Raw genomic sequence first — 229300 nt, forward strand, 5'->3', positions numbered from 1 at the left:
GCAAAGTCTCCTTGACCGCTCAGCGCCTCGCGGAAGCTCTTGCGGGCACGGCGGACCTCGGGAAGGTTCAGATGCTTGAGATACCGCTGACCGAGGAGAAAGCTGCGGTAGGAGTCTCCGTTGCGCTCGTAGGCGTCGCGCGCGGCTTCGTTCCGCTCGACCTGGCTTGCGATGGCCGATGCGATCCGGTGCGCAATGCCGCGGCGCGACTGCATCAGCCCGTCGCCGATGAGATTGAACCGGTCGGCCCAGATGACCTCGTCGCTTGCGAAGAAGATGAGTTGGGCAAACAGGCTCTGGCGGCCACCCTCGTCCGTCAAGCGGGTATCGAGGATATAGCTGATGGTATGCCGTTCGTAGGTGTTCGCCTTGTCGGCCTGCAGACCGATCTGAGCCGCGGTGTAGGGCGCGATTACGCTGACGGATCGAAGGGCGCAAAGGCCAATCGTCACGTCTTCGATGAGGGAGCTCGCAAAGATTGCTGCGGCGTCGTGCATGCGGTCCGCGTTCGGCGGCAGCAGGACGAGCCGCGGCGGCTTTTTCTGGTGCGGGTCGTCCCGGACGAGGACCTCCACCGGCGCCGACGGCTGACGGACGATGGGCACCGATTGGCTGACGCTGTCGAAGATCAACTGCGCATCATGGTGCCGTCCCTCGGACTCCAGCGCACTTTTCAAGACATTGCGGACGTCCTCGTCCGAGGGACTGCGCTCGAGTAATCGCATTGCCGCTGACTTGAGAAGTTCGCGATGTTTGTCCGCCGCAGCGGGTGCTGCGGCAAGCAGGCTCTCCCGCAGCCGCGACATCTGTGTCTCCCGTTGCCGGTTGACCCAGGCGTTGAGTGCCTTGCCGTGCGATCTCACATCCTTCAGGAAATCGTCGCGAAGCGCCATGGCGATACGACAGAAGCAAGCCACGGCATCGCCGCTCTCGTCCGTCACTGCGTCCAGATCGCTCGTCAGCGTTCCCGGGTTGAGCAGGATCGATGATTGCGAAAAGGTCAGGAAGGTTCGCCCGAGTTCCGTCTGTCGCGCGGCGATGCGGGAAATTGTCTTGCGCAGGTTGACATAGGCCTGGCTGGGTTCGACATCGTCCCAGAGCAGCTTCGCCATGTCCGCCCGGGACTGCTCGCGATAGCCGTTGGCAATGGCAAGACACAGGATGAGCAGTCCCTTCTCAGGGAAAGCGACTTCGCGGCCCGCTTCGTTAAGGAGGCGCAATCGTCCCAGAGTCTGCAACCTGTAGGTCATGCGGCCCCCTCGCTGACGCTATTTTAGTGTCTAGCCGTGCAGGGGCTCCGTGCGACGAGCTCCCGAAGCGACACTTGACGACTCCGTATCCGGTGCCTGGGCCATGGCTGCGACGAGCGAGATGATCTTCTTCCGCAACACGGGGTCGGCAATCTTCAGGAAGGCCCTGTTGAGTGCGATACCCTCCTTCGAGGCCACGAAGGAAGAAATCTCGTTCGATTCCTGGACGTCGCTGACGCCGTCTCGTGCCGGCGCCTTGTCATCCTCGCGTTGGAAGAAAAAGCTTGGATGGACTCCCAGGATGTCAGCAATCGCCTGCAACCGGCTGGCGCCGATGCGGTTTGTGCCTTTTTCGTATTTCTGTACCTGCTGGAAGGTGATGCCCAGGCCATCGGCCAGCTTCTCCTGGCTCAGACCGACCATCAATCTGCGCATTCTGACGCGAGAACCGACGAAGGTATCAATCGGGTTTGGATCCTTCTTGTTCATCTCAGTGATTCTCCTCGGAACGGTTCAACCTCATGCGTATAAGTTTGCTTGAATAAATGCTGCCATGCAATCAGTGCGCGCCAGATTCCATCGCCTGAGACACATTTTGTGATTGTGTTGCGCGCCGGCTTCGTTTGCAGCCTGCCCGGCGCCGTGGCCTCACCGGACGACCGGTTCGCCATGAAACCGGCGCCGCGAAGGCTTCGATACGCCGAACCCGACCTCCATCATCAGCCGCGGTGTCTGCTTTGCAACCGTGCCCATATGGAACCCGAATGGATCCTCGACAAAGCCGAGCCCGGCTTGGCCGGTAAGCGTGATCGCGTTCTGCTCACCGTAGAATTCCAGAACTTCGTTTGCCGGATGGCCGACGAGAAGCGTCAGTTGGTGCTTCAGGCGGCGACGGCGATGGCTGCCCAGCACATAGATGTGCGGGCCGGCATTTTCGTCGACATCGGACAAATAGAAGAAGAACTTCAGCATGCGCCAATCGTCGAGATCGAAGTGATACTTGAACGACGCGAGGCTGATGTCGGCATCGGAGGCGGATTTCGTTGGGAAGCTCCACCAGACCCGAGTGGTGATCAATTGCGCTTCACCGCCGAGATAGTGCTTGGCCACGTCGAGAAGAAGCGGGTCGCGTTGCACGGCGACCGCGGCATCGCATTGCAGGACTCGCTCGAAATGGTGACCGCTGAGGATCGCCCGACCGAAGCGTTTTTCCGCCGCGGAATGTTCGCCCGCGAGAAACTCAAGCCGCCGATCGAAATTGCCGAAGCAGGGCGTTTCGTTCGCGAAACGCGCGATCTCGTCGCATACGGCCGGCGGCAGCATCAAGCCAGAGAAAAGTCCTTTCTCGCGCAAGGCGGCCACCACCGCTCCGGTGGCGATGCCGTCGAACATGGAAGGTATCGTACCCACTGTCGAAGGAGCCGGCCTGGCTGTCAGCCAATGAGCGTTGCGCACCGGCATCGTACGGGCGAGAAGAAACATCGGCAGCCAGGCCGGGTTCTCCCGCACGTCCGCCCAATAGGTGGGCACCCGCGCCAGCATGCGACTGAGCCGGCCGCCGCTGCGCGCGATCGTCTCGAGATCCTTTGACCCCGAAGCGCGTGAGTCGAGCATTTCATGTCCCCTCGTACGCGACGACGGCGTTCCCTTGCGGGAAGGCCGTCATGGTCGCCGGAATGCAAGGAAGCTAGCGCGCGTTGAGCATTGCTGCAACGCAGCAATTTTAGGGGTTCTGGGGTTTTCATTGCTGTGCTTGCGAAGCCATCAGACAAGCCCCGTTGCCGTCGAGGCAAGCGCGGCGACCCCAAATCCGATGAGCACAAGCGCGGAAATGCGCGACACCCACGTCGCGAAACCGTCCGGCAGCCGCGTCTTTGCAAGCGCGATGCCGCCGCTCAAGAAGAACCACCAAGCAAGCGAACCGAGAAAGACGCCCGCGACGACAAACGCACCTTTTGTTCCGTCGCCGACAGCCGAAAGCCCTAACCCCGCGAAGATGGCGGCGAAGGACAAGATCGTCGCCGGGTTGGCGATCGTCAGGAAGAAGGTAGCGGTCGTCGTGTGAATGAGATCGCGTGCATTGATTTCAGCGACTGCGGCAAGTGGTTTCGGGGCAAGCCCGCGCCAGCCAAGCCAGATCATGAACAGACCACCCACGAGGCTGAGCGGTGTCGCGATTACGGACAACGCGGCAGCGAATGCCGCGAAACCCACCGCCGCCAGCATCGCGTAGGCCGCATCCGCGAGCGCTGTCCCGAGGCCGCCGGCGACGCCGGCCCAAAAGCCGCGCTGAAGCGTGCGGCTGATGCAAAGCGCGCCGATCGGCCCGAGCGGCGCGGCAATTGCGAGGCCGAGCAGGAGGCCTTTTCCGAAAAGCAGCACGGACATGCTATCGGACCTCCGGTTCTGTGAAGAGGTTATCGGCGACGGTCGAAAGCGCGATGACTGTCTCGCTGCGGGCGAGATATCGCCGTGCCTTAAGTTCAGCGAGAAACGGTTCGATGTCGCCGAGCGTCGGCATGCGGATCTTGACGCAATAGGACCATGAGCCCGTCACGTGATGGCACTCCGCGACAGCCGGGTGCGCCGCCATGAATGCGCGGAATTCGGTTTCATCGGCATCGGCCGAAAGGGCGATCCAGACAAAGGCGAGAACGTCGAGGCCGAGGGCGCGATGATCCACGTCGAGCGTGAAGCGGCGGATCGTGCCACTGGCGACGAGGCGGCGGATGCGCTCGTTGACTGCTGAGGGGGAGAGGTCGATCGTCGCGCCGATGTCGGTCAGCGATGATCGCGCGTCAGAGGCGAGAATTCCAATGATTTTTCTGTCAAGATCGTCCATAAGACAAAAATACACGGAAATTAAGAGAAATTCAAGGGTTCCTGCGGTGTGGCGTCCAGCTGCTGAGATAGGCTGCTGCGGCATGCGTTTGTCGCCGCGCGCTACGCCGCTTGTCCGCAGGGAGGGAGGGAGCTATGACCGGGAGCACAATCTCTCGCCAGCAAACAGGGGCATCAGGTCCATGATGATGATCGAGAACAGGCGCAGACCCAGCAGGCCGGGGCGCCGATTTCCCGGCTCGATCGTCGTCATGGGCGTGTCGGGTAGCGGAAAATCGTCCGTGGGCGAACGCATCGCGGAAGCCTACGACTATCCCTTCATCGAGGGGGACGCCCTGCATCCGCCCGAGAACATCAGGAAGATGTCCGAAGGCATTCCGCTGACGGACCATGACCGCTGGCCATGGCTCGAGGCGATCGGCCGTTTGCTGGCGGAAACCCCCGGCCCGGTCGTCGTTGCCTGCTCAGCGCTAAAACTCAGTTACCGGGAGAAGCTGCGAGAGGGCGCGCCTAAGCGGCTGGCCTTCGTTCATCTTCATGGAGCCGAGGCGGTATTGGCGGAGCGGATGCAGCATCGCACCGGTCATTTCATGCCGACGTCCTTGTTGAAGACCCAGCTTGCGACCCTGGAGGATCCGACGGGAGAGGCGAACACGGTGACGATCGACATCGACCAACCGCTGGATGCGATCGTCGAGGAGGCGTTTGCCGCCCTCGGCAAAATGTAATCGCGCGCGCCGTAGGTTGATGCCTGTTCCACTTCGGTCGATGTCCCTCGAGGCAAAAGAACCCTCGAATCGCGGCCGCCGGATGAGCGAGGCTCGCGCCGACATCGAAGCAGCGATCTGCCGTATGTTACCCTGCTCCTTTTCAAATCGTGCTTGGCTACCCGGCTCTTTGGAAGGAAATTAGCCAAGCGCGATGTTATCGTTCGCGGCAATGGTCTTGCGGCGTTACGATGCACCGATGAGAATTGCACTGTGGCCTTTGCGCGTCTGAAACGACGTGCAGGCGCTGTAGCAGTCGTGCTTCGGGGAGTGCCCGCGAGGTCTGTTTCTGCTGGCGATGAGGAGATCGTAGGCAGGGGCATGCGGAGGAGAGGAAGACATGTATCAAGGTGGACTGAGTTTCGCCCTTGGCGATGATATCGACGCATTGCGCGACAGTGTACGCCGATTTGCGAGCGAGCGGATTGCGCCGCTCGCGGAAGAGACGGACCGGAACAATGCCTTTCCAGCGCAGCTCTGGCGGGAAATGGGAGAACTCGGTGTGCTCGGCATCACCGCCGACGAGGGCTATGGCGGTGCCGGCATGGGCTATCTCGCCCACTGCGTCGCCATGGAGGAAATCAGCCGCGCATCCGCGTCGGTGGGCTTAAGCTACGGCGCTCACTCCAATCTTTGCGTCAACCAGATCAACCGCAACGGCACGTCTGCCCAAAAAGCCAAATATCTGCCGAAGCTGATTTCCGGCGAACATGTCGGCGCGCTCGCCATGTCCGAACCGGGCGCCGGCTCCGACGTGGTCTCGATGGCGCTGAGGGCCGAAAAGCGCGGCGACCGTTATGTGCTGAACGGCAACAAGATGTGGATCACCAATGGCCCGGACGCTGATGTGCTGGTGGTCTATGCCAAGACCGATCCGGCCGCCGGCCCGCGCGGCATCACCGCCTTTCTCGTGGAAGAGGGGTTCGCTGGCTTCTCGACCGGCGAGAAGCTCGACAAGCTCGGCATGCGCGGCTCCAACACCTCAGAGCTCATCTTCAGGGATTGCGAGGTACCGGAAGCAAACGTGCTCGGCGGGGTCGGCAGCGGCGTCAACGTGCTGATGTCCGGCCTTGACTACGAGCGGGTGGTGCTTTCAGCAGGCCCGCTCGGGATCATGGCGGCTTGCCTCGATGTTGTCGTCCCCTATCTCCATGAACGCAAACAGTTCGGCCAGCCGATCGGCGAGTTCCAGTTGATGCAGGGAAAACTTGCCGACATGTATGTGACGATGAACGCGGCGCGCGCTTATGTGTATGCGGTGGCGGCAGCGTGCGATCGGGGCGAAACCGCGCGCAAGGATGCTGCCGGCTGTATCCTCTATGCGGCGGAAAAGGCGACCGCATTGGCGCTTGAGGCGATCCAGGCGCTTGGCGGCAACGGCTACACCAACGACTATCCGGCCGGCCGCCTGTTGCGCGACGCCAAGCTCTACGAGATCGGCGCCGGCACCAGCGAGATCCGCCGCATGCTGATCGGGCGCGAACTCTTTGCGGAAACGAAATAGCCGAACGGCGGCAGCCGTCTTTCGCGTGCAGGTCAAACCCCGTCCTCGAGGGCTTCATGACAATCCTGAGATCGCATATCTCGACATCCTCCGACGTTTATAAGACCAACCGTGCAGCCATGACGGACGCAATCGTGCCGATCGAAGAGGCGGTGCGGCTCGCCGTCAACGGCGGCGGCGAGGCGGCGCGGGAACGGCATGTCGGCCGCGGAAAGCTGCTGCCGCGCGACCGGGTCGCGTCCCTCATCGATCCGGGCACGCCCTTTCTGGAGGTCGGCGCCACCGCTGCGCATGGCATGTACAATGGCGACGCGCCGGGTGCAGGGCTGATCGCCGGCATCGGCCGGGTTGCCGGGCGCGAATGCATGATCGTCTGCAACGACCCGACGGTCAAAGGCGGCACATATTACCCGATTACGGTCAAGAAGCATCTGAGAGCGCAGGAAATTGCCGCCGAAAACCGGCTTCCCTGTGTCTATCTGGTCGATTCCGGCGGCGCCAACCTGCCGAACCAGGACGAGGTTTTTCCCGACCGCGAGCATTTCGGCCGGATCTTCTACAACCAGGCGAACATGTCGGCTGCCGGCATCCCCCAGATCGCGGTGGTGATGGGGTCCTGCACGGCGGGTGGCGCCTACGTGCCGGCGATGTCCGACGAGGCGATCATCGTCGAGGGGCAGGGTACGATCTTTCTGGCCGGTCCTCCGCTCGTGCGCGCGGCGACCGGTGAAGTGGTCTCGGCCGAGGATCTCGGCGGCGCCGACGTGCACACACGGCTGTCGGGCGTCGCCGATCACCTGGCGCGTGACGACGCCCATGCGCTGGCGCTGGCGCGCCGCGCCGTGTCGGCCTTGAATCGCGAAAAACCATCGTCGGTGGAGCTTCGCACGCCGGAGCCACCGCTCTACGATCCGGAGGAAATCGCCGGGATCGTACCGGCCGATCTCAGAACACCCTATGAAATTCGCGAGGTGATCGCTCGGATCGTCGACGGGTCGCGTTTCGACGAATTCAAGGCCCGCTTCGGAACCACGCTCATCTGCGGCTTCGCCCACATTCATGGCATACCGGTCGGCATCGTCGCCAACAACGGGGTGCTGTTTTCGGAGTCGGCGCTGAAAGGGAGCCATTTCGTCGAGCTCTGCGCCCAGCGCAAGATCCCGCTGGTTTTTCTACAGAACATCACCGGCTTCATGGTCGGCCGCAAATATGAAACCGAGGGCATCGCCAAGCACGGCGCCAAGCTCGTGACGGCAGTGGCGACGGTGAAGGTGCCGAAGGTCACTATGTTGGTCGGCGGATCGTTCGGCGCCGGCAACTACGGCATGTGCGGGCGGGCCTTTTCACCGCGCTTCCTCTGGACCTGGCCGAACAGCCGCATATCGGTAATGGGCGGCGAACAGGCGGCCGGCGTGCTCTCGACCGTGCGCGGCGAAGCCTTGCGTCGGGCCGGGACGCCTTGGAGCGAGGAGGAGGAAGCGCGCTTCCGGCAGCCGGTGCTCGATCTTTTCGAGCGGCAAAGCCATCCGCTCTATGCCTCGGCCCGGCTCTGGGACGACGGCGTGGTCGATCCGCGAAAAAGCCGCGACGTGCTCGCGCTGTCGCTGTCGGCCGCGCTCAACGCCCCGATCGAGGACACACGTTTCGGATTGTTCAGGATGTAGGAGGCCCGCCATGAAACGCGACAATATCAACGCGATCAACGCACCGCAGCCGCGTGGCGGCTATTCGCAGGCCGTCAGCCTCGAGAATTTTCAACGGCTGCTCTTCGTCAGCGGCCAGATACCCATGACCTCCGATGACGTGCTGCCGGAAGGCTTCGAGGCGCAGGCACGCCAGGTCTGGCTGAATGTCGATGCCCAGCTCAAGGCAGCCGGCATGACCAAGACCAATATCGTCAAGGTGACGACCTATCTCGTCGACAGAAACCATGTCCTGGCGAACCGTGAGATCCGCAATGACTATCTAGGCTCGCTGGCGCCGGCGATGACGGTCGTGATTGCCGGAATCTTCGATTCCGCCTGGCTCCTGGAAGTCGAAGTGGTGGCGGCACAGTAGAAGCGGAACCGAGGGGCATGTTTTCCAAACTCCTGATTGCCAATCGCGGCGAGATCGCCTGCCGCGTCATTCGCACCGCCCGGCGGCTCGGCATACGCACCGTTGCCGTCTATTCCGATGCGGACGGCGACGCGCTTCATGTGACGCTCGCCGACGAGGCCATACGGATCGGCCCGGCGAACGCCGCCGAAAGCTATCTCGCAATCGACCGCGTCATCGAAGCCGCAAAGGCCGTCGGCGCTGACGCTATCCATCCGGGTTATGGCTTCCTGTCGGAGAATGCCGACTTCGCCGAGGCGGTCGAAGCCGCGGGCATCGTTTTCGTGGGGCCGCCACCGGAGGCGATCCGGGCGATGGGACTGAAAGACGCGGCCAAGGCGCTGATGGAGCAGTCCGGCGTGCCCGTCGTGCCGGGCTATCACGGCGATCAGCAGGACCCTGAGTTCCTCGGTGCCCGGGCCGCTGAAATCGGCTATCCGGTGCTGATCAAGGCGCGCGCCGGCGGCGGCGGAAAGGGCATGCGCCGCGTCGAGCGGCGGGAGGATTTCGCTTCGGCACTGGAATCCGCGCAGCGAGAAGCGCACGCCTCCTTCGGTGACGGCGGGGTCCTGATTGAGAAATATCTGACGAGGCCCCGTCACATCGAGGTCCAGATTTTCGGGGATCGGCACGGCAATGTCGTTCATCTTTTCGAACGCGACTGCTCGCTGCAGCGACGGCACCAGAAGGTAATCGAGGAGGCGCCGGCACCGGGCATGACCGCGGAAGTGCGCCGCGCCATGGGAGACGCCGCCGTCAAGGCTGCGCACGCGATCGGCTATGTGGGTGCCGGAACGGTCGAGTTCATCGCCGACGTGACGAACGGCCTGTGGCCGGACCATTTCTATTTCATGGAAATGAACACGCGGCTGCAGGTCGAGCATCCGGTCACGGAGGCGGTTACGGGGCTCGATCTCGTCGAATGGCAATTGCGTGTCGCGGCCGGCGAGCGACTGCCGAAAAAGCAGGGCGAGATCGGCATAGACGGTTGGTCTTTCGAGGCGCGCATCTATGCCGAGGATCCAGCCCGCGGCTTCCTGCCGGCGACCGGCCGGCTGGCGCAGCTAAGCTTTCCGGACAATGCGCGCATCGACTCCGGCGTCTCGCAGGGGGACGCGATAACGCCCTTCTACGATCCGCTGATCGCCAAGCTGATCGTGCATGGCGGGACACGGTCCGCAGCGCTCGCCCGGCTGCAGGCGGCGCTGAAGGAGGTCCGGATCGGCGGAACGGTTACCAATCTCGATTTTCTGATCAGGCTGACGGACGAACCGGATTTCCGCGCCGGCCGGCCGGACACGGGACTGATCGACCGGGCGGTCGAGCGGCTGGCGGCGCCGAGCGATCCCGACGATGAAGCGCTGGCGCTTGCGGCAATTGTCTCGACCGGCGTGCTCCAGCCAATGACGTCCGATGATCCCTGGACGTCGCTCGGCTATTGGCAGATCTGGGGCGACGCGCACCGGACGGTTTCAATCGACCACGCGAACGGGCGTGCGGCCGTGACGCTCGCATCGCGCGGCCGCGATCAGTTCGCTGTGCGCGCCGGCAAGAGCACCTTGCCGGTGCTTGTCCTCGAGCGCTTCGAAAACGGTGCGCGCCTCGAAGTGGGCGGACAGAGGCAAACGCTTCGTTTCCTGCGGCAGGGCGAGACGCTCACATTGTTTCTCAACGGCCGGAACCAGGTGTTCCATCTGCCCGACGCGTTGTCCGGTGGACACAGCGGGGAAATCGCAGATGACGAACTCGTCGCGCCGATGCCGGGCCTCGTCAAGATGGTTCGTGTCGGCGCCGGCGAGGCGGTCGCCAAGGGCCAGCCGCTGGTGGTGATGGAGGCCATGAAGATGGAACTCACGCTTTCGGCCTCGCGGCAGGGGACGGTCGCGAGCGTGCATGTGGCCGAGGGCACGCAGGTCAGCGAAGGAACTGTCCTTGTGACGCTCAGTGAGGAGGCCGCAGAGTGACAACGTCCGCAAGCGAGCACGTGACGATCGTCGAGATGGCGCCGCGTGACGGCCTCCAGAATGAATCCCGGCTTGTCGACACCGACGACAAGATCCAGCTCGTCGATCTACTCTCGGATTGCGGTTTCGAGCGCATCGAGGTTACGAGCTTCGTCAGCCCGCGATGGGTCCCGCAGATGGCCGATGCTCCCGCGGTCATGGCAGGCATCGCGCGGCGCCCGGGCATTCGCTACGCGGCATTGACGCCGAACATCAGGGGGTTCGAGGCCGCCCGCGCCGCGGGTGTCGATGAAGTGGCGATATTTGCCTCCGCCTCGGAAAGCTTCTCGCAGAAGAATATCAACTGTTCGATCACCGAGAGCATCGAGCGCTTCCGCCCGGTCGCGGAGGCAAGCGTGCACCATGGAATTCCGATGCGCGGCTATGTCAGCTGCGTCGTCGAGTGCCCTTACGAGGGACCGATCGCGCCGGAGGCCACCGCCCGCGTCGCGCGCCTTCTTTTCGAACTCGGCTGCTACGAGATCAGTCTCGGCGACACGATCGGGCGCGGCACGCCGGAAGTCGTTGACACCATGCTGGCGACGGTGCTCAGCGACATCGACGCGGCGAAGCTTGCGGGTCATTTCCACGATACGTCCGGCCGGGCGCTGGAAAACATCGCGGTCGGCCTCGATCGCGGGCTGCGGGTGTTCGACGCTTCGACGGGAGGGCTCGGTGGCTGTCCTTATGCTCCGGGTGCAGCGGGCAACGCCGATACGCTCGCAGTGAATGCCTTCCTGCAGAAGCGGGGATTTTCGACCGGGCTCGACACCTCAAAGCTCGATCGCGCAGCGGCCTTTGCTCGGTCCCTGAGGAGCGCAACATGACTGACCAAACGATCCGGTGCACCGTCGACAAACGAGGCGTCGCCCGCCTGACGCTCGCCCGTCCGGATAAGCACAATGCGCTTTCCGCCACAATGATCGGTGAACTCACGGATGCGGCGGTCCGGCTTGGCGACAACAAGGCGGTCCGCATCGTCATCCTCGACAGCGAGGGGAAGAGTTTCTGTGCCGGCGGCGATCTCGACTGGATGCGCCAGCAGTTTGACGCCGACCGGCAGGCGCGGATCGGTGAGGCGACCCGGCTGGCCATGATGTTCAAGGTGCTGAACGAGATGCCGAAGCCGCTGATCGCACGGGTGCATGGCAATGCCTTCGGCGGCGGTGTCGGGCTGATGAGCGTTTGCGATGCAGTGGTTGCGGCGGCGGGCGCAAGGTTCGGGTTGACGGAGGCGAGGCTCGGGCTGATCCCGGCGACGATCAGTCCCTATGTCGTCGCCAGGATTGGCGAAGGAAGGGCGCGGCCGCTGTTCATGTCGGCACGGCTTTTCGGCGCCGAAGAGGCGCTCGCGGCCGGTCTTGCGACTGTTGTGGTCGAGGATGGCCAATTGGACGCCGCCGTCGATGCGGAAATCGCACCCTATCTTGCCGCCGCTCCCCAAGCCGCCGGAAGAGCCAAACGGCTGGCGCGATCGCTCGGCATGCCGATCACCGATGCGGTTATCGCCGCGACGATCGAGCAACTGGCCGACACGTGGGAGACGCAGGAAGCCCGGGAAGGAGTCTCGGCCTTCTTCGAACGGCGGACGCCCTCCTGGCAGACTTGAGCAGAAGCTGCGCTTGAAATGATCGCGGATTGAACCTATTTTACTGGTGTGTTGATCAAAACAGGATCGAGTTTTGCCATGGGCGCCCTCAACCTGGACATTCCCGCCGCCCGCTTCGGGGAGGATCATTCCCCATTTCTGTCGGCGCGCCTCGTCGCCGACCGTCTTGGCATAACGCTTGCCGAACTCGCCAAGCTGATCGGAGTTGCCCGCAACACGCTGACAGCCAAGACCGGTGCCCGCAAGGTCGACAGCGCACTAAGCAAGGTCGTCCGCATCCTCGCCATGGCGTCCGAAATGGCGGGCGACGAAGCCCGCGCCGTCATCTGGTTCAAACACCAACCAATTCCCGGCTGGGCGGGCAAGACGGCGTTCGACCTCGTCGGAGAAAGCAAGGCTGACAAGGTTCTCGCTTATCTGGAAGCTGTTCGCGCCGGTGTCTACGCGTAGAGCGGGATGAGGAAAAGTGTGAGCGGTTTTCCGTCCGCATCCCGCTCCAACTTAGAGCCGCCGCCTGCCGCGCCGATGCCGCTCTGGCGCGCCTTCGTACCACGCTGGGCTCATCTGCCGCTTTCCGGCGAGGGTGCCGCCCGCTTCGGTGGCCGATGGAATCCAGTGGGCGTGCCGACGATCTATGCCGCGCGCGAGCTTTCGACCGCCTGGGCCGAATACAACCAGGGTTTCGTGCAGCATCCGGCGCTGATCGTAAGGCTCGAACTCTACGATGCACGGCTGGCCGACCTGACGGATGCCAATGTTCTCGCGGCGCTTGGCCTGAGCGACTCCATTCATCGCTGCGAATGGCGAGACGATCTCGACGAGGGCGTGACGCCGCAGACTCATAAGCTACAGGCCGATCTTTCGGCCCGCGAATTCCATGGCGTGATCTACCCATCCTTCATGTCGCCCGGCGGCACCTGCGTCGCGCTCTGGCGCTGGAACGACGCGGGCGCGCCGCGGCTCGAGGTCATCGATCCCGAAGGCAGACTGCCGAAATCGCCCGCCTCCTGGCTTTGAGACGACGCCAGGCGGGTTGCTGGCTCACCATCCAATGGCCTATTCGGAGGACTGATCGGCAGTTTTGTTCAGGCGGTACCGGAAATCGCAATGGGATGCCCCCTGCATCACGGTCTGCGTGCGCTCAAGCGTGATGCGCGGATCGTAGCCGGTGCAGAACACGCCGTCGCGGTTGCAGGACAGGAGATGCCCGATATGCCCCAGACCCATTTCCCGATAGGTCTCGGCATAACGACAGCGCAGCACATTGTAATGGAACTCCTCGTCCGTCGCCTTGACGACTTCGATCGTCAGCGCGTCGTCCTGGGTCCAGAGGTCCTGCAGCTCCTGGAACGTCCGCAGGCTGGTGCCGCCGGGCGTCTTTGCCGCGAAGGCCTTGCCGGCATCGATGGCAGCGCGGGTTATCGCTGTGTCGAGAATGGATTGGGCGAGCTCTTCGCCGATCTTCTCGCGCATGACCTCATAGATCGGCGCGATGATCCCCGCCTCGATCCTGCGCCTGGCAAGAATGCCGAGCTCGCCGTCCATTGCCGATCTGGACTCGCTTTGTTGGTCGGTCATATGCAGGTCCCTTCTGTCATCGATGCAGGAGTAAGGCCAGCGCCTCGCCTACCGGCTGAACGCAAATAAATCCCGGTATCCGCGCCGAGAGGCCCCCCGGAGATTTGGCAAGCTGCCTCTTCGCGTTAGCGCAGCACCTTGCCGGGATTGAGGATGCCGTTTGGGTCAAGGGCATTCTTGATCCGGCGCATAACGTCCAACTCGGCTGCGCTCCGGGAGCGATCGAGAAAGTCACGCTTCAGCGTGCCGATCCCGTGTTCGGCGGAAATCGATCCGCAGTACAAAGCGACTAGCGGGTACACGATCGCATCGACTTGATGCGCAGTTTCCTCATCGGCGTCCGGAACGGAGAAGGCAATATGCAGGTTGCTGTCGCCGACATGGCCGAAAAAGGAGACGTGCGCCGACGGAAACCGTGTGGAAAGCGCCTTGCCGCATTCCTCGGCAAAGCGGCCGATGTCGCCGATCGGGAGGCTGACATCGAGATTGACGAGCGACGGCAACAACCTGTCCATCGCATGACCTTCACGCACGCGCCAGAAGGCTTGGGCCTCCTTCTCCGATTGGGCGAGCAGCGCATCGCCGATCAATCCGTCCTCGAGAGCCTGTCCGAGCAAGGTTTCGAACTGCTCGCGCTCGCCGTCATGTCCGCGGATGTCCTGCTCGATGATCGCGGCGAAGGCTGGAGCGGTTTCGAAGAATTGTCGTCCTTCTGCCTCGCAGTTGAAGTGGAAATAGCTTTCCCACATCGCCTCGAACGCCGAGAGACCGGATAGCTCCCGTTGCGCCCGTTTCAGCAAGGCGACAACGTCCGCATAGCTGTCGAGCGCGCAGAGTGCCGTCAGCCGTCCAGCGGGCAGGGGGCGCAGGCGCAGCACAGCCCGGGTGATGATGCCGAGTGTGCCTTCCGAACCGACGAAGAACTGCCTGAGGTCGTAGCCGGTGTTGTTCTTGATCATCTTGTTAAGCGAGGAGACCACGGTGCCGTCGGCGAGCACGACCTCAAGGCCCAGGACATTGTCGCGCGCAACACCGTTGCGGATGACGCGAATGCCGCCGGCATTGGTGGCGAGATTACCGCCGATCTGGCATGAGCCGCGAGCGCCGAGATCGATCGGCAGCAAGAAGCCCGCGTCCTCGGCCGCGCGTTGCGCGACTTCGAGCGGTGTGCCGGCAAGAACGGTCATGGTCGCGGCCGCCGTGTCGATCTCCTCGATGCCGGAAAGCCGCTCCAATGAAATGACGATGTCGTCCGGGTCGGGATTGGCACCGCCGGCGAGCCCGGTCATGCCGCCCTGCGGCACCACGCTTTGCCGATGGTCGTTGCAAATCTTGAGGGCGGCGGCAACCTCCGCCACGCTCGCGGGGCGAAGCACCGCCTTGGGCAGACTGCGTCCGGTGAGGCTTGCGTCGCTGCGATGGCGTTCCGCGACCCGCTCGCCGGTCAGCACGACCGCCTCGCCAAGCGATCGCGTGAGGTCTTCGATGACGGACATCACGTGCCCGTGCGCGCCAGTTCGCTGGTCTGCGTCGCGACGCTTCTCTGAATTTCAGGCAGCTTCTCCTCCTTGCGGAAGAGTGTCCATTTGGTCGGCCTGAAGGCGATGCGGGCGTGGTCGGCGGCCGCCGCGCGTTCCGGCGGCAGTTCGATCTCAACGGTCGGGTGGGTCCTACCGAGATCGAGCTCGAGATGGCGCGTTCCGGCGACGCGGCGGCTGTTCGTGACAAGACCGGCCAGACAGCCGCCACAGCCGTCGATAAGTTCGATATCGTGCGGCCGGAAGTAAAGGGTTGCCGACCCGTCGGGTTCGCTCGCTGCGCGCAACCCGATCGGCCGGTCCTCGAACCAGATTTCGCCGCTGGAAAGCGAGACTTCGAGGCAGTTGGACTGGCCGATGAAGCCGTAGACGAAAGGCGAGACGGGGTGGTCATAGATGTCGTCGGGCGTGCCGACCTGCTCGATCGCGCCTTTGCTCATCACGACGACGCGGTCGGCAAGCTCCAAAGCTTCCTCCTGGTCGTGGGTGACGAAAATGGTGGTGTGGCCGGTGCGATCGTGGATTTCCCGAAGCCAGCGCCTGAGTTCCTTGCGCACCTGCGCGTCGAGCGCCCCGAAGGGTTCGTCGAGCAGCAGCACATTGGGCTCGACCGCCATGGCGCGCGCCAGCGCCACGCGCTGGCGCTGGCCGCCGGAAAGCTGGGCGGGGTAGCGTTTTTCAAGACCGGAAAGCTGCACCAGATCGAGCAGGTCGAGCGCCCGGCGGCGGATTTCGGCAGCCGGCGGCCTCCTGTTGGTCGGACGCACCTTCAGCCCGAAGGCGACGTTGTCGAGCACTGTCATGTGCCGGAAGAGCGCATAGTGCTGGAAAACGAAACCGATGTTGCGTTCCTGCACGCTCTTCTTTGACGCATCCTCGTCGCCGAAGAAAATCATGCCCCCCGTCGGGCTTTCGAGCCCGGCGACGAGGCGGAGCAGCGTGGTCTTTCCTGAGCCGGAAGGACCGAGGAGCGCGATCAGTTCGCCGGAGCGGATGTCGAGCGAGACATCGTCGAGCGCCGGGAAGCGGCCGAATTCCTTGCGTATGTTCTGGACGCGGACTTCCATGAATGTCTGGACCTTTCAATGCCTGCGGCTCGCAGCGATCTCGTCGCTGTAACGAAGTTCAAGTGCCGTCTTCAGGACGAGCGTCACAAGCGCCAGAAGCGCAAGGAGCGCCGCCACCGCAAAGGCAGCGACGAAATTGTACTCATTATAGAGGATTTCCACCTGCAACGGCATCGTGTTCGTTTGGCCGCGAATGTGGCCGGAGACGACGGAGACCGCACCGAACTCACCCATGGCGCGGGCGTTGCAGAGAAGCACGCCGTAAAGCAGACCCCATTTGATGTTGGGGAGCGTCACATGCCAGAAGGTCTGCCAGCCGGTGGCGCCGAGCGACAGAGCCGCTTCCTCGTCGCTGGTGCCCTGTTCCTGCATGAGCGGGATCAGTTCGCGCGCGACGAAAGGAAAGGTGACGAAGACGGTGGCGAGCACCAACCCCGGCACGGCAAAGAGGATCTGGATACCATAGCTCTGCAGGACAGGGCCGAGCAGGCTGTGTGATCCGAAGAGCAACACAAAGACAAGGCCGGAAATCACAGGCGACACCGAGAAGGGAAGGTCGATCAGGGTCGTCAGGAATGCCTTGCCCTTGAACTCGAATTTCGCGATCGCCCAAGCGGCCGCCACCCCGAAGACGAGGTTGAGCGGCACGGCGATCGCGGCGACCAGCAACGTCAGGCGAATGGCGGAAAACGTCTCCGCATCACGCAGCGCCGAGAAGAACTCTGCCGGTCCCTTGCGGAACGCCTCGATGAACACCGTGGCAAGCGGCAAGAGCAGGAACAGCGCCACGAAAGCGAGGGCAATCACGATCAGGGTCGTGCGTGCGAACCGGGTCTCCGAAGTCGCCGCCGTTACCAGCGTTGATGGCGCCGAAATCGACGCGGAACCGACATCATGCGCCATTGCCATACCTCCGTCGGCTCCAGGACTGGATCATGTTGATGACCAGCAGCATGAGGAAGGACAGGAGCAACATGACCGCGGCGATCGCGGTTGCCGCCGGATAGTTGAACTCCTCGAGGCGAATAATGATCAGGAGCGGTGCGATCTCCGAGACATAAGGCAGGTTGCCGGCGATGAAAATGACCGAGCCATATTCGCCGACGCCGCGTGCAAAGGCGAGCGCGAAGCCCGTTAATCCGGCCGGCAAAAGCCCAGGTAATAGGACTCGGCTGATCGTCTGGTAGCGGTTGGCGCCAAGGGTCGCCGCCGCTTCCTCCACCTCCTTGTCGATTTCCTCCATGATCGGCTGCACTGTTCTGACGACGAAGGGCAGGCCGACGAAGACGAGGGCCACGACGATGCCGGCGGGTGTGAAAGCGATCTTGATGCCGAGCGGTTCGAGAAGCGAACCGATCCAGCCATTCGGAGCGTAAAGCGCGGTCAAGGCGATGCCGGCCACCGCCGTCGGCAGCGCAAACGGCAGGTCGACCATGGCGTCGATGATGCGCTTGCCCGGAAACCGGTAGCGAACGAGCACCCAGGCCAGCACGACACCGAAAATGAGATTGATGACCGCGGCCACGAGGGCCGTACCGAAGCTGATCGTCAAAGCGTTGACGGTCCGCTCGTCAGACGCCAGCGCGAAAAATTTCGACCAGCCGAGACCGCTTGAACGCCAGATGAGGCCGGAAAGCGGAATGAGAACGATGAGGGTAAGCCATGTCAGCGTGACGCCGAGCGCCAATCCGAAACCCGGAATGACGCTCGGTTGCCGAAACTGCCATCGCGTGCTGTTGCGAAAGGCCATGAAATATCATTGTCCCGGCTTGTAAATCTGGTCGAAAATTCCGCCGTCGGCGAAGAACTTCGGCTGAGCTTCCTTCCAACCGCCGAATTCGTCAATAGTGACCAGCTTCACATCGGCAAAGCGCGCCGTGTCCTCGGGGTCCGCAAGCTCCGGCTTGAAGGGCCGGTAATAGTGCTTGGCCGCGATTTTCTGACCGACATCGCTGTAAAGATAGTTCAGGTAGGCCTCGGCCACTTTCCGCGTGCCCTTGCTGTCGACGTTGCCGTCCACAAGGGCGATCGGCGGTTCGGCCTTGATCGAGATCGATGGCGTCACGATCTCGAAATTATCCGGCCCGAGCTCTTCCAGCGAGAGATAGGCTTCGTTTTCCCAGGCGAGCAGCACGTCGCCGAGGCCCCGCTGGACGAAGGTCGTCGTTGCGCCGCGCGCACCGGTGTCGAGAACCGGCACATGTTTGAAGAGCTGCGCCACGTACTCCTGCGCCTTTGCGTCGTCGCCGCCATTGGCGGCCCGTGCCCAGGCCCAGGCTGCAAGGAAGTTCCAGCGCGCACCACCCGAGGTCTTCGGGTTCGGGGTGATCACCTGGATATCCTCCCGCGTAAGATCACCCCAGTCCTTGACGCCTTTCGGGTTGCCCTTGCGGACGAGGAAGACGATCGTCGAGGTGTAGGGGGCGCTGTTGTTCTCGAAGCGAGTTTTCCAATCCGCCGGTATCTTGCCGGTTGCCGCGGCGATCGCATCGATATCGGCCTCGAGCGCGAGCGTCACGACATCCGCCTCGAGGCCGTCGATCACCGACCGAGCCTGCTTGCCAGAGCCGCCGTGAGAGGTCTGGATCGTCACGGTCTCGCCGGTATCGGCCTGCCATTTTTCGGCGAAGGCCGCGTTGAAGTCCTTGTAGAGCTCCCGAGTCGGATCATAGGACACGTTCAGGATCGTTGTGTCTGCCTGAGCAAGGCCAAGAGAGCCCAGCTGCAGGCTGCCGACTACAAGTGCTAGTTTTACTACTCCGGTAAGTCTATTCGAGCCCATATTGCCCTCCATCCTTTTCCAGATAAAACTATCAATTTAATCGACTATCACAACGCAAACTTATGACGCGCCGCGGCGGTTTCGTGAAATGTCCTATCGTTTTCGCGGTTTTTGCGAAAATTCTTTGCTCGCGCGCCCTCTCGTCCATGTGCTGCGGCCAGAAAATAGCACGTTATTTTAGAACGGCGCCATACATCTTGATCCGCCGTATGGGGGCTCTGCTGCCGCCCGGTGCCGTTCAGACGACTTCTGGTTGCGGCAAATGATCGGATCCAATGAGCGCGCCGGGCTGTTCGATGACCCTTGCGGCAACCTTTGCCGCAAACTCCGCTGCGCGCCGCGAGGGCTGACCCCGAAGCTGCATCGCCAGGAAGGCCCCGTTAAAACTGTCACCGGCGCTGGTCGTGTCCCTGACCGGGTTGGCGGGATGGGCACGAACATGCACGAGCGCTTCGGCGTCGCTGATCGTTATGCCGTTCTCGCCGTCCTTGACCACGACAAGCTCCGCTCCGAGATCGCGATAGCGCTTCGCCGTCGCTTCAGGGGTGGTATCTCCGAAATAGCTGCGTTCGTCGTCGAAGCTCGGGAAGATCATCGTCGCCGCACGAGCGCCGTCCGATATGGCCGCGCACATCGAGTCGGTGCTTTCCCACAGCCGCGGCCGCAGGTTCGGATCGAAAGCAACAGTCTTCCCCAACTCGCGTGCCCGGCGGATCTCGTCGATGAGACGGCCGCGATCGTCGGGAGAGAGGATTGCGAGCGTGATGCCGGAGAAATAAACGAGTTCGGCACCATCGATCGCCGCGCGCAGACGCTCCCGGTCTTCGGCAAGCAATCTGGCCGCGGATGTCTCGCGCCAGTATTGGAAGCTGCGCTCGCCGTCCTTCAGGTGGATCATGTACATGCCGGGATTGCGCCCGTCGATGCGGCGCACATGATCGGTAGCGATGCCGGCGCTGCTCATGAAAGCGAGCATCTCGTCGGACAGCCTGTCCGTTCCAAGCGCCGTGAAGTAGCTTACCTGCCAGCCGCCGCCGAGAAAGGCGCGCGCATACCACGCGGTATTGAAGCTATCGCCCGCGAAACCCTTCTTGAGATGGCCGTCGCCGGCCTGTGAAAGTTCGATCATGCATTCGCCGATCGAGAGAAATGTCTTTGGCATCGGTAATCCCACGAGTGGAGAGGAGGGCTGGGTCGAGCAGCAGGCCGAAAGGCGGCCAGCCTTCCGCCCGTGCATCCTAGAAAAGTTCCCGGGTGCAAATCTAGATGTGAAATTGAAGAGATTGATCATTCGTCGCGGTACGCGCGCCCAAGGGGCTTGCCACCCCACTCCGGATTGGGATCGACGCAGGAGGCGGTATTCGCGTGAACCGTCTTCGAGAGGATATCTGCCTCCGGCGGCAAGAGCGTGATACGGTAGTTGCAACGTCAACAGTCAAGGCGCGTCCGTCCGCCCGAAGGGAGATCATGTCCGGTTCCGATGGCAGTATTCTCGACTATATCGGGATACTGGCCGTGTTTCTGCTTGTCGGCGCCAACGGCTTTTTCGTCGCTGCAGAGTTTTCGCTCGTTTCGGTCCGCCGCAGCCGCGTGGCGGAACTGGTCTCGCAAAGGCGCATGAATGCGAGCGCGCTTCAGCATGCCGTCGACAATCTCGACGCCAATCTGGCCGCGACCCAGCTTGGGATCACGATATCGTCCCTGGCGCTCGGGTGGGTCGGCGAGCCGGCGCTCGCCCACCTCATCGAGCCGCTGATGACGGTCCTTCCTGCGACCTGGGCCTCGGTCGGATCGCATGCGATAGCCGTTGCGGTATCGTTTATCATTATTACCGCGTTGCATATCGTGCTCGGCGAACTGGCCCCGAAGAGCCTGGCGTTGCAGCGCAGTGAGGGCACGGCGCTGGCCGTCGTCCGCCCGCTTGCATTGTTCCTTTTTCTGCTGCGTCCCGCGATTCTCGCCCTTAACGGCCTCGGCAATCTCGTGCTTCGACTGATCGGTCTGCGCCCGGGAGCAGGCGAGGCATCGCTGCATTCTCCGACCGAGCTGAAGCTTCTTGTCGCCGAAAGCCAGGAAGCCGGACTTCTCGACGCCGCCCAGCAGGAACTGGTGGAGCGGATATTCAGCATCGGCGACCGGAGAATTTCCGACTTCATGACGCCGCGGATCGAGATCGACTGGATCGACGCGGACGACAGCCAAGCGGAGATCCTCAAGACGATCAGGGAATGTCGTCACGAGCAGCTTCTGATCGGCAGGGGCAACATCGACTATCCGCTCGGGATGGTGCTCAAGAAGGATCTGCTCGACCAGTTGCTCGACCGTCAGTCGCTTGACGTCCTCAGCGTGGTTCGGGAGCCATTGATCCTGCACGAGTCGACGGCCGTCTTCCGGGTGCTGGAAAAGTTCAAGAGCGCCCCCGTACGGCTCGCCGCAATCATCGACGAGTACGGGAGCCTGGAGGGGATTGTCACCCAGACTGACCTGTTGGAGGCGATTGCCGGCGACCTGCCGGATACGGAAACCGTCGAGCCGGATATCGTGGTGCGCGAGGATGGCAGCATGCTGATTGAGGGCATGATGGCCGCGCACGACGCCTTCGAGAGGCTGGGCTTCCACGACCGTCCGGAGGGCGACTTCCACACGATCGCCGGCTTCGCACTGCAGGTGCTCGGCCATCTCCCGCATGTCGGCGAGAGCTTCGACTTCGGAGGCTGGCGTTTCGAAATCGTCGACATGGACGGGATGCGCATCGACAAGCTGCTGGCGTCGAGAACTGACTATAGCTAGAGCAATTCCAGGAAAAGTGTGCAACGGTTTTCCGTCCGGAATTGCGTCATTTCAAAGAGTTAGATCATTTCAGCGTTGAATAAATGAAATGATCTAGAGAACGCGGCCGCGCGCGACGATGGGCCAAATCGCCTTCGCCTCATTGCCTTCGACAATATGAACCGCATCGACCATGTTGGTCACCACGCAGGCGTGGTTCGGGACGATGCGTAGCTGGTCGCCGACCTTCAGACCGATCGGACCGTCCGATACGAGCCTGCCATGCTCTTCGGAAAGCTGGTCGATCCTGATGTCGTCGCGCCCCAGCACATGGCCGTAGCCGGAAAGACCGAGAAGGTCGGAGGTCAGGACCTTGCTGCCGGCATCGATGATCGCCCTGTTTTCGGCCGGAACCGAGACGACCGTCGCAAGCACCGTCAGCGCGCAATCGTCCCACGTCGCCACGCCGCGGGCGACCAGCGAGCGATCATTGTAGATATAGGTCCCCGGGCGGTGTTCGGTCGCGACCGGCGCGCTGGCCGCCTCCATCATGCTCGGGGTGCCGCCGGAGGTGATGGCCGGAACCGCGATGCCATCCGCCTCGATCAGCCGCTTCGCCTCGCTCATGAAGGCTTGGACGCGCTCAGTTCCTCCGACGGGCGGGTAGGTCATCAGTCCGCCGAAGTGCAATCCGGGTGCATCGGCTATGCGCCGAGCGAGGCTCGCAGCCTCGGCCGGCGTTGCCACGCCGCAACGATCGGCGCCCGTGTTGCATTCGACAAGCACGGTTAGCGGTGCGTCTTCGCGGGCAAAGCGGGTCGACAGGCCGTCGATAACGGTCGAGTTGTCGGCGACCACGCTGAGGGTAACGCGTTTGTTGAGCTTGGCGAGGCGCGCGTGCTTCTCCGTTCCGAGGATATTGTAGGTGATCAGCACGTCCTTGATCTCCGCGCTGCCCTCGACCATCGCCTCCGCCTCGGTGACCTTCTGGCAGGTTATGCCGATCGCTCCGGCCTCGAGCTGCAGCTCGGCCATCTGCGGGAGCTTGTGGGTCTTAATATGCGGCCGCACCCGAATGCCGTGGCGATCCGCGTAGTCTTGGAAAGCGTGGATGTTGCGGCGGGCTATCTCGATGTCCACCAGCACCGCGGGCGTTTCGATCTGCAAGGTCATGCGGTTGGCTTCCTCTCTCAGACAACGGGATGTGCGGCGAATTTAGCCGGTCCGACTTGACAAGTTATGACGCAAGGCATTTCATGGATCAATCCAATATTCAGGACGCATGTCCATTATACTGGATACTAGAAAAATCACCGGGAACTGACAAAGGGGAGATCTCCGATGATCAAGACATTTCATGCGACTGCGGGCCTCATAATCGCCACGCTTGCAGCGGCGCCGGCCTCCGCGCAGCAGCCGACAAGCAAACTCGACGAAGTGCTTGCGCGCGGCCATCTGGTGCTCGGCACCGGCAGCACGAATGCGCCCTGGCACTTCAAAAGCGCCGACGACAAGCTGCAGGGCTTCGACGTCGATATGGGCCGCATTATTGCCAAGGCGCTGTTCGGGGATCCGGAAAAGATCGAATTCGTCAATCAGTCGTCGGATGCCCGTATTCCGAATATCACCACCAATAAGGTCGACATCACCTGCCAATTCATGACGGTCACGGGGGAGCGCGCCCAGCAGATCGCCTTCACCATTCCTTACTATCGCGAAGGCGTGGGCCTGATGTTGAAGGCGGACGGCAAGTATGCCGACTACAAGGCGCTCAAGGAAGCTGGTTCCTCGGTCACGATTTCGGTGCTGCAGAACGTCTATGCCGAGGATATGGTCCACGCCGCCCTGCCGGAGGCAACGGTCGATCAGTATGAATCTGTTGACCTGATCTACCAGGCGCTTGAATCGGGACGTTCCGATGCTGCCGCCACCGACCAGTCCTCGCTTGCCTGGTACATGACCCAGAATCCGGATCGCTATAAGGATGCTGGCTATGGCTGGAATCCGCAGACCTACGCCTGTGGCGTCAAGCGCGGCGACCACGACTGGCTGAACTTCGTCAACACGGCACTGCACGAGGCGATGACAGGTGTCGAATTCGACTTCTATGCCAAGTCCTTCAAGACCTGGTTCGGCAAGGATCTGACCGCGCCGCAGATCGGTTTCCCGGTCGAGTACAAATGAACCCTTCGCCGAGGCGGCCCCGCCAGCGGGGCTGCCTCTCGCCCCGCTTTCAATAATGGCTGGCACGCATGACTTACTCGCTGAACTTCGCGGCCGTCTGGCGCTCGTTCGACCTTCTTCTGGAAGGACTTGCGCTCAGTCTCGGCCTCGCCTTCGCGGCAATCCTTGCCGGTTGCGTCATCGGATTGATTACGGCTTTCGGGCTCGTTTCCAGGACTGCCGCGTTGCGCAAACCTGCCGGGCTCTATGTCACGATCATCCGCAACACGCCGATCCTCGTCCTCGTTCTCTTCAGCTATTTCGCTCTTCCGGAACTTGGTGTCCGCCTAGGCAAGATCGAAAGCTTTGTGTTGACCCTGGCGATCTACTCCGGCGCCTATCTTGCCGAGGTGTTCCGTGGCGGCCTCATCGCCGTGCCGCCTGGCCAGCGCGAGGCGGGTCTTGCGATTGGGCTGACGGAGATGCAGATCCGCACCTCGATCATCATCCCCCTGATGCTGCGCAACGTCCTGCCGTCGCTCGGCAGCACCATGATCTCGCTTTTCAAGGATACCTCGCTCGCCGCGGCGATCGCCGTACCGGAACTCACGTTCGAGGCACGCAAGATAAATGTCGAGACCTTTCGGGTCATCGAGACCTGGATCGTGGCGAGCTGCCTCTATGTCGCAACCTGTTCGCTCCTTGCCGCGCTGATGCGTGCCGTCGAGCGGCGTCTGGCCGTTCCGAGGTGACCGTCATGGATCTCGCATTTCTCGATCAGCTCTGGCTTGCCCGCCTGCCGCTCATCAAGGGGCTCGGCGTCTCGATTTCCATATCCTTCCTGTCGATCGCGGTCGGCACTGTGCTCGGCATTTTCGTCGGGCTGGCGCTGACCTATGGCTACAAGCCGGTGCAATGGCTGGTGCGCGGCTATACCGACTTCATCCGCGGCACACCGGTCCTGGTACTGGTGCTGGCGAGCTATTACGTGCTGAGCACTGTCGGCGTCGAACTCGGACCGTTCCAGGCGGGCATCCTTGCGCTCGCCGTCTTTTGCAGTTCGCATGTTGGCGAGCTGGTGCGCGGCGCATTGCAGTCGATTCCCAAGGGACAGACGGAGGCCGCAAAAGCGATCGGGCTTACGTTCTCGCAGACCTTCGCTTATGTGCTTGGGCCCCAGGCATTGCGCCAGGCGCTGCCCGCCTGGGTCAATACGGCAGCCGAGATGGTCAAGGCGTCGACGCTGCTCTCGATCATCGGCGTCGGCGAACTGCTGCTGCGTACGCAGGAGCTGATCTCCCGCACTTTCATGAGCCTCGAATTCTATTTCTTCGCGGGCTTTCTCTATTTCGTCATCAACTACAGCATCGAGCGCTTCGGTCGCTATGTCGAGCGCAAGACCGCTGTACCGTCGTGAGGCTTCGCATCCGATGACCAACAATCTTCTTGAAATCCGCGACCTTCACAAGCGCTACGGCACGGTCGAAGTGTTGAAGGGCGTCGACTGCACCATGCAGCAGGGTGAGGTGATCAGCATCATCGGCTCGAGCGGCTCCGGCAAGACGACAATGCTTCGCTGCATCAACATGCTGGAGGAGTTCCAGGGCGGGACGATCAGCATCGACGGCGAGGAAATCGGCTATGAGATGGTGAACGGCGTCCGCCGCCGCAAGCGGGAGAAGGATATCGCACGCCAACGCGCACTCACCGGCATGGCCTTTCAGCAGTTCAACCTTTTCCCGCATATGACTGCCGCCGGCAACGTCGCGCTCGGCCTCGTCAAGGTCAAGAAGATGAGCCGCGACGAGGCAAAGGCGATCGCGGAAAAGTGGCTTGACCGCGTCGGGCTGCTGTCGCGCAAGGATCATTATCCTGGTCAGCTTTCCGGCGGCCAGCAGCAGCGCGTAGCAATCGCTCGCGCCATCGCGATGAACCCGAAGCTAATGCTCTTCGACGAGGTCACTTCGGCGCTCGACCCGGAGTTGGTGAACGAAGTGCTGCAAGTGATCAAGGGACTCGCCGAGGACGGGATGAGCATGCTGCTCGTCACCCATGAGATGCGCTTCGCCTACGAGGTTTCGTCGCGGGTAATCTTCATGAACCAGGGCCGCATCGGCGAAGAAGGAAATCCGCGCGAGATGTTCCTGAAACCGAAGACCGAGCGCCTGACAGATTTTCTGAAAACTTCATCGTTCAACTGAAGAACCGGTTCAACCGGAGAACCAGTAATCGAAATGCAGAATTGGAGTGAAGTGCTGTGATGATTAAGCGTTATGGAACGGGCGAAACCGGTGCGGGAAAGCAGGCTTTGCCATTTGCGCGCGCCGTCGAGGCAAACGGTTGGCTCTACGTCTCGGGACAGGTCGCGATGGAGGCCGGCGAGATCATCGATGGCGGCATCATTGCCGAAAGCCGCAAGGCGATCGAAAACATGATCGCGATCCTGCAAGAGGCGGGCTACGGCGTTGAAGACGTTGTGCGTGTCGGCGTCTGGCTCGATGACCCGCGCGACTTCTGGAGCTTTAATGGGATCTACGCGCAATACTTCGGTGAGAACCCGCCGGCACGCGCCTGCGTACAGTCACGCATGATGGTCGACTGCAAGGTCGAAGTTGACTGCGTCGCCTACAAGGCTAAATGAGGTGAACTTGGCGTCGGGTTTGCGGAGCGGGTGAAGTGAGTGCGGATTTCTGCCCGCATGCGTTCCACACGTGCTCCGAGACCCGCAGGAGAATGGCTATGACTGATGCAGTAGATACGGTCAACCGGAGGGCGCGGGGTCTCGACCGGGCATTCGAGATCCTCGACTTTTTGCGCCTGCAACGTCAGCCCATGCGCCCGAACGAAATCGCCCAGGGCATCGGCGCTCCGCGCTCTTCCGTTTACGAACTCGTTAACCTGCTGATCCGGCAGGGCGTGATCGAGTATCGGGGCGACGATGGCCGTGTCTTTCTCGGGCGCAAGCTCTATTTTCTCGGTGCGGCCTACGCCGAGCAATTCGATCTTATGCGCGAGTGCGAACATCTGTTGACGAGGATCGCCGAGGAGACGCGGGAGACCGCGCAGATGTGCCAACTGGAAGGCAACAAATATGCAGTTGTTCTGATGAACGAGGGCAGCCGCCCCTTCCGCATCTCCACCAATATCGGCGACCCGGTCGCCATTCCGTGGACAGCGTCTGGTCGTCTGCTGGTCGACCACATGAGCGACGAGCAGATACTGGATTTCATTCCCGCCGAGGATTTCGTGCTGCCGACGGGCAAGCGCCTCGATCCGCCCGATTTTATCCGCCAGGTCCGGGAAGCCAAGAAGGACGGGTATTTCACCTTCAACAGCATCGTCGACAGCTTTACCCATTGTTTTGCCGTGCCGGTGTACGACGCTGAAGGAATTTGCATCGCGACGCTCTGCCTCGTCGCTCCCAAGGAGGACGGTTTGCGCAATCGTGATGCTTATCTTCGCGTACTGATCGATGCGGCAGCCGAACTTTCCGAGAAACTTGGCTATAGGCAGGATGGACCGCCAGTACGGACAGCAGCCCGGGCAGCCACCGGCTATTGAAGCCCAGGTTCGTAGCAGAACCGCTCATTATTGCCGACAGTCTCGGCAGTTCTCACGCCGTAAGCAACGTGCGCCCCGTTTCTGGATCGAACAGATGCAGTGCCGCCTCGTCAAAGGAGAAGGCATGCTCCAATCCGACGACGAGCCGGGTGCGCGGCGGGAGGCAGGCAGTAATGCGCTGCTCGCCGAGCTTCGCTGTGGCGACGAGTTCCGGCCCGGTCAGTTCCACGACTTCGACGCGTGCCGTGACACGCGTGCCTGGCATGCCCGTGTTTGCAAGTCGCAATGCTTCTGGTCGTATTCCGATCTTGACGCGCCGGCCCGCCGTAACGGCATTTCTGAAATCCACTGGCAGCGGTAGCGACTCGCCTGAGCTGGCAAGCCTTAAACCGTCGTCGGCTACGGCGGCGTCGAGAATGTTCATCGGCGGCGAACCGACGAAGCCGGCGACATAAAGCGTTGCCGGCCGGTCGTAGATATCCTCCGGCGTGCCGAGCTGCTCGATGCGTCCGTCGCGCATCACGGCGATGCGCGTCGCAAGCGTCATCGCCTCGATCTGGTCATGGGTCACGTAGACGATGGTCGTCTTCAGCATCTGATGCAGGCGCTTCAGCTCGGTGCGCATCTCCATACGCAGCTTGGCATCGAGGTTCGACAGCGGCTCGTCGAACAGGAAGACCTGCGGATTGCGCACCAGCGCCCGGCCGATTGCAACGCGCTGCCGTTGGCCGCCGGAAAGCTGGCTCGGCTTGCGATCGAGAAGATTTTCGATCTGGAGCAGGCGGGCGGTCTCGCGCACGGCCTTCTCGCGCTCGGGCGCCGGTACCTTGCGCATTTCGAGGCCGAAGCCGATGTTGCGTGCAACGCTCATGTTCGGATAGAGCGCATAGGACTGGAACACCATGGCGATGTCGCGATCCTTGGGGTGCAAGCCCAGGATCGAGCGCTCGCCGATGCGGATGTCGCCGCCGCTCGGCTCGGCAAGCCCGGCGATGATGTTCAGGAGGGTAGACTTGCCGCAGCCGGACGAGCCGAGCAGCACCAGGAACTCGCCGCTTTCAAGCGCAATGTCGATGCCCTTCAGCGTTTCCACCTCACCGTAGCGCTTGTGGATGTTGCGGATCTCGAGTGCGCTCATTTCCTGGTCTCCTGGAGGAAGGCCGAAAGGGGCTTGCCGTAGCTGCGCGGCAGCGTGGATATGGCTTCGGAAGCGATCGCGACGCCAACCCGCAGGCACTTTTCAAGCGGAAAGTCGGCGGCAAGCGCGGCCAGGAAACCTGCGTTGAAGACATCGCCGGCGCCGATGGTGTCGACGACGTCAACGCGCGGAGCGGGAACCGAAAATTGCACGCCGGTCTTGTCGACGGCAAGCGCACCATAAGGCCCGCGCTTGACGACGACGATCGCTTCGGCCGGCATCCTTTCCTTCAGATGTCGCGCGGCTTCGCCGGGGTCCGTCTCTCCGGTTAAGGTCGTCGTCTCGACTTCGTTGAAGAGGGCGCAATGGCAGCGCTTCAGCCAATCGAGAGTCCTGCGTTTGTTCGCCTCGGTCCAACCGTCGAGCGGCCAGCCGGTATCGAGCGCAACAGCGATATCGTGCGCGTCCGCCCAATCGAAAAAATCGTCATAGGCAAGCGTCAGCGCATCGGTCAGGAACGAACCGGCAAGCAGCGCGTAGCCGCCACGGAGACGCTCGCCGTCAAGCATCGCGCGAACCTCATCGAAGCTGAAGAGCGGCAGGTGGCCGCGTGTGGTAAAAAACGTGCGCTCGCCGTCCGGATGGGTGATGCCGACCGAGAGCGTCGTGCCCACGGCCTCCACTGGCCAGCCCTTGGAGCGCGCGCCGAAGGCCTCTCTCAGCCAGATGCCGAACTGGTCGTTGCCGACGTTCGCGGCGATCGCGTAGTCCACACCGAGCGAATCCCAGGCAAGCGCGCTGTTGCCTGCGCAACCGCCGACGCGCAACTCGTCGTGGTCGACGATGATTTCCGTGCCGGCCTTCGGCCAGGGTTCGGCCGGACCGAGGATCAGATCGATGTTGACGTTGCCGATGACTGCAAGCGGGCGCATGTCGTTACTCGCTTCGGGTGATCTTGGTGGAGCGCACCGGTGTGCCGGCATTGTCTACGCGGGCATCGGCAAAGGCGAGCATGAGTGACTGCGCGACCGGCAGCATGGCGAAGATGGCCGCCATACCTGCGGCGCGCCCGAAGCGGATCGTCACGACCCCTTCGACCGGCGGTTCACCGGACGCATCGAAGACGATCACGGGGGAGCCCGCTTCGGCTGCGGAGTTCGCCATGGCGGCGACCAGGTCCGCCGTCGGATCAGCAGCGCGGAAGAGCACGACCCCGACATTCGGCCCCAGCATTTCCATGGGACCGTGGCGGAGTTGTCCGCCTTCGAGCGAGAAGCAGGGCAGGCGTGCCAGTTCGGTGAGCCCAAGCGCGATAGCCTCGGCGAGGCCCTGCAGCCGGCGACCGGAGGTGACCACGGCGCGCACATCGGCGAGCGCAGTCAGCGCATGGTCGATCGCGGGCGCTTCGGGCTCGCGAAGGGCGTGCAGCGCGTCGGCCGGATCTTCACCGAGGGCGGCGAGGACTGCGAGATGCAGCGCGAAACTGATCGTCAGACTGCGGGTTGCGGCGAAGGCCTGCTCGGTGCCGCCAGCGCCGATGAGTGATGGCGTCGAACGCGCCAGGAAGGAATTGCCTTCCAGCGTCAGGCCGAACGCATCCGGCGTGCCGCCGTTGGTCTCTCTGAACCAGCGCAGCACCTCGGCGCTTTCGCCCGACTGGGAGGTGATCAGAATAGTCCTTCCTTCGACCGGCAGCGGCTGGCCGAGCTGTTCGGAAAGCGGGATCGCCATGGCTTCGACGCCGAGTGCCCGATAGAGCGGCTCGACGGCACGGCCGACGGCATGAGAGCCGCCCATGCCAAGCAGGAGGAGGCGGCCTGTCGATTTCAGCGATGCGGCAATTTTTTGCGCAAGGGCAGCCGAACCTTCGTGGGAAGCGATGGCATCGGCGTGCTGACGTTCCATCTCCTTGTCGATCGCTATGAGCCCGGCGGGCCTTTGCTTGGAAGCCTTCATGATCATCCTTTGACGCCGCCGCTTGTGAGCCCGGAAATCAGAGCCCGCTGCATGACGAGACCGATCAGCACCGGGGGCAGGGCGGCAAGCACACCGGCGGTAGCGATCAATCCGTAGTCGGAGACACGGCCGCCGGCGAGATCCGCTATGGCGACAGTGAGGGTCTTGGCGCGCAGGTCGGACGTGAAAAGCAGCGCGTAGAAGAATTCGTCCCAGGCAAGCAGAAAGGCAAAGAGCGCGGAGGTCGCCATGACCGGGGCGGCAAGCGGCAGGGTCAGCAGCCTGAGGATCTGGTCGAGCCGTGCGCCATCGATCATAGCGGCGCTTTCGATCTCCCTCGGTATGGAATCGAAGCCGGATTTCAGCAGCCAGGTGGTGAAGGGTGCGAGGATAGTGAGATAGACGAGAGCCAGCCCGAAGACGGAGTTGAGCAGACCGAGATAGGCAAGCCCCATGTAGAGCGGCACAGCGAGCGCCACGGGCGGCAGCATATAGGTGGCGATCACCGCATAGAGCGACCAGGAGACCGTCGGTGTGCGCGAAACCGCCCAGGCGGAGGGAATGGCGACGGCGATCGCGGCCAGTGTCGCCGTGCCGGCAACCTTCAGGCTGTTGAGCAGAGAGGCGACGAAGGCGGCGCCGGCGGTGTTTTCGATCGTCGACAGCAGGGCGCGGTAGCGCGAAAGATCGATCTCGTCCGGCCACCAGTTGAGGGGCTTGGCGGAAAGGTCGGCGGCCGACGAGATGCTCATGACGAAGAGCCAGGCAAGTGGCGCCAGGATGACGATCGCAAGCAGCAGCGCACTCAAATAGACGAAGGCGGTGAAGAGCGGGTTCCGGCGTTCCATCATGACGCTCCAGCCGCCTTGCGAAGCAGCGCCGCATAGGCAACCGCGAGAATAGTCACGAGCAATGTGACGATAAGGGCGAGCGATGCGCCGGAGCCCGCCCGCTGGAAGGAGAAGGCCTCCTGATAGACGAGGATCGAGAGCGTGCGCGTGCTGTTCGCCGGTCCGCCGCGGGTCATCACCCAGATGATGTCGAAGACCTTGAAGGCCTCGATCGTGCGCAGCACCAGCGCCACCAGTAGCGGGCCGGCGAGATAGGGCATGATCACGTAACGGAAGCGATTGAGCGGTCCCGCGCCGTCGACAAGTGCTGCCGCGGTGATGTCACGGGGGACGGCCTGAAGCGCGGCGAGCGCGATCAGCGCCACCAGCGGGAAATTCTTCCAGCAATCGGCGACGATCAGCGCAATGAGCGCCGAACCCGGCTCACCGAGCCAGGAGCGATAGCTTTCGAGAAGGCCAAGCTGGGTGAGCGCGGCGTTGAGGGCGCCGTATTCCGGATTGTAGATCAGCCGCCAAAGCGTGGCGTTGACAACGGTCGGCAAGGCCCAGGGCAGGATCATCAAAGCCCTAAGCGCCGTACGCCCGCGAAATTGCTGGTTGAGCAGGAGCGCGGCGAGCACGCCCAGCACCATTTCGGCGGCGACGGACACGACCGCAAACCAGGTGGTGGTGATCAGCGCCCGCTGGAAGTTCGATCCGCCGAGCATCTTTGCGTAGTTGTCGAAGCCGACGAAACCGCCTGCGGTGCCGACGAGTTTCGCATCGGTGAAGGAGAGCCGCACCGTATCGACCAATGGCCAGCCGATGACGGCGACCATGATCACGAGCAGCGGCAGCATCAAGAGCCACGCACGCGTTGTTATCCAGGTACCGGGCATGGAATGAAGACCCTTGCGGCCGTCAGGGCCGTATCATGCGATTCGTCGTGTCTCGCCGTTCACATCGGGCGGCCCGGCCGCCCGATGTGAAGTTGGCGTCCTCAAAGACCGCTGTTCTCGGCAGCCGTCTTCAAGGCATCTTCGGCGGAGGTCTGACCGAGCAGCGCCTCCTGGATAGCCTGCTGCAGAGCGGTCGAAAGCTCCTGATATTTCGGCGTCGTCGGACGCGGATACATGGCCGCGAGGCCAGCCTTGGCCGCCGCGATCAACTCTTCCTGGCCTTTCGTCACGCTGGCATCCTCGTAGGACGAGGCCCAGATCGGCAGGCTGAGCTTCGCATAGGCGTTCTGCGTCGGCTGCGAGGTCATGTGGACGATGTATTTCCATGCCTCTTCCGGATGCTGGCTGGTCGAGGTGATGCCAAGGCCCATCGAACCGTTGACCGCCGAAACCTCGCTCTTGCCGGCGACGCCCGGAGCCGGCACGACGCCGACCTTGCCGGCCACCTTGCTCTCCTTGGGGTCGTTGGCAAGGTTGTACATGTAGGTCCAGTTGAGCGCGAAGGCGGCCTCGCCGTTCTGGAACACCTTGCGCACATCCTCCTCCAGGAACTCCTTGGAATTCGGGTTGGTGAGACCGGAGGTGTAGCTCGAAACCATGTAGTTCAGCGCATCAAGTCCGCCGCCGGTGGTAAAGGCCGGCTTGCCGCCTTCGATGAACTTGCCGCCATAGGCGCTCACCAGCGTCGTGTAGTCGCAGATCGCGGCTTCCGCCTGCGACCAGCTCCAGGCGATCGGGTTCTGGAGCAGTCCCTTGTCCTTGATCGTCTTTGCCTGCTCGGCAAGTTCGTCCCAGGTCTTCGGCGGCGCGGTGATACCTGCCTTTTCCAGGATTTCCTTGTTGTAGAAGAGATATTTGGTGTCGAGGATCCACGGCATGCCATAGCGTTTGCCGTCATATTCGACCGTGGTCCACGCGCCCGGCAGGACGCCTTTTTTCATCTCGTCGGTAATGCGGTCGGTGACATCGACGAGAACCTTGTTGGTGGCGTATTCGGCCGGCCAGATGACGTCGAACAGGACGACGTCGTAACCGCCGCCGGAACCCTGCGCCAGCACCGTCTTGTCGTGCAGCCCTTCATAGGGGACGAATTCTAGATTGACCTTCACGTCCGGATTGGCCTTGGTGAAGGCCTCGGTCATGGCGCGAACATCGGCTTCGCTATAGGCGGCCTGAGCCATGAACAACGCGTTCAGCGTCGTTTCCGCGTGAGCCTGGCTGCTGAAGGATATTCCGACAAGAGCGGCGCCGACGAGCGCATTGCGTGTCGATTTCAACATTGTTGCCTCCAATAATCGATCGTTTCAGTTCCCGGCGCTGCTTGCGAGCGCCGGAGCGGGAAATCCGCCGCGACGTGCGGCGACCGTCGACAAATCAATCGGAGCGTTTGCGACAGAATAGCACCGTCGCTTTCGTTCCCCCGAGGTTCTTGCGACCTCTATTAAGTCAATTGTCTTGACTTATTTCTTCGCCAATATTCTAACAGTGTCAAGTGGGATCTGTGGATGAACGAGATGCACCCCATTCGGGCAAAGAGCGGAACCAATCAGGAGGGGACCAGCGCGCACAACCGCCGCGTGATGATCGATGCTCTGCGGCTGAACGGGCAACTGTCGCGCGCCGATCTTGCGAGGGCGACAGCACTCACCAAGCAGACGGTATCCAACATTATCGAGGAACTCGAAAGCGACGGCCTGGTGGCGTCTCTTGCTGCCGTCCGCAAGGGCCGCGGTCAGCCGTCGACCCCCTATCGGCTGGTTCCCGAAGGCGCCTTCGCGATCGGCCTGCAGATCGACCGGCACGTCACGCGCACGATCGCGGTCGATCTGATCGGCGCCGTGCTCGCACGGGGCGAGGCGAACCTGCCTGCGGGCGGTCCGGAAAAAGGCGTCGGCACCATTTTGGATTTGATCGCCAGAACGCGTCACGACCTGGCGGGGATCGCGCCCCAATCCAGGGACCGCTTCGTGGGTCTCGGTATTGCGATGCCCGGCCCGTTTGGCATTGACGCAGACGCCGACGATCCCTGGATGATGGCGGCCTGGCAGAACTTTCCTCTGTTGGAAACACTATCGGCCGGTACGGGTCTCGACGTGCGTTTGCAGAACGATGCGGCGGCCGCAGCGACTGCCGAAAAGATGGTTGGCGCTGCGCACGGGCTCGATCAGGCGATCTGCATCTATCTTGGCTACGGCCTGGGGGCCGGATTGATCCTCAATGGTGAGCTCTATCGCGGCGCCAACGGCAATGCCGGTGAGATCGGCATGATCTTGAGCCAGCCCCGCGCGGCCGGCATGAAGCGTGCCCCGCTCGAGCACCGCGTTTCCATTGCATCGCTCAGCAAGATCCTCGGTCTCGATCCCGCCGATCCGGGTCTCTATCGCCGGATCGACGAGATCGCAGGCGGACCGGACGCACGCGTCACCGCCTGGGTCGAGGATGCGGCATTCGAGCTGCAAGCTGCCATCCAGACGCTGGAGAGCATTTTCGATCCGCAAACCGTCATCCTGTGCGGCGGCATGCCACCGGGTCTCGCCCGGCTGCTGATGGAGGCCATCCATCCGTTGCTCCCTTCGATAGCGGAGCATCGCGCGAGAAGCATGCCGCGCCTGCAGCTCGGCTTTACGGATCCCTGGGCCGTGGCGATCGGTGCGGCCGCAGAGCCGATCAGCCGGACTTTCGATCCTCGCTTTTCCGCGATCCTGAAGACGGGAACGGCGGGCGCGGTCTGACTGCAGCAGGATGGCACCTACGTGTCGCGCCCAACTTGCGAAAGGCAAGGTTGCTATTGTTACTTGAAATATTAGCAATATGGCGCTTAAATGCGGCCAAGTCGGCGGGACAATGTTTAGCTGCTGCACCAGTTATTTGATTGCGCCTGCAAACGTTTGGCGGCGGCAACTTTTTTTATCGCATACAAGAATTTTTATTATTTAAAATCAGAGGGATTGCGACATGTCTCTTCCCCATCTTCGGCGGCTTGAAGCCGAGGCGATTCATGTTATTCGAGAAGTCGTTGCAACGTTTTCCAACCCGGTTGTGCTTTATTCCATTGGCAAGGACTCCTCGGTCTTGCTGCACCTGGCGATGAAGGCGTTCTATCCGGCCAAACCGCCTTTTCCCTTTCTCCATGTGGACACCAGATGGAAGTTCCGTGAGATGATCGAGTTTCGTGATCGGATGGCGCGGCAGCTCGGGTTCAATCTTCTGGTGCACGTCAATCAGGACGGGATCGATCAGGGCATCGGGCCGTTCACGCACGGGTCCAATGTCCATACCCACGTCATGAAGACGATGGCGCTCAGGCAGGCGCTGGAGAAATACGGGTTCGACGCGGCCCTCGCGGGAGCGCGACGCGACGAGGAGAAGTCGCGGGCCAAGGAGCGCGTCTTTTCCATCCGCAGCGCCCAGCACGGCTGGGACCCGAAGCGCCAGCGTCCCGAGATGTGGAAGACCTACAACACACGGGTCGGCCAGGGCGAGACGATGCGGGTCTTCCCGCTTTCGAACTGGACCGAATTCGACATCTGGCAATATATCCTGCGCGAGAACATTCCGATCGTGCCGCTCTATTTTGCGGCCCGGCGGCCGGTCGTGCGGCGTGACGGCATGCTGATCATGGTGGATGATGACCGCATGCCGATCCAGCCTGGCGAGGAGATCGCGGAGCGTCTGGTGCGTTTCCGCACGCTCGGCTGCTATCCGCTGACCGGGGCGGTCGAATCCGAGGCTGCCACGCTTCCGGACATATTGCGGGAAATGCTGACGGTGCGCACGTCCGAACGGCAGAGTCGCCTGATCGACACGGACGAGGTCGGGGCGATGGAGAAAAAGAAGCGGGAGGGGTACTTCTGATGTCGTATCTTCAAACCATGCCGCCGCATGACATCGAGGCGCATTTGGCCGAGCACGACAACAAGTCGATCCTGAGGTTCATCACCTGCGGCTCTGTCGACGACGGCAAGTCGACCCTGATCGGACGCTTGCTTTACGATGCGAAGCTGATCTTCGAGGATCAGTTGGCAAATCTCGGCCGCGTCGGCAGCCCAGGTGCTGCCAACGGGAAGGAGATCGATCTGGCCCTGCTTCTCGATGGGCTCGAGGCAGAACGTGAACAGGGCATCACCATCGACGTCGCCTACCGCTATTTCGCCACGTCGAAGCGCAAGTTCATCGTCGCCGACACGCCCGGCCACGAGGAATATACGCGCAACATGGTGACCGGCGCCTCGACCGCGGATCTGGCCATCATCCTGATCGACAGCCGCCAGGGCATTCTCCAGCAGACACGGCGCCATTCATATATCGCCTCGCTGCTCGGCATCCGGCATGTCGTGCTGGCGGTCAACAAGATCGACCTGGTCGACTTCCGCCAGCAGGGCTTCGACGAGATCGTTGAAGACTACTTGGTCTTTGCCAAGGAACTCGGCTTTGCCAGTATCCGGCCGATCCCGATTTCCGCCCGTTACGGCGACAATGTCATTTCGGCTTCTGCGAACACGCCCTGGTACAAGGGGCCGGCTCTGCTTGAATATCTGGAGACGGTTGAACTCGACCCGACCGATCGGGAGAAGCCGTTCCGTTTCCCGGTCCAGCTGGTCATGCGGCCGAACGCGGATTTCCGCGGCTATGCCGGACAGGTTGCGTCCGGAAGGATCTCGGTCGGCGATCCGGTGGTCGTCGCGAAATCCGGGCAACGCTCGTCGGTCAAGGCGATCGTCACCTATGACGGCAACCTCGAGACGGCGGAGGAGGGCGAGGCTGTAACGCTCATGCTTTCGGATGAGGTCGACGCCTCGCGCGGCAACATGCTCGTCGCCCCCGGCTCGCGGCCCTTCGTGGCGGACCAGTTTCAGGCGCATGTTATCTGGTTCGACGCCAATGCGATGATGCCAGGGCGGAGCTATATCCTCAGGACCGAGACCGACAGCGTCAGCGCGACGGTCACGACGCTCAAGCACCAGGTCAACATCAACAGCTTCATCCGTGAGGCGGCGAAGTCGCTGCAGATGAACGAAGTGGGCGTCTGCAACATCTCGACGCAGACGCCGATTGCCTTCGATGCCTACAAGGACAACCGGGCGACAGGCAATTTCATCTTCGTCGACCGGGTAACGAACGCCACCGTCGGCGCCGGCATGATCGACTTCCCGCTGCGCCGCGCCGACAATGTCCATTGGCATGCGCTCGACGTGAACAAGGGCGCGCGCAGCGCGATGAAGAACCAGCGCCCTGCCGTGCTTTGGTTCACAGGCCTTTCCGGCTCCGGCAAATCGACGATTGCAAACACGCTGGACCGGATCCTGCATGCGCGCGGCAAGCACACCTATCTGCTCGACGGCGACAATGTGCGTCACGGGCTCAATCGGGACCTCGGCTTTACCGAGGAGGATCGCGTCGAGAACATCCGCCGCGTGGCCGAGGTCGCCAAGCTCATGGCCGACGCCGGCCTGATCGTACTCGTGTCCTTCATTTCTCCGTTCCGTGACGAACGGCGCATGGCACGAGAACTGATGGACGAGCGCGAGTTCATCGAGATATTCGTCGACACCCCGCTCGATGAGTGTGCGCGTCGCGATCCGAAAGGGCTCTATGAGAAGGCGCTCGCCGGCAAGATTGCGAACTTCACCGGGGTCTCCTCGCCCTATGAGGCCCCGGAGAACCCGGAATTGCACCTGCGGACGGTCGGCCATGAGCCGATCGATCTGGCGCTTGAGATCGAGGAATTCCTCGACCGGCTGATGGAGGACAAATGACCCCCCTTTGCGAAGTGCTTGAACGCATTGCGCTCGACGCCGGAGCGGCGATTCTCGATGTTTATGACACCGGCCCCAATGTTTCCTACAAGGACGACCAGTCGCCCGTCACCGAGGCGGACGAACGAGCCGAAGCCATCATCCTCGACAGGTTGGCGGTCGCCTTTCCGCGCATCCCCGTCGTCGCCGAAGAGGCGGTCGCGTCGGGCCGCGTTCCCGACATCAGCAGCGGCTGCTTCTTTCTGGTCGATCCGCTGGACGGGACGAAGGAATTCATCAACCGACGCAGCGACTTCACCGTCAATATCGCGCTCATCGAGGGGAATGTGCCGATCGCCGGCATCGTCTATGCGCCCGCGCAACGCTGCGCCTATGTCGCCGATGGTGGCCGGGCGGAAAAGCTTCTCCTCTGCCAAGATTGGAAGGTCGAGCAAAGGCAGGCGATCCGGGTGCGCACGCGCGGCGCCGCGCTGACGGCCGTTGCCAGCCGCTCGCACGGCAGTTTCGAGACCGAGGCGTTCCTAACCGGTTACGGCGTGACCGACTTTGCGTCGGTGGGTTCTTCGCTCAAATTCTGCCTTCTGGCCGAAGGCAAGGCGGATGTTTATCCGCGCTTCGGCCGAACGATGGAGTGGGATACGGCGGCCGGCGACGCGGTGCTGAAGGCCGCCGGCGGATCGGTGGTCCGGTTGGATGGTTCGCGCCTGCTCTATGGCAAGACGAGGCAGGACGGCGACAGCGACTTTGCAAACCCGCATTTCATCGCCTGGGCGGACATGTCTGCGATGGCGCTCGCCCAATGCTGAATGGTGATGGCTGCACACGTCGCCGCAGACGGTCCAGGAAGTCGACCGGGCACTTATCGAGGGCGCAGTGAACATGGACGGGCAACGAAAAACCGGTGCCGGCAAGCCTTTGTTCTCCCGTTTTCGGGATCTGAACCGAGAGCAATTGAACGTGGAACTCCAGGTTCATACCAACTGGACCGATGGGCAGGCGACGGTGCTCGAAGTCCTGCAGGCGGCCGATGAACGCGGTCTCACTGAGCTTGCCTTCACGGAGCATGTCCGAGAAGACACGTCGTGGTTTCCTGACTTCAAGGCTGAGATTCTTTCCGCTGCGCGCGGGTTCGATGGTTTGCGCGTCTATGTCGGCTGCGAGACGAAAGCCATGGATGACAATGGCCGGCTGGATGTGTCGCAGTCTGTGCTCGACGCATGCGACATCGTTCTCGGCGTCGTTCATCGGCTCCCGGACGGCCAGGGCGGCTATCTGGATTTCAAACAACTGTCATTCGACGAGACGTCCGAAATCGAATTCCGACTTTCGATGGGAATGATCGCAAATGCGCCGATCGACGTCCTTGGACATCCGGGTGGAATGAGCCTTAGGCGGCACGGCCAGTTTCCGGAGAGGTATTATCGCGCGTTGATGACGGCGACGCTCGAGCGGCGGATCGCGATCGAGATCAACTCCTCGTACCTGGTCGATATGCCTGCGTTTCTGGCCCTGTGCGAAGAGGTCAACCCGTTTGTTTCGATCGGTTCGGATGCGCATAAGTTGAACGAATTGGGCCGGTGCAGGGATAAGCTGCTTGAACTGGGGGTAGGGCGATCATGAAGGTCTTCATCACGGGTGCCGGCGCCCTCCTCGGGCAGGGCATCATTCGCGCCTTGCGGCGTTCGACCCTGAACGCGACGATCGTCGCGGGCGATCCAAGCCCGCTCTCGGCCGGCCTCTACTGGGGCGATGTCGCCTACCTTGTCCCGATGGCGAAGGACCCTGCCTATCTGGACAGGTTGGGCGACCTGCTGCGGGCCGAGCGGCCCGACATCCTCATTCCCGGAACCGATGTCGAGCTCCCGATTCTCTCGGCCAATCGCGAAGCGATCGAGAGGACCTATGGAACCAAGGTGATCATCAGCTCGCCCCGCGTCGTATCCATAGCGAACGACAAGTGGCTCACCTCCGAGTTCCTCCGGGAGCAGGGATTGGGGTTCGTTCCTTCGTGTTTGCCGGGTGACGAGGAGGCCCTGATCGAACAGTGCGGCTTTCCCCTCGTCGTCAAGCCCCGGGTCGGCGCCAGGTCGATCGGCTTCAGCGTCGTGCGTGACCGGGAGCAATTGAAGCGGGCCATAGCCGAGCAGGCCGGCATCGTCATACAGAAATATGTCGGCTCGGAAGCGACCGAGTACACCGCGGGCACGCTGACTTTCGATGGGAACTGCCGCGCGACAATCGTCATGCGGAGAGACCTTCGTGACGGCAACACTTACAGGGCGTTTGCCGAAGCCTTTCCTGCTCTGAATGACGCGATGGCGCTGGCGGCCGACGCTCTTGGCGCCTATGGCCCGGCGAACTTCCAGTTCCGCTTGGACGAAGGTGTTCCCCGCATTTTCGAGATTAATGCGCGGTTCTCCGGGACGACGGCCGTCAGAATCCATGCAGGGTTCAACGAATTGGAGATGTCGATCCGGCATATCCTCTTCGGCGAGCCAGTCGAGCAGCCGGAAATCATGCCGGTGACGATATTGCGGCACTGGTCGGAGACAGTGGTGAGACCCGGCGATTTGATCACGGCCACCGGGCGGCTGCAGGAAGAAGTCTAGGCGGCCAGTAAGGCGAGGTTCGACGCAGATGCAGCTCGTTGTTACCGGCGCGACAGGGTTTCTCGCTTCGAGACTGATCGGCCAGGCACTTTCAAAAGGTTACCAGGTCATCGCCCTCGCGCGCGACCCGGACCGTGTGGCATCGAAAAGCTCTCGTTTGCAAATCGAAAAATGGTCGATTGGTGACCCATTGCCGGCGGTGATGAAGGCTGACGCCATTCTTCACTTGGCCGCTTACATTCCCGCCGATCTCACCGACGCGCATCAGGCGGCGAAATGTTTCGAGGTCAACACGAATGGTGCCTTGCGGGTCGCGATGGATGCCGCTTCGCAGGGTGTTAAGCGGTTTATCTTCTTCGGATCGGGGCAGGTGTACACGCCCGCGCCCGTACCCGCGTCTGAGACGAGCCCGGCCTTTCCGGTGGATCGCGCCAGCTACTATCTGGCGAGCAAGCTCTCGGCGGAAATTTGCCTGCTGGCTTTCGGAACGGCAAACGCCATGCCGGTGACGGTGCTTCGCCTCGCCTCGGTTTATGGTCCCGGCATGCATGGCTCGGGGATGGTGCCGACGTTCATCCGTGCGCTCGGGAGCGGGCGTTCAGTGGCCATACGAGACGGCGGCCGATATCGCGTCGACCTGGTATTTGTCGATGACGTCGTTTCCCTGGCACTGGAAGCGATCGAGAAAGAAAAGGCGGGAGTGTTCAATGCCGGCAGCGGGTATGGCTGCACGTCGCTGGAAGCGGCTCAAATCGTCGCCGATATCCTTGGAGCGGACCCGAACTTGGTCAACGTCGATGGCGAGCGGGGGAACGGAAGCACGACTGGCTTTGCGACGCTGAACGTCGCCAAGGCGGCCGAGCAGTTAGGTTACAGCCCACGCGCCTTTCGCGAAGGCATCGAAGCATGGAAGGCAGAGACAGGGCTGGCCGACTTCCGAAACGGGAGCGCGCAAGGCTGAGCCCTGACAGCGCCGTGCGCCTTTTGAGACCGCAAAAGTCGCTGTAACGCTTTGAATTGCTGCACGATTTCATCCATAAATCGATTCCGGGGAATCATGCAGCAGTGCCGCCGCAAAGAGGATGCGGGCGGAAGACCGCCCGCACTTTTTTCATTCTGCGCTACAGCGCCGCGGGTCTATCGGACGCGCAAAGGACGCCGTAGCACTTTGAATTGCTGCATGTTTTGTCCTTAACTCGGTTACGATTTAAGGAAACATGCAGTAGGCGGCCCACGTCAGGCGAGGAGAAAATCGCTCCTCGAAAAGTTGGACGCGGAGAAACTGCCGTTCGGGTCATCCAAGAGGATGGAAAACGCATTGCCCACGGAGTCGTAACCCTTTACCAGCACGTCGCCGCCGGCTGCGTCATAAGCGTAGACAGTGCCCTTGGCGCCGGAACTCGAGTATTGGGTGACCCCGAGTTTCTCGATGACAAGGAAATCGACCCCGTCCTGGAAATCCATAACGGTGTCCCGACCGCTGAGCGCCGGGGTCGACTTGAATATGAAGCGATCGGAATCTGCTCCACCCCAAAGGATGTCGCTTCCCGCCTCGCCCATAAGAGTGTCTTTTCCCGAATCGCCGCGCAGCGTGTCGTTACCGTCGCCGGAATACAGGAAGTCGCTGCCGGTGCCGCCGTAAAGGACGTCGTCGCCTCCTTCACCCGACAGCGTATCATTGCCGTCATCGCCGTAGGCCAGATCGTTTCCGGCACCCACCGAAATCCTGTCGTTGCCCAGGCCGCCGTGGGCCTCGTCGATGCCGCTTTCGGAGTCGAGCACGTCATATCCGTCGCCGCCGTCGAGATAGTTGTTGCCGTCGCCGGCATCGACGATGTCGTCGCCGATGCCGCCATAAACGCGGTCGTTGCCAGATTGACCCTTCAGGGCATCGTTGCCCTCTTCGCCGTATATCGTGTCGTTTCCGGCACCGCCTCCTACTGCCTGCTGCGTGAGTTGTCCGGTTGCGGGATTTATTCGATTATTGAATCCATCATTGCCTGAGCCGGCATAGATGATGTCATCGCCATCGCCTGCGTCGATGTACTCTTCGCCCGCTCCACCGTAGATCTTGTCGTTTCCGACACCGCCGAGAAACTTGTCATGGCCATCGCCACCGTTGAGCGTGTCGTTGCCGTCGCCGCCATCAAAGATGTCGTTACCCAGTCCACCGATGAACGTGTCGAAACCGAGGCCGCCATCAAAACGGTCGTTGCCGTCGCCGCCGTCGGCATAGTCGTCGCCCGTGCCAGCCTTGATTAAGTCATTGCCGAGGCCGCCAAAAATTCTGTCGTTCCCATCTCTACCCTCGAGGTAATCGTCTCCGGCATAGCCCCAGATCTCGTCGTTACCCAGGGTGCCGACAATCGAGTTGGTAAGATTGGTTCCCTTTAATAGCATCATAATCTCCTAGCAGTTGCAGGAGGGCGGATAGTTTGCGAATGGGGCGCAAAAGTGATCCCGACGTCAAAGACGCCAATCGACGCAGAAGTTGCAGTATTTTACAGTGGAAAACTAAACTATACTACTTATCGTGGTATGTATTATTGCTCCTCAACTGCGCTTTAGGAGCGAGAAGCGAAGGGTATTTCTTAAGGCGTGGCAATTTTAACGAGAAATGCAATGAGCGATGCACGACAATTGCATTCGTGAGTTCGGTTTAATGCATTAGAAACTCTGCATATTTTTCGGTGATCGCAGTGATTGCGTATTCATTTTCGACGCGCTGCCGTGCGTTGCGCGCGTAGCGCGCATACTCGTCAGCCGGCAGGTCAAGAATTCGGCGGATAGCAATGGCGAGAGCTTCGGGATCTCGGGCGGGCACGGCGATTCCGGCATTTCCCGCCACGGCGGCGGCATCGCCGACGTCGGTCGTCACGATCGGCTTGCCATAGCTCATGGCTTCGGCAATGACATTGGGAAAACCTTCGGTCCTCGACGAAAGAACCAAAAGGTCGATGCCTTGATAGAACTTCGCCATGTCGGTGATTTCCCCGCGGAGGTCGACCGCGTGAACTGGAAGCCCTGCCTGCGCCATGAGGTCGACCACAGCGGGATTGTCGCGCGACAACCCATTTCCGGCCGCGGAAAAGACTGCCTGCGGGTGGGTCTGGATGACTGAAGCCGCAGCCTTGAAGAAGGTCGCGTGATCCTTCTGCGGATGAAAGCGGCCGACAATGCCAATCCGCCTGGCGGCGGCCTTCGACGGGGAAGGGGGGAGGTGGGGAAGTTCGAATCCGTTCGGGATTACGATGGCATTCCGATTTGCGTAGCCATACTTGCGATGCAAGTCGAGGGCGCGGGCGCTGTTGTAGATGATCCCCGATGGCAGCTTCGACAACAATCTCGCCATCGCAATTGCCAGGCGCGAACTGCGCGTGAGGGAGGCAGGGTCATCCAGGGATTGACGAACGTTCCAGAAGACTTGTGCCCCGTGCCGGGCGACGCGCGCAGCGACGGTGCCGGCGATCATCGCGTGGTACATCCAGCACAGGATCACGTCGGGCCGCTCCTTCTTGATCAGCCGGGAGAGGCGTAGAACTGCGCCCGTGAGCGCGGCGAGGGAGGCGGCCTCAAGCGAAACGTAGACGACCCTCGGGTTGTCGGCGAGGCGACGGTTCCGTTCCGATATGCCGATGAGCGACACGACAATGATACGCTCGTCGGTCGAATTGTGTAGCAAACGTGCCAGCATCGTTTCGGCGCCCGCACTGGCTGTAAAGTTGGTAATGACATGCATTATCATTTGAGCGCCCTAGCTCGCCACTGCCGATTCTGCCGCGCCCTGGAAGAACGCCCTCAATCTGCCAAGTTCATGCCGGCGAACAGCATCCGGTTGATCATGTGCACGTCGAACTTGGTCTCTGCCACTTCCCGTGATTGCCTGCCCATCTTTTCCGCCAATTCAGGGCTCCCGGCATAGCAGGCCATTGCGTCTGCGAGAGCGACGATGTCGCGCGCCTTAACGACCATGCCGTTCACTCCCGGCTGTACCGTGTCGCGGCAACCCGGCAGATCCGTCGTAATGACGGCTCGTCCTGTGGCCAAGGCTTCGAGGATGCTTCGCGGAATGCCTTCGCGGTAGTAGGACGGCAGGACGAAAACGTTGCACGCTGTAAGGTAAGGCCGGACGTCCGCGGTCGTGCCGAGATAGTCCAATACCCCCTCGCGCACCCAGCCGTCGATTTCCTCGCGCGAGATGGCCGTCGGATTGCTGTCGAAATGGCCGAGCAGTTGAAACTTGGCATTTGGGAAAGATCGACGCACGATCCGAGCGGCTTCGACATACTCCACAACGCCCTTGTCGCGCAGGAGCCGGGCGATCATCAGGAAAGTCGGCCCGCTCCGAGGCGGTATCGAGAATGTGAAATGGTCCAGATCGACGCCAGATCCGGGAATCTTAGTCGGCGAGAGGTCGTCCCCCAACATTCGGTAGCGGCGAATGTCGTCGGCATCTGCGTCGTTATAGACAAAGACCACTCTGGCGCCCCGCAGCGCCAAACGATACAGCCGGACGCACAAATGGCGAATGGCCCGCGCTTTGAACGAGTGACCGGCCGCGTCCGAGAACACGTGGCCGAGGCCGGTCACGAGGAAGCAGCGCTCCTTTATCCCAAGGGCCCTGGCCGCGATTCCGGCGTAGATGATCGGCTTCATGGTGTAGGGAAGGACTATGTCCGGTTTCAGCCGCCTGAAGTGCTGTCGCAGCGACCAAAAGGTCCGGATGTCGTCCAACGGGTTGAGTCCGGTTCGCGCCATGTGGATGCGAACGAAACGCACGCCGATCCGGGCGAGCTCCTGCTCGACTCGCACATCGTTTTCGGGAGCGAAGGCTATGACGTCGTGTCCGGCGGCGACCAATCGCTTCAGCAATTCGAGCCGAAAGATCACGAGAGATGCCGTCAAGCTGGCGACGACCGCAATCACGCGTTTCTGCCGGGGCGGGTATGCTGCGCCGGCGGGTTTTGCCGACTGGCCCGCAATCTGCTCGGCTGCGGTGCGCGAAACCTGTTCAACAAGCTTCAAGGCTTACCTCCAGATTCGACTCCACCCCGAGAATTGAGACATCCGCGCCCGGCTCTCCTGCTTCGCGGTGTTGTCCGCATTCGCAGGCAGGAGAGTGGTGCGTGTCCCGGCCGCGGAATCCGAGCAGCCACTATCGCCGGCACCCACAGATGCATTGCACGATCCGCCCTTACCAATCGCGCCTGTCTTCCTTTAATTGCCCGGAAAGCGGAGCTCCCCGCGGGTGCCCTTGCGGTAGCCAGCTCGCGATGTGCGTGCCTTGGCCTTGATGTGGTCCTTCGGCCGCCGCGGCATGCGTTTGCTGGCGGCCCTGGGCTTGCGATCAGCCTCGTGCTCATATCGCGGTAGCAACTCGCGCATGACCGCCACGACGTCCGTCTCGTTGCCCCGTTCCGAATGGCGCTGCAGGCGTGCGAAGGCGTCCTTCAGAGTTGGCAAGGGTATGGGCTCCGGCACCGCTCCGAGGACGCCCGGCACCGGCGAGTTGATGCGCTTGTCGGTTTCGTCGAAAAGCTCCTCGAAGAGCTTTTCGCCCGGCCGGCAACCAATGATCTTGATTTCGATGTCCTGATCCGGCGTGAAGCCGGCCAACCGGATCATCCGGCGGGCGATATCGATGATCTTGATCGGCTCGCCCATGTCGAGGACGAAGATCTCGCCCTGTCCGAGCTGCTTTTCGAAGCCATAAGCCGAAGCCTGCAGCGTCAGTTCGACAGCTTCCCGGATCGTCATGAAGAACCGCGTCATGTTTTCATCGGTCACGGTCAGCGGCCCGCCTCTTGCAAGCTGGCGCTTGAAAAGCGGGATCAGCGAACCGCTGGACCCCAGGACATTGCCGAAGCGAACCGTCATGAAGCGTGGCCCCTGACCCGTTTCGAGGCCGTTCAGGTCGAGCGCCTGGCAATAAAGCTCCGCAAGGCGCTTCGTCGCGCCCATGACGCTGGTTGAATTCACGACCTTGTCGGTCGAGATCTGAACCATGGCAAGCGTGCCAAATTTCTTCGCCGCATTAGCGACGTTCATGGTGCCGATGACATTGGTGAGTACGCCCTCGCAGGGGTTCAACTGCACCATCGGCACATGTTTCAGGGCGGCCGCATGAAAGACCAGCTCAGGCCGATGCCGCGCGAATATCTCCTCAACCCGCTGGCTGCGGCGGACACTGCAGAGATAGCTCCACCGCGATACGTCCGGGAAGCTTTCGTTCAGGGCCATGTCGATCGCGTAAAGATTGTATTCCGTGTTGTCGATCAGCACGAGTTCCGCCGGTTCACAGGCGGCGACCTGCGTCGTCAGCTCGCTGCCGATCGAACCGCCCGCTCCGGTGATGAGCACGCGCCGGCCGCGAACGAGGCGACCGATTGCCTCGCGGTCGAGCGCCGCCTGGGGGCGCTCCAGCAGGTCGGTCAGTTCGATAGACCGAAGCTCGTAGGGGTTGTCGCCCTTTGCGCGCTTAAGTTCGGTCATCTGCGACAGGCGCGAGACGGCAATCCCAAGTTTTTCGGCGGAGCGCAGGAGGTTATCTGATGCCTCCTCGCCGAAGGCCGCAGGGGCTTCCGTGAAGACTACGTGACGCGGCTGCCTGTTGAGCTGCTGCAAATCCGTCACCACCTGCTCGAAATCCTCGATGCGTCCGGCAATCGGCACGCCGCGCAGGCTCATGCCGATCTGGTCCTCATTCCTGTCGAGGCAGGCGACCGGAATATAGGTGGCGTTGGGATCGCGTGCGAGCGCCCGCAAATAGAGATCGGCCGCGTCGCCCGCGCCCACGAGCAGCAACGGTATGCGGTGATCGTTCTCTGCCCCTTTGTTGCGTCCGTTCCTGAAAACGGGCCGTGCCAGCGGGATTTCCTCTGCGCGAAAGCTCAGCCGTGCGGCGGCAAGGAATGCGATCAGGAGCAGCGACTGCATCGGCACGACGGTTCGTGGGATATCGGTCAGCCTGGTGGAGAAGAATAGGAGCGAAACAAGCAGCAGGGATGTCAGGAGTACCGCGCGAAGGATGATGAAAAGATCGGAAATGGAACCGTATTTCCAGTTTCGGCTGTAGAGCCCGGACAACGGGAAAACGAGTGCGCAGATGACGAGGTACTGTGCGCCGGACCATAACAGGACGGAGGCTGTTTCCGGTCTCGTCTTGAGCTCGGCGACGCCGTAGCGCAACAACAAGGCCACGGCGAGCGCGATGGCTGCTGATCCGAGATCGGCAAGGTACAGGGCGGAACATTTGTGAACGCTGCGAACAGCGCCGCGGATGCGTCGGCTGCCTATGTCGACCGCCGCTCCCCATACCGCCAACAGCATCTTGGCGGTGCCTTTTCCCGCCTCTTCTCTCCGTAATATCGATGGCAGCATCAAGAAACGATCACGAACTGCCTTAGCGGCTGTGTGTATACGCAGCATGAAGGCCCCTTCCTGAAAAGCTGTAAGCCCCACCGACCTGCTCAACGACGCTGCACCTCTCCCCCACAATGTAAATGGTGGCCCAAGGTTGCTGTCTATTGGTTGTCCCGTTGACTGGCTCGAGAGGCTAGATAAATTAACTTCAACAAAATATAGGCGACCGCGACTGACTAGGTCCCGGCGCAAAATGTCCTTGGCATATTCGAATTCTGTAATAAAAAAGCATGTAATTAACTGGTTGTAAATAGTCTTCGGCGAATCCGCCCAATTATAGTTTTCTGACAAACCGGGCCGCTGAGTGCCTGGTGGTTCCCCTCCAGGCGAGCCGCTCGCAATGAACGGCAAAGTTGAATTCCGCTATGCGCGGCGGAGTCAATCGAATGCATGCGACGCGCTTTATGTCCTTGCTTCGCGCATGTTGTTGGCCAGTTGCTGCCCACTTTGGGCGACATTGGCGGTCAACGGCGAAATGTCACGGTTCGGTTCAAATAATAATTGATGGGGAAGATAGCTCCGAGCGTGACGATCTGGGCCGCGATGTAGGGCAGCACAGCCAAAAGGCCGTTGAAGAGAACGGCATTCGCCGTCAGCGTGCAGAGCGTCAGTACGGCAAAACGTGGAGCCGCAACGGTGTGCTTCGATTTCGACCTGAATGTCACGCGGTGCTGAAGACTATAGTTGACCAGGACCGAGATCGAGAGCGCCAACGTTGACGCCACCACGGCGTTCATGTCGGCCAGTTCTATGAACAAGGTGAGCAAGCACACCTGCAGCAGCGCCGCGCAACCGCCGACAAAAGCGTATCGCAGCACGCGCACCGCAAAAATCGCGCTCAGAACCCCTCCCACAAAAGACAATTGCCGCGTGATGTTGCGCCTGAGGCGAGGTGCTGCGCCGGCATAAGGTTCGCCAGACAGGTGGCCCAGCGGTTGCAGTCGAGAACCCGGCGCTGCCGCCCCGTCGGCCGAGGCACAGTCGCCCAGTTTCGCGACATAAGGGAACCTCCGTCTGCTAAGCATGATGTGCCTCATACAAGGCGCCGAGATCCGTTCGGGAATTGGGGCGCATCAGGAGCTCGTTGAAGTGATTGATCGTTTTCAGCAGGCCCTCCTTCAGGCCGATCCTGGGTGACCATTCGAGCTGTTCTTTTGCTCGCGAGATATCCGGGCGCCGTCTGCAAGGATCGTCCTGGGGCAATGGCCGGTACACGATACGTGACCTGGACCCGGTGAGGTCGATGATCAACTCCGCCAGTTCGCGCATGGAAATTTCGTTGGGGTTGCCGATGTTAATCGGGCCGGTCACATCAAACGGCGAATCCATCAAACGCAGCAAGGCCGCGACGGTGTCGTCGACGTAACAGAAGGATCGCGTCTGCGAGCCGTCCCCGTGCACGGTTATGTCGGCATCGAGCAGTGCCTGGACGATAAAGCTCGAGACAACACGGCCATCGCTCGGATGCGTACGGGGCCCATAGGTATTGAAGATGCGCGCAACTTTGATCGCTGTTTGGTGCTGCCGCCTGTAGTCGAAGAATAGCGCTTCGGCGCAACGTTTGCCTTCATCGTAGCAGGAGCGAGGCCCGATAGGGTTGACGTTGCCCCAGTAGTCCTCGGTCTGCGGGTGAACGGAGGGGTCTCCGTAGACCTCCGACGTGGAGGCCTGAAGAACATTGATCTTCAGCCGCTTGGCAAGACCGAGCATGTTTATCGCGCCTTGCACGCTTGTTCGCGTGGTCTTCACCGGGTCGAACTGGTAGTGCACCGGAGAAGCCGGGCAGGCAAGATTGAAGATCTTATCCACCTCCACGTAGAGGGGCATCGTCACATCGTGCCTCAAAAGCTCGAAACGCGGATGGGAAAGCAGTTCTTCCACATTCGCGCGCGACCCCGTAAAGAAATTATCGACGCACAGGACGTCTGCTCCGCCTTCGATCAACCGCTCGCAAAGGTGCGACCCGATGAAGCCGCACCCTCCAGTCACCAATACGCGATTTGTAAATTGACGCCCCATTACGCTTACCTCATCTGAAGCGGCTGGCAGCGGGATGGCACTCCAGTTTCCGGCCAGCGACCAGATCCTGACGTCCACATCCGCGCCCCAACGCAAACGCGCTCTAAAACTTCATGCAGCCCGTCACCGGGCCAACCCTCTTTTCGCCAGCTCGGCGGCCGCATGCTCGAACCGGTCGTCCGCCTTCTGCTCTTCTGCCCAGGCGATCAGATCCTCGATGCCGGATTCGAGCTCGACGGTAGGCTTGTAGCCGAGGCAGCGCTGGATCTTGCTTATGTCGGCGTAGCAATGCCGCACATCGCCCTCCCTGAACTTGTTCTCTATCTGGGGAGCAATGTCGCGCCGCATTTTCCGGGCGAGGATGATCGCAACGTCTTTGATCGACGTCGGGCGACCGGTGCCCACATTGAAGACATGGCCATTCGCCTCACCTTTCGCGAGAGCAAGCGAAATAGCCTGCACTATGTCTTTTACATGCACAAAATCTCGCGTCTGGTTGCCGTCCTCGAAAACGACCGGACGGTTATTGTTCAGCAGACGGGAAGAGAAGATCGCAGCGACCCCGGTATAGGGATTGCCCAACGACTGTCGAGGACCGTAGATGTTGAAGAAGCGCAGCGCCACTGCGGGAATGTCGTAAGCTCTGCCGACGACCAAGCACATTTCCTCCTGATCCCTCTTGGAAATGGCGTAGATCGACGTCGGCAGGACCGGCTTCGCCTCGTTGGTCGGTATAGGCGCTGCGGTTCGATCACAGATCGGACAGCGCACCTCCCAATCGCCACGCCTCATTTGCTCCGCCTCGCGAAGCGTCGGTGTGACATCGCCGCAATGGCTGCACCGCGCTCCGCCTTCGCCGTAGATCGACATCGACGACGCAACGACCAGCTTCTTTACGCTGTGCTTGCGGGACGCCAGCAGTTCCAGGAGGACTGCGGTTCCAACCGTATTGTGATCGACATAACGATGGATCTCGTACATCGACTGGCCGACCCCCACCTGCGCGGCGAGATGGACAACGGCATCGACGTCCTTCAAGGCAGCGTCGAGTTGGGCAGGGTTGCGAGTGTCACCAAAAATGATCTCGACTCCCTTCATAGGTAATCCGTTGGGCTGCAACAAGGCGCCAAGATTACCCCGGGATCCAGAATGAACTTGGGGTTCGTAATTGTCGAAAATTCGTATGTCGTGTCCGGATTTGTGAAGGTTCTCGCATAAAAATGAGCCTACGAACCCTGCGCCTCCTGTGACGAGTATCTTCATGGCATGGTTCCCTATGTTTAAAAAGAAATGTTATATTTAAAATTCGTATTTACCCCGGTAATTCTGCCACACGATTTTTAGTACATCAAATCCATACTGGACTGGTTTCAGATGCGACTTTTCATCCGCGTAGCGTGTGGGTATCGCAATTTCCTTGATCCGTAACTTACGCTTTCCCGCCATCATGATCATTTCACCATCGAAATGGAATGTATCACTGAGGCGAACGAAGGGAATAGTTTCGAGGCACCGGCGGGAATAAAGCATGTAGCCGCTGTGGTATTCGCTCACGCGAAGGCCGTAAGCGAGGTTCTCTATCGTCGTAAGCGCTTTGTTGGCGATATACTTGTACATCGGCATGCCGCCCTTCAGGGCGCCGCCCTCGAGCATGCGCGACCCGATGACGACATCTGCCTCACCCCTTTCCAGCGGCGCGAGCAAACGGGGCAGCAGCTCCGGCGCGTATTGCCCGTCAGCGTGCAGGAGTGCCACGACGTCGGCGCCTTGAGCCAAGGCATGCAAAAAGCCGGTCTTCTGCGCTTGGGCGTAACCCTTGTTCTGAGGATGGTCGATTACTTCCGCATTCGCCCGTGAACGAGCAATTCTGCGCGCGACGTCGCCCGTTCCGTCGGAACTGCCGTCGTTCACGACGACGATGCGGACGTCTTTTTCGTAAATTTCCCTCGGAATTCTCTCAAACACGCTTTCGAGTGTCAGAGCGGCTTGATAAGCGGGGATAACAATAAAAATCTTCTTCTGAAGCATGACGATCCGTACTCCCGTTACATTCTTCTCGGTGCACCAATCCTGTAAGCCAATGTCCAATTCGGCGATGCTTTGACGGCCCCCTCACGGCAAAACCTGCATCTCGGTTGCGCGGGTTGCTGAGCGATAGATCCGCCCGTCAGCAAGAGTTTCCTGCTCGACGAGCGGAACGGAATTAAGAAGGTCGTTCTCGCTGACCAGGTAGTCTCGCCAGTCCACGCCGTAGATGAAGACGACGTAGGCGTCGCCTTCCGCAAGACGGCGACGCATAGCGTCCATCTGCTGCGCAAAGGGCATGCTTGCCTCATCCCGGCCAGACAGGTGATTGAAGCGGCGCGGTATGTACGCCGCGCTGCGTCTCAGGCGGAATTCAATCACGTCCGGTGCGTTGGAATAGATTACGGCAGACGCCGGCAATTTGCTTGCGGATGCGAGTACGGGCGACGTGGACCAGATTTTGTGAGCGTATCCTTGACCCGATTCATAAGTGGCTACGGTGAACACAGTCGTTCGGACGAGGTTTGACGCTCCGATCACAGCTGCGAGGCCGACCAGGACGATCCCAAGTTTGCGGTGGCGCGCAAGATCAGGTCTGCTCGCTCCGAAGGGAGTCATGACGGCGAGTGCGAGAAAAACATAGAGCGGCAGGAGAAACCGTCCGGTGAGGGTCAGTCGATACTGAATCATGACGGACAGAATCAGGAACAGCAGATACAAGATCGAAAAGAGACTGAATACGATGGGGACAAGCGCATGCGGTCGTGCGCGTTGCGCGGAGGATAGGCGCAGCCAAGCGAACGCGTAGTTTACGGTAATGAAAACGACGACAACGCTGGCGAAGGCAAGAAACAGAAGGCGAATGACCGGCCCGGCCGCGGATGGCAGGAGCATCGTCGACAGGGCGCCTGCCGTCCGGATCCAGTATGCCAGATCAGTGTCGCCCAGAAGTTCAAGCGAACGTCCAGTGGAATCGCCGGATGTCAGCTCACTCGCGATCAGCCATGATCCGAAGACAGCACCGCACGCACCGGTCATCACAGCACAATCGACTAGCCGTCTCGTAAGGCCTCCGCCACCCGCGAGCAGCCTCAAGATTGCAAAAGCCGGAAGAAGCGGAGCAGCAGCAAATCGCGTCAGCATTGCGAGCCCCAAAATCGCCCCCACAAGTGCGACACTTGCGACACGGTTGTCTTGCATCGCCCTGAGAAACACGAGGACGGAGGCGAGCGTCAACGCGATAAACAACGGCTCCGTCATTGCGACCGAGTGAAATTCGACGAAGACCGGATGGCCAACGATCAGGGCCGTGCCCAATGCGGACCAGATCGGGGTCAGCTGCGCAAGAAGCAACAACCGAAGAATCAACACCGTATTGACGACATAAAGAAACCAGTTGAGCCACCAGGCCGCCGCCACGAGCTCGATCTGAGCGAGTGCCGTGAATTGCAGCAACCAGGTATAGAGCGGAGCGAAATGACGGGCGCTTCCTATGCGCATGTACGCGACGGAGTCGGGCAGAATCCCTATTCCGTGTGACGTCGTTGCAAAGAACAGCAGGGAGACTGCCAATGAGAGGACGACAGCCGCGACGAGTTGCGCCCTCGCATGAACAGGAGCCAGTGCATCGTTGGCGGTTACCGCCGAACCTGGTTGCACGCGCAGTTGTTGTTCTCGCTTCATAAAGCCGCCGCTCCCATTTCTGGTGCGTTCGTTTGGCCTAAACGTGCTGACAGAGGTAGAATTCACCCCACAAAGGACTTTGTTCTTTGCCGCAACCGAAAAACCCGGTCAGGCAGAGTAACAGCCGTCGATCGAAATCTTCGCTAAGCCCCCATCATGCGCGTGATATGCCCGCGAACTTAAAAAATACTCGCGCTCCATTGGCCAAGCGCGTAAATCAGTCCTTGAAAGCGATTTTGTACGCAATTACACAGCCGCGGCTATAAAGTGACCGCTCAACAGCTTTGATAATCGCATAGTCGTGCGACAATGTCGACTACCTAATATATCCAATGCTTATCCGACACCGAGCCTGGCTGACCGATCGGTATGTGCTTGCGATGCATGTCTTATTTGCCGCGAGACCTGGCCAAAGGGGTCTGAGAATCTGCTGTTCACAGATCGTCTCGCTCGTTGGAAGTGTCCTTTCTTTCGATCCGGCACCGGTGATCAACCTGCCGTCGCCGCGCGCCTGGAGACGGCGCGGGGGACTGTTCGCCTTCGTCTAGGACGCAACGAGCCTCATATATCCAAAGACATATGGTGTGGCCTGAATGAAGAAGATAGTCTCAGAGCTCTACTTGAAACTTTGACATTCAAACGTTCAACGAATTGCAATTGATCGCGTGCCACCCAGCCGGCCATTGCTATTGTGATCACGGCGCCAGCCCCTCTTTCATCGACGTGGGCACAACATGCAGACGCGAAGCGTTATCGAGATTGTTGAATCTGGGGGGCGATTGCCTACAGAATTGATTGTTGCCGGATATTGGGCAAGCCAAGCCGGTCTCGTGGCCTTTGTTCTCAACGGCGTCACGCCCCAGGCGATCAATTTGGTTCTGGACCCGATCGTGACAACGCTGCCGTTATCAATCCCCGGCGTGCTTTATATTGACATTAGCGACAGGACGCGCGTGCGCGAGGCAGTAATGTGCGCCGAGGAGATTTATGGTGCGTCCAAAATCTTTCGTCATCTGACAGATTGCTATGGCATCGCGCCGAGCCTTGTCCTGTCGGTTGCCGTGGCCATTCCGAAGCTGGAAAGTCGCACTCTTCTGTCCGAGCGGGACTCCCGCGCGCCAAAGATTGCAGAGCCAGAGATTGCCGCCGCCATCCACGCACCGAATCGCCTCGGCTGGCGTGCGACTGACTCGATAAGGCGGTCATGCGAACTGCTGCAGACGTCCGGCAGTACGCTTTAATTCAAACATCATGCGATGTTGACGTTATCGTCTTGCGTTCCATGGCTAGTCGAGTTCAAAGCACTCTTTGTAGTCCTGCCGCAGGGCCGACGGCTGATCCTCTTTCCGTAGAAAGCAGTTGCCGACGACGAGACATTCGATCTCCGTGCCCATGAAGCAGCGGAATGCATCTTCCGGGGTGCACACAATGGGCTCGCCGCGCACGTTGAAGCTGGTATTGACCAGTACGGGACAGCCGGTTCGCTCCTTGAACGCGCTTAGCAATTCCCAGTAGCGTGGGTTCGTGTCGTGATGCACCGTCTGCACCCGGGCAGAATAATCGACATGCGTGACGGCCGGTATCTCGGATCGTGGAACGTTCAGGCGGTCTATGCCGAACAACGCACCCTCGTCAGGACCGAGGGGCAATCTCCGCCGGTCGAGCACATCGCCCACGAGCAGCATATAGGGGCTGTCGGTGTCGATATCGAACCATTCCGCCACGTCCTCGCGCCTCACCGAAGGGGCAAAGGGACGGAAGCTCTCGCGGTATTTGACCTTGAGATTGAGTGTTTTCTGCATTGTCGGCGAGCGCGGATCGCCCAGTATCGACCTTCCGCCTAAGGCCCGAGGGCCGAATTCCATTCGCCCCTGCATCCACCCGACCGCCTTGCCTTGCACCAGGCCTTCGACGGTGTCAGCAATGATCTCACTATCCGACAAGACCTTGTAGACCGCGCCGGCTGCGGCAAGGCGCCGCTCGATCTCGCCCTGGCCGTATGCCGGGCCGAGATAGGCGCCTGCCATACCGTCTCGCCCATTGGCTAGGCGGCCTTTTCCGAGATGTCCATGCCAGGCCGCCAGTGCCGCGCCCACGGCGCCGCCCGCGTCGCCAGCCGCCGGCTGGATCCAGATGTCGTCGAAAATGCGGTTCTTCAGCAACTTGCCATTGGCAACGCAGTTCAAGGCGACGCCGCCAGCCAGGCACAGATGGCGCTCGCCTGTTTCCTGCCGGGCAAAGCGGGCGAGCTTCAGAACAACTTCCTCGGTCACCGCCTGTATAGAGGCCGCCAGATCCATCTCCCGCTGGGTCAAGGGCGTTTCGGGTTTTCGCGGTTCCGCGCCGAAAAGCCGGTGGAAGGCCGGTGAGGTCATGGTGAGACCGGTGCAATAATCGAAATAGCGCTGATCGACCCGGAACGAGCCGTCGTCTTTGAGGTCGATCAGATTGTCCAGGATCGTCTGGGCAAAGCGGGGGCGGCCGTAAGGCGCCAGGCCCATCACCTTGTACTCGCCGGAGTTCACCTTGAAACCGGTATAGTACGTGAACGCGGAGTAAAGCAGACCAAGAGAATGCGGAAAACGGATTTCCTTTATGATCTCGAGGCTGTTTCCGCGACCGAGGCCGAGCGAGGTCGTACACCACTCTCCCACCCCATCCATCGTCAAAACCGCGGCGCTTGCGAACGGCGACGGGAAGAAGGCGCTCGCCGCATGTGCCAGATGATGCTCGCTGAACAGAAGCGATCCGGACCATTCCTTCGATCCAGCGAGCTTGCCCAAGTGCTTGCGCAACAGGTTCTTCTGAAACAGTTTCTCCTTGATCCAGAGCGGCATTGCCATCCTGAAGGAACGAAACCCGCGAGGACTTGTCGCGAGATAAGTTTCCAGCAATCGCTCGAATTTCAGGAACGGCTTGTCATAAAAGACGACATGATCGACGCCCGCCATGCCGCAGCCGGCCTCCGCCAGGCAATAGGCCAGGGCATTGGCCGGAAACCTGGCGTCGTGCTTCTTGCGTGTAAATCGTTCCTCCTGAGCGGCCGCCACGATGTGCCCGTTCTCGATCAGGGCCGCCGCACTGTCGTGATAAAACGCCGAAATACCGAGAATACGCATGGACGGACTCGGATCAGAACAAGGTGTAGATGAACGGTGCCACCGCCGTGCCCTGGGTCAAGACCACCAATGCACCGAAAACGCCGAAGATGATGAATATCGGCAAGAGCCAGAACTTCTTGCGGACACCCATATAAGCCCAGAGTTCACGTATCAGTTCCATGTCGCATTTCCCCCATCATGATCCGACGACGGTCTTGCCGCGCCAGAGCCCCGCCTGCGTTCAGAACTGATTGCGCATCGTCGCCGGATCCGGTTCATGCGGTGAACGTTTAATCCAGTAAGTGTCGACGCCTTTATCAAATGAAGCGGCGAGCGGATCGTAGCCGCGTATCCTCAAGAGAAGCCCGATCGGAACGAAGGCCGCGATATAGATCAGCAGCATCACCGCGGGATTGACGATCTTGAACAGCAACAGACCAAGCTTGGTCCATAGCCGGTTCGGAATGGCGAGCCAGTTGGGTGCGGCGAACGCCAACAGGACGAGGACACCACCAATGACGGCAATCGCTAAGGAGATCGTTGTCAGCCCACCGCTGATAAGCCATCTCACGAGCACGAAAACGAGAAGAATGCCTCCGACCGTATAGCCGAAGCTGCGGTTGGAAGGTCCCTCCGGGATATGCTCGAGGAAAGCTTCGTGAGACTTGTTCATTGGGCACTTCCTAAGCGGTCAGTGCTAATTTCTAAAATACTATACGGCTCATATTGCAGTCGCGCCTTGTTTGAAAGGAATAAAGGAGAATGGTATAGAACAAGCGGGGGTCGAGCCAGTCAATATACCATTGGATATAGACGGCAGCCGACGCGTAGTTCCGGCCGAAACGATGTAGCAGCTTCAAACGGGCCATCGATCAGACTTCGCTCTTCTCCCAATTCGGGGAGACTCGATAGGCAGAAGCAGGTATATTCCGCTTACGCAAAAATGCCCCTGTATTAATTTCTATTCTGAATCCATTTGTGTGAGTTCAAGTGCAAAAGATAATACTCTTATCAGCCAAAACCGTCAGGGCAGACAAGTCGAAATCCGCCGCCTGAATCCGGCGGTGGGCAAGCGTACCTCTTACTGAACGGTTTGCGAGAGGGGACAAGGCGTCATGATCAAGCGGCATCTCGGGCTTGTGGTATGTGCCCTTCCGGGCCTGTACCTGTTGGCAAGCCCCATCTACGCTCTGCTGAATTACCAACTGTTCGCAGCTGAAACTCCGCATTTCGTCCGTTACGTGCTGATCCCGGGCCTGCTGGCGATAACCTTCTTCGCCGTGGGCCTGTTTGCGAAACCGCGCTTTTCCGCACTCGTCGGTATTTGTGGCTCGAGCGTGTTGCTGGCCCTCTTCCTCTTTGAGGCGATGCATACGGTTTCGGTCGTGTCCGTCCGGTTGGGCATGCTCGGCCAACTCAGCGAGGCGCAGGCCGAAACGCTCAAGCGCAACAAGAATGTGGTCCCTGGCTTCACGCTTCGTGGACTGAACCGGCTTTCGGGCACGGACGAACTTTCCGAGGCGCTGCTGTCGGGCTTTCCGTCGACGCAAGTGGTGCTGTGCACGTCCAAAAGCGGCGTCGTCAGCTACACCGCTGATCGGTACGGCTTCAATAATCCCGACGACGTGTATAACCACCGCGTGGACCTGATGCTCCTCGGGGACTCGTTCGTCGAGGGCTTCTGCTTGCCCCCGGGCGAGGACCTTGCGTCGAGGCTGCGGGCGGGGGGCCTCAGCACCGCAAGCATAGGCATCCGAGGAAACGGTCCCCTGATCGAGCTCGCAACACTCGGCCGTTTTGGTGAAATTTTGCGACCCCGTCACGTGATGATGGTCTTCTTCGAAGGCAACGACTGGGAGAATTTGGAGCGCGAACTTGCAGTGCCGTGGCTTCGCACCGCGCTTTCGCCGGATGCGGACTATGGTTTGCAAACGACCGCGCAAGAAACCATGCGTCAGGCTCGAAGCATTTTGGCGGAGCGCCAGAGCGCCGGAGTGACGAGTGTGCAGCTTTTCACGAAAACAGCCTTGTTGCGCAATTTTGTCGCCCTGCAACAAACTCTCACGAGGCTCGGGCTGGTCTATCCCAAGATTACCCCGGACAACCCGGAGTTCAGACGAATATTGCACCGTGCGAAAGCACTTACCGAGAGCTGGGGCGGCTCCTTTACACTGGTCTACGTACCCAGGATCGACCGTTTCATCGGACCTTTTTCATCAGATAGGCCCTTCGACCCACTGAGGCGGAAGGTTCGCGATGCTGCCGCGGCCGAGGGCATCGAGGTAATTGATATTCATGAAGCCATTCGCGCCCAAGCCGAGCCTATTCTCATGTATGCTCCCGATGCCCATTTCAATCCCGCCGGGGCCAAATTTGCCGCGAACGAGATTCTCCGCCGCGTGGAGGCGATGGCGCAAGGCAACCGGGAAACCGTAGAGAAGAAGTGAGCTGAAGATCGCGCGGAGCATTCGAGCGTCAGCTGCTCGCCCGGTGGCGCCGCCGCCACGATGTCAGCTGGAGCCAAGCTGCAGCCGTTGCGAAATATTGGCGAGCTCCACGCGTGTCGTGATGTTGAGCTTGCCGTAGACACTATGAAGGTGGAGCTTGACGGTGCCGGGGGCTATCCCAAGCCGGGCGGCTATTTCGCGGCTGCGCAAACCTGCGGCTGCAAGGCGGGACACCTCGAGTTCGCGGGGTGTCAACTTCTGCATGATCGAGCGACGTTCGGCCTCGCGTTCCCGGATGCGATCAATCGCGGCACCCAAACCTTGATCCGCGACATAGGTGCGGCCCGCGATGACGGCGCGAATGCACTCGACAAGCGCACCCGGCGCCTGCTCCTTGAGAACGATGCCGCTCACACCATTTCGCATCGCTTCGGCAAGTTCTTCATCGCTGATATCAGCGGTAAGAATGACGCAAGCCAGCTCCGGCCGGTCGCGGCGAAGCTGACGGACAAGGTCCAGCCCGTCTATTTCCGGCATGCGCAGATCGATGACGACGAGATCGACTGGCTTGGTCGAGACAGCCTCGATCGCATCTGCGGCAGTTCTGCATGTCGCAACCACCTGCAAACCGGGTTCGGCGTCGATCAATCGGCGCAACCCGTCCAGAACTATCAAGTGATCATCGACGACTACGATGCGCGAACTCATGGATGAGCCGGGATCTTGATGGTTATCCTCGTCCATTGCTCCACCTTGTCGATCGAGAGTTCTCCACCCCATGTCGCCACGCGCTCACGCAGGCTTCGTGGACCGACCTTGCTGCTCTCCAGTTCGGCGTGCTCAAGGCGCCGGTCAAAGCCGAAGCCCGTTCCGTCGTCGTCGACAGTGAGGATCACCGTTCCGGCATCGAGGCAAAGCCGGGCCTTGAGCGTTCGCGCATTCCCGTGACGTGCGGCGTTGGCGCACGCCTCCGCGATCATGCGCGCCAGCTCGTCGATCACTGCTGCCGGCAACCGAAGGTCTTCAGGTGCCAGAGAAAAGCGAAAGTCTATCGACCATTGCTGCCGCAGACGTTCAGCCAGGGCTTCCAATCGAGGCGCGAGCTGGCGGTCCCCGGCGTGGTCATCACGAGATCCCGGTTCGAGCGCGCGAATGAGCGCACGAAGATCTCTCTGTTCTTCGAAAAGCATCGTTTGGATAGCCATCAGTCGCCTGTCGATCTCGTCAATATCGGGCTTTGACGAGCGCAGGGCTTGGAGCTGCAGGGCTGTGCCGGCCAGCGTCTGCAGCACTCCATCGTGAATATCGCGCCCAATTTTTATGCGCTCCTCAAGCGCGGCGGCATCGCTGAGACGGCGCAGCAATATCGCCTGTTCGAAGAGTGTCTTCAACCGATCCGCGACGATTTCGGCCATGGCGACGTCATCGAGTGTCTGGGCCGGCGGATCAAGGAGAAAAAGGCGAGCCTCGACATCGCTCACCTCGAACTGCACCGAGATCGCGGAAACGATCGAGAATTCGGCGACGAGAGCCGGAGAAATTGGCGATCCGCCTCCGCGCCAGCGATCGAAACGTCCCCCGCCGCGATGGATGAGGGCTCGGGAGCGCTTTGCGTCGATGATCAGAAGACTTGCCCCCTGCAGCACCTCGGGCGTCCATGGCAGATAGGCGGATGGCGACAAATGCCTGGCCTCGAATGTGCCATTCTGCCATATCGCGAGGTTGGTCCAGGGTTCGTCACCATCGCTCCAGATCAGCAGCGCGCGTGGCACACGCATCACCTGCGCCGCATAGTCCAATGCCGCCTGGGCCGGCCAATCGCGCCCGTCGGACGCGGAGGGCGTCCGTTCGACCAGTCGCAACAACTCAGAGCGCACCGCCTCCTGATGCGTCCCGAGCCACGTGAGAAGAAGGGTTGCCATCAGCAGGAAGAGAACGAACGACAGCGCGACTGCGGCATCCACGTCCGACCTGAACAACCAGGCGGTATTCGAAAGCGCCAGGTATACCAGGATCGCAACGCCAACGAGACCGGTCCATAGGGCGCCGCGCCAGAGCCAATGTAACGTCGCTGTCAGTTGGACAAAGGGCATGAGCATGAAGACCGGCCCGGACACGCGACCTTCAAGAAACGCCAAGGCAATCAACGTGGCGACATCGATGACATGCCGTATGAGGGTGCCGCGGACCTGATGGACCTGTGCTTTCCAAACGAAATGGGCGGCAACGATGGCGTAGACGAGATAAGCGACCAGCAGCCAGAAGACGAAGTCCGAGCGGACGGGCCGGATCGTGGCATCCAGCCATGTGAGCCAGAGGCTGCCAATCGCCAGGACAATTCGAGCAATGGCGATCACACCGTCCGAGCGGGCCCTGAATGTATTCATCCACGTCTGGCGACCGGTCGCCGTGGCCAGTCCGCCTTGGGACGCTGCTGTAGAAATCGCGGCCGCCCAGCGCTTCACCGCCACCGTCCATTCCTTCAGCGTTACAAACCACTGGCGGGGACTGAACGCCCCCTGCAGGAAGGTACGCGACACTCTCATTTCGGCTCCTGTGCCGATAAAATTGCCACTTTACAGAACTGCGCCGCAGATCTCCTGGACGCTTTGTGCAGTCGCAGGGCAGAACACACGGAATTATGTCGAATTACATCACGAAGAGCTAGGTTCGTTCGAGATTTCTAGTTCCGTGCCGGCCTCGCGGACAAGGCGCAGCCCCTGCAACGCGCGCTCGAAGAAGGTCAGTGTTGGAGAGCCACTCTGATGGGTTTCTTGGGCCAGGTGCGGACGGGCGTCAGGACCCGAGCTCCGGGTCTCACCGGGCCCGTGTTCTCGTCATTCAATGCGCTTATCGATGGAGCTTGCTGTGTACCGGCGGGCGCTTCCCAGTGGGCGAGGCCCAAGCCAGTACATCAATACATTCACCATCGCCGCATAGAACGACGAAGCCGCGTTCCGAATGGCATTGAACCTGGCCCACCAAGCCGATAAACCGACCGGCGTTTTCGATCTGTGCGGCTGCGTCGACACGGATCTTTTCGCCGTTGTAAAGGGAAAATGCGCCGGGGTAGGGGGCGCCGACTGCACGGATAAGGCGGAGCACCGAGGCGGCAGAAGCATTCCAGTCGATCAGGCCGTCCTCAGCCGTGCGTTTGGCACAATAGCTTGCCCTCTCATGATCCTGCGTCATTCGCGGTGCGTTACCTGTCTCTACCAGTGTAACCGCCTCAACCACCATCTCGGAGAGATTTGCTGTATGCTTGGCATAGAGGCTGCGTGCGGTTTCGTCGGCCGCGACCGCGAACAGCCTCTGAAGCAAAATGGGACCTGAGTCGATCCCTTCATCCAACCAGAACAGCGTCGAGCCCGTCACATCTTCAGCCCTTATTATCGTCCAGGGAATGACTGCACGACCACGCAGAAGTGGCAACGCTGCCGGATGGAACCCGATGGTGCCTTCACGCGCAACATCTCGAAACGGCTGTCGGCAGACCTGCGACCAGCCGATGACAAGCGTGAGATCGGGCTCGACCGATGCCATTGCCCCCAGGACGGCAGGACTGTTGATGTCCGTCGTGTAGCAAACCGCGCTCCCGGCCGTCCGCGCCAGATTTCCTATATCGGCAAAATCAGAATGGCGTCCCGCCACCTCGGAGGGGAGAGTAATCACCAGCGCAGGAACTCGCCCAGCATTTATGAGCGCTTCTAAAGCTATTCTGGAGCTTTCGACGGAACCAACGAAAACGATACGCATGATCCAGCAATGGCCAAAATAATGAACAAGCGCGAGACGTCCTAACCGGACGGGCAATATGCAACGTTATGTACAATTGGGTTCATTGAACACAATAAGGACTGCGGTGTCCAGCGCGGAAGCGCTCAGTTCTTCACGATCGGAGCTCCTCAATGCTCATTCCCTGTCGTCTGGCTTCGTGGGGCCGACGCGGCCGGTTGCTTGACCGACGTCCACTGTGCGACGAGCGTCGGCTTAACAGGGGCCAGTGGACCAACAGCGCGCATAAAATGTACGCGGTGACGCTCGACTTCGTTAGCAACGAGAGACAGGCAAAAGATTGCCCCTCCACGTGCTATGCCCTTTGTTTGCGCGGGCATTTCATCGCTCCTGCTTAGCTGTTGCTTGCCGCAGCCGGCATTTGTCGGAGGGGTGCTGCTTGAGTGCAGCATTGCCGTTTTCTACGCTTGCTGAGAGGTTAGTGGCAGGGCGCTGCCGCCCTGTTCAACCGATCCAAGACCTCGAAGCTGAAGTCATTCCTTGCGAATAATGCGCGGCGCGCTATTCTGGATACCGTCGCGGGACATGTTTTAAGTCTTCCGCGTCACAGGACATCGGACGTGAAGCCGATCAGGCGTGACACTGACGCCGTAAAATGCGATGCTAGCAAGTTCAAACTGAGTTATTGCGCCGTATTGAATATTTTACTAAGCTAACTGAATAGAGAAAATTTTTATTTTTGAAGGTTTCCATGACGACATTCGTTCCGGATGGCAGCCTATCTGCTCGCGCTCATTATCGAGAAAGTGTTGAATTCGCCGCTCAGCGGAGTGGGCATACGATAGGCCTTTCAGATGTTTGGGCCCTGATCAAGCGGCGTATGTGGCTTATCGCTTCAGTGGTCATCCTGTGCACTTTGCTGGCTACTGTTGCATCGTATACGCTTCCTAAAACCTATACCGCCAGCTCGGAAGTGGTGTTGGAGCGGAAAGACGTTCGGCCGTTTGCGACTGACGCGTCCTTGACGTCGCTTGAACGCGACCGCTCGGCGGCAGAAACCGAGATGGACGTCCTGCAATCGCGGGAGTTTGCCGGCCGTATCGTCGATCGATTGAATCTCATCGATGATCCGAACTTCAACCCGCATGCCCGGGGCGGCAATAAATCGGAAGACTTCGGCGATCGGCTTCTTAGATATCTCGCAGGAAGTATCGGAATCCAGAGGCCGCGTGATCCCGTTAGAGTTCCGGACACGAGAACTCAACGAGACCGCGCGATTTCCGCGGTCCTATCCCAATTTACCGTGAGCAGGACTGGCGAGAGTCTCGCGGTAAGAATCACTGTAACGAATAGCAATCCTAAACTCGCTCAAGAAATCGCAAATACGATTGCCAGCCTATACGTTGAAGCTTCGCTCGAGTTCAAGCAGTACGAACGGATCGCAGATAAGGAACGCGCGCTTAATACAGGTGGCGCCGTAGCTTTTCTTCGGCAGAGCATGACGCAACCGCTCTTGATAACATTGCGGAACGAAGAGGCCCGTTTGCAGCAGAATAGAGCGGAACTCGCTGCAAAGTTTGGCAAGAATCATCCTGAGATGATTGATGCAGATTCGCAGATCGCGGGTGTTCGCAACATGATCGAGGATGAGGTTCAGCGTATCTTGTCGGATCTTGAAGCCGAATCTTTAAAGCCAAGTGCACGTATTGTGTCGGCCGCGGAAGTTCCGAGTTCGCCATCATTTCCTAAGCCCAATATTATTATCCCGGCGGCATTTACAGGGTCCACTATGCTGGCCTTTTTGCTCGCGCTCATGCTGGAGACAGCCGACACGCGAATCCGAAGCGGGCAGCGTATCTCGCAACTTCTGCGGCTGCCGAACCTCGGCTACGTACCAAGGGTGCCGAAGCACCTGCTGTCGCCCGACACCAAGCGGTCGTGGTGTATTCCAGACTGGAGCAATTTTACGTCAGCAGAAGCAGAGCGGTCAGTCTATATGGCCTGTCGCTACTCTGAAGCGAAACAACCGCATCGCGTTGTCATGGTGACCTCCTGCCTTCAGGACGTCGCGAACGCCTCCACGGCATGGGGTATTGCAACTGCTGCGGCAGCAGACGGACGCTCTACCGTGTTCGTGAATCTCGATTTTCATCAACACAACGTCCCGTATCTGAAAAGCGCGGAACGTTCGCCGGAATCGATTGAACGCTATCTTAGAAATGAAGCTTCCCTGGCGGATGTGGTACAGACGATTCCGACTTTACCTGCTTTTGGTTTCATTGACGCGACGCCCGTAATGATGGAGCCATTCAGATCCTTGGACTCAGACAAACTCTGTGAGTTGATTTTGGCGCTCAGACAGAACGGGTATGATTTCATTGTGCTTCACGCTCCGCCGGTCCTCACCTCTGGGGATGCAAACTGGCTTTCGCCCTTTGTTGATGGGGTGATTTTGTTGGTGTCTTGGGGCAAAACTACCGAAGAGCAGTTGCTGGACAGTGTGTCTCAGCTTCGGATGAACCATGCGCCGTTGATCGGCACCGTAATTAACCAAGTTAATCCGGAAGTTCATGAAAGCCATCGCTACGGAGGCTTTGTCATAACTTCCAAACGCATTCCGGCTATCGGTTGGACTCAGGGCCGATTCCGCCGCAATGGCGAGACTTTCAGTCACGCGGATACAGAAGTAGAGGTGAACACCTTTTCCACGTCTTCGGCGAGGGCCCCGCTCAATTCTTCCTCGCACGTCCGTTAGAATTCGTGCTCGCGAGAATTGGGCCTCGCCCATTGAATTGCAACCACCGCTAGTAATCCGCACGGCATGAGCGACGATGGCTGCTGGAAGATAATGGTGTTTCAGATATGCATTGAGTAGCGTGCGGCGCGCTGTGATGTTTGCAAAAGTATAAAGGCCCTTGGGCAGAAGGCCAAATCATATAGCTGCGGCAATCGCTTTGCGCTTTCGAAGGTTCTGGTGGAGACGTTCAACATGAGGGAATGCGGCAAGCAGGTTGTTGTATGTTTTCCTTTTATCGGAGATTTTGTTGGCGGAAGCCACATGTCTGCACTTGGGTTAATCCGGAACCTCCCCAGGTCGCGTTTTGTACCATTGGTTGTCCTTCATGATACCGACGGTCCAGTTGCTGATCTGTTTCGTCGAGAGGAAATCGACTTTGAAGCCGCTCCCGTTGTGAACCGTTTGGAGCGGGCGGGCGCGCGCAATGGTGCGGCAGCCGTCAACGTCGCGCGAAGCCTTCCTGCGCTTGTGAGTTTTCTGAGAGCAAAAAATACCGCGATAGTGCACACAAATGACGGTCGCGCACATCTCGTTTGGGGACTTGCAGCACGACTCGCGGGATCGAAGCATCTCTGGCACCACCGCGGGGACGCAAGTTCATTTGGACTGCGACATGTCGCTCCCTGGCTCCCCAGCCGCGTCGTAGCCGTTTCGAAATTTGCGTCGCCGCGCCCGGGCCTTTTCTCGGCTGCGGGCAAGTGCAGCGTCGTTCACAGCCCATTCGACGTGATGAAAACGATCGGCGTCGAACGCGAAGACGCTCGGAAGAAAGTGATAGCGGCGATTGGATGCTCGGCCGAGACGAAGCTCCTTGGATATGTAGGAACTTTGGTGGACCGCAAGCGGCCAATCCTGTTTGTTGAAGCCTTGGCGGCGCTGAAGCGGTTAGCGCCCCAGGTCAAGTTTGCGGGACTGTTTTTCGGGAACGCGCTCAACGGGCTCGACGACGCTGCAAGGTCGCGCGCCGAAGCACTGGGACTTGCCGATTGCATTCACTTTATGGGCTTTCGTTATCCGAGCGAACCTTGGATCGCAGGGCTCGATGCTCTTCTGGTAACGGCCGTGAATGAACCTCTGGGAAGAACGCTTGTCGAAGCTATGCTGCTAGGCACACCAGTCATTGCGGCCGACTCAGGTGGAAATCCGGAAGTCGTGGAAGATGGCGAGACCGGCATGCTCGTTCGCGCGGATGATCCGGATGAATTCGCCAAGGCATGTTTGACGCTGTTCAATAATTCTGCCTGTCACGATCACATCGTGGAAACAGCGCGCATCGCAGCGCGCGCGCGCTTCAGTGTCGAACGCCACGTGCATGCAATTACATCGGTTTACGAAGAGCTCATGGGTATCGATGGGATTCAGCGCTCCACGAGCGCATCGATAAGCTGTGATCACGCGAGTATTTAGTGTGAGGCGATAGTAGTGTCAGAGGCAGGCATGACAACGGCTGCTCAGGTACACGTCGGGGGTCATTCTCGCAGATTGCACATTCACCTGGCGGTGATTGAGCGTGTGGTCGTCTACGTGGCAGTTTTTCTAGCGCCTTACGCCACTTTGCGGTTTTCTGCTCTTTTCTTTACCTTTAGCGATTTCTTTTTTTGCTTGAGCCTTTTCCTTCTTCTGATCAGCGGGCGGGTTTGGAACAAACCGCTCGAGCAAGCAACAACACTTTGGCTTTTCGCGTTCACGCTCTTGTTCATCGGGATGATGATCGGAAGCCTTTTTCACAACAGTCCCGATCGCGGGCTGATTGTGACAGCGCAGTATCTCTTCGCGTATCTGATTTTGATGATCATCCTGATCCGTAACGACCCCAGGGAAGCGTACCGACTGGCAGCGATTTTCCTGGCAAGCATAATTCTCATCGATATCCACGGCATCATTACGTTCTACACGGTCGGCTATGTGCCTGGAGAAGGACGGGGCGTAGTGACGGGGGGAAAGCGCTTGGCCACCGTGCTGCGAAATCCGAATCTGGCAGCGGCGATGAACGGTCTGACAATGCCCATTCTTCTCTTTTTCTGGTCTTCAGGCCGGATCAAGTCTTACGTGGCTTTGCCGATAATTGCACTTTTCATCGTTACGGTTGTCCTCACAAGTTCCAACAGCGGACTGTTTGTGACGGTGATTTGCTTGACCGTCTTCGTTGCGTTCATTTCGACCCCGCGGTTGCTGTTACGCCTGACACTTGGAGCCGCTATTCTTGTTGGAGCCTTGGCGCTATTCGGCAGCAAAGACATGTTGCCCAAAACGTTCCAAACGCGCGTTCTGGGCGCTATTTCCTCGGGTGATATCTCAGAAGCGGGGACTTTCGTCTCAAGAGCAGCACTTATGGAGGAAGCTCTTCAGATGATTTCTGATGAGCGGATTTGGTTCGTGGGAATTGGCGCCGATCAATTCCGAGAGAGAAGCGTACAAACTGCTCCCGTTCACAATCTTTATCTTCTTCTCTGGGTTGAAGGCGGGTTGCTCGCGCTAGTCGGCTGGATGATGTTTTCGGGTGTGAGCGTGCTGCTTGCGGTGGGGATCAGAAGGGCTGGTGGCGATAAACATGCACTAGCGGCGATGGTTACGACTGTCGTGGTCTTTCTCACGATCGCTTTATTCAATCCGCACATGTATGCGAGATACTGGACAATACCAGTTCTTTTATGTCTCGGGCTCGGCCTTGCACAACTGCGGCGGACCACACGCCATGGCTACGTGCCCCGGTGAATCGCGGAATATCTAAGGTTGGCGAAGAGATGAGAATGAAGTAACGTCACGCATAGTCGGCAGTAACTCGGACGATTGCCGGCAAACGAGCACTCATTATTGATATATTTTGTCTTTTTATTTTATCGGGGGGTACATGGCCGTCGGTCGTCGCGCTGGTCAGATTGTCATGGGGTTGTGATCACTTCATTTCTGCCTGCATAACGGGACCGCACCGGGTGGTGCTGTAGCGATCGGAGGGACAGTGGATGTGCCCGGATCGTGGCGACTACGGTAGTGATCGTACCTCGAGGCCGGAGGTCGCCAGACATGTTGCGTCGGTGACCAGTTCACGAGAGCAGTGATCAGTTGTCGAGAGAGTGAGTGTTATTCCGGTGCGCATGCAGACGCACAAGATGCAAATGCCAGACTCAACATCAGGGTAAAGCACTAGCAAATGGAAGGCTTATAGGATGCCCTCGCAATCAACTCGCATTGTTTATATCGCAGGCTACGGGCGCAGCGGGTCAACCCTTCTCGACATTGCATTGGGGCAACATCCCGCGGTGGTGGGAGCGGGGGAGATAACGTCTCTCACACGGCACGTATGGAGCCACAATGAATATTGTGCATGCAGTCATCCAATTCGTGACTGTGCCGTCTGGAGTACAGTTTTACAAGAGTGGTCGAAGGGTTGGGATTCGACACTCATGTCGGAATATTGCGCACTTCAACAAAAATTTGAAGGATTGCCGATGTTCATGAAAGTATTTTGCGGCGTTGGTCTCGGAAAGCAATTTGCGCCATATGCACTTCATACAAAACGTCTATTCGACGCGATGCTGTCGTGCTCCGGCAGGCAAATGATTGTCGATTCTTCGAAGTTGCCGGGCAGAGCGATGGCGCTTGCCCAGATCCCGGGAATCGACATGCGCGTCATCCATCTGGTGCGCGATGGGCGTGGAGTGGCATGGTCGCTGCTCAAAGGTTATGAGCGCGATGAAAAATCAGGTTTACAGAAGGAAATCAGGCCAAAGTCCGTATTCAGGACAGCGTTGCGTTGGAGTATCGTCAATCTTGCAGTCGAATATCTCTTGCGAAAACTAGGCCCGCAAAAGGTCATGCGAGTAAGATATGAGGATTTTGCATCTAATCCTGTCGAGATTATGCGGGAAATCGGAACATTTCTTGAGCTTGACCTGAGTGAAATCGGTTCGACGCTTCAAAACGGCCGCCCCATCGGACCAGGGCACCAGGTCGCAGGGAATCGATTGCGTATGAATGCATCAATCGCACTCAATAAGGATGAGGCGTGGCGAACACGGATGCCGGCCGGTCAGCAAGTTTCCTTTCAGCGATTGGGCGGTTGGATGCTCAGACGCTACGGCTATCTTTGAGAAGTCCGCATTATCTCATCGGCAGAGATCATGTGCCTCTGCGAACTATAAAACGCATTCGAGAACCTGCACTGGCGATTACACTCGGGAAAGAACGATTTCAGCTTCGATCTGGTGGCATAAGAGCATGACGGCAATTACTCAGTCGCGTGGTGCAAGCGTATTTCATTTCACGGCCGCTCGCTGCTTGATGTTGGCGGGGCTGCTCTGCGTGTCGTGTATCGGGAACCCGCAGGAGGCTATTGCCCAGGTCGCAACGGCACTCGAGCAGCCTCTTTCACCCAAGCTTCCGGACGGTAGGCAACGGGCCTTTCCCACGGCCGAAGGCTTCGGTGCCGGCTCTATCGGGGGCCGCGGGGGAAAGGTGATCTATGTCGTTAACACGAACGAGTCGGGTCCAGGTTCCTTGCGGGACTGCGTCGAAGCGTCCGGGCCGCGCATTTGCATCTTCCGCACAGGCGGTACCATTGTCCTCGGCGAGCGATCGTTGGTTGTACGACATCCGTTCTTGACGATTGCCGGAGAGACGGCGCCGGGCGGAGGCATTGCCATCCGGAACAGCGAAACACAAATACGTCCTTCAATCGAAATTGTGACCAACGACGTGATCATAAGGCACATTCGTCTTCGCGCTGGTCCGCATACGCGCAAAGCATGTTGTTCCGGGGGCCTCGGCCTGTACTCCGAGGCGGCGAAAAACATCATGCTTGATCACATCTCTGCCAGCTGGGGATCGGACGAGACGATCGATTCAGAAGAGGCCAGCAATTTCACATGGCAGTGGGGAATTACCAGCGAGCCGCTCCTGCAAGGCGGGCCGGGGAAAGAGAATCGTGCACGCAATATGTTGTTCACCAAAGGCGGCAACCTCTCTGTGCATCATTCCCTTTTTGCGTTCGGCAAATTCAGAAATCCGCAGATAAAAATGAAAATTCCCGGCGCAGTCGCGGATGTCGTGAACAACGTTTTCTTCTCGCCTCAGTGGCAGTACGTCCTGAGCTTTGGCGATGAATGGGCGCATAACCAGGCCAATGTCGTCGGCAATTACAAGATTGCAGGAGAGAAGTTGCGAAACGATCACATGGTGCATCTTTTCGATGAAAGCGGACTTGGCCACTCGATTTATGTCAAGGACAACTACGACGAACCCTATCGGACTGAATCCGGACAGGATGAGAGCTTGGTTTTGGCTGAGGAACAGAGGCGATTTGTCGTGGCGGCACCATTTGGTGCGCCACAGGTCCGCACCTCCGCGCCTATGAATGCCTACGAAGATGTCCTGGCGAATGCCGGCGCGACAAAACCGCAACGCGATCCGGTCGACAGACGCATAATTGAGGACGTCAAGCATCGTCGCGGACGATTGCTCGAAAGAAATCCGATGGACGTTGGCGGGTGGCCGGAGCTTGCTGCTGGGATGCCGTACCAAGATGCTGATATGGACGGCATTTCGGATGATTGGGAAGTCAAGAACGGCATGGATGCGGCCGATACCAACGACGGCCGGCAAGATGCGGACGACGACGGATGGACAAACCTGGAGGAGTTTCTCCATTTCATGGCCGGAGATACCGGAGGCGGCAACGTCGGGTTACCCTCGGGCCAAGAATGATGTCGTTACGGGTTAAGAAGGCTGTGTATTCCTCCTAAGCTGGACGCAGAGAACCATGGCGTCCGGTGATTGCGAGGGCGGGTGATGATCTCTACTGCATGTTCCAAATCCTAGCCGATCCAGGAAATATGCAGCAATTCAACGTGCTACAGCGTCCTTCGCGAGTCTGATGAGACCCGCGGCGCTGCAGGCGACGCGTGAAGGTGTTCGTTTGGGTTGAATGGAGGCGGGTTGACAGGCCATGACCGTGAGTGCCAGCAAGTTCTATTCATCGAGTGCCGATGCGATCGATGTGGTGTCGGAATCTGCCTTCTTCGCCAAGCTCAAGATGCGAAACGGCACCTTCAAGCTGACCCGGCCTTCGCGTTTTCGAGAGCTGGAGGTCGCGTTTCGACCTTTTATCGAGGAGCGTACGGGCTCGCTCAACGAGGTCCTGGATGTGGGGGTTTCCACCGGGTTGACGACCGTGGAACTCGCCAGCTTCTTGAAGGATTGTGGTGCTGCTGTCCGCATCACGGCAACCGACCTCTTCATCGAGGCACACATCGTGGAACTGGGGCCGAGCTTCAGAGTATTATGCGATCCGGAGGGGTGGCCGCTGCAGTATGACGTCTCGGGGATCACAATTCGTCCGTGGGTCCGAAGGCTGGACTACGTGACGCTGGCTTTTATTCCACTCGTCCTTGGCCGCAGCATGTTGCGCCCGCGCCTGCGCTCGCGGATAAGGGCCGGGATGAGCAGGCCCGTGCAAATGATTACCCGATCATTGCCATCGAAGGGTGAAATAGAATTCGTGGAAAATGATATCATGCGTCGGTCACGGCACTTTATCCGCCGGTTCGATTTGGTGCGTGCCGCCAACATTCTGAATACGAGCTATTTCTCGCCGGACCAGATCCGGACCGCGATTGGGAACATACACTCCTATCTCCGCAGTCCGGGCACCTTGGTCATGATTGCCCGCACGAATCGCGCGCAGGAAAATGCTGGCACCCTGTTTGAGCTCAGGGAGGACGGCTCGTTCGCCGTATTGGAGCGCGTGGGTGGAGGATCAGAGATCGAAAAGCTCGTGCTGGATTTCCGTGCCCCCTGATCTTCGATATGGGGAGACTGAAAGAGGGCATTTCACAGCGCTCACAGCTACTTGCGAGCGCGGCAGCTGCTGTTTGGCCCGTTTCTTTTTGTGAGCCATCATAGATCCAAACCCGCCTCCGCCTTCCGATGACGGCGGCCGCCGCCCCTGACCAGCGGGTTTGAAGCATTGCCGCCATCTCTCGGCACAAGAGCACTACACGATGAGAAAATCTCCCGTTGTCAGACCCGGACGCGTCGTGAGCACGGCGAACTGCACGGCCGTGGCACCGGAAAGGCTGCCGTCGGCATCGTAGTAGAGCGCACCGGTCGCCGTGTCGTAGATGATCCTGTGGTTCGCGTCCTGCGCCTCGGTTGCGCCGGCCGCCGCGTGGAATTGCGCGCTCGAAAGGGAACTGCCGCTCAGCGCGGTGAAAACGCTCCGCGACAGGGCCAGTTTGTCTCCCGTGTCAAAATCCGCGACAGTGTCGATATTCGTCGCGCCGAGGGCGAAATCGAACTGGAACGTATCGGCACCTGCGCCACCGAAGAGCGCGTCGCTTCCGCCGCCTCCCGAAAGCAGATTGGCGTTCGCGTCGCCCCTCAGGTTGTCACCACCGGTCCCGCCCCAGACGTTCTCGATGTTGCGGATCGTATCCTCAGCCACGCCTCCAACTGTGACGGTCGCATAGGTGGCGCCATTGAGGGTGACAGAGACCGATGCGCTCTTGTCGCGATAGCTTGCCGTGTCGGCGCCCGCCCCGCCATCGAGAGTATCCGCGCCGCCGCCGCCCGTAAGCAGGTCCTTCCCGTCATTGCCATCGAGCCTGTTTGCAAGATCGTCGCCCGTGAGCGTATCGTTTCCCTTACCGCCGAACGCATTCTCGATGTTGCGGATGGTGTCTTCCGCCGTGCCTCCGACGAAGACGAAGCTGTCGTTTCCTCCGTCAAGGATTACCCTGACGGAAAGCGTCTTCTCGCGATAATCTGCCGTGTCGACGCCTGCGCCACCGTCGATGAAATCAGATCCGAGCGCGCCCCGGAACAGATTGTCCGCGCCGTCGCCGACAAGAGTGTCGTTGCCGGATCCCGATAGAAAATTCTCGATGGCGCGGATGGTGTCCTCGGCTGCGCCGCCGACGAAGACGCTTGCATTCGCCGCGCCATTGAGAGTGACGCTGATTGCATCGGTCTTCTCGAGGTAATCGGCGGCATCGATGCCGTCGCCGCCGTCCAGCACGTCCTTGCCCAGCCCGCCCTTCAGCGTGTCGCCGCCGTCATTGCCGCGCAGTACATTGGCCAGGCTGTCGCCGGTGAGTGTATCGCCGGCGGCGCCGCCCGAGATGTTCTCGAAGTTCCTGATCGTGTCCTCATTCACACCGTTGACCCTAACGGTCGTGGCATTCGCCCCGTCGAGCGTGGCGACGACGGACCTCGTCTTGTCCCGATAATCGGCCGTATCCACACCCGCGCCGCCGTCGAGACTATCGGTGCCGCCGCCACCGCGCAGCGTATTGATACCGCCGTCGCCGGTCAGTTCGTCGGCGCCAGCGCCTCCGAAGATGTTCTCTATGTTGCGAACCGTGTCCTCGGCCACCCCGCCGACTGTCGCGATCGCATTGGCAGCCCCCGCCAGCGTCAGGACGATCGCAGCGGTCTTGTCGCCGAAGTCAATCGTGTCGGAGCCAATGCCGCCGTCGATGACGTCGAGTCCGCCTCCGCCCTTCAGCAAGTCGTCACCCGCACCGCCGACCAGAACATTCGCCTGTGCGTCGCCGGTGATAACGTCCGAAACGGCGCCACCGGTTACATTCTCGATATTGCGGACGGTATCTTCGGCAACCCCGCCGACGAAGACTGTTGAGCTGTTGGCGCCGTTGAGCGTGACCGCGATTTGCTTGGTTGATGCCGAATAATCGACCGTGTCGCTACCACCCGACCCGTCGAGCACATTCGCAAGACTGTCGCCGCCCAGGACATCATCGCCCGAGCCGCCGATGATGTTCTCTATGTTGCGAAGCGTATCCTCAACAACCCCGCCGACGGACACCGTAGCGGCGCTCGCGCCGGCCAGCCGGACGACCAAGGACGCCGTCTTGTCGCTATAGTCGGCCGTATCGACGCCACCGCCACCGTCCAACACGTCGGCACCGAGGCCGCCGCGGAACGTGTTGGCGGCCGCATCGCCCGTGAGCTGGTCGTTGCCAGATCCGCTGATGATGTTCTCGATGTTGCGGACCGTGTCCTCTGCTGCTCCGCCAATGGTCGCGACGGCGTTGGTAGCACCGTTGAGTGCGATGACAACTGATTGAGTCTTGTCGCTGAAATCGGCGGTGTCGCTGCCGCCACCGCCATCCAATGTGTCGGCACCGGAGCCGCCGCGGAACGTGTTCGCGGCGGCATCCCCCGTGAGCGTATCGGCCGCCGACCCGCCGACGATATTCTCGATTTTCGCAATCGTGTCCTCGGCAATGCCGCCTACGGTTACCGTGGCCAGGCCGCTGCCGTTCAGCGTCACGGCGATGGCGGCTGTCTTGTCGCTGTAATCGGCGGTGTCGCTGTCCTCGCCGCCGTCCAGGACGTCGGTCCCGCCGCCGCCCTTCAGCCAATCATCGCCGCGCGCGCCTGAAAGCTTGTTGGCGGCGGCATCGCCCGTGAGCGTGTCGCCCGCCGATCCGCCGACGATGTTCTCGACATTGCGGATCGTATCCTCCGCAACACCGTCGACAAAGACAGTGGAGTCATTGGCGCCGTTGAGCGTTACGACAACCGCATCCGTCTTCTCCCTGAGGTCAAAAGTGTCGACCCCGGCGCCGCCATCGGCAGTGTCGTTGCCGGCGCCACCGAAGAGTGAATCGTCGCCACCGCCGCCGTTGAGGGTGTCGTTGCCGGCCTCGCCGCGCAGGACGTTGTTCTGACCACTGCCGGTCAGGGTGTCATCGCCCGAGCCGCCATAAGCGTTCTCGAAGTTGCTGATTGTATCCTCGGCAAGACCGTTGACGAAGACCGTGGTCGGCGTCGCTCCACCCAGGGTGATCACGACCGACGTGGTCTTGTCGGTGTAGTCGGCCGTGTCGTTGCCGGCGCCGCCGTCGAGCACGTCGCTTCCGCCCCCGCCTCTGATAAGATTGTTTTGCGCGTCGCCGGTGATGGTGTCGGCACCCGAGCCGCCATAGACGTTTTCGATCTTGCGGAGAATGTCTTCGGCAACACCGCCGACCGTCACCACCGCATCATTGATCTCGTTGAGCGTGACGGTGATCCCTGCCGTCTTCTCCCGATAGTCGGCCGTGTCCACGCCTGAGCCGCCGTCGATGACGTCAGCCCCTCCCAGTCCCTGAATGAGATCGTCACCGGCCGCGCCGAGGATCGTGTCGTCCTGATCCGTGCCGATGAGGGTATTGTTTCCAGATGTGCCGGTGATGACTGCCATGGCTAATCCTCCCGTTCCGAATCCCTAAAGCCGCAAAGCGCGGGCAGTGGGTTCGTTTCAATGCTTCAGTGCGGTGCGCTCGCGCACTTTTCATTCGTTGCGGTGCATGTCGTTAACGCAAAACCGTTGCGCATTTCGGCGTCGTCCACTAGGTCCGAAAGACCCATAGGAGTGCGACGAGATAGTTCCAGGCGAAGACCACAGGAACGCTCAGAATTTTTGCAAGAGGCGGCGGAACCAACCTCGCCAGCAGCGCGACCAGACAGGTCGAGATCACGAGGCCGGTGAGAGTGCCGAGGACGAACTTCAGCGCCTGAACCTGACTATGCCGCGCGCGGAAGGTCCACGAACGGTTGAGAATATAGCTCACAAGAATGCCGCAGGAATAGGATAGGATATTGGCTTGGCCCGGTGCGGCGCCGACGGCAAATAGACCGGTGAAGAGAACGAAATCCAAGGTCGTCGTGACCGCACCAACAGTGGCAAAGCGCAGCAACCTGTCGGCGCCTTCTTGCCGGCCGAAGGTGTAGCGGGCGAGAAGATTGCGCATCAGGCTGACCCCACTCTCGACGGCGCATGCTCAGGCTGGCTGTGGAACTCGTCGTTCAGGCTCGCCTCGATGATCGGTGTCGGACGTCGCTTGGATTGCATGAATATCCGGCCGATATATTCGCCAATGATCCCAAGGAAGATCGCGTTCAGCGTGATGGAGAGCAGGATCAGGATCGTTGTCGTGGCAAAACCGGCAGGCCATTCCTGACCGAAAACCAGCTTGCCGATGACATAGCCAATGAGCAGCAGAAAGGTCGCTGTCCCCATGATCAGGCTGGTCATCGAGGCAATCCGCAACGGCGTCAGCGAGTGATTGAGAATGCCGTCCACAGCCAGCGAGAACATGGCTCTGAACGGAAATTTGCTTTCGCCCGCCACCCGCGCCTCTCGGTCATACTCGAAACCGATTTGAGAGAAGCCCATCGCGCTGATCAGCCCGCGCAGATAGGGTGACGTGTCGTCGACCCGGCGCAACTCATCCAGGATGCGTCTGTCGACCAGGCGGAATTCACCGACGTTCAGGGGGAGGTCGTCTTCGCTCAGGGCATTGATGCAGCGGTAGAAGGTGCGCCTCATGAAGGCCGTGAACCAATCATCCGTGAGCGAGCGGCGAATTCCGTAGACGACCTGATGACCCTGCCGCCAGAGGGCCACCATCTGAGGAATGCGGTGCGGCGGGTCCTGAAGATCGCAATCGATCTGAACGGAGCAATCGCCAGTGGCCGCCTTGTACGCCACAAGGAGCGAGCGCTGATATCCGACATTGCGGCTGAAACGGATGACGCGAACGCAGCGATCCTCGCGCGCAATCTCCTGGAGGATCTGGAAGGTACGGTCCGATGAATGATTGTCAGTGAAGATAATCTCATAGCTGTAGCCGGGCATTTCGCCGAACGTATCCACGATGGCGGCATAGGCGCGCCGGACGTTCGCCTCTTCGTTGAACGCTGGTACAAGGACAGAAATCAACGGCTTCATGTCAGCCACTATGGCGCTCCTGTTCTTTCCCGGCGTGACGTTGTCAGCAGCTGGTTATGCGGCTCCTGCAAGCGCAGGTGCTCGCGATACCATGCGACGGTCTGCACGAGCCCCTCCGCGAGCGGAGTGGATGCGCTCCATCCGAGCAGGTTTCGCGCCAGGGCGGTGACGGCGCGGAAATCCGGAATGCCGGACGAACCGTCTGCCGGGCCGTATTGAACGAGTGTTGGATCGGCGCCCGTTTCGGCGATGATCAGTCGGGCCACGTCGCGCATCGTCGGGGCAAAACCGGTGCCGATATTGATGATCGTGCCGCCAGGCAGCTGCGCTGCTGCCAAGCGGAGAAGCCCGCCGACGGCGTCGTCGATATAAATCAGATCACGCCGATCCTCCGGATGTCGCACGATCGAAGGCTCTCCGGCCAGGCATTGGGTAACCAGCCATGGCAGGAGATAGGCGGTGGACTGCCAGGCGCCGTAGACCAAGGCGAGGCGAGCGGTGATGACCGGGAACGGAAGCCGACGCTGAAGGGCGCCGACCAGGTGCGTGGCAGCCACGAGTTCGGCCCCGTAGGAGTTGACCGGCATTTCGCGTGTCTCCTCCGGAAAGGGCGCCTGTGCGGAGCCATATTCGGCGAGCGAGCCGGTCCGGATCATGGTTTTTGGAGGACGAGGCGCGGTCGCGGCTGCGCTCAGCAAGCCGATCAACACTTGCACCTGCTCGCGCATTCCATCCCTGGCGTCGGAGAAGTCCGGATTTTCCGGCCGGCGCGGACGGGCCGCGAGGTGAAAGATGCACTCGGGCTCGGCGTCGGAAAGACAATGCTTGAGCGCTGTCTCTGATTGCAGGTCAAAATTGTGTCGAATGACGTGCCCGCGCAGATCCCGGATCCGCGTATCGTCGGAGCCGGGTCGGATGATGAGGTGAACCTGGTGGCCGGCCGCAAGGCAAGCCCTCGCGAGATGCGAGCCGACGAAGCCTGCGCCACCGGTAATGAGAATACGCTCCATCGACTTGGACCCAGCCTGCCTTGTTGCACCTTGATCATGCGACCGAAGCCTGCATGCCGCTCAGGAATTGCGAAGCATTACCGCCCACCTTGAGCGGCTCACCCATGTTCCGCCGCCGCCGTGTCACCTCGCGGAGTCGGCCCGAGGTAATGAACGGGATCGTCTCCGATCGTTGAGAGGCTGGCGGAAAACCGCGTACATTACTTCCGCACCTCAATCCGTTAGATTCCAGTCGCACTTGCCTGCAGCGGTACTCGCACCTTCGATCTCGCCGAGAAACTGTCGACGAATTCGCGGAAAGACGAATGGATATGGTCGAGTTGCTCCGGAGTGAGGCCGTGATGACAGGCGAGCAATATCCCGCCGCGCATCACCTCGTCCGCGACAGGATAGCCCTCGTGCGAGACCCGGCTGTTGACGCCTTCCATTGCCGGTTGGCGCAGGATGTTGCCGGTGAACACGGGGCGTGTCTGAATATCCCTGCGTTCGAGGAAGATCTGCATATCGCGCCTGGTGAACGGCGCATCCGGCCGTATCGTCAGCGGGAAGGCAAGCCAGCCGGTGCGGGATTCGGGCAATTGCCGCGGCAGGATGAACCAATCCTCGTATTGTTTGAAGAAGGCCAATTGGGCGGCAAAGTTGCGCTCCCGGGCGGCAATGTTCTCTTCGAGCCTATCGAGCTGAACAAGCCCGAAGGCGGCGCCTATCTCGGAGGGCTCCAAATTGAAGCCGAGCGCCTCGAACACGAACTTCGCGTCATAGGAGAAGCCGTCGACCTCGACATTGAAACGGTTTTCGACCGACTCGGAATCGACGAACAGTGAGGAGGTGCGGCCCCAGGAGCGCATCAGCCTCGCGCGGCGCGCCAGCTCATCGTCATTGACGCAGAGCATGCCGCCGTTTCCGGCCGCAGTAATCACATGCGAGCCATAGAAGCTGGTCGTGCTGATATCAGAGCGCTTGCCGGTGCTGGCGCCTTTGATGGTGGCGCCGAGCGTATCGCAACTGTCTTCGACGACGAATAGACCATGCGCATCGGCAATCGCACGAATGCGTTCCCAATCCGGAAGATTGCCGATCAGTGACGGGATCATCAAGGCTCGGGTTTTTGGCGAGATCATCCGTTCGATCGCGTCAACATCGATGTTGTAGGTCGCCTCCGCCGCATCGACAAATGCCGGTACGAGACCCGCCCTGACGATGGGCGCGACGGTTGTCGCAAAGGTCAGGGCCGGAGTGATGACTTCCGCACCTCGCGGCAACTGCAACATCTCCACGGCGAGGTAATTGGCCGAGGATCCGGAATTGACCATGATGCCGTGCCGCTTGGCGAAGAGCGCCGCGACGCGCTCCTCCATGTTTCTCACCGCGCGACCCATTTGGGTCGACGTCCGCATGGCATCCACAACGGCTGCGATTTCCTTTTCTCCGTAAACGGCCTGCCCATAATTGACACGCATGTGATGCTCCCCATCTGCGGTTCAGGCCGCTCGGCCCCAGTCTGCTGCGTATCCGTCAAGTTGCTGCTGTGAGAACCGGCGCATGTCTGTCGGATCTTCCATGTATCTGCAGTACCAGGCGACAGTCATTGCCACGGCCTCGTCCAGCCGGAGCAAGGGCTTCCAGCCGAGTTCGACATGCGACTTCGTACTGTCGAGGCGCAGAACGACCGACTCGGCCGGTTCGTCGGCCCGGCGTTCGACGACGTATTCGGGTGGTCGGCCGCCCCATTGAGAAACGACCAATTCCGCGATCGCACCGACATTCACCGTTGCGTCCTTTTCGGGACCGAAATTCCAGCCACCCGCAAAGCGCGCGCCGGTTTCGACGAGGCCGGCCGCCAGCATGAGATAGCCGCGAAGCGGCTCAAGAACATGCTGCCAAGGTCTCACGTTCTTCGGGTTGCGCAGGCGCGCCGGTATGCCGGTTTCGGCAGCACGCACCAGGTCCGGAATCAGTCGGTCGGCGCCCCAGTCTCCGCCTCCGATCACGTTGCCTGCCCGCACCGTGGCAAGTTGCGGACCCCCGGGATCGCTGAAGAAGGAGGAGCGGTAGGCGGCGGCAACCAGTTCGGCGCATCCCTTCGACGAACTGTAAGGGTCGCGGCCGCCCATGGGATCGCTCTCTCGGTACCCCCACACCCATTCCCGGTTCTCGTAACATTTGTCGCTCGTGACAATGACGATGCCGCGCAACGACGGCATGCGTCGTGCCGCCTCGAGCACCACGGCGGTTCCGATGACGTTGGTCATATAGGTGTCGACCGGCGTCTCGTAGGAGGTTCGCACCACGGCCTGCGCCGCCATGTGAATGACGAGGTCGAAGTCCTGCCCGCCTATGCCCTCCATGAAACCTGCCTCGGTGCGAATGTCGCCAACGCGCCCCTCGACGAGGCCCTCGAGGTCAACGGCGGAGCAGAACGAAGGGGCGGGCGCCGGCAGTGCGACGCCAACCACATGCGCGCCGAGACGGCGAAGCCAAAGCGACAGCCATCCGCCCTTGAAACCGGTGTGCCCGGTAACGAGGACCCGGCGGCCGCGTAGAACCCGTGAGAGATCCGACTCGTTCACGTTTCCCGCTCCGCCTAGAGCCTTGCCAGCGGCAACTCAACCGCGGCAGGTTGAGGTGTCGGGCTTCGGTCGAATTGCATCCACGGCGGATCGTCGGTTTCTGCAAGGCCGTTCAGATAATCGCGGTCGCGGATCGTATCCATCGGATGCCAAAAGCCCTTGTGCTTGTAGGCAAAGAGCTCACCATCCCGGGCGAGATTCGTAAGCGGCGCCATCTCCAACGGATCCGACGGGCCAGAAATGTAATCCAGAACGCCTGGTTCAAATACGAAGAAGCCGCCATTGATCCAGGTCTCATGCCTGCGCACCTTTTCCGTGAACTCGACGACCTTGTCGCCCTCGATCTCCAGGTTGCCAAATCTCGCCGGCGGCTGCACGGCGGTGACAGTGGCCAGACGACCGTGCGAGCGGTGGAAGTCGAGCAGCGCTTCGATATCGATATTGCCGACGCCATCCGAATAGGTGGCCATGAAGGTCTCGCCGTCGAGCCAGTCGCGCAGCCGAAGCAATCGGCCGCCGGTCATCGTCGAAAGGCCGGTGTCGACCACCGACACGTTCCAGTCGAGGGGATGAACCGGGCGCAGCACCATGGAACCGTTTCCAAGCGCGACAGTGAAATCCGCGGTCGACAAGTGGAAATTGTGGAAGAAGTTCTTGATGAACATGCATTTGTAGCCGCCGGCGACGACGAAGTTGTTAAAGCCCCAGCGGCTGTATATGTCCATCACGTGGAGAATGATGGGCTTGCCGCCGACCTCCACCATGGGCTTTGGAATGCGTGTGGTCTCCTCGGCGAGGCGGGATCCCATACCTCCTGCGAAAAGAACGACCTTCATGACGGCCTCCAACAACTTTAGCGACGGAAATCCGATTGGATCATCCAATCGGTGTCGTGCACGCGTCTACCGCGTCGCCCTGCATCCTCTCGGACGCACAAGGTTCGCAAAACTATATTTGCTGCGTCGCTTCGCCTTAAATCAAAGCCGGCCTAAGGAACCATAGAAGTAAACGGGTGCGCACAGCGAACCGATAAAAACGCATCCGCGAGGGGCGTGAATGAAAAAAGCGAACAAGCCGAGCGGGCGCGAAGATTTCAGTACTAAAACGACTGTAACTAAGCTATATTTCTCCGAAATTATTCCAGAAATATCTTATTTAAGCTCATGCTATCCATCCTTCCGTGAATCCGCAAGCTGCGCGGTGTCAGGATAATCCCTATGGCGTTGTCGGGAATAACCCGGGATGGTGCCGAGGAATCGCTTTCGATACAGAGAAGGATGTCATGAGGCCCCGAGACTTTGGACCGTGCTTCCCTAAGGCGAGCAGCGGCTGCGGGCCGGCGGCAACGTGATCGATGTCCCAACTACTGGAATGTCTTTGCGGTCGGGGGAATCTGAATGACGGATGTTAAAGAGGCCACTCCATCACAGGTCGCAATGCCGTCGGCAGACCTGAGGGCGCTGCTCTATCGCGTTGCGATCGTCATTCTCTCGGCGCTGCTTCTTTTTGCCCTGCTGCTGAGGGTGATGAACTACGAGATGCGCAAGGACGAGCAGCTATACGTGCCGCCAATCGCGCTCCTCGATCACCATCGCCTCTATGAGGATTTCTTCTACAATCATCCGCCGGGTTCGGCCTGGTTGTTCCATTGGGTCGGCGCGATCGTCGGGTCGGACCATCTGTTGTTCAGCGGCCGGCTGTCGGTCTTTCTTGCCTGGATGTTGTTGCTGGCGGCGATCGGAGGCATCACCTACTCGCTGACGCGATCCGGCCTGATCAGCTGGTGCGTCGCCGCTGTCACCGTTGCGAACGATCTCTTCCTGACGCAGACGGGCATGGCGGCGACGAATAACTTTCTACCGCTGCCCTTCGCGTTCATCGGTCTCGGGCTGTTTGTGCTCGCTGTCAAAGAGAGGCATCCCAGGCCCCTTCTGCTTGCGATTGCAGGCTTCTGCCTGTCACTTGCCGCTGCCTTCAAGATCAGTGCCGTGGCCTTTATCCCGCCGGTGGCGATCGCAGCCTTTCTGCTGCCGCGCGCTTGCGGTTTCAAGGACCGCCTTCTGCGTGTCGTTGCGCCGCTTGCTGTGGGAGGTCTGGTGGGAGGGATGCCGGTTCTCATACCCTTGCTCTCGGCGCCGCAGAGGTTCCTTGCCCATGTTGCGCAGTATCACACCGGCCCGCATCTGCAGTATTGGCGAATAGCAGATGCACCCGGGGAAGAGCAGGCTTTATCGCTGATGGCGAAGCTGTTGCTCGCACAGAGTATATGGTTCTCCGCGACCTGCGCCGTGGTGATTTCCGTTCTCGTCGCACTTCTTCTAACGGCGCTCCAGGCGCCGGACGACGGTGGGCGGGCCCGGCTTTCTCGTATCGTAAACGGGCCGCTTCTCGTTGTCGCCGGCGCGTTCGTTTGCAGCGCCGCCATGAGCCTCTTGCCCACGCCCAGCTTCCCCCAATATTTCGCGCCGCCGCTGATCTGTCTCCCCTTGGGGCTCGCTCTGCTTTTCGGCAGTCTTGCGCCCGAGACGCGAACACGCTTCCAGCCGGTGTTTGTTGCCGCGACGATGGTGGTTCTGGCGATCGAGGCGCCGCGCCTTGCCCAGTATATCGGGACGGCTGTCCGGCCGGACCGGTGGACGGTAACGCGGGTTCACGAGGCAGGTGTTGCGATCTCGCAGCGGATTGCGGTTGCGCGGGCGCAGGGAAAGGTGGCCACGCTGTCGCCGATCTATCCGCTTGAGGGTCATCTGGAGGTCTATCCGGAACTGGCGACAGGGCCCTTCGCCTATCGAACCGCAGATTTCACCGAACCGGCTCTTGCAGCCTGGTACAGGATGACGTCGCCGGGTCGAATTACGGCCATGTTCGAGGCTGACCCGCCGGCGGCGCTGCTGCTGGGCTTCGACGAGGTGCTTGAGCGGCCGATGCTCGATTATGCGCGGCGAAATGGCTATCTGCCTTCAACCGACCTTGGGTTCAAGGACCGATATGGCAGCCCGGTGCTGTATATAAAGCCTTCGCCGCAATGATCTGCTGCATGTTTCCTTAGTTAGGAACCGATTTAAGGACAAAAACATGCAGCAATTCAAAGTGCGACGGCATCGTGACGCGCTTTGCGTCTCCGTTTGTGTATGTCGTCATCGCAAACGGCTGTGCCCGGTTAAGCTCAGGCATGGCGTTGCGCACGAGGGGGAGCAGCGCTTTCGCTATAGCTCGACTTAAGCGACGGCGGCTTAACAGATCTCGCGATCACGTTGTCCCATTGCTGCAAAACAGATGAGGTCGCATATCGCGCCGAGGCGGCGGCCGAGCCACAGGTAGAGAGCTTATTCCTTAAGGCCGGGTCGGCCATCAGCGAGAGAATGGCTTCACTCAATTGCTGGACATCGCCAGGGGGAACAAGCAAACCGGCATCTGGACTGCTGAGAATTTCAGATGGCCCCCACGAACAATCGAATGCGATCGACGGTAGCCCTGCGGTCATCGCCTCCAGAAGCACGTTTGGAAAGCCTTCGAAACGCGAGCTGAGCACGAAGATGTCGCCCGCTCCAACCCATTCGAGCGGAAACCTGGTAACACCAGGCATTTTGACGTTATCGCCAATGCCGAGATCTCGGGCGAGGTGCTCGAGGGCGCCGCGCTGAGAGCCGTCGCCAAATATGGTCAACTCGGCCGTTGGAACGGATCGTGCCACGTAGCTGAACGCTTGGAGAAGCAAATCGAAACCTTTCTGCTTTTCCAGGCGCCCGACGGCGACGACGCGAGTGCCTTGGCTCGGAATGCGTGCCACATCGGGCGGGAGCGTCACCGGGTTGGGTATGATCTCCGCCTTCCCGCGCAAGTTCGGCGGCAGCGATTGAAAGGCATCCTGAGTTTGCATGACCAAGCTCGCTGCACCTCTGACAGCAATCGGCTGAATGAGCCGCCAGAAGAGATGCGTCTCCTGGGACGTGAAGTTGTTCCGCTCGGACATGATGATCGGCGTGTTGAGCCCACGGGTGGCCAAGCCGACCAGTACGTTGACCTTGGTCAGGAAGGAAACGACAAGATCCGGTTTGAGCGCCACCAGCCGACGGCGAAGTCTCGACAGCCGTTGTGCGGCTTGCGCGATGCGTGGCATGGCGCGAGCCGAACCTCCAAGCGCCTCGATCGCTATGGCACTGCTGTAGGGGAAATAGGATTTCGGGCCATCGGCATTGACTGCAAGAACGTGAACAATATCGCCTTGTGCATTGCGATGGTGCGCAAGGAGATTGACGACTTTTTCCGCGCCGCCCGCGCCGAGCCCCGAGAGGACGAATGCTATCCGCAAGGTAACCTCCAACGCTTTGCCCCAGGGCCCTCTCGCAAATGTCTTTTTGTCGGCGGGGCAGTTCCGGTCGGATCGCTTAGCCGGGTGAGCAATGTGGGTTCGCTGTAGAATGGTGGCCAACCGCATTGCGGCCACTTCAGGTTTCCATCTGGCACGTTGCCCCCTTGATCCTACGGGAAACGTCCGAGAATAACGAACTCGGTCGGTGAACGGTTTACTGGCATCAATTGACGCTCATCCAGCCGTGGGTCAAAGCGAAATGCACGATTTGCGCCCGCGAACGCAGGTTGAGCTTTTCAGTGGCCCGAGCCTTGTAGGTCTCGATCGACTTGACGCTGATGTTCGCGTGGGCGCCGATCTCCTTGTTCGAATATCCGAGCGCGACCAGTCGAAGGACGGCCTGTTCGCGTGCGGTTAACCCCAGTGCACCGATCGAAGCCGAGCGTGCAGCGCTCCGGTCGGCGACGGGCGTCGCCATATCGCGCGCCGTCAGGGAGTCGAAGAAGAGCCCGCCGAGCATCACCGAACGTATCGCCAGCAACAGGTTCTCCGCGGCCGAACATTTCTGCACAAATCCTTTCACGCCAACCTGCAGCGCTTGCTGAACGTAAGAACGGTCATGATAATGGGTCATTATCACCACGTGAGCGGCGTGACCGTTGGCTATGACCTTCGCGGCAAGTTCGAGGCCGCTCATGTCCGGAAGTGACACGTCGAGTATGGCGACATCCGGTGTGGTCTGGCTGATCTGCGTCATGGCCTCCGCGCCGGTTTTGGCTTCGCCGACGCAGAGAATATCCCCGGATGTCTCGATGAGCGTTCGTGCGCCGGCAATCACCAGCGGATGATCATCGACGATGACGGTGCGGATGGGCGGCTTCATGCTGGCGCTCCTTCCTGGTGTACAGCCCGGGAGAATTGCATGGGAACTGTCGCTTCAAGCCGCGTGCGGCGCCGGGCTCGATCTTCGACGCTCAGGGTGACGCCGAATTTCACCACGCGATCCTGCACGCCGGCAATGCCGACAGGACAAAGCTGCATTTGTTTCAATCGCACGGTCACCAGCGGAGCCGTAACCGGATGTTTTACCAAGGGGAAATTGCTTTGTGAGTTCGTCATGACAAAAGTTACTCGCCAAGACATATAATAAGTTCGTTCGTCAACCAATCCATTGATTAATAGTCATTGGTCCTGGTGACCGGGAAAAACAATAAAAGAAAGTCATGCATTGCGCTTTAGGTTTGAGCATAACAGATAGTTCCGGTGCGTCAACTTTGCGAGGCGCCGGCAATAGTCGTCATGCCAGAGGCGACGGGCTGCCTAGGGCGTGATCACGCGAAACCGGATCTCGCCAGTATCGCCCGTGCCAGCATCTGATCACGGCTGCATACACGCCCGGCAACATTGACCACCCGTCATTGCTGAACGCTTCCATTTCTCAGCCACCCATCAAGATCCCTGCCGACGATGGTACCGAGCTTCTCTATCTCCGCCGCGTAGAAGTCGCTCATGCGCGCGCGCAACTCACCGCTCAACGGTGCGTACTGCACTTCGGCGGCGGCGATCGACCGTAGCTTTTTGAAGCTCGCGCTTTTCCTGAAAGGCGCGACCACAGGCTTCAACGGGCGCAGCAGACGGCGCAACGTCGGGTTGATCACCGGCTCGGCCTTGTCCTTGACTTTCTTTTCCAGAGGCCGCAGCGGCTGGTCGTTGGTCATCTTCATGAATTTTCGGACGCGATCGAGCTGTGCACTCGCATCGATTTTCATGTCCTCGTAAAGAACGACGAGAATCTGCTCGGCTGGAAAGCGGTCGAGATAGGCTTGCAATTGCTGAAAATACAGCCCGCCGTTCAGGAAGCGTCCGCCGGCACCGCTGCGGGGATCAAGATATCTTGCGATATCGCGATCCACCTCGCCCCTGCGATAGAGCATGCAGTAGTCCGAGTAGGCGCGCTCGATTGGGTTGCGTAGCTGGGCGATCAGCAGTGCCTTCGGCAGCTTCTGGCCTATCCGTTCCGCCGCGCCCTCGGTGTCCATATAGGAATTGGACTTTTCGCCGACGAGACGTTGATCCTTCTGTCCTTCGAAGTTTGAAAGGTACCACTCGTCTCCACGATCATAGTAACGACTGAAATAATGCAATTCTGGAGCCGGCATGTATATGTTCGGGTCTTGCTGCAGTGATTGCTGGAGCCACGTCGTGGCGCTTTTGGTCGCGCCAATGATCAGGAAATCGATGTCCTGCAACTTCATGTTATTCCCCCTCACAGAGCTCGCGCGGAGCTGAAGATAACGCATCCACAGATCACGCGCAGCGAACGCTCATCATTTGGATCGGCCTGAAATTCGCAATTCTCCTGCGCGCACCTGGCGACACGCTCGGTCGGGACCATTAGCCGAGGCGAGCATCAGGCCCGCCGCAAACACACGGCGGCCGCGTAGTTCATCGCTCGCAAAGGGAAAGGCTATGACATTGTTTCCGGAACTGGGAGGAAGGCGTTCTTCCTCAGCGCCAATGACGTAAGCCACGTAAGTAGGTCCTTCTATTCAAAAGCCGGTGCAGGAAAAGCATTCGTGCTCGAAATCGACAAAGTGCATCAAGGAACTACAGGCAATGTGAGCATCATGATAATAAACGTGTGCAAGTTGGGCAAGCAGTGACCACGAGTGTCGAGCAATTGCGTGATAACGGGCGTCGAGAGAGCCCTACCGTACCGCCAAGGCCTGGCGATACGCGACCGCCATCATCGAGAGCCAGATCAACGCCATCGCGATATGAGCCATGTTGGCCCCCATCGGGCCGACCCGTGGGATCAGGATCAGCGCGGTGGCATGAAACGCAACTGTCGCAACGAGCACGCCCTTCAAGACTCGATCTTCCCGCCCCATGGCCAGAAGCGCAGAGCGGGTGACTGTCCCATACAACGTCATCGTCACGGCAATGGATTGAACGACGACCAACGGGGCCGCCGCCTCGAATTCCGGACCGACAGCCAGCCTTAGCACCGGATCGATCGTCAAATAGACCCCGCCAACCAGCAATAATCCGAAGCCGAGGAGGAGCGTCCGCATTTGTACGACAGCCCGATGAAACTCCTTGATTGCGCTTGCGGCCCAGGCCCGGGCCAAATCCGGGTAGAGCACGGCCTGGACGTGGTCACCGATTTGCAGTGCCATGCGGCCGATGCGCTTGGCGATGTGATAAAGACCCGCGGCGGCCGGGTTGGCCAGGTAGCCGACGAGAAGCGTGTCGAGCTGGTTGGCACTCGAACGCAGCGTCAATGACAGGTTCGTCGAAATCGCGAATTTCCAAAGCCCTGGAAAGTGGGAGGTAATACCGCGGACAGACGCAGTGAGCATGCTAGCCAACATTCCCCGTTTTCGCAGCTCCGCAAGCGCAAGGACGACGAGGGTCAGCGAGCCGACGATCTGGGCTGCCATCCATATCAGGACGAATTCACGCAAGGTGCCGCCGGTGAAAAAGCCGATCGCGCACAATACAATGCGGAAAACGCTTGAAGCGACCTGACCATAGGCGATTGATCGAAACTTGCCGAACAGGCGCAGCACGGCCATCGGCATGCCGGAGATCTGAAACGGCAGAATGGCGCAATAGAGGGTGACGAGCCCCAACATCTCTGACGAGATCCCGAGCCACGGACCGAAGGCCCACGCGAGCGCCACGGCGATCACGCACCCGGTCGCGGCGGCGGAAACGTCAAGCAGGAGGCCGAATTTGAACAACGAATTGAGCTTTTCGGTGCTCTCCGATTGCGCACCGAACTTGATCAGCGGCTGCCAGGACTGGAAGTTTACGAGCCGTTCCACCGCGCTCGTGTATGTGAAGCAAAGTGCCAAAATGCCATATTCGGACGGACCGAGTGCCCTTGCAGTCAAGGCGAATCCAACGAGGCCTAACAGCGAGGTGAGCGCATTTCCGGTAAGTAGATGTGCTATATTTCCAAGGCGACCCTTGAGGCTTTTTTCCCGAGCGAATATCTTGCTGAGGCCGTTGAAGTTTTTGGCAAGTTTTTTCCGGATCGCCAAACGATACCTCCTGCCTCCAACGAGGCCAGCTGATAAAAGAGGCGCCGCCCTACGGCCGAGGCACGGGGTTGATGCCCTTGTTAAATCTTCTGTTGGGGTGGCCTGACATCGGGGGCAAGAACACCCGCCGCCACTCGTACATATAGTTGGCGCATGAACCCTCGTGGAAAGCCGCCTTGTCGATCACAGCCCCGGCGCAAAAAAAATAGCTAAAATCCTTTGACGTGACAGTGCGAGGGAGAATATAGTCGCTCAATATATTTTGACAGCCTTTTCTTTAATGCTTTTTGGGGTGCGGTTGCGATGGGGATATTACCTGCGCTAACGGCCGTGAGCTTGCCTTTGCGGGCTTGGGGCGCATATATGTTTGCGGTCCTGCTGCTGGCAGTTGTATTTTCAATGGGCCCCGCGTCGCGCGGCTACGCCAGTGAATACCGGCTCAACACGGGCGATATTCTGACCTTTGACTTCCTCGACGATGCCGAATTGCCTGTCACCGCGACTATTTCCGGCAACGGCGAAGCACAGTTCCCCCTCATCGGTGGGGTTAACGTCGTGGGTCTGACGATAACGGAGGCCTTGGACAAGCTTCGCAACGAATTCCGGACTCGCGAGATCCTTGTCGATCCAAAGCTGTCCCTTAACGTTTCGACCTTCCGGCCAATTTTCGTTCTCGGCGAGGTCAGGAGCCCGGGGTCGTTCCCCTTCTACAGCGGCCTGACGGTCGAGCAGGGCATCGGCCTCGCAGGTGGTATGCAGGTCATCGCGGCGAACGCATCCGACCGGCTGATCGCACGCGCCCGTCTGCGCGCGGAAGTAGAGGCCGCAAGAGCCGAAATCGTTCATGAAGCCGTCTATGCGGCAAGACTTGCGGCGCAGTTGAAATCCAGTGAGAAGATCGACCTGAACGACGTCCCGGAGTTCGCGCGCGCATATGTCGATGGCGTGCCGCTTGATGGCGTCATTGAGCTTGAGGCGAAAATCCTGAAGGAGGATCTCGCCGCCCACAAATCGCAGACGCAAATTCTCACGGAAGGAATCGCCCAGGCCGAGGGTGGGATCGAGATCCTGAACGAGCTCGTGCAGCAGCAAAAGGATGTCGTTAAGAACAGCGTTGAAGATCTGGCGCGTGTCGGCGCGCTTCGTAAGCGCGGGCTGAACACCGAAAGCGAGCTTTCTCGTGCCGAGAACAGCGCGTCTGCCGAGAAGGCCCAGCTCCTGCAAACCTTCGCGACCCTTGCGCGGACACGCCAGGAATTGAGCGAGCTGAAGCTAGAACTTGCAAAGCTTGCAGCTGACAGGAAGAAGGACATTCTGACCCAGCTCCAGCAGCGTGAAATTGCCATCAAGAAGCTGATTTCGAACCAGCACTCCGCGGAAGAGCAAATTCTGCTCATGGCCGCGGTGGCCGAAGATGAAACCAAAAAAAATCAGATTTCATATACCTATGAGATCCGTCGAAACCCGGTCGGCGGAAAGCCGACCAGCCTACAGGCGTCCCTCGTGACAGAATTGCTGCCGGGCGATGTCGTCGTCGTGGGTATCGCGGGCATGTAAGGATCGTCGGCAAGTAATAAGTCCGCCGCGCGCCAAAGGGACATTAACTTGAAGCCCAATCGAGAGCATGCAGTCTCCGCTTTCAGTTTGCCTGCTTCCTCGGGATCATACCATCTCAAGCGTATTCTTGAGTGCGCGCTTGGCGGAACGCTTTTCGTCCTCTGCCTACCGCTGATGGTGATAACGGCGGTGGTCGTTTGGGTGAGCCTTGGCTTGCCGCTGTTCTTCACCCAGGCGCGCGCAGGCGCGGGCATGCGTGTCATCACGGTCGCCAAGTTTCGCACGATGACGAACGCGCGCGGACCGGACGGCGTCCTGTTGCCGGACCAGATGCGGCAGACCGCCGCGAGCGCGCTGTTACGCAGGCTCCGCTTCGACGAGTTGCCGCAGCTGCTTGCCGTGCTCTCAGGCGATATGTCAATGGTGGGGCCGCGCCCGCTGCCGTTGGCGACGGTTGCAAGCTTCGGTGAACTTGGCCGCATTCGCTCGATGGTTGCCCCGGGCATGACGGGCTGGGCCCAGGTAAATGGCAACACGCTGCTCTCGGATGACGAGAAGATCGCGCTCGATCTCTGGTATGTCGCGCACGCTAGTCTGTGGCTCGATGTGCGAATTCTCCTGTTGACGCTGAAGACGCTCGTAACGGGAGAACATATCGACGAGCGGCATCTAAAGGTTGCTAAGGATTTTCTTTTGCATCACCCTTGCGGTCAGCAGCCGCGAATGATGATGCGATAGCATGCATGTCGGCTGGCCCGATTGGATGGCCGAGGGTTAAGCGCGTGCATGGCGGCAAGGTCTTTTGGGGGTCCCATGGATGGTTCGCATTTCTCTTTTGGACGCACTTTGGTCGTCGCTCCGCATCCTGATGACGAGGTGCTCGGCGCCGGCGGGACGATCGCGAAGCTGGCGGCGCAGGGCGAGGAGGTCTTCGTCGCGATCGTAACCGAGGGAAAGCCGCCGGCTTTCGACGCGGCGACCATAGCCAAGACGCAAGCCGAGGCGAGGGAGGCGCACCAGGCCCTGGGAGTGCGAGAAACCTTGTGGCTGCGTCTGCCTGCGGCCCAGCTTGCGGAGACGGCGCATGCCACCGTCAACAGCGCGCTGCTCGACGTGGTTCGCCGCCTGTCGCCGCGAACCGTGCTCGTGCCGTTTGCAGGCGATATGCATATGGATCATCAGCTGACCTTCACCTCGGCGCTGGTCGCCTGCCGACCACATCAGACCGATTATCCGAAGCTGATCCTCGCCTACGAGACGCTCTCGGAAACGAACTGGAATGCTCCGTATCTATCGCCAGGATTTCTTCCAAATGTATTTGTCGACATTAGCGAGCAGCTCGAAGTGAAGGTGAAGGCAATGCAGCTGTTCGCATCGCAGCTGCGCGAGGCACCGCACGAGCGTTCCATAGCGACACTGCGCGCGCTCGCCACCCTGCGCGGTGCGACTGTGATGCGCCAGGCGGCCGAAGCGTTCGTCCTGGTTAGGCAGGTTATTTGAGCTTTATGGGAACCGGCCGGCGCGGTCGCCGGCCATCCCCGACTGTCCGATGCTCCTTCGGCATGGCCGGAGACCGATCAAATGCAGATCTGGAGGGATAAATGGGACGCTGGCCGGTTTACGACGAGGAGCAAATCGAGGACGTCGTGTCCGTCCTGAGATCGGGCGAGGTAAATGCGTGGACGGGACCGCATGTCCGTGACTTCGAGGCTGCATATGAGCGCTATCTTGGTGTCGAGCATGCGGTGGCTGTGGCGAACGGAACGGTGGCGCTCGACCTCGCGCTCTTTGCGCTTGGACTTCAGCCCGGCGACGAAGTGATCGTTACCCCACGCAGCTTCATCGCTTCGGCATCCACGGTGCCGATGGCAGGCGGGGTTGCGGTCTTCGCTGACGTCGATCGAGATAGCCAGAACATCACCGTCGAAACCATCAGGGCGAAGCTGACGTCGAGGACCAAGGGCATCATCGTCGTGCACCTCGCCGGCTGGCCCTGCGACATGCCGGCGATCATGGCGTTTGCCCGCGAGAGGGGGCTGTGGGTCATCGAGGACTGCGCCCAGGCGCATGGTGCCGAAATCGACGGTCGGCCGGTCGGCAGCTTCGCCGATATCGCGGCCTTCTCCTTCTGTCAGGACAAGATCATCACCACCGGAGGCGAGGGCGGACTGGTGGCCATGAACGATGACGAACTGTGGAAGAAGGCCTGGAGCCGCAAGGACCACGGCAAGTCCTATGATGCCGTTTACAACAGGCATCATCCACCGGGCTTCCGCTGGCTGCACGAGTCCATCGGGACGAACTGGCGCATGATGTCCATCCAGGCGGTATTGGGATCACGGCAACTACAGCGCCTTGAGCAATGGCGCGGCATCAGGGCGCATAATGCAGCCATCCTCGCCAGGGCTGCCGAGGAGATCGATGCTCTGCGTACGCCTCTGCCGCCCCCGGGCATCCGACATGCGTGGTACCGGTTCTACACCTTTCTCAGGCCGGAACTCCTGAAGCCGAACTGGAGCAGGGACCGGATCGTAGCGGAGATCAATGGAGCGGGGGTCGTCTGCTTCAGCGGCAGTTGCTCGGAGATTTATCTGGAGAAGGCATTTGCCGAGATCGGCATGGGCTCGGCCGAGAGACTGCCGAACGCACGGGAACTTGGAGAGACGAGCTTGGCATTTCTCGTCGATCCGGCCCTCGATACGGCCACGATGGAGGAGGCTGCACACGTCCTGCGTGAAGTGTTTGCGAGTGCCAGCCACGCCAAGGAAGCGCGTTACGCCGCACGAACGTCGTAGCTATAGAATCAGGGTGCGGGTGTGGCAATTGCCGCGATCAGACCTGCATTCCGGTGCGGCCGACAAGGTGCTTGGCAGCTGCCGTCAGATCCGCGGCGCACAAGCGCTCGATTTCCGCCACTTGCGCATCGTCCAGATAGTCTCTGAACCCGCCTGCCTTGCCGCGCCGCATGCGCAGGCTTTCGACGTCGTTTCGGTCATAGTCATGGGCCGGAATGCCTTCGGCGCGCTCTCGAGCCTGCATGGCCTCGAAGCGGCCGGCCTCGACCGCTGCCCGGAGAGCCTTTCGATCCATTGGGCAGCCGAGAAATTCAAGAGCCGCTTCCACTTGCCGCTCCGTGTCGGCAGAGAGAGCCTCATAACTCAGAACGAAGTGAGCGCGATTGGATAAGCCGCCGGCCCAACCATTCAGATAATCGATCATTGCGGGCAGCCCCTGGTCGCGGTCCGCTATGAAATCCGAAAGGGTGCCCGCGAAACGGTGCTTGTGGCGGCTCGCGTGGAAGTAGGCCGAGACGATCACGTCGCGCGGGTCCCGGACCATCATTATGACCGGGCGTTTGAGGAAGAGGCTTGCGCTATAGTCGAGGTGGCTGACAAGGACCGTGGGGATCACGCTCTTCTCCCCGCGAAAGCGATAGCCGGGAATTCCGCGCACCGGGTCGAGATCGAAATTTGGCACGATCGAAAACATGTTGTGAAGGTCTACCGGCTCGGAAATCCCGGCGATTGCAGCGAGGTAGTGGGAAAGAATGTAGCGGAACCATGTGCGGCCCGACTTCGGATAGGAGATCAGGAAACTGTCGGCGTGAGCCGCATGTACGGTAAGCCGTACGCGCTTCGCCACCCGACGCCATGCTCGCTTGACAATGCTGGCCATTATAGTCTCCACAATCCGGCGTTCCCGAGAAAGTATAAAACTGCCATGCGTCAAAGAGGGTAATAAATGCTATCTAGCGTAACTCACCTGACTTGCAGCTTTGAACGCTCAGAGCGGGCAGAAGCAATCAATAGGCGGAAAAATATTCGTTCCGCGTTCTCTGGGGGCGATTGGACCTCCTAGGGTATCTATGCCGACGATGCTTTTTATGTCCGGAAGTACCGATAAAATTAATATTGATTCTCCGAATATCGCCAAATACAGTCCGTAAAACAGCTAGAGCTTATTGACACGATTGTTGAAAATCAATTCGGTTAGTTGATTCTGAAATAAAAAACTTGCATCCTGTCAATAGCGCACTCGCCATTGCACCTGGGGGAGCGCCGTGCCGACGCCAGAAATTCTGTTTACCCGTTCGGAGGTCACCAGAGTCTGCACGATGAGACGAGATTCGCCCCGATCCTTGGGCCGTCGGGGGAGGGGCATTTCGATATGAATGAGAGTGCGGATTCCCGGACCTTTGGATTGTCGAAGATCGCTGGCGCGCGAATAACGATCGTCGTTCCAGGCCTTGGAGCGGGCGGCACCGAGCACGTGGTGAACGTCGTCAGCAACCACTGGAATAGGCTCGGCTGCACGGTGACGCTCATCACGCTGGAGCCGCCGGATGCGCAGCCCTATTACGATTTCGATCCCAAGATTGCCGTCGTGCGCCTGGGGGTGCCTCCTCGCAGGGCTTCGAAGATGCGGTCCGGCTCCCTCGTGTTTCGGCGATTTCAACGGCTTCGGACCGCTGTCCGCGATTCGCGGCCGGACCTCGTCCTGAGTTTTCTGACGCGAACGAATGTCCTGACGCTCCTGGCCACAATCGGCCTTGCGGTTCCGGTAATCGTTTCCGAGCGCAACAACCCGTCTCTGCAGCCGCTCGGACCGTTTTGGAGATGGCTCCAGAGGGGCCTGTATCCGCGAGCATTCGGCATGGTCACGATGACCCAGGGGGCCCTCGACCAGTTCCCAGCGAGAATACGCCGCAATGGATGGGTAATCGCCAATCCCGTCGATTTGCCCGACGGCTGGCAGAAAAGGCGTGGAGAGAACATTCTGGCGGCGGTGGGCCGCCTGACCCGCCAAAAAGGATTCGACCTTTTGCTGGAAGCATTCTCGAAGATCGCCGAGATCCATCCCGAATGGAAGTTGGTGATTTGGGGTGAAGGTGATGAAAGGCGCAGCCTGGAGGCTTTGCGAGATGCCCTCGGCCTACAAGAGCGCGTGGAAATGCCGGGGCTGACCCGGCGACCGGGGCTTTGGATTGAGAACGCGGACGTCTTCGTCCTGTCTTCACGTTACGAGGGATGGGGGATTGTCTTGCTGGAAGCCATGGCCGCGGGCCTGCCCGTCGTTTCCTACGAATGCGATTGGGGGCCGCGCGTCATGATAACGCATGATAGCGACGGCATACTGGTGCCGAGGGAGGATGTCGAAGCCCTTGCGAAGGCACTTGCACGGGTGATGGCAGATCGTGATCTTAGGGAACGGCTGGGGACGAGGGCGGAGGCGAGCGCTCAAAGGTACATGCCCGAGCAGATACTTGCCGAGTGGGACCTACTAGCCTCCTGCGCGCTGATGCATGCGTCGAAGATGCACATGCAGATACCTGATAACGCCGTCTAATCTGGCATTCCTTTCGTCGCGATTGCTCGACGTCGTGTTGGCGGAGCGGGTCACGCTTGCCTGCAGCGCGAAGGCGATTTCAATCTCTCCGGTCGCCTTCGGTCGCTGAAGAGCAAGCTGGGTCAGAGAATGGCCCGGCGCGCACGCTTTCGAGGACATTCATCGAGGTCGACGCTGTCCTGCGGCGTTCGCGTTTATCACGCATCGCGCGCCGCTATCTCGAAGTCTCCTGTGAGAAGGCCAGGCCATCGATCTGGCCGCCTTTCTGGCGGTAGACCAGGGATTGCGAGAGGCCGGCGCCCGCATTGCCGCCCGGATTCTCATGAGCATAGCGCACGATGCCCTCGTCCGGAGCGTTGCCGAAACGCTGCCGAAGGGAGTCCGGGTTGCCGCCAAGGGTGGGAACAGGCAGTCTCCAACTCGAAACGTCGAATTGGCCCTTGTCGCAATCGTCACGGCTCTCTGCAGTGTCTTCGACAGAAACCATGGTAAGCGTGGGCTTCGCCCCGGAGGCATCTTCGCCATCGGCAATGAACCACACCCGGCGCTGACGGTCCCTTGCAGGGATCGTGTAGCACAGCCAACCGACCGCAATATTGCCGGCCGAGCGTGTCCGAATTTCACCGCCGAACGCTGCTTTGATGTCTTCGAGCGTGGTTTTGTCGAGAACGATATCGAGCTGCGGCGTCTTGACCCGTTCGACTAGTGGTTGTTCGAAATTGTATGTCGGTGCATCGGCGGTCTGGCCGCCAAGGATCAGCGAGGGCAGGCCCGAGAGCTTGCCGTCGTCAGCCGAGATGCTGCCGGCGAAGAGGAGGAGGGTCATCGCCACGAGGCCTGCCGTCAGCCGTATCGAGGCACCGTGGCACGCATGGACGGCGGCAGCCTTTGCAATCTTCTTTGGCATTGCACTTTCCTCGCCTTGATCGCCAATCTCTCTGCCGGGAAACTATGCGCGCAACGGCCGGTTTCAAGTCCTCAACGGCCACACCAGCCTTGAGCGGAGCGCCAACAAAGCGCTGCGCGCGAATGCGTGCACGTCAAACACGCAACCGCCTTGCACGAGCGTGCTCCGGTCTCCATCAATCATAAAACCAGATCACGCAGGATGGTGTTGCGCTCTGACACCTTTACAAGGCATCTGATATGTAATTTGTCATCGTGGCTGGGAACCTCATGGCGGTCGGCCGCAAACGGGAGGGCGGGGTCCATGAATGTAGCTTCAAGTCATTGCAGGAATGGCGTGTTTCTCGCCTCGTCTGTCCTGTTTCTCCAGCTGGTTTTCGCGCTCATCGGCCCTGTGGCCGCACAGGAATCGGCGGTTACTCCACCGCCGGCCAAGGTGCAGCAATTGATCGGACTGCTTGATGATCCCGAGGTGCGCCAGTGGCTCGCGTCCAAGCAGACCGCCACACCAGAGGCAGAGGCACAAGCACCCTCGACGGTTGCCTCCCGATTGGTCGCCCAAATCAAGAAGCACCTTGTCGGCATGCGTGATGCGGTTCCTCGGATGATGCCCGAATGGCAGGCGGCAAGAGATCGCATCGCGAGCGACATGCAGAACCATGGAGCAATGCCAATCCTCAAGGGATTTGCCTTCATACTTCTCGTCGGTTACGGCGCCGAATTTTTCCTGCGCTATCTCCTCAGGCGCAGTTCGCACCGTAACGCTGCACAATTCACGGCTGGTCTCGCCGCCTTTGCTCGCATCGCCCCGCTTGTGGTTTTCGCGATCGCAGGCATTTCCGCATTCGTGCTCTCCGACTGGCCTCCCCGACTGGAGGCAGCGATCGCACCACTGCTCATAGCCTGGATCGCCGCCCGCCTGCTGATTGCTATCGCATCTGCGGTGCTCAAGCCAGCGGCGGAGGCGGTAGTGACACCGGACGCGGAACAGGAACATGCCGTTCTCGCTCCGGCTGCAGCGCGGTACTGGCTCAATCGATCGGTACTGTTCATCTGCGCATTCGCCGTTGCGTGGGCGGTTGGCGACTTGATGCAGGCGCTGGCGTTTCCGGCTGACGTCCGCGACCTCGCCGCGGCGGTTCTCGGGCTCGTTGTTCTCGGCCTGGCAATCGACACGGCGCTTCGCCGGCCTGTCCAGAACGTGGCGGCTGCGCGTCGGATGCTCCGCAACGCGATGATCGTGGCCTTTCTGGTGCTGCTCTGGCTCCTTTGGGTTGCGGGCATGAAAGTCTTGTTCTGGATTGGCATCTATGTTCTCGGCTTGCCGCCGCTGTTGCGTTTTACCAGCGCGACGACGAGGGCGATACTCGATACTTCGGCAACCGACGGTATGCGCGTGTTGCGCAATGTGTTGATCGAACGGGGTGCCCGGCTGGTGATCATCGCACTGGCGGCGGCCTGGCTCGCCGTCGTCTTCCGCTTCAATGGCAACGCAATGATTCAGGACGATGCCTTCAATCGCATCTTCCGCGGCGTTCTCGCCGGTGTCGTCATCTTGCTCGCGGCAGATCTCATCTGGCAATTGGCGAAGGAGGTCATCAACCTGCGTGTGAACCAGGCCAGTGTCGAGGTCGCGGATCCGGCGCAACTCGCCCGCAATATGCGCATGCGCACGCTACTGCCGATTCTGCGCAACTTCCTGGCCGCCTTTATTGCCGTGGTTGCAGTGCTCATGGTCCTTTCCGGCCTCGGCGTCGCGATTGGTCCGCTGATCGCCGGCGCGGGCGTGTTCGGCGTCGCGATCGGCTTCGGCTCGCAGACCCTGGTCAAGGATATCATCAGCGGCATCTTCTACATGATGGACGATGCCTTCCGGGTCGGCGAATACATCCAGAGCGGCAGCTACAAAGGCACTGTCGAATCCTTCAGCATCCGCTCGGTAAAACTGCGCCACCACCGTGGCCCTATCTTTACCGTGCCGTTCGGGTCACTTGGTGCGGTCCAGAACATGAGCCGTGATTGGGTCATCGACAAGTTCCTGATCAACGTCTCGTACGACTCCGATATTGCGAAGGTCAAAAAGGTCGTGAAGGGAATCGGCGCGACACTTCTGGAGGATCCTGAGTTGGGGCCGCTGATCATCGAGACGGTAAAGATGAAGGGCGTGGAGCAGTTCGGGGACTATGGCATTACCCTCAGCTTCTCCATGACGACAAAGCCGGGCCACCAGACGCAGGTTAGGCGGCGGGCGCAGGCCTTGATCAAGGAAGTGTTCAAAGCGAATGGCATCATGTTCGCCTCGCCGACCGTGCAGGTTGCGGGTGATGATACGCAATCGACAGCGGCGGCTGCGGCTACTCGCGATGCTATCGCCAAGAAAAACGCGGCGATCGCCCGGGCCGAGGGGATGCCGACGGAGTAGTCGTTACAATCCGGAACCAGAGGCGCTGCCAGCATGCGTGAGGGGCGCCGGCATGCCCGCGATACCAGCCGCCGAAGGGGCTTTGTGCGGGCCCATGTTGACATCCGATCGGGAAGGCGGGATAGCTCGCCTCGAATGAAGATCGCTTTTTACGCGCCTTTGAAATCGCCCGATCATGCCGTCCCCTCCGGCGACAGGCAGATGGCGCGCCTGTTGATCGATGGGCTTCGGCTGGGCGGACATGATGTCGGCATTGCGTCGCACTTGCGCAGCTTTTCGCGCGAGGCCTCCGAGGAACAGCTCTCGTCGCTTAGAACGGAGGCCGAGCGAGAGGTTCGCCGTCTCCGGCGCCTTTGGCGCGACGAGGGATCGCCGGACGCTTGGTTCTGCTATCATCCCTATTACAAGGCACCCGACCTGATCGGCCCTCGCATTTCGGGGGAATTCTCCATTCCCTATGTCACCGCCGAAAGCTCTTACTCCTACCGCCGCAATGTGGGTGCCAGGAAGCCAGCTCAGGATGAAGTCGCGGCCGGCGCCAGACAGGCCGCCGTCAACATCTGCTTTACGCAACGCGACCGCGAAGGGTTGGAGGAAGCGATTCCGGGTGTCCGCTATGCCATGCTCGCGCCGTTCATAGACGTGGCGCCGTTCCACGAACCGCGGCAAACCGCGGCCGGCGTTTGCCGGCTCTTGGCGGTGGCGATGATGCGGCCGGGTGACAAGATGGATAGTTATGGGATGCTGGCCAAGGCGCTGATGCTCCTGGTCGATCTGCCCTGGAAAATGTCGATCGTCGGCGACGGCCCCGCTCGGGCAGAAGTGCAGGGGGTGTTTGCCGGGCTGCCGGCCGAGCGGCTGGACTGGCTCGGCGAGAAGGAGCCTGAAGCGATCGCCGGGATTCTCGCACGCGGCGATCTCTATGTCTGGCCGGGCTGCGGCGAGGCCTATGGCCTCTCCTATCTTGAGGCGCAAGCGGCTGGCCTGCCGGTCGTCGCACAGCGAACCGCCGGCGTTCCGGAAGTGGTCAGGGATGAGGAAACAGGCTTGCTGACGAAAGCCGGTGAGATCGACCTGTTCGCCGCAGCGATTCGGCGGCTGATCAGCGACACCGCCCTGCGCGCCGAGTTCGGGGCAAACGCGCGCCGCTTCGTTATCGAACAACGGTCGCTGCAGGCGGCGGCAAGACGCCTCGGCGAGATCTTCAGGGATTTTGTGGAGAAGGCGGCATGACGGAGACGTCGGTTTGGCAACCGGTGATCGACAGGCTGGATCGCTTGCGTGCGGCCGGGCAGCGCGTCGATTTCTGGTTACGCGACGATGACGCGGTCGAGCCGACGCCGGCGCTCGACCGGCTGGTGGAACTGACGGAACGCTTTTCAGTGCCGACGACCTTGGCCGTTATCCCGGCGCATACCAACGGCGAGCTCTCGCGTTATCTCGCCTGCCGTGACGATATCAGCATTGCCGTTCATGGCTGGGAGCACCGAAACCATGCGTCACCGGCGGAAAAGCGGCAGGAACTCGGTGGCCACCGGCCACGGGAGATTGTTCTCGACGAGTTAAGCAAGGGGTGCTCCCGACTGAGAGCGCTCCATCCCTCCTCCTTCGTGCCGCTGCTCGTCCCGCCATGGAACCGGATCAATGCAAACCTGCTTGGCGGATTGCCGGAGATCGGCTTCAGGGCCGTGTCGGTGTTCGGTCCCGAACGGAAGCCCGCGCGCAATGCGGAGGACGCAACAGCGAGTTCGCTATCCGCTTTTCCGCGGCTGAGGCTTATCAACACGCATGTGGATGTAATGGATTGGCGCGGAACGCGCGGCTGTCGGGATCACCGGGAAATCATTCGGGATATCGTACGGCGTCTGGACGAAATGAACCTGGACGAGGAGGCGGTCGGTATTCTCACGCACCATCTGGTCCACGACGAGAGCGTATGGGAATTTCTGTCGCGATTGTTCGATCTCACCGCTGCACACCCCGCCTGCCGCTGGCGCAAGGTCGGTGATTTTATAGCTCGATGATCTGGTGATCGCGGGCCGCGAAGGCTCCCTCGAAAAAGGCCTGTACTTCCTCTTCCATCGCCGCGATCTCGACGTCCGTCCGCGACGGATCATGGTGGAACATTGCCAGGCGCGGTACGCCGGCAGCTTGCGCCAGTTTGGCGCCGTGCATGCCGGTCGAGTGTCCGTAACCTCGATAGGTCGGCATCTCCGATTCGAGATAGGTGCAGTCGTAGACCATGAGGTCGGCACCGGCGATGAACTCGAGGAGTGTAGGGTCGAGAATACCGGCCTCGTGCTCCGTGTCGTAGATTAAGGCGACGGCGCGGCCGCCCCAATCGACCCTATAGCCGACGCAACCGCCTGGATGAACGAGGCTCATCGTGCGGATGGAAACGCCCTTTCGCGGTGAAAGGGTTTCGCCGGGGCGAAAATCGACGCAGTCGAGGCTTGCCTGGCAGATGCCTGGGCCAACCGGAAACCAGGGCGGCCGCATGAAATCGTTGATCATTTCCTGGGTAGACATCGTGCCGTGAAGATGGCCGGACCAGAACCGCACCGCCGAACTGCAGCGATAGATTGGCTTGAAATAGGGAAGCCCGATAATGTGGTCGTAATGGGTGTGGGTGAAGAAGACGTCGTACTCGGCGACGCCCTCGGCCATCAGCGCCAGCCCCGCTTCGCGCAACCCCGAGCCGGCGTCGAAGATCAGGACTTCGCTGCCGCAACGGACTTCAATGCAAGGTGTATTGCCACCATAGCGTAGGAACTGTTCGCCGGATACCGGCAAACTGCCTCTTACTCCCCAGAACCGGACTCGAAAGGTGTTTTCCTGCATTCCTGTTTTGGCTTCGTGCTGTCCGCCTCGGCGCTTTTGCCTGCGTGCATTTTCTCTAGACAAGCACAGATCATAAGGGTCCTGCAACGCCATAAGTTCCAATCAGATTGTAGGGCTTGCTTTATTTCTAAGTTCTGCTCTCCAAAGCCTGTATTGAAACTTTATCTACAGATCTAACGTGATCTGGAGCAAAACGAAGAATTGAGAAGCGATTTTTCAGCCACATTCGGGCTGAAGGCAAAGGTTGGACGCGATCATGGCGCAGGCAGCTGATATGCAGTTTTACGACAGCCTCCCCCTCTTCGAGGCATTCGAAGGGGTTGCCGACGAGGCCAACTACCGGCCCTTGCCGGATGGATGGGTGCTGGCGGTTGCAGACATCGTCGATTCGACCGGCGCCATCGCGGAAGGTCGCTACAAGAGCGTCAACATGGCGGGCGCAAGTGTCATATCGGCGCTGATGAATGCGCTCGATGAACGAAACCTGCCCTTCGTCTTTGGGGGTGACGGGGCGCTCGCGGCAGTACCCGAGGCAATGGCGGCAAAGGCACGAGCGGCGTTGGCGGCCGCGAAGACCTGGGTGGCGGAAGAGCTGAACCTCGATCTGCGCGCCGCACTTGTTCCGGTCAGCGACATACGCACCAGCGGGCTCGACATGCGTGTCGCGCGCTTCAAGGCAAGCGAGGAGGTGTCCTACGCCATGTTTTCTGGTGGCGGCGCCAGTTGGGCAGAGGCGCAAATGAAGGCCGGGCGCTACCAGATCGAGGCCGCGGCGCCAGGAAGCAGGCCGGATTTGACCGGACTGTCCTGCCGCTGGAATCCGATTGTCTCGCGCCATGGGGCGATCGTCTCGATCATTGCTCTTCCTGGCCCGCAAGGCAATGGTCCGGAGTTCCAGGCACTTGTCGGCGACATCGTGGCATTGGCCGAGGGCGAGGAGCGTGGCGGACACCCTGTGCCGGAAAATGGTCCCGAGCCGCGGCTTTCCATGCAAGGGGTCGCGGTCGAATCGCGCGCCGTAGCGCCCAGAGGTCGACGCTTCCTCGCCTGGTCGTGGATAACGCTGCAGAGCCTGGTGCTGTTCTTGTGCTTCAAGCTCGGCTGGAACCTCGGCAAGTTCGATGTCACGCAATACAAGCGTGATCTGGTCCGCAACTCCGACTTTCGCAAGTTCGACGACGGGCTGAAGATGACGATCGATATCGGCGTCGAGCGGCTGCGCCAGATCGAAGAGCGGTTGAAAAGGGCGGCCGATGCCGGCGTGTCCAGCTACGGATTGCATCAGCAGGATTCCGCGCTGATGACCTGCATCGTACCGGCGGCGATGAGCCGCGACCACGTGCACTTCGTCGACGGAGCCGCCGGCGGTTACGCAATGGCGGCGAAGAATCTCAAGACGCTCGCTCCAGCCGGCTAGCAATAATGGCTTTCCGGTCCGGAATTGCGTAGTCTCGAAGGGTAAGTCCAGAGGCGCGCGCGTCCGCTCGCAAACGCGAGGTCGCCTCAGGCCTTGACCACCTGGTCCGCAGCAATGCCGAGGCGGGCGAAAACGTTACGTGTATCGACGATCAGCTTTGCCCAGTCCGCCAGCGCCTGATAGTCGATGCCGTCGTGATCCGTTGCGATGAGCACCGCATCGAACCGGCGCACGCTTTCCTCGTCGAAGGAAATCGATCGACGGCCCTTCAAGGGGAGGTGCTCGCGGGTCGACGGGATTTCTTCGACATGCGGATCGTAGAACGCGGCGCTGCCGCCGCGCTCCTCGATGAGTTCGATCAGCCTGAGAGAGGGACTTTCGCGAATGTCCGGCACGTTCTTCTTATAGGCGAGGCCGATGACGAGGACGTTCGAGCGGCTGAGCGCCTTGCCCTGCCTCCTGTCGAGCGCTTCGGCAAGCCGGCTGACGACATGGCGCGGCATCGCCGAGTTGATTTCGCCGGCAAGTTCGATGAAACGGGTCGGCAGCTCGTATTCGCGTGATTTCCAGGTGAGGTAGAAAGGATCGATCGGGATGCAATGCCCGCCGAGTCCCGGTCCGGGATAGAAGGGCATATAGCCGAACGGCTTCGTCTTGGCCGCTTCGATGACTTCCCAGATGTCGATCCCCATGGCCTCGTAAACGACCTTGAGCTCGTTGACGAGGGCAATGTTGACGGCGCGGAAGATGTTCTCGGTGAGCTTTACGGCTTCGGCCGTGGCGTTCGAGGAGACCGGTACGACGGTCTTGACCACAGCGCCGTAGAAATGCTGCATCAGCATCGCCGCGCGCGGCCCGTCACCGGCCACGATCTTCGGGATGCTCGCAGTCTCAAAAGCGCGGTTGCCCGGGTCTTCGCGCTCCGGCGAGAAGCCGATGAAGAAGTCTTCGCCGGATTTCAGACCCGTTTCTTCCAGGATCGAGCGGACGATACCGTCGGTGGTTCCGGGGTAGGTGGTCGACTCTAGCACGACGAGCTGGCCCGGCCTGAGGGCGGCGGCGATCGAGTGCGCCGTTCCCTCGACGAAGGAGAGGTCGGGATCGCGATGCTTGGTCAGCGGCGTCGGCACGCAGATGACGATCACGTCGCAAAGAGCAAGATCGGCGAAATCGGTCGTCGAACGGAACCGGCCTGCTGCGATCTCGCGGCCAAGCGCATCATCCGTAACCGCCTCGATATAGGAGTGGCCGTCATCGAGGGCGACGATCTTCGAAGGATCGATATCGAAACCGGTCACCGAATAACCGGAGCGTGCCACCGCGACTGCGAGCGGCAGGCCGACATAGCCAAGGCCGATGACACCAACGCGCGCCTGGCGCTGAGAGATCGATTCAAGCAGCCTGTCGTGATGAAGGGAAGTCAAGAGATAGGGTTCCATCTTTGAGGGGCGGCGACGTGCGATCACGGCGATCCCGATTGTCGCCGTTTGTTGGCGAGAAAGCCGTCGCAAGTCAAGCACGGGCCGCATGCCGCAGACCACCCCAACAATTACAGGGTGCAATTGCACGATCAATCCCGTGTACCATCGACGAATGATCAAAAATTGCGAACGTCTCTGGAAATCGCGCTCGGCGGTGAATATCTGCAGGTAAGAAGATGCGGCGATCCGATCGCTGCAATGCCTGCCGCAAAGCGCGGCACACGCCGTTCGTTACAACGGGCATCACACGGCAGACGCGGCCTTGTCGCAAGGTCCGCGCGATAGCTGTCGTTGCTGGCCGTCATGCCGATATGAGGAATGCGATGAGCCCGATCAACAACAGCGTTTCCGAGATTCTTCTGGACAAGGTCGCAGACTGGCTGATGCGAGCATCCCTCAGCGACGAGACGCTCGAAACCCTCGTGCGCGGCTTCTGCGAACGCTTGGCCGCCGCGGGCCTGCCGCTCATGCGCGTCCATCTCTCCTTTTCGATGCTTCATCCGCTCTACGATGCACTCGGTTTCACGTGGTGGCGCGGCAAGGGCGTCGAGGTGAGCGGTTTGCGCCACGAGGAGCTGGCGCTCAATCCCGAGCGCTTTCTGCGCAGCCCCTACTACTATCTGCTCAACAACAACCTCGATCACGTAAGGCGGCGCATCGATCCAGCGGAACCGTCGGAGTTTCCGATTTTCGACGAGCTGAAGGAGCACGGTGCCACCGATTATCTGGCCTTCATGCAGCCGCTTGGAACCGATTCCGACCATGGCATGGTGGGGTCGTGGACGACGGATCGCCATGGCGGCTTCAGCGACGACGTGATCGCGGCGTTGCTCAAGCTTCAGAACCATCTGGCGGTCGCGGCCAAGGTCGCCGTCCTCGGCAAGCTCGCCGACAATATGCTGACGACCTATCTCGGCGCCAATGCCGGACGGCGCGTGATGAGCGGCCAGGTCAGGCGCGGCGATGGCGAGACGGTTCGCGCCGTCCTTGTGATGGCGGACATGCGGGAATCGACCATGCTCGCGGAGAAGGAAGGTCGCCAGGCCTATATCGAGACGCTCAACGGTTTCTTCGATGCGATCGCGACGCCGTTCAATAGAAACGGCGGGCAGATCCTGAGCTTCGTTGGAGACGGGTTCATTGCCGTCTATCCATGCGGCCGCCACAAGGAGCCTTCGGAAATGGCCAGCCGCGAGGCGTTTGCCGCGGTGAGCGCGGCGACGGCGCGTGTGGCGGCGCTGAACGCGGAGAGGAAGCGGCAGGGACGCGATCTGATCGGCTATGGAATTGGCCTCCATGTCGGCAACGTCATGTTCGGAAATGTCGGGCTTCGTGACCGGCTGACCTTTTCCGTCTTCGGCTCGGCGGTGAACGAAGTGCAGCGGCTGCAAAACCTGACGAAAAAATACGCCCACAACGTTGTCGCCAGCGAGGCGTTCGTCAACTATTGCGGCGGCGACTGGGCAACGCTCGGACAGGAGAAATTGCGCGGCGTCCGGCAGAAATTCACCATCCTCTATCCCAAGGACGCAGCGCTTGCGGCAATTGCGGAAGAGCGCCCCGACGATGCAACTCAGGATGGACTTTCGGAGGCGGAGCATGTCATGCTGCTCTACCGCAACACGAAGCAGTCGCCGGGGCCACGCGGCCTCATCGACAAGATGTTGCAGTAGATCGGCAAGACGCTCGCTTTGAGGAGGTTCGATGTTCCGTGTCGTTTTTCTGGCCGCAGCACTCGCTGCAACAAGCGTTGCGTATGCCCAATCGACGGAACGGCAAGCGGCCTTGGAGCAGAAGCTGGTCGACGGGTTCGAGGGCAGGGATTTTGCCCCCGAGGGCGGGCTCTACTATCGCGACAACTTCGAGCAAAGCGCCGGCTCCTATATATTCCAGAGTGAAGTCAAGCGCACCGGAAATGGTGGGTTGAAACTGTCCATCGTGCCGAAATGCCCGCCGTCGGACGACGGGTGCAGCGAGCGGGCGGAAATCTGGGAGAAGACGGCACTGCGCGTGCCTTACGACCAGGGAGTCTGGTACGGCTTTTCGGTCAAGTTCGCCGATCCCGTACCGAGTGGAGACCATCGTTACCTCATCGCGCAATGGAAACGTGAAATCGATCACGGCGCCAACGGAGACTTCAGCCCCTTTCTGGCGTTCCGCATGAGCTTGGGAAAGCTCTTCGTTACCGTCGAGACCAATTATCTGCCGCCAGTGTCCACCGGGCCGGCGAGCACGCCGGCGCGCTGCGCGCCGGGGGAGGTTCCCGTATGGGTTCGCCCCGAACTGAACCAGATGCGCATGCTGGTTGCGTCGGACGCAAACTGGAAGGCGGAAGATGGTCGCCTTTTCAATTCGTGCACGACCGCGGTCACCGTGACCAACCACGGCAATCCGCTGCCGGACCCCAAGTCCGGCTGGATCGACTTTGCCGTCTTCACCAAACCCGGACCTGAGGGGTCCGGACATATAGAGCTGTTCGCCAATGGGCAGCCGGTCATTACCGTGAAGGGGCATATCGGCCACGCGGACAAGGGGCTGGGCGAAAACCAATATTTCAAGTTCGGGCCGTACCGGGCGGCGGATACCACGAACTGGACGCTTTACTATGACGATTTCCGTCGCTCCACGCGTTGTGCCGACGTCCTGCCGAGCGGCATTTGTCCTTTCTCATAGGCTGCGCGGCCCGCGCAAATACAGCACTTCTGGCGCCTCGGGTGGTGTGCTGGACAGCCCGTTGAAGCTAGGCTACTCTTTTTTTGGGGCCGGACGATACGCCATCGCCGGGCGCGGAATCGCGTTCGGGAAATGATGCGTAGAACCAAAGAGGAGAGCGACCATGTGCGTTCCGGGACGACGTACGGCGCTCTGGGGTAGTGAGGGAAGCGTGCTGCAATGACATCAGGAGCGGACCTGCTGCGAGTTGAGGGTCTGCGGATCACATTCTCGGTGCTCGGCGGCGAAGTCGAAGCCGTCAGGGGTGCAAATTTCAGGATTCTGCCAGGCAAGGTAACTGCGCTCGTCGGCGAGTCCGGGTCCGGCAAGTCGGCGATCAGCCAAGCCATCATGGGCATTCTGCCGAGCGTCGCAAGGGTTAGCGGACGCGTCCTGTTCAACGACCCGGCCGTCGCGGGCAAGCCTGTCGACCTGCTTTCGCTCGACCCGGAGGGGGGCGATATCCAGGATATTCGTGGCGCGCGCATCAGCAAGATCTTCCAGGAGCCGATGACCTCGCTGTCGCCGCTCCACACGATCGGAAACCAGATTTCCGAGGTGATGGCGATACACACGGACGCCGAAAAGGCCGAGCGGAGAGCGAGGACCGAGCAGCTGCTGGGCTATGTCGGATTTGCCAACCCGGCGCGCGCTTACGACATGTACCCTTTCGAACTCTCCGGCGGGATGCGCCAGCGTGCGATGATCGCCATGGCGCTTATCTGCCGGCCGGCGCTCCTGATTGCCGACGAGCCGACAACTGCGCTCGACGTGACGGTACAGGCGCAAATTCTGCAACTGTTGCGCGAGCTTCAAGCGAAGCTCGATATGGCCATGCTGTTGATCACGCATGACCTCGGCGTCGTCGCCAACATGGCTGACGAAGTCGTCGTCATCTATCACGGCGAGATCGTCGAGGCGGGACCGGTCGATGCGATCTTCCGAAACCCCCAGCATCCCTATCTGAAGGGGTTGATGGCCGCTGTGCCGCACTTCGACATGAAACCCGGAGAGCGGTTGAAGGCATTGCGCGAAGTGCCGGTCAAGGCCGAAAGCCTTCTTGGAAACAAGCAGTCTCGAAAAACCTCGGGCTCGGATATTCTGATCTCCGTCCGTAACCTGACGAAAACGTTCACCACCCGAAGCTCGGGTTGGTTTGGCAGCAACGGTGGCTCTGAGCACCGCGCCGTCGACAATGTCAGCTTCGACATTCGCCGCGGCGAATGCCTCGGTCTTGTCGGCGAAAGCGGCTGCGGCAAGACGACGGTGAGCAAGATCCTGATGCGTGCGGTGACCCCCGATGCAGGATCGATAACCTACGACGACGGCGAGGGGGCGATCGACCTCCTGAAGCTCGAGGGCGCGGCACTGAAGGAGTTGCGCGCAAAAATCCAGATGGTCTTCCAGGACCCGGTATCGTCGCTTTCACCGCGCATGACGGTCAAGAACATTCTCAGCGAACCGCTCGAGATCCACGGTCGCGGAACGGCAAAGTCCCGGGTGGAAACCGTCCGCTCGCTGCTTCAGGCCGTCGGCCTCGACCAGCGTTTCATCAACCGCTATCCGCACAGTTTCTCCGGCGGTCAGAGGCAGCGTATCGGCATCGCCCGCGCGCTCGCGCTCGTTCCGGAGTTGCTGATTTGCGACGAGCCCGTCTCCGCGCTCGATGTCTCGGTGCAAGCCCAGATCCTCAACCTTCTCAAGGATTTGCAGAAGGAATTGGGCCTGACATCGCTGTTCATCTCGCACAATCTCGCGGTGGTGGACTATATGGCGGATCGGATCGCGGTGATGTGCGCCGGCCGGATTGTCGAGCTTGCGCCGCGCGAAGTGCTGATGCGCAATCCCGTGCACCCCTATACCAAATCCCTGCTCGCAGCCGTGCCCTATCCCGATCTCGATCGGAAGCTCGATTTTGACGCCCTCCAGGCGAGCGGAGGGTCAGACAAGCGGCGGTGGGGAGCACAGTTCTCGGACGATGGTGAGGGCGACGCCCTCTTTCCTGCGAATCTCGGCGGCGATCATTTCGTCCTTGCCAGAAAGTCGGTGGATGCAAGGGAGCTACGCCCATGATCACCCGAAGAACGGCACTTGCCATGCTGGCTTCCACCGTTCTGCCGCCGCGCCTCCTCGCGGCGGGAACGGAGGCAGAGGCGCTTGCGCCGCTGGTTGCGGAAGGCAAGCTTCCTCCGGTCAACGAGCGGCTGCCGAAAACGCCGCGCGTGATCAATGTGGCGGCCATGGGGCGCACGCCAGGCAGGCATGGAGGCGTGATCCGCAGCCTGATCGGCAGCGCCAAGGACATCCGCCTGATGACGGTCTACGGCTACTCCAGGCTTGTCGGCTACGACGAGGCGCTGAACCTCAAGGCAGACGTTCTCGAAAGCTACGAAACGGTCGAGGACCGCATCTTCACGCTGCGTCTGCGCGAAGGCCACAAGTGGTCGGATGGAACGCCGCTTTCGACGGAAGACTTCCGCTACTGCTGGGAGGACGTGCTGCTCAACGAGGATCTCTCCCCGGCGGGTCTCCCGACGGCGCTGGTCATGGATGGCGAGGCGGGCAAATTCGAGATCGTCGACGAGCGGACCGTGCGTTATTCCTGGACGAAGCCCAATCCCGATTTCCTGCAGAAGCTCGCCGCTCCGCAGCCACTGGTCATCGTGATGCCGGCCGCCTACCTCAAACAGTTTCACAAGAAGTATCAGGACGAGGACAAGCTCAAAGCAACGATGAAGGAAGAGCGGGTCAAGAAGTGGAGCCAGTTGCACATGCGCATGGCCCGCTCCTATCGGCCGGAAAATCCTGATCTGCCGACACTCGATCCCTGGCGGAACACCACATCCCTTCCGGCCGAGCAGTTCATCTTCGAGCGCAATCCGTATTTCCACCGGGTCGACGAGAACGGCCTGCAACTGCCCTATATCGACAAGTTCGTTTTGAACGTCAGCTCCTCTTCGCTCATCCCGGCGAAAACCGGTACGGGCGAAAGCGACCTCCAGGCGACGGGCATTGATTTCGTCGACTACACTTATCTGAAGGATGCCGAGAAGCGCTATCCGGTAAAGATCAAGCTGTGGAAGAAGACGCAAGGGTCGCGCCTGGCGCTGCTTCCCAATCTCAACTGCTCCGATCCGATATGGCGCCCGCTTCTGCAGGATGTCCGTGTCAGGCGCGCGCTGTCGCTGGCGATCGACAGGCGCGAGATCAACATGGCGGTGTTCTATGGTCTTACCAAGGAGAGCGCCGATACGGTGCTGCCGGACAGCCCGCTGTTCCGGCCCGAATTCGCCAGCGCCTGGGCGGCCCACGACCCGGATCAGGCCAACAGTTTGCTCGACGCGGCGGGCCTGGCCAAGCGCGGCAGCGACGGAATTCGTATCCTGCCGGACGGAAGGGCGGCGCAGATCGTCGTCGAGACGGCGGGCGAAAGCACGCTTGAGACGGATGTTCTGCAGCTCATAACCGATTATTGGCAGAAGGTCGGCATATCGCTCTTCATCCGGACATCCCAGCGCGACACCTTCCGCAGCCGCGCGGTCGGCGGCGAGATCATCATGTCCATGTGGTTCGGCATCGATAACGGCGTTCCGACCGCGGACATGAATCCGGGGCAGCTTGCGCCCACGGCCGACGACCAGTTGCAATGGCCGGTCTGGGGGCTCAACTATCTCTCGCACGGCGAAATGGGTGAGGCGCCGGAGCTGCCGCCGGTGGTCGAGCTTCTGGACCTGCTGAAACGCTGGCGGCATTCGTCGACCGATGTCGAGCGGGCGGAGATCTGGAAATCGATGCTCTCGATCTATACCGATCAGGTCTTCTCGATCGGCCTCGTCAACGCATCGCTGCAGCCGATCCTCGTCTCCGCGAAGCTCCGGAATGTGCCGGACAAGGCGCTATACGGCTTCGACCCGACGAGCTATTTCGGCGTGTACAATCCCGACACCTTCTGGCTCGAACAGGACGCCTGACATGCTGCGATACATTCTCTGGCGTATCGCCGCGATGGTTCCGACTCTCCTGATTATCTCGGCCTTGGTGTTTGCGATCATCGAACTGCCGCCGGGAGATTATTTCGAGAGCTACATCGCCGAGATCAGGGCGCAGGGCGAAGGCGTCAACATGGAGCAGATCGACGCGCTGCGCAAAGAGTACGGCTTCGATCAACCGCCGGTGCTGCGCTACATCTATTGGGTCGCCGGCATGCTGCAGGGCGACTTCGGCTATTCGTTCGAATACGAACTGCCGGTGAGCGAGGTCGTGGGAGACCGGCTCTGGCTGACGATCCTCGTCTCGTTCTTTACTATCATGCTGACCTGGATCATCGCGTTCCCGATCGGCATCTATGCCGCGACGCATCAGTATAGCTGGGGCGATTATGGACTTTCCCTGATCGGCCTCATCGGGATTGCGGTGCCGAATTTCATGCTGGCGCTCATCCTCATGTATTTCGCGAACATCTGGTTCGGCACCTCGATCGGCCATCTCATGGATCAGAAATACCTTTCCGAGCCGATGAGTTGGGACAAGGCCAAGTCGATGCTCGAGCACATGTGGATACCGGTGATCATCATAGGCGCGGCGGGAACGGCGGGCATGATCCGGCGGCTCAGGGCCAACCTGCTCGACGAGCTTCAAAAGCAATATGTCGTCACCGCGAGGGCGAAGGGGCTCTCACCTACCAAGACCCTCCTCAAGTACCCGTTGCGCATGGCGCTCAACTTCTTCATCTCCGACATCGGCTCGATCCTGCCGGCGATCATCTCCGGCGCCGAGATCACGGCGATCGTCCTTTCGCTTGAAACGACAGGGCCGATGTTGATCAAGGCGCTGCAGAGCCAGGACATGTATCTCGCTGGTTCGTTCCTGATGTTTCTCGCATTTCTTACGGTCATCGGTGTGCTGATTTCCGATCTTGCGCTCGCCGTTCTCGATCCCAGAATCCGTCTGCAAGGCAGGAGTACGAAGTGACGTCACCTATACCGGCGCCCGGCGAACCCCTGCCGCATTACGTATCCACCGCCCCGTTCGATCCCTATTCCGTCGAGGTCATGACGGAGGAGCAGGTGCGCGTGAACCAGGCGTCGCAATTGCGCCTGATGTGGTGGAAGTTCAAGCGGCACAAGCTGGCGCTCGCCTCCGGCGTTTTCCTGGCAATCCTCTACGTCATGATTCTCTTTTGCGAGTTTCTGGCGCCGTACAACCTCCACACGCGCAATGTCGATTTCATCTACACGCCGCCGCAGCCCGTTCACCTTTTCCATGACGGCGCATTTGTCGGCCCCTTCGTTTACGGCCGGACGATGACACTGGACATGGATACGCTGAAGCGGAACTATGCGGACAATCCCGCGGACGTGGAGCCGATCCGCTTCTTCTGCCGCGGCGACAGCTATCGTTTCTGGGGTCTTTTCGAGACCAACCTGCATCTGGCCTGCCCCGCAGAGGGCGGCGAGCTCTTTCTCCTGGGGACCGACCGGCTGGGACGCGACGTGCTGTCGCGCATCATCTACGGCGCGCGGATCTCCCTGACCATCGGCCTTCTCGGCATTACCGTGAGCTTTGTGCTCGGGATCGTCATCGGTGGGCTTGCCGGCTATCATGGCGGCGTTTTCGATCTCATTGTCCAGAGATTGATCGAGGTGCTTCAATCGATTCCGAGCATTCCGCTGTGGCTGTCGCTCGCGGCGATCATGCCCGCAACATGGAGCCCGATCCTCATCTATCTCGGTATCACCGTGATTCTGGGGCTTCTCGATTGGACGGGCCTTGCGCGGGCCGTCCGCTCGAAGCTGCTTGCGCTGCGCGAGGAGGATTATGTCCTTGCGGCACAGCTAATGGGCGCGCGAAGCAGCCGCATCATCGGGCGACATCTTGTGCCGGGGTTCATGTCCCATCTCATTGCCACCGCGACGATCTCCATACCCGGCATGATCCTCGGCGAGACGGCGCTGAGCTTCCTCGGGTTGGGTCTGCGCCCGCCTATAACGAGCTGGGGCATCCTGCTGACGGAGGCAAAGAGCGTCAGCGTCATCGCTTTCTATCCCTGGCTGCTCTTTCCGACTATACCGGTCATTCTTGTGATTTTGGCGTTCAACTTCCTGGGAGACGGCTTGCGCGACGCGGCCGATCCCTACAAATAAGGCCGGCATGCCATTGACTGCCGCGGGCCCTGTATCGTGTTGCAGGCTTTCTAAATAATGAGCGAAAGGTTCTTCGCATGGTACGGCGTTTCGAGGATGCCCGGATCCTCATGTACAGCCACGACACGTTCGGCCTCGGTCACCTGCGGCGCTGTCGGACGATCGCGCATGCGCTCGTGGAAGACTATAGCGGATTGCAGATCCTGATCATCTCCGGTGCAACGATCGCCGGAGCCTTTGATTATCGCGCGCGTGTTGACTTCGTGAAGATTCCGAGCGTCATCAAACTCAGAAACGGTGAATACACATCGCTCGACCGGCACATCGAGTTGCACGAGACGCTGAAGATGCGCCAGTCGATCATTCGCTCCACGGCCGAGACGTTCAAGCCGGACATCTTCATCGTTGACAAAGAGCCGATGGGCCTGCGCGGAGAGGTCGAGGATACACTCACCTATCTCAAGACCCACGGCACGAAGTTGGTTCTTGGGCTTCGGGAGATCATGGACGCGCCGCATCTGCTCGAAGTCGAATGGAAGCGTCGCGACACCATGCGCAAGATCGAGCAGTTCTACGATGCGATCTGGGTTTATGGCCCGCCGGATTTTTACGATCCGCTGGTGGGCCTTGAGGTGCCCGCGGCGGTGCGCGAACGCATGAACTTCGTCGGTTTCCTGCAACGAAGCGTGCCGCATGACGGGCTGCCCGACCACAGGCCGGAAGGGGACTATATCCTGGTCACCACCGGTGGAGGCGGTGACGGCGCCGAACTCATTCATGACGTGATCCACGCCTATCAGCAGGATCCCGAACTGACGTACAACGCTCTCGTGGTGCTCGGGCCTTACATGCCGGCGAAGCAACGCAACAAGCTGATCAAGAAGGGCGGTCGTATCCCTTTCATCAAGATAATCGAGTTCGACAATCGCATGGAGGAACTGATCGCCGGCGCAAGAGGGGTGGTCTCGATGGGCGGCTACAACACCTACTGCGAGATTCTCTCCTTTGACAAACCGGCCTTGATTGTGCCGCGTCTCGAGCCGCGCGAGGAGCAGTTGATCCGCGCTCGACGCGCGTCCGATCTTGGCCTGGTCGAGATGCTGCTTCCCGATGAGGCCGAGGATCCGCTGCGGTTTGCGGCCGCGTTGAAGGCGTTGCCGGGACGCGCGCCCCCGTCGCGCGCCGCCAATGGCCTGAGGCTTGAGGGCCTTGTCCACATCTCCGAGCTTGTCGGCAGCTGGCTCGATCATAGATCGAAAGAGCACCTGAGCATCGTGAAGCAAACGAGCTGAGCCAGTGTCGCCAAATCGTAAGATTGCCGTCGTCCTGAAAGGCTATCCGCGCCTGTCGGAAACCTTTATCGCGCAGGAACTGCTTGGCCTCGAAAAGGCGGGGCACGAACTCGTTCTGGTCGCGCTCCGTCGTCCGACCGATGGCAAGCGACATCCCGTGCACGACGAAATCCGCGCCGACGTCCACTATTTGCCGGAATATTTGCACGAGGAACCGTGGCGCGTGTTTCGCGCGTGGCTCCGGCTGATGCCGAAAGCCGGCTTCTGGCGAGCGCTCGGCCTATTCCTTGCGGACCTCATGCGCGACCCGACGCGCAACCGGTTCCGGCGGTTCGGGCAGGCACTGGTACTGGTCGCCGAATGGCCGGGCGCCGCGACCTGGCTTCACGCACATTTCATCCACACGCCCGCCTCGGTGACCGGTTATGCCAGCATCATCGCAGGCGTCCCCTGGACCTGCTCCGCCCATGCCAAGGATATCTGGACGTCGTCCGATTGGGAGCTTTCCGAAAAGCTCGACCGGGCCCGCTGGACTGTTACCTGCACACGCAGCGGCTTCGAGTACCTGCAAAGCCTGACGGCATCGAAATCAAGGGTGCATTTGAGCTATCATGGCCTCGACCTGGACCGCTTCCCGGCCTTTGGAGGCGACCACTCCGGCCGCGATGGCTCCGATCCTGCCGATCCCGTTCGAATCGTCAGCGTCGGGCGCGCCGTCGCCAAGAAGGGCTATGATATCCTGCTGAAAGCCTTGTCGCTTTTGCCTGGCGATCTCAACTGGCGCTTCGAGCATATCGGCGCGGGCGAACTTGCCGGCGACCTCAAGAAGATCGCCCGCGAACTCGGCCTTGCCGACCGTGTCAGCTGGAAAGGTGCGCTCGACCAGACTGACGTGCTCCAGCATTACCGCGACAGCGACATGTTCGCGTTGGCGTGCCGGGTTGCAGCCGATGGTGACCGCGACGGCTTGCCCAACGTTCTGGTCGAAGCGTCGAGCCAGAGATTGCCTTGCGTCTCGACATCCGTTTCGGGCGTCCCGGAATTGCTGGCGGACAATCAGAACGGCCTTCTCGTGCCCCCCGAAGACCCTCGTGCGCTCGCCGTAGCGATCGAGCGGCTGGCTCGCGACCCGGATCTCAGGCGCCAGCTTGGCGCGGCCGCCGAACGGCGCGTTCGCGCCGAGTTCGACCATCATGCGAGTGTGAGCCAACTGATCGGGCTCTTCGAAAGCGAGTGGAGCAAGGCCTCTTGACCAAGCGCGTCTTCTTTTATGTGCAGCATCTGCTCGGTATCGGGCATCTGGCACGAGCGAGCCGGATCGCGAAAGCGTTGTCCGCCGACGGGTTCGACGTGACGCTGGTCACCGGCGGTGCGCCTGTTCCGGGATTTCCGGCAGATGGCCTGACGACGGTCGCGCTACCGTCGGTAACGGCCGGAGACAAGGGCTTTTCCGGTCTGACCGACGGCGACGGCAATCCGGTGACGGACGCTTTCCAGCAACACCGCAAGAACCTGCTGATCGAGGCACTGCACGCTTCGAAGCCTGATGTCGTCATCATCGAAGCGTTCCCCTTTGGCCGCAGGCAGATGCGTTTCGAACTGCTGCCGCTGCTGGATGCCATTGCGGCGATGGAGCGGCGGCCGCTGGTGGCGACTTCGCTGCGCGACATTCTTCAGGAACGGGTCAAACCCGGCCGTGCAGAGGAGACGGTGGAACTGGTCAAGGCGCATTTCGATCTCGTGCTCGTCCACGGCGATCCAGCGTTTGCTCGGCTTGAGGAAACTTTTCCGCTCGCGGGCGAGATCGCCCAGAAGGTCGCCTACACCGGTCTTGTCGCACCGCCGCCACCTGCCGAACCGAAGGAGAAATTCGATGTCGTGGTTTCGGCGGGTGGTGGCGCCGTCGGCAAGGATCTGATCGGCGCAGCGCTCGGAGCCGCAGCAATCCTGCCGAAGACGCTTCGCTGGTGCCTCGTAACCGGGCCCAACCTGCCGCAGGCTGATTTCGATGCCCTCGCCGCCGTAGCTCCGGCCGGCGTCGGTCTCTTTCGCTTTCGGCAGGATTTTGCGGCCCTGCTCGCCGGGGCCCGGCTCTCGGTCTCTCAAGCCGGATACAACACCGTTTGCGATATTCTTCGCGCCGGCTGCGGCTCGTTGCTCATTCCCTTCACGGCGGGTGGGGAAACCGAGCAGAGTACACGTGCGATACGGCTCGAAAGACTCGGCCTTGCCCGCGTTCTGCCGGAGGAAGACATCACGTCCGATCGGCTCGCACGCGATATCGAGGCGATGCTTGACCGGCCTAAACCGGAGGTCCCGCCGCTTGATCTTGACGGCGCCGCCCGGACGGCAGCGATCCTCCGGGAGCACCTGTAAGCGGGAGGTCAGACCGTCCCGATCAGCATGAAGCGGTTGTATTTTTTCATCGGCAGCGTGCCCGCGAAGTCAAGTTTCGCCAGGCCGGCTCGTGCCTGAAACTCCTCAAGCGACGAGACGCAGCTTATGTGGGTCGGTTCGCTGAAATAGTCGTTTGACTGCAGCAGTACGCGGGTCGCCCGTGGAAGAAGCTCGAGCCAGAGTCCGAGATCGGCAATATGCTCGCAGCTCGTATTGACGATCAAGTCGGCCCCAATGGTCCGGTAGTCGAGAGCATACATGTCCGCCGTTATCGCCCGGAACCGGTCGCCATGCGCTGAATTCAGCGTGCGTGCGACCTCCTCCACCGCAGGATCGATGTCGTAGCTATCGATCGTGCCGATGTCGAAGCGCGCGTCTTCGAAGAGCATTGCCGGCAAAATCCCGTACCAGCCGCCCAGCACGGCGATTCGATCGAAGGCCGGGCCAGAGCTTTCGAGCAGCTTGTCACGCGCCCAGATTTTGCAGCCGACCTGTTTATAGTTGAACGCGTTCGCGATGTCCGCGTCCCGGTGCTTGGCTATCACCTTGCCGATGCCCGCCACGACGGCGCTGCCGGAATAAACGGCGATCCCGCGTACGAGATCATAGGCGTTCTCGTGCCAATCTTCGGGGGGAGAATGGGTGGCATGCATCATGAGGCTGTTGTAAGCTGACGGGTAGGCGAGTGCAAGCCACGCGCGAGGACGCCGCAGGCCGAAGATGCTCGCGACATATGCAAGGGACCGTCAGGCTTTGCTGAAGGGGCGATCTGTTCGACGGATCTTATTAGCGGTTCGTGTCCGCTTGACATGGGGCAGGGCTCTGCTCTCATGCCGGGCAGTCACGATTTCGTGGACGATGCGCGAGTCCATTGACGATCTGGTGGACTGGAACCATCTGCGACAGGAACCCGCCGGCCCAAATCGGTTCGGCGATCCGTATTTAAGTTAGGTCACATTGCCGGCACATGGAAACACGTCTTTCCCGCTACATCTGGACTCACACACGCAAGCAGCAGCTTTGGATACTGCTGGTCGTTGCGCTGTCGATGGTACCCTATTTCCTGTCCTTTGATCTCCCCAAGCAGATCGTCAACGGACCGATTCAGGGCGCGGGTTTCGAAAGCCCCGAGGCAACCCAGGCCTTCCTGCCGATTTCCTTCGATCTGCCCTTTTTTGGCGAGGTCAATCTGTTTTCGGGCTTTCAGCTTGAGCGGGAGGGAATGCTGCTTGCCCTCAGCCTTGTCTTCTTGCTGCTCGTCATCATCAACGGGCTCTTCAAGTTCTACATCAATACCTACAAGGGCCGGCTCGGCGAGCGCCTCCTGCGGCGCATCCGCTTCGAGCTTGTCGACCGCGTGCTTCGCTTCCCGCCGGGTCACTTCAAGCGCGTGAAGCCCGCCGAAATCTCGACCATGATCAAGGATGAGGTCGAGCCCCTTGGCGGGTTCACCGGCGATGCCTTCGTACAGCCGGCGCTGCTTGGCGGCCAGGCCTTGACCGCGCTGATCTTCATCCTGCTCCAGAGCCTGTGGCTCGGTCTCATCGCCGCCTTTATCGTCGCGATACAGGCGGTGATCATCCCACGCATGCGCCGGCGGCTGATCGTCCTGGGGCGCGAACGCCAACTGACGGCGCGCGAATTGTCGGGCCGGGTCAGCGAGATCGTGGACGGCATCGGCACCATTCGCGGGCACGATACGTCCAACTATGAAAGAGCCGACATCGCCGCCCGCCTCGGCCGGATATTCAAGATCCGCTATGATCTCTATCAGTGGAAGTTCCTGGTCAAGTTCCTGAACAACTTCCTGGCTCAGGTCACTCCGTTCCTGTTCTACTCGATCGGCGGCTATTTCGCCCTGCAGGGCCGGCTCGATATCGGCCAGCTCGTTGCGGTGATCGGTGCCTATAAGGACCTGCCCGGTCCCCTGAAAGAACTCATTGACTGGGACCAGGCGCGCCAGGACGTGCAGGTCAAGTACGCCCAGGTCGTCGAGCAGTTCAGTGTCCAGCCGTTGATCGATCCAGGCGTCCAGGCGATCTCAGTCACCGCTGCCGCGCCGATCACGGGAGCGCTTGCAGCCGTCAACCTTTCTGTCGCCGACGACGGCGGTTCGAAGCTCGTGGAACATGTGTCGCTCCAGGTGCGCCCCGGCGAAGCTGTCGCGATCACGGGCGGCTCGACCGGCGGGGGAGAGGCGCTTGCCGAGGCCTTCGGACGCCTGACATGGCCCGAAAGCGGCAGGATCGTCGTCGGCGACGATGATATCCACGACATGCCGGAATCGGTCGTCGGACGGCGAATCTCCTACGCCTCGTCGGAGGTCTACACCTTCCAGGGCAGCCTTGGCGACAATCTGCTTTACGGCCTCAAGCACGCGCCTCTGCAGGAGGTGGCTTACGAGGGCGACAAGGCTGCCCATCGTCGGTGGGAGGTGCTCGAAGCAAAACTTGCCGGCAATCCCTCGCTCGATCTCAACAGCGACTGGATCGATTATGGGGCTGCGGGTGCGACCGGCCCGGACGATCTCTTCGCGAAGGTCAGAGCTGTGCTCGATACCGTGCTTCTCACGAACGACATCATGGCGCTTGCGGGCCGCGCGACCATTAATCCCGAGGAACACGAAGCTTTTGCCGCTGAAATCGTGGAGATGCGTGGAGCCCTTCGCAGGCGCCTCGAAGCCGAGAAGCTCAGCGATCTCGTCGTGTTCTTCGAACCCGGTTCCTACAATATCGAGGCGACGGTCGGCGAAAACCTGCTCTTCGGGACGGTGACCGATCATGCGCGCTGGGAAAAGGCGCTCGAAGATCACCCCTTCTTCAAGACGGTCTTGAGAAGAGCCGGGCTGCACGAGATCTTCTACGAGATGGGCCTGGAAATTGCCGGCAACGTCGTCGAACTGTTCCGCGACCTGCCTCCGGACCACCCGTTCTTCCAGCAACTCACCTTCATGGCGGCAGAAGAGATTCCGGTCTATGAAGCGCTGCTCCAGAAGGTGAGGGGACGAGCGCTCGACGAAGTTTCCGAGGATGATGCCATCAAGATCATCCGTCTGTGCTTCGGCTATATCGAGCCACGCCACCGCTTCGGCCTGTTGTCGGAAGAATTGATGACGAAGATCGTCGAGGCGCGGCGGGAGTTCAGCGAAGGTTTGCCCGAGGATCTCGTCGGCATCATCGAGCACTACCAGCCGAACCGTTACATAGCCTCGGCCAGCATCATCGATAACGTGCTCTTCGGTCGCATCGGCCACAAGCACACCGACGGTTCCGAGAGAATCCGCGCAATCGTGCGCGATCTCTTCGAGTCACTCGGGCTCTACAACGATGTGCTTGCCTTCGGACTGGACTTCAACGTCGGCGCGGGCGGCAAGCGGCTGACCGCGGGCCAGCGGCAGAAACTCAACCTTGCGCGCGCATTGATCCGCGTGTCGGACTTCTACATCTTCAATCAACCGCTGCTCGCGCTCGACCAGCGAGCACAGGAGCAGATCACCCGCAACGTCTTTGCCTTCCTGCGCCAGGACGAACGCAAGCCGGCGATCGTCTGGGTTCTCGCCAATCCGGCTCTTTCCGAATTGTTCGACCGCGAGGCGTACTTCGAAAACGGGCGGCTCGTGAGCGACGAAGCTGTGGAAACACGCGTGAAAGACAGCGACTATAAGGAACTGGCATCTTGATGTAGTATTAGTGTCAAGGCGCAAGCATATTTTCCCGCTCGCCGGGGGGAAAGGGTGCTTATGCCCGCGACACACTCGGAGAAGCGGACTGTTATGCTCCTAAAAGATGAAGTGGAAATGCTGCGCCGGATCACGCTGTTTTCCGGCTTACCACCCGCCAAGCTCAAGCTTCTGGCATTCACCTCCGACAGGGTAATGTACAGCGCGGGAGAAAATCTGTTTCATCAAGGCGATATCGGCGACGCGGCCTATGTGATCCTCTCCGGCAAAGCCGATGTTTTGGTTACGACGCCAAATGGACAATTGAAAGTCGCCGAGGTGGAACAGAATTCGATCGTCGGCGAGATCGCCATCCTCTGCAACACGCCGCGCACAGCTACCGTCAAGACAAGTACGGGGCTCGAAGCGTTGCGCATTCGCAAGGACGATTTCCTGAAATTGCTGGCGGACTTCCCGGAGATGGCGGTGGAAATCATGCGCGTGCTCGCCGACCGCCTCAGCCAGACCACCTCCGAACTCACCGAGGCGCGCAGCCGCGCTCAGAGGGCAGAGGCGTAAGCACCACTCGGCCGCGTTGATGTTTGCAACCGGGCAGCGGCGCAGCATTGCCCTAACTCTTTGTTTCCTCGCATTTCCCTGGGGAACCGCTTCACACGTCGCCCCGAAATGCATTAAAGAGGCGCGATGCGCGCGATAACCTATTTTCAGAAGACCGTCTATTTCCCCGAGAAGCCGGAGAAGGCGCGCTTCTTTGCCCGACTGCAAGGTGGCCAGTGGGAGCCCGGTACGTTCCGCAACATAGAGCGCCTCGTCGACGGGACGACGACGTTCATCGACATCGGCGGCTGGATCGGCGTAACGCCCTACTGGACGGCACAGATCGCGGACAATGTCATCACGGTCGAGCCCGATCCGGTGTGCTTCGACATACTCACGCAGATGCAACGCGAAAATGCGGGCGAGGTGAAGCTCATCAACGCTGCGCTCTCCGAGGACGAATGCCTGGTGTTGCACTCGGTCGGCGGCGGCTTCGGCAGTTCCGAAACCTCGGCGCTGATTGCCGACGACACCGGCATGGCAGTGACGGCGCAAACCGTCACCATTGCCGACCTTCAGAAAATGGCAAGGACGGAACGGCTCTGCTTCAAGATTGACATCGAAGGCTACGAGTACAAGGCGCTCGATCAGTTCCGGGCGATCGACCGCAAGAGAACGGCGGGCGTGCTGATCGCGGTGCATCCGCAGATCCTCGCCGCCTCCCTATCCGGTCCACGGTTCACCCGCGCGCTGCGAACGATCGCGGCCACCGTGCGCCTAATCCGGAGCTTTCGCGGGTTCAGGCTCGAAAACCCGTCCGCCATCTGGGCGGCGATCCGCAAATCGGTGGCGGGGCGCGAATTCAGGGGCTTCGATCTGCTCTTTGTCGCGAAATGACCGCAGGCGCTCCCTGGCACCGTGTACCGCTGGGGCGCGTTCGCAGGACACAGTCGGCCGCGCCGGCCTCCATTTCCGCCGGTACGGCGAAGCGGCTCTTGGCCGCGCCGTCGTTCCCATCGTGACTTGGAGGGCGAACTCTGCAGGCTTCATCGTGCCTTGATCCGCAGCGGATCGATACCGTTGCGGCCGAAACGGGCTGGTTCCTGTGCCTTCCCGGAGTTCGCTTCCGCTTCGGCAAGGTCATCGAGGATCGGGCAATCCGGCCGCTCGTCGCCGTGGCAATGGGCGGCGAGATGCTTGAGCGTCCGGCTCATCGCCTTCAGTTCTTCCGCCTTGCGCTCCAAGATTTCCACTTGATCGAGCGCGATCTTCTTGACCTCGCTGCTTGCGCGGGAGCGGTCGCGCCAGAGTGCAAGCAGATCCGTCATCTGCTCGACCGTGAACCCGAGATCACGCGCGCGGCGGATGAAGCGAAGCGTATGGACGTCGTTGGCGCCATAGTTGCGGTAACCGGCTTCGCTGCGGTGGGCAGGCGGAATGAGGCCGATCGTCTCGTAGTAGCGGATCATTTTCGTCGAGACGCCGGAGGCGCGCGCGACATCGCCGATATTCATGACATCACCTTTCAGGGCAATTCCAGGAAAAGCGTGCAACAGTTTCCCGTCCGGAATTGCGGTAATTCAAAGAGTTGGATCATTCTCTCACTGTTTCAATGAACAATGCAGCATATGCCGCTGATATAGGACTCTCGCTCGCAAGGCGCCAATGGCGCCAGGCGCTATCGAACTGCGGCGCTCTCACGCGAGATGCTCCTGAAGCTCTTCAGACGCAGCGCATTGCCGACCACGAAGACGCTGGAAAGCGCCATGGCCCCGGCCGCGAAGACGGGCGAAAGCAACACGCCGTAGGCCGGGTAGAGCGCACCGGCGGCGACCGGGATCAGCAAGGCATTATAGGCGAAGGCCCAGAACAGATTCTCCTTGATGTTGCGGATCGTGGCCTTCGAAAGCGCGATGGCATTCGGCACGCCGAGGAGGTCGCCGGACATCAGCACGACGTCGGCGCTCTCGATGGCGACATCCGTTCCCGTGCCGATCGCCAGCCCGACATCGGCTGCGGCGAGCGCCGGGGCGTCGTTGACGCCGTCGCCGACGAAGGCCACGTTTTGTCCCGTCGTCTTCAGCTGCTGCAGCGCGGCGACCTTTTCCTCGGGCAGAACCTCGGCGACGACCTGATCGATCCCGAGCTTGCGGGCGATTGCCTCCGCCGTGCGGCGATTGTCGCCGGTGATCATCGCGATCTTGAGGCCGAGCTGATGCAGCATGCGGATCGCCTGCGGCGTCGTCTCCTTGATCGGATCGGCGACGGCGATGATTGCCGCGAGCTTGCCATCGACCGCCGCGTAAAGCGGGCTCTTGCCTTCGTCACCGAGGCGGCGAGCGTGATCGGCGAAGACGGTGACGTCGATACCCTCGCGCGCCATCAGCCTGTCTGCGCCGATATGAACGGTTCGTCCAGCAACATTGGCGCGGGTTCCGAAGCCGGGGATCGCCTCGAATTGCTCCGCTTCGCCGGCCGCGAGACCGGCCTCCTTTGCCGCGGAGACGATGGCTTCCGCGATCGGATGCTCGGAGCGTTTCTCGACCGCGGCGACCAAGGCCAGAACGGCATCGCGCTCAAAGCCCGTTGCGGTCTCGAGATCGGTCAGTTCGGGCCGCCCCCGGGTCAGCGTTCCGGTCTTGTCGATTGCGATGATTTCGGCATCGCGCAGCGTCTGCAGTGCCTCGCCCTTGCGGAAGAGCACGCCCAATTCGGCCGCGCGGCCGGTCCCGACCATGATGGAAGTGGGGGTGGCGAGCCCCATCGCGCAGGGGCAGGCGATGATCAGCACGGCGACGCCGTTGACGAGCGCGAAGGTCAAAGCGGGATCCGGGCCGAAGACGAGCCAGACGAGGAACGTTGCGAAAGCGATTACCATGACGGCGGGTACGAACCAGGCGGTCACGCGGTCGACAAGCGACTGGATAGGCAGCTTCGCGCCCTGGGCCTGCTCGACCATGCGGATGATCTGCGCGAGCACCGTGTCCGTTCCGACCTTGGTGGCACGGAAGCTGAAGGAGCCGGTCTTGTTGATCGTGCCGCCGACGACCTCGGCCCCCTCCGTCTTCTGAACGGGGACCGGCTCGCCGGTGATCATTGATTCGTCGACATAGGAATTGCCCTCGACGACCATGCCGTCGACGGCGACCTTCTCGCCGGGGCGGACGACAAGGATATCACCCGCGTGCACGTCGCCGATCGCAATTTCCACCGTTTCGCCATTGCGGATGACACGGGCGGTCTTGGGCTGGAGGCCCATGAGGTGCTTGATCGCCTCCGATGTGCGGCCCTTGGCGCGCGCTTCGAGAAAGCGGCCGAGCAGGATCAGCGTGACGATCACCGCCGCTGCTTCATAATAGACGTTGGTGGTCTCCGCCGGGAGCAGGCCGGATGCAAAGGTCGCAACGACGGAATAGCCCCAAGCCGCAAGCGTGCCGATCGCGACCAGCGAATTCATGTCCGGTACGGCTCTCAGTAGCGCCGGAATGCCCTTCTCAAAGAAACGAAGGCCGGGGCCGAAAAGGACGAGGGACGCGAGAACGAACTGCAGGTACCAGCTCTCCTGCATGCCGATGCGGGTCATGACGAAATCATGGATCGCCGGAATGAAATGCGCCCCCATTTCGAGGACGAAGACAGGCAGCGTCAGCAGCGCGGCGATTACGAGAGCGAGCCTCAGGCGAAGGCTTTCCTGCTCGCGTTTCTCCGCTTCCTGGTCGACGTCATGCCCGCCTGCTATGCGCCTGGCATCGTAGCCGGCGCCACGCACGGCCTCGATGAGCACGTCAACGGATGCGAGCCCTTTGATCACGCGAACGGTAGCCCGCTCGGTGGCAAGATTGACGCTCGCCTCGACGGTTCCCGGCACAGCCTTCAGCGCTTTTTCGATGCGCGCAACGCAGGATGCGCATGTCATGCCTTCAATGCCGAGTTCGAGGAGTTCTTCGGAGGTGCCATAACCCGAATTCTCGATCGCCTTGACGATTTCGGAGGGTTTCGCCGTTGCATCGAAGCGCACGTCGGCCCGCTCCGTCGCCAGATTGACCGAAGCCGACATGACGCCCGGCACCGCGCGAATGGCCTTTTCCACTCTCGCGACGCAGGAGGCGCAGGTCATGCCTTCCACCGGAATGCTGGCGGTTCTTGCAGACCCGGCAATCGGTTCGGCATTTCTTGTTTGGATCATCGTCACCGATCCCATGTCGTGCTCCTTGCAAATGTGATTGCGAACCAGGATGAGGCTTCTCGCGATGGGAAGGTCAAGCTTGCCTTGCCCGTCCGCTCGCTTTTTCAGCCGTCCGAAAATGCGTCGTAGTTTCAATGCTTGTGGTGGGCGTGGATGACGGCGTGCCCCCTGCCGCGGGCGATCAGCCAGCGGTTGACAGGAAAGGCGGCGGCGCCGGCGATAACGAGCGATACGGCGAGGCTGATCCAGAAGTGTGGCGAAGAGAGACCAGCGTCCATTGCGCCTGGAATCACCAGCATCATTGCGTTGTCGACAAGTTCCATAATTGCGATCGACGCCGTGTCCGAAGCGAGCGCCAGTTTGAGCACGGCGGCGAATGGCATGCCAGCCCGCAGCAGCGGGAACATCGTCAGCCCATAACCGAAGATGAACGCCAGCACGACGGCCAACAGGACGGTTTCCATATTGCCCCATCCAAGCGCCGTGCCGATCACCATGCCCAACGCCTCACCGATGGCACAGCCGGTCAGACAGTGCACGGTGGCGGAAAAAGCCAATCGGTTCAGCGATGTCGCTGCGGCAGACACGGTAGCGGAACCGCCGCCGTGGCTGTGATAATGGGCGTGCCGGTGCTGTTGCATGTTCAAGCTCCGATTCTTCGTCGATGGGATAGAGGGTCAGCGCTCCGGCTGTGGCGGGGCGCCGACCGCATCCAGCTTTACAGCCGCAGGCTGTCGTAACCGGCCGTCTTCAACGCCTGTACGATGGCGCTGCTGTCAGCAGTGGTTTCGACGCTCACCTCCCTCGTGCCGAGATCCGCGTTGACCTTGGCCGCCGGATCGATCCCCCGGATCGCCTTTTCCACCGTGCTGACACAGTGGCCGCAGCTCATGTCGTCGATCTTGTAGCGTTGCATGCTTGTCTCCTTTGTTTCGCTATGGGATGAAGATGGAGCTTCCCATCGTTGGAAGGTCAAGGCCTCGTCGCAAGAAATTTTCGGCGGCTTTTCAGCGGGCCATAATGCCGCTTTTGTGCCGCCCGCCGGGGAGCGATCCGCGCCAACATGAGAAAGCGGCGTGGTCCTCACTGCGCTGAAAAATTTGAAAGTCTTTCGCCCGTGCCGTCGAAATGGGTGGCTAGCGATCCTTCGCGCGACGACGCACAATCATTTCGCTCTGCATGAGGCATTCGCTGCGCTCATCCGGTGCGGGCCGAAGGGCCGAAATGGCCGCCTGACGTTTTGAATTCCGGGTCGGTTAAAAATACAAATGGTCGGGACGTTGGAGGAGCATCTGCCCGGCCGCTGTCGTTCGGCTGCGTCGTGAGGCGTCTGCCAAGGGAGGAAAAATGTTTGAACGACTTTTCAAACTGAAAGAGCATGGGACGACCGCCCGCACCGAGCTGGTTGCCGGCCTCACGACATTCCTGACGATGTCGTACATCATCTTCGTCAACCCCGACATTCTGTCGACGACAGGCATGGATCGCGATGCGATCTTCGTCGCGACCTGTCTTGCCGCCGCGCTCGGCTCGGCAGTCATGGCTCTCGTCGCCAATTGGCCGATCGGCATGGCGCCGGGCATGGGGCTCAACGCCTTCTTTGCCTTCACCGTCGTCGCCGCTCTTGGCTTCACCTGGCAGCAGGCGCTCGGCGCCGTGTTCATCTCCGGTCTCATCTTCCTGCTGCTGACGGTCACGGGCGTGCGAAGCTGGCTGATTGCCGGCATTCCTCATTCGTTGCGCAGCGCCATTGCGACCGGTATCGGTCTGTTCCTCGGCATCATCGCGCTCAAGAACGCCGGTATCGTCGTCGACAACCCGGCGACGCTCGTCGGGCTCGGCGACCTCAAGCAGACCGGGCCCTTGCTCGCGATCCTCGGCTTCTTCGTCATCGCCGTACTGGATTCCCTAAAGATCCGCGGCGCGATCCTGATCGGTATTCTCGTCGTCACGGTCCTGTCGATGCTGCTTGGCGTCAGCGAGTTCAAGGGCATCGTTTCGGCGCCGCCGAGCATCGCCCCCACCTTCATGCAACTCGACATCATGGGTGCGCTGCATGGCGGGCTGGTCCATGTCATTCTCGTCTTCGTGCTCGTCGAAGTGTTCGACGCGACCGGCACGCTGATCGGCGTCGCCAAGCGCGCGAAGCTGGTCGAGGAAGGCAAGCCCAGCCGGCTCGGCCGTGCTCTGCTTGCCGACAGTTCAGCAATCATCGCTGGCTCGCTGATCGGCACGAGCAGCACCACGGCATATGTGGAGAGCGCTTCCGGCGTCCAGGCCGGCGGCCGTACCGGTCTTACGGCGCTGGTCATTTCCGTACTGTTCCTCGCCGCGCTGTTCATCTCGCCGCTCGCCGCGGCGGTTCCGTCTTACGCAACGGCGCCGGCGCTGCTCTATGTCGCTGGCCTGATGATGCGCGAGCTCACCGAAATCGAGTGGGATGATCTGACCGAGGCAGCACCGGCGGCGCTGACCGCGATCGCCATGCCCTTCACCTATTCGATCGCCAACGGCCTTGCCTTCGGCTTCGTAAGCTACGTCGTGCTCAAGGTGTTCACCGGCAAATGGAACGTCATCCACCCGGCAACGCAGATCGTTGCGGCCCTGTTCGTCGTTCGCTTCGCGTTCTTCGGCGGCTGAACGGTTGACGGCGGGGCGGAGGTTTCCGGCCCGCTTTGTTTCCTTGTTCCGACAACGAAGTCGGCCGGATCTGCGTTGAGCAGGTTCGGCCTTTCCTTTTGTTGATTGATCGGTCTGGCCGAGATGGCCTCTACTGATGTTGTCAGGAGCATATCTAGAGTCGACTTCGCCTCTCGTTCCTATCGATACCCGGCGCTCGCGAAGCTCGGAAATTGGAGTTTCAACTTGTCCTATACTTGTAAAAAATATGTTGCCTTCGTCACAGGTTCTGCCATGATTTGAAAGGGAAAAATGAGCGCGATTCTGCATCGTTCGCTTGGGAATTTGTAAAAAATTGGATGCCGCATGGATGCAATGCAGAACAGGCTTTTGATCATTGCCGATGACCTGACCGGCGCGCTGGATACGGCGGCGCCCTTCGCTGTTCATGGCTTCTCGGTCGATGTCGTCGCAGACCAGAGCGCGCTTGGCGAGGCGATCGAGCGCGGCTCCGACGTGATCGCGGTTACGACGCGTAGCCGCGAAATCGACGCGGCAGAGGCCGCGCGACGCGTTCTGCTCGCGCAGCGGGCGATGGCACCGGGCATGCGGATCTTCAAGAAGGTCGATTCGCGCCTGAAGGGCAACGTCGAGGCGGAGCTTTCCGTTCTGGATTTTGCAAGGGCGGTTGTCTTGCCGGCGATCCCGGAATTCGGCCGGGTCGTCAGCGATGGCCAGATCCGCGGTTTCGGGGTCGATCAACCGATTTCCGTTGCCGACCGCCTGGGTGTCGTCGCCGATCGCGCCGTCGTGCCGGACACCGGGACGGTCGAGGAGATGAGCGTTGCAGTCGATGGGATTGGCCCCGGCGATCTTCTCGTCGGCGCGCTTTCGCTCGCCAACGCCTTGGCGAGCAGGACGGGCAGGCCGCGTGCGGAGCCCTTTGCCGCGCGGGAGGGGCAACTGCTTATGGCCATAGGCTCCCGGGATCCGATCACCGTGGCGCAGGTCGAGGAACTGCGGCGTGCCGTACCCGATCTCCTCTATCTGGCGGCGCCTGCGGGACAGGTGGAACAGGTCCGTCGCGGTTCCGAGCACGCAAAGGACGTGACTTTGATACAGGCGGTGGAGGGCATGCCGCCGGCCAGGGCGTCGGATGTGGCTGCAGCGCTCGCGCGATCCGCGGCCGCGTTTGTCGACGGATGCCGGACGATGCTGCTCTGCGGCGGTGCGACGGCGGAAGCCTATTTCGAACGCGAGAACATTCGTGTTCTCCGCCTGGTCGGGGAAGTGCTTCCGGGCCTTCCGGTTGCCGAGCATGACGGCCGATTCTACATTACCAAATCGGGCGGCTTTGGCGATTCCGACACGCTTTCCAAGGTCGTCCGCGCCATGACGAGGAAAGAGGTGTTGGCCTGATGCGCGCCGGAGAGCAGCTTTCGCACCGCAAGAGCCTGAGCGAGGTCGTCTTCGAACGGCTGCAGCACGCGATCAAATCGGGTGCCTATCAGAGCGACGAGCGCCTGCCGACCGAACATGAGCTGGCGGCGGAGTTCCAGGTCTCCCGCCCGGTCGTTCGCGATGCCCTGAAAAGACTTCGCGATCAGGGCCTTGTCTACTCGCGGCAGGGGGCCGGCAGTTTCGTTCGAATTCAGGGTTTGCGGCAGCCGCTTGGCTTCGGACCGCTCGAAAACATCGCCGACCTGCAGAACTGTTACGAGTTCCGCATGACGATGGAACCCGAGGCCGCGGCGCTTGCTGCCGAGCGGCACAGCGAAACGCAGATCCGGGTGATCAGGCTTGCACTCGAGACCTTGCAGGACGCGACCAATCGGCAGCGCCATCGGGAGGACGCCGATTTCATGTTCCATCTGGCAATCGCCCAAGCGTCCGGAAACAGCTACTTCTCGACGGCGATGGAAGCGCTCAAGGATCACATCGCCATCGGCATGCAGTTCCACGGCCTGTCGCTGAAAAACTCTGTGACTGGCTTGCGTCATGTCTACGACGAGCATGCGGCGATCTACGAGGCCATTCGTGACCGAAAACCGAACCAGGCACGCGAGCTCATGCGCCAGCATATCCGCGGTTCTCGCGATCGGCTTTTCGAGGGCCGGCGTCCGGAGTACACGCAGGGCGGCTGACCTTCCATGCCTGTCCGTGACGTGCACTCAACTCGTTTTCACGACCCACTGAGTGTCGATGTCCGGCCCGCGCACGGATACTCGCAGATCGGGTCGGCAAAGCATGGTTTCGGCCGGCGTCTATCGCCGGCAGTCCAGTGCCGACCCGGTGACCCGTCATCACGGATCTCAGGTGAACGTGTGACCCGCGGCTCGTCAGAACGTGGCCCTATAGATGTCCAGCACGTCACGCACAGACATCTCGCGCGGATTGTTGTCCATCAACCGGCGAATGGCGTGAGCCTCGCCTGCCCAAATCTCCAGAGCGTCCGGATCGGCGCCGTGAGCCGACAGACGCATTTCCACGCCGAGCTCCTCGCAAAAGCGGTAGGCAGCCTTGAGGACCTGCGCGTGATCGTCGAGCGCGGGAAGTCCGAGCGCATCGAGGACTTCCGCGGTCTTTTCCTTGCGCACCGGAGCGTTGTAGGCGAGCACATGCGGGAAGATGATGGCGTTTGCCAGTCCGTGCGGCAGTCCAAGCCGCGTGCCGAGCGGGTAGGCGAGGGCGTGGCCGGCAGCCGTATTCACGGGGCCCAAGCAAATGCCGCCGTAGTAGGATGCGAGCATCATGCCGGCGCGCGCTTCCGTGTCGCGTCCGTTCGCCACCGCACGCGCGAGATACTTGCCGACGAGCCGGATCCCCATGCGGGCATAGCCGTCGATGAGATCATGCGCGCGGATATTCGTGAAGGCTTCGACGCAGTGCGCCATGGCGTCGATGCCTGTCGCCGCAGTCACCGCCGGCGGGACGGACCAGGTCAATTCCGGATCGAGGATGGCGATATCCGCGAGCAGGTGCGGGCTTTCGACCGCTTTCTTGGCATGGGTCGCGCTGTCGGTGATCAGCGCCCGGATACCGGCTTCGGATCCCGTGCCGGCCGTGGTCGGCACCTGCGCCAACCGGGTCCGGCGGCCTTCGACCTTGTTCGGTCCGACGACGTCGTCGAGCGATTGTGAGCCGTCCCAGAGGGCCGCGACCAGTTTCGCAACGTCCAGCACCGAGCCGCCGCCGAGACCGACAACGAGGTCCGGCCTGAGCGCGCGAGCAGCCTCCAGGGCGGAGGCGAGCGCCCTGTCGTCCGGTTCGGCCGGAACATCGGAAAAGATCGATGCCTTGTTGCCGAGGCCGAGCCTTTCCGCAAAGCCGATCGTGTGTACCGACGCGACGATCAGGACGCGCTTGGTGCTCTCGGCCAAGGCACCGAGCCTTGCCGAGGCACCGGCGCCGATCTCGAGGCGCTTCGGTTGGTGGAGCGTAATCGGTCTCGCCATTCCGTCCATGATCGGCTCCTCAGGCCTGTTCCAGCTTCGTCATGCGGGCCCAGACCGCGTCGCGTTCGGCGTCCGTCAGCTCCACGAGGGGCGGATTGACGCGCAGCCAGCCATTGTCGCCCCGGCGGCGCGCAACTAGCGCCTTGACGGTCGGGAGCTGGACATAGGCATTGGTCAGTTCGCGCCAGGCGACGATCTTCTCCTGGGCGGCTTTCACCTCCGTCTCCTTGCCGGCGACGTTCCAGTTGTCGAAGACGAGGCGCAGCTCGGCGGCAACGAGGTTCGAGCTTGCGGTGATGCAGCCGGCGCCACCCGCCTCGAGCAACGGCAGCAGCAACGGGTCGGCCCCTGCGAGCACGCCGAAGTCCGGGAAGGTCTTGACAATGGCCTTCATGTTTTCGAGATCGCCCGAACTGTCCTTGATGCCGACGACGATTCCCGGGAAATCTTCGCGAAGACGGCCGATGACCTCATGCGGGATCGCCACGCCGGAAACCTGGGGAATGTGATAGAGCACTATCCTCAGCCGGTCGTCGCCGACGCTTTCGATGATGCGGGCATAGGCGCGATAAATGCCCTCGGCGCTGACGCCCTTGTAGTAGAAGGGCGGCAGCATCACGACGCCGCGCACACCAGCCCGGATGGCGTGGCGGGTGAGTTCGATCGTGTCGGCGACGGCCGATTGGGCCGTTCCCGGCAGGAGCTGTTCCGGACGGATGCCGCCGGCAATGGCCCGGTCGAGAATTTCCATACGGTCCTTCAATCCGAAGGAATTGGCTTCTCCGGTGGTGCCCAAGAGGGCGATGCCGTGGCAGCCTTCGTCCAACAGCTTTCGGCAATGGTCGATGAACAGGCGGAAATCCGGCCTGCCATCGGTCGTTACGGCTGTGGTTGCGGCGCAGAACACGCCGCCAATTTCGAAATCAGACATTTGCGTTCTTCCCAGCGATAAGCTTGCGCGCGTAGGCAATAGCGGCGTTCATGTTGACGTGGTTGGCTTTGCCCGTACCAGCGATGTCGAAGGCCGTCCCGTGATCGACCGAAGTCCGATCGATCGGCAGGCCCACCGACACGTTGACCGCCGTGTCGAAGGCGACCAGCTTGATCGGGATGTGCCCCTGGTCGTGATATTGCGCGATGACGAGATCGAAACCGCCCTGGTAGGCGCGGTGGAAAACCGTGTCCGCCGAAATCGGGCCCTGCACGTCGATGCCTTCCGCGCGCGCTTCGGCCACGGCCGGCGTGATGTGTTCATCGTCCTCCGTTCCGAAGAGGCCGTTTTCTCCGCAATGGGGGTTGATGCCGGCTACGGCGATCCTGGGTTTCTCGTAGCCGATGCGTTTGAGATGCTCGTTCCCCGCCCTGATCGTCGCCAGAATGCGCTCGGGCTTGGCGCGCCCAATCGCGTCCTTCAGCGAAACATGCGTCGAGACGTGGATGACCTTCAGCCGCTCCGACGCCAGCAGCATGAAGGCGGATTTCGCGCCGGTCAGCGCCGTCAGCATGCCGGTATGACCGTCGTAGTGGTGCCCGGCCGAGTTCAGCGCTTCCTTGTTGATCGGCGCCGTGACGATGCAGCCGATCTTCCCGGCCATCGCAGACTTGACGGCAAGGTCGATGAACCGAAAGGACGCGTCGCCGGAGACCGCGCTGAGTCTCCCCCAGGGTAGCGGTGCCCCTTCGACCGGAACGTCCTCGATGATGTCGCGGAGGTCGAGTTCGATGCCGAGAACTGCCTTTGCTGCCTCGAGCTGCGCCAGGTTCCCGAACACCCGTGTTGCGGCCCGATCGGCGGCACTCATCTCGGCAAGAGACTTGACGATGATCTCCGGTCCGACGCCTGCCGGGTCGCCCATGGTTATGCCAACGATATTGCTCATTTCGGGTCTCCGTCGATCCAGCTCCTGGCGAGGCGGACGTATTTGATCGCGCGTCGATGGAAGGTAAACGCGATGTGGAGGTTGCCTTCTCCGTCCTCGAGAAGCGTCGGATAGGAAAGCTCGTGATTCCGCCCGTCGAGCGAATTGTTCGAAAGGCAGGTGCCCGGCCCATCTTCGACCACCCGCCGAAGCGGAAACGTCCTGCCGCCGTCCGTCGAAACGCAAAGCGTCAGCGGCGCCCGGGGGACGCCCCAGATCGGCGTTATTCCGCCCTCGGCGTTCGGGCGATGATCGTCCTCGCCAAGTTCATCATAGAGCGAATCGCGCCGATCGCTCGAGGTTGCTGCTGAGACCGGATTGCACAGCAGCGCCACGCGTCCGTCGGCGAGACGGACAGCGGCGATCGAGGAATTGTTGTTGGGCACGTCCGTCGCTTCCGGCGCCGTCCAGCTCCGCCCGTCGTCAAGGCTCGTCGAACGGTAGACGAAGTCCGCCTGGCGGCGGCGGAAGAACGCGACCATTTCATTGCCGTCGAGCGGCACGATCGTCATGTGGACGCAGCCGTAGGACTGCGGAACTTCTGTCACCGTCCAGCTCGCACCTTCGTCGCTGCTGACCGCCACGGCCGCGGTGTCGTGCGTGCCGGTCCAGCGCGCGCCAGGGCGAGGGTTGCACAAAAATAGAGGCAGCATCCACGCGCCATCGTCACGTCGGACGATTGTCGACCGGATGAACGTCCCGGCTGCGAGCCCAAGGTCTCGGGCCGGCCCGGAAAAGAGCGTTCCGTTCTCAAGGGTCAGGGATCCTTCGCGCACACGGCTTTCGTCCTGGTTTCCCGATGGCTGCGCCGTGTGAAACAGGCTGACGCCCGCGTCGGGGCGAACGAAGATCATCGGATTTTGTTCGGAACGATCCGGATCATCGGTGACCTGGACTGTATCCGACCAGGTGCCACTTCCGGGCGCAAGGACCGAGAGGTGAATGGAGATGTCCGATTTGCCCTCGAGTGTCCCGGCAAACCAGGTGCAGGCAAGCGAGCCATCCGGCAGGAATGCCAGGAACGACGCGTGATTATGAATCTTGGGCGACGGCAGAAAGGCTTCCTGACGGTCCGTGCCTGCGGGGACGAGGTGCCCGTCCATGCGTCTTCCGATCTCTTCGGGCGTCAATTCTCTCCTCCCTTTCCTGTCGATGTGCAAAAAGAATTCAAAAGAATCAGATGTTGTCAAGTTGAATATGGTCAAATCAGAAGTGCTTGTTCACACATAAAAGCAAAAATATCGCGTAATATCAATAATATAAGTCTTGGAAAAAAATGCGGCCGCGGAAATGGCAATGCATGAGTTGACAAATTGGTGGCGTTGATCCAGTCTGGTTTCAAGTGAGCGAGAGGAGCGTCACGGGAGAGCATGGCGGCAATCGTCAATCATCAGAGTGAGCGTTCGACGGCCAAGGCGCTGTGTTGCGTCGCAGTGGCCGCTGCGCTTGCTGCCGCGGATGCGGCGGTTGTCCGTCTGCTTGCGGGTGAGGTGCATGCGTTCGTCATCGGCTTCTTTCGCAGCCTCTTCGGCCTGGCAACAATCGTCCCGTTGATCCTGGCGCGCCCTCGCGTTCTCAAGTCCGGCTATCGGCTTCAGCATGTTACGCGCGCGGCGCTGAAGCTTGCCGCGCTCGTTTGTTTTTTTATGGCCTTCGCCGCCGCTCCACTGGCCGACGCGATGGCGATCATGTTCACGACGCCGATCTTTCTGATGCTTGGCGCTTGGCTTTGGCTCGGCGAAAAGTTGACGCCGGGCCTCGTTTTCGCGCTCGTGGCAGGCTTCGCGGGCGCGTTGATCATCATCGACCCCGCAGGGCAGGGCGGCATGGCCCCGGCCTTGCTTCTGGCGCTCGCCGGCGCCGCGCTGCAGGCGCTCGTACAGCTCATGCTGAAGCGCATGTCGGACCTGGATTCGACCGAAACGCTCGTCGTCTGGAACCTGATCGTAACCGTACCGTTAGCGGCTGTGCCTGCGGCTCTCTACTGGACGACGCCCGACCTTCGCGAGTTTGCCTTGCTCGCACTGCAGGGCGCGATGGGAGCTGCCAACATGGCGCTGATGACCAAGGCGTTCAGCATCGCGGATGCATCGCAGATTGCGCCGATGGATTTTCTGCGGCTGCCGTTTGTTGCGGTCATGGCCTGGATCCTGTTCGGCGAGATCGCTGGGCTGTCCACCTGGTTTGGTGCCGCGATCATTTTCGCTGCGACGATGATCGTCGTGGGAGGAGGGCGTCTGAAGCGACGGTTGGCGGAAGACTGAGACAGCCTGCCGCCGGCGGCGGCAACCGATAGCAACGGCTTCGCAGCGCGGCCGGACACGGAACATTGAAAGCGCTGCCTCACTAGGGAGGACTAGATGAAGGGCAAGAGACTGTTGTTGGGCTTGATGATGACCGCGTCGGCGGTGGCGTCGGCCTGGGCGCAGGAAGCAAAGGACATCACGGTCGTCCTCGACGAAGAGGTCGACCTTGTGGAGCCTTGCATGGCGACGCGCTCGAACATCGGGCGCATCATACTGCAGAATGTCTCCGAGACGCTGACGGAACTCGACGTTCGCAATAAAAAGGGCTTGATGCCGCGCCTGGCCGAGAGCTGGGAGGAGGCAAGTCCTGGCACCTGGCGCTTCCATCTGCGCAAGGGTGCGAAGTTCTCCGACGGTTCCGCCTTTGACGCCGGTGACGTCAAGCACTCGATCGAACGGGCGATGAGCGACAAGATCTCGTGCGAAAGCCCGCGCTACTTCGGCGATACCAAGCTTGAGACCAAGGTCGTCGACGACAACACGGTCGATATCACCGCGACGCCGGCCCAGCCCATCCTGCCGCTCCTGATGACGCTGGTGACGATCGTGCCTGCCGAAACCCCGATCGAATTCACGCGCGAGCCGATCGGCACGGGTCCCTACAAGCTCACGGAATGGAAGGCGGGTCAGAGCATCACGCTTACGCGCCGCGACGACTATTGGGGCAGCGCGCCGGAGGTGACGAAGGCTACCTATGTGTTCCGCGCCGATCCCTCCGTGCGGGCGGCCATGGTCGCTGCCGGCGAGGCCGACATTGCGCCGCTGATCTCCGAACTCGACGCCAATGACGCCGAGCTGGATTTCAGCTATCCCAACTCCGAAACCTTCTATATGCGGCTCGACCACTCGATACCGCCGCTCAACGACAAGCGTGTGCGCCAGGCGCTCAACATGGCGCTCGATCGCGATGCCTTCATCGGCACGCTGCTGCCAAAGGGGGCGATCAAGGCGACGGCAATCGTGCCGCCGACGACACTCGGCTGGAATCCCGACGTGAAGGTCGCGCCCTTTGACCCGGAAGGCGCCAAGAAACTGCTTGCCGAGGCGAAGGCCGATGGCGTTCCTGTCGAAACGCCCATCATCATCGTCGGTCGTACGAACAACTTCCCGAACGTTGTGGAAGTGCTCGAAGCTGCCCAGCAGATGTTTGAAGAGGTCGGCTTCAAGACGAAACTGCAGATGTACGAAGTCGCGGAATTCGAAAAGCAGTATTCGAAGCCCTATCCGGAAAACCGCGGACCGCAGCTTGTCGCCGCACAGCACGACAATGCGCGTGGCGATCCGGTTTTCTCGATGTACTTCAAGTACGACAGCAACGGCCGTCAATCGGGCATCGCGAATCCGGATGTCGACAAGATGATCGCCGAAGCGACCGCGGCGACCGGCGAGGCACGCGCCGCCGGCTGGAAGAAGCTCATCGCCTATCTTCATGACGAGGTGGTTGCCGATGTGCTGCTGTTCCATATGGTGGGCTTTGCACGGGTCAATCCGCGCATCGACTTCACCCCGACGATCGCAACCAATTCTCAGCTGCAACTGTCGGAAATCCGCTTCAAGTAAGCGGATCCTGAAATTGGGAAGGGCGGCGACAACTCCGCCTTTCCTACAGCGCCGTGCGTGTTCAGGCGCATAAAGGGTCGCTGTAGCGCTTTGATTACTGCATGTTCCTCAAATCGGCTCCGATCTGAGGAACATGCAGAGACAATCGGGAGTAGGACCGATGGGAAAAAAGATGATGAGGCGCATCGTTTCGAGTTTCTTCTCGCTCGTCGCGCTCGTGGTGATGGTGTTCTTCCTGTCGCGGTTGACGGGCGATCCGGCAGCCCTGTTCCTGCCGATCGATGCGACCCAGGAAATGCTCGACAAGTTCCGCGAACTGCATGGCTTGAACGATCCGCTCATTCAGCAATTCGGACGTTATGTCTGGGACATCCTGCACCTCGACTTCGGCGACTCGATCCGCAAGGCGCGTCCAGCGATCGACGTGGTTCTGGAGTCCTTCACCTGGACGCTGCAACTGGCGCTGATCACCATCGCGCTGGTGACGGTGCTCGCCATCACCGTCGGCTCGATCGCGGCCTTCCGCCCCGGCGGCCTGTTCGATCGTTTCGTCTCACTGGTCTCGCTGATCGGCGCATCGGCCCCGGATTTCTGGATCGCGATCGTCGGCATCGTCCTCTTCTCCATCACGCTCGGCTGGGTTCCGACGTCGGGCACCGGCACGCTCTGGCACTGGATTTTGCCGGTGGCGGTGCTCTTCATCAGGCCGTTCGGCTTGATCCTTCAGGTGGTGCGCGGCTCGATGCTGACAGCTTTCGGATCCGCCTATGTGAAAACCGCGCGCGCCAAGGGCGTCGGGAACCGTTCGATCATTTTCGTCCATACGCTGCGTAACGCCATGCTGCCGGTAATCACGGTCATCGGCGACCAGGCGGCTGCGATGCTTAACGGCGCCGTCGTTGTCGAGACGATCTTCGGTTTCCCCGGCGTCGGCAAGCTGATGATCGATTCCATCTTGCAACGCGACTTCAACGTGATCCTTGCGGCGATCATGGTCACCGCGCTTGCGATCTTCGTCATGAACATGCTGATCGACATTGCCTACGCATTGCTTGATCCGCGCCTCAGGACCTGAAGGCCATGACCATGTCCAGTATTTTGCCATCCACGCAGATCCCGGCCAAGCAGCGCGGCAAGGCGCATGTACTCATAGGCATGTTGTGGCGCGACAAGTTTGCGTTCTTTGCAACGGTCTTCCTCATCCTTGCGGTTCTGTGCGCCATCTTCGGGCCGATGCTGCTCGGCGAAGCGGCGGTGGCGCAAAACCTGCGCGCCCGCAATCTGGCGCCGTTTTCGCTCGATAGGGGCTGGCTCTTTCTGCTTGGAGCCGACGCACTCGGCCGGCCGTTGCTCGCCCGTATCGTCGTTGCCGCGCAAAACACCTTGATGATCGCCGCTGGCGCTGTCGTCTGCTCCGGCGTCGCCGGTGCATTGCTTGGCCTCGTTGCCGGCTATTCTTCCGACCGGGTGTCGAACGTGATCATGCGGCTTGCCGACGTGATCATGTCCTTCCCATCGCTGCTTCTCGCAGTGATCGTGCTCTACATGCTGGCGCCATCTGTCGGCAACATCGTGATCGTTCTCGCCGTGACGCGCATCCCGGTCTATCTGCGCACGACGCGCGCCGAGGTGCTCGAGATTCGCCAGCGCATGTTCGTACAGGCGGCAAAGGTCATGGGGGCGTCGTCCTTGCGGATCGTCTTCCGCCATATCCTGCCCATGGTCGTCCCGACGCTCGTGACCATTGCGACGCTCGACTTCGCCTTCGTCATGCTGGCCGAGTCCTCGCTTTCCTTCCTCGGCATCGGCATTCAGCCGCCCGAAGTGACCTGGGGCCTGATGGTCGCGCAAGGCAAGCAGTACCTCACTAACGCTTGGTGGTTGGCGTTCTGGCCGGGCCTGGCGATCATTCTGACAACGCTGTCGCTCAATCTGCTGTCGAACTGGACGCGCGTCGCCCTCGATCCGGCGCAGCGCTGGAGACTCGAAATCGGAGGCCGCAAGAATGGCTGAGCATCTGCTTGAAGTTCGAAACCTGTCCGTTCAGTTCCACACGGCTGGCGGCACGGTGCATGCGGTGCGCAACATAAGCTGGCATCTGGACCGCGGCGAAACACTTGCGATTCTCGGTGAAAGCGGCTCGGGCAAGTCCGTCTCCGCCTCCGCGATCATGAACCTGATCGACATGCCGCCTGGCGAGATCACCAGCGGAGAGGTCTTCTTCGCCGGAAAAAACCTGCTCGCCATGTCCGACGATGAGCGCCGCGCGATCAACGGCAAGCGGATCGCAATGGTCTTCCAGGACCCGCTCAGTCATCTGAACCCTGTTTTCACGGTCGGCTGGCAGATCATCGAGGTGATGCGCATTCATGGTGTCACGGCCGAAGCGGCGCGCGCGCGGGCGCTCGATCTTCTGAAGCGCGTCGGCATTCCCGCGCCGGAGGCCGCGATGCGCAAATATCCGCATCAGTTCTCCGGCGGTCAGCGGCAGCGTCTGATGATCGCGATGGCGCTTGCACTCAAACCCGACATCGTGATTGCCGACGAGCCGACGACCGCGCTCGATGTGACGGTGCAGGCCGAAGTGCTTGCCCTCCTCGGCGAACTGCAGAAGGAAACAGGCCTCGGGCTCCTGTTGATCACCCACGACCTCGGTGTCGTGGCCGACATTGCCGACCGAGTGGTCGTTATGAATGCCGGCGAGATCGTGGAGACCGGGACGCCGGACGAGGTCTATCACAATCCCAGGCATCCCTACACGCGCAAGCTGATTTCGGCTGCTCCCGGTCGGGGCGAGATGCATGAACCGAATGCCACCGGTGAGCCGCTTTTGAAGGTCGAAGACCTCTGCAAGTCCTATGGCTCCTTCAAGGCATTGAAGGGCATATCCTTCACCTTGCAGCCGGGAGAGACGATGGCCGTCGTCGGCGAGAGCGGATCGGGAAAGTCGACCCTGGCGCGCACGCTCCTGCGGCTTGACGAGGCGGACTCCGGCCACGCCTATTGGAAGGGTCGGGACCTTCTGAAAATGCCGGCCAAGGAGCTCTACCAGCTCCGGCGCCAGATGCAGATGGTATTTCAGGATCCGACGCAGTCGCTCAATCCGCGCATGACGGTCTATCAGCTGATATCCGAGGCCTGGGTCATCCATCCCGAGATCCTGCCGAAGCCGCAATGGCGTGCACGGGTGGAGGAATTGCTGACGCAGGTCGGCCTTTCGCCCGCCCATGCCGGGCGCTATCCGCACCAGTTCTCCGGCGGCCAGCGCCAGAGGATCGCGATCGCCCGCGCGCTGGCGCTTCGGCCCGAACTCATCGTTTGCGACGAGGCAGTCTCCGCACTTGACGTGTCGATCCAGGCACAAGTGATCGCGCTCCTCGACAAGCTCCGGCGCGAACTGGGCATCGCTTTCATCTTCATCGCCCACGACCTGCCGGTGGTGCGCGATTTCGCTGATCATGTGATGGTGATGCAGTCGGGCGAATGCGTCGAAGTCGGCACGGTCAGGCAGATCTTCGAGAGCCCGCAGCGCGACTATACGCGGCGCCTGCTGGACGCCGGCCTCGATCCGGATCCGCGCGTTCAAGCAGCGCGTCGCATGCCCAAGGTTCGTGCCGGCCTCGAAATGGGTTGAGCGCGGGACGCCCGACGAAGGGGGCAAGGCCGAGATCGGCCCGCGCTCGTCCTCGGCATCGGCGCGGAGCGCTATCGCAGGAGGAACGGTTCCTCGAAAAAATGTTCCTCCAGATTGACGCCTTCTCCGCCGCGATCGATCACCGCGAAATCGGAAACGGCCTCCAGCGGCGTCAGAATGCCGTGCCAGACGTTTCGGGCTATGTTGACCCCCTGGCCCGGTGCCGTCAGGAAGGCGCGCGGCTCGCCGGGACCTTCGGCCGTCTCCTCGGAAACCACGACCAGGAACGGATTGTTTCCGAGCGGGATGAAGGCCTGGCTCCCAAGCGGGTGACGCTCCACCATCGTCAAGGTCAGAGGCAGGGCGTAAGGCTCGCCGCACACGATGCTGATCATCGGGCGTGCTTTTTCGCCCGTGGTTTCGATCCTGGCGAGGTCGTGATAGCGCATGCACTTTCCGCCATTGATCGGAAAGCTATGGGCGTTTTCCTTCTCGATGACCTCTCCGAAAGGCGCAAAGGCCTCGCGGGTCAACGGCTGGATGGCAATTTCCTTCATCTGGCAGGTTCCACGATTCCGTCCAAGATGCGCAAACGGCTGACGCCGCCTTGTCGTCATCGCATTCCTTCAGTTTGGCAGCATGTCCTGGAGGCGGAGCAGTGCAATCCTTTCCACCTGGCGGCACGCCGTGTTGAACTCGGTTTCGCGGCCGTTGCCGAGGCGGCTTTCGAAGGCGGTCAGGATCTCGTCCTTGCGGCGTCCCTTGACCGCCATGATGAATGGAAAGCCGAACTTTTCGACATAGGCGCTGTTGAGCGTCGTGAAGCGCTCGCGCTCGCCGTCCGTCAGCGCATCGAGACCGGCCGAGGCCTGTTCGTTGGTCGAGCTCTCGGTCAGGCGCTTGGCCTCTGCGAGCTTGCCGGCAAGGTCCGGGTGGGCATTGAGAACCGCCAGCCGCTCCTCTTCCGTGGCGCTGCGAAAAACGTGGACGAGAGCCGCGTGGAGACCGATCGCCGTGTCGTTGGCAGGCGAAAGTTCGCCGGCAAAGACACGCTTGGCGATCCACTTCGAATGTTCGAAGACGCCACCGAAGCGAGCAATGAACGCCTCTTCGGAAAGCCGCGAGGGGCGGCTGTTATCGGCCTCAAAGGGGAAGGTCTTCGCCCAGTGGCGGGCAATGTCGATGCGGCGGGCAAGCCAGACCTTCTCATGCCCTTTCACATAGTCGAGGAAACGGGCGAGTGCTGCGATACGCCCTGGCCGGCCCGCGAGGCGGCAGTGGAGGCCGATGCTCATCATTTTCGGCGAGCCGGCAGCACCCTCGGCGTAGAGAACGTCGAAGCTGTCCTTAAGATAGCTGAAGAACTGGTCGCCGCTGTTGAAGCCTTGCGCTGTCGCAAAGCGCATGTCGTTTGCGTCGAGCGTATAGGGAACGACGAGCTGATGTTTGCCGTCGTGCTCATGCCAGTAGGGGAGGTCGTCGGCATAGGAATCGGAGACATAGTCGAAGCCGCCGGCCTCGGTCACCAGATCAAGCGTGTTTTCCGAGCAGCGGCCGGTGTACCAGCCGCGCGGCCGTTCGCCCGTGACGATCGTGTGGAGACGGATCGCCTCGGCGATTTCGGCCCGCTCCTTATCGATGCTGAAATCCTTGTGCTCGATCCATTTCAGGCCGTGCGAGGCAATTTCCCAACCGGCCCCCTGCATCGCCGCGACCTGGGCGGGTGAGCGTTTGAGCGCCGTTGCCACGCCATAGACGGTGGCGGGCACATCGCGATCAGTGAACAGGCGGTGCAGGCGCCAGAAGCCGGCGCGTGCGCCATATTCGTAGATCGACTCCATGTTCCAGTGGCGCTGACCCGGCCAGGCTTGCGCGCCGACGATCTCCGAAAGAAAGGCTTCCGACGCCGCATCGCCATGCAGCACGCAGTTTTCGCCGCCCTCCTCGTAATTGATCACGAACTGGACGGCGATCCGCGCTCCGTCCGGCCAGACCGCGCGGGGATTTGGGCCATGGCCGTGAAGATCGCGGGGGTATCTCATGAAAGCAGCTCCTCCAGACATTGTCTCTCACCACAATTCGTAGCGAGAAAGCCGCGTTCTCATTCCCCCCAAAAAATTTGAAAGTCTCGAAGGCTGAGGCCGCTACACAAGCGCATACCCCCTCCGGATACTGTGCAATGGAAAGCTGACTTCGGGAGGAGCGAACGCATGCAATCTCAAGGTGGAAACGCCGGCCGCCTGACGACCCATGTGCTGGACACGGCAAGCGGCAGGCCGGCCAGCAACCTGCGCATCGAACTCTACCGGTTCGACGGCGAACGGGCGGAGCATCTCGTCTCCACGAGAACCAACGACGACGGCCGCTGTGACCAGCCGCTGCTTGCCGGCGAACGCATGGAAAGCGGGACTTACGAGCTGCGTTTCCACGCCGGCGAATATCTCGGCCCGGCCGCGGAACGCGGCGCCATTCCCTTTCTCGACGTTATACCGATCCGCTTCGGGATCGCCGACCAGGCGGCGCACTATCACGTGCCGCTCCTGCTTTCGCCCTATGGCTACTCGACCTACCGCGGGAGTTGACCGGCCATGACAATTGAAATCCGCAAAACCATCCGTTTCCTGCTCAATGACCGGCTTGTCGAGCTGGCCGATGTTTCACCCGTCCAGACGCTCCTCGATTTCCTGCGCATCGACCGAAACTTGCGCGGAACCAAGGAAGGCTGTGCTGAGGGCGACTGCGGAGCCTGCACCGTGCTCGTCGGCCGGCTTCTTGACGGTCAATTGAAATACGAATCCATCAACGCCTGCATTCGCTTCGTCGGTTCACTCGACGGCTGTCACGTCGTCACCGTCGATGCGCTGGCGCAGCCGAACGGCCCGCTTCACCCGGTACAGCAGGCAATGGTCGACACGCACGCCTCGCAGTGCGGCTTCTGCACCCCGGGCTTCGTCATGTCGCTCTACGGCCTCTGGATGGAAAATCCAAAGCCGAGCGTTCAGGAGATCGAAAAGGCGCTGCAGGGCAATCTCTGTCGCTGCACCGGCTATGCGGCGATCATCCGTGCTGCGGAAGCGATTTCATCGATCGGCGAGGTCGGAAAAGATCCGCTCGTTGTCGAGCGCGAAAATATCGGCAGGCAGCTTGCCGCTCTTCAGGACGGCCGTCGTGTCGTGATCGGCAAGGAGGCCGAGCGTTTCGTGTTGCCCGCTTCGGTGGACGATTTTGCCGCGATATTCGAATCCAATCCGAAGGCAACGATCGTTGCCGGCTCGACCGATGTCGGTCTGTGGGTAACGAAGTTCATGCGCGACATCGCGCCGGTCGTGCACATCTCCCACCTCGATGACCTGCGCCGGATCTCCGTCGACGGCGACGGCATCACGCTCGGGGCCGGTGCCAGCTACACCGAAGCTTATCCGGTGATCGTGGAGCACTTCCCGCAATTGCGGGAGCTATGGGATCGGATCGGCGGCCGACAGGTGCGCAACATGGGCACCGTCGGCGGCAACATAGCCAATGGTTCGCCGATCGGCGACACGCCGCCGGCACTGATCGCGCTCGGCGCATCGGTGACGCTGCGCAAGGGCGCACGGCGTCGGACCCTGCCGCTCGAGGCTTTCTTCATCGAATACGGAAAGCAGGATCGCGAACCCGGCGAGTTTGTAGAGTTGATACGCATCCCGCTCCTCGACGAGGCGGCGCGCTTCGCGGTCTACAAGGTCACCAAGCGGCTCGACGAAGACATTTCCGCCGTCTGCGGTGCCTTTCGCGTGGCGCTCGACGGGCGGGGCAAGGTTGTCGATGTGACGGTCGCCTTCGGGGGCATGGCGGGTACGCCGAAGCGCGCCTTTAACGTGGAGGCGAGATTGAAAGGCGCGGACTGGAACGAAGCGACGATCGAGGCCGCGGTGGCCGCCTTTGTCAAGGACTTCACGCCTCTGACCGATTGGCGCGCCTCTGCGGAATACCGCATGCTTGTGGCGAAGAACCTGCTCCGCCGCTTTTACCTGGAAACGCAGGAAGCCGGACGCGTCCGGCTCGATCGCGCTGTCGCCGTCGCGGTCTAGGGGAGGTTTGAGCCATGAATGTGATGCAGCCCATCGACCGCATCCGCGGAGGCGTTCACGAGAAGGAAAAGCACGAGTCCGGGCACAAGCATGTCTCGGGCACGGCGGAATATATCGACGACATTCCCGAACCCGCCGGGACATTGCACGCCTATCTCGGCCTGTCCGCCCGTGCGCATGCTGAGATCCTGTCGATCGATTTTGCGGAAGTCAGCGCTAGCGCCGGCGTCGTCGGCATTCTGACGGCCGACGACATTCCCGGCGAAAACGATGTCAGCCCCGCGCACAAGCATGACGATCCGGTGTTTGCGACCGGCAAGGTCGAGTTTCATGGGCAGCCGATCTTCGCCGTGATCGCGACGTCACGCGATGCCGCGCGGCGGGCGGCTGCGAAGGTCAAGGTCGACTATCGAGACCTGCCGCATGTCACCGACGTCAAGGAGGCCGCGGCGGCGAACTATCCGCTGGTGATCGATCCGCTCAAGCTTGAACGTGGCGACATCGATGCCGGATTTGCCAAGGCGAAGAACATCGTCCAAGGCGAGATGCGGATCGGTGGCCAGGACCACTTCTACCTGGAGGGCCACATTTCCTTCGCCATCCCCGGCGAAGATGACGAGGTGACCGTCTACGCCTCGACCCAGCATCCGAGCGAGACGCAGCATATGGTCGCCCAGGTATTGGGCGTTCCCTCCAACGCGGTGATCGTCAATGTCCGGCGCATGGGCGGCGGCTTCGGCGGCAAGGAGACGCAGGCAAACCTCTTTGCGGCGGTTGCTGCCATGGCGGCGCGAAAATACCGCCGCGCCGTCAAGATACGCCCCGACCGCGACGACGACATGACGGCGACCGGCAAGCGCCACGATTTCCTTGTCGACTACAGGATCGGCTTCGACGATGACGGCCGGATCGAGGCGGTGGACGCGGTCTTTGCGGCACGCTGCGGCTTTTCGGCCGATCTCTCCGGTCCGGTGACGGACCGCGCGCTTTTCCACGCCGACAACTGCTATTTCTATCCGAACGTTCGGCTGCGTTCGCGGCCGATGAAGACCAATACAGTGTCGAATACCGCCTTTCGCGGTTTCGGCGGACCGCAGGGCATGGTCGGCGGCGAGCGAATGATCGAGGATATCGCCTACACGCTCGGCAAGGATCCGCTCGAGATCCGCAAGCTCAACTTCTACGGTGGCGAGGGGCGCAATCTGACGCCCTATCACCAGACCGTCGAAGACAACATTATCGGGCGGATCATCGAGGAACTCGAAGCCTCGGCGGACTATGCCGCCCGGCGTAAGGCGGTCCTCGCCTTCAACCGCGAGAACCGCGTGATCAAGCGCGGCATCGCGCTGACGCCGGTGAAGTTCGGCATTTCCTTCACCAAGACGGAATACAATCAGGCCGGCGCTCTGGTCCATGTCTACACCGACGGCTCGATCCACCTGAACCATGGCGGAACCGAGATGGGGCAGGGGCTTTACACCAAGGTCGCCCAGGTCGTCGCCGACGAGTTTCAGGTGGATCTCGACCGGATCAAGGTGACCGCGACCTCGACCGGCAAGGTGCCGAACACCTCGGCGACCGCCGCCTCGTCCGGCTCGGACCTGAACGGCATGGCGGCTGCCAATGCGGCCCAGCAGATCAAGGCGAGACTCATCAGCTTTGCGGCGGAACGCTATGGCGTCAGCGAAGCGGATGTCGCCTTCGAGCCGAATGTGGTCAGGATCGGCAACGAACGCATCTCCTTCCCGGAATTCATCAAGACGGCGTACACGGCGCGCGTTCAGCTTTCCGCCGCCGGCTTCTACAAGACCCCGAAGATCCACTGGAACCGCTCCGAAGGCCGCGGCCGTCCGTTCTATTACTACGCCTACGGTGCCTCCTGTTCGGAAGTCAGCGTCGACACGCTGACCGGGGAATACCAGGTCGACCGCACGGACATCATTCACGACGTCGGCAAGTCGCTCAATCCGGCGCTCGATCTCGGTCAGGTCGAAGGCGCTTTCGTGCAGGGCATGGGCTGGCTGACGACGGAAGAACTCTGGTGGGATGCAAAGGGCCGGCTGCGCACCCATGCGCCATCGACCTACAAGATCCCGCTCGCCTCCGACCGGCCGCGTGTCTTCAACGTGCGTCTGGCGGAATGGTCCGTCAACCGGGAGGAGACGATCCGCCGCTCCAAGGCGGTCGGGGAACCGCCCTTCATGTTGGGCATTTCCGTTCTCGAAGCTATATCCATGGCAGCGGCAAGCGTTGCGGGATATCGTATTCCGCCGCGCGTCGACGCTCCGGCGACGCCCGAGCGCGTGCTGATGGCGATTGAGCGGCTGCGCGGGAACGCAGAAACGGAGACCGCGCGGTAGCATTTGATGCGGCGCATGAGTCGGCGCCACGCGTTGTAACGGGATGCACGAGCATGCTTGCGAGCAGAGAGGATATTCGGGATTTTCTGGGTCGTGAGACGGCCTGTGTCCTCGTCGAGGTGGCCGTAGCGGCCGGCTCGACACCGCGCGACACGGATGCCTGGATGCTCGTCTCGAAGGGCCGCACCTTCGCCACGATCGGCGGCGGCCAGCTGGAATATATGGCGATCGATCACGCGCGGAAGCTTCTCCAGGGAGCGAGCGCTGACAACGAACTGACGATCCCGCTCGGCCCCGAGATCGGCCAATGCTGCGGCGGACGCGTAGCGCTTGCCTTCAAACCGGCCGACAAGGAAATCCGTGCAGCCCTTATTGAGCGCAGCGACCGCGAGATCGCCCGCCGGCCGCATGTCTATGTCTTCGGCGCCGGGCACGTCGGCGACGCCCTCGCCATGGCGCTTTCACTGGTGCCTCTGCGAACCATCCTCGTCGATACCCGCGAGCATGAGCTTTCAGCCGTCGATGTTCCCGGCATCGAGACCTGCCTCACGGCGATGCCGGAGGCGGTCGTGCGCGATGCCCCGACGGGAAGCGCCTTCGTCATCCTTACCCATGACCATGCGCTGGATTTCCTGATCGCCGCCGAAGCGCTCGGTCGGAGGGATGCCTGCTACGTCGGCATGATCGGCTCGAAAACCAAGCGTGCCACGTTCAAGAGCTGGCTTTCGCGGGAGATACAGCGTCCCGAGCTCATGGAGAAGCTTGTCTGCCCAATCGGTGGCGCCTCGGTGAAGGACAAACGACCGGCGGTGATTGCAGCGCTCGCGGCCGCCGAAATCATCACTGCGGCGTTGAAGGGCAATCAGAGGCAGGAAGAGATCCCGTCAAGCAGACAGGGAAGACCGATCGGCGCGTGAGGCGCTTCCGTTGGAACCCGCGACCCGTGGCCGTCTGCTCCTACGAATTCCGGGCAAAAAACCGTTACACACTTAACCTTGATTGCTCTCGTCCGCTCCAATCACGCCGGAACGAGGAACGCGACGGCGAAGTCGCGGAGGACGTCTGCGATCGGAACGTGGCGCTGAGGCTCGACGATGTCCCCGGTGAAAAGGTTCCGCAATAGCGTGGGCTCGCGGCCATCGGGCCATGCCAGATAGGTGTCCTGCCATAGGCCGGGAAGGATGGACAGCCTGTGCCCATCGGTATGGCGGAAGACAAGTCGCGGGACCACCGTGATCGCAAAGTCGTTCTCGGTGTGCCGCATGAACGCAGCAGCATGGCGGGAGCCGGGGCCTCGCAGATGCAAGGGCAGATACCCGCCTTTCGTCAACAGGTCCGCGCCTCTGTTTCGGCGATAGTTCAGGCATGTTCCGATCAGCAATTGCTTGCAGTCTTCAAAATCGCTCGTAGTCGGCGTCCGCGGGAGAGTCGAGGGTGAGGGGCGCGGTGAAAATGGCCGGCGATTATCGGGGTCGACGAGGCTGAGGTTGAGACGCTCGCTGCCTTGATAAATATCCGGAATTCCCGGTGCGGTCAGCTTCACCAGGGTTTGCGAGAGGCTGTTTATCAAGCCGGCCCGAATGAAAGGCGTGGCCGTATTCCCGAAGCTCTCGAGAAATGTTCGGGTCCGCAAATCGAGGAGGTCAGAGAGAAACGCCGTCACCGCCCTCTCGTAGTCCTCATCGGGGCACTCCCAGGTCGTCCTCAGTTTTGCTTCCCGGAGCGCCTTTACGGCAAAGCCGCCGATGCGCCCACGCAGAGCCGAAAGTTCCTGTTCGTTGAGAAGAGGCTCGATTGGCCAGATACCAAGCAAGCTCTGGTAGAGGAACTGCTCTACGGAGGTTTCCGGCGCGTCGCCGCTTTGGAGATGGCGGATCCGTTCCGCATTCATATCGTGCCAGTGTGCAACCGAGATGGCCCAGGCATCCGGTGCCTCGCTGATCGTATAGAGACGGGCGCGTGCGTCCTCGCCACGTTTGGTGTCGTGTGTGGACGTTGCCGAGAGGCCGTTCGGCATTTCGCGTGCGCGATCTCGCATCATCTCATGAAAGCGGTCGACGCCGCCCGGCCTCCAAGACGGAGCGGCTCCCACTTCATTCGCAGCGAGATAATCTGTCCTTCTGTAGAAGAAGGTATCCTCGACCGCCTTGGCCATGACGGCGCCACTTAGTTGCTGAAAACGCGTACGAAACTCGGATTGCAGTTCTCGGTTCGCCAGGCCGCCCTTCAGTGCGGCCATGGCAATGGCGATTTCGGTCTCGGCCGTTGGGGCGGCGGCCACCGCTTTCAATTCAATTTCGTCGAGGATTCGATTGTCGCGCTCGGTTGCTCCGCGGTCGCTGACATAGGTCCGGTAGACGTGCAGCGCTGCCATCAACTGGCGAATGGCTTCGGCGCAGCCGTCGGTGTCGTGGGGTGAATCGTCATTGTTCCCGAGGCGGGCGGCAAGTCTCGCGAGCCGCATGACCTCGGCGCTGAAATTATGGCCCAACACTTGCAGCTTGCATTCAAGGACCGCCTTTTTCACCGCCGACCTTCGCGTCCCGCTCAAAAGCCCGGAAGAGGGGTGCTCGTTGGTCAGGAGTTCCGCCAGTCCTGAGATGAACTCGTAGCCCGTGCTCCCCTCAACCGGCCATTCCTGCGGCAGCGTTTCATTCTCCTCCAATATTTTCTCGACGACGAGGTAGGTGCTGTTGCCGACGTGTTGGCGCAAGCGATGAAGGTAGGCTTCGGGATCAGCAAGACCGTCGATGTGATCGACCCGTAATCCGTCAACGAGGCCATGCCTGACCAGATCCAGCGCCAGCCGATGAGTGTCCGCAAAAACCGACGGATGTTCGACTCGCATGCCGATTAGGCCGGCTATCTCAAAGAACCGGCGATAGCTCAGCTGGTGTCGCGCGGATTTCCAGCTTGTGAGCCGCCAGTGCTGTATCTGATGCAGCTGCAGCAAATACGGCTTGTCGGCGGAGAGCCGTTCGAGAAGTTCGTCCAGCTCCGCGGCAACCTGTGGCGTCTCCAACATCGACGAGACTTCGGAATGAAGATCCGCGGTGCCCTTGGGCTCCGCCGCTCCGGCAACTGCGGCAATCCCTTCGAGAGCCGGGTTCGCATCCATGAGAATTAGCGGATAGGTAGCGGGGTTGAGGGGATAGAGCGCATCATAATGTTTCAGCGCCAGACAATTGCGGTTGCGATCGAGTGCGAGCCGGACATTGCCGGCGGCTAGCTCTTCCTCAAAAGACTGTCCCAGGAAAGGCAAGGTGAGAGGCTCCCGCCAGTCGATGTCGAAATAACCGGCATATGCGCTGGAGCGGCCCGATTCGATGACACTGTGCCACCACGTATTCTCGAGACTGGCGGCCATATGGTTCGGAACGATGTCGAGAATGATCCCGAGTCCTTCGGCTCTGAGTTGGCTGACCAGCCGCAAAAATCCCTCTCGACCGCCGAGAGCGGTGTCGATCTCGTTAAAATCGACAACATCGTAGCCATGCGTCGAGCCACGCACCGCCGAAAATATCGGCGAGGCGTAAAGATGGGATATGCCGAGCCGGACGAGATGTGGAACCAGTTCCACGGCCTTCGCGAAATCCATCCCGTTTCGAAATTGCAGGCGATAGGTTGCTTTGAGCGGTTGCATGGCGGGGCTGATTTAATCCTGGAAAGATCCAACACTACTCATCGCCCTTTGTTCCGCGGCCATGCGACAGGAACAGCATTTCCACGACCTGTGACAGCCACCCCCCCGCCCGGATGCGAAGCTTGGTCTGGAAGTCTGCTTTTCTTGGAACTGCTCCGGCGCCGACGATCCGCTGCCGGACTCCCCACGGAGGCGCTTGGCTAAGCCGAAATTGTTAGATTCACGGCGGTTCGCATGAGGATAAACTAGCCCATTCGGGGACGTATTTCTTTGTTTCACTTGGTGTTAAATTGTTCGCTGCGGATTTTTCCATATTGCCGTTTCGTTCAATACTTTGTGATAGCTTTGCCAGTGTGCTTGTATCTAGGGCGAGGCACGTCAAAGACATAACGGAAGCTTTGAGACTAGGTGCAAGTCAAGCTCGATCGGCTCGCAATGCAGGCACTTTCTGGGCAAACGCTTGCTTTTATTCTGTCGCGCCTGCGGTGGATGGGAGCCCGCTAATCTGACGGTTGGAGAAGATCGTGAAAACAAGGAGGGTGCAATGAACAGGCTGAGACGCATTCTTACTCTTTCGACGGCTCTGGCATTGGTGGCAACATTATCGATCCCATTTGCTACGGGAATCGCGATCGCCGATTACGCGGATGACGGTGGTGGCTACGGTGACGGTGACGGCGGCGGCGATGGCGATGGCGATGGCGGCGGCGATGGCGATGGCGATGGCGATGGCGGCGGCGACGGGGATGGTGACGGCGATGGGGACGGCGACGGCGACGGCGATGGGGACGGCGACGGTGATGGTGGCGGCGGCGGCGGCCACGGCCCGCATGGCAACAACGGATACGGTAACGGCGGCGGTGACGGCGTTCCCGGCAATTCCGGCAAGACCGATGCTAATCGTTAACATGTAGAATATGTGAGGGCGGCCGCCTTGCAGGAGAGCCGCCCTCCTTGCGTTTTGGAAGCGAACGGGAAGCGGACGAGTACGAAGCGAATTATACCCGCTCCGGCCTTCCTGACATGCTTTGACCGTGGCTGAAGCGGGCGAGATGCGGTTAGGCACCTCAGGCGAGCATCTTGCCGATCAGTCTCTGACAGCGCTCGGCCATGAAGTCGATCATCAGCCGGACCTTCGGGTCCTGGAAGCGTTTGTGGGGATAGATCGCGGCAAGCTGCGCCCCCAGGGGCGGCGTATCCTGCAGGACGGGGATGAGCGAGCCCTCGTTGATGAACTGCTTCACCTCGAACAGCGGTTTGTTGATGATGCCGTGGCCATCGAGCGCCCATTGGGTCAGCACGTCGCCGTCGTCTGAATCATAGGGGCCGGTTACCTCGAGCTTGCGCACACCGTCGGCCGTCTGCAACGTCCAATAATATTCCTTTGAACCGGGATAGCGTAGCAGCAGACAATCGTGATGCTCGGTGATGAGGTCATCGGGCGTTGCAGGTATGCCGCGCTGCGCAAAATAGGCAGGCGCACCGCAGATCACCCGGTCGCAATTCATGATCCCGCGCATGCGCAGGTTCGAATCCTCGAGGATGCCGAGCTTGAACGCCACGTCCACTCCTTCGCTTAAGATGTCGACGTTGTGGTCCGAGAGGCGAAGGCGCACCTCGATATCCGGGTACTTGTCGTGGAACTCCGGAATGCCGGAGGCAATCAGCCGGCGGCCGATCCCGAGCGGCGCCGTAATCCGAAGCGCACCCTTGGGATTGCGCGAAAGATCGGCGATCGCGCTTTCGGCTTCGTTCACCGCTTCGAGAATTTTGACGGCGCCGTCGTAGAAGACACGGCCGTGCTCGGTGGGTGTCAGCTTGCGGGTCGTGCGGTTGAAAAGGCGAACGCCCATATGCCGCTCCAACTCCTTGATGCGGTTGCTGGCAACCGCAGGCGTCACGCGCTGGTCGCGTCCTGCCGCCGACAGCGTTCCGAGTTCTACGACACGCACGAAAACGCGCACATTATCGAGATAAGACATGCCTCCCGCCTATGCTCCTCCAATGCCGACCGGTGCGTTTCAGCGCACTAAAGGTCGTTTTAACACTTTGAATTTCTGCATAGTTTTATTCCCAAATCGACTCCGAATTGACGAGCCATGCAGTAAAGCATCCGCGCTCCTTCGATTTTATAGTTTTTTTTGAAAGAGTTGGTGGTCGCGCGGCGTTCTCCCCTGCCCAAGCAATGACACATAATGCCGCCCAGAAAAATGGGAGAGCTGCATGTATGAATTTGCCATTGCCTGGGACTGGCTGACATTTGCCGTGAGATGGCTGCATGTCATCACCGGCATCGCCTGGATCGGTTCGTCCTTTTATTTCGTTGCGCTTGATCTGGGCCTGAGGCAGCGGGAGGATCTGCCGGTCGGCGCCTATGGCGAGGAATGGCAGGTTCACGGCGGCGGCTTCTATCACATCCAGAAATACCTGGTTGCGCCGGAAAACATGCCCGAGCATCTGATCTGGTTCAAATGGGAGTCCTACGTCACCTGGCTTTCCGGCTTCGGCATGCTGGCGCTCGTCTATTATGCCGGCGCCGACCTCTACCTGATCGATCCGAACGTGCTCGACGTTTCAAAGCCGGCAGCGATCGCCATTTCGCTCGCCTCGCTTGCCTTCGGCTGGCTCGCCTATGACACGGTCTGCCGCTCGCCGCTCGGCAACGACAACACCCGGCTGATGGTACTGCTCTATTTCGTGCTCGTTGCCGTCGCCTGGGGCTACACCCAGCTCTTCACCGGCCGCGCCGCCTACCTGCATCTCGGCGCCTTCACGGCGACCATCATGTCGGCTAACGTGTTCTTCATCATCATTCCTAACCAGAAGAAGGTCGTTGCCGACCTGATCGCCGGGCGGACGCCTGACCCGAAGCTCGGCAAGCAGGCAAAGCAGCGCTCGACCCACAACAACTATCTAACGCTGCCCGTCCTGTTCCTGATGCTGTCGAACCACTATCCGCTGGCCTTCGGCACTCAGTACAACTGGATCATCGCCTCGCTCGTCTTCCTCATGGGGGTCACGATCCGCCACTGGTTCAACACCCGGCACGCCCGCAAGGGCAGCCCGAGTTGGACATGGCTTGTCACCACGCTGCTCTTTATCGTCATCATGTGGCTTTCAACGGTGCCCAAGGTTCTTTCGGAGGGTGGTGAGGCCAGGGCCTCGACAGCCGAAGAGACCGTGGTCGCGTCGGCTGACTTCGAAAAGGTGCGCGATACCGTGCTCGGCCGCTGTTCAATGTGCCATGCCAAGGAGCCTGGCTGGGAGGGGCTGATCGTGCCGCCGAAGGGCGTCGTCCTCGAGAACGACGGCGACATCGTCGCGCATGCCCGCGAGATCTATCTTCAAGCCGGGCGTTCGCACGCCATGCCGCCTGCCAATGTCACCGGCGTTACCGATGAGGAACGCCGCCTGCTGGTCTCCTGGTACGAGACGGCAGTGGAGGAAGGAAAGATTCAATGAATGAGTTGCTGATCCGCGGCCGGGTGTTGACCTTCGTCAAGGAACCCGAGGGTATCGACGACAACGCCTCCTATCGTTTTTTCGGGGACGGCGCCGTGCTGGTCCGGAACGGCAAGGTAGCAGGTATCGGTGCTCATGCTGATGTCGCGAAGCAGGCCCGCGAGGGGGTGAAGGTCGCCGATCATCGTCCCAATCTCGTGCTGCCCGGTCTCATCGATACGCATCTGCACTTTCCGCAGACGCAGGCGATCGCCTCCTATGGCGCGCAGCTTCTGGAGTGGCTGAACACCTATATCTTCGTCGAAGAGCAGAAGTTCAAAGCGCCTGAGCACGCCGCGTTCGTGGCTGGCCGTTTCATGGACGAATTGCTCGCCAACGGCACCACGACGGCGGTCGCCTATTGCTCCGTGCATCCGGAGAGCGTCGACGCCTTCTTCGCGGCAGCCGAGGCGCGTAACATGCTGATGGTCGGCGGCAAGGTGATGATGGACCGCAACGCACCGGACGCACTGCGCGACACACCGCAAAAGGGCTATGACGAGACGAAGCATCTGATCGGCAAATGGCACCGCCGCGGTCGCGCGCATTACGCGATCAGCCCGCGTTTCGCCATCACCTCGACGCCCGAACAGATGGAAATGAGCCGGGCGCTCGTGGCGGAACATCCAGACTGCTACGTCCAGACCCACCTTTCAGAAAACAAGGACGAGATCGTCTTCGCGACTTCGCTCTATCCGGAGGCGAAGGACTACACGGATATCTATGCGCGCTATGATCTTCTCGGTCGCCGGACGCTGCTCGGTCATTGCATCTATTTGAGCGATCGCGAAATATCGGTGCTGGCAGAGACCGGAGCGGTCGGCGTGTTCTGCCCGACGTCCAATCTCTTCCTCGGCAGCGGACTGTTTGACCGCGATCGCTTCGACCGACTCGGCGCCCGCCATTCGGTCGCGACCGATGTCGGCGCCGGAACGAGCTTCTCGATGCTGGAGACCATGGACGAGGCCTACAAAGTGCTGCACCTCCAGGGCCAGCGGCTTTCGCCGCTCAACTCGTTCTACATGATGACCCTGGGTAACGCCCGCGCGCTCGAACTCGAACATTCGATCGGTTCGCTTCATGTCGGCGCGGACGCCGATATAGTCGTTCTCGACAGCCGCGCGAAGCCGGCGATGGAACTGCGTATGCAGGTGGCATCGTCATTGCTCGAGGAGCTTTTCATCCTGCAGACGATGGGCGACGACCGCTCGGTGGCGGAAGTCTATGTCGCGGGCAGACCGATGAAGCGCACCGCGCGAAGCACGCCCGTGACCGCGCTTTCGGCAAGAACGGTTGAAACGGCCTAATCTCGCATGCTCAAAACGACCGCGCCGGCCGGGACCCCATGTTCCGGCCGGCTACAGTTCTTCCGGCCGCCTACCACCCATCGCACGCGTCAACGCGTCGGCGGTTTCTCTGACCATTGGTCCAAGGGTGGCGAGCTTTTCGTCGGTTACCCGGACCGAGGGGCCGGAGATCGATATGCCGGCGATCGTCTCGCCATATTCGTTGAAGATCGGTGCCGCGACGCAGCGCATGCCAAGCGTATGTTCCTCATCGTCAATCGACCAGCCGCGCAGCCGTATTTCCTGAATGTCCCGCAACAGGCCGGGCAGCGTATCGCGTGTCTTTTCCGTAAAATGCGTGAGCGTTCGGCCTGACATCAACTGGCCGATATCCTTGTCGGACCACGTCGACAGGATTGCCTTGCCGATGCCCGAAGCGTGGACCGGACCACGCCGTCCCGGCCGGAAGAAAGCCCGCATCGGTGCATGGCTTTCGACCTGGGAGATGAAAACGACATCGCCGCCTTCCTCGATACCGATATTGGCTGTCTCGCCGCTGGCCTCCATCAACTGCTTCAGGAACGGGCGGCTGATCGTCCCGAGCTTGCGGAAGCGCAGAAAGGCATTGCCGATTTCGAAGGCCTTGAGGCCGATGGTCCAGACACCCGTATCGCTGTCGCTCATGACCATGCCGTGGGAGGCAAGCGAGGTAAGCAGCCGGTGCACGGTCGAGGGCGCCATGCCGGTGCGCTCCGAAAGCGAGGTCAGCGTCGAGTCGTCGTTTTCGGCAACGATCGCCAGGAGCGCCAGGCTGCGATCCAGCACTTGCACGGAGGAAGGCGCGGCATTCTCTCCGGCCTTGCGACCGCGCTTTCCCTTGCCTGTCGCCTCCATGAACCATTCTCCAAATCAGTTGCTTTCGGTCCATCTTCCTCTACCGCGATTGCTTTCGATTTTCTCCTTTTTGTTGAAAATGTTTATTTCCATATAATGGAAGTCATTTCCATTTTTATGTTGATGAAATCGGCAAATGGATTATCGTCCTATCTCAAACAGGAGGAGTTCCCATGGCCAAGATGCGTGCTGTCGACGCGGCGGTTTATGTTCTGGAGAAAGAAGGGATCGATTGCGCCTTCGGTGTTCCGGGTGCCGCCATCAACCCGTTCTATTCGGCCTTGAAGGCCCGCGGGTCGATCCGTCACATTCTCGCCCGTCACGTGGAAGGCGCCTCGCATATGGCGGAAGGCTATACGCGCGCCAGACACGGCAACATCGGCGTCTGCATCGGAACCTCGGGGCCGGCGGGCACGGACATGATCACCGGCCTCTATTCGGCCTCTGCCGACTCGATCCCGATCCTCTGCATCACCGGTCAGGCGCCGCGCGCCCGCCTCGACAAGGAGGATTTCCAAGCCGTCGACATCGCTTCGATCGCCGGGCCCGTCACGAAATCGGCGGTTACGGTCATGGAACCGGCCCTGGTTCCGTTCGTGTTCCAGAAGGCGTTCCACCTGATGCGCTCCGGCCGACCGGGTCCGGTTCTCATCGACCTGCCGGTCGACGTTCAACTCGCCGAGATCGAGTTCGACCCGGAAACCTATTCGCCACTGGAGCCCTATAAGCCATCGGCCACCCGCGCGCAGGCCGAGAAGGCGATCGCGATGCTGAACGAGGCGGAGCGGCCGCTGATCGTCGCGGGTGGCGGCATCATCAATGCCGACGCCTCGGATCTTCTCGTCGAGTTCGCCGAGATCACCGGCATTCCGGTCATTCCGACATTGATGGGCTGGGGAACCATTCCGGACGACCACCCGCTGATGGCCGGCATGTGCGGACTGCAGACCTCGCACCGCTACGGCAACGCGACGTTGCTCGCCTCCGATTTCGTGCTCGGCGTCGGCAATCGCTGGGCCAACCGCCACACCGGCAACATTCCGACCTATACGGAAGGACGCAAGTTCATCCATGTCGATATCGAACCGACCCAGATCGGCCGCGTCTTTGCCCCGGATTTCGGCATCGTTTCGGATGCGGGTGCCGCGCTCAAGCTTTTCCTCGACGTTGCGACGGAATGGAAGACCGCCGGCAAATTGCGCGATTGGTCGGATTGGGCGGAAGAGTGCCGCGAGCGCAGGCGCACGATGCTGCGAAAGACCCACTTTGACCAGACGCCGCTGAAACCTCAGAGGGTCTACGAGGAAATGAACAGGGCCTTCGGCCGCGACACCTGCTACGTCTCGACGATCGGTTTGAGCCAGATCGCCGGCGCGCAGTTCCTGCATGTCTACAAGCCGCGCAACTGGATCAATTGCGGCCAGGCCGGCCCGCTCGGCTGGACGCTGCCCGCGGCGCTCGGCGTCAGGGCCGCCGATCCCGACCGGCCGATCGTCGCTCTTTCCGGCGACTATGATTTCCAGTTCCTGATCGAGGAGCTGGCCGTCGGGGCGCAACACAAGCTGCCCTATCTTCATGTGGTCGTGAACAATTCCTATCTCGGCCTCATCCGCCAGGCGCAGCGCGGCTTCAACATGGATTTCGAGGTGAGCCTCGCCTTCGACAACATCAATGCCGACGGCGATGCGGAGAAAGGCTACGGCGTCGACCATGTCGCGGTCGCCGAAGGCCTCGGCTGCAAGGCGATCCGGGTCCGCAGCCCCAATGAATTCGCCGAAGCTTTCGATCGGGCGCGCGCGCTGATGGACGAGCACCGGGTCCCTGTTGTCATCGAGTTCATCCTCGAGCGCGTGACGAACATCGCCATGGGCGCCGACATCAACGCTGTCGTCGAGTTCGAGGAACTCGCCGCGCGCGGTGAGGATGTGCCGACGGCGATCGTCGCCCTTCTCGACTGAAAATCATCAGGGCGGGACAAGGAGAAGTGTGTGCGGGTTTTCGCCCGCGTCCCGCTCCAACTTCCAGGAGGAGTAATCGCATGCCGAGATTCGCTGCGAACCTGACCATGCTGTTCAACGAGGCGCCGTTCCTCGACCGCTTTTCGCTTGCCGCCAAGGCGGGCTTCGAAGGGGTTGAATATCTCTTCCCCTATGAATTCGAGAAAATGGCGCTGCGCGCCGCGCTCGACCGCAACGGCCTGACCCAGGTTCTGCACAACCTGCCTGCCGGCGACTGGGCCTGCGGCGAGCGCGGCATCGCTATCCTTCCCGATCGCATCGACGAATTCCGCAAGGGTGTTGCAAGTGCTATCGACTACGCGACCGCGCTCGATTGCAAACAGGTCAATTGCCTCGTGGGGATCGCGCCGGACGGCGTTTCCGATACGATCCTGCGCACGACGCTTGTCGCGAACCTGCGACTGGCGGCAACCGAGCTCGGCAAGCACGGCATCCGCCTCTTGATCGAACCGATCAACCGCTTCGACATTCCGGGCTTCTATCTCAATACGGTCGAGCAGGCGGCCTCGATCATCGACGAGGTCGGCAGCGATAATCTCTTCGTCCAGTACGACCTTTACCACCAGCAGCGCACGCAAGGGGAGCTGATCGGCACCTACAGGCGCTTCGCCGACCGGATCGCTCACGTCCAGCTTGCCGACAATCCAGGCCGCAACGAACCGGGCACGGGCGAGATCAACTACCCCCATGTCTTCGATGCGCTGGAAGCGGCGGGTTACGACGGCTGGATCGGTTGCGAATACAAGCCGTTGACAACGACGGCCGAGGGGCTGGGCTGGCTTGGCGCCGAGCGCAAGCAATCCGCAGACATCATCAAAATCAGGAGCTAAGCACGATGGCATCTATCGGTTTCATTGGACTGGGTATCATGGGCACGCCGATGGCGCGCCACCTGCAGGATGCCGGGTATACGATCGTCACGTCGAAATTCGTCATCCCGCCGCGCAAGGAACTCGTCGACAACGGCCTTGAAATCGTCGAGACGCCGAAGGCGCTCGCAGAGACGGTCGACACGATCATCCTGATGCTGCCGGACACGCCGGAAGTGAAGGATGTTCTCTTCGGTGAGAACGGCGTTTTTTACGGCCTTGGCAAGGGCAAGCTCGTCGTCGACATGAGCTCGATCTCGCCGATCGAAACGAAGGAATTCGCAAGGAAGGTCCGTGAAACAGGCGCCGAATATATCGACGCGCCGGTTTCCGGCGGCGAGGTCGGCGCGAAGAACGCTTCGCTCAGCATCATGGCCGGCGGCACGCAGGAATCCTTCGACCGCGCCCTGCCGCTCTTCAAGCTGATGGGCAAGAACATCACGCTTGTCGGCGATTGCGGCGACGGCCAAGTCACCAAGGTTGCCAACCAGATCATCGTAGCACTGACGATCGAGGCGGTCTCCGAGGCGCTGGTTTTCGCGTCCAAGGCCGGTGCCGATCCGGCGCGGGTGCGTGAGGCGTTGATGGGCGGTTTTGCTTCGTCGCGCATTCTCGAGGTCCATGGCGACCGGATGATCAAGCGCACATTCGATCCGGGCTTCCGCATTTCGCTGCATCAGAAGGATCTGAATCTGGCGCTGCAGGGCGCAAAGAGCCTCGGCATCTCGCTGCCAAACACGGCGGCCACGCAGGAGCTCTTCAACAATTGCGCCGCCAACGGCGACAGCGGGCTCGACCATTCCGGTCTCGTCCGGGCGCTGGAGCGGATGGCCAACCACCAGGTTGCCTAATCCGCAGGGCGGCGGTGAGGAGGCCGCCGCCCTTCACTTTCAGGGAGACACAACGTGGTACCGATCGCCGATCCGCGAACCTTTCTCGAAATGCTGTTCATGTCGGCCGTTACCGCCGCCGATCCCGCTCGCGTCATCGCCTCGAATCTGCCGGAAAAGCCGAAGGGGCGAACCGTTGTCGTCGGGGCAGGGAAGGGTGCGGCGCAAATGGCGCGGGCCTTCGAAAAGCTTTGGGATGGTCCGCTGGGTGGCGCCGTCGTCACCCGTTATGGCTTCGGCGTTCATTGCGAGCGCATCGAGGTGTTGGAGGCTGCTCATCCCGTGCCGGACGAAAGCGGGCTGCACGCCTCGAAACGCCTTCTCGCCGACGTTGAAGGTCTGACGAAGGACGACCTGGTGGTGGCGCTTGTCTGCGGCGGCGGCTCCGCGCTTTTGCCTTCGCCACCGTCCGGCCTCTCGCTGCAGGATGAAATCGCCGTCAACCGCGCCTTGCTTGCGTCCGGCGCGCCGATCAGCGCGATGAACTGCGTGCGCAAGCATGTGTCGACGATCAAGGGTGGCAGGCTCGCGGCGGCAGCCTATCCCGCGAAAGTCGTTTCGCTTGTGGTCTCGGATATTCCGGGCGACGACCCGGCGCTCGTTGCCTCCGGTCCGACGATCGCCGACGAGGGCACGCGCGACGACGCGTTGAACGTCATCGAGCGCTACGGGCTGTCATTGCCGGAGAAGGTCATGCAGTGGCTGGCGACGGATGCCGCGGACGCGCCCAAACCGTCCGATCCGAAGTTTGCCCGAAACGAAGTGCGCCTGATCGCCTCGGCTACAGTCTCGCTCGGAGCCGCCGCCGCCCGCGCCCGCGAAGCCGGGATCGAGGCAATCATTCTGTCCGACGCGATCGAAGGTGAGGCGCGTGAGGTCGGGCGCGTCCATGCGGCGATCGCGCGTGAGGTGGCTCAGCGCGGCCGGCCGTTCTCCAAACCTGTCGTGGTCCTTTCAGGCGGTGAAACGACCGTAACGATCAAGGGGCAAGGAAGGGGCGGCCGCAACAGCGAATTTCTCCTGTCGCTGGCACTCGCCATCGACGGGGTTCAAGGCGTTTCGGCGCTTGCCGCCGATACCGACGGGATCGACGGCTCGGAAGACAATGCCGGTGCCTTTGCCGACAGTACGACGATTGCCCGGCTTCGCGGACAACGGCTGGACCCGGCGGCTCTGCTTCAACGCAACGATAGCTGGACGGCGTTCGATGCGCTCGGCGATATCTTTAAACCGGGACCGACAGGCACCAATGTCAACGACTTTCGGGCTATCCTCGTGCAGTGACTGACGGGGCGAACCCCGCCGGCCTTTGCGCGTCCGATAGGACGCGCAGGCGCCGGCACGTCGTTGCAGGGGTTTATTCGGCGTTGATCGCGATGCGCTTGGACTTGTTCTGGCTCTGCTCCGTTTTCGGAAGCGTGACGCTCAGTACGCCGTTCTTGAAGGTCGCTTTGACCTGGCCCTCGTCGATGTCGTATCCCAGCGGAATGCGCCGTTCAAAGCGGCCGTAGTAGCGCTCGGAGAACTGATTTTCCTTGTCTTCGCTCTCGGCGCGTTTTTCGCCTCGCAGCGTCAGGACGCCCTCGGCGAGGGACAGATCGACATCCTTCTCTTCGAGCCCGGGCAATTCCGCCGTTACCCTGATCTCCTTGTCGCGGTCGGTGACTTCGACATTGGGCCAACCCGCGCCGAAGGCCGGGTGGTTCGAGAACGAAAGCGGCATGCGCTGATCGAAATTGCGGAAGACATCATCGAACAGTCGATTCATTTCCCGGTGAAGCATCAGGAACGGATCGCGGTCGCCATCGCGATAGGACGTCGGGACGCGCTCCTGGGCGCGGCCCCATGGAATGAGATCACGTACGTTCATTTGTCAGCTCCTTTTTCGTTTGTCGCCGTCAGCCGAAACACCGGGGTCGGCCGGCGTTTCGGCGATCTTCCTCATAGGGCGGTCGTTCGGCGCGCTATGCGGCCTGCTTGCCACCTTCGGCCCGCTCGTGGTCCTCGATCGGGGGCAGGGCCTTGGCCTGCTGAATCTCGATCCGGCGCGGCTTCATCTGCTCGGGCAGCTCACGGACGAGATCGATTGCCAACAGGCCGTTGGCGAGATTGGCACCCGTGACCGTCACATAGTCAGCCAATTGGAATCGGCGATCGAAGTTGCGGCCCGCTATGCCGCGATAGAGGTATTCCGCCTTGTCCTCTCCGGCTTTTTCGCCGCGCACGACAAGCAACTGCGGCTCGTGCATGATGGAGATTTCTTCGGGCGTGAAACCGGCGACCGACATCATGACGCGATAGTGGTTATCGCCGACGCGCATGATGTCGTAGGGCGGCCAATTGTCAGCTGGCGCCAATCGACTTGCTGCGTCGAGCAGGTCGAAAACATGGTCAAACCCCACGCTGGACCGGGAGAGGGGAGAAAAGTCGAGTGTTGTTCTCATAGCCATATCCTCCTTGAGCAACATGGACGATGAGGAGCGCCGAAGAGAGCGGTGCTCCTCGACTGCGAGCCCCGGAAAAGGCGGCTCGCACCTCCGATTTAGGTACTTCCGCAGCGGTTTCAAGGGGCTGCGCGAGCTGCAGCCGCGTTATCGACGGCCGAATGGAAAGTTAGAGGCAAGCCATTGTAAAACCTTGTGAAATTTCAATGTCGATTCGACTTGATTTTCTGAAATCGGCGCCAATATCTGTGTGGGATCTTTGTAAGCGATCCATTGGTGGCGTGTGAAAGGAGGAAAAAATGCTTCTCAATGAGATTCCCTGGACAATTCCCCTCACAGTACGTCTTTCAAGTGGCATCACGCATACCTTCAACTCCGTATATGAAGCTCTGGACTTCCTCGAAAACGAGTGGCCGCTACGCAAGGGCCAGCGTTACGAGCGGGCGGTGCGCACCTGCCGCGGCGCGCTTAACCGGATGACGCCTGCCGCGGTTGCCCGAGAGGCCTTCGTGGCTGCCTGCCTTGAAGCGGGAATACCGATTGTGATGACCGGCCATCCAGCGCGTCAGCAAGCGGCTGAACCCAAAACGACCCGGAGTGCATGAGCCTGTGCATGATGAGGGCGGCCTTTGCATGACACCTTTGCATGACAAGGGCCGACGCACCCGTCCACCGATCGGAACGGATGATCGGTGGACGGGTGCAAAGCCTTGCGAAAAGTGCCGCGCTTGATGCCGGTCACTGATCTGGCAGGCATTATTCGACGAAAACACGAACGCTCGCAGCGCGCCCTATCGCATCGATGACCGTCAAGGTGGAATAGCCGCCGCCGTCCGGAAGCCATTGGCTGGTGCGGCGTCGGGTGACATCGGGCAACGGCCGGCCGTTGGCAAGCCAGCGGAAGGGGGCGCGCCCGCCCTGCAGCTTGAGCGTCAATGGCATCATGGCCTCGCCGCTCATCGCGCCAAGTTCCACCCGCGCGCCTTCCGGCGGAAAGACGATCTGCGGCGCCGGCTCGCGTGCCGATGCCGAAAGCAGGCCGCTTGCGGTCATCGAAAAGCGCCTTTGGCTGATCGACAGGTCGGCCTGTGCAAGTCGCACGGCGCCGGCCGGGGCATCCGGCAGCGGCGTGATGGCAATCCCCGATTTGGCGAAGGCTTCGAACAGGATCGGTGCGGCGGCGCCGTAGCCGGTCAATCCCGGCACGGCGCCGTTGTCGGGCCGGCCGACCCAGACGCCAAGCACGTGGCGGCCGTCGAAGCCGACGGACCAGGCATCGCGATAGCCGTAGCTGGTGCCGGTCTTGTAGGCGATGCCGCGCTGACGGCTGCCGGCGGGCGGCAGCACGTCGGAGAGGATATCGGCGACATGCCAGGCGGCAACGGTCGAGAGCAGCGGTTCCCCATCGATCAGGCCGGCCTTCCCCTCGACGCCGTCGCCGAGGCGCACCGGCCAGCCGCGATTTGCCAGTCCCGCATAAAGCTGAACGAGGTCGCGCAAGGTGATGCCGACACCGCCGAGGCCGATCGCAAGCCCTGGCGCCTCGTTCGGCGGCAGCGCAGGCCGCACATCGGCCCGGCGAAAGCGCACCATCAGCCGGGTGGGGCCAACGGCATCAAGCAGACGGATTGCCGGCACGTTGAGCGAGAGTTGCAGCGCTTGCCGAATGCTGACGTCACCCTGGTAGCTCATATCGAAGTTGCGTGGCCGATAGCCGAAGAAATCCGCCGGCCGGTCCTCGATGATCGTCTCCTGGCTGACCAGCCCCTCTTCGAAGGCCAATCCATAGATGAATGGCTTCAGCGTCGAGCCCGGCGATCGCGTGACCCGCGTCATGTCGATCCAGCCGGCGCGGCTCGCATCAAAATAGGCGGCCGAACCGACCTCGCCGACGATCTCTCCGCTGCGGACATCGGCCATCACCATGGCGACGGAGACCTTGGGCCCGAGCTTTGCCGCCCCCTCGCGGGCGACAGCCTCGAGACCGTCCTGAATGTCGCGACGCAGCGTCGTGTGGTGGCGGAGGACCTTCGGCTTCTGACGGAGTGCGGCCTCCGCCAAATGCGCGGCGTGAGCCGGAAGCTGACGGCGTCGGTTCGGCACAGCCGTCATGTCTGCGCGTTCTATCTCACCTTCGCCGATTACCTTGGCAACCGCCATGCGGGTCAGCACCCTTTTACGCGCGGCTTCCGCGGCGGAGAGGTTGCGGTCCGGACGGCGCTTCTCCGGCAGTTGCGGCAGCGCCACGAGCAGAGCGGCCTCGGCAACGGAGAGGCGGCGCGGTTCCTTGCCGAACCAGGCAAGGCTTGCCGCACGCACGCCTTCGAGATTGCCGCCATAGGGCGCGCGCGTCAGATAGACGTCGAGGATCTGATCCTTGTTGAGGCGGCGCTCGATCTGGATGGCGCGAGCGAGCTGCAGGAGTTTCGCCGTCACCGTGCGCTCCCGACGCGGCTCGATCAGCCTTGCAACCTGCATGGAAAGTGTCGACGCGCCGGAAACGATGCGGCCGTTGGTGACGAACTGCAGCGCCGCGCGGCCGAGCGCCAGGGGATCGACGCCGTGATGATCGCGAAAGCGCTGATCCTCATAGGCAATCATCATCTCCAGGAAGCGCGGGTCAACATCTGCCACGGTTGTCTTCAGGCGCCATAAGCCATGCTTCGTGGCGAAGGCGCGCAGCAATTGTCCATCCTTGTCGAGAACCTCGGCCGAGACATCCATCGCTCCTTCGATCGGCGGGGGAAATGCCTTGTCGGCCCACGCGAGTCCCAAGAGTGCTCCCGCGAGCATGAACAGCCCGACTGGCACACCGACGAGACGTTTTCTCCGGATGGACATCGCGCGTCCTACTGTGCTGCCAGCACCTCCATGCGCCCGGTTGCCGTTCGCGCCGAGAATTGCGGCCGGTACATGTCTTCCACGCTTGCTGCCGGATGATCATAGATGCCGGGCGTCACCGCACGCACGACATAGGCGAGCGTGATTTCTCGGTTGTCGCCGGTGGATCGATCGAAGGCCGCAATGAAGCGATCGCTACGGAACTCGGTGTGGGCAGCCTCCACCTCGCCGATCCATTCGAAGTTCGAAAGCTGGGCGCTGTCGACAAGGTTCGGATTGTCGATCCCGAAGCCGGCCGGCAAGAGATCGTTGATCAGGACGCGGGATGGCCAGTCATTGCTTTCGGTGACCTTGAGCACGACGACATAGCGCTCGTTCTGCCGCGCTTCGCTGACATTGGCCTCGGCGCCGTCGAGCGTGTAGTAGGTGCGCTCGATCGTGAAGCCTTCGCCGCCCGCGGACAACGGCTGAGCCGGGGCGGCCACCGTGGTGACCACGGCGGAGACCGCGTCGGTGCCGTTGTTGCGGATCACGACCGGCTGCTGCATGAGGGCGTCACCGCTCATGCGTGCGGCATAGCTGCCGGATCGCTCAGCGCCGTTGACGTCGAGCCTCATGTCCTCGTCGCCGCCCTGGATGGCGCGCGCGGCGAGCAGCATCCAGGTCTGCTCCTGCGTGCTCGTATATTTCGCCTCCTGCCATTCTCTCGCGACAACCTTCGAGAGTTCCGGAATGATCGCGGGCACGGGCCGGCTTTCCGCGGCGAGTGCCAGCACCGCCGCGTCGTCGCGCAGCGACGACCCGTAGTCGGCCCGGGCGAGGCTGACCTTGACCAGGCCGGAGCCCGTCGACATGTTCAGCGACGCCGCGAAGATGTCTTGCGAGCGCGCCGCATCGCCGTAGAGCGCCAGCGCTGCGGCGATATGCGCCTTGGCAAGCGGCGTCGGGAAATCGTCGAGCATCGTGTCGGCGTAATAGCGAAGGTCGCTGATCGCCGCCTTGCGATTGCGGGCGAGCACGTAGAGCGCATAGGCGATCTCGTTGCCGCGGTCCTTGACGTTGGTCTCATAGCTCAGCGCGTTCTGCAGATTTTCGAGTGCCTGCACCATCGCCTGTTCGGGCACGTCATATTTCTGCTCGCGGGCACGTGTCAGGAAATCGCTCACATAGGCATCGAGCCAGAGATCGCCTGAACCGGGGCTCCAGAGGCCGAAGCTGCCGGAGGAAGATTGGTAGGCGAGCACGCTGTAGATCGCATCCTGCACGCGCTTGTTCACCGCTTCGTCGTCGGCAAGGCCGGACTGTTTTGCAAGTTCGCTGAGATAGAGCAGCGGCAGCGCGCGGCTCGTCGTCTGTTCGGCGCAGCCATAGGGATAGCGGTCGAGCGTCATCAGCAGCGCCGGGATGTCGAAGGCGGCCGAGCGTGTGACGTTCAGGCTGACCGAAGCGCCTTGCAATAGGCTGTCGGCGAGCAGCTGGTCGTCCACGGTAAGGCTGCTGCCCGCAGCGATGTTGACGACCTGCCGCTGGGTGACCGGCAACGCGGCCGGACGGATCGGAATGTTCAGCGCCTGCTCGATCGACAGGCCGGAGGCGTTCGAAAGTTCGACAGTGACGACCCCGTTGCCGGGATATTGGCCGCTCAGCGGCAGCGTCACCGCGGACTTGCCGCCGGCATCGAGCCGCACGGTTTCGGCCGCGCCTGTCTGCTCCACGGTCACCGGACCGTTGGTCGTCACCCGCAAGCGATAGTCGCCGGCTGGCGCATCCGTGTTGGCAATGTCGAGCCTCAGTTGCGCCCGATCTCCCGGAGCCAGGAACTTCGGCAGGCTTGCGGTCACCACGACCGGGTCACGGATCACGACGTCCTTGATCGCATGGCCAACACCGGATTTTGTCCACGTGACGGCCATGATACGTGCCGTTCCGTTGAACTGCGGGATATCGAAGCTGACCTTCGCCTCACCGTCCGCATCGAGCTTCACTGGCCCGGAAAAGAAGGCAACCAGCTTTTCCGTCGGCGGGCTGCCCTGCAGCGGCATTTGCCCGCCGTCGCCGCCAGTACGCAACCGACCGGTGGCACCGAGCGAGCCGTCGATCAAGCGTCCGTAGAGGTCGCGGATTTCGACGCCGAGCTGCCTTTGGCCGAAGTACCACCCATCGGGATCGGGTGCCTCGTAGCGCGTGAGGTTCAGAATGCCGACATCGACGGCGGCGATTGTGACGTAAGCGTTCTCGTTCGCGCCTGCCCCTCGCACCTTGAGATTGATATCAAGAGGCCGGCGCGGTTGCGTCGTCTCGGGCGCGTCGAGCGTGACTGCGAGCTTGCGGTCTGCCGGATCGACGGCGAGCCACTTGATGCCGATCGCTCGCATCGGCATGCGGCTCTCCCGGGCATCACCGGGACGAAAAAGCGTCGCAGTGACATAGGCGCCGGCACCCCAGTCGGCGGTGACCGGCAATTCCACCTCGCCACCGGTTTCGGCAATGGTCGCGGTTTTCGTCGCGATCAGATCTTCGGTTCCGACGGTTACCAGAAGCTCACCCGCGAAGCGTGGCGAGACCTTCAGTTTCGCGGTCTCGCCGATCGCGTATTTTTCCTTGTCGAGAGCAATTTCCAGCCCGTCCGGTGTTTCAGTCGAGGTTGCCGCGACATACCAGCCGGCATCGAATTCGACGCTGGAGGCAGGTCCGTCGACCGCAGCCGTCTCGATCTCGAGGCGGTAGCGACCCCAGCCGACCGGCACGGCGATTGCTGCACCGCCTGCGGTCACGTCGACGGTGCCATTCGCCACCTGTTTCGTGGAGATGACCGGCTCGTATTTCCAGGCGCTCCCGTCCCGATACCATTGGTAATTGCGTTCGACGCTGATCAGCTTCCAGAGCAAGCCGGACATCGGTATTTTCGTGCCGTCCTCCCCGACCGCAATCACGTGGAAGCGCCCGACCGAGTTTTCGGCAAGATCTCCGGAAAACTCCGGCTTGATACCGACCATCGGTCCTTCGGGCTTGACCGGCAGCGTCAGCGAGCGCTCCACGGCGCGGCCGCCGGCCTCGCGCATGCGCACCGTGACATTGGCGTTCAGCAACTGCGTCGTCGAGGGAACCTCGGTCAGATCGACGTCGAAAACAGCTTTGCCGTTCTCGTCCAGCGGCTCCAGCGCCTCGAGCGGCATTCGCGTGTCTTCGCTCGTCTCCTCGTCTGCAAGGCCGAAGAGGTAGCCCTTGAAGGCGGCGTTCTCGCGCGTGGGCTTGACCGAGACTTCACCCTCGAGCGTCAGCCCGGCGGCGGGTGCGCCGTAGAGAAAGCGGCCATCGACCGCGACCTGCACAGGCGTGCCGACCGTGATTTCGTTCGCCTCGCTCGTCAGATCGAACTCGGTGCGGTCCGGTACGAAGTCGTCCACGAGGAATTGCTTCTCGCCGATCGCGGACCCTTTCGGATCGGCGAAGATCTGCATCGTCCAGGTGCCGCGCATGGCGTTTTCCGGGATCGGCAGGTCGAGCGTGTGGCCGCCGAGCTTGCCGCCGTTGCTCACCATACGCCGATCCTCGACGCCATCCGGGCGCAGGAAGACGAAGGTGAGCGGCAGGTTCTCGATCGCCGCGCCGTTGACATCGCGGGCAAGGGCTGCCGCATGCACCGTCTCGCCGACGCGGTAGATACCGCGTTCGGTCCAGGCGAAAAGGTCGATCGCGCCGGGCGCGGCGCGGCCTGTGACGCCGCGATCGGAAAGATCGAAGCCAGCGCGCGTCATGTCGAGGAAGACGTAATCCGCATCCGCCTCCTTCGCCGTGATGATGGCGGGTGCCATGCTCGCCGCGCCGCGCATCAGGCCGGCGGCGAAGGTCGCTCTCCCCTCCGCATCACTCGTCGCGGTGCCGAGAACTTCGTTGTTCTTCGCGATCAGTTGCAGTTCGACGCCGTCGAGCGGCTTGGCAGTTGCGAGCGAGCGGGCGAAGACGGTAAGCCCGTCCGTGCCGGCATAGGTCGAAATGCCGATGTCGGAGACCACGAACCATTGCGTGGCGCGCGCGTCCCAATCCTGGCTGAGCCCGGTTCCGGAGACCGCCGTCAGCACGTAGACGCCTGGCTTGCGTTGCGGCAGCGCCTCGTCCACCGGGAAGCTGGTCACCACTTCCTTGTTGAGTTCGGTGTCGATGTCGATGCTGCCTTGCCAGACGAGTTCGCCGCTCTCGTCCTTGATGCGCTCTTCGCTATAGCCGTCGATCTGCGTCAGGAACTGCGAGCTGGTGAGCAGCGAGGAGATGCCGCGATCACCGATGCGATAGAGCTTGAGGTTGGCGCTCTCGGTGTTGACCGAGACGATCGGAATGCCGCGGCGTGCGGTCGACGGCAGCACGAAGCTGTCGCCGGTGAAGCGCACCATCGGCGAACGGTCCTTCACATAGATGTCGAGGCTGACGGGCGTTTCGATGACTTCATCGACGGTGGAGGGCAGGCCCTGCCTCAGCGCCAGCTTATAGCGCTGCCCATGCGATAACCCCTCTACGCAGATCTCGCTTCCCTTGGCCTCGACCGCTTTCGGAGCTGTGCCGTCGAGGGTGACGAAGGAGGCGTAATCCGGTCCGTTCTTGACGAGCTGCTCGGAGAATTGAACGCAGGCGCGCGGGCTTGCGCTGTCGGCATCGATCGTGTGGCCGGTGACGCGGAAGCCCTGCCGCGCCTTGAGGTCGAGATAAGCGGTTTCGACCGTCTTCGCCTCGACAAGTTCGAGGCTCGCCTTATAGGCGTTGAGGGCGGCGCGATAGTTTTCCGTGTTTTCGAGTGCCTTGGCGAGAACGGCAAGCGCGTCTGCCCGGCTCTGGGCATTGCGGGTCAGCTGGTAGCCGTTAAGGGCGGCAAGCGCTGCCTGGCCGGCGATTTCGGTATTGCCCGTGATGCGGTTGGCGGCGCGCGCCGTCTCCAGCCACAATTCGCCGTCATCCGGCGTTATCGCCAGCGCGCCACGAAAGCCCTTCAGCGCGTTCTCTATGTTGCCAGCCGTCAACTCGCTGCGGGCGGCTTCGATCAGGCCGTTGACGCCAAATCCCTGCTGGTCCTCTGTCAGGGCGAGATTCGCTTTCACGTCGCGGGCGTCCTGTATGAGCTGATCCGAGAGGAAGGAGAGACGCGGCGGCGCGCCGATATCGGGCTCGTCGCTGCCCGTCTCAACGACCTTGCCGGCGATAGCTCCCTTGAAGGTGTTCAACGGATTGAAATCGGATTTCAGGAAACACCACTTCACCTTTGGATTGTAGGTGAAGGCGCGGCAGGACTGGTCGGCGATACAGGCGCTCTGGCACTGCTGAAGTGAGACGTTCTGTTCGGTGCGAAGATCAAAGCCGAAATAGTCGCCGTCTTGCGTAATCTCGACTGTGCGGTTCGTTTCAGCTGCCGCGGCGGGCGAGCCGAGGGAAAGGAGCGTAAGAAGAAGCGTGAAAAGGCCGACAAACGCGCGCATAGACATCAAGTCCTCCCAATGCTGCCCGTCTCGATTGAGCGTCACTCTGTCAACCTTCCCGGGGGCTTGTCAATCGCGATGCGACCAAGAGAGCTGCAAACGCCGCTTGTACGGAACTACAACCGGAACGATTGAAGGGAGGGGGCACTCAGGGCGAAGCGGGTCCTGGCGCGAGGGCCTGCGTCGACCCCGTATAGGGTTTTGCGAGCGGAGCGGCATAGGAGCCGCGCTTGCTCGTCGTAAGTCCCTGCGAGACGAGCGCCTCCGCCTGCTTGACTGCAGCCGAGACCCCATCGACAACCGGAACCCCGTATTCACGCTGCAGCGCCTGCGCCAGATCGGCCATGCCGGCGCAGCCGAGGACGATCGCTTCGGCTCCGTCCTCCGTGAGCGCCAGTTCGATCTGGCGCCTAAGCTTGACGAGGGCTCCGGACGCTTTGTCCTCGAGGTCGAGCACCGGAATATCGGCGGCGCGAACCTTTGCGCGGCTGCCCATGCCGTAGCGCTCGATAAGATTTTCGATGAGAACACGCGAGCGCTCCAGCGTGGTGACGACGGTGAAGCGCTGGGCAAGAAGTGCTGCCGTCATCACGGCGGATTCGCAAAGTCCCAGCACCGGAATGTCGGCGAGGGTGCGCGCGGCCTCAAGGCCGGTATCATCGAAACATGCGATGACGGCGGCGTCGGCACCGGCGGCTTGCCCCGCACGGATCTCCATCAGCAGGCCGGGCACAGCGATGGCGCCATCATAGTGCCCCTCGATCGAGGCAGGGCCGTTCCTGGAGGTTGCCGCGATGATTTCCGTCCCGTGCCCGGCGACGGCGCGCGCTGCATCTGCAGCCTTTTCCGTCATCGAGACGGTGGTGTTCGGATTGGCGATCAGGATGCGCATGGATGTCAGCTTATCTTTGCCTGCCGGCGCCGCAGCACGAGGATGATGGCGAGCGCGACGAGGATGATGGTGAAGGAGAAGAGTGTCGTGACCGTGCCGAGGGCGTAAAGCACCGGCGTCGTCACGTTGGTTGTCATGCCGTAGATTTCGAGCGGCAGCGTATTGTAGGTGCCGGAGGTCATCAGCGTGCGGGCGAACTCGTCATAGGAGAGGGTAAAGCCGAAGAGACCGACGCCGATCAGGCTCGGCGCGATCATCGGCAGCACGACATGGCGGAAGGTCTGCCACGGTGTTGCGCCGAGGTCGCGGGCAGCCTCCTCATAGGCCGGCGAGAAGCGGTTGAAGACCGCGAACATGATGAGCACGCCGAAGGGCAGCGTCCAGGTTAGATGCGCGCCGAAGCCGGAAGAGTACCAGGCGGGCTTCAGCCCGAACTGCTGGAAGACGACGCCGATGCCCAGCGAAATGATGATCGAGGGCACGACGAGGCTCGCGACCGTCACGTAGAAGAGCGTCGTCGAACCGCGGAAGCGGTGGCGGAAGGCGAGGCCGGCGAGGAGCGCCACGACGACGTTGACGACCATAACCATGAGCCCGAGCGTGAAGGATCGGCGGAATGAGGCGCCGAAATCGCCGACAGCCTGCTTTTCGAAGAGGTTGTAGAACCAGTGCGTCGAAAGCCCGTTCAACGGAAAGGTGAGGCCGCCGTCAGGCCCCTGGAAGGAGAGGATCAGGACCGCTGACAGCGGTCCGTAAAGGAACAGCACGAACAGGGCGAAGAAGGTAGCCAGGACATAGAATTCCAAAGTCCGTCTTTCGTGGGTCATGTCAGAGTTCCTTCCGGATATCGACGACCCGCAGGATCGCGGCGACCATCAAAAGCACGACGATCAGCAGCACGACCGCGTTGGCGGCTGCCGCCGGGTACTGAAGCAAGGACATCTGGTTCTTCATCATCAGCGCAACCGAGGCGCTTTGCCCGCCCGACATCACCTGAACTGTCGAAAAATCAGCCATGACCAGCGTCACGACGAAGATAGATCCGATCGCCATGCCGGGCTTGGCCAAGGGCAGAATGACGTTCCAGAGGATCTGCCAGCCAGTCGCGCCGCAATCGCGCGCGGCCTCGATCAGGGAGCGGTCGATGCGCATTAGCGTGTTGAAGATCGGCGTCACCATGAACAGCGTGTTGAGATGCACCATGGCGAGCACGACGGCGAAATCGGAATAGAGCAGCCATTCGATCGGCTCAGGGATGATGCCGAGTTCGATCAATGTCGAGTTGACGAGGCCGTTGCGTCCGAGAACCGGAATCCAGGAGATCATGCGGATGATGTTTGAGGTGAGGAACGGCACGGTGCAGACGAGGAAAAGCACCATCTGCATCGTCGTCGTGCGGATGTGGAAGGCCAGGAAATAGGCGACCCAAAAGCCGATAAAGAGCGTAAGAGCCCACGTCATCGCCGTGAATTTCAGCGTGTTGAGATAGGTCTTCCACGTCACCCACGAACCGAGCGTGTCGGTATAGTTCATCGACAGGAAATCGGGATAGAGCCCGGCGAAGTCGTAGTCCCAGAAACTGACGACGAAGATGGTCAGGATCGGCAGGATGAAGAAGAAGGCGAGGATCAGGAGGAGAGGAGCGGCCTGAAGATAGGCGATTAGCCACTGCGGCACGGCAAAGCCGCGGGACGTCTTGCCCGCTTTGGCCTCTCCTGAAGTCGCGATTGCCGTCATTGTCTGTCCTCTTGCTTGCCATTGCCCTCATCCTGCCGGCACCTTCTCGCCCCGCGTGCGGGGAAGACTTGAGGCGACCTCCGCCCTCGCTAAGGTAAGGCGCGGGAGCGGCGGCCTCGTCCCCTCTCCCCGCGTGCGGGGAGAGGGCTAGGGTGAGGGGCAACTTGCCTGCGGATAAACGCGAGCCGCCCTACGCCGCGATGAACTCGTTCCAGCGGCGGACCATGTAACGATCCTCGTCCATCACGGAGTTCCAGCACGCAACTTTGCCCATGCGCTCCTCGAACGAGCCGCCGTCACGGACGGCGCCGGCCTTCTCCATGATCTTGCCTTCCGGAGAGAGGATGTCGCCTTTTGCCGGCTTGCCTTCCACCCAGAAGCCCCATTCGTCCTCTGACATGTGAGCCTTCGCCGTTTCCATCGCGGCGGAGTAATAGCCCTGGCGATTGAGATAGGCGCCGACCCAGCCGGAGAGATACCAGTTGATATATTCGTAAGCGGCGTCGAGTTGGGCGCCCTGCAGGTGCGCGGCGAGACCGAGACCGCCGCCCCAGGCGCGATAACCTTCCTTGAGCGGCTGGTATTTGCAGGCAATCCCCTTGGAGCGGACGGCGGCGACCGCTGGCGACCACATCGACTGGATGACGACCTCGCCGGAGGCCATCAGGTTGACGCTCTCGTCGAAGGATTTCCAGAACGCGCGGAACTGGCCGTCCTGCTTGGCCTTGATGAGAAAATCGATCGTCTGATCGATTTCGTCCGTCGTCATGTTGCCCTTGTCGGCATATTTGATGTTGCCCATCGCCTCCATGATCATGGCGGCATCCATGATGCCGATCGACGGGATATTGAGGATTGCCGCCTTGCCTTTGAAGGCAGGATCCATGATGTCGGCCCAGGTGGTGATCTCGCGCCCGACGAGGTCGGGGCGGATGCCGAGCGTGTCGGCGTTGTAGATCGTCGGGATCAGCGTCATCCACTGCGTCGGCGCTTTGGCGAAGGTCTTGGAATCCTGCGCTTCGACGAAACCGACGGTGTGCGGCGCGGTGCCCTGGGCAACCACGCTGTCCGGCTTCAGCTTGCCATCGATGAAGAGTGGCACGATCTTGTCGTAATATCTGATTTTCGAGACATCCATCGGCTGCATGACGCCGCTTGGGAAGACCTTCTTGGCGATCCAGTATTCGATATCGGCGATGTCATAGGAGTCCGGCTGGGTGACGGCGCGCTGGGCGGCAGCATCGGAATCGGTCGCCGTCATCTCCAGCGTGATGCCAAGGTCCTGTTTGCACTTTTCGGCGATCGCATTGATGTTCGAAACGCCGGTGCCGAACTGGCGGAGCGTGATCGGGTTCTGCGCCCAGATGGTGGGAAAGCCGGTGATGGCCCCGGATCCGGCGATGGCGCCGACAGCGGCGGCACCGGTCTTGAGCAGCGAACGCCGGGAGATCCCTTTTTGCGGCTTCGGTGAATTGGCCTCGATTGTCATGCGTAGTTCCCCTTTTCTTGATGGTTAGTGGTTGGTTTGAGCGGGAGGTGGCCGGAACCGGCCTTTTATCGGGCTAGGCTGAGAGGCGGCCGAGGGGGATCACGTCCTCCAAGGCCCAGCTCAAGGACACCGCATCGCCGACGGGCACGGGTTTCTTGAAATATTCCGCGTCGGAGACGATCACGGTGAAATCGTCGCTGCCGGCGCCGATCACGGTGATCTTCACGGAAGCGCCGCGATATTCGACATTCGAGACGACGCCCTGAAAGCCGAGCGACTTTTCCACTGCCGGTTCAAGACGCACGCGATCGGTGCGGATGCCGATGTCGATCGGCTTGCCGGCCTCTTGGCCGATGTCGCGCACGGTGAAGGTCTGGCCCTCGGGCACCTGCAGCGTCACGACGCCGCCCTCGATCTTCGTCACGCGGCCCGAAAGCACGTTATGGTCGCCCATGAAGCGGGCAACGAAGGCGGTCGCCGGTTTTTCGAAGACGGTGCGCGGTTTGGCTGCCTGCTCGATCCGGCCGTTGTTCATGATGACGATCAGGTCGGCGAGCGCCATCGCTTCCTCCTGGCTATGCGTCACATGGACGAAAGTGATGCCGAGCGTCTTTTGCAGCTTCTTGAGCTCCGCTCGCATCCGGATCTTGAGGAACGGGTCGAGCGCGGAAAGCGGTTCGTCGAGCAGCAACGCCTCCGGATCGGTGATCAGCGCGCGGGCAAGCGCCACACGCTGCTGCTGACCGCCGGAGAGCTGCGCCGGGCGGCGCGTCGCATAGGCTTCCATTTGCATCAGCTTGAGCATTTCCAAGGCCTTCGCCCGGCGCTCGTCCTTGTCGACGCCTTTCATCTTCAGGCTGAAGGCCACGTTGTCGACGAGATCGAGATGCGGGAACAGCGCGTAGGACTGGAACATCATCGCCGTGCCGCGTTTCGCCGGCGGAAAATCGGTGACCACGATGTTGCCGAGGCGAATGTCGCCGGAAGAAATGCTCTCGTGACCGGCAATCATGCGCAGCGTCGACGTCTTGCCGCAGCCGGAAGGTCCCAGAAAGCAGCAATAGCTGCCGGCGGGGATCTTCAGGCTGATCGAATGGACGGCCGTTGTCGTGCCGTAGACCTTGGAAACCGAGGCAATATCGATCTCAGCCGCTTTTGACATGGCGTTTTCTCCTTGCACAAGGAGAGAAGCATCAAGCGTGCCAGTTCGCCCGCCAGGGCTTAAGGGCATGATCTGTCGGATATATTCTCCCGCCGCGGCGAGCTGGCCCGTGCGGCTGTTGATTAGCTGCACATTTTATAGGCGTTTGTCGCCAATATCTGAGGCAATCGTATACAATACCAAAAATATTTGCGTGCGAATGGCTGTTAACTTCCAGTGTTCATCACGCTACAGTGTCGGCATTGTCCGGATTGCCAGCCTCATGACCTCATCAAATCTCGCCACTTCCGAAAACATCGAAATCGGTGCCCCCCATATCCGCGACTCGATCCGGGAGGCGATTGTCGAGCGGCGTCTCGCGCCCGGCACAAAACTTTCCGAAAGCGATGTCGGCGGGCTTTTCAATGTCAGCCGCACGGTGGTGCGCGCCGCCCTTCAGGCGCTTTCCTATGAAGGGCTCGTCACGGTCGAGAAAAATCGCGGCGCCTTCGTCGCCTATCCCTCGGTCGCCGAGGCGCAACAGATCTTTGCAACGCGCCGGCTTATCGAGCCGGGTCTTTTGCGCGAGGCGGCCGCTCATCTGGAGAAGCGGCATATCAAGGAGTTGCGTGACTTGCTTGCCGAAGAGGAGCGGCTGACGATCCAGCGTGGCCAGTCCGCCCGCCGGGCCGAGATCAAGGCGTCCGGCGACTTTCATCTGGCGATCGCCGCCATCACCGGTAACGCCATCCTCAAGCGGTTCATGGACGAGCTCATTGCCCGCTCCTCGCTCGTCATCGCGCTCTACGGGCAATCGGTGATTTCGAGTTGCGGCCATAGTGAACATCAGGAGATCGTCGACGCTCTGGAAAGGAAGGACGTCGACACTGCCTGCGCGCTGATGCTCGAGCATATCGACCACATCGAGGCGGATCTCGACCTGCGAGCGACGAAGAGGGACAGCAATTTGAAAGACGCCCTGCTGCTGTAGCGGCGCAAGGCGCGCCAGCCGCCCAAAGATCGGCTTTCCGAGCCAAGAGATTGCTTTCTCGGCGGGAAGGACCTCAATCGAGCGTGCTGAAAAAGCGCGTCTACCAAATCGTCCTTTTCTGATGAAGTATCCGCTGGATTAGCTGCAGAGAAAGTCATGGCTCTCCAAGCGTCGCGTCCATTCAGGGCTTTCGCCGACGCGCGTGTCGGCGGGTGGGCGATCGATATGGGTGATACAGGCACCCGTCGCCTAACAGCCAAGGATTGTCGTCGTGGGCCATTGCCGTTTGGCGATGCCTCCCTTGTCGTGGGGGCTTGATTTGTGATATTTCTAACAAAATTGTTCGCCAAGCACTCGTTGTATGGCGTTATTTAGCGCAAGCCTTCGCCCCGGACGCACAATGGCCAACCGCAAGTCGACGCGTATCACGACCTTGACCGACGCGCTTTCAGCGCGGCGCGTGCTGCATCTGAAGGACGCCGCCGCGCTGCTTGGCGTGTCCGAGATGACGGTACGCCGGGACATTGCCGACAATCCCGGGCTTTTCGGCTATCTCGGGGGGCACATCGTTTCGGCGGCCGATATCGAGAGCGACGTGCCCTATGAACTTGCGCGCGCGGCCGACAGCCACGCCGCCGCCAAGCGTGAGGCCTGCGTCCATGCTGCACGATTTATTCGTCCCGATGAGACGATCTTCATCGACTGCGGCACGACGCTTGAATATCTCGTCGACCTGATTCCGGAAAATTATTCAATAACGGCAGTCTGTTATTCTTTGAATGCGGCCGACCGCCTGACCCGGAAACCCAATGTGCGGATCGTCATGCTCGGCGGTCTTTATCATCCGTCGTCGGCATCCTTCTCAGGCGATTCCAGCCTGGATACGCTCGATCGGCTTGGCATCAATGTCGCGTTTCTGTCCGCTGCCGGAATCGACCAACAGCGGGGTGCGACCTGCGTCCATTTCCACGAGGTGCCGATCAAGCAGAAGGTAATCTCGCTCGCCCGGGAAAATTACCTCGTCGTCGATCGGAGCAAGATCGGCAAGCTGAAGCCGGCCTTCTTCGCGCCTGCGGGCGCCTTTCGGGCGGTGATCACGGAATACGGCGAGACGGCGGTCGCATAGGGCGTTTCGCGGACGCGCCTCCTTGCTTGACAGATGGGCTGTTTGGTGGAATTTTAACATAAATAGATAGATAGATAACAATGTCGCCAAGGCGGACAAAAGCTGCAAAGATGCGCGCCCAAGGGCGGCATCGGCCATACGAGGAGTAGTCGTTTGGAAGACCTTGCTGTAAAGAGCACGGCGGCGGCATTCGCTGAGACCGCCGGCGTAGGTCACAATTGGCCGCGCAATGATGGCATCGAGCTCGACCTTTCCTGGGTGGTCGATCAGCGCGTCAATCTGTCGGCGGCCGAGCGGCGCGTTGCGACGCTGCCGGGGCGGCGTACCGTGAAGAAGGATGCCCAAGCCGCCTGGCTGCTCAAGGCCGTAACCTGCATCGATCTCACCACGCTCAATGGCGACGACACGACCGAGCGCGTCAAGCGGCTGTGCGCTAAGGCGCGCCAGCCGGTCCGTCAGGACATTCTCGAGGCGCTCGGCATGGGCAATCGCGGCATCACGACCGGAGCGGTCTGTGTCTACCATCGCTTCGTTTCGACGGCGGTAGAGGCGCTCGAGGGTTCCGGTATCCCGGTTGCCGCCGTCTCCACCGGCTTTCCGGCGGGGCTCGTGCCGCATGACGTTAAGCTGAAGGAAATCGAGGCCTCGGTCGCCGATGGCGCGCGCGAGATCGATATCGTCATCACCCGCGAGCATGTGCTGACCGGCAATTGGCAGGCGCTCTACGACGAGATGCGCGATTTCCGCGCAGCCTGCGGCGATGCCCATGTCAAGGCGATCCTGGCAACCGGTGATCTCAAAACGCTGCGCAATGTGGCGCGCGCATCGCTCGTCTGCATGATGGCAGGCGCCGACTTCATCAAGACGTCGACAGGCAAGGAGGGCGTCAACGCGACGCTGCTCGTGACACTCGTCATGCTGAGAATGATCCGCGCCTATCAGGAGCGCACGGGTCTCAAAGTGGGTTACAAGCCGGCCGGCGGCATCTCGGCGGCCAAGGACGTGCTGAACTATCAGTTCCTCATGAAGGACGAACTTGGCCGTGAATGGCTGGAGCCGGATCTCTTCCGCGTGGGGGCGTCGAGCTTGCTTGCCGATATCGAGCGTCAGCTCGAACATCACGTCAGCGGCGCCTACTCGGCCCTCAACAGACACCCGATAGGATAATCCCGATGACCGTCGCCAGGTATTTTGACGAAATGTCCTATGGTCCCGCACCCGAGGCCGACACCGAGGCGCGCGCATGGCTCGCACGTCACAAGGGCGAGTTCGGCCACTTCCTCAACGGCGCCTTCGTCGCTTCAGCGTCTGGAAAGACGTTCGATACCTACGAGCCTGCGACTGGCGCCTTGCTCGCCAAGATCGCGCTCGGTGGACGCGAAGACGTCAACAGCGCGGTTGCCGCCGCCCGCAAGGCGCAGGGTGCATGGGCGAAGTTGCCCGGCCATGCGCGTGCGCGTCATCTCTACGCACTAGCACGCATGATCCAGCGCCACGCGCGTCTGATCGCAGTTGTCGAAGCGATCGACAACGGCAAGCCGATCCGGGAGACCCGCGACATCGACATTCCGCTGGCCGCCCGTCACTTCTACCACCACGCCGGCTGGGCTCAGCTTCAGGAGACCGAGTTCGCCGATCAGGTGCCGGTCGGCGTCGTCGGCCAGGTCATCCCGTGGAACTTCCCCTTCCTGATGCTGGCCTGGAAGGTCGCGCCGGCGCTGGCGCTTGGCAACACCGTCATCTTGAAGCCGGCCGAATTCACGCCGCTGACGGCGCTTCTCTTCGCGGAGCTTGCTGCCGCGGCCGGGCTGCCGCCGGGCGTGTTGAACGTGGTGACGGGCGAGGGCGAAACCGGCGCGTTGATCGTCGAGCATGAGGATATCGACAAGATCGCCTTCACCGGTTCGACCGAGGTAGGGCGCCTCATCCGCGAGAAGACCGCCGGAACCGGCAAGTCGCTGACGCTCGAGCTCGGCGGCAAGTCGCCCTTCCTCATCTTCGACGATACCGATATCGACGGGGCGGTCGAAGGCGTGGTCGATGCCATCTGGTTCAACCAGGGCCAGGTCTGCTGTGCCGGTTCGCGCCTCCTCGTCCAGGAGGGCGTGGCGCCATTGTTTTATGAGCGGCTGAAACGGCGCATGGCGACCTTGCGCGTCGGCCATCCGCTGGACAAGGCGATCGACATGGCGGCAATCGTCGCGCCGGTGCAACTGCGACGGATCGAAAGCCTGGTCGCCCAAGGTGTGACTGAGGGCGCGTCGCTGCACCAGCCGAAGATCGAGCTGCCGAAGGGCGGCAGCTTTTATCCGCCGACGCTGCTCACCAATGTCCAGCCGACATCGATCGTCGCTACGGAGGAAATCTTCGGGCCGGTCGCGATTTCGATGACCTTCCGCACACCAGAAGAGGCGATCCAACTCGCCAATCACTCGCGCTACGGCCTTGCCGCCAGCGTCTGGAGCGAAACCATCGGGCTCGCTTTGCACGTTGCCGCGAAGCTTGCGGCCGGTGTGGTCTGGGTCAATGCCACCAACCTCTTCGACGCGGCGGCCGGCTTCGGCGGAAAACGCGAGTCCGGCTTCGGCCGTGAGGGCGGGCGCGAGGGCTGCTACGAATATCTGAAGCCGAAAGCTTGGATCGGGCGCAAGCTCCGGCCCGTCGCGGCCGCACCGGTCGTGAAAGCGGCTGCGGGCGACTTCTCCATGCCGGTGCTAGACCGCACCGCCAAGCTCTTCATCGGCGGCAAGCAGTCGCGGCCGGACGGAAACTATTCGCGGCCGGTGCTTTCGTCAAAGGGCAAGGTGATCGGCGAGGTCGGCGAAGGCAATCGCAAGGACATCCGCAATGCCGTCGTCGCGGCGCAGGGCGCATCGGCCTGGTCTTCCGCAACGACGCATAACCGGGCGCAGATCCTCTATTACATTGCCGAAAATCTGAGTGGCCGCGCGACGGAGTTTGCCGAGCGCATCTCTGCCATGACCGGCGCCTCGGCAGCCGGTGCCAGGGCTGAGGTCGATGCTGCGATCGCGCGTCTCTTCACCTATGGCGCCTGGGCGGACAAATATGAGGGTGTCGTGCACCAACCGCCGCTGCGCGGTGTCGCACTGGCGATGCCGGAGCCGCAGGGTGTCGTTGGCGTTATCTGCCCGCCGGAGGCACCGTTGCTAGGCTTCATCAGCCTCGTGGCGCCGCTGATCGCCGTCGGTAACCGCGTCGTTGCCGTTCCGAGCGAACAGCACCCGCTGGCGGCTACCGATTTCTACTCCGTGCTCGAAACATCGGATGTGCCGGCCGGCGTCATTAATATTGTCACCGGATCGTCGGTCGAACTCGCCAAGACGCTTGCCGCCCACAACGACATCGACGCGCTCTGGGCTTTCGGCTCGCCGGAACTGTCGACGCTGGTCGAGAAGCTCTCCGTCGGCAACCTCAAGCGCACCTTTGTCGACCACGGCAAGGCGATCGACTGGATGGACCGGACGGCTGCCGAAGGCCCCGCCTTCCTGCGACGCGCCGTCGATGTCAAGAACATCTGGATCCCCTACGGAGAGTAGGGGGCAGGCATCCTTCGGGCGAAGGGACGCGGTCGGAAGAGCGGGGAAATCCGAACAACCTTGTTGACGAGTGGCGCTGGAGACGGCCTGATGCGGCCGTTGCGCCGCCGGAGGTCCGGCGACCAGGCGCCCGCAGCGCCGCGCGTCCGCTCGGATGCGCAAAGTTGCTGCAGCACGTTGAATTGCAGTAGATCGGTTTCGGTCTTACGGAATCATGCAGGGGAGGACAGGAATGCTCAAGAATATCGACCCGGCTCTCAATGCCGACGTGTTGCACGCGCTGCGTTCGATGGGGCACGGCGACACGCTGGTCATCTCGGACACCAATTTCCCGTCCGACGCGATCGCGCGGCAGACGACGCTCGGAAAATTGCTGCACATCGACAATGTCTCCGCCGCGCGCGCAGTGAAGGCGGTTCTCTCGGTTCTTCCTCTCGATACGCCGTTGCAGCCCTCGGCCGGGCGCATGGAAGTCATGGGGGCCCCGGACGAGCTTCCGACAGTGCAACGAGAGGTTCAGGCCGAAATCGACCGGGCCGAGGGCAAGCCGGCGCCGATGTACGGCATCGAGCGCTTCGCCTTCTACGAGGAGGCGAAGAAGGCCTATTGCGTCATTACCACGGGCGAGACGCGCTTCTACGGCTGCTTTCTCTTCACTAAGGGCGTCATTCCCCCGGAATCCGCCTGACGCATCGGCGCGACAATAGGGGGTGCGACCGCAAACGCGCCGCGACCCGACCGAGGTTTGGGAAGCGACCGACCGCTCCTTACTTCACAGCGTTTCGCGCGGCAGCGAGGAACGCGAGCTTCGCCGGCATCTCGATCAGCTTCGAAAGCGCGACCCTTTCGGGCGTGTAGTGATGCTCGACGTCCAGACAGTTGACCGTGCCGAGCAGTTCGCCGCCGACGACGACTGGAATGTTCACGACCGATCCGCAGCCGAGTGAAGCGATCGTCTCGTAGTCGCCGAAGACGGTGGAAATGTCGGCAATCGTATTGGCGACGAAGGTCTCGCGCGCCTTGTGGACCGTGTCGAACCAGCGATCATAGTGGATCGGCTTGGTGCCGGAGGCCGGATACTCGTCGGGGTGCGAGGTATAGGCGCGGCGCGCCAACTCATTCGCCATGTCCACCGTCATGATCGTGAAGAGCCTGGCGCCGATCAGCTTTCGGCTAAGCGTCTGCAGCGCGCGATAGGGCGCATCTGCGCTGGTGTCGTTGGCAATGGTTGCGTCGAATTCCGCCAGAGCGGCGACATACTCGGTCTTCATTGTCTGTCCTTGGGAGAATTGGGTGGGACGATTAGCTGGCGTGTGCGGCACTGATCTGCATCAGTTCGCGCGAATAGGGTTCCTTGAGGTCACCGCGCTTCAACTCGTCAACGCCGGCCACCTCGACGATGCGGCCCTGGCGCATGACGGCCAGCCGGTCGCAGAGGAAGGAGACGACCGGCAGATTGTGCGTGACCATCAGGAAGGTGAGATTCTGCTCGCGGCGGAGACGCTTGAGCAGGTTGAGGATTTCGGCCTGGACCGAAACGTCGAGTGCCGACGTCGGCTCGTCGAGCAGCAGGATCTTTGGCTTCAGCATCAGTGCGCGCGCGATCGCCACGCGCTGGCGCTGGCCGCCGGAAAGCTGGTGCGGAAAGCGGAACCGGAATTTCCGGTCGAGGCCGACTGACGCCATCACCTCTTCGACGCGCGCGCTCCGGTTGCCGATACCGTGGATCGTCAGCGCCTCGCCAAGCGTCGCATCGACGGTTTTTCGAGGATGCAGCGAACCATAGGGGTCCTGAAACACCATTTGGCAGATCCGCGAAAATCCGCGGTCGACACCGTGGCCGCGCGGTTTGCCGAGGACATGGATCTCGCCGGTCCATTCGGGCGCGAGTCCGGCGATCGCCTTCAAGACGGTGGACTTGCCCGAGCCGCTTTCGCCGACGAGCGCGAAGCTCTCGCCTTCGGCGATGTCGAGGCTCACCTTGTGGGTGATCTGCGTGTCGCCGTAGGAGATGTCGAGATTTTTCAGAGAGAGCGCGGTCATGCTTTTGCCCAGGCACTGCGGTCGAGCACGGGCAGCTCGTCCCTTGTTTCATCGAGGCGCGGAATGGAGGCGATAAGGCCGCGCGTATAGGGGTGCGTGGCGTTCTTCAATTCGCCGGCCTTGCATTCTTCCACGACTTTGCCGGTGTTCATCACCAGGATCCGGTCGCAGTAGCTCGAGACGAGGTTCAGGTCGTGGCTGATGAAGATCAGCCCCATGCCCTTGCGCCGAACGAGCTCGTCGATGATGTCGAGCACCTGTGCCTGGACCGAGACGTCGAGCGCCGAAGTCGGCTCGTCGGCAATCAGCAGGTCCGGCTCGGGGATGAGCATCATCGCGATCATCACCCGCTGCCCCATCCCGCCGGAAACCTCGTGCGGGTAAAGCCGGGCGACACGTTCCGGATCGGTGATGCGCACCGATTGGAGCATGGTGTGAATGCGGTCGTTCACTTCCCGCCGCGGCAGACGTTTGTGCGTCAGCAGCGCCTCGGCGATCTGCTCGCCGATGGTCATCACCGGATTGAGCGAGAATTTCGGATCCTGCATCACCATCGAGATACGAGCGCCGCGAATAGCGCGCATCTGCTTCTCCGAGCGGGTGCTGAGATCGATGCCGTCGAAGGCAAGCTTGTCCGCGGTCACGAGGCCGGGTGCGCGCACGAGCTTCAGGATCGAACGGCCGGTCATCGATTTGCCGGAGCCGCTTTCGCCAACGATGCCGAGGCGCTCGCGTCCGAGCGTGAAGGAGATGCCGCGTACGACGTCGAGATCACCGTGTGCCGTCGGGAAGGTGACACGCAGGTTTTCGATTTCGAGGAGCGGTCTCATCAGCGCTGCTCCCCGCTCTTGGGGTCGAGCACGTCGCGAAGACCATCGCCCAAGAAGCAGAAGCCGAGGCCGACGAGGATGATCGCGAAGCCCGGCATCGTTGCCACCCACCACTGATCGAGAATGAAGGACCGCCCGCGGGAGATCATCGCGCCCCATTCCGGCAGGGGCGGCTGGGCGCCGAGGCCGATGAAGCCGAGGCCGGCGGCGGTCAGGATGATGCCGGCCATGTCGAGCGTCACGCGGATGATCATCGACGAGGTGCAGAGCGGCAGCACGTGGCCGAGATTGACTCTAAGGCTCGAAGCGCCGAGCAGACGCACGGCGGCAATGAACTCGGAATTCTTGAACGTCAGGGTTTCGGCCCGCGCGACGCGGGCATAGCCGGGCCAGGAGGTGATGGCGATCGCGATGATGGCGTTCTCGATGCCTGGTCCAAGGGCTGCGACAAAGGCGAGCGCCAGGATCAGCTTTGGTAGCGACAGGAAGATGTCGGTGATGCCCATCAGGATGCGATCGACCCAGCCGCCGAAATAACCGGAGATGACACCGATGACGAGTCCTGCCGGCGCCGCAAGAACGGCAACGAGCGCGACGATCACCAGGGTAATGCGCGCGCCGTAGACGACGCGCGACCAGATATCGCGCCCGAGTTCGTCGGTTCCCATCCAGTGTTCGGCGCTCGGCGGCAGCAGCCGTTCGGCAAGCGCCTGGCGCAGCGGATCGTGCGTCGCGAGCCACGGCGCGAAAAGTGCTGCGAAGATCAGGGCGGCAATGATGATCGCGCCGATCACCGCCAGTGGATTGTGCATCAGCGCGCCGAAGATGCGGTAGAGCCGGCCAAGCCGCGCCTGCATCGGGGAAGCGGGGCTGTCGTCGATCAGCCAGTCGCGAAGCGTTGCCATGTCCCGCACCTCCCTAGCGCGCACGCGGATCGAGCACGCGATAGAGCACGTCCGAAATCTTGTTGATGCCGATGAAGACCGCACCGACTACCAGGGTCGAGCCGAGTACCGCGGACATGTCGGCGTTAAGCAGCGCCACGGTCAGATAGTTGCCGATGCCGGGCCAGGAGAAGATCGTCTCGATCATTACCGATCCTTCGAGAAGGCCGGCATAGGAGAGCCCGATGACGGTGATCAGCGGCACGCGGATCGGCCGGAAGGCATGGCGCCAGATGACCAGCCGCTCGGGAACACCCTTGACCCGGGCGGTGGTGACGTATTCCTGGCTCAGTTGGTCGAGCATGAACGAGCGTGTCATGCGGGCGATATAGGCCAACGCGAAGAATCCGAGGCAGGACGCCGGCAATATCAGGTGCCAGACGGCATTGCCGAACACCTCCCAATCGCCGGCGATGATGCTGTCAATCAGCAGCAGGCCGGTCACCGGCGGCACGATGCCGTCAAGAAAGATCTCGACGCGGCCAGGGCCTCCGACCCAATTGAGCCGGGCATAGAAGACGGCGAGGCCGACGAGGCCAAGCCAGAACGCAGGAACGGAATAGCCGAGCAGGCCGACGACGCGGATTGCCTGATCGAGCCAAGAGCCGCGCCGGCTTGCGGCGATGACGCCAAGGGGGACGCCGAGCAGGACCCCGATGATAATGCCAAGTGTCGCCATCTCGAGCGTCGCCGGGAAAACCCGCGCAAGATCCTCGAGAACCGGCCGTCCGGTGGAAACAGACGTGCCGAAATTGCCGGTCAGCACGTCGCCGACATAGCTTACGAACTGCGTCGTCAAGGGGCGATCGAGGCCCATTTCGACGCGCACCCGCTCGTAGACGGCAGTGGGAGCGCGGTCCCCCACGACTGCGAGCACCGGATCGATCGGCACGATCCGGCCGATAAAGAAGGTGATGGCGAGGAGGCCGATGAAGGTTACGGCCAGCGTGACGAGAAATCCGACGGTGGTGACAACCCAGCGATGGGCCGAGCCGGTCGCGCCGCGGCGGCGCGCCGGTCCCGCGACGGTGGTCGTGCTGTCATCTGCCACGTGGCGGCTCCATCCCTGCTTGGCCTGCGTTGGGCCACGCCCATAGCGCAAGAATTCGCTTGGAGTATATAAATATATTTGCTTAAATCAAAAAAATTTTACTGACGGGGGAGTCGGTCGTGACCGTATCGGACGATGCGCGTGCCGCGCCGGAAAGTGCACATTCCGCACCGCAGCCGAGGATCGGGGCGCTGGTGCGTGCGCGCCGTCGGCAGATGCACATGACGCTCCAGGAATTGAGTGACGCGGCCGGTGTTTCGGTCGGCTATCTCAGCCAGGTCGAACGGGATCTCGCCATGCCCTCGCTCGGCACGCTCGCGCAGATCGCACGCGGCCTCGATACCGAGATCAGCCATTTCATCCTTGCCCCGGCAATCGACACCGGCCTTTCGCGCGCCGAAGATCGAATGGTCTTTTCCGTCGGTGGCTCGCCGGTCGCCTACGAGCGCATCGGCGCAGATTTTGCCGGCAACCAGCTTTCAAGCTTTGTCATCACGATCCCGCCGGGCCATCGGTCGGAAGTGTTCAGCCATGAAGGGGAGGAGATCGTCTTCATCCTCGATGGCGAGATTCTCTTCGGCCTTGATGGCGAGCAGACGACGCTGACGGACGGCGACGGCCTGCATTTCAGGGGCATCCAGCCGCACTACTGGTGGAACAGGGCCGACAGGCCTGCGCGCATCCTCTGGACCGGAACGCTGCCGCTTTTCCGGCCGCGATCCGCCGCATCGAAGGAAGCAGGCCGTGCCGGGACCACGGGGACACCGGCACAGCCCGCAAAAACCAAGTCTCATCGAAAACAGGAGAAGCGATGATGAAGATCTTCAAGGCCGCGGTGTTCGCGGCATCACTGGCGCTCAGCGTTTCGCCGGCCGCATTGGCCGAAACGCCGGCGGATGTCCTGGTCGTCGCCCAGAACATCGACGACATCGTCAGCATCGATCCGGCCGAGGCTTACGAGTTCTCGTCCGGTGAATACGTCACGCAGACCTATGACCGCCTCGTGCAATACGACGCGCCCGACGTCAAGAAACTTGCCCCCGGGCTCGCCAGCGAATGGACCGCGGACGACGCCGCGAAGACGATCACTTTCACCTTGCGTGACGGCGTGACTTTCTCGTCCGGCAACCCGCTGCGCGCGGAAGACGTGGTCTACTCGTTTAAGCGCGTGGTGGCGCTCAACAAGGCGCCGGCCTTCATCCTGACGCAGCTCGGCTGGACGCCGGAAAACATCGAGAAGATGGTGACCGCCGACGGCAACAAGGTCGTCGTCAAGTACGAGGGCGACTTCTCGTCCGCCTTCGTGCTCAACGTTCTCGCCGCGCGCCCGGCATCGATTGTCGATGCCGAAACGGTCAGGGCGAACGAGCAGGACGGCGACTTCGGCAATGCGTGGCTCAAGGCCAACTCCGCCGGAACCGGGCCCTTCGTGCTGCGCGCCTTCCGCGCCGGCGAACTCCTGAACCTCCAGAGCAATCCGAACTATTTCGGCGGCGCTCCGGCGATCAAGGGCGTGATCATCCGCCACGTCGCGGAAGCGGCCACACAGCAGCTTCTGCTGGAGACCGGCGACGTCGACATGGCGAAGAACCTCACGCCCGATCAGGTCGCCGGCATCACCGGCAAGGAAAACATGAAGGTCGAGTCCTACCCGCAGGCGGCCGTTCACTTCCTCTCCTTCAACCAGAAGACGGCTGCCCTGCAGCCGGAAGCCGTCTGGGAAGCGGCGCGCTACCTTGTCGACTACAAGGGCATGACCGACAGCTTCCTCAAAGGACAGATGGAAGTTCACCAGGCCTTCTGGCCGAAGGGCTTCCCCGGGTCGCTCGACGAGACGCCCTATGGCTACGACGTCGAAAAGGCGAAGAAGATCCTTGCCGACGCGGGGATCAAGACGCCGATCAAGGTGACGCTCGATGTCATCAACTCGACGCCCTTCACTGACATGGCGCAGTCGCTGCAGGCCTCGTTCGCAGAAGCGGGCATCAATTTCGAGATCATACCGGGTACCGGCAGTCAGGTGATCACCAAGTATCGGGCCCGCACCCATGAAGCGATGCTGCTCTATTGGGGCCCGGATTTCATGGATCCGGATTCCAACGCCGCTGCCTTCGCCTTCAACGAGGACAACTCCGACGATCACTATCAATCGACGACGACCTGGCGTAACGCCTGGGCGGTGCCGGCCGAACTCAATGCGGCCACCAAGGCGGCCAAGGCCGAGGCCGACCCCGCCAAGCGGAACGCGATGTATGTCGACCTGCAAAAGAAGGTGCAGGAGAAGTCGCCGATCGTGATCATGTTCCAGGCGGCGACGCAGGTGGCGATGAAGGCGAGTGTCGCGGGCTACGTCAACGGCGCCACGTCCGACTTCGTCTTCTACCGCCTGGTGAAGAAGAACTAGGCGACGGGCGCGGATCGTTTGCGACCCACGTCCTTTTCTCGGGAACAAATCGCGCCGCGGGCCTAATAAGGTCCGCGGCGTTGTTGCAGGAGCGGAGCTTTGCCTCGATATTGCGCCGGTCGCGTGCGCAGCGGGAAGGGGACGGTGAATGGCTGAGTTGAAGGTAAGGACCAGGGAGACGGGCGCGACCGCCGTCGTCGGGCGCACGGGCTCCCCGCACGTGACATCGGTCACCGGCGGCGAACTCGATATCGTTACCAGCCCGTCGCAGCCGGGCTATGGCCCGCTCGATCTTCTCTATGCTTCGCTAGCGAGCTGTCTGGTGCTCAGCGCCCGCATTGCCGCAGGCCGCTTCGGTGTGCTCGACAGGCTGACGGAAGTGTCTGCAAAGGTCACCGGCGAGAAGGCACACGACGAGCCGTCGCGTGTTGCACGCTTCGACATCGAGTTTTCCATCAAGGGCGATTTCGACGACACGGTTCGCCATGCGATCGCGGAGGCCGCGGAAAACGAGATCTGCACCGTCAGCAACACGTTGCGCGGCAATCCCGCATTCACGAGCAGACTATCGGAATGACGCCGCGGCCAATTATGGACTCGTCAGGCGGATGAGGCGTCTGCGTAAGGCAGCAGTTCCGGGTCGAAATCGACTTCGACGACATTGTTGAACAATGCGGTTGCGACCATGATGCCGGCAAAGGCAACGAGGTTGACCAGCGTCGCGTTATCGTAGCGCCCCTTCAATCCGTCCCAGATCTCGGCGGGAACGTTGTTGGAATCCGCGACGATAGCGCGTCCGAACGCAATCAGGCATTCTTCGTCTTCGCTCGGCATCATCGAGTTGAAATCGATCCCCGCATTGGCGAAGGCGCGACGAAAGAACCCCATGGCGATGCGGGAATGCATCGCCTCGGAAATCGCGTGGCAGAGCAGCCAGGCAGCGCGGTCGTCAAGGGCAGGGCGCAACTCATCACGCAGTGTGAACCATTCCGCGTAGATGCGGTGCGCCGTCGGCGAATGAAGCAATGTGCGCTTCATATTCGTCATCCGCCCGCGAAGGCGAACCTCCTCGTCGTGCGCCGCGCGGATCGCATCGGACGCGGCATCGTAATCGATCTGAGGAATATGGCTCACATCATTTTTCCCGTTGGTTCGAAGCAGAGAGGCTGCATGATTCCTCAAATCGATTTCGATTTGAGGAATCATGCAGTAGAAACGGTTTGTCCAAACCAGAGGTAGCACAGAATGCCGCAGCCGCGTCCCGCCTACGAGTTTAACTCCATCATTGTCCGCAAGCCTTCGCAGTCCGTCGTCAATGGTTTGCGCGCGGACGATCGCGGCAACCCGACCTATGAGGGGGTGACGGCCGAACATGACGCCTACGTTACCGCAATGCGCGACGCGGGCGTCAAGGTGACGGTCCTGCCGGCACTCGAAGCCTTCCCGGATTCGATCTTCGTCGAGGACCCGGCGCTGGTCTTCACCGAGGGCGCGATCCTGCTGCGCCCCGGTGCGGCGACCCGCGTCAAGGAAACCGCGGAAATCGAGCCGACCCTGCGGGAAATGTTCGAGGCCGTTCTCGACCTGCCGGGTACCGGCTATGCCGATGGCGGCGATGTGCTGACGACGCGCGAAAGTGTGATGATCGGTCTCTCGGCCCGCACCGACAAGGCAGGCGCCGAAGCGCTGCAGGCCTGCCTCGACAAGCTCGGTCGCAGGAGCGAGATCGTCGCGACGCCTGAGGGCGTTCTTCATTTCAAGACGGATTGCTCGCTGCTCGACGACGAGACCGTGCTTTCCACCAACCGCCTGGCGCGCTCGGGTGTCTTCAAGAAGTTCAAGCAGATCATCATCCCGGAGGGTGAGGAACCGGCGGCCAATGCGCTCCGCGTCAACGACGTTGTCATGGTCGGCTCCGACTTCCCGCGCACCATCGAGATGCTCGACAAGGCCGGTTTCAAGGTCGTGCCGCTGAAGACCACGGAAATCGGCAAGATCGATGCGGGGCTCTCCTGCATGTCGCTGCGCTGGTTCAGCGATAGGACCTGAACGTCGTGCTTCCCCTCTCCCTCACGCGGGGAGAGGGGACGTACCCGCCGATGCGCCGTATCCTGGGTTTCCGAGCGGATTCCAGTTGTTCCAGTCTTTCCCTTCCCCGCTCTCGGGGGAGGCTGTCGGCAGGCGGATGAGGCGAGCCGCTGAAGCCCGTTTTTAGGGCGCCGGCGACAAATCCCCGAACACCGTCGGGATCAGTTCCGACACCGTCGGGTGGATGTGCATGGCGCGGGTAATCAGAGTATAGGGCTTCTTCGCATACATGACGTCAAGAATGCTCTGGATCGCCTCGTCGCCGCCGGTGCCGAGGATCGATGCGCCGAGAATTTCTTTCGTATCCGCGTCGACGATCACCTTCATGAAGCCCTGCGTCTCGCCCTTCTCGACGGCGCGTCCGACCCGCGTCATCGGCCGCGTGCCGATCAAAAGCTTGCGGCCGCTCTTGCGGGCCTCGCTCTCCGTCATGCCGGCGCGCCCGAGCGGAGGGTCGATATAGAGCGCGTAAGTTTGGATCCGCTCTGTCACCTGGCGCGGATCATTGTCGAGGAGGTTGGCGGCGACGATTTCGAAGTCGTTGTAGGAGGTGTGGGTGAAGGCACCGCGGCCGTTGCAGTCGCCCATTGCAAAGATATGCGGAACGCTCGATCGCAGGAAATCGTCGACCTCAATATTGCCCCGCGCGTCGGTCTTCACGCCGGCCTTGTCGAGCCCGAGGTCGTCCGTATTCGGCCGGCGACCGGTGGCGAGCAGCACATGCGACCCAATGACTTCGGGGGCCCCTGACGTGCAATTGACGCCGGCGGCAACCCCGTCCTTGTGCTTGGCGAAACGGATGCACTCGGCACTGAGGCGAATATTGATGCCTTCCTTTTCGAGAATGTCGCGGATCGCATCGGAGACCTCCGGATCTTCGCGCCCGATCAGGCGCGGCCCCTTCTCGATAACGGTGACCTCGGAACCAAAGCGACGGAACATCTGGGCGAATTCGAGCCCGATATAGCTGCCGCCGATGATGACCAGGTGATCCGGAAGATCGGCGAGGTCCATCATCGACGTGTTGGTGAGATAGGAGACCTCGTCCACACCCGGAAAATCGGGAATGGCGGCGCGCCCGCCCGTGTTGATGAAAATCTGGTCGCCGGAAATCAGCTCATCGCCGACCCGGACGTCCGTCGGGCTTTCGAAGCGCGCATGGCCCTCGATGACGGTGCAGTTCTTCATGCTCTTGAGCCAGCTTTCGACGCCCGAACGCGCATCGAGGCGCACCTTTTCCTTCCGCGCCATGACACGCGCGAAGTCGACGGAAATGGTGCCGGTCGTCATGCCGTATTCGGCGCCGCGGCGGGCGGTGTGGATCGCATACGCGCTGGCGACCATGGCCTTGGTCGGCATGCAGCCGGTGTTGACGCAGGTGCCGCCGAAAAGCTTGCGTTCGATGAGCGCAACGGTTTTGCCGGCACCCGTCAGCCGCCCGGCGAGCGATGGTCCCGCTTGGCCGGCTCCGATGATGATTGCGTCGAAGTGCTTGCTCATGACACGGAGGACACCACCCAAAAGGCTAGCAGAATTGCAACCAGATCTTCGAGAAGGGCTACCGGCAAATCCTTGCCAATGGCCAGGCCAAGTCGCTTTCGTGCCTCGTAACCGCCGAGCGTGCCGACGACCGCTCCGATGACGCCGGCGATCGCACCGCCGACAAGCGATCCGCCCGCAGTGCCGATCACCGCGCCGCAAAAGCCGCCGCTGACGATGCGTGCGCCGAACTGCTGCGGCACTTTGCGGCTCGGCGTGCTCGGAAGCTGGTCGGTGACATATTCGACGAGTGCCAGCAGGCCGAAAATATACGGCGTGAAGCGGAAGCCCATGAAAGCCGCCCAGCTATTGGCGACAGGCAGCCAGCCGGCGGCCGTCGCGATGCTGACTGCGGCGGGCGCGGTCATGGCGCGAAGCCCCGCCACCACACCGATCAAAAGCGCGAGAATATAGACGGACATGTTTCCCCCAAAACAATTCCCATGCGCAGAGGGGAGAGTGGCTGAGAACGGTATCGATTGCAATGTCCAATCGAAGGCTGTGCGTGTTAAGAATTCAACCGTTGGTTCGCACACGCAATGCGCTCTATTTTTCGCCGGACCCTGACATATATGGAATGGCTTACCCCGACGCAGCGGAAAATCCGTGATCAAACTGCGAGACTAAATCGAGGGAGACAATCATGCGCCTGATCAAGACTGTTATCGGTACCGCTTTTGCCCTTGCGCTCACCGCCGCCGCGGCTGAGGCCGATGTCGTCGTGTCCTCAAAAATCGATACGGAAGGGGGCGTACTCGGCAATATCATTCTCTCCGTTCTCAATGCCAACGGTATCAAGACCACGGATCGTGTTCAGCTTGGCGCGACGCCCGTCGTGCGCAAGGCGATTACCGCGGGGGAGATTGACATCTATCCGGAATATACCGGCAACGCCGCCTTCTTCTTCGAGAAGGCCGATGATCCTGCCTGGAAGGACGCTGCGAAGGCCTACGAGCAGGCCAAGAAGCTCGACTATGATGCCAACAAGATCGTCTGGCTGACGCCATCGCCGGCCAACAACACCTGGGCGATCGCGCTGCGTAAGGAGGTCGCGGACGCCAACAAGGTCAAGACGCTCTCCGACTTCGGCAAGTATGTCTCGGGCGGCGGTGAGGTTGTGCTCGCGGCCTCGTCCGAATTCGTCAACTCCGCCGCGGCGCTGCCAGCGTTCCAGACGACCTATTCCTTTACGCTGAAACCCGAGCAACTGATCACGCTTTCCGGCGGCGATACGGCCGCCACGATTGCGGCGGCTGCAAACCAGACGAACGGCGCCAATGCCGCGATGGTCTACGGCACCGACGGCGGCATTGCGCCCTCCGGTCTCGTCGTGCTCGAAGATGACAAGAGCGTCCAACCCGTCTATCAGCCAGCGCCGATCATTCGCGAAGCCGTGCTCAAGGAAAATCCGCAGATCGAGGAGCTCTTGAAGCCGGTCTTCGAAAAGCTCGACCTGGTCACGCTGCAGGAGCTCAATGGCCGCGTACAGGTTGGCGGCGAGCCGGCCAAGGCCGTTGCAGAGGACTTCTTGAAGAAGAACGGCTTCCTGAAATGATGTGATGATGGGATGGCGCTTGTTCCAGTCGGCCAGGCGCCCTCGTCCATCCAATCGGGCGGGCAACTCCAGAAGCGCCGTGGGTGATGGCATGATCCAGGGAAAGGAAGGCTTGCCCCTCCGCATCGACAAGCTCGGCATTGTCATTGCCGCGCTTGCTGTCTATGGGGCGCTTCTTGCGCCGTTTGCAACATTCCGGGCCAACCGGATCGTCCAGGGCGAAGCGAAGGCAATTCTGGAGGCCCTGCCGCCATCGCTCGGATACGCGCTTCTCGCCCTTCTCGCATTTGCCGCGGCGGTTGCCCTCTTCAAGACGCCGAACCTGGTGCGAATAACCGTGGCTTTTGCGACTCTCGTCGCGCTTGGCGTTCTGATCGGAATGGCCGCCAACCATCTGATGCCGCCGGAAAACACCTATGCCCGTGTCTCGCCTGCCTCGGGGTTCTGGGTGATGGTTTTCGCCTTTTCCCTTCTGGTTGCCGACGCGCTGACGCGTTTGAACCCGGGACCCGTCATCCGGCTAGTCTTCCTTGCCGCTGTTCTTGCAATCGCCGGTGCGATGCTGCTTGGCGGCGGCTGGGACGGACTTTCCATGCTGAAGGAATATGCAAGCCGCGCCGACACCTTCTGGAAGGAGGCGGGCCGGCACGTGACGCTCGCGCTCGGATCGCTCGCGGCAGCGACCGTGATCGGATTGCCGCTCGGCGTGCTTTGCCATCGCGTCGAGCCGCTGCGTGCCGGTGTGTTGAATGTCCTCAACGCCATCCAGACAATTCCGTCGATCGCACTTTTCGGTATCCTGATCGCACCACTCGGCTGGATCGCGATCCATGTGCCGGGTGCCGCGGCGATCGGCATTCGCGGCATCGGCGTCGCGCCCGCCTTCGTCGCGCTGTTTCTCTATTCGTTGCTGCCCGTCGTCGCCAACACGGTGGTCGGGCTCGCCGGCGTTCCGCGTGACGCCAACGACGCCGCACGTGGCATTGGCATGACCGATTGGCAGCGGCTTGCCGGCATCGAGTTCCCGCTCGCCTTTCCGGTGATCCTCACGGGAATCCGCATCGTCCTCGTCCAGAACATCGGGCTCGCAACCATAGCCGCGCTCATCGGCGGCGGCGGTTTCGGCGTCTTCGTCTTCCAAGGCATAGGCCAGACGGCCATGGATCTCGTGCTGCTGGGCGCTGTGCCGACCGTCGTCCTGGCCTTCGCGGCGGCCATCGTGCTCGATGCCTTGATCGAAATGACCGTAACGGACCGCAACCAGGGCAATGCCGCATGATCGAAATCGAACATGTCACCAAGCGCTATGGCGACACGACCGTCGTCAACGATGTGTCGCTGACCGTCGAGCCGCACACGATAACGGTGATCGTCGGCACGTCCGGCTCCGGCAAGACGACGCTGATCAGAATGGTCAACCGATTGGTCGAGCCGACCTCCGGCACAATTAAAATCGATGGTCAGGACAATCGCGCCTTGCCGGATTTCGAGCTTCGCCGCAGGATCGGCTATGCCATCCAGGGCCACGGGCTGTTTCCGCACCGCACGGTCGCCCAGAACATCGCTACCGTGCCGACACTCCTTGGCTGGGACAGGAAACGCATCGATGCGAAGGTCGAGGAACTGCTGACGCTGTTCCAGCTCGATCCGGCGGCCTTCGGCGCACGCTATCCGCATGAGCTTTCCGGCGGCCAGCAGCAGCGGGTCGGCGTCGCGCGAGCGCTTGCGGCGGAACCGAACGTGCTGTTGATGGATGAGCCCTTTGGCGCCCTCGATCCCATTATCCGCTCCAAGGCGCAGGACGACCTCGTCGCCATCCAGAAACATTTCGGCACGACCATCATTCTCGTCACCCACGACATGGAAGAGGCCTTTCACCTTGCAGACAGGATTGCCGTGATGGACAAGGGCGACGTCGTACAATACGCGACGCCGGCCGAGATGCTGGTAGAGCCGGCGACATCCTTCGTCGAAACTCTGATAGGCACCAGCGAACGGCCGTTCCGGTTGCTGGCGATCGACACGGCGGCGGATGCGGTCGAGCCGGGCGCGGCCGAGGGCGCGCCGATACCGGCGACGCTCAGCCAGCGCGAGGCGCTCTCCGAACTCTTGTGGTCCGGGCGCTCGGCCCTGCCGGTTGTCGCGCCTGACGGTGCGATCCTCGGCAAGGTCAGCCTCGAAGGGCTGGCAAAACGGGCGGCGAGGCCGCGGTAATGGCGTGGCTGCCCAATCTCGTCCGGTTCGCGGTCCTGCTGCTGTTGCTTGTCTTCCTGCTGCAGCCCCTTTGGTTCGAACCCTTGCTGAGGCCGCTGGTGCAGGCAAATGCGCCGGCGATCTATAATCAGGGCAGTCTGTTCTGGTTGACGCTACTGCATCTCAGGACGGTTTTTGTCGCAACGCTTGCCGCGACCGCCGTCGCAGTCTCTCTTGCGATCCTCGTCACGCGGAAGGCCGGTGCCGAGTTTCTGCCGCTTTCGCGCAGCCTGGTGAATATCGGCCAGACCTTTCCGCCGGTGGCCGTGCTGGCATTGGCCGTGCCGATCTTCGGCTTCGGTGAGAAGCCGACGCTGATCGCCCTCTTCCTCTATGGCCTGCTGCCAATCTTCGAAAATGCGCTGACAGGATTGACGACCTTGCCGCCAACGGTGATGGAGGCTGCACGCGGCGCGGGTATGACGGAGCGCCAGCGGCTCTTCAACATCGAGCTTCCCTTGGCGCTGCCGGTGATCCTGACCGGGATCCGATTGTCCGTCGTCATCAGTCTCGCCACCGCGACGATCGGTTCGACCGTTGCCGCCAAGACGCTCGGCGAAGTCATCATCGCCGGTCTGCAGTCCAACAACCTCGCCTTCGTCCTTCAAGGCGGACTGATCGTCGCCGCCCTGGCGGTGCTTATCCACGATGCGCTTCAGGCAGTCGAACGGTTTCTTTCCGGGCGGGTGCGCGCCTAGGAGCCGTCCCCGACGGACCTCACTGCTCGCAAAAGTCGTAGTAACCCCAAAACAGATCACAGGACCCATTTGGCATGCTCGTGAAAATGAATTTCACGTTTTGCCGAAATGTTCGATTTTTTGTTGACGCATCTAAAAATCTATCCCAGTCTGCGAAAATAAATTACGCCAAAAGGCAAGGGAACAGCAACAGCATGAAAGTCGGGATAATCGGACTCGGATTCCGTCTGGGGTACCTGGGCTATGTCTTCAAGGCGATAGACGAAAGCTTCGAGATCGCCGGCTATGTCGATCCGGCGCCCGCCGGCCTTGCGAGCCTCATCGAGAAAGGCATATTCCCCGGCAGAGCCTATCCCTCGCCTGAGGAGTTGATCGCCGGCGAGAAGCTCGATCTTCTGATGATCGGCTCGCCGAACCACATGCATCTCGATCATATCCGCATCGGCCTCGAGGCCGGCCTCAAGATTTTCTGCGAGAAGCCCATCGTCAGCACGATCGAGCAGAGCCTGGAGCTTGCAGGCCTTCTGGCGAAGCACGGCCATGATCGCCTGATGGTCGGCCTCGTGCTCCGCTACGCGCCGTTGTATCGCGATCTTCGCGCCGCTCAGGCCGCGGGAACGCTCGGCCAGATCGTCTCGATTGAGGCTGCCGAACACATCGAACCCTATCATGGCGCATTTTTCATGCGTGACTGGCGCCGCTATGGACGCTTCGCCGGCAGCTTCATGCTCGAAAAATGCTGCCATGACCTCGATCTCTATAACGGCGTCGTCGGCGCCCGGCCCGAGCGCGTCGCGAGCTTCGGCGGCCGCAAGAGCTTCACCCCCGTCAACGATCCCGCCCGCGAAGGCATCAACGATCTTCAGCTATTCCACCGCAAACCAAGTGGGTGGCTCGGATCGGACAAGGTCTTCGACAGCGATGGCGACATCATCGACTATCAGGTTGCGATCATCGAGTACGCCAACGGCGTCGCGATGAATTTTCACACCAACTTGAACGTGCCGGACCAGTTCCGCCGCTTCTGCGTGATGGGGTCGCGCGGCATGGCCGAAGGCGACTTTATCCGCGGCTATCTCGATGTCCACGAGGTGCTTTCCGGCAAGAAGGTGGTTGAGAAGAAGTACGCCAAGGAGACGGCGCTTTCGCAGCACTACGGCGCCGATGAGCAGATGGCGGCCGAGATCATCGCCCACGTCAGGGACGAGGGGCCGCTCCCGGTTTCGCCACTCGATGCCCTGGAGGCAGGCATCTTGGCGCTTTCCATGGATGAGGCTCGGATGAAGCGGACGGTCGTCGATCTTCGCCCGCTATGGGACCGCTTCGACGAAGCGCTGCACGCCCGTGCGGCCTGAGAGGGAACGGGCATGAGTGTTCGGCGCAGCACGATCATCTTCGCCTGGATACTGCTTCTGCCGGCTCTTCTCTATGTGTCGGTTATCGTCGCCTATCCGCTCGTGGACACATTCATCCTGTCGTTTACGGATGCTTCGCTGAAGAAAACGACCAAGTGGGTGGGCACGCTCAACTACGACAAGATCTTCAACGGCACCTTCGCGGAAGTGATCGCCCGGACGTTCGTTTGGACCTTCTTTTCCGTGTCGATCAAGATGGTGATCGGTACCTTCGGCGCCGTCATGCTGAACGCGGCGGTGCCGGGACGCGCCCTGTTTCGCGTCCTCACCATGCCGCCGTGGATCGTGCCGATGGCTATCGGCATCTTCATGTGGGGCTGGATGTACAACGGCCAGTTCGGGATGATTTCCGGCGTGCTGCAAAACTTGGGTCTGGTCGATGGTCCCGTCGCCTTCCTCGCCCACGGTTCGACGGCCTTCTGGGCAACGATCATCACCGATGTGTGGATCGGCGTGCCGCTGGTGACGCTCTATCTGCTGGCCTCGATCCAGGCGATCCCGCAGGATCTCTACGAGGCAGCATGGACGGACGGGGCCGGCCGCTTCTACCGGTTTCGCCGTATCACCCTGCCGCTGCTTGTGCCGGCAATGATCACCATGTCGATGCTCTCGCTGATCGCCACCTTCAACTCGTTCGACATCATCTGGATCCTCACGCAGGGCGGCCCGAACGGTGACACGACGACGATGATCATCGACACCTATCGAACGGCGATCGGCTCGAAGAAATATGGCGAGGGTGCCGCGCGTGCCGTGGTGATCTGCATCTTCCTGTCGATCTTCTGCCTGCTCTACTTCCGCGTCACCCACCGCCTTGCCTCCGGAGAAAGCCGATGAGCCAGCCGGCCCTGATCAATCGCTATCGCTGGTACGAGCTGGTCGGAATCTACGCGGGGATCTTTGTCTTCCTGAGTTTCATTCTAGCCCCCTTTGTCGAAGGCTTCCTGGTGTCGCTGAAGCCGCTCAGCCTGCTTTTTTCATCGCCCTATCGTTTCTGGCCGGAGAATGGCTCCTTCGCCGCCTACAAGACCATGTGGGTGAGCGTGCCGGGATTCGCCCGCTACATCTTCAATTCGTTCTTCGTTTCCATCATCGTCACCGCGGTCGTGCTGGCGCTGGTGGTGCCGGCTGCCTATGCATTTGCGCGCTTCAGGTTCCGCGGCAGCGGCGCGCTGCTTGCGGCCTTTCTGGCGGTCAACATGTTCTCCGGCGCGGTGCTCTTGATCCCGCTCTTCCGGCTCATGCGCAGCTTCGGCGTGCTCAACACCTATTTCGCCATGATCGTGCCCGGTGTCGCCTTCCTTATCCCCTCGGCGATCTGGCTCTTGCGCACCTACATGATGCGGATCCCACGGGAATTGGACGAGGCAGCCTTCGTCGACGGCGCCAGCCACTTCTACACGCTTCGCCGGGTGATCCTGCCGATCGCCATGCCGGGCATCACGGTGGTCGCGATCACCACCTTCATAGGCTCCTATGCCCAGCAGTTCATCTTCGCACTGACTTTCAATTCCAAGACCGAGTACATGCCGCTGCCCGTAGGTCTCTTCGCCTATTTCGGCCGGCAGGAAGTGGTCTGGAACGAACTGATGGCCGCAAGTTTCGTCGGCATCGCGCCGGCTGTCATCGTCATTTTCTTCCTGCAACGCTATCTCGTCAGCGGCCTGACCGCCGGCGCGGTGAAACAATAAGCAACCACCAGAAAAGGGGAGTTCCATCGTGACCATTGCTTACAAGACTGCTTTTCTAACGCTTGCCTTGCTCGGATCGACCGCGCTCGGGAGCGTCGCCGCGCAGGCCGCCGACCAGGAGATCAGCTGGATCTACTGCGGCGACAAGATCGATCCGATCCACGAGAAATACATCAAGGAATGGGAAGGCAAGAACGCCGGCTGGAAGGTGGTGCCGGAAGTCGTCGGCTGGGCCCAGTGCCAGGACAAGGCGACGACGCTTGCAGCGGCTGGCACGCCGGTCGGCATGGCCTATGTGGGATCCCGCACACTCAAGGAGTTCGCCGAGAACGATATGATCGTTCCGGTCCCCATGACCGAGGAAGAGAAGAAGAGCTACTATCCGAACATCGTCGACACGGTGACCTTCGATGATACCCAGTGGGGCGTGCCGGTCGCCTTTTCGACCAAGGCGCTCTATTGGAACAAGGACCTCTTCAAGCAGGCCGGCCTTGACCCGGAAACGCCGCCGAAAACCTGGGCCGAAGAGATCGCCTTTGCGAAGCAGATCAAGGAAAAGACCGGCATTGCGGGCTATGGTCTGCCGGCCAAGACCTTCGACAACACAATGCACCAGTTCATGCACTGGGTTTACACCAACAACGGCAAGGTCATCGACGGCGACAAGATCGTGATGGACAGCCCGGAAGTGCTGGCGGCGCTGCAGGCCTACAAGGACATCACGCCCTATTCAGTCGAAGGGGCGACCGCTTACGAGCAGAACGAAATCCGTGCCATCTTCCTTGACGGCAAGGCTGGCATGATCCAGTCGGGCTCCGGGGCGGCTGCGCTGCTCAAGGAAACGAAGATCAACTGGGGCATCGCGCCGCTGCCGCTCGGCCCTTCGGCCAAGGGTGAAGGGACGCTCCTGATCACCGACAGCCTGGCGATCTTCAAGGGTACCGGCGTCGAGGAAAAGGCGATCGAATTCGCCAAGTTCATTACATCTCCCGGTCCGCAGGGCGAATACGAGTTGCAGGGCGGCGCAGGACTGACGCCGCTGCGTCCTTCCCCGAAGGTTGATGAATTCGTCAAGGCCGACGCGTCCTGGAAGCCGTTGATCGACGGCATCGCCTATGGTGGCCCGGAACCGCTCTTCACGGATTACAAAGGCTTTCAGAACGCAATGATCGACATGGTGCAGTCGGTCGTCACCGGCAAGGCGGAGCCGGCCGATGCCTTGAAGAAAGCGGCAGGCGAACTCGAACAGTACAAGTAAGCCCGACGGAGACCGCGGAGCGCAAGCCTGCGGTCTCCGCTTATTCTGGCGGCAAAGCCGCCTCGCCCTGGTGGCCGGAGACAGATTCTTGGGACAGCTCAATCTCAAAAAGGTTCAGAAATTCTACGGCACCTACGAAGTGCTGAAGGGCGTCGAGCTCGAAGTCAGGAACGGCGAATTCGTCGTCTTCGTCGGTCCGTCGGGTTGCGGCAAGTCCACGCTGCTCAGAATGATCGCTGGCCTTGACGAGACAACGGCGGGCGACATCGTCATCGACGGCAGGCGAGTCAACGACCTGCCGCCGGTCAAGCGCGGCATCGCCATGGTCTTCCAGTCCTATGCGCTCTATCCGCACATGACCGTATTCGAGAACATCGCCTTTCCGCTGCGCGTGGAAAAGATGCCGGAGGAGAAGCTCAAAGCCAGGGTCGAGCATGCGGCGCGTATTCTCCATCTCGACCAGCGCCTGCAACAGAAGCCCGGAATGCTGTCGGGTGGCCAACGGCAGCGCGTCGCGATTGGCCGGGCAATCGTCCGCGAGCCGAAGATCTTCCTCTTCGACGAGCCGCTGTCGAACCTGGACGCGGCCTTGCGCGCCGACATGCGCATCGAACTGGCGAAACTGCACCGGCAGCTGAAAGCGACGATGATCTACGTCACGCACGACCAGGTCGAAGCGATGACGATGGCGGACCGGATCGTCGTGCTGAATGCCGGAGAGATAGCCCAGACGGGCGCGCCGCTTGAACTCTATCACAAGCCCGCCAACACCTTCGTGGCCGGCTTCATCGGCAACCCGAAAATGAACTTCCTGCCGGTCAGTTACAGGGGGGTGAGCGACGCAGGCGTAGAGGTCGAGTACAAGGGGCAGACGGCGATCGTTCCGGTCGAGCCGCGTAGCGGCATGGCCGGCGCGAGCTTGACGCTCGGCGTGCGCCCCGAGCACATCCAGATCGGTTCAGGCGACCTGACGTTGACGGTCACTCCCTCGGTCATCGAGCGTCTCGGCGCCCATACGGTTGCCTATGCCTCGCTCGGCGGCGAGGGCGAGAACTATTGCGCCATGCTGCCGGGGACCGTGGCGATCCGTGCGGACGAAGAGGTCAGGACCGGGATCCGCGCCGCCGACTGCCACCTGTTCGACGAAAACGGTATCGCCTTTGAGCGTCGCGTCGAGATGACAGATATCGACATGGCGCTTCTCGATCCAGCAGCAGCCTGATTGGATGGGGGCGTCTGGTTGCCAGCCCGAATTCTCGGCTGAGAAATTTCCGCTTCCGTGATCGTTGTCGTAAAGTGCGGACGTCAATCTGCTCGGTGAACTCGGATCGCGAGGAAGGCATGTCGGAAACAACCGTCAACGTGCGCTACATGGTAGATAACGTCGAGGCTGCCATCGCGTGGTACACGAAACATCTGGGCTTTTCGCTTCTCTCCAACCACGCTCCCGCTTTTGCGGACGTGAAGCGGGGAGCGCTGCGGCTGCTGCTGAGTGGCCCGACGAGCTCCGCGGGACGACCGATGCCCGACGGCGAGCGTCCTCAACCGGGCGGCTGGAACCGAATCCACCTCATCGTCGATGATCTGGCTGCCGAGGTCGCCCAATTGCGAGCCGCCGGTGTCAAGTTCCGCAATGACATCGTCACCGGACCCGGCGGATCGCAGATCCTGCTCATAGACCCCTCCGGCAATTTCGTGGAGCTGTTTCAGCCCGCCGGTCGCTGACAGCTGTTAGCGAACCAGCCCGGTTCCATCACCAACAGGGGCGCATAGTTCGCGGAGCGCCGAGGAAACCAGCGCTCCGCCAGATCTGAACGACCGGAACTCAGCCCGTTATTTGCTGCCGAGGACTTCGGTGATTGCGCCGACTGCCGCCTTGACGACGATATCGGCCTCCTCGCGCGTCAGGCAGAGTGGCGGAGCAAAGCCGAGGATGTCGCCCTGCGGCATCGCGCGGCCGAGAACGCCTCGTTCCGCCAGCGCGGTCGCCACCTTCGGGCCGATCTTCTGCGCGGGCTCGAAGAACTTCCGATCGTCTCGATCCTCGACGAATTCGATTGCCGCCATAAGACCATCGCCACGCACTTCGCCGACGTGCTTGTGGCCCGAGAGCGCCTTTGTGAGTTCGGACCGGAAATGGGCCCCGGTCGAACCGGCATTCTCGACAATACCGAGCTCGTCGATCAGTTCGAGATTGGCGATGCCGGCAGCAGCGCAGATCGGGTGGGCGGAGTAGGTCCAGCCGTGGCCGATTGGGCCAAGTTCGTCCGACCCCTGCACCAGTACCTGCCACATCTTTTCCGAGATGATGCTGCCGGAAAGCGGCGCGTAGGCCGACGTCAGGCCCTTGGCGATGGTGATGAGATCAGGCTTGATGCCGTAGTGATCGGAGCCGAACATTGTCCCCAGGCGCCCGAAGCCCGTGACGACCTCGTCGGCGACGAGCAGAATGTCGTATTTCTCAAGCACCGCCTGGATCTTCCGCCAGTAGCCCTTCGGCGGCGGCACAATGCCGCCTGTGCCGAGGATCGGCTCGCCGATAAAAGCCGCAATCGTGTCCGGCACTTCGGCAAGAATCATCTCTTCCAGCTTGTCGGCGCAATATTGCGAGAACTGCTCTTCATTCATCGAGCGGTCCGGACGGCGGAAATAGTAGGGCGCCTCGGTGTGCAGGATCGGCGCGCGCGGCAGATCGAAGGCATTATGGAAAAGCTGCAGGCCGGTCAGCGAGCCGGTCATGACACCTGAACCGTGATAGCCGCGCCAGCGAGAGATGATCTTCTTCTTCTCGGGCCTGCCGAGGATATTGTTGTAATACCAGATGAGCTTGATGTTGGTTTCGTTGGCGTCCGAACCCGAAAGGCCGAAATAGACGCGGCTCATGCCTTTTGGCGCGCGATCGATGATCATCTTGGAGAGCCGGATCGAGGCTTCGGTGCCGTGACCGACATAGGCGTGATAATAGGCGAGGTTCTTCGCCTGTTCCGCGATCGCCTCGGCGATCTTCTGCCGTCCGTAGCCGACGTTGACGCAGTAGAGGCCGGCAAAGGCGTCAAGGCTGCGCTTGCCGGCAACGTCGGTGATGTAAACGCCTTCGCCGCTGCCAATGACCCGGGTCGGGGTCTCGCCGCGGGCATGCATTCCCATATGCGTGGACGGATGGAAGAAGTGGTCGCGGTCCCAGGCGGTGAGTTCGTTGCTTCTTTCGAGCATGGTCGTTCCTTTCGTCAAATCCGTTCAGGCGGCGGTGTCGATGCAAAGATATTTGAGTTCGGTGAAGGCCTCCATGCCATGGCGGGAGCCTTCGCGTCCGAGGCCGGACTGTTTCCAGCCGCCGAAGGGAATCGGCCCGCCGGTGATCTTCACCCGGTTGACCGCCACCATGCCGTACTCGAGCGCTCGTGCGAGCCGCAGTTGGCGAGCGCCATTTTCCGTAACGACATAGGCCACGAGGCCATATTCGGTGTCGTTCGCCCGGGCGATCACTTCATGCTCGCTGTCGAATGCGGTGACGGCCGCAACGGGGCCGAATGTTTCCTCACGCATGATCAGCGCATCATCCGGCACATCGGTGAGCACGGTCGGTTGGAAGAACAGCCGCCCGGCGGCGTGACGTTTGCCGCCGATGGAGAGTTTCGCGCCGCGCTTCAGCGCGTCGGCGACCTGCTCCTCGACCTTGGCGATGGCACGCTCGTGCATCAGAGGGCCGATCTCCGTGTCTTGTGCGAGCCCCGCGCCGACTTTGAGACGGGAAACGCGTGCGGCGAAAGCTTCGTTGAAGGCTTTCAGGATTGGCCGTTCGACATAGATCCGGTTCGCCGCGAGGCAGTCCTGCCCGGAGGTCGCGAACTTCGCGGCGATCGCAATGTCTGCCGCCTTCTCCACGTCGGCATCGGCGAAAACGATGAGCGGCGCATGGCCGCCGAGTTCCATCACCAGCCGCTTCATCGTCGGTGCGCACTGGCGGGCGATCAGCTTGCCGATCTCGGTCGAGCCGGTGAAGCTCATGGCGCGGACGCGGGGCTCCTCGCACAGGCGGCCGACAACGGTCGCGGCATCACCGGTGACAATATTGAAGACTCCGGCCGGAATGCCGGCACGCCCGCCGAGTTCCGCAAGCGCGAGAGCGGAAAGCGGCGTCTCGGAGGAGGGGTGAGCAACGACGGTGCAGCCGGCCGCAAGAGCGGCAGCCGCCTTTCGGGTGAGCATAGCGGAGGGGAAGTTCCAGGGCGTGACGATGCCAACGACCCCGAGTGCTTCGCGGCGTACGATCATCTCCGCGCCCGGCAGGTGGCTCGTCACGCTCTCCGCGTTGAGCCGCTTGCCTTCCTCGGCGTACCACTCAATGAAGGAGGCGGCGTAGTCGATCTCTCCGCGCGATTCTGCAAGCGGCTTGCCCTGTTCGAGCGTCATCAGCAGCGCGAGGTCTTCCTTGGCGGCAAGCATCAGCTCGTACCACTTGCGCAGAATGACGGCACGTGCCTGCGGCAGCAGGCCACGCCAGTTGGGAAAAGCCGCCGCAGCGGCATCGACAGCCTCGGAAGCCTGGTCTGCGTCGAGCGAGGCGACCCAGGAAAGTGTCGCGCCCGTTGCAGGGTCGGAAACCTCAAAGGCTTTGCCGCCCTGTCCGGCAACCCACCGCCCTCCAACGTAGGCGAGCTCCCGCAAAAGCTGCCGATCATTCAGGTGGTTCAATGCGTCGTGGAAGGTCGTGCGCGCGAAAACAGCAGTCATGTCCGATCTCCTCTCTTGTTGCGGGTATTCTGGACGCCTACAGGGAGAGAAGTTGTCTATTCCGGACACATGCATCAGAGAGTTGGACTAAATAACCGGGCTGCACAGCCGGATTTATCTATGGCGTCTGAGGGAGCAGGCTGGTGAGCGGGAGCAGGGTTTCTTCCTTGACCGTCTTGGTGACGATGTAGGTGAAATAGCGGTCTATGCCCAGCTCGCGATCCAGCAAGCCATCGATGAGCCGCTGGTAGGCGTCCACGTCGGGTGTCATGATTTTCAGTATGTAGTCGACGCCTCCGCCGACTGACCAGCAGGCGACAATCTCAGGAACCGAGGCGACCACGCGTTCGAAGCGTTCGAAATCGGTCTGGCGGTGATTGCCGAGCGTGATCTCGGTGAGAACGCTCGTAACCGGGGTGACCCGGCGCATGGCGAGCCGTGCATGGTAGCCGGTTACTATGCCGGCCTTTTCCAGTTTTCTCAGTCGCAGCCAGCAAGGTGTTGGCGAGAGCCCCGCCTTCTCGGCAAGCGCCAGTTTGGTAATTCTCCCGTCCTTCTGGATCGCTTCCAGGATGCGCAAATCAATGGCGTCGAGCTTCATCATGCCTTGGAACGCTCTTCGGACAGCTCCGATGTATCGGCGTAGTTCATCATGCGGTGAAAGCTCATGGAAATGTGGGCTCGGCGAATGTATCCGATCGCCTCCCAGTCGCGGATTTCGGCTGCGGACAGGACTGCTTGCATTTCGCTGCGAAAGGCCGAGAACTCTTCGGCCAGACCTAGCTTCGGCATCATCTTCAGGACGACACGAACCACCTGGTAGTACAACCGCTCGCTGATCTCCCGCAGCGGGAGGTTTCCTGTGAACGCTCTGATTTCGGCAAAAAACGCCATGTTCAGATGCAGGAAGGCCTTCTGCGTGGGGTTTTTCATCTCTTCGTCGCAGCGGGCGATGAGGGCCCTGATCCGCTCCAGATCCTCCGCGCTGCGAGGGATAGGCGAAAGCTTGCCGACCAGGAGGGCAAGTTCCATGCGCAAATGATAGATCTGCACCAGCTCGCCGATATCGGGGTCGGTGACGATCGTTCCCACGCCATGCACCGATTCCACCAAGCCCTCGGATTCCAACCTTGCCAGGACACGTCTTATGGGCGTGCGGCTGGTGGAGAATTCCTTCGCCAACTCTTCCTCGGACAGGCGGCCGCTCGGCGCGTACTCGAGTAGGCAGATTCGGTCCCTGAGAGTGTGGTATATCCGATCGAACCTCTCCCTGACCGATGCCGGCTGGGAGGACCCGATGATTTCGGCGTTGTCGGGCAATTCAGGGTGCAAGGTTATCCTGCTTCCAAGACAGCGTTGAGAAACTGCCTTGTCCTTTCGTTATTGGGGTTTCCGAAGATTTCCGCAGGGGCACCCTGTTCGCAAATCTTGCCTTGATAGAAGAAGCACACCCTGTCCGAAAACTCTTTGGCGAAACCCATCTGATGGGTAACCATGAGCATGGTCAGGTCGTGTTCGCGGCCGATCTTCCTTATAACCTGCAGAACTTCGCCCACAAGTTCCGGGTCGAGCGCCGACGTTACCTCGTCGAAGAGCATGATCTTCGGCCTCATGGCAAGCGCGCGTGCGATTGCCACACGCTGCTGTTGTCCGCCTGACAGCTGCGAAGGATAGTGATCCTTCTTCGCCGACAGGCCGACCATGTCCAGGAGTTCCGCCGCGCGTTCTTCAGCCTCCGAACGCTTCATCCCGAGCACGGTTATCGGAGCTTCGATGCAGTTTCCCATCGCCGTCATGTGCGGGAACAGGTTGAAGGACTGGAATACCATGCCGATCTTCGCGCGGATCCGGCGTATATGCTTGGCGGTCGCGGGCACAAGTTTGCCGTTCTGCATCATATGCGTCATGGGTTCCCCATCGACCCAGATAAAACCGTCATTGATGGCCTCCAGGGTCATGAGCATGCGCAAGACGGTGGTCTTGCCGGAGCCCGATGGGCCGATGATCGACACCTTCTCGCCACGGCCGATATCCAGGTTGAGATTGTCGAGAACGGTGAGGGGACCGTAGCGTTTTGAAACGTTCTCGAAGCGTACCATTGGCATGTCGTTCATTTTTATCTCCGCTGCAACCAGGATTCGAGCATCCGGATGATGCCCGCTGAAACCAGACTCATGACAAGGAAGAACACCCCGACGAGCGTGACGGGCTCGGTATAGCGGAAGGTTTCAGATCCGATGTTCTTTGCGGTTTGCATGAGCTCGAGGACCGCAATGGCCGAGAGCAAGGGCGTCTCCTTGAAAAGCGCGATCAGATAGTTTCCGAGCGCAGGAACGACGGGAGGCAGAGCCTGAGGCAGGATTATATCCTTGAAGGTGTTCCATGGAGACAGATTGAGGGCGATGGATGCCTCCCATTGCCCCCTCGGAATGTTCTCGAATCCGGCCCGGTAAACCTCGGAGCAGTAGGCGGCGTAGTGAATGCCTATCGCTGCCACGCCTGCCGTGAACGCATCCAGCACAATTCCTGCCTTCGGCAAGACGAAGTAGAGGAAGAATATCTGGATGAGCAGGGGCGTCGACCGGATGAGTTCCACCAACACCGTGACCGCGACGCCGGCCGCCGGAAAGGCCAATCTGATGGAGGCGAGCACAAGCCCGAGTGTCGCGGCTATGACGAAACCGAGAGCGGTCGCTTCGACCGTCATGGTCGCCGCCCGAGCAAGGACCGGCAGAATCTCGAATGTGAATGTCCAATCCCACATCAGGCGGCCCTTCCGCGTGTCAGTCCCTTCGACGCACGCTGCTCAAGCAGGCGCATGACAATGGTGACGGTTAGAGAAATGGCCAGATAGATCAGCAGCACGAGGGTAAACACGGGTACCGTCTTCAGTGTTGTCTGGTTCATTTGCTGGGCTTTGAAGGTGAGGTCCGCCAGCGTAATCAGGGAAACGAGCGAGGTAGACTTCACCAGTTCGATAAAAAGGTTGCCCCAGGGAGGAATCATGGCCGTAAAGGCCTGAGGCAGGATGATCCGACGCAGCATCTGGGCCTTCGACATGTTGAGCGCGATCGAAGCCTCCCACTGTCCGCGGGCCACGGAGAGGATGGCACCTCGCACCACCTCCGCTCCATAGGCTCCAATGTTCAGGCCGAGCGCCAGAACCGCCACCAGGAAGGCGTCAAGGAAAACGCCGAATTGCGGAAGCACGAAATAGAGCCAGAAGAGCTGCACCAGCGCGGAAGTCCCGCGGAAGATCTCAATGTAGGTCGTCGAAAGCCACCTTATCGGCAGAGGGCCGTAGAGCTTTGCGAGCGCCGCCACCAGCGCCATGAACACAGCGAGCACGGCTCCCAGCAGCGTTATCTCTACCGTCAGGACGGCGCCTTCGAGCAAACCCGGCATGAACAGCCGGTATTCAGCGTTGGCTGAAAGCAGGGCAATCAGCAGCAACGTTGCCGCGAGCATCACGGCGAGCATACGAATCCACATCTGGGCCCCTCATGAACGCAGGGATTGGAAGTGCGGCGCTTTCGCGCCGCCGGCCAGAAGGCGTTATTCGCCTGCGCAAAGCTGCTCTGTCGTCTTGTTCGGCAGATAGCCTTTTCCAAAGCCCAGCGGTTCGACGAGGGCGATATGCTCCGGGGTGCCCAGGAAGGCGACGAGTTCCTTGTTGAAGGCCTCGACAAGATCCTTGTCTTCCTTGCGGAAGCCGAAGCCGCCATGGCCCTTCACCGACTTTCCGGCAACTTCGCCGAAGGGTTCGGTCGACTCTACCCCTTCCGCCTTCTTGGCCATATCGGCGATCGAGAGCGCGGTCAGAGCTGCCGCATCCGCGCGGCCGGCCTGTACAGCGGCAACGAGGCTGGACTGATCAGGAAGGGAGACAACCTGCTCGGCGGAGACGCCAGCATCCTTCGCGTAGCCACTTTCCACAGCACCCGCCATCACCGCGAGCTTCAGATCCTTGTTGGACGCGAAAGTGGAATAGTCTTTTACTGCCTTGGGATTGCCCTTCGCCACCAGCATGGCCTGTCCGATGCCGTAAGAGGGCTCGGAGAAGGTGATTTCGGCGCAGCGCTTGGGATTGATGAACATGCCCGCCGCAATGATGTCGAAGCGGCCTGCCTTCAAGCCGGGAATGAGCGAACCGAATTCGGTGAGCACGCCGTCCACTTCCGCGATGCCCATTTTCTTGAGCACGGCCTTGGCGACTTCCGGAGCCTCTCCCGTGAGCTTTCCGTCCGGAGTGGCGAATCCGAAGGGCGCCTCATTGGCAAATCCGATGCGGATATAGCCGGCGGCCTTTGCTTTCTCGAGAGTCGTTTCTGCATGGGCGTAGCCGGAGAAGGACACGGCGGCGACGGTGAGAGCCGCAGCCCTCAGAGCATTTCTGCGGGAAATGAGAGATTTGAACATGGGTTCCCCTTTTTTTGAAGATGGTGTTCATCTCGGATGGCAATGACGCCTCGCGAGCGATAGAAGTATACATCTGGTCTCGGTTTTCGCAAGGTAGCTCCCAATTAAATGCGAAAAATCTCCGACCCCGTTGCGTGTTGCGCAAAATGATGTACACATCTATGGCGTCATGTAGGTGAAAGGAGATGTCGTGAGCAGGTCGCCTGTTTTTACCGCGGCGGAGTATTCCCGCCGGATCCGTGATGTGAAAAAGCGAATGGAGCGGGCGGGTTTCGACCTGATCATTTGCCAGGATCCTGCGAATATGTGCTGGCTCACCGGCTACGACGGCTGGTCGTTCTATGTTCCGCAATGCGTGCTCGTGCACTTGGACGAGGATCTGCCGATCTGGTTCGGCCGGGCGCAGGACAAGAAGAGTGCTCTTCTGACGACCGGCTTACCTCAGAGCAACGTCGTGCCGTTCTCGGAATATCTGGTGCAGAATCCAGACGGCCATCCCTTCGACGAGCTTGCTGCGCTTGTGCGCGCCCGTGGTTGGGGGAAGGCTCGCATCGGCGTGGAGATGGACGCGCACTACTATACGGCGCGGTGCCATGCCCATCTCGTCAAGGGCCTCCCGAATGCGAGCTTTTCCAACAACGGCGATCTGGTCAACTGGGCGCGCCTGATCAAATCCGAGCCCGAACTGGCCCTGATACGCGAGGCGGGTACTATTTGCTCCCATGCGATGGAGCGGGCGATCGGGAAGATGGCCCCAAGAGTGCCGCAAAACCAGGTTATCGCCGAACTCTATAATGCTCAGATCATGGGCGTGGATGGCCTCGGCGGCGACTACGCGGCGATCTGCCCGCTGATGCCCGTCGGCGAAGGCACTGCCACCCCGCACCTGACCTGGACGGAAGATCCGCTGCCGCAATCCGGCCTTGCGATTCTTGAGATCGCTGGCGTTAGGCGGCGCTACCATGTGGCTCTTACCCGCACCGTGCACTTCGGCCCGCCGCCTCAAACCTATCTCGACATCGCGAAAGCCATCGTGGACGGCGTCGACGCGGGGCTCGAAAAGGCGCGTTCCGGCAACACCGCCGAGGAAGTCGAGGCCGCATGGCAGGCGGTTCTACGCAGCCGAGGGCTGAAGAAGGAAAGCCGCGTTGGTTACCCGGTTGGCCTGGCTTATCCACCGGACTGGGGCGAGCGCACCGTCAGTCTGCGACCGGGCGATAGGACCGAGTTACAGCCGGGCATGTGCTTTCACATGATGGCGGGCGTCTGGCTCAGTGACTTCGGCTTGGCGATATCGGAATCATTCGTCGTCACGGACAAGGGCGGAGAGAAGCTCTGTACCTCGCCGCGGGAACTGATCGTCGTCGAATAGACGCACATTGATATCCATTCAAAGCTCCGCCGACTGAGGACGGGAGACAAGAGAGACATTATGGACGGTAATCCCTTTACCGATGGCGAAATCGCGCGCCGTCTTGGAGCTGTCAGAGCGGGGCTCGTCGATCGAGGGCTCGACGCGGCGGTCTTTGCATCGCCGGAAAACGTCTTCTACCTGACCGGCCTCGATCACTGGGGCTACTTCGCGCCCCACCTTCTCATCGTTCCGCTCCAGGGTGAGCCGACGCTCGTCACCCGCGCGATGGAGCGGGTGACGATCGAAAATCACGTCCGCGCGGCCGAGTTCCGCGGTCACAGCGACAGCGAAACCGCGGCCGATCTGGCGTCGCGCATTCTCAACGATCAGGGTTTCGCCGGAAAGCGCCTCGGGCTCGAGCACTGGACGTCCGGGTTGAGCCACGGGCTTGCACGGCGACTGGAGTCGCTGGTGCGCGCCGAGTGGAGCGATGTCTCCAATCTGGTGGATCACCTGAGGCTGGTGAAGAGTGCGGAGGAGCAAGTCCTCATGCGGCGGGCCGCTGCGGTCACCGATGCGGCGGCGAGCGCCGCCATAGAGATGATCGCCGACGGTGCACGGGAGCGCGACGTTGCTGCCGAGTGCATCGCCGCGATGACCCGCGCGGGAGGTCATGTGCCGGGCTTTGGCCCCTTCATCCGTCCGGCCTCGCGGCTTGGCGAGGAGCACACGACATGGGGATCCGGAAACTACCGCCAGGGGGAACCGGTCTTCATCGAGCTTTCCGGATGCATCTCGCGTTATCACGCGCCGCTCGGGCGCCTGATCCGGCTTGGAGGCATCAGCGACGCCGATCAGCGCATGGCGGAAGTGACGGCGGCGGCCTTCAATGCCGTCGTCGGGGCACTCAGGCCCGGCGCGCGTGCCCGTGATGTCTACGCCGCCTGGCAAGGTGTCGTCGACGATGCGGGCCTTTCCCATTACCGCCGCCATCACTGCGGCTACTGTGTAGGTGTTGGCCAGCCACCGTCTTGGACGGGGGGGAATACGGTGACGGGTCTCAGGCACGATTCCGATCTCGAGATCCGCACGGGGATGAGCTTCCACATCCTTTCCTGGTTGATGGGGACCGGCAAGGGCGACGATTTCGTCTCCAACACCGTGTTGCTGACGGAGACCGGACCCGAGGTGCTGACACGCACGCCGCTCGGCCCGATCGTTCGATAGGACTTTGTCATGAGCCGTTATTCGGTCTTCTCGCTGCTGCGCCACGCAGCCACAGGCAACCGGGGATGGCAACGCGCCTGGCGCGCCGCCAGTCCAAAGACCTCCTATGACGTCGTTATCATCGGAGGCGGCGGACACGGCCTCGCAACCGCCTTCTATCTCGCCGAGAACCACGGCGTCCGCAATGTCGCCGTACTGGAAAAGGGCTATATCGGCGGCGGGAATGTGGGGCGGAATACGACGGTCATCCGCTCGAATTACCTGCTGGACGGCAATACCCAGTTCTACGAGTTCTCCATGAAGCTCTGGGAGGGAATGTCGACCGCCCTGAACTTCAACGTCATGTTCTCGCAGCGCGGCCAGCTCGTGACCGCACATTCGGCTGATCAACTCGATACGTTTACCCACCGCGCCAACGTGATGCGCTCGAATGGTATCGACGCGGAGATTCTCGACCGGGACGCGGTGCGCAAGCTCGTGCCCTATGTCGACTTCTCCGACACCGCGCGGTTTCCGATCCATGGCGCGATCTTCCAGGGGCGAGCCGGCACCGCCCGCCATGATGCGGTGGCATGGGGCTACGCGCGGGCGGCGAGCGGTCATGGCGTGGACATCATCGAGGGCTGCGAAGTTACGGACTTTGTCCGGCAGGGTGATCGGATCGTCGGCGTTGAAACGACCCGCGGTCGCATCGGTGCCGGCCGGGTCGGTCTTGCGGTGGCCGGCCATACGTCCGTCCTTGGCCAGAAGGCCGGGCTGGAACTCCCGATCGAGAGCCATCTGCTCCAGGCCTTCGTGACCGAGCCGGTCAAGCCTTTGGTCGACCATGTCGTGGCCTACGGGGCGGACCATTTCTACCTCAGCCAGTCGGACAAGGGCGGTCTCGTCTTCGGCGGCAACCTCGACGGCTACAACTCCTATTCCCAGCGCGGCAACACCGGCGTGCTGCGGGAGGTCTGCGAGGCAGCGATCGCGCTGATGCCGAACATCTCGCGCCTGCGCCTGCTGCGCCATTGGGGCGGCATCATGGACATGACGCCGGACGCAAGCCCGATCATCTCGCTGACGCCCGTCGATGGCCTCTATCTGAACGGCGGCTGGTGTTACGGCGGCTTCAAGGCGACGCCCGCATCCGGTTGGTGCTTCGCCGAGATGCTGGCGACTGGCGAGACGCCGGCCCTCGTCCGCGGCTATGGGCTGGGGCGCTTCCGCAGCGGGCACATGATCGACGAAGCGGGTGCCGGCCCCTTCGCCTGGCTTCAATAGGAGAGCGAGATGCTTCGTATCGACTGCCCCTGCTGCGGCGTACGTGACCATGGCGAATTCCGTTACGGCGGCGATGCCACCGTCGAGCGGCCGGCTCACGACAATCCGGATCTCGATGCCTGGTACCGCTATGTGTACGTGCGGGCCAATCCCAAGGGGCTGCATCGCGAATTTTGGCAGCACGTTCTCGGCTGCCGCCAATGGCTCGTCGTCGAGCGCGACACGGTCACGCATTCGATCGGTTCGGTCAGTTTTTCAAGAAGGCAACGGGCATGACACCCACCGAAAAGCGCCTTGCGTCAGGCGGATATCTCAACCGCTCGCAAGCCCTCAAGTTTACGTTCGATGGCCGTCAATACGCGGGATTCAAGGGAGACACGCTGGCTTCCGCTTTGCTCGCGAACGGGGTTTCGCTGGTTGGCAGGAGCTTCAAATATCATCGTCCCCGCGGCATTCTTACTGCCGGCGTGGAGGAGCCGAATGCCTTGGTGACGGTGGGGGCGGGCGCGCGCCGGGAGCCGAACCTGCCAGCCACGATGCTCGAACTGACAACCGGCCTGGAAGCGACAAGCCAGAACAACTGGCCCTCCTTGCGTTTCGATGTCCAGAGCGTCAACAGCCTGTTCAGTCCGCTTCTTTCCTCAGGGTTCTACTACAAGACCTTCATGGGGCCGACCCGCCGCGCCTGGATGGTCTATGAGCACGTCATCCGCAAGGCGGCGGGTCTCGGCAAAGCGACAATGATGCCGGATCCGGACCTGTACGACGCCCGTGACGATTTCACGGATGTGGCGGTCGTCGGCAGTGGGCCGGCCGGGCTTTCGGCTGCGCGGGCGGCCGCGCAAGCTGGAGCGCGCGTGCTTTTGATAGAGCAGGACTTCGAAATCGGCGGACGCCTGCTTTCCGAACCTGCGGGAGCGGCATGGCTGCGGACAATGGGGACCGAGCTTGAGGGCATGGCGAACGTTCGGATTATGCGGCGCACAACCGCCTTCGGACTCTACGACGGGAATACGCTCGCGCTGATCGAGGATGCGGATCCGTTTGCGGGCCACGGTATGGCTGCGGCAAGAAAGAGCTTTACGCTGCTGCGCGCCCAGAGCATCGTCTTCGCCACCGGCGCGATCGAGCGGCCGATGGTGTTCTCGAACAATGACCGGCCCGGCGCCATGCTGACGTCCGCGATCAGGACATATGTCAATCGTTACTCGGTTCTGCCCGGCAACAACGTCATGATCGCGACCGCCGACGACAGCGCCTATCTCACCGCTTTCGATCTCCTCGCCCACGGGGCACGCGTCACGATCGCCGACGCAAGGCCGATGGCGGAGCCGACGCTGCTGGCGAAGGCGAAGCAAATGGGCGCGGAGGTTCTTCTCGCGACGAACGTGGTGGATGTGAAAGGCAAATACGCGGTAAGGGGTGTCGTCCTCGCCGGAAAGCAAGGCACCACAAGCGTTAGCTGCGATCTTATCGGCATGTCTGCGGGCTGGTCTCCGGTCCTGCATTTGACGTCGCATCAGGGTGTCAAGCCTGTCTATCGGCCGGACATCGATGGCTTTGTTCCGGGACAGCTCCCCGAAACCCAGTTCGTCGCCGGTGCGGCGGCTGGAAGCTTGAGCGTCTCGGCGGCCGTCGCCGAGGGTGCCAGCGCCGGCCGCGCGGCGGCCGCCGTCGCTGGAAAGGTGGGAGCGGTCGCCGAAGCGCCCGCATTGGATATTGAGGAAACTTTCGGTCAGACGACTGCCTACAAGCCGGTCTTCGGTCAGCGAAAGGCATTCGTCGATTTCCAGATGGACGTGACGCTCGACGATATCCAGCTCGCCCAGCGGGAAGGATACGAGTCGGTCGAGCATCTCAAGCGCTATACGACGCTGGGGATGGGGACGGACCAGGGCAAGACCAGCAACATCAATGCCCTGAAGGTGATGGCGAAGCTGCGCGGGATTTCGATCCCGGAAGCTGGAACGACCACGTTCCGGCCGCCCTACGCGCCGGTTGCGATCGGGGCGGTCGCCGGACGTGCGACCGGTCATCACTTCCGTCCCTACCGTCTCACACCGATCCACGACTGGCACACCGCGAATGGCGCGCAAATGCTCGAGGTCGGGCTCTGGATGCGGCCGTGGTTCTTCGAGGCCTCCGGCAAGGATGTGAATACGGCTTACGTCAACGAAATGCGGCACGTGCGGTCCGCGGCGGGGATCATGGACATTTCGACGCTCGGCAAGATCGACATCCAGGGGCCGGACGCGGCCGCCTTTCTCGACCGGGTCTACGCCAATGGCTTTGCCAGCCTTAAGGTGGGGCGGGCCCGTTACGGCGTCATGCTGCGCGACGACGGCATCGTTTTCGATGACGGAACGACGACGCGCCAGGGGCAAAACCGCTTCTTCATGACGACGTCGACCGCAAAGGCGGCCGACGTGCTTTCCTGGCTGGAATTTCTTCTCGACACGGCGTGGCCGGATCTGCGCGTCTCCGTTTCGTCGGTCAGCGATGAATGGGCGGGCATGTCGGTCGCGGGGCCTCAGAGCGGCAAGATCCTCGCGGCCGCGTTCCCGGATATCGATTTCTCCAACGAGACGCTGCCGCACATGGGGCTCGCCGAGGGAACGTTCAAGGACAGTCCGCTCAGGATCATTCGCCTCAGCTATTCCGGCGAGCGCGCCTATGAAATCTATGTCGGAGCCTCGAACGGAGAAGCCGCCTGGCGGCACCTCATCGACGTCGGCGCGACCTATGGCCTGAAACCCTACGGCGTTGAGGCGCTTGGGGCGCTGCGGATCGAAAAGGGCCATGTGGCCGGTCCTGAAATCGACGGCAGAACGACGCTCTCGGACCTGGGCATGGGTCGGATGGTCGCCAAGCGAAGCGGCTACGTCGGCGAGTCCCTGAGCCGTCGGGAAGCTTTCCAGGCTGCAAACCGCCAGCGGCTGGTCGGCCTGAAATGCATTGAACCCGGCAAACGGCTTCGCGGTGGGGCGCTTCTTTTTGCACCCGGCGAGCCGCTGCAAGGCCACGGCCGCGGCCGCATGACGTCGATCACCTACAGTCCGGAGCTGGACTGCTACATCGGCCTCGGACTGCTTGCCGCGGACTTCAAAGGCGACGAGGTGATTGCCTCCTATCCCATGAAAAATGAAGTCGTGCGGGCGCGCGTCGTTTCCCCCGTCTTCCTGGATCCCGCCGGAGAACGCATGCATGGTTGAGACCTTATCCGCCACGCACATGGTGCTCAAGCAACTGCCATGCCCGCTCATTCAATGTGATGCTTGGGAGGGTGCTCTTGCGGCGTTCGAGTCGGCGCTTGCCGGCGAGATCGGCGGCGCCCTGCCGACCCAGGTCGGGGAAATCGCTGGCCGCGACGGCGTGAAGGTCGTGCGTGCGGCACCACGGCGCTTCTGGATTTTCCCGGCAGAGCGCTCGTCGACGATCGCTTCCGGCATTCCGCCCGAGTTGGGCTGCAGGCTGGACCTCAGCGAAGGGCGGATACGCATTGAGGTTTCCACGCCTGATCTGCGCGATGTCGTCTCCAAATGTCTGGCGATCGACTGGGACCGCACACTGGGCGTTGCGACCTTTTCCTCGCTGCACCGCATCCCGGTCATGTTCACGCGTTCCTCGGAGCGCGATGGCGAATTTGTCGTGCCGCGAAGCTTCGCCCGAAGCATCTCTGAATGGCTGGAGGAATGTCAGTGATGGAGCTCGACACTTTCCTGGCCGCCCGCCAACGGATCGCCGGCCGAATCCTGCGCACGCCCTTCGTCCTTTCCGCGTCGCTTTCCGAGCGCTGCGGCGTGCCTGTCGGCCTGAAGCTCGAACACCACCAGACGACCGGCAGCTTCAAGCTGCGCGGCGCCACCAACGCGGTCCTGTCGCTCAGCCCGGAGGAGCGGGCCCGCGGTGTCGTGGCGGCCTCGACGGGCAATCACGGCCGTGCCCTTGCCCATGCGGCGAAAACCGAAGGATCGAGCGCGACGATCTGCATGTCGCGGCTCGTACCGGAGAACAAGGTCTCGGAAACCCGGCGTCTCGGGGCGAATGTCAGGATCGTCGGCAGGTCGCAAGACGAGGCCCAGCAGGAGGTCGATCGGCTGGTCCGTGAGGAGGGACTGGTGATGGTGCCGCCGTTCGACGATCCGTCGGTCGTTGCCGGCCAAGGCACGTTGGGGCTTGAGATTGTCGAGGACATGCCGGAGGTGTCCACGGTGCTGGTGCCGCTATCGGGCGGCGGGCTTGCGGCGGGCGTCGCTGCCGCGGTCAAAGCACGTCGGCCGAAGGCGCGCGTGATCGGGCTGACGATGGAGCAGGGGGCGGCGATGAAGGCAAGCCTCAACGCCGGCCGTCCCGTGCAAGTCGAGGAAGAGGCAAGTCTTGCGGATTCACTCGGCGGGGGGATCGGACTGGACAACCGGGTCACGTTCGCCATGTGCCGCGATCTCCTCGACGACGTCGTGCTGCTTTCGGAAGAAGAGATCGCCGCCGGCATTCGTCACGCCTACGAACAGGAACGCGAGATTGTCGAAGGGGCAGGGGCCGTCGGCTTCGCGGCGCTCTTGGCGGGCAAGATCCGGAACGTCGGCGGACCTGTCGCGGTGATCCTTTCAGGACGCAACATCGACATGGGGCTGCACCGGCGCGTGATAAACGGCGAAACGGATCCCCTTCGGGAGGGTAGAACATGAGACAAATGAAGATTCTCACAGAGGCCGATCTGAGGGCGATCGTATCACTCGACCTCGAGGCGGTCGGTTGCGTCGAGGGCGCCTTTCATGCCTTGGCTACGAAGGCCGTAGCGATGCCGCCTATCCTGCGGCTGGACATTCCCGAGTACCGCGGGGAGGTCGACGTCAAGACGGCCTATGTTCCCGGCATCGAAGGCTTTGCAATCAAGATCAGCCCTGGCTTCTTCGACAATCCGAAGATCGGCTTGCCGAGCACCAACGGCATGATGGTGCTGCTCTCCAGCCGCACCGGCCTCGTTGAGGCGTTGCTGCTCGACAACGGTTACCTGACGGATGTCCGCACCGCCGCCGCCGGAGCGGTTGCCGCCAAGCATCTCGCCCGGAAGGATGCAAGCGTTGCCGCGGTTCTGGGTGCCGGGATGCAGGCCAAGCTGCAGCTTCAGGCGCTCGCGCTGGTGCGGCCGATCCGCGAAGCGCGCATCTGGGCGCGCGATCATGCGAAGGCAAAGGCCGCCGCGGATGAGCTTGCCGCAAAACTCGGGATCCCCGTGGTTGCCGTTTCAAATGCCAAGGCGGCTGTCTCGGGCGCACACGTCGTCATCACGACGACACCCTCGACCACGCCCATACTAAAAGCGGAATGGCTTGAGAAAGGACAACACGTCACGGCGATGGGCTCGGACGCCGAGCACAAGAATGAGATCGAGCCCGCCGTCATCGGCCGCGCGGATCTCTACGTGGCCGACAGTCTAGCGCAAACGCGCAGGCTGGGTGAACTGCACCACGCCATCGAGGCTGGCGTCGTCAGGGCCGCCGACTTCCCGGAGCTTGGGCAGATCATCGCCGGCCAGAGACAGGGACGCGCTGACGCCGATCAGATCACCATCGCGGACCTCACCGGCACGGGCATCCAGGATACGGCAATAGCCACACTCGCCTTCACGCGGGCCAATGCGGCGGATGCCGGGACCACGTTCGAAAGCTAGAGCCGGGGGGGAAATAGAGGATACGACATGACGCAACCCAATCTCAAATTTTCCTTGGCGGAATACGAAGCGAGACTGCTGAAGACGCGGCAGTCGATGGAAGCGAAGGGCATCGATCTGCTGATCGTCAGTGACCCATCGAACATGGCCTGGCTGACGGGCTATGACGGCTGGTCCTTCTACGTGCACCAGGCCGTGATCGTACCGCCATCGGGCGAGCCGATCTGGTTTGGCCGCGGTCAGGACGCCAACGGGGCGAAGTTGACCGCCTATCTGAAGCACGAGAACATCATCGGCTATCCCGACCACTACGTGCAGTCGACCGAACGCCATCCGATGGATTACCTCTCCGGCATCCTTGCCGATCGCGGCTGGGGGGCACTGCGTATCGGCGTCGAGATGGACAACTACTGGTTCTCCGCAGCCGCCTTCGCCTCGCTGCAGAAGCATCTGCCGAATGGTCGCTTCATAGACGCGACGGCGCTCGTCAACTGGCAGCGCGCGGTCAAGAGCGAGACCGAGATCAAGTACATGCGCAACGCGGCCCGCATCGTCGAGGGCATGCATCGGCGTATCTTCGACAAGATCGAGGTCGGCATGCGCAAATGCGATCTGGTCGCGGAGATCTATGACGCCGGCACCCGCGGGGTTGACGGTATCGGCGGCGACTATCCGGCAATCGTGCCGCTGCTGCCGTCGGGCCGTGACGCAACCGCACCGCATCTCACCTGGGACGATAAGCCCATGAAGGCGGGAGAGGGGACCTTCTTCGAGATCGCCGGCTGCTACAATCGTTACCATGTGCCGCTGTCGCGCACCGTCTTCCTCGGCAAGCCGACCAAGGCCTTTCTCGACGCGGAAAAGGCCACTCTCGAAGGAATGGAGGCCGGACTTGCTGTCGCCAGGCCGGGCAACACCTGCGAGGACATAGCCAAAGCCTTCTTCGCGGTCCTGAAAAAATACGGCATCGTCAAGGACAGCCGCACCGGCTATCCGATCGGGCTTTCCTATCCGCCGGACTGGGGCGAGCGCACGATGAGCCTGCGTCCAGGCGACAGGACCGAGCTCAAGCCAGGCATGACCTTCCACTTCATGACGGGGCTGTGGCTCGAGGACATGGGCTTCGAGACCACGGAAAGCATTCTCATTACCGAGACCGGCGTCGAATGCTTCGCCAACGTGCCGCGCCAGCTCTTCATCAAGGACTAGCATCAAATGACCGAGACGATATTGCGGCCATCGCCGATCTCAGCAAGCGTCGATTTTTCGGCCGAAGGCGTCCAGCACGGCTTTCTGCGGTTGCCCTACAGCCGCGATGACTCCGCCTGGGGATCGGTGATGATACCGATCACCGTCGTCAAGAATGGGGATGGGCCTACGGCCCTTCTCACGGGCGGCAACCACGGCGACGAGTACGAAGGGCCGATCGCGCTCTTCGACCTCGCCCGGACATTGGAGCCGGATGAAGTGATGGGACGGGTCATCATCGTTCCTGCTATGAACTATCCCGCCTTCGCCGCCGGCACCCGCACGTCGCCGATCGACAAGGGCAACATGAACAGGAGCTTTCCCGGAAAGCCGGACGGCACCGTGACGCAGAAGATCGCCGACTATTTCCAGCGAGAACTCCTGCCGCTCGCGGACATTGTCCTCGACTTCCATTCGGGTGGAAAGACGCTTGACTTCCTGCCGTTCTGCGCAGCGCACATCCTGCCCGATAAGGAGCAGGAGGCAAGGGCCTTCGAACTGGTCAAGGCGTTCGGCGCGCCCTGGTCGATGAAGATGCTGGAGATCGATGCGGTCGGAATGTACGACACGGCGGCCGAGGAGATGGGCAAGGTGTTCATCACCACAGAGCTTGGCGGCGGCGGAACCGCAACCGCCAGGAGCGCTGGCATCGCCAAACGCGGCGTGAGGAATGTGCTTTGCGCCGCCGGCATCCTGAAAGGCGCAGTCGAGACATCGACGACCGAATGGCTCGACATGCCGGATGGGGACTGCTTCCTGTTCGCGGAAGACGGGGGCCTGATCGAGCCGCTCGTCGATCTGGGGGACAAGGTGCGCAGGGGCGATGTGGTAGCCCGCATTTACCCCATCGATCGTACCGGCGCTGAACCTGTCGAGATGAAGGCAAAAATGGACGGCCTGCTGGCCGCCAGGCACTTCCCAGGTCTGGTAAAGCAGGGCGACTGCGTTGCCGTCGTCGCGGTGTAGTGCATTCGACCGACAATCATGCCCTAGAGCGGGATGAGGAAAAGTGTACGCGGTTTTCCGCCCGCATCCCGCTCTAGCTTATTAGAAATCGATCACGTTTATGATTTTGGGTCGATCCCAAAATCATCGTGATCTAAGGAAGATATTCGTGAAAACGCACATCCTTACAATAACTTGCAGGTCCACGATCGGCATCATCGCGGCAGTTTCCGGCTACCTCGCCGAACGGGGTTGCAACATCGTCGACAGCTCACAGTTTGACGATCTCCAGACGGGCCTATTCTTCATGCGGTTGGTCTTCATCAGCCAGGAAGGCGCGAAGCTGGAGGAACTGCGCGAAGGCTTCGAGCCGGTCGCCAAACGGTTCGAGATGACTGCGGAGATCCGCGATTCCGAGGAGCGCATGAAGGTGCTCCTGATGGTGTCGCGCTTCGGCCATTGCCTGAACGACCTGCTCTACCGCTGGAAGATCGGCGCGCTGCCGATCGACATCGTCGGCGTCGTCTCCAACCACTTCGACTACCAGAAGGTGGTCGTCAACCACGACATTCCCTTCCACCACATCAAGGTGACCAAGGAGAACAAGCCGCAAGCCGAAGCGCGGCTGATGGAAATCGTCGAGCAGAGCGAAGCCGAGCTTGTGGTGCTCGCCCGCTACATGCAGGTGCTGTCCGACCAGCTCTGCAAGAAGATGTCGGGGCGGATCATCAACATCCACCATTCCTTCCTGCCGAGCTTCAAGGGCGCCAACCCCTACAAGCAGGCCTATGAGCGCGGCGTCAAGCTGATCGGCGCGACGGCGCATTACGTCACCGCCGATCTCGACGAGGGTCCGATCATCGAGCAGGACATCGCCCGCATCACCCATGCCCAGAGCGCCGAAGATTATGTCTCGATCGGCCGCGATGTCGAAAGCCAGGTGCTGGCCCGGGCCGTGCACGCCCATATCCACCACCGCTGCTTCATCAACGGCAACCGCGTCGTCGTCTTCCCGCCGAGCCCGGGAAGCTATGCCTCGGAGCGGATGGGCTGACGTAACCAGCGACTGCCGCTGTTGCGTCGCCGTTTTCCGCGGCTTTAGTCGCTCTCAGATTACGCTGACGCGCACGCGTGGGGCTGAGGGCGCTTGCCCCTCACCCTGGCCCTCTCCCCGCAGGCGGGAAGAGGGGACTTGAGCGGCGCGGCCTACCCCTTCTCCCCGCTGGCGGGGAGAAGGTCGCGGCAGCGGGATGAGGGGCGCAAACCGCCCATGCTTCCGCTCAATACTCAGGCCGCTCCTCTTTTCGGCGTATGCGGGTCCGCGATTATTGGCCAGATGTCGCGCCGCGCGCGCCGGTAAGGCGTCTTTGCCGGATCGTTGGGGTAGGGCGTCCCCGCCGAGCAATAGAGGATTTTCGACGCGATTTTCGAGAATGAGGCGAAGAAATGGTTCGTCGATTTGATGACCAGGATCTTCTTGGACCGTGGATCAATGCCCATCACGGAGAAAAGGCTCGGGTCGAAGCTCTGCGCGCGCGTGGAATTCAGGATGATGTCGATGCCGCGGTAACATATGTGTGCCGCGTCGCCGAAGGGCGCGAAGCTTTCGCCGAACCGCATTTCGGCGTTTCGCACCAGGTTTATAACCTTGACCGTTCCGTCAATCGGACTGCCGGTACCGGGCGCGGATTTTGCGCCGAAGCGCAGGGGGATCTCGGCGCCTTCACCGGCGGCCATGCAGATCTGTACCGCCATCGGATCCCAGATCGTGCCGATCGCCGCGTCTGCAACGCCGCTGGCGAGCAGTTCTTCGAGGACCACCGTCGCATCGCCCGCCGTGCCGCCGCCGGGATTGTCCCACATGTCGGCGATCACGACCGGACCCGCAGTCGCGGCGATTGCCTCCGCGACGGCCCGGCGTTCGTCGATCTCCGGCATGCGGTACGTGCCGCGCTTGGCGAAGAGTTCCAGGCCGAGGGCGCTGGCAAGCGCCTGGCCTTTTTCCCGGTTGCCGTCTGTCACCGCGATCATCTTCGTGCCCATCTCCGGCACGTCGCCCGCCATGAAACCGTGAACGACCGAAAGCGACAATACATCCGCGTCGTCTTTCTCGATCCGCATAAGCTTGTCGACGAAGCTGCGCATCGGCTCACGTGACGTCGGAAACACGTCGATCATCCGGCAGTCGAAAACCGACATCACCGGCTTGACGCGGCCTTCGAGCGTATCGACGGCGATCCGCCACAGATCCTTGGCGCGATCGACGAAATCCGTATGCGGGAACTCCTTGAAGAAAACGAAGAAGTCAGCCGCCGCGACGCGCTTGTCAGTGAGATGACTATGCGGATCGAGTTCGGCGCAAAGGAGCACATCCGGCCCGATGATTTCGCGGATGCGCGCCAGCAGATCGCCTTCCGTATCCTCGTAGCCGTCCGCGACCATGGCGCCGTGCAATCCGAGAACCACCGCATCGACGGGAAGGGCTGCCCGCAATTGGTCAACGATCTCGTCACGCAGGTCTTCGTAGGTCTGCCGATTGACGAGACCGGCGGGATCCGCCCAGGCGGCCGTCCCCTCGATCAGCTGCCAGCCCTTTTCGGCCGCGACTTGCCGGCCGACGGTGATTGGTGCGGTGCAGAGCGTCGGCGTTTCCGGATGGGCGCCCGGCGGTGCATAGAGCGAGGCCTCGAAGGCGCGCTTGTCGATGCAGATCGGAGAGAAGGTGTTGGTCTCGGTCGCCAGGGCCGCCGTGAAGATACGCAATGCTATCGCCTTTTCGCCTAGGCCCTCGGTCCCATCGGGTTGGGCAGATAGCCGGTGAACCCGCAGATTTTCCACCGGCCATGATGCAGCCGGCAATAATAGACGGTCTGCCACTTCATCACATCATAGCTGCCGTCGGTCTTCTTCAGACCGCCGTCGAATTTCTTGCGTGCCAGCGCCAGGTCTGCGTTGATCTCGATATCTTCGAGCGTGGTGGTGGCGAAAATCGCCGCCCGTGGATCCTCGGCAAAGGATTGGCCGGCGAAGTCCTTCGCCTGCCGCACCCACTCGTCCCGGTAAGCGGCAAGTGACGGGAAGGACAGGCGCCAATTGTCCGGGCTCGTTTCCCGCCTTGCGTCGATGCCGAGGAAGCCATCCTCGACGAAATCTTCCGCGACCAGCGACCAATCCGCAGCAAGAAAAGCGTCGATATCGCGTGTTACCAGCATGTCCCAGATCGCATGTCGGGCCGGATCTGATGTGGGGAACGGATTCTGGAAGGGATCCCGCATTGTTTTGCCTTGGATTGAAATTCTTTTCATAAATGAGGATTTTCTCTGGTCAAAATCCGTATTCTATGGTCACTTGTCAACGCATAAAGAAAATAATTTGCAAGAAGGTTCTTCATGTCTATTAAGCGCTATGGCGCCGAGCAGGTCGGAGCGGGCGGCAAACCGCTGCCGTTCGCGCGCGCTGTTGAAGCCGATGGCTGGCTGCATGTCTCCGGTCAGGTCGCCATGGAGAACGGCGAAATTATCGACGGCAATATCGTCGCCCAGACGCACAAGGCGATCGGCAATCTGCTGGCCATTTTGAAAGAGGCCGGTTACCGTGTCGAACACGTGGTGAGGGTCGGCGTCTGGCTGGATGATCCGCGGGATTTCTGGAGTTTCAACAAGATCTATCAGGAGTATTTCGGCGCTCATCCTCCTGCGCGCGCCTGCGTGCAGTCTTCGATGATGGTCGACTGCAAGGTTGAAATCGACTGCGTCGCCTACAAGCCGAAGAACGCCTGAGAATAAAGGGGTGGGCGTTCGATGGATATTTTCGCGACATTGCAGGAGGAGAAGGGGCGGCTATCCCAGTCGGAGACCCGCATTGCCGATATCCTGCTCAATGATTTCGAATTTGCCGTGAACGCCTCGATCATCGAGCTTGCGGGTAAGGCCGACGTGTCGCCGCCAACTGTTACCCGCTTTTGCCGGCGGCTCGGCTGCGAGAGCTTTTCGGACTTCAAAGTGCAACTGGCACGTACGGCCTATATCGGCATGCGGTATCTGAAGCCCGAGCCGAAGAGCCAGGAACCGGCCGACGTCGCGCAGGACATCATTACCAAGGCGCAGAACGCACTCTTCCTTCTGCATCGCTCGCTCGATCTCGCCGCGATCGAAGAGACCGCCGAGCGGCTTGCCAGTGCGGAAATGATTTACGCCTTCGGTTCAGGCGGCAATTCGTCGATGATCGCCAGCGAATTGCAGAACCGCCTCTTTCGCCTCGGCCTGCGCATCACCTCGAGTTCCGATCACAGCATGCAGTTGATGATGGCGGCCGCGGCCAGGCCGACCGACGTGCTGATAGGCTCTTCCTTCTCGGGACGCAATGCGGAGCTCGTGCGTGCCTTCACGCTCGCCCGCGAAGCCAAGGTTCCGACGATCGCGCTGACCCAGAGCGGCAGTCCCGTTGCGCTCGCGGCCGACATCGCCGTGCCGGTCGACCTGCCGGAAGGCAACAACATCTATCGCCCGACATCCACGCGCATCGCCTACCTAGCCCTGCTTGATATCATCGCCAGTCTCGTCGCCTACCGCGTCCAACCGCAGGCGACGACGACGCTGAGGCGGATCAAACAGCAACTGGTCGTGCACAGGGATGGCGACGATCGCCAGCTTCTCGGAGACTGATGTGCCGAACGATTCCCGCACCAAGAAATCCGTAGCGATCGTCACCGGAGCGGCCGGTGACATCGGCCGTGCGATCGCCGGTCGGCTGGCCGATGATCATGAGGTGGTCGTGCTCGCGGATATCGACAGCGATGCTGCGGAGAAGGTCGCGCGCGACCTCGGCGCGCAGGACCGTTTCGCAGCCATCGCCTGTGATGTCACGGATGCCGCGAGTGTCGCCTCGATGGCGGCAACCGCGGCATCGCTCGGGGCGGTGCGCACGCTCGTCAACAATGCCGGTGCGGCGCGCGCCGTCAGCCTGCACGACACGACGCCGGAGATCTGGCGCATGGACAATGCGCTCAACCTCGAGGCGGCCTTCCTTTGCTTCCGGGCTGTCGAGGACATGCTGAAGGAAAGCCGAGGATCGGTCGTCAACATCGCATCCGTCAACGGCATGAATGTCTTCGGCCACCCGGCCTATAGCGCTGCCAAGGCGGGTCTCCTGCATCTGACCCGGCTGATCGCGGTCGAATACGGTAAATTCGATATCCGCGCCAATGCGGTGGCGCCTGGCACCGTGCGCACCCAAGCCTGGGAAGCACGCGCAGCCGCCAACCCGCAGGTCTTCGAAGAGGCGAAGCGCTGGTATCCGCTGCAGCGCATCGTCAATCCGGAGGATGTCGCCAATGCCGTCCAGTTCCTGGCGGGCCC

General features: G+C 61.2%; 197 protein-coding genes (2 of these 197 only partly in view). 106 read left to right on the plus strand and 91 right to left on the minus strand.

Translation table 11 applies throughout. The annotated features are described in order from the left end of the window. From ILFOPFJJ_RS19410 to ILFOPFJJ_RS19430, 5 genes are all read right to left on the minus strand, one after another. Window positions 1-1250 carry the 5' portion of an AfsR/SARP family transcriptional regulator gene (locus tag ILFOPFJJ_RS19410; RefSeq protein ID WP_173512187.1) on the minus strand. The gene continues 616 nt to the left of window position 1, outside the view, so 1250 of the gene's 1866 nt are visible here — the first part of the coding sequence; it begins with the start codon at window positions 1248-1250; its stop codon lies beyond the left edge, outside the window. 30 nt (window positions 1251-1280) lie between these two features. Beyond that, window positions 1281-1739: a helix-turn-helix domain-containing protein gene (locus ILFOPFJJ_RS19415; protein WP_173512188.1), complete on the minus strand. Its 459-nt coding sequence runs from the start codon at window positions 1737-1739 to the stop codon at window positions 1281-1283. Window positions 1740-1898: 159 nt separating this feature from the next. Then, the gene (locus ILFOPFJJ_RS19420) at window positions 1899-2864 is read right to left on the minus strand and encodes a phytanoyl-CoA dioxygenase family protein (RefSeq protein WP_173512189.1); all 966 of its coding nucleotides are present in this window, start codon (window positions 2862-2864) and stop codon (window positions 1899-1901) included. A gap of 150 nt (window positions 2865-3014) precedes the next feature. Continuing rightward, on the minus strand, window positions 3015-3638 hold the full coding sequence (locus ILFOPFJJ_RS19425; RefSeq protein ID WP_173512190.1) for a LysE family translocator: 624 nt from the start codon (window positions 3636-3638) through the stop codon (window positions 3015-3017). 1 nt (window position 3639) lies between these two features. Beyond that, entirely contained in the window at window positions 3640-4092 is a 453-nt protein-coding gene (locus tag ILFOPFJJ_RS19430) for an Lrp/AsnC family transcriptional regulator (RefSeq protein WP_173512191.1), read from the minus strand. A gap of 187 nt (window positions 4093-4279) precedes the next feature. Here ILFOPFJJ_RS19430 and ILFOPFJJ_RS19435 point away from each other — a divergent pair, with 187 nt between their 5' ends. The 9 genes from ILFOPFJJ_RS19435 to ILFOPFJJ_RS19475 all read left to right on the plus strand — a co-directional run bounded on the left by ILFOPFJJ_RS19435 (window position 4280) and on the right by ILFOPFJJ_RS19475 (window position 13088). Beyond that, entirely contained in the window at window positions 4280-4819 is a 540-nt protein-coding gene (locus tag ILFOPFJJ_RS19435) for a gluconokinase (protein ID WP_173512504.1), read from the plus strand. Between the two features lie 379 nt (window positions 4820-5198). Further along, the gene (locus tag ILFOPFJJ_RS19440; protein WP_173512192.1) at window positions 5199-6362 is read left to right on the plus strand and encodes an isovaleryl-CoA dehydrogenase; all 1164 of its coding nucleotides are present in this window, start codon (window positions 5199-5201) and stop codon (window positions 6360-6362) included. Window positions 6363-6418: 56 nt separating this feature from the next. Beyond that, window positions 6419-8026, plus strand: coding sequence for a carboxyl transferase domain-containing protein (locus ILFOPFJJ_RS19445; RefSeq protein WP_173512193.1), 1608 nt, complete (start codon window positions 6419-6421; stop codon window positions 8024-8026). Window positions 8027-8036: 10 nt separating this feature from the next. Next, the gene (locus ILFOPFJJ_RS19450) at window positions 8037-8420 is read left to right on the plus strand and encodes a RidA family protein (RefSeq protein WP_173512194.1); all 384 of its coding nucleotides are present in this window, start codon (window positions 8037-8039) and stop codon (window positions 8418-8420) included. 17 nt (window positions 8421-8437) lie between these two features. Further along, window positions 8438-10423, plus strand: coding sequence for an acetyl/propionyl/methylcrotonyl-CoA carboxylase subunit alpha (locus ILFOPFJJ_RS19455; protein ID WP_173512195.1), 1986 nt, complete (start codon window positions 8438-8440; stop codon window positions 10421-10423). Continuing rightward, window positions 10420-11289 carry a hydroxymethylglutaryl-CoA lyase gene (locus ILFOPFJJ_RS19460; protein WP_173512196.1) on the plus strand — a complete coding sequence of 290 codons (870 nt, stop codon included), beginning with the start codon at window positions 10420-10422 and terminating at the stop codon, window positions 11287-11289. Before ILFOPFJJ_RS19455 ends, ILFOPFJJ_RS19460 begins: the two co-directional genes overlap by 4 nt. Beyond that, window positions 11286-12071 carry a crotonase/enoyl-CoA hydratase family protein gene (locus tag ILFOPFJJ_RS19465; RefSeq protein WP_173512197.1) on the plus strand — a complete coding sequence of 262 codons (786 nt, stop codon included), beginning with the start codon at window positions 11286-11288 and terminating at the stop codon, window positions 12069-12071. Before ILFOPFJJ_RS19460 ends, ILFOPFJJ_RS19465 begins: the two co-directional genes overlap by 4 nt. A 78-nt stretch (window positions 12072-12149) precedes the next feature. Further along, window positions 12150-12521: an antitoxin Xre/MbcA/ParS toxin-binding domain-containing protein gene (locus ILFOPFJJ_RS19470; protein ID WP_173512198.1), complete on the plus strand. Its 372-nt coding sequence runs from the start codon at window positions 12150-12152 to the stop codon at window positions 12519-12521. A gap of 6 nt (window positions 12522-12527) precedes the next feature. Continuing rightward, the gene (locus tag ILFOPFJJ_RS19475; RefSeq protein ID WP_173512199.1) at window positions 12528-13088 is read left to right on the plus strand and encodes an RES family NAD+ phosphorylase; all 561 of its coding nucleotides are present in this window, start codon (window positions 12528-12530) and stop codon (window positions 13086-13088) included. 39 nt (window positions 13089-13127) lie between these two features. Here the strand turns inward: ILFOPFJJ_RS19475 and ILFOPFJJ_RS19480 are convergent, their stop codons facing one another. The 7 genes from ILFOPFJJ_RS19480 to ILFOPFJJ_RS19510 all read right to left on the minus strand — a co-directional run bounded on the left by ILFOPFJJ_RS19480 (window position 13128) and on the right by ILFOPFJJ_RS19510 (window position 20198). After that, on the minus strand, window positions 13128-13649 hold the full coding sequence (locus tag ILFOPFJJ_RS19480; protein ID WP_173512200.1) for an L-2-amino-thiazoline-4-carboxylic acid hydrolase: 522 nt from the start codon (window positions 13647-13649) through the stop codon (window positions 13128-13130). A gap of 125 nt (window positions 13650-13774) precedes the next feature. Further along, window positions 13775-15145 (minus strand): FAD-binding oxidoreductase, encoded by a 1371-nt coding sequence (locus ILFOPFJJ_RS19485; protein WP_173512201.1) that lies wholly within the window; start codon window positions 15143-15145, stop codon window positions 13775-13777. After that, window positions 15145-16254: a sulfate/molybdate ABC transporter ATP-binding protein gene (locus tag ILFOPFJJ_RS19490; protein ID WP_173512202.1), complete on the minus strand. Its 1110-nt coding sequence runs from the start codon at window positions 16252-16254 to the stop codon at window positions 15145-15147. The genes ILFOPFJJ_RS19485 and ILFOPFJJ_RS19490 overlap by 1 nt, the downstream gene beginning before the upstream one ends. 15 nt (window positions 16255-16269) lie before the next feature. Beyond that, entirely contained in the window at window positions 16270-17157 is an 888-nt protein-coding gene (gene cysW / locus ILFOPFJJ_RS19495) for a sulfate ABC transporter permease subunit CysW (RefSeq protein ID WP_173512203.1), read from the minus strand. Beyond that, window positions 17147-18004 (minus strand): sulfate ABC transporter permease subunit CysT, encoded by an 858-nt coding sequence (gene cysT, locus ILFOPFJJ_RS19500; RefSeq protein ID WP_173512204.1) that lies wholly within the window; start codon window positions 18002-18004, stop codon window positions 17147-17149. Before cysT ends, cysW begins: the two co-directional genes overlap by 11 nt. Before the next feature lie 6 nt (window positions 18005-18010). Beyond that, the gene (locus ILFOPFJJ_RS19505) at window positions 18011-19036 is read right to left on the minus strand and encodes a sulfate ABC transporter substrate-binding protein (RefSeq protein WP_173512205.1); all 1026 of its coding nucleotides are present in this window, start codon (window positions 19034-19036) and stop codon (window positions 18011-18013) included. Between the two features lie 238 nt (window positions 19037-19274). Continuing rightward, window positions 19275-20198 carry a sugar kinase gene (locus ILFOPFJJ_RS19510; protein WP_173512206.1) on the minus strand — a complete coding sequence of 308 codons (924 nt, stop codon included), beginning with the start codon at window positions 20196-20198 and terminating at the stop codon, window positions 19275-19277. Between the two features lie 305 nt (window positions 20199-20503). Here ILFOPFJJ_RS19510 and ILFOPFJJ_RS19515 point away from each other — a divergent pair, with 305 nt between their 5' ends. Further along, a complete protein-coding gene (locus tag ILFOPFJJ_RS19515; protein WP_173512207.1) occupies window positions 20504-21826 on the plus strand; it encodes a hemolysin family protein in 1323 nt (440 codons plus the stop codon). 93 nt (window positions 21827-21919) lie between these two features. On the opposite strand, the gene ILFOPFJJ_RS19520 is transcribed toward ILFOPFJJ_RS19515, so the two are convergent. Next, window positions 21920-22978 carry a D-TA family PLP-dependent enzyme gene (locus ILFOPFJJ_RS19520; RefSeq protein WP_173512208.1) on the minus strand — a complete coding sequence of 353 codons (1059 nt, stop codon included), beginning with the start codon at window positions 22976-22978 and terminating at the stop codon, window positions 21920-21922. A gap of 168 nt (window positions 22979-23146) precedes the next feature. Between ILFOPFJJ_RS19520 and ILFOPFJJ_RS19525 the strand changes: the two genes are divergently transcribed. The 6 genes from ILFOPFJJ_RS19525 (at window position 23147) to ILFOPFJJ_RS19550 (ending at window position 27529) form a co-directional block, all read left to right on the plus strand. Continuing rightward, on the plus strand, window positions 23147-23989 hold the full coding sequence (locus tag ILFOPFJJ_RS19525) for a transporter substrate-binding protein (RefSeq protein WP_173512209.1): 843 nt from the start codon (window positions 23147-23149) through the stop codon (window positions 23987-23989). Between the two features lie 68 nt (window positions 23990-24057). Next, complete coding sequence (locus ILFOPFJJ_RS19530; RefSeq protein WP_173512210.1) at window positions 24058-24720, plus strand: amino acid ABC transporter permease; 663 nt, start codon at window positions 24058-24060, stop codon at window positions 24718-24720. 5 nt (window positions 24721-24725) lie between these two features. Then, on the plus strand, window positions 24726-25385 hold the full coding sequence (locus ILFOPFJJ_RS19535) for an amino acid ABC transporter permease (RefSeq protein ID WP_173512211.1): 660 nt from the start codon (window positions 24726-24728) through the stop codon (window positions 25383-25385). Window positions 25386-25398: 13 nt separating this feature from the next. Beyond that, a complete protein-coding gene (locus ILFOPFJJ_RS19540) occupies window positions 25399-26169 on the plus strand; it encodes an amino acid ABC transporter ATP-binding protein (RefSeq protein ID WP_173512212.1) in 771 nt (256 codons plus the stop codon). Window positions 26170-26225: 56 nt separating this feature from the next. Next, entirely contained in the window at window positions 26226-26609 is a 384-nt protein-coding gene (locus ILFOPFJJ_RS19545; RefSeq protein WP_173512213.1) for a RidA family protein, read from the plus strand. A gap of 98 nt (window positions 26610-26707) precedes the next feature. Further along, complete coding sequence (locus ILFOPFJJ_RS19550; protein WP_173512214.1) at window positions 26708-27529, plus strand: IclR family transcriptional regulator; 822 nt, start codon at window positions 26708-26710, stop codon at window positions 27527-27529. Window positions 27530-27581: 52 nt separating this feature from the next. On the opposite strand, the gene ILFOPFJJ_RS19555 is transcribed toward ILFOPFJJ_RS19550, so the two are convergent. From ILFOPFJJ_RS19555 to ILFOPFJJ_RS19580, 6 genes are all read right to left on the minus strand, one after another. Beyond that, window positions 27582-28667 (minus strand): ABC transporter ATP-binding protein, encoded by a 1086-nt coding sequence (locus tag ILFOPFJJ_RS19555; RefSeq protein ID WP_173512215.1) that lies wholly within the window; start codon window positions 28665-28667, stop codon window positions 27582-27584. Next, the gene (locus tag ILFOPFJJ_RS19560; protein WP_173512216.1) at window positions 28664-29599 is read right to left on the minus strand and encodes a carbohydrate kinase family protein; all 936 of its coding nucleotides are present in this window, start codon (window positions 29597-29599) and stop codon (window positions 28664-28666) included. Before ILFOPFJJ_RS19560 ends, ILFOPFJJ_RS19555 begins: the two co-directional genes overlap by 4 nt. Window positions 29600-29603: 4 nt before the next feature. Next, window positions 29604-30629: an SIS domain-containing protein gene (locus ILFOPFJJ_RS19565; protein WP_173512217.1), complete on the minus strand. Its 1026-nt coding sequence runs from the start codon at window positions 30627-30629 to the stop codon at window positions 29604-29606. Further along, window positions 30626-31471, minus strand: coding sequence for a carbohydrate ABC transporter permease (locus ILFOPFJJ_RS19570; RefSeq protein WP_173512218.1), 846 nt, complete (start codon window positions 31469-31471; stop codon window positions 30626-30628). Before ILFOPFJJ_RS19570 ends, ILFOPFJJ_RS19565 begins: the two co-directional genes overlap by 4 nt. Further along, window positions 31471-32352 (minus strand): carbohydrate ABC transporter permease, encoded by an 882-nt coding sequence (locus tag ILFOPFJJ_RS19575; protein ID WP_173512219.1) that lies wholly within the window; start codon window positions 32350-32352, stop codon window positions 31471-31473. The genes ILFOPFJJ_RS19570 and ILFOPFJJ_RS19575 overlap by 1 nt, the downstream gene beginning before the upstream one ends. A 101-nt stretch (window positions 32353-32453) precedes the next feature. Next, complete coding sequence (locus tag ILFOPFJJ_RS19580) at window positions 32454-33692, minus strand: extracellular solute-binding protein (protein WP_173512220.1); 1239 nt, start codon at window positions 33690-33692, stop codon at window positions 32454-32456. Window positions 33693-33917: 225 nt separating this feature from the next. Between ILFOPFJJ_RS19580 and ILFOPFJJ_RS19585 the strand changes: the two genes are divergently transcribed. The 7 genes from ILFOPFJJ_RS19585 to ILFOPFJJ_RS19615 all read left to right on the plus strand — a co-directional run bounded on the left by ILFOPFJJ_RS19585 (window position 33918) and on the right by ILFOPFJJ_RS19615 (window position 41738). Continuing rightward, window positions 33918-35144 (plus strand): ROK family transcriptional regulator, encoded by a 1227-nt coding sequence (locus ILFOPFJJ_RS19585; protein ID WP_173512221.1) that lies wholly within the window; start codon window positions 33918-33920, stop codon window positions 35142-35144. A 223-nt stretch (window positions 35145-35367) separates the two neighbouring features. Next, window positions 35368-36267: a sulfate adenylyltransferase subunit CysD gene (gene cysD, locus ILFOPFJJ_RS19590; RefSeq protein WP_173512222.1), complete on the plus strand. Its 900-nt coding sequence runs from the start codon at window positions 35368-35370 to the stop codon at window positions 36265-36267. Beyond that, the gene (gene nodQ, locus ILFOPFJJ_RS19595; RefSeq protein ID WP_173512223.1) at window positions 36267-38168 is read left to right on the plus strand and encodes a bifunctional sulfate adenylyltransferase/adenylyl-sulfate kinase NodQ; all 1902 of its coding nucleotides are present in this window, start codon (window positions 36267-36269) and stop codon (window positions 38166-38168) included. The genes cysD and nodQ overlap by 1 nt, the downstream gene beginning before the upstream one ends. Beyond that, window positions 38165-38974: a 3'(2'),5'-bisphosphate nucleotidase CysQ gene (cysQ, locus tag ILFOPFJJ_RS19600; protein WP_173512224.1), complete on the plus strand. Its 810-nt coding sequence runs from the start codon at window positions 38165-38167 to the stop codon at window positions 38972-38974. Before nodQ ends, cysQ begins: the two co-directional genes overlap by 4 nt. Before the next feature lie 73 nt (window positions 38975-39047). Then, window positions 39048-39788, plus strand: coding sequence for a PHP domain-containing protein (locus ILFOPFJJ_RS19605; protein ID WP_173512225.1), 741 nt, complete (start codon window positions 39048-39050; stop codon window positions 39786-39788). Then, window positions 39785-40777, plus strand: coding sequence for an ATP-grasp domain-containing protein (locus ILFOPFJJ_RS19610; protein ID WP_173512226.1), 993 nt, complete (start codon window positions 39785-39787; stop codon window positions 40775-40777). Before ILFOPFJJ_RS19605 ends, ILFOPFJJ_RS19610 begins: the two co-directional genes overlap by 4 nt. Before the next feature lie 28 nt (window positions 40778-40805). Further along, the gene (locus tag ILFOPFJJ_RS19615) at window positions 40806-41738 is read left to right on the plus strand and encodes an NAD-dependent epimerase/dehydratase family protein (protein WP_173512227.1); all 933 of its coding nucleotides are present in this window, start codon (window positions 40806-40808) and stop codon (window positions 41736-41738) included. 275 nt (window positions 41739-42013) lie between these two features. Here ILFOPFJJ_RS19615 and ILFOPFJJ_RS19620 read toward each other — a convergent pair whose 3' ends face one another. From ILFOPFJJ_RS19620 to ILFOPFJJ_RS19660, 9 genes are all read right to left on the minus strand, one after another. After that, window positions 42014-43177, minus strand: a complete 1164-nt coding sequence (locus ILFOPFJJ_RS19620) for a calcium-binding protein (RefSeq protein WP_173512228.1) — start codon at window positions 43175-43177, stop codon at window positions 42014-42016. Between the two features lie 259 nt (window positions 43178-43436). Next, entirely contained in the window at window positions 43437-44522 is a 1086-nt protein-coding gene (locus tag ILFOPFJJ_RS19625) for a glycosyltransferase family 4 protein (RefSeq protein ID WP_173512229.1), read from the minus strand. A gap of 53 nt (window positions 44523-44575) precedes the next feature. Next, complete coding sequence (locus ILFOPFJJ_RS19630) at window positions 44576-45802, minus strand: glycosyltransferase family 4 protein (RefSeq protein ID WP_173512230.1); 1227 nt, start codon at window positions 45800-45802, stop codon at window positions 44576-44578. 192 nt (window positions 45803-45994) lie between these two features. Next, on the minus strand, window positions 45995-48106 hold the full coding sequence (locus ILFOPFJJ_RS19635; protein ID WP_246299722.1) for a polysaccharide biosynthesis protein: 2112 nt from the start codon (window positions 48104-48106) through the stop codon (window positions 45995-45997). Between the two features lie 557 nt (window positions 48107-48663). Further along, the gene (locus ILFOPFJJ_RS19640) at window positions 48664-49224 is read right to left on the minus strand and encodes a GtrA family protein (protein WP_173512232.1); all 561 of its coding nucleotides are present in this window, start codon (window positions 49222-49224) and stop codon (window positions 48664-48666) included. Next, the gene (locus tag ILFOPFJJ_RS19645) at window positions 49217-50218 is read right to left on the minus strand and encodes a UDP-glucuronic acid decarboxylase family protein (protein WP_173512505.1); all 1002 of its coding nucleotides are present in this window, start codon (window positions 50216-50218) and stop codon (window positions 49217-49219) included. Before ILFOPFJJ_RS19645 ends, ILFOPFJJ_RS19640 begins: the two co-directional genes overlap by 8 nt. 123 nt (window positions 50219-50341) lie before the next feature. Further along, window positions 50342-51481: an NAD-dependent epimerase/dehydratase family protein gene (locus ILFOPFJJ_RS19650; RefSeq protein WP_173512233.1), complete on the minus strand. Its 1140-nt coding sequence runs from the start codon at window positions 51479-51481 to the stop codon at window positions 50342-50344. Between the two features lie 36 nt (window positions 51482-51517). Continuing rightward, window positions 51518-52246, minus strand: coding sequence for a glycosyltransferase family 2 protein (locus ILFOPFJJ_RS19655; protein WP_173512234.1), 729 nt, complete (start codon window positions 52244-52246; stop codon window positions 51518-51520). 84 nt (window positions 52247-52330) lie between these two features. After that, window positions 52331-53926 (minus strand): glycosyltransferase family 39 protein, encoded by a 1596-nt coding sequence (locus tag ILFOPFJJ_RS19660; RefSeq protein WP_173512235.1) that lies wholly within the window; start codon window positions 53924-53926, stop codon window positions 52331-52333. Between the two features lie 734 nt (window positions 53927-54660). Here ILFOPFJJ_RS19660 and ILFOPFJJ_RS19665 point away from each other — a divergent pair. Continuing rightward, window positions 54661-55167 (plus strand): hypothetical protein, encoded by a 507-nt coding sequence (locus tag ILFOPFJJ_RS19665; protein ID WP_173512236.1) that lies wholly within the window; start codon window positions 54661-54663, stop codon window positions 55165-55167. Window positions 55168-55212: 45 nt separating this feature from the next. Here ILFOPFJJ_RS19665 and ILFOPFJJ_RS19670 read toward each other — a convergent pair whose 3' ends face one another. Genes ILFOPFJJ_RS19670 through ILFOPFJJ_RS19680 form a run of 3 tightly spaced genes read right to left on the minus strand, consistent with a single transcriptional unit; the run spans window position 55213 to window position 57700 of the window. Beyond that, the gene (locus tag ILFOPFJJ_RS19670; protein ID WP_173512237.1) at window positions 55213-57045 is read right to left on the minus strand and encodes a carbamoyltransferase family protein; all 1833 of its coding nucleotides are present in this window, start codon (window positions 57043-57045) and stop codon (window positions 55213-55215) included. A 13-nt stretch (window positions 57046-57058) separates the two neighbouring features. Beyond that, window positions 57059-57208: a DUF5989 family protein gene (locus tag ILFOPFJJ_RS19675; protein ID WP_173512238.1), complete on the minus strand. Its 150-nt coding sequence runs from the start codon at window positions 57206-57208 to the stop codon at window positions 57059-57061. Window positions 57209-57268: 60 nt separating this feature from the next. Then, window positions 57269-57700 carry a hypothetical protein gene (locus tag ILFOPFJJ_RS19680; protein WP_173512239.1) on the minus strand — a complete coding sequence of 144 codons (432 nt, stop codon included), beginning with the start codon at window positions 57698-57700 and terminating at the stop codon, window positions 57269-57271. Between the two features lie 442 nt (window positions 57701-58142). Here ILFOPFJJ_RS19680 and ILFOPFJJ_RS19685 point away from each other — a divergent pair, with 442 nt between their 5' ends. Beyond that, window positions 58143-59474: a GDSL-type esterase/lipase family protein gene (locus ILFOPFJJ_RS19685; protein WP_173512240.1), complete on the plus strand. Its 1332-nt coding sequence runs from the start codon at window positions 58143-58145 to the stop codon at window positions 59472-59474. Window positions 59475-59537: 63 nt separating this feature from the next. Here ILFOPFJJ_RS19685 and ILFOPFJJ_RS19690 read toward each other — a convergent pair whose 3' ends face one another. The 3 genes from ILFOPFJJ_RS19690 to ILFOPFJJ_RS19700 form a co-directional block, all read right to left on the minus strand. Continuing rightward, complete coding sequence (locus ILFOPFJJ_RS19690; RefSeq protein ID WP_246299687.1) at window positions 59538-60182, minus strand: response regulator; 645 nt, start codon at window positions 60180-60182, stop codon at window positions 59538-59540. Beyond that, window positions 60179-62020, minus strand: a complete 1842-nt coding sequence (locus ILFOPFJJ_RS19695) for a sensor histidine kinase (protein ID WP_173512242.1) — start codon at window positions 62018-62020, stop codon at window positions 60179-60181. Before ILFOPFJJ_RS19695 ends, ILFOPFJJ_RS19690 begins: the two co-directional genes overlap by 4 nt. A 304-nt stretch (window positions 62021-62324) precedes the next feature. Continuing rightward, window positions 62325-63230 (minus strand): methionyl-tRNA formyltransferase, encoded by a 906-nt coding sequence (locus ILFOPFJJ_RS19700; RefSeq protein ID WP_173512243.1) that lies wholly within the window; start codon window positions 63228-63230, stop codon window positions 62325-62327. A gap of 730 nt (window positions 63231-63960) precedes the next feature. Here ILFOPFJJ_RS19700 and ILFOPFJJ_RS19705 point away from each other — a divergent pair. The 6 genes from ILFOPFJJ_RS19705 (at window position 63961) to ILFOPFJJ_RS19730 (ending at window position 72802) form a co-directional block, all read left to right on the plus strand. Further along, window positions 63961-65964, plus strand: coding sequence for a GumC family protein (locus tag ILFOPFJJ_RS19705; RefSeq protein WP_173512244.1), 2004 nt, complete (start codon window positions 63961-63963; stop codon window positions 65962-65964). A gap of 303 nt (window positions 65965-66267) precedes the next feature. Then, window positions 66268-67413, plus strand: a complete 1146-nt coding sequence (locus ILFOPFJJ_RS19710) for a glycosyltransferase family 4 protein (RefSeq protein ID WP_173512506.1) — start codon at window positions 66268-66270, stop codon at window positions 67411-67413. A gap of 15 nt (window positions 67414-67428) precedes the next feature. Continuing rightward, on the plus strand, window positions 67429-68721 hold the full coding sequence (locus ILFOPFJJ_RS19715; RefSeq protein WP_173512245.1) for an O-antigen ligase family protein: 1293 nt from the start codon (window positions 67429-67431) through the stop codon (window positions 68719-68721). Window positions 68722-69173: 452 nt separating this feature from the next. Then, complete coding sequence (locus ILFOPFJJ_RS19720) at window positions 69174-70097, plus strand: sulfotransferase family protein (RefSeq protein WP_173512246.1); 924 nt, start codon at window positions 69174-69176, stop codon at window positions 70095-70097. A gap of 127 nt (window positions 70098-70224) precedes the next feature. After that, entirely contained in the window at window positions 70225-71709 is a 1485-nt protein-coding gene (locus tag ILFOPFJJ_RS19725) for a pectate lyase (protein ID WP_173512247.1), read from the plus strand. Window positions 71710-71950: 241 nt separating this feature from the next. Beyond that, entirely contained in the window at window positions 71951-72802 is an 852-nt protein-coding gene (locus ILFOPFJJ_RS19730; protein ID WP_173512248.1) for a class I SAM-dependent methyltransferase, read from the plus strand. A gap of 195 nt (window positions 72803-72997) precedes the next feature. On the opposite strand, the gene ILFOPFJJ_RS19735 is transcribed toward ILFOPFJJ_RS19730, so the two are convergent. The 7 genes from ILFOPFJJ_RS19735 to rfbF all read right to left on the minus strand — a co-directional run bounded on the left by ILFOPFJJ_RS19735 (window position 72998) and on the right by rfbF (window position 82159). Then, the gene (locus ILFOPFJJ_RS19735; protein ID WP_173512249.1) at window positions 72998-76213 is read right to left on the minus strand and encodes a beta strand repeat-containing protein; all 3216 of its coding nucleotides are present in this window, start codon (window positions 76211-76213) and stop codon (window positions 72998-73000) included. Window positions 76214-76361: 148 nt separating this feature from the next. Then, complete coding sequence (locus tag ILFOPFJJ_RS19740) at window positions 76362-76763, minus strand: GtrA family protein (RefSeq protein WP_173512250.1); 402 nt, start codon at window positions 76761-76763, stop codon at window positions 76362-76364. After that, complete coding sequence (locus ILFOPFJJ_RS19745) at window positions 76763-77743, minus strand: glycosyltransferase family 2 protein (protein WP_173512507.1); 981 nt, start codon at window positions 77741-77743, stop codon at window positions 76763-76765. Before ILFOPFJJ_RS19745 ends, ILFOPFJJ_RS19740 begins: the two co-directional genes overlap by 1 nt. Window positions 77744-77751: 8 nt before the next feature. Further along, window positions 77752-78753: an NAD-dependent epimerase/dehydratase family protein gene (locus ILFOPFJJ_RS19750; protein ID WP_173512251.1), complete on the minus strand. Its 1002-nt coding sequence runs from the start codon at window positions 78751-78753 to the stop codon at window positions 77752-77754. 221 nt (window positions 78754-78974) lie between these two features. Then, window positions 78975-80213 (minus strand): aminotransferase class I/II-fold pyridoxal phosphate-dependent enzyme, encoded by a 1239-nt coding sequence (locus tag ILFOPFJJ_RS19755; protein WP_173512252.1) that lies wholly within the window; start codon window positions 80211-80213, stop codon window positions 78975-78977. 21 nt (window positions 80214-80234) lie between these two features. After that, window positions 80235-81323: a CDP-glucose 4,6-dehydratase gene (gene rfbG, locus ILFOPFJJ_RS19760; protein ID WP_173512253.1), complete on the minus strand. Its 1089-nt coding sequence runs from the start codon at window positions 81321-81323 to the stop codon at window positions 80235-80237. A 14-nt stretch (window positions 81324-81337) separates the two neighbouring features. After that, entirely contained in the window at window positions 81338-82159 is an 822-nt protein-coding gene (rfbF, locus tag ILFOPFJJ_RS19765) for a glucose-1-phosphate cytidylyltransferase (RefSeq protein WP_173512254.1), read from the minus strand. A 561-nt stretch (window positions 82160-82720) separates the two neighbouring features. Here rfbF and ILFOPFJJ_RS19770 point away from each other — a divergent pair. Continuing rightward, entirely contained in the window at window positions 82721-84352 is a 1632-nt protein-coding gene (locus ILFOPFJJ_RS19770) for an ArnT family glycosyltransferase (RefSeq protein WP_173512255.1), read from the plus strand. Between the two features lie 137 nt (window positions 84353-84489). Here the strand turns inward: ILFOPFJJ_RS19770 and ILFOPFJJ_RS19775 are convergent, their stop codons facing one another. The 5 genes from ILFOPFJJ_RS19775 to ILFOPFJJ_RS19795 form a co-directional block, all read right to left on the minus strand. Next, complete coding sequence (locus ILFOPFJJ_RS19775; RefSeq protein WP_246299725.1) at window positions 84490-85761, minus strand: glycosyltransferase family 4 protein; 1272 nt, start codon at window positions 85759-85761, stop codon at window positions 84490-84492. 97 nt (window positions 85762-85858) lie between these two features. Beyond that, entirely contained in the window at window positions 85859-86518 is a 660-nt protein-coding gene (locus ILFOPFJJ_RS19780) for a response regulator transcription factor (RefSeq protein ID WP_173512257.1), read from the minus strand. Continuing rightward, the gene (locus ILFOPFJJ_RS19785; protein ID WP_173512258.1) at window positions 86515-86754 is read right to left on the minus strand and encodes a hypothetical protein; all 240 of its coding nucleotides are present in this window, start codon (window positions 86752-86754) and stop codon (window positions 86515-86517) included. Before ILFOPFJJ_RS19785 ends, ILFOPFJJ_RS19780 begins: the two co-directional genes overlap by 4 nt. Window positions 86755-87050: 296 nt before the next feature. Continuing rightward, on the minus strand, window positions 87051-87890 hold the full coding sequence (locus ILFOPFJJ_RS19790) for a sulfotransferase family protein (protein WP_173512259.1): 840 nt from the start codon (window positions 87888-87890) through the stop codon (window positions 87051-87053). Window positions 87891-88343: 453 nt separating this feature from the next. Then, window positions 88344-89684, minus strand: a complete 1341-nt coding sequence (locus tag ILFOPFJJ_RS19795) for a lipopolysaccharide biosynthesis protein (RefSeq protein ID WP_173512260.1) — start codon at window positions 89682-89684, stop codon at window positions 88344-88346. 303 nt (window positions 89685-89987) lie between these two features. On the opposite strand from ILFOPFJJ_RS19795, the gene ILFOPFJJ_RS19800 reads away from it, so the two are divergent. The 4 genes from ILFOPFJJ_RS19800 to ILFOPFJJ_RS19815 all read left to right on the plus strand — a co-directional run bounded on the left by ILFOPFJJ_RS19800 (window position 89988) and on the right by ILFOPFJJ_RS19815 (window position 94036). Continuing rightward, on the plus strand, window positions 89988-91241 hold the full coding sequence (locus ILFOPFJJ_RS19800) for a polysaccharide biosynthesis/export family protein (protein ID WP_173512261.1): 1254 nt from the start codon (window positions 89988-89990) through the stop codon (window positions 91239-91241). 48 nt (window positions 91242-91289) lie between these two features. Beyond that, window positions 91290-91979: a sugar transferase gene (locus ILFOPFJJ_RS19805; protein ID WP_173512262.1), complete on the plus strand. Its 690-nt coding sequence runs from the start codon at window positions 91290-91292 to the stop codon at window positions 91977-91979. A 75-nt stretch (window positions 91980-92054) separates the two neighbouring features. Continuing rightward, on the plus strand, window positions 92055-92741 hold the full coding sequence (locus ILFOPFJJ_RS19810; protein ID WP_173512263.1) for a PIG-L deacetylase family protein: 687 nt from the start codon (window positions 92055-92057) through the stop codon (window positions 92739-92741). A gap of 101 nt (window positions 92742-92842) precedes the next feature. Next, window positions 92843-94036, plus strand: coding sequence for a DegT/DnrJ/EryC1/StrS aminotransferase family protein (locus ILFOPFJJ_RS19815; protein ID WP_173512264.1), 1194 nt, complete (start codon window positions 92843-92845; stop codon window positions 94034-94036). A gap of 37 nt (window positions 94037-94073) precedes the next feature. Here ILFOPFJJ_RS19815 and ILFOPFJJ_RS19820 read toward each other — a convergent pair whose 3' ends face one another. Further along, window positions 94074-94916, minus strand: coding sequence for a sulfotransferase domain-containing protein (locus ILFOPFJJ_RS19820; RefSeq protein ID WP_173512265.1), 843 nt, complete (start codon window positions 94914-94916; stop codon window positions 94074-94076). 492 nt (window positions 94917-95408) lie between these two features. Here ILFOPFJJ_RS19820 and ILFOPFJJ_RS19825 point away from each other — a divergent pair, with 492 nt between their 5' ends. Beyond that, window positions 95409-96587 carry a glycosyltransferase family 4 protein gene (locus tag ILFOPFJJ_RS19825; protein ID WP_173512266.1) on the plus strand — a complete coding sequence of 393 codons (1179 nt, stop codon included), beginning with the start codon at window positions 95409-95411 and terminating at the stop codon, window positions 96585-96587. A gap of 214 nt (window positions 96588-96801) precedes the next feature. Here the strand turns inward: ILFOPFJJ_RS19825 and ILFOPFJJ_RS19830 are convergent, their stop codons facing one another. After that, window positions 96802-97494 (minus strand): hypothetical protein, encoded by a 693-nt coding sequence (locus ILFOPFJJ_RS19830; protein ID WP_173512267.1) that lies wholly within the window; start codon window positions 97492-97494, stop codon window positions 96802-96804. Between the two features lie 303 nt (window positions 97495-97797). On the opposite strand from ILFOPFJJ_RS19830, the gene ILFOPFJJ_RS19835 reads away from it, so the two are divergent. The 3 genes from ILFOPFJJ_RS19835 to ILFOPFJJ_RS19845 all read left to right on the plus strand — a co-directional run bounded on the left by ILFOPFJJ_RS19835 (window position 97798) and on the right by ILFOPFJJ_RS19845 (window position 101939). Beyond that, the gene (locus tag ILFOPFJJ_RS19835) at window positions 97798-99915 is read left to right on the plus strand and encodes a mechanosensitive ion channel domain-containing protein (RefSeq protein ID WP_173512268.1); all 2118 of its coding nucleotides are present in this window, start codon (window positions 97798-97800) and stop codon (window positions 99913-99915) included. Between the two features lie 135 nt (window positions 99916-100050). Next, window positions 100051-101148, plus strand: a complete 1098-nt coding sequence (locus ILFOPFJJ_RS19840; RefSeq protein WP_173512269.1) for a glycosyltransferase family 4 protein — start codon at window positions 100051-100053, stop codon at window positions 101146-101148. Further along, window positions 101145-101939, plus strand: coding sequence for a polysaccharide deacetylase family protein (locus ILFOPFJJ_RS19845; protein ID WP_173512270.1), 795 nt, complete (start codon window positions 101145-101147; stop codon window positions 101937-101939). Before ILFOPFJJ_RS19840 ends, ILFOPFJJ_RS19845 begins: the two co-directional genes overlap by 4 nt. Here ILFOPFJJ_RS19845 and ILFOPFJJ_RS19850 read toward each other — a convergent pair. Continuing rightward, window positions 101926-102756, minus strand: a complete 831-nt coding sequence (locus tag ILFOPFJJ_RS19850) for an MBL fold metallo-hydrolase (RefSeq protein WP_173512271.1) — start codon at window positions 102754-102756, stop codon at window positions 101926-101928. The genes ILFOPFJJ_RS19845 and ILFOPFJJ_RS19850 overlap by 14 nt on opposite strands. A 256-nt stretch (window positions 102757-103012) precedes the next feature. Between ILFOPFJJ_RS19850 and ILFOPFJJ_RS19855 the strand changes: the two genes are divergently transcribed. Further along, the gene (locus ILFOPFJJ_RS19855; protein WP_173512272.1) at window positions 103013-104173 is read left to right on the plus strand and encodes a DUF3095 domain-containing protein; all 1161 of its coding nucleotides are present in this window, start codon (window positions 103013-103015) and stop codon (window positions 104171-104173) included. Between the two features lie 86 nt (window positions 104174-104259). On the opposite strand, the gene ILFOPFJJ_RS19860 is transcribed toward ILFOPFJJ_RS19855, so the two are convergent. Beyond that, a complete protein-coding gene (locus tag ILFOPFJJ_RS19860; protein WP_282438660.1) occupies window positions 104260-105597 on the minus strand; it encodes a nucleotide sugar dehydrogenase in 1338 nt (445 codons plus the stop codon). Between the two features lie 380 nt (window positions 105598-105977). Here ILFOPFJJ_RS19860 and ILFOPFJJ_RS19865 point away from each other — a divergent pair, with 380 nt between their 5' ends. The 9 genes from ILFOPFJJ_RS19865 (at window position 105978) to ILFOPFJJ_RS19905 (ending at window position 118177) form a co-directional block, all read left to right on the plus strand. Beyond that, complete coding sequence (locus ILFOPFJJ_RS19865; RefSeq protein ID WP_173512274.1) at window positions 105978-107327, plus strand: adenylate/guanylate cyclase domain-containing protein; 1350 nt, start codon at window positions 105978-105980, stop codon at window positions 107325-107327. A gap of 31 nt (window positions 107328-107358) precedes the next feature. Next, entirely contained in the window at window positions 107359-108327 is a 969-nt protein-coding gene (locus ILFOPFJJ_RS19870; RefSeq protein ID WP_173512275.1) for a polysaccharide lyase family 20 protein, read from the plus strand. Between the two features lie 219 nt (window positions 108328-108546). Next, the gene (locus tag ILFOPFJJ_RS19875; RefSeq protein WP_173512276.1) at window positions 108547-110439 is read left to right on the plus strand and encodes an ABC transporter ATP-binding protein; all 1893 of its coding nucleotides are present in this window, start codon (window positions 108547-108549) and stop codon (window positions 110437-110439) included. After that, window positions 110436-112337, plus strand: coding sequence for an ABC transporter substrate-binding protein (locus ILFOPFJJ_RS19880; RefSeq protein WP_173512277.1), 1902 nt, complete (start codon window positions 110436-110438; stop codon window positions 112335-112337). Before ILFOPFJJ_RS19875 ends, ILFOPFJJ_RS19880 begins: the two co-directional genes overlap by 4 nt. Window position 112338: 1 nt before the next feature. Continuing rightward, window positions 112339-113337: an ABC transporter permease gene (locus ILFOPFJJ_RS19885; protein ID WP_173512278.1), complete on the plus strand. Its 999-nt coding sequence runs from the start codon at window positions 112339-112341 to the stop codon at window positions 113335-113337. Further along, window positions 113334-114509: an ABC transporter permease gene (locus ILFOPFJJ_RS19890; protein WP_173512279.1), complete on the plus strand. Its 1176-nt coding sequence runs from the start codon at window positions 113334-113336 to the stop codon at window positions 114507-114509. Before ILFOPFJJ_RS19885 ends, ILFOPFJJ_RS19890 begins: the two co-directional genes overlap by 4 nt. Window positions 114510-114586: 77 nt before the next feature. Beyond that, complete coding sequence (locus ILFOPFJJ_RS19895; RefSeq protein ID WP_173512280.1) at window positions 114587-115801, plus strand: glycosyltransferase family protein; 1215 nt, start codon at window positions 114587-114589, stop codon at window positions 115799-115801. A gap of 4 nt (window positions 115802-115805) precedes the next feature. After that, on the plus strand, window positions 115806-117053 hold the full coding sequence (locus ILFOPFJJ_RS19900; RefSeq protein WP_173512281.1) for a glycosyltransferase family 4 protein: 1248 nt from the start codon (window positions 115806-115808) through the stop codon (window positions 117051-117053). Then, window positions 117050-118177, plus strand: coding sequence for a glycosyltransferase family protein (locus ILFOPFJJ_RS19905; RefSeq protein WP_210267486.1), 1128 nt, complete (start codon window positions 117050-117052; stop codon window positions 118175-118177). The genes ILFOPFJJ_RS19900 and ILFOPFJJ_RS19905 overlap by 4 nt, the downstream gene beginning before the upstream one ends. An 8-nt stretch (window positions 118178-118185) precedes the next feature. Here the strand turns inward: ILFOPFJJ_RS19905 and ILFOPFJJ_RS19910 are convergent, their stop codons facing one another. Further along, window positions 118186-118854 carry a class I SAM-dependent methyltransferase gene (locus ILFOPFJJ_RS19910; RefSeq protein WP_173512283.1) on the minus strand — a complete coding sequence of 223 codons (669 nt, stop codon included), beginning with the start codon at window positions 118852-118854 and terminating at the stop codon, window positions 118186-118188. A 311-nt stretch (window positions 118855-119165) separates the two neighbouring features. Between ILFOPFJJ_RS19910 and ILFOPFJJ_RS19915 the strand changes: the two genes are divergently transcribed. The 3 genes from ILFOPFJJ_RS19915 (at window position 119166) to ILFOPFJJ_RS19925 (ending at window position 123311) form a co-directional block, all read left to right on the plus strand. Then, window positions 119166-121877 carry an ABC transporter transmembrane domain-containing protein gene (locus tag ILFOPFJJ_RS19915; protein ID WP_173512284.1) on the plus strand — a complete coding sequence of 904 codons (2712 nt, stop codon included), beginning with the start codon at window positions 119166-119168 and terminating at the stop codon, window positions 121875-121877. Between the two features lie 93 nt (window positions 121878-121970). Next, entirely contained in the window at window positions 121971-122435 is a 465-nt protein-coding gene (locus ILFOPFJJ_RS19920) for a cyclic nucleotide-binding domain-containing protein (RefSeq protein ID WP_173512285.1), read from the plus strand. Between the two features lie 126 nt (window positions 122436-122561). Beyond that, window positions 122562-123311, plus strand: coding sequence for an FkbM family methyltransferase (locus ILFOPFJJ_RS19925; RefSeq protein WP_173512286.1), 750 nt, complete (start codon window positions 122562-122564; stop codon window positions 123309-123311). Between the two features lie 149 nt (window positions 123312-123460). On the opposite strand, the gene cueR is transcribed toward ILFOPFJJ_RS19925, so the two are convergent. The 4 genes from cueR to ILFOPFJJ_RS19945 all read right to left on the minus strand — a co-directional run bounded on the left by cueR (window position 123461) and on the right by ILFOPFJJ_RS19945 (window position 127516). Next, a complete protein-coding gene (gene cueR / locus ILFOPFJJ_RS19930) occupies window positions 123461-123928 on the minus strand; it encodes a Cu(I)-responsive transcriptional regulator (protein WP_173512287.1) in 468 nt (155 codons plus the stop codon). 164 nt (window positions 123929-124092) lie between these two features. Beyond that, window positions 124093-126600 carry a heavy metal translocating P-type ATPase gene (locus ILFOPFJJ_RS19935; RefSeq protein ID WP_246299688.1) on the minus strand — a complete coding sequence of 836 codons (2508 nt, stop codon included), beginning with the start codon at window positions 126598-126600 and terminating at the stop codon, window positions 124093-124095. 131 nt (window positions 126601-126731) lie between these two features. Further along, window positions 126732-127241 (minus strand): DUF4396 domain-containing protein, encoded by a 510-nt coding sequence (locus ILFOPFJJ_RS19940; RefSeq protein WP_173512289.1) that lies wholly within the window; start codon window positions 127239-127241, stop codon window positions 126732-126734. Window positions 127242-127318: 77 nt separating this feature from the next. Next, window positions 127319-127516 (minus strand): heavy-metal-associated domain-containing protein, encoded by a 198-nt coding sequence (locus tag ILFOPFJJ_RS19945; RefSeq protein WP_173512290.1) that lies wholly within the window; start codon window positions 127514-127516, stop codon window positions 127319-127321. A 431-nt stretch (window positions 127517-127947) separates the two neighbouring features. On the opposite strand from ILFOPFJJ_RS19945, the gene ILFOPFJJ_RS19950 reads away from it, so the two are divergent. The 3 genes from ILFOPFJJ_RS19950 (at window position 127948) to ILFOPFJJ_RS19960 (ending at window position 131363) form a co-directional block, all read left to right on the plus strand. Beyond that, window positions 127948-129240, plus strand: a complete 1293-nt coding sequence (locus ILFOPFJJ_RS19950; RefSeq protein WP_173512291.1) for an NCS2 family permease — start codon at window positions 127948-127950, stop codon at window positions 129238-129240. Window positions 129241-129585: 345 nt separating this feature from the next. Further along, a complete protein-coding gene (locus ILFOPFJJ_RS19955) occupies window positions 129586-130638 on the plus strand; it encodes a four-carbon acid sugar kinase family protein (protein WP_246299689.1) in 1053 nt (350 codons plus the stop codon). Continuing rightward, entirely contained in the window at window positions 130638-131363 is a 726-nt protein-coding gene (locus tag ILFOPFJJ_RS19960; protein ID WP_173512292.1) for a FadR/GntR family transcriptional regulator, read from the plus strand. The genes ILFOPFJJ_RS19955 and ILFOPFJJ_RS19960 overlap by 1 nt, the downstream gene beginning before the upstream one ends. A 195-nt stretch (window positions 131364-131558) precedes the next feature. Here ILFOPFJJ_RS19960 and ILFOPFJJ_RS19965 read toward each other — a convergent pair whose 3' ends face one another. Genes ILFOPFJJ_RS19965 through ILFOPFJJ_RS19980 form a run of 4 tightly spaced genes read right to left on the minus strand, consistent with a single transcriptional unit; the run spans window position 131559 to window position 135723 of the window. After that, complete coding sequence (locus ILFOPFJJ_RS19965) at window positions 131559-132683, minus strand: iron-containing alcohol dehydrogenase (RefSeq protein ID WP_173512293.1); 1125 nt, start codon at window positions 132681-132683, stop codon at window positions 131559-131561. A 10-nt stretch (window positions 132684-132693) separates the two neighbouring features. After that, window positions 132694-133605 (minus strand): dihydrodipicolinate synthase family protein, encoded by a 912-nt coding sequence (locus ILFOPFJJ_RS19970; protein WP_173512294.1) that lies wholly within the window; start codon window positions 133603-133605, stop codon window positions 132694-132696. Further along, a complete protein-coding gene (gene pdxA / locus ILFOPFJJ_RS19975; RefSeq protein WP_173512295.1) occupies window positions 133598-134554 on the minus strand; it encodes a 4-hydroxythreonine-4-phosphate dehydrogenase PdxA in 957 nt (318 codons plus the stop codon). The genes ILFOPFJJ_RS19970 and pdxA overlap by 8 nt, the downstream gene beginning before the upstream one ends. Then, entirely contained in the window at window positions 134551-135723 is a 1173-nt protein-coding gene (locus tag ILFOPFJJ_RS19980; RefSeq protein ID WP_376741429.1) for a sialidase family protein, read from the minus strand. The genes pdxA and ILFOPFJJ_RS19980 overlap by 4 nt, the downstream gene beginning before the upstream one ends. Before the next feature lie 240 nt (window positions 135724-135963). On the opposite strand from ILFOPFJJ_RS19980, the gene ILFOPFJJ_RS19985 reads away from it, so the two are divergent. The 5 genes from ILFOPFJJ_RS19985 (at window position 135964) to ILFOPFJJ_RS20005 (ending at window position 142093) form a co-directional block, all read left to right on the plus strand. Next, window positions 135964-136857: a DMT family transporter gene (locus ILFOPFJJ_RS19985; protein WP_173512297.1), complete on the plus strand. Its 894-nt coding sequence runs from the start codon at window positions 135964-135966 to the stop codon at window positions 136855-136857. Window positions 136858-136953: 96 nt separating this feature from the next. Further along, the gene (locus ILFOPFJJ_RS19990) at window positions 136954-138459 is read left to right on the plus strand and encodes an ABC transporter substrate-binding protein (protein WP_173512298.1); all 1506 of its coding nucleotides are present in this window, start codon (window positions 136954-136956) and stop codon (window positions 138457-138459) included. A gap of 160 nt (window positions 138460-138619) precedes the next feature. After that, window positions 138620-139534 (plus strand): ABC transporter permease, encoded by a 915-nt coding sequence (locus tag ILFOPFJJ_RS19995; RefSeq protein WP_173512299.1) that lies wholly within the window; start codon window positions 138620-138622, stop codon window positions 139532-139534. Between the two features lie 5 nt (window positions 139535-139539). Continuing rightward, window positions 139540-140472, plus strand: a complete 933-nt coding sequence (locus ILFOPFJJ_RS20000) for an ABC transporter permease (protein ID WP_173512300.1) — start codon at window positions 139540-139542, stop codon at window positions 140470-140472. Next, window positions 140465-142093, plus strand: coding sequence for an ABC transporter ATP-binding protein (locus ILFOPFJJ_RS20005; protein WP_173512301.1), 1629 nt, complete (start codon window positions 140465-140467; stop codon window positions 142091-142093). Before ILFOPFJJ_RS20000 ends, ILFOPFJJ_RS20005 begins: the two co-directional genes overlap by 8 nt. A 71-nt stretch (window positions 142094-142164) precedes the next feature. On the opposite strand, the gene ILFOPFJJ_RS20010 is transcribed toward ILFOPFJJ_RS20005, so the two are convergent. Continuing rightward, window positions 142165-142650 carry an ureidoglycolate lyase gene (locus tag ILFOPFJJ_RS20010; protein WP_173512302.1) on the minus strand — a complete coding sequence of 162 codons (486 nt, stop codon included), beginning with the start codon at window positions 142648-142650 and terminating at the stop codon, window positions 142165-142167. Window positions 142651-142719: 69 nt separating this feature from the next. Beyond that, complete coding sequence (gene puuE, locus ILFOPFJJ_RS20015) at window positions 142720-144135, minus strand: allantoinase PuuE (protein WP_173512303.1); 1416 nt, start codon at window positions 144133-144135, stop codon at window positions 142720-142722. A gap of 168 nt (window positions 144136-144303) precedes the next feature. On the opposite strand from puuE, the gene uraH reads away from it, so the two are divergent. From uraH to xdhC, 4 genes are read left to right on the plus strand one after another with little or no spacing between them, the layout of a single operon-like run. After that, window positions 144304-144675: a hydroxyisourate hydrolase gene (uraH, locus tag ILFOPFJJ_RS20020; protein WP_173512304.1), complete on the plus strand. Its 372-nt coding sequence runs from the start codon at window positions 144304-144306 to the stop codon at window positions 144673-144675. Between the two features lie 6 nt (window positions 144676-144681). Beyond that, window positions 144682-146163, plus strand: coding sequence for a xanthine dehydrogenase small subunit (gene xdhA / locus ILFOPFJJ_RS20025; protein WP_173512305.1), 1482 nt, complete (start codon window positions 144682-144684; stop codon window positions 146161-146163). Window positions 146164-146177: 14 nt separating this feature from the next. After that, complete coding sequence (xdhB, locus tag ILFOPFJJ_RS20030) at window positions 146178-148523, plus strand: xanthine dehydrogenase molybdopterin binding subunit (RefSeq protein ID WP_173512306.1); 2346 nt, start codon at window positions 146178-146180, stop codon at window positions 148521-148523. A gap of 53 nt (window positions 148524-148576) precedes the next feature. Then, on the plus strand, window positions 148577-149440 hold the full coding sequence (gene xdhC, locus ILFOPFJJ_RS20035) for a xanthine dehydrogenase accessory protein XdhC (protein ID WP_173512307.1): 864 nt from the start codon (window positions 148577-148579) through the stop codon (window positions 149438-149440). Between the two features lie 101 nt (window positions 149441-149541). Here the strand turns inward: xdhC and ILFOPFJJ_RS20040 are convergent, their stop codons facing one another. Further along, complete coding sequence (locus ILFOPFJJ_RS20040) at window positions 149542-152166, minus strand: malto-oligosyltrehalose synthase (protein ID WP_173512308.1); 2625 nt, start codon at window positions 152164-152166, stop codon at window positions 149542-149544. Between the two features lie 544 nt (window positions 152167-152710). On the opposite strand from ILFOPFJJ_RS20040, the gene ILFOPFJJ_RS20045 reads away from it, so the two are divergent. Next, complete coding sequence (locus ILFOPFJJ_RS20045; protein WP_173512309.1) at window positions 152711-153073, plus strand: hypothetical protein; 363 nt, start codon at window positions 152711-152713, stop codon at window positions 153071-153073. Between the two features lie 160 nt (window positions 153074-153233). Here the strand turns inward: ILFOPFJJ_RS20045 and ILFOPFJJ_RS20050 are convergent, their stop codons facing one another. Next, window positions 153234-154148: a LysR family transcriptional regulator gene (locus tag ILFOPFJJ_RS20050; RefSeq protein WP_173512310.1), complete on the minus strand. Its 915-nt coding sequence runs from the start codon at window positions 154146-154148 to the stop codon at window positions 153234-153236. 241 nt (window positions 154149-154389) lie between these two features. On the opposite strand from ILFOPFJJ_RS20050, the gene ILFOPFJJ_RS20055 reads away from it, so the two are divergent. Both ILFOPFJJ_RS20055 and guaD read left to right on the plus strand, forming a co-directional pair. Beyond that, window positions 154390-155628, plus strand: a complete 1239-nt coding sequence (locus tag ILFOPFJJ_RS20055) for a urate hydroxylase PuuD (RefSeq protein ID WP_173512311.1) — start codon at window positions 154390-154392, stop codon at window positions 155626-155628. Further along, window positions 155625-156974 carry a guanine deaminase gene (gene guaD, locus ILFOPFJJ_RS20060; RefSeq protein ID WP_173512312.1) on the plus strand — a complete coding sequence of 450 codons (1350 nt, stop codon included), beginning with the start codon at window positions 155625-155627 and terminating at the stop codon, window positions 156972-156974. The genes ILFOPFJJ_RS20055 and guaD overlap by 4 nt, the downstream gene beginning before the upstream one ends. A 51-nt stretch (window positions 156975-157025) precedes the next feature. Here the strand turns inward: guaD and ILFOPFJJ_RS20065 are convergent, their stop codons facing one another. Next, window positions 157026-157847 carry an IclR family transcriptional regulator gene (locus ILFOPFJJ_RS20065; protein WP_173512313.1) on the minus strand — a complete coding sequence of 274 codons (822 nt, stop codon included), beginning with the start codon at window positions 157845-157847 and terminating at the stop codon, window positions 157026-157028. A 173-nt stretch (window positions 157848-158020) separates the two neighbouring features. Here ILFOPFJJ_RS20065 and gcl point away from each other — a divergent pair, with 173 nt between their 5' ends. From gcl to ILFOPFJJ_RS20085, 4 genes are all read left to right on the plus strand, one after another. Continuing rightward, the gene (gcl, locus tag ILFOPFJJ_RS20070) at window positions 158021-159805 is read left to right on the plus strand and encodes a glyoxylate carboligase (RefSeq protein ID WP_173512314.1); all 1785 of its coding nucleotides are present in this window, start codon (window positions 158021-158023) and stop codon (window positions 159803-159805) included. Between the two features lie 80 nt (window positions 159806-159885). Further along, complete coding sequence (gene hyi / locus ILFOPFJJ_RS20075) at window positions 159886-160695, plus strand: hydroxypyruvate isomerase (protein ID WP_173512315.1); 810 nt, start codon at window positions 159886-159888, stop codon at window positions 160693-160695. A 5-nt stretch (window positions 160696-160700) separates the two neighbouring features. After that, window positions 160701-161585, plus strand: a complete 885-nt coding sequence (locus tag ILFOPFJJ_RS20080) for a 2-hydroxy-3-oxopropionate reductase (protein WP_173512316.1) — start codon at window positions 160701-160703, stop codon at window positions 161583-161585. Between the two features lie 54 nt (window positions 161586-161639). Continuing rightward, a complete protein-coding gene (locus ILFOPFJJ_RS20085) occupies window positions 161640-162908 on the plus strand; it encodes a glycerate kinase type-2 family protein (RefSeq protein WP_173512317.1) in 1269 nt (422 codons plus the stop codon). Between the two features lie 73 nt (window positions 162909-162981). Here the strand turns inward: ILFOPFJJ_RS20085 and ILFOPFJJ_RS20090 are convergent, their stop codons facing one another. Both ILFOPFJJ_RS20090 and ILFOPFJJ_RS20095 read right to left on the minus strand, forming a co-directional pair. Beyond that, a complete protein-coding gene (locus ILFOPFJJ_RS20090) occupies window positions 162982-163494 on the minus strand; it encodes an Hsp20/alpha crystallin family protein (RefSeq protein ID WP_173512318.1) in 513 nt (170 codons plus the stop codon). Between the two features lie 94 nt (window positions 163495-163588). After that, on the minus strand, window positions 163589-164068 hold the full coding sequence (locus ILFOPFJJ_RS20095) for an Hsp20 family protein (RefSeq protein WP_173512319.1): 480 nt from the start codon (window positions 164066-164068) through the stop codon (window positions 163589-163591). 299 nt (window positions 164069-164367) lie between these two features. On the opposite strand from ILFOPFJJ_RS20095, the gene ILFOPFJJ_RS20100 reads away from it, so the two are divergent. Then, the gene (locus ILFOPFJJ_RS20100; RefSeq protein ID WP_173512320.1) at window positions 164368-164673 is read left to right on the plus strand and encodes a DUF982 domain-containing protein; all 306 of its coding nucleotides are present in this window, start codon (window positions 164368-164370) and stop codon (window positions 164671-164673) included. 151 nt (window positions 164674-164824) lie between these two features. Here ILFOPFJJ_RS20100 and pbpC read toward each other — a convergent pair whose 3' ends face one another. The 7 genes from pbpC to ILFOPFJJ_RS20135 form a co-directional block, all read right to left on the minus strand. Further along, window positions 164825-166861, minus strand: coding sequence for a penicillin-binding protein 1C (pbpC, locus tag ILFOPFJJ_RS20105; RefSeq protein ID WP_376741437.1), 2037 nt, complete (start codon window positions 166859-166861; stop codon window positions 164825-164827). Window positions 166862-166917: 56 nt separating this feature from the next. Beyond that, window positions 166918-172374: an alpha-2-macroglobulin family protein gene (locus tag ILFOPFJJ_RS20110; RefSeq protein WP_173512509.1), complete on the minus strand. Its 5457-nt coding sequence runs from the start codon at window positions 172372-172374 to the stop codon at window positions 166918-166920. 148 nt (window positions 172375-172522) lie between these two features. Further along, window positions 172523-173266 carry an aspartate/glutamate racemase family protein gene (locus ILFOPFJJ_RS20115; RefSeq protein ID WP_173512322.1) on the minus strand — a complete coding sequence of 248 codons (744 nt, stop codon included), beginning with the start codon at window positions 173264-173266 and terminating at the stop codon, window positions 172523-172525. Window positions 173267-173271: 5 nt separating this feature from the next. Then, on the minus strand, window positions 173272-174093 hold the full coding sequence (locus tag ILFOPFJJ_RS20120; protein WP_173512323.1) for an ABC transporter permease: 822 nt from the start codon (window positions 174091-174093) through the stop codon (window positions 173272-173274). A 1-nt stretch (window position 174094) separates the two neighbouring features. Further along, window positions 174095-175003: an ABC transporter permease gene (locus ILFOPFJJ_RS20125; protein WP_173512324.1), complete on the minus strand. Its 909-nt coding sequence runs from the start codon at window positions 175001-175003 to the stop codon at window positions 174095-174097. A 190-nt stretch (window positions 175004-175193) separates the two neighbouring features. Next, entirely contained in the window at window positions 175194-176492 is a 1299-nt protein-coding gene (locus tag ILFOPFJJ_RS20130; protein ID WP_173512325.1) for an ABC transporter substrate-binding protein, read from the minus strand. 73 nt (window positions 176493-176565) lie between these two features. After that, complete coding sequence (locus tag ILFOPFJJ_RS20135) at window positions 176566-177654, minus strand: ABC transporter ATP-binding protein (RefSeq protein ID WP_173512326.1); 1089 nt, start codon at window positions 177652-177654, stop codon at window positions 176566-176568. Window positions 177655-177916: 262 nt separating this feature from the next. Here ILFOPFJJ_RS20135 and ILFOPFJJ_RS20140 point away from each other — a divergent pair, with 262 nt between their 5' ends. The 5 genes from ILFOPFJJ_RS20140 (at window position 177917) to ILFOPFJJ_RS20160 (ending at window position 183995) form a co-directional block, all read left to right on the plus strand. After that, complete coding sequence (locus ILFOPFJJ_RS20140) at window positions 177917-178624, plus strand: GntR family transcriptional regulator (RefSeq protein WP_173512327.1); 708 nt, start codon at window positions 177917-177919, stop codon at window positions 178622-178624. 400 nt (window positions 178625-179024) lie between these two features. Further along, window positions 179025-179750, plus strand: a complete 726-nt coding sequence (locus ILFOPFJJ_RS20145) for a DeoR family transcriptional regulator (RefSeq protein WP_173512328.1) — start codon at window positions 179025-179027, stop codon at window positions 179748-179750. A 153-nt stretch (window positions 179751-179903) separates the two neighbouring features. Further along, window positions 179904-180917, plus strand: a complete 1014-nt coding sequence (gene deoC, locus ILFOPFJJ_RS20150; protein WP_173512329.1) for a deoxyribose-phosphate aldolase — start codon at window positions 179904-179906, stop codon at window positions 180915-180917. Between the two features lie 5 nt (window positions 180918-180922). Then, window positions 180923-183307: an aldehyde dehydrogenase family protein gene (locus tag ILFOPFJJ_RS20155; protein ID WP_173512330.1), complete on the plus strand. Its 2385-nt coding sequence runs from the start codon at window positions 180923-180925 to the stop codon at window positions 183305-183307. Window positions 183308-183539: 232 nt separating this feature from the next. After that, a complete protein-coding gene (locus tag ILFOPFJJ_RS20160; protein ID WP_136505068.1) occupies window positions 183540-183995 on the plus strand; it encodes an RbsD/FucU family protein in 456 nt (151 codons plus the stop codon). A gap of 79 nt (window positions 183996-184074) precedes the next feature. Here ILFOPFJJ_RS20160 and ILFOPFJJ_RS20165 read toward each other — a convergent pair whose 3' ends face one another. From ILFOPFJJ_RS20165 to ILFOPFJJ_RS20185, 5 genes are read right to left on the minus strand one after another with little or no spacing between them, the layout of a single operon-like run. Further along, the gene (locus ILFOPFJJ_RS20165) at window positions 184075-184578 is read right to left on the minus strand and encodes a GAF domain-containing protein (protein ID WP_173512331.1); all 504 of its coding nucleotides are present in this window, start codon (window positions 184576-184578) and stop codon (window positions 184075-184077) included. 31 nt (window positions 184579-184609) lie between these two features. Then, window positions 184610-185350, minus strand: coding sequence for an ABC transporter ATP-binding protein (locus tag ILFOPFJJ_RS20170; protein ID WP_173512332.1), 741 nt, complete (start codon window positions 185348-185350; stop codon window positions 184610-184612). Next, window positions 185347-186180, minus strand: coding sequence for an ABC transporter ATP-binding protein (locus tag ILFOPFJJ_RS20175; protein ID WP_173512333.1), 834 nt, complete (start codon window positions 186178-186180; stop codon window positions 185347-185349). Before ILFOPFJJ_RS20175 ends, ILFOPFJJ_RS20170 begins: the two co-directional genes overlap by 4 nt. Next, on the minus strand, window positions 186180-187085 hold the full coding sequence (locus ILFOPFJJ_RS20180; protein WP_173512334.1) for an ABC transporter permease: 906 nt from the start codon (window positions 187083-187085) through the stop codon (window positions 186180-186182). Before ILFOPFJJ_RS20180 ends, ILFOPFJJ_RS20175 begins: the two co-directional genes overlap by 1 nt. A 13-nt stretch (window positions 187086-187098) precedes the next feature. Next, complete coding sequence (locus ILFOPFJJ_RS20185; RefSeq protein WP_376741430.1) at window positions 187099-188175, minus strand: ABC transporter permease; 1077 nt, start codon at window positions 188173-188175, stop codon at window positions 187099-187101. Between the two features lie 119 nt (window positions 188176-188294). On the opposite strand from ILFOPFJJ_RS20185, the gene ILFOPFJJ_RS20190 reads away from it, so the two are divergent. From ILFOPFJJ_RS20190 to ILFOPFJJ_RS20200, 3 genes are all read left to right on the plus strand, one after another. Then, entirely contained in the window at window positions 188295-188990 is a 696-nt protein-coding gene (locus tag ILFOPFJJ_RS20190) for a cupin domain-containing protein (RefSeq protein WP_283976777.1), read from the plus strand. After that, complete coding sequence (locus ILFOPFJJ_RS20195) at window positions 188990-190579, plus strand: ABC transporter substrate-binding protein (RefSeq protein WP_173512336.1); 1590 nt, start codon at window positions 188990-188992, stop codon at window positions 190577-190579. The genes ILFOPFJJ_RS20190 and ILFOPFJJ_RS20195 overlap by 1 nt, the downstream gene beginning before the upstream one ends. Window positions 190580-190727: 148 nt before the next feature. Further along, complete coding sequence (locus ILFOPFJJ_RS20200; RefSeq protein WP_173512337.1) at window positions 190728-191156, plus strand: OsmC family protein; 429 nt, start codon at window positions 190728-190730, stop codon at window positions 191154-191156. A gap of 23 nt (window positions 191157-191179) precedes the next feature. On the opposite strand, the gene ILFOPFJJ_RS20205 is transcribed toward ILFOPFJJ_RS20200, so the two are convergent. After that, entirely contained in the window at window positions 191180-191713 is a 534-nt protein-coding gene (locus ILFOPFJJ_RS20205) for a hypothetical protein (protein WP_173512338.1), read from the minus strand. A gap of 111 nt (window positions 191714-191824) precedes the next feature. Here ILFOPFJJ_RS20205 and ILFOPFJJ_RS20210 point away from each other — a divergent pair, with 111 nt between their 5' ends. Next, entirely contained in the window at window positions 191825-192628 is an 804-nt protein-coding gene (locus tag ILFOPFJJ_RS20210) for a dimethylarginine dimethylaminohydrolase family protein (RefSeq protein WP_173512339.1), read from the plus strand. A gap of 162 nt (window positions 192629-192790) precedes the next feature. Here the strand turns inward: ILFOPFJJ_RS20210 and ILFOPFJJ_RS20215 are convergent, their stop codons facing one another. Then, window positions 192791-194167, minus strand: coding sequence for an FAD-containing oxidoreductase (locus ILFOPFJJ_RS20215; RefSeq protein WP_173512340.1), 1377 nt, complete (start codon window positions 194165-194167; stop codon window positions 192791-192793). Then, on the minus strand, window positions 194164-194628 hold the full coding sequence (locus ILFOPFJJ_RS20220) for a DUF4126 domain-containing protein (RefSeq protein ID WP_173512341.1): 465 nt from the start codon (window positions 194626-194628) through the stop codon (window positions 194164-194166). Before ILFOPFJJ_RS20220 ends, ILFOPFJJ_RS20215 begins: the two co-directional genes overlap by 4 nt. Window positions 194629-194849: 221 nt before the next feature. Between ILFOPFJJ_RS20220 and osmF the strand changes: the two genes are divergently transcribed. The 10 genes from osmF (at window position 194850) to ILFOPFJJ_RS20270 (ending at window position 204801) form a co-directional block, all read left to right on the plus strand. After that, the gene (gene osmF, locus ILFOPFJJ_RS20225; RefSeq protein ID WP_173512342.1) at window positions 194850-195761 is read left to right on the plus strand and encodes a glycine betaine ABC transporter substrate-binding protein OsmF; all 912 of its coding nucleotides are present in this window, start codon (window positions 194850-194852) and stop codon (window positions 195759-195761) included. 79 nt (window positions 195762-195840) lie between these two features. Beyond that, window positions 195841-197040, plus strand: a complete 1200-nt coding sequence (locus tag ILFOPFJJ_RS20230) for an ABC transporter permease subunit (protein WP_173512343.1) — start codon at window positions 195841-195843, stop codon at window positions 197038-197040. Continuing rightward, a complete protein-coding gene (locus ILFOPFJJ_RS20235) occupies window positions 197037-197975 on the plus strand; it encodes an ABC transporter ATP-binding protein (protein WP_173512344.1) in 939 nt (312 codons plus the stop codon). The genes ILFOPFJJ_RS20230 and ILFOPFJJ_RS20235 overlap by 4 nt, the downstream gene beginning before the upstream one ends. Further along, window positions 197975-198712 (plus strand): ABC transporter permease, encoded by a 738-nt coding sequence (locus tag ILFOPFJJ_RS20240; RefSeq protein ID WP_173512345.1) that lies wholly within the window; start codon window positions 197975-197977, stop codon window positions 198710-198712. The genes ILFOPFJJ_RS20235 and ILFOPFJJ_RS20240 overlap by 1 nt, the downstream gene beginning before the upstream one ends. A 194-nt stretch (window positions 198713-198906) precedes the next feature. Further along, the gene (locus tag ILFOPFJJ_RS20245) at window positions 198907-200067 is read left to right on the plus strand and encodes a Gfo/Idh/MocA family protein (protein WP_173512346.1); all 1161 of its coding nucleotides are present in this window, start codon (window positions 198907-198909) and stop codon (window positions 200065-200067) included. Window positions 200068-200079: 12 nt separating this feature from the next. Continuing rightward, a complete protein-coding gene (locus tag ILFOPFJJ_RS20250) occupies window positions 200080-200964 on the plus strand; it encodes a carbohydrate ABC transporter permease (RefSeq protein WP_173512347.1) in 885 nt (294 codons plus the stop codon). Next, a complete protein-coding gene (locus ILFOPFJJ_RS20255; protein ID WP_173512348.1) occupies window positions 200961-201818 on the plus strand; it encodes a carbohydrate ABC transporter permease in 858 nt (285 codons plus the stop codon). The genes ILFOPFJJ_RS20250 and ILFOPFJJ_RS20255 overlap by 4 nt, the downstream gene beginning before the upstream one ends. A gap of 28 nt (window positions 201819-201846) precedes the next feature. Next, window positions 201847-203076, plus strand: coding sequence for an extracellular solute-binding protein (locus tag ILFOPFJJ_RS20260; RefSeq protein ID WP_173512349.1), 1230 nt, complete (start codon window positions 201847-201849; stop codon window positions 203074-203076). Between the two features lie 88 nt (window positions 203077-203164). Next, window positions 203165-204298, plus strand: coding sequence for an ABC transporter ATP-binding protein (locus ILFOPFJJ_RS20265; protein WP_173512350.1), 1134 nt, complete (start codon window positions 203165-203167; stop codon window positions 204296-204298). Window positions 204299-204417: 119 nt separating this feature from the next. Then, window positions 204418-204801: a VOC family protein gene (locus tag ILFOPFJJ_RS20270; RefSeq protein ID WP_173512351.1), complete on the plus strand. Its 384-nt coding sequence runs from the start codon at window positions 204418-204420 to the stop codon at window positions 204799-204801. Between the two features lie 108 nt (window positions 204802-204909). On the opposite strand, the gene ILFOPFJJ_RS20275 is transcribed toward ILFOPFJJ_RS20270, so the two are convergent. The 8 genes from ILFOPFJJ_RS20275 to ehuB form a co-directional block, all read right to left on the minus strand. After that, complete coding sequence (locus ILFOPFJJ_RS20275) at window positions 204910-206289, minus strand: aspartate aminotransferase family protein (protein WP_173512352.1); 1380 nt, start codon at window positions 206287-206289, stop codon at window positions 204910-204912. Window positions 206290-206313: 24 nt separating this feature from the next. Continuing rightward, a complete protein-coding gene (locus ILFOPFJJ_RS20280) occupies window positions 206314-207810 on the minus strand; it encodes an NAD-dependent succinate-semialdehyde dehydrogenase (RefSeq protein ID WP_173512353.1) in 1497 nt (498 codons plus the stop codon). Between the two features lie 118 nt (window positions 207811-207928). Continuing rightward, the gene (locus tag ILFOPFJJ_RS20285; RefSeq protein WP_173512511.1) at window positions 207929-208411 is read right to left on the minus strand and encodes an Lrp/AsnC family transcriptional regulator; all 483 of its coding nucleotides are present in this window, start codon (window positions 208409-208411) and stop codon (window positions 207929-207931) included. Beyond that, complete coding sequence (locus ILFOPFJJ_RS20290; RefSeq protein ID WP_246299693.1) at window positions 208411-209142, minus strand: GntR family transcriptional regulator; 732 nt, start codon at window positions 209140-209142, stop codon at window positions 208411-208413. Before ILFOPFJJ_RS20290 ends, ILFOPFJJ_RS20285 begins: the two co-directional genes overlap by 1 nt. 2 nt (window positions 209143-209144) lie before the next feature. Next, entirely contained in the window at window positions 209145-209924 is a 780-nt protein-coding gene (ehuA, locus tag ILFOPFJJ_RS20295) for an ectoine/hydroxyectoine ABC transporter ATP-binding protein EhuA (RefSeq protein WP_173512354.1), read from the minus strand. Window positions 209925-209926: 2 nt separating this feature from the next. Beyond that, window positions 209927-210577: an ectoine/hydroxyectoine ABC transporter permease subunit EhuD gene (ehuD, locus tag ILFOPFJJ_RS20300; protein WP_210267518.1), complete on the minus strand. Its 651-nt coding sequence runs from the start codon at window positions 210575-210577 to the stop codon at window positions 209927-209929. Then, a complete protein-coding gene (gene ehuC / locus ILFOPFJJ_RS20305; RefSeq protein WP_173512356.1) occupies window positions 210574-211302 on the minus strand; it encodes an ectoine/hydroxyectoine ABC transporter permease subunit EhuC in 729 nt (242 codons plus the stop codon). The genes ehuD and ehuC overlap by 4 nt, the downstream gene beginning before the upstream one ends. A gap of 63 nt (window positions 211303-211365) precedes the next feature. After that, window positions 211366-212229: an ectoine/hydroxyectoine ABC transporter substrate-binding protein EhuB gene (ehuB, locus tag ILFOPFJJ_RS20310; protein WP_173512357.1), complete on the minus strand. Its 864-nt coding sequence runs from the start codon at window positions 212227-212229 to the stop codon at window positions 211366-211368. Between the two features lie 190 nt (window positions 212230-212419). Between ehuB and ILFOPFJJ_RS36240 the strand changes: the two genes are divergently transcribed. The 11 genes from ILFOPFJJ_RS36240 to purU all read left to right on the plus strand — a co-directional run bounded on the left by ILFOPFJJ_RS36240 (window position 212420) and on the right by purU (window position 224997). Continuing rightward, complete coding sequence (locus ILFOPFJJ_RS36240; protein ID WP_173512358.1) at window positions 212420-213601, plus strand: M24 family metallopeptidase; 1182 nt, start codon at window positions 212420-212422, stop codon at window positions 213599-213601. A 60-nt stretch (window positions 213602-213661) separates the two neighbouring features. After that, window positions 213662-214810: a M24 family metallopeptidase gene (locus tag ILFOPFJJ_RS20320; RefSeq protein WP_173512359.1), complete on the plus strand. Its 1149-nt coding sequence runs from the start codon at window positions 213662-213664 to the stop codon at window positions 214808-214810. A gap of 9 nt (window positions 214811-214819) precedes the next feature. Beyond that, a complete protein-coding gene (locus ILFOPFJJ_RS20325; protein WP_173512360.1) occupies window positions 214820-216076 on the plus strand; it encodes a sarcosine oxidase subunit beta family protein in 1257 nt (418 codons plus the stop codon). A 9-nt stretch (window positions 216077-216085) separates the two neighbouring features. After that, a complete protein-coding gene (locus ILFOPFJJ_RS20330) occupies window positions 216086-216352 on the plus strand; it encodes a sarcosine oxidase subunit delta (protein ID WP_173512361.1) in 267 nt (88 codons plus the stop codon). Further along, on the plus strand, window positions 216349-219288 hold the full coding sequence (locus tag ILFOPFJJ_RS20335) for a sarcosine oxidase subunit alpha family protein (protein WP_173512362.1): 2940 nt from the start codon (window positions 216349-216351) through the stop codon (window positions 219286-219288). The genes ILFOPFJJ_RS20330 and ILFOPFJJ_RS20335 overlap by 4 nt, the downstream gene beginning before the upstream one ends. Further along, on the plus strand, window positions 219281-219778 hold the full coding sequence (locus ILFOPFJJ_RS20340; protein WP_173512363.1) for an aminomethyltransferase family protein: 498 nt from the start codon (window positions 219281-219283) through the stop codon (window positions 219776-219778). Before ILFOPFJJ_RS20335 ends, ILFOPFJJ_RS20340 begins: the two co-directional genes overlap by 8 nt. Continuing rightward, complete coding sequence (gene eutB / locus ILFOPFJJ_RS20345) at window positions 219778-220764, plus strand: hydroxyectoine utilization dehydratase EutB (protein ID WP_376741431.1); 987 nt, start codon at window positions 219778-219780, stop codon at window positions 220762-220764. The genes ILFOPFJJ_RS20340 and eutB overlap by 1 nt, the downstream gene beginning before the upstream one ends. Next, complete coding sequence (gene eutC / locus ILFOPFJJ_RS20350; RefSeq protein ID WP_173512365.1) at window positions 220761-221750, plus strand: ectoine utilization protein EutC; 990 nt, start codon at window positions 220761-220763, stop codon at window positions 221748-221750. Before eutB ends, eutC begins: the two co-directional genes overlap by 4 nt. A 27-nt stretch (window positions 221751-221777) precedes the next feature. Next, window positions 221778-222959, plus strand: a complete 1182-nt coding sequence (gene doeA / locus ILFOPFJJ_RS20355) for an ectoine hydrolase DoeA (RefSeq protein ID WP_173512366.1) — start codon at window positions 221778-221780, stop codon at window positions 222957-222959. Between the two features lie 6 nt (window positions 222960-222965). Next, window positions 222966-223964, plus strand: coding sequence for a N(2)-acetyl-L-2,4-diaminobutanoate deacetylase DoeB (gene doeB, locus ILFOPFJJ_RS20360; protein WP_173512367.1), 999 nt, complete (start codon window positions 222966-222968; stop codon window positions 223962-223964). 148 nt (window positions 223965-224112) lie between these two features. Next, complete coding sequence (gene purU, locus ILFOPFJJ_RS20365) at window positions 224113-224997, plus strand: formyltetrahydrofolate deformylase (RefSeq protein WP_173512368.1); 885 nt, start codon at window positions 224113-224115, stop codon at window positions 224995-224997. A 233-nt stretch (window positions 224998-225230) separates the two neighbouring features. Here the strand turns inward: purU and ILFOPFJJ_RS20370 are convergent, their stop codons facing one another. Further along, entirely contained in the window at window positions 225231-226706 is a 1476-nt protein-coding gene (locus ILFOPFJJ_RS20370) for a M81 family metallopeptidase (protein WP_173512369.1), read from the minus strand. A 17-nt stretch (window positions 226707-226723) separates the two neighbouring features. Then, complete coding sequence (locus tag ILFOPFJJ_RS20375; RefSeq protein WP_173512370.1) at window positions 226724-227218, minus strand: hypothetical protein; 495 nt, start codon at window positions 227216-227218, stop codon at window positions 226724-226726. 114 nt (window positions 227219-227332) lie between these two features. On the opposite strand from ILFOPFJJ_RS20375, the gene ILFOPFJJ_RS20380 reads away from it, so the two are divergent. The 3 genes in view from ILFOPFJJ_RS20380 to ILFOPFJJ_RS20390 are tightly spaced (at most 21 nt apart) and all read left to right on the plus strand, a layout consistent with a single transcriptional unit that may run on beyond the window. Continuing rightward, window positions 227333-227722 (plus strand): RidA family protein, encoded by a 390-nt coding sequence (locus ILFOPFJJ_RS20380; protein ID WP_173512371.1) that lies wholly within the window; start codon window positions 227333-227335, stop codon window positions 227720-227722. Window positions 227723-227743: 21 nt separating this feature from the next. After that, window positions 227744-228607: a MurR/RpiR family transcriptional regulator gene (locus tag ILFOPFJJ_RS20385; protein ID WP_173512372.1), complete on the plus strand. Its 864-nt coding sequence runs from the start codon at window positions 227744-227746 to the stop codon at window positions 228605-228607. Beyond that, on the plus strand, window positions 228576-229300 hold the 5' portion of the coding sequence (locus ILFOPFJJ_RS20390; protein WP_173512373.1) for an SDR family oxidoreductase. 103 nt of this gene lie beyond the right edge of the window; 725 of the gene's 828 nt are visible here — the first part of the coding sequence; it begins with the start codon at window positions 228576-228578; the stop codon falls past the right edge of the window. The genes ILFOPFJJ_RS20385 and ILFOPFJJ_RS20390 overlap by 32 nt, the downstream gene beginning before the upstream one ends.

Origin of the sequence: Sinorhizobium psoraleae (assembly GCF_013283645.1) — a bacterium.
GTDB classification, from domain to species: domain Bacteria; phylum Pseudomonadota; class Alphaproteobacteria; order Rhizobiales; family Rhizobiaceae; genus Sinorhizobium; species Sinorhizobium psoraleae.

What these genes read in the sequence shown, in the direction of transcription:
- ILFOPFJJ_RS19415 (WP_173512188.1), bottom strand. Translation starts at nt 1,739, where the DNA reads ATGAACAAGAAGGATCCAAACCCGATTGATACCTTCGTCGGTTCTCGC.
- ILFOPFJJ_RS19420 (WP_173512189.1), bottom strand. Translation starts at nt 2,864, where the DNA reads ATGCTCGACTCACGCGCTTCGGGGTCAAAGGATCTCGAGACGATCGCG.
- ILFOPFJJ_RS19425 (WP_173512190.1), bottom strand. Translation starts at nt 3,638, where the DNA reads ATGTCCGTGCTGCTTTTCGGAAAAGGCCTCCTGCTCGGCCTCGCAATT.
- ILFOPFJJ_RS19430 (WP_173512191.1), bottom strand. Translation starts at nt 4,092, where the DNA reads ATGGACGATCTTGACAGAAAAATCATTGGAATTCTCGCCTCTGACGCG.
- ILFOPFJJ_RS19435 (WP_173512504.1), top strand. Translation starts at nt 4,280, where the DNA reads ATGATCGAGAACAGGCGCAGACCCAGCAGGCCGGGGCGCCGATTTCCC.
- ILFOPFJJ_RS19440 (WP_173512192.1), top strand. Translation starts at nt 5,199, where the DNA reads ATGTATCAAGGTGGACTGAGTTTCGCCCTTGGCGATGATATCGACGCA.
- ILFOPFJJ_RS19445 (WP_173512193.1), top strand. Translation starts at nt 6,419, where the DNA reads ATGACAATCCTGAGATCGCATATCTCGACATCCTCCGACGTTTATAAG.
- ILFOPFJJ_RS19450 (WP_173512194.1), top strand. Translation starts at nt 8,037, where the DNA reads ATGAAACGCGACAATATCAACGCGATCAACGCACCGCAGCCGCGTGGC.
- ILFOPFJJ_RS19455 (WP_173512195.1), top strand. Translation starts at nt 8,438, where the DNA reads ATGTTTTCCAAACTCCTGATTGCCAATCGCGGCGAGATCGCCTGCCGC.
- ILFOPFJJ_RS19465 (WP_173512197.1), top strand. Translation starts at nt 11,286, where the DNA reads ATGACTGACCAAACGATCCGGTGCACCGTCGACAAACGAGGCGTCGCC.
- ILFOPFJJ_RS19470 (WP_173512198.1), top strand. Translation starts at nt 12,150, where the DNA reads ATGGGCGCCCTCAACCTGGACATTCCCGCCGCCCGCTTCGGGGAGGAT.
- ILFOPFJJ_RS19475 (WP_173512199.1), top strand. Translation starts at nt 12,528, where the DNA reads ATGAGGAAAAGTGTGAGCGGTTTTCCGTCCGCATCCCGCTCCAACTTA.
- ILFOPFJJ_RS19480 (WP_173512200.1), bottom strand. Translation starts at nt 13,649, where the DNA reads ATGACCGACCAACAAAGCGAGTCCAGATCGGCAATGGACGGCGAGCTC.
- ILFOPFJJ_RS19485 (WP_173512201.1), bottom strand. Translation starts at nt 15,145, where the DNA reads ATGTCCGTCATCGAAGACCTCACGCGATCGCTTGGCGAGGCGGTCGTG.
- ILFOPFJJ_RS19490 (WP_173512202.1), bottom strand. Translation starts at nt 16,254, where the DNA reads ATGGAAGTCCGCGTCCAGAACATACGCAAGGAATTCGGCCGCTTCCCG.
- cysW (WP_173512203.1), bottom strand. Translation starts at nt 17,157, where the DNA reads ATGGCGCATGATGTCGGTTCCGCGTCGATTTCGGCGCCATCAACGCTG.
- cysT (WP_173512204.1), bottom strand. Translation starts at nt 18,004, where the DNA reads ATGGCCTTTCGCAACAGCACGCGATGGCAGTTTCGGCAACCGAGCGTC.
- ILFOPFJJ_RS19505 (WP_173512205.1), bottom strand. Translation starts at nt 19,036, where the DNA reads ATGGGCTCGAATAGACTTACCGGAGTAGTAAAACTAGCACTTGTAGTC.
- ILFOPFJJ_RS19510 (WP_173512206.1), bottom strand. Translation starts at nt 20,198, where the DNA reads ATGCCAAAGACATTTCTCTCGATCGGCGAATGCATGATCGAACTTTCA.
- ILFOPFJJ_RS19515 (WP_173512207.1), top strand. Translation starts at nt 20,504, where the DNA reads ATGTCCGGTTCCGATGGCAGTATTCTCGACTATATCGGGATACTGGCC.
- ILFOPFJJ_RS19520 (WP_173512208.1), bottom strand. Translation starts at nt 22,978, where the DNA reads ATGACCTTGCAGATCGAAACGCCCGCGGTGCTGGTGGACATCGAGATA.
- ILFOPFJJ_RS19525 (WP_173512209.1), top strand. Translation starts at nt 23,147, where the DNA reads ATGATCAAGACATTTCATGCGACTGCGGGCCTCATAATCGCCACGCTT.
- ILFOPFJJ_RS19530 (WP_173512210.1), top strand. Translation starts at nt 24,058, where the DNA reads ATGACTTACTCGCTGAACTTCGCGGCCGTCTGGCGCTCGTTCGACCTT.
- ILFOPFJJ_RS19535 (WP_173512211.1), top strand. Translation starts at nt 24,726, where the DNA reads ATGGATCTCGCATTTCTCGATCAGCTCTGGCTTGCCCGCCTGCCGCTC.
- ILFOPFJJ_RS19540 (WP_173512212.1), top strand. Translation starts at nt 25,399, where the DNA reads ATGACCAACAATCTTCTTGAAATCCGCGACCTTCACAAGCGCTACGGC.
- ILFOPFJJ_RS19550 (WP_173512214.1), top strand. Translation starts at nt 26,708, where the DNA reads ATGACTGATGCAGTAGATACGGTCAACCGGAGGGCGCGGGGTCTCGAC.
- ILFOPFJJ_RS19555 (WP_173512215.1), bottom strand. Translation starts at nt 28,667, where the DNA reads ATGAGCGCACTCGAGATCCGCAACATCCACAAGCGCTACGGTGAGGTG.
- ILFOPFJJ_RS19560 (WP_173512216.1), bottom strand. Translation starts at nt 29,599, where the DNA reads ATGCGCCCGCTTGCAGTCATCGGCAACGTCAACATCGATCTGATCCTC.
- ILFOPFJJ_RS19565 (WP_173512217.1), bottom strand. Translation starts at nt 30,629, where the DNA reads ATGATCATGAAGGCTTCCAAGCAAAGGCCCGCCGGGCTCATAGCGATC.
- ILFOPFJJ_RS19570 (WP_173512218.1), bottom strand. Translation starts at nt 31,471, where the DNA reads ATGGAACGCCGGAACCCGCTCTTCACCGCCTTCGTCTATTTGAGTGCG.
- ILFOPFJJ_RS19575 (WP_173512219.1), bottom strand. Translation starts at nt 32,352, where the DNA reads ATGCCCGGTACCTGGATAACAACGCGTGCGTGGCTCTTGATGCTGCCG.
- ILFOPFJJ_RS19580 (WP_173512220.1), bottom strand. Translation starts at nt 33,692, where the DNA reads ATGTTGAAATCGACACGCAATGCGCTCGTCGGCGCCGCTCTTGTCGGA.
- ILFOPFJJ_RS19585 (WP_173512221.1), top strand. Translation starts at nt 33,918, where the DNA reads ATGAACGAGATGCACCCCATTCGGGCAAAGAGCGGAACCAATCAGGAG.
- cysD (WP_173512222.1), top strand. Translation starts at nt 35,368, where the DNA reads ATGTCTCTTCCCCATCTTCGGCGGCTTGAAGCCGAGGCGATTCATGTT.
- nodQ (WP_173512223.1), top strand. Translation starts at nt 36,267, where the DNA reads ATGTCGTATCTTCAAACCATGCCGCCGCATGACATCGAGGCGCATTTG.
- cysQ (WP_173512224.1), top strand. Translation starts at nt 38,165, where the DNA reads ATGACCCCCCTTTGCGAAGTGCTTGAACGCATTGCGCTCGACGCCGGA.
- ILFOPFJJ_RS19605 (WP_173512225.1), top strand. Translation starts at nt 39,048, where the DNA reads ATGGACGGGCAACGAAAAACCGGTGCCGGCAAGCCTTTGTTCTCCCGT.
- ILFOPFJJ_RS19610 (WP_173512226.1), top strand. Translation starts at nt 39,785, where the DNA reads ATGAAGGTCTTCATCACGGGTGCCGGCGCCCTCCTCGGGCAGGGCATC.
- ILFOPFJJ_RS19615 (WP_173512227.1), top strand. Translation starts at nt 40,806, where the DNA reads ATGCAGCTCGTTGTTACCGGCGCGACAGGGTTTCTCGCTTCGAGACTG.
- ILFOPFJJ_RS19620 (WP_173512228.1), bottom strand. Translation starts at nt 43,177, where the DNA reads ATGCTATTAAAGGGAACCAATCTTACCAACTCGATTGTCGGCACCCTG.
- ILFOPFJJ_RS19625 (WP_173512229.1), bottom strand. Translation starts at nt 44,522, where the DNA reads ATGATAATGCATGTCATTACCAACTTTACAGCCAGTGCGGGCGCCGAA.
- ILFOPFJJ_RS19635 (WP_246299722.1), bottom strand. Translation starts at nt 48,106, where the DNA reads ATGCTGTTGGCGGTATGGGGAGCGGCGGTCGACATAGGCAGCCGACGC.
- ILFOPFJJ_RS19640 (WP_173512232.1), bottom strand. Translation starts at nt 49,224, where the DNA reads ATGCTTAGCAGACGGAGGTTCCCTTATGTCGCGAAACTGGGCGACTGT.
- ILFOPFJJ_RS19645 (WP_173512505.1), bottom strand. Translation starts at nt 50,218, where the DNA reads ATGGGGCGTCAATTTACAAATCGCGTATTGGTGACTGGAGGGTGCGGC.
- ILFOPFJJ_RS19650 (WP_173512233.1), bottom strand. Translation starts at nt 51,481, where the DNA reads ATGAAGATACTCGTCACAGGAGGCGCAGGGTTCGTAGGCTCATTTTTA.
- ILFOPFJJ_RS19655 (WP_173512234.1), bottom strand. Translation starts at nt 52,246, where the DNA reads ATGCTTCAGAAGAAGATTTTTATTGTTATCCCCGCTTATCAAGCCGCT.
- ILFOPFJJ_RS19660 (WP_173512235.1), bottom strand. Translation starts at nt 53,926, where the DNA reads ATGAAGCGAGAACAACAACTGCGCGTGCAACCAGGTTCGGCGGTAACC.
- ILFOPFJJ_RS19665 (WP_173512236.1), top strand. Translation starts at nt 54,661, where the DNA reads ATGCAGACGCGAAGCGTTATCGAGATTGTTGAATCTGGGGGGCGATTG.
- ILFOPFJJ_RS19670 (WP_173512237.1), bottom strand. Translation starts at nt 57,045, where the DNA reads ATGCGTATTCTCGGTATTTCGGCGTTTTATCACGACAGTGCGGCGGCC.
- ILFOPFJJ_RS19675 (WP_173512238.1), bottom strand. Translation starts at nt 57,208, where the DNA reads ATGGAACTGATACGTGAACTCTGGGCTTATATGGGTGTCCGCAAGAAG.
- ILFOPFJJ_RS19680 (WP_173512239.1), bottom strand. Translation starts at nt 57,700, where the DNA reads ATGAACAAGTCTCACGAAGCTTTCCTCGAGCATATCCCGGAGGGACCT.
- ILFOPFJJ_RS19685 (WP_173512240.1), top strand. Translation starts at nt 58,143, where the DNA reads ATGATCAAGCGGCATCTCGGGCTTGTGGTATGTGCCCTTCCGGGCCTG.
- ILFOPFJJ_RS19690 (WP_246299687.1), bottom strand. Translation starts at nt 60,182, where the DNA reads ATGAGTTCGCGCATCGTAGTCGTCGATGATCACTTGATAGTTCTGGAC.
- ILFOPFJJ_RS19695 (WP_173512242.1), bottom strand. Translation starts at nt 62,020, where the DNA reads ATGAGAGTGTCGCGTACCTTCCTGCAGGGGGCGTTCAGTCCCCGCCAG.
- ILFOPFJJ_RS19700 (WP_173512243.1), bottom strand. Translation starts at nt 63,230, where the DNA reads ATGCGTATCGTTTTCGTTGGTTCCGTCGAAAGCTCCAGAATAGCTTTA.
- ILFOPFJJ_RS19705 (WP_173512244.1), top strand. Translation starts at nt 63,961, where the DNA reads ATGACGACATTCGTTCCGGATGGCAGCCTATCTGCTCGCGCTCATTAT.
- ILFOPFJJ_RS19710 (WP_173512506.1), top strand. Translation starts at nt 66,268, where the DNA reads ATGTCTGCACTTGGGTTAATCCGGAACCTCCCCAGGTCGCGTTTTGTA.
- ILFOPFJJ_RS19720 (WP_173512246.1), top strand. Translation starts at nt 69,174, where the DNA reads ATGCCCTCGCAATCAACTCGCATTGTTTATATCGCAGGCTACGGGCGC.
- ILFOPFJJ_RS19725 (WP_173512247.1), top strand. Translation starts at nt 70,225, where the DNA reads ATGACGGCAATTACTCAGTCGCGTGGTGCAAGCGTATTTCATTTCACG.
- ILFOPFJJ_RS19730 (WP_173512248.1), top strand. Translation starts at nt 71,951, where the DNA reads ATGACCGTGAGTGCCAGCAAGTTCTATTCATCGAGTGCCGATGCGATC.
- ILFOPFJJ_RS19735 (WP_173512249.1), bottom strand. Translation starts at nt 76,213, where the DNA reads ATGGCAGTCATCACCGGCACATCTGGAAACAATACCCTCATCGGCACG.
- ILFOPFJJ_RS19740 (WP_173512250.1), bottom strand. Translation starts at nt 76,763, where the DNA reads ATGCGCAATCTTCTCGCCCGCTACACCTTCGGCCGGCAAGAAGGCGCC.
- ILFOPFJJ_RS19745 (WP_173512507.1), bottom strand. Translation starts at nt 77,743, where the DNA reads ATGAAGCCGTTGATTTCTGTCCTTGTACCAGCGTTCAACGAAGAGGCG.
- ILFOPFJJ_RS19750 (WP_173512251.1), bottom strand. Translation starts at nt 78,753, where the DNA reads ATGGAGCGTATTCTCATTACCGGTGGCGCAGGCTTCGTCGGCTCGCAT.
- ILFOPFJJ_RS19755 (WP_173512252.1), bottom strand. Translation starts at nt 80,213, where the DNA reads ATGCGTGTCAATTATGGGCAGGCCGTTTACGGAGAAAAGGAAATCGCA.
- rfbF (WP_173512254.1), bottom strand. Translation starts at nt 82,159, where the DNA reads ATGAAGGTCGTTCTTTTCGCAGGAGGTATGGGATCCCGCCTCGCCGAG.
- ILFOPFJJ_RS19770 (WP_173512255.1), top strand. Translation starts at nt 82,721, where the DNA reads ATGACGGATGTTAAAGAGGCCACTCCATCACAGGTCGCAATGCCGTCG.
- ILFOPFJJ_RS19775 (WP_246299725.1), bottom strand. Translation starts at nt 85,761, where the DNA reads ATGCGGTTGGCCACCATTCTACAGCGAACCCACATTGCTCACCCGGCT.
- ILFOPFJJ_RS19780 (WP_173512257.1), bottom strand. Translation starts at nt 86,518, where the DNA reads ATGAAGCCGCCCATCCGCACCGTCATCGTCGATGATCATCCGCTGGTG.
- ILFOPFJJ_RS19785 (WP_173512258.1), bottom strand. Translation starts at nt 86,754, where the DNA reads ATGACGAACTCACAAAGCAATTTCCCCTTGGTAAAACATCCGGTTACG.
- ILFOPFJJ_RS19790 (WP_173512259.1), bottom strand. Translation starts at nt 87,890, where the DNA reads ATGAAGTTGCAGGACATCGATTTCCTGATCATTGGCGCGACCAAAAGC.
- ILFOPFJJ_RS19800 (WP_173512261.1), top strand. Translation starts at nt 89,988, where the DNA reads ATGGGGATATTACCTGCGCTAACGGCCGTGAGCTTGCCTTTGCGGGCT.
- ILFOPFJJ_RS19810 (WP_173512263.1), top strand. Translation starts at nt 92,055, where the DNA reads ATGGATGGTTCGCATTTCTCTTTTGGACGCACTTTGGTCGTCGCTCCG.
- ILFOPFJJ_RS19815 (WP_173512264.1), top strand. Translation starts at nt 92,843, where the DNA reads ATGGGACGCTGGCCGGTTTACGACGAGGAGCAAATCGAGGACGTCGTG.
- ILFOPFJJ_RS19820 (WP_173512265.1), bottom strand. Translation starts at nt 94,916, where the DNA reads ATGGCCAGCATTGTCAAGCGAGCATGGCGTCGGGTGGCGAAGCGCGTA.
- ILFOPFJJ_RS19825 (WP_173512266.1), top strand. Translation starts at nt 95,409, where the DNA reads ATGAATGAGAGTGCGGATTCCCGGACCTTTGGATTGTCGAAGATCGCT.
- ILFOPFJJ_RS19830 (WP_173512267.1), bottom strand. Translation starts at nt 97,494, where the DNA reads ATGCCAAAGAAGATTGCAAAGGCTGCCGCCGTCCATGCGTGCCACGGT.
- ILFOPFJJ_RS19835 (WP_173512268.1), top strand. Translation starts at nt 97,798, where the DNA reads ATGAATGTAGCTTCAAGTCATTGCAGGAATGGCGTGTTTCTCGCCTCG.
- ILFOPFJJ_RS19840 (WP_173512269.1), top strand. Translation starts at nt 100,051, where the DNA reads ATGAAGATCGCTTTTTACGCGCCTTTGAAATCGCCCGATCATGCCGTC.
- ILFOPFJJ_RS19845 (WP_173512270.1), top strand. Translation starts at nt 101,145, where the DNA reads ATGACGGAGACGTCGGTTTGGCAACCGGTGATCGACAGGCTGGATCGC.
- ILFOPFJJ_RS19850 (WP_173512271.1), bottom strand. Translation starts at nt 102,756, where the DNA reads ATGCAGGAAAACACCTTTCGAGTCCGGTTCTGGGGAGTAAGAGGCAGT.
- ILFOPFJJ_RS19855 (WP_173512272.1), top strand. Translation starts at nt 103,013, where the DNA reads ATGGCGCAGGCAGCTGATATGCAGTTTTACGACAGCCTCCCCCTCTTC.
- ILFOPFJJ_RS19865 (WP_173512274.1), top strand. Translation starts at nt 105,978, where the DNA reads ATGAGCCCGATCAACAACAGCGTTTCCGAGATTCTTCTGGACAAGGTC.
- ILFOPFJJ_RS19870 (WP_173512275.1), top strand. Translation starts at nt 107,359, where the DNA reads ATGTTCCGTGTCGTTTTTCTGGCCGCAGCACTCGCTGCAACAAGCGTT.
- ILFOPFJJ_RS19875 (WP_173512276.1), top strand. Translation starts at nt 108,547, where the DNA reads ATGACATCAGGAGCGGACCTGCTGCGAGTTGAGGGTCTGCGGATCACA.
- ILFOPFJJ_RS19880 (WP_173512277.1), top strand. Translation starts at nt 110,436, where the DNA reads ATGATCACCCGAAGAACGGCACTTGCCATGCTGGCTTCCACCGTTCTG.
- ILFOPFJJ_RS19885 (WP_173512278.1), top strand. Translation starts at nt 112,339, where the DNA reads ATGCTGCGATACATTCTCTGGCGTATCGCCGCGATGGTTCCGACTCTC.
- ILFOPFJJ_RS19895 (WP_173512280.1), top strand. Translation starts at nt 114,587, where the DNA reads ATGGTACGGCGTTTCGAGGATGCCCGGATCCTCATGTACAGCCACGAC.
- ILFOPFJJ_RS19910 (WP_173512283.1), bottom strand. Translation starts at nt 118,854, where the DNA reads ATGATGCATGCCACCCATTCTCCCCCCGAAGATTGGCACGAGAACGCC.
- ILFOPFJJ_RS19915 (WP_173512284.1), top strand. Translation starts at nt 119,166, where the DNA reads ATGGAAACACGTCTTTCCCGCTACATCTGGACTCACACACGCAAGCAG.
- ILFOPFJJ_RS19920 (WP_173512285.1), top strand. Translation starts at nt 121,971, where the DNA reads ATGCTCCTAAAAGATGAAGTGGAAATGCTGCGCCGGATCACGCTGTTT.
- ILFOPFJJ_RS19925 (WP_173512286.1), top strand. Translation starts at nt 122,562, where the DNA reads ATGCGCGCGATAACCTATTTTCAGAAGACCGTCTATTTCCCCGAGAAG.
- cueR (WP_173512287.1), bottom strand. Translation starts at nt 123,928, where the DNA reads ATGAATATCGGCGATGTCGCGCGCGCCTCCGGCGTCTCGACGAAAATG.
- ILFOPFJJ_RS19935 (WP_246299688.1), bottom strand. Translation starts at nt 126,600, where the DNA reads ATGATCCAAACAAGAAATGCCGAACCGATTGCCGGGTCTGCAAGAACC.
- ILFOPFJJ_RS19940 (WP_173512289.1), bottom strand. Translation starts at nt 127,241, where the DNA reads ATGCAACAGCACCGGCACGCCCATTATCACAGCCACGGCGGCGGTTCC.
- ILFOPFJJ_RS19945 (WP_173512290.1), bottom strand. Translation starts at nt 127,516, where the DNA reads ATGCAACGCTACAAGATCGACGACATGAGCTGCGGCCACTGTGTCAGC.
- ILFOPFJJ_RS19950 (WP_173512291.1), top strand. Translation starts at nt 127,948, where the DNA reads ATGTTTGAACGACTTTTCAAACTGAAAGAGCATGGGACGACCGCCCGC.
- ILFOPFJJ_RS19955 (WP_246299689.1), top strand. Translation starts at nt 129,586, where the DNA reads ATGGATGCAATGCAGAACAGGCTTTTGATCATTGCCGATGACCTGACC.
- ILFOPFJJ_RS19960 (WP_173512292.1), top strand. Translation starts at nt 130,638, where the DNA reads ATGCGCGCCGGAGAGCAGCTTTCGCACCGCAAGAGCCTGAGCGAGGTC.
- ILFOPFJJ_RS19965 (WP_173512293.1), bottom strand. Translation starts at nt 132,683, where the DNA reads ATGGACGGAATGGCGAGACCGATTACGCTCCACCAACCGAAGCGCCTC.
- ILFOPFJJ_RS19970 (WP_173512294.1), bottom strand. Translation starts at nt 133,605, where the DNA reads ATGTCTGATTTCGAAATTGGCGGCGTGTTCTGCGCCGCAACCACAGCC.
- pdxA (WP_173512295.1), bottom strand. Translation starts at nt 134,554, where the DNA reads ATGAGCAATATCGTTGGCATAACCATGGGCGACCCGGCAGGCGTCGGA.
- ILFOPFJJ_RS19985 (WP_173512297.1), top strand. Translation starts at nt 135,964, where the DNA reads ATGGCGGCAATCGTCAATCATCAGAGTGAGCGTTCGACGGCCAAGGCG.
- ILFOPFJJ_RS19990 (WP_173512298.1), top strand. Translation starts at nt 136,954, where the DNA reads ATGAAGGGCAAGAGACTGTTGTTGGGCTTGATGATGACCGCGTCGGCG.
- ILFOPFJJ_RS19995 (WP_173512299.1), top strand. Translation starts at nt 138,620, where the DNA reads ATGGGAAAAAAGATGATGAGGCGCATCGTTTCGAGTTTCTTCTCGCTC.
- ILFOPFJJ_RS20000 (WP_173512300.1), top strand. Translation starts at nt 139,540, where the DNA reads ATGACCATGTCCAGTATTTTGCCATCCACGCAGATCCCGGCCAAGCAG.
- ILFOPFJJ_RS20005 (WP_173512301.1), top strand. Translation starts at nt 140,465, where the DNA reads ATGGCTGAGCATCTGCTTGAAGTTCGAAACCTGTCCGTTCAGTTCCAC.
- ILFOPFJJ_RS20010 (WP_173512302.1), bottom strand. Translation starts at nt 142,650, where the DNA reads ATGAAGGAAATTGCCATCCAGCCGTTGACCCGCGAGGCCTTTGCGCCT.
- puuE (WP_173512303.1), bottom strand. Translation starts at nt 144,135, where the DNA reads ATGAGATACCCCCGCGATCTTCACGGCCATGGCCCAAATCCCCGCGCG.
- uraH (WP_173512304.1), top strand. Translation starts at nt 144,304, where the DNA reads ATGCAATCTCAAGGTGGAAACGCCGGCCGCCTGACGACCCATGTGCTG.
- xdhA (WP_173512305.1), top strand. Translation starts at nt 144,682, where the DNA reads ATGACAATTGAAATCCGCAAAACCATCCGTTTCCTGCTCAATGACCGG.
- xdhB (WP_173512306.1), top strand. Translation starts at nt 146,178, where the DNA reads ATGAATGTGATGCAGCCCATCGACCGCATCCGCGGAGGCGTTCACGAG.
- xdhC (WP_173512307.1), top strand. Translation starts at nt 148,577, where the DNA reads ATGCTTGCGAGCAGAGAGGATATTCGGGATTTTCTGGGTCGTGAGACG.
- ILFOPFJJ_RS20040 (WP_173512308.1), bottom strand. Translation starts at nt 152,166, where the DNA reads ATGCAACCGCTCAAAGCAACCTATCGCCTGCAATTTCGAAACGGGATG.
- ILFOPFJJ_RS20045 (WP_173512309.1), top strand. Translation starts at nt 152,711, where the DNA reads ATGAACAGGCTGAGACGCATTCTTACTCTTTCGACGGCTCTGGCATTG.
- ILFOPFJJ_RS20050 (WP_173512310.1), bottom strand. Translation starts at nt 154,148, where the DNA reads ATGTCTTATCTCGATAATGTGCGCGTTTTCGTGCGTGTCGTAGAACTC.
- ILFOPFJJ_RS20055 (WP_173512311.1), top strand. Translation starts at nt 154,390, where the DNA reads ATGTATGAATTTGCCATTGCCTGGGACTGGCTGACATTTGCCGTGAGA.
- guaD (WP_173512312.1), top strand. Translation starts at nt 155,625, where the DNA reads ATGAATGAGTTGCTGATCCGCGGCCGGGTGTTGACCTTCGTCAAGGAA.
- ILFOPFJJ_RS20065 (WP_173512313.1), bottom strand. Translation starts at nt 157,847, where the DNA reads ATGGAGGCGACAGGCAAGGGAAAGCGCGGTCGCAAGGCCGGAGAGAAT.
- gcl (WP_173512314.1), top strand. Translation starts at nt 158,021, where the DNA reads ATGGCCAAGATGCGTGCTGTCGACGCGGCGGTTTATGTTCTGGAGAAA.
- hyi (WP_173512315.1), top strand. Translation starts at nt 159,886, where the DNA reads ATGCCGAGATTCGCTGCGAACCTGACCATGCTGTTCAACGAGGCGCCG.
- ILFOPFJJ_RS20080 (WP_173512316.1), top strand. Translation starts at nt 160,701, where the DNA reads ATGGCATCTATCGGTTTCATTGGACTGGGTATCATGGGCACGCCGATG.
- ILFOPFJJ_RS20090 (WP_173512318.1), bottom strand. Translation starts at nt 163,494, where the DNA reads ATGAACGTACGTGATCTCATTCCATGGGGCCGCGCCCAGGAGCGCGTC.
- ILFOPFJJ_RS20095 (WP_173512319.1), bottom strand. Translation starts at nt 164,068, where the DNA reads ATGAGAACAACACTCGACTTTTCTCCCCTCTCCCGGTCCAGCGTGGGG.
- ILFOPFJJ_RS20100 (WP_173512320.1), top strand. Translation starts at nt 164,368, where the DNA reads ATGCTTCTCAATGAGATTCCCTGGACAATTCCCCTCACAGTACGTCTT.
- pbpC (WP_376741437.1), bottom strand. Translation starts at nt 166,861, where the DNA reads ATGCTCGCGGGAGCACTCTTGGGACTCGCGTGGGCCGACAAGGCATTT.
- ILFOPFJJ_RS20110 (WP_173512509.1), bottom strand. Translation starts at nt 172,374, where the DNA reads ATGCGCGCGTTTGTCGGCCTTTTCACGCTTCTTCTTACGCTCCTTTCC.
- ILFOPFJJ_RS20115 (WP_173512322.1), bottom strand. Translation starts at nt 173,266, where the DNA reads ATGCGCATCCTGATCGCCAATCCGAACACCACCGTCTCGATGACGGAA.
- ILFOPFJJ_RS20120 (WP_173512323.1), bottom strand. Translation starts at nt 174,093, where the DNA reads ATGACCCACGAAAGACGGACTTTGGAATTCTATGTCCTGGCTACCTTC.
- ILFOPFJJ_RS20125 (WP_173512324.1), bottom strand. Translation starts at nt 175,003, where the DNA reads ATGACGGCAATCGCGACTTCAGGAGAGGCCAAAGCGGGCAAGACGTCC.
- ILFOPFJJ_RS20130 (WP_173512325.1), bottom strand. Translation starts at nt 176,492, where the DNA reads ATGACAATCGAGGCCAATTCACCGAAGCCGCAAAAAGGGATCTCCCGG.
- ILFOPFJJ_RS20135 (WP_173512326.1), bottom strand. Translation starts at nt 177,654, where the DNA reads ATGTCAAAAGCGGCTGAGATCGATATTGCCTCGGTTTCCAAGGTCTAC.
- ILFOPFJJ_RS20140 (WP_173512327.1), top strand. Translation starts at nt 177,917, where the DNA reads ATGACCTCATCAAATCTCGCCACTTCCGAAAACATCGAAATCGGTGCC.
- ILFOPFJJ_RS20145 (WP_173512328.1), top strand. Translation starts at nt 179,025, where the DNA reads ATGGCCAACCGCAAGTCGACGCGTATCACGACCTTGACCGACGCGCTT.
- ILFOPFJJ_RS20155 (WP_173512330.1), top strand. Translation starts at nt 180,923, where the DNA reads ATGACCGTCGCCAGGTATTTTGACGAAATGTCCTATGGTCCCGCACCC.
- ILFOPFJJ_RS20160 (WP_136505068.1), top strand. Translation starts at nt 183,540, where the DNA reads ATGCTCAAGAATATCGACCCGGCTCTCAATGCCGACGTGTTGCACGCG.
- ILFOPFJJ_RS20165 (WP_173512331.1), bottom strand. Translation starts at nt 184,578, where the DNA reads ATGAAGACCGAGTATGTCGCCGCTCTGGCGGAATTCGACGCAACCATT.
- ILFOPFJJ_RS20170 (WP_173512332.1), bottom strand. Translation starts at nt 185,350, where the DNA reads ATGACCGCGCTCTCTCTGAAAAATCTCGACATCTCCTACGGCGACACG.
- ILFOPFJJ_RS20175 (WP_173512333.1), bottom strand. Translation starts at nt 186,180, where the DNA reads ATGAGACCGCTCCTCGAAATCGAAAACCTGCGTGTCACCTTCCCGACG.
- ILFOPFJJ_RS20180 (WP_173512334.1), bottom strand. Translation starts at nt 187,085, where the DNA reads ATGGCAACGCTTCGCGACTGGCTGATCGACGACAGCCCCGCTTCCCCG.
- ILFOPFJJ_RS20195 (WP_173512336.1), top strand. Translation starts at nt 188,990, where the DNA reads ATGAAGATCTTCAAGGCCGCGGTGTTCGCGGCATCACTGGCGCTCAGC.
- ILFOPFJJ_RS20200 (WP_173512337.1), top strand. Translation starts at nt 190,728, where the DNA reads ATGGCTGAGTTGAAGGTAAGGACCAGGGAGACGGGCGCGACCGCCGTC.
- ILFOPFJJ_RS20210 (WP_173512339.1), top strand. Translation starts at nt 191,825, where the DNA reads ATGCCGCAGCCGCGTCCCGCCTACGAGTTTAACTCCATCATTGTCCGC.
- ILFOPFJJ_RS20215 (WP_173512340.1), bottom strand. Translation starts at nt 194,167, where the DNA reads ATGAGCAAGCACTTCGACGCAATCATCATCGGAGCCGGCCAAGCGGGA.
- ILFOPFJJ_RS20220 (WP_173512341.1), bottom strand. Translation starts at nt 194,628, where the DNA reads ATGTCCGTCTATATTCTCGCGCTTTTGATCGGTGTGGTGGCGGGGCTT.
- osmF (WP_173512342.1), top strand. Translation starts at nt 194,850, where the DNA reads ATGCGCCTGATCAAGACTGTTATCGGTACCGCTTTTGCCCTTGCGCTC.
- ILFOPFJJ_RS20235 (WP_173512344.1), top strand. Translation starts at nt 197,037, where the DNA reads ATGATCGAAATCGAACATGTCACCAAGCGCTATGGCGACACGACCGTC.
- ILFOPFJJ_RS20240 (WP_173512345.1), top strand. Translation starts at nt 197,975, where the DNA reads ATGGCGTGGCTGCCCAATCTCGTCCGGTTCGCGGTCCTGCTGCTGTTG.
- ILFOPFJJ_RS20245 (WP_173512346.1), top strand. Translation starts at nt 198,907, where the DNA reads ATGAAAGTCGGGATAATCGGACTCGGATTCCGTCTGGGGTACCTGGGC.
- ILFOPFJJ_RS20250 (WP_173512347.1), top strand. Translation starts at nt 200,080, where the DNA reads ATGAGTGTTCGGCGCAGCACGATCATCTTCGCCTGGATACTGCTTCTG.
- ILFOPFJJ_RS20255 (WP_173512348.1), top strand. Translation starts at nt 200,961, where the DNA reads ATGAGCCAGCCGGCCCTGATCAATCGCTATCGCTGGTACGAGCTGGTC.
- ILFOPFJJ_RS20270 (WP_173512351.1), top strand. Translation starts at nt 204,418, where the DNA reads ATGTCGGAAACAACCGTCAACGTGCGCTACATGGTAGATAACGTCGAG.
- ILFOPFJJ_RS20275 (WP_173512352.1), bottom strand. Translation starts at nt 206,289, where the DNA reads ATGCTCGAAAGAAGCAACGAACTCACCGCCTGGGACCGCGACCACTTC.
- ILFOPFJJ_RS20280 (WP_173512353.1), bottom strand. Translation starts at nt 207,810, where the DNA reads ATGACTGCTGTTTTCGCGCGCACGACCTTCCACGACGCATTGAACCAC.
- ILFOPFJJ_RS20285 (WP_173512511.1), bottom strand. Translation starts at nt 208,411, where the DNA reads ATGAAGCTCGACGCCATTGATTTGCGCATCCTGGAAGCGATCCAGAAG.
- ehuA (WP_173512354.1), bottom strand. Translation starts at nt 209,924, where the DNA reads ATGAACGACATGCCAATGGTACGCTTCGAGAACGTTTCAAAACGCTAC.
- ehuC (WP_173512356.1), bottom strand. Translation starts at nt 211,302, where the DNA reads ATGTGGATTCGTATGCTCGCCGTGATGCTCGCGGCAACGTTGCTGCTG.
- ehuB (WP_173512357.1), bottom strand. Translation starts at nt 212,229, where the DNA reads ATGTTCAAATCTCTCATTTCCCGCAGAAATGCTCTGAGGGCTGCGGCT.
- ILFOPFJJ_RS20320 (WP_173512359.1), top strand. Translation starts at nt 213,662, where the DNA reads ATGGACGGTAATCCCTTTACCGATGGCGAAATCGCGCGCCGTCTTGGA.
- ILFOPFJJ_RS20325 (WP_173512360.1), top strand. Translation starts at nt 214,820, where the DNA reads ATGAGCCGTTATTCGGTCTTCTCGCTGCTGCGCCACGCAGCCACAGGC.
- ILFOPFJJ_RS20330 (WP_173512361.1), top strand. Translation starts at nt 216,086, where the DNA reads ATGCTTCGTATCGACTGCCCCTGCTGCGGCGTACGTGACCATGGCGAA.
- ILFOPFJJ_RS20335 (WP_173512362.1), top strand. Translation starts at nt 216,349, where the DNA reads ATGACACCCACCGAAAAGCGCCTTGCGTCAGGCGGATATCTCAACCGC.
- ILFOPFJJ_RS20340 (WP_173512363.1), top strand. Translation starts at nt 219,281, where the DNA reads ATGGTTGAGACCTTATCCGCCACGCACATGGTGCTCAAGCAACTGCCA.
- eutB (WP_376741431.1), top strand. Translation starts at nt 219,778, where the DNA reads ATGGAGCTCGACACTTTCCTGGCCGCCCGCCAACGGATCGCCGGCCGA.
- eutC (WP_173512365.1), top strand. Translation starts at nt 220,761, where the DNA reads ATGAGACAAATGAAGATTCTCACAGAGGCCGATCTGAGGGCGATCGTA.
- doeA (WP_173512366.1), top strand. Translation starts at nt 221,778, where the DNA reads ATGACGCAACCCAATCTCAAATTTTCCTTGGCGGAATACGAAGCGAGA.
- doeB (WP_173512367.1), top strand. Translation starts at nt 222,966, where the DNA reads ATGACCGAGACGATATTGCGGCCATCGCCGATCTCAGCAAGCGTCGAT.
- ILFOPFJJ_RS20375 (WP_173512370.1), bottom strand. Translation starts at nt 227,218, where the DNA reads ATGCGGGATCCCTTCCAGAATCCGTTCCCCACATCAGATCCGGCCCGA.
- ILFOPFJJ_RS20380 (WP_173512371.1), top strand. Translation starts at nt 227,333, where the DNA reads ATGTCTATTAAGCGCTATGGCGCCGAGCAGGTCGGAGCGGGCGGCAAA.
- ILFOPFJJ_RS20385 (WP_173512372.1), top strand. Translation starts at nt 227,744, where the DNA reads ATGGATATTTTCGCGACATTGCAGGAGGAGAAGGGGCGGCTATCCCAG.